Source organism: Devosia sp., assembly GCF_017307495.1.
Classification (GTDB): Bacteria; Pseudomonadota; Alphaproteobacteria; order Rhizobiales; family Devosiaceae; genus Devosia_A.
In genome coordinates, this window is sequence record NZ_JAFKHE010000012.1 from 331,142 (window position 1) to 553,276 (window position 222,135).

General features: G+C 65.9%; 225 protein-coding genes, 9 tRNA genes and 1 pseudogene (1 of these 235 running past the window's edge). 70 read left to right on the plus strand and 165 right to left on the minus strand.

Translation table 11 applies throughout. The annotated features are described in order from the left end of the window. Positions 1-702, minus strand: the 5' portion of a protein-coding gene (gene eno, locus J0I99_RS02150; protein ID WP_291395555.1) for a phosphopyruvate hydratase. 573 nt of this gene lie to the left of the window's left edge; 702 of the gene's 1,275 nt are visible here — the first part of the coding sequence; the start codon lies at positions 700-702; its stop codon lies off the left edge, out of view. 102 nt (positions 703-804) lie between these two features. Further along, positions 805-1,776: an NAD(P)-dependent oxidoreductase gene (locus J0I99_RS02155; RefSeq protein ID WP_291392441.1), complete on the minus strand. Its 972-nt coding sequence runs from the start codon at positions 1,774-1,776 to the stop codon at positions 805-807. A 414-nt stretch (positions 1,777-2,190) separates the two neighbouring features. On the opposite strand from J0I99_RS02155, the gene J0I99_RS02160 reads away from it, so the two are divergent. After that, positions 2,191-2,778, plus strand: a complete 588-nt coding sequence (locus J0I99_RS02160) for an AAA family ATPase (RefSeq protein ID WP_291395556.1) — start codon at positions 2,191-2,193, stop codon at positions 2,776-2,778. On the opposite strand, the gene J0I99_RS02165 is transcribed toward J0I99_RS02160, so the two are convergent. From J0I99_RS02165 to rpsL, 32 genes are all read right to left on the minus strand, one after another. After that, positions 2,738-3,787 carry an NAD-dependent epimerase/dehydratase family protein gene (locus tag J0I99_RS02165; RefSeq protein WP_291395557.1) on the minus strand — a complete coding sequence of 350 codons (1,050 nt, stop codon included), beginning with the start codon at positions 3,785-3,787 and terminating at the stop codon, positions 2,738-2,740. The genes J0I99_RS02160 and J0I99_RS02165 overlap by 41 nt on opposite strands. A gap of 116 nt (positions 3,788-3,903) precedes the next feature. Next, a complete protein-coding gene (gene rplQ, locus J0I99_RS02170; protein ID WP_291389523.1) occupies positions 3,904-4,323 on the minus strand; it encodes a 50S ribosomal protein L17 in 420 nt (139 codons plus the stop codon). Between the two features lie 63 nt (positions 4,324-4,386). Continuing rightward, entirely contained in the window at positions 4,387-5,406 is a 1,020-nt protein-coding gene (locus tag J0I99_RS02175; RefSeq protein ID WP_291395558.1) for a DNA-directed RNA polymerase subunit alpha, read from the minus strand. Between the two features lie 99 nt (positions 5,407-5,505). Continuing rightward, positions 5,506-5,898 (minus strand): 30S ribosomal protein S11, encoded by a 393-nt coding sequence (gene rpsK / locus J0I99_RS02180; RefSeq protein WP_291395559.1) that lies wholly within the window; start codon positions 5,896-5,898, stop codon positions 5,506-5,508. An 82-nt stretch (positions 5,899-5,980) separates the two neighbouring features. Then, positions 5,981-6,349, minus strand: coding sequence for a 30S ribosomal protein S13 (rpsM, locus tag J0I99_RS02185; RefSeq protein ID WP_291389521.1), 369 nt, complete (start codon positions 6,347-6,349; stop codon positions 5,981-5,983). Between the two features lie 175 nt (positions 6,350-6,524). Next, positions 6,525-7,094: an adenylate kinase gene (locus J0I99_RS02190; protein ID WP_291395560.1), complete on the minus strand. Its 570-nt coding sequence runs from the start codon at positions 7,092-7,094 to the stop codon at positions 6,525-6,527. Further along, the gene (secY, locus tag J0I99_RS02195) at positions 7,091-8,425 is read right to left on the minus strand and encodes a preprotein translocase subunit SecY (RefSeq protein ID WP_291395561.1); all 1,335 of its coding nucleotides are present in this window, start codon (positions 8,423-8,425) and stop codon (positions 7,091-7,093) included. Before secY ends, J0I99_RS02190 begins: the two co-directional genes overlap by 4 nt. A 32-nt stretch (positions 8,426-8,457) precedes the next feature. Then, a complete protein-coding gene (gene rplO, locus J0I99_RS02200; protein WP_291390144.1) occupies positions 8,458-8,943 on the minus strand; it encodes a 50S ribosomal protein L15 in 486 nt (161 codons plus the stop codon). A 12-nt stretch (positions 8,944-8,955) separates the two neighbouring features. Next, positions 8,956-9,144: a 50S ribosomal protein L30 gene (gene rpmD / locus J0I99_RS02205; protein ID WP_291390143.1), complete on the minus strand. Its 189-nt coding sequence runs from the start codon at positions 9,142-9,144 to the stop codon at positions 8,956-8,958. Between the two features lie 16 nt (positions 9,145-9,160). After that, on the minus strand, positions 9,161-9,688 hold the full coding sequence (gene rpsE / locus J0I99_RS02210; RefSeq protein ID WP_055877888.1) for a 30S ribosomal protein S5: 528 nt from the start codon (positions 9,686-9,688) through the stop codon (positions 9,161-9,163). A 19-nt stretch (positions 9,689-9,707) separates the two neighbouring features. After that, positions 9,708-10,070, minus strand: a complete 363-nt coding sequence (gene rplR / locus J0I99_RS02215) for a 50S ribosomal protein L18 (RefSeq protein ID WP_291390142.1) — start codon at positions 10,068-10,070, stop codon at positions 9,708-9,710. A gap of 12 nt (positions 10,071-10,082) precedes the next feature. Beyond that, positions 10,083-10,616, minus strand: a complete 534-nt coding sequence (rplF, locus tag J0I99_RS02220; RefSeq protein ID WP_291390141.1) for a 50S ribosomal protein L6 — start codon at positions 10,614-10,616, stop codon at positions 10,083-10,085. A 55-nt stretch (positions 10,617-10,671) separates the two neighbouring features. Next, positions 10,672-11,070, minus strand: coding sequence for a 30S ribosomal protein S8 (gene rpsH, locus J0I99_RS02225; RefSeq protein WP_291390140.1), 399 nt, complete (start codon positions 11,068-11,070; stop codon positions 10,672-10,674). 12 nt (positions 11,071-11,082) lie between these two features. Beyond that, positions 11,083-11,388, minus strand: a complete 306-nt coding sequence (gene rpsN / locus J0I99_RS02230) for a 30S ribosomal protein S14 (RefSeq protein ID WP_291390139.1) — start codon at positions 11,386-11,388, stop codon at positions 11,083-11,085. A 20-nt stretch (positions 11,389-11,408) separates the two neighbouring features. Next, positions 11,409-11,966: a 50S ribosomal protein L5 gene (rplE, locus tag J0I99_RS02235; RefSeq protein WP_291390138.1), complete on the minus strand. Its 558-nt coding sequence runs from the start codon at positions 11,964-11,966 to the stop codon at positions 11,409-11,411. Next, entirely contained in the window at positions 11,959-12,273 is a 315-nt protein-coding gene (gene rplX / locus J0I99_RS02240) for a 50S ribosomal protein L24 (protein ID WP_291390137.1), read from the minus strand. The genes rplE and rplX overlap by 8 nt, the downstream gene beginning before the upstream one ends. After that, the gene (rplN, locus tag J0I99_RS02245) at positions 12,273-12,641 is read right to left on the minus strand and encodes a 50S ribosomal protein L14 (RefSeq protein WP_291390136.1); all 369 of its coding nucleotides are present in this window, start codon (positions 12,639-12,641) and stop codon (positions 12,273-12,275) included. Before rplN ends, rplX begins: the two co-directional genes overlap by 1 nt. Before the next feature lie 57 nt (positions 12,642-12,698). Next, complete coding sequence (rpsQ, locus tag J0I99_RS02250) at positions 12,699-12,932, minus strand: 30S ribosomal protein S17 (RefSeq protein ID WP_055877908.1); 234 nt, start codon at positions 12,930-12,932, stop codon at positions 12,699-12,701. Between the two features lie 11 nt (positions 12,933-12,943). Next, entirely contained in the window at positions 12,944-13,171 is a 228-nt protein-coding gene (rpmC, locus tag J0I99_RS02255) for a 50S ribosomal protein L29 (RefSeq protein WP_291390135.1), read from the minus strand. A 5-nt stretch (positions 13,172-13,176) separates the two neighbouring features. Continuing rightward, positions 13,177-13,590 (minus strand): 50S ribosomal protein L16, encoded by a 414-nt coding sequence (rplP, locus tag J0I99_RS02260; protein WP_055049078.1) that lies wholly within the window; start codon positions 13,588-13,590, stop codon positions 13,177-13,179. A 16-nt stretch (positions 13,591-13,606) separates the two neighbouring features. Further along, positions 13,607-14,368 carry a 30S ribosomal protein S3 gene (gene rpsC, locus J0I99_RS02265; RefSeq protein ID WP_291392985.1) on the minus strand — a complete coding sequence of 254 codons (762 nt, stop codon included), beginning with the start codon at positions 14,366-14,368 and terminating at the stop codon, positions 13,607-13,609. Next, a complete protein-coding gene (gene rplV, locus J0I99_RS02270) occupies positions 14,368-14,748 on the minus strand; it encodes a 50S ribosomal protein L22 (protein WP_291392983.1) in 381 nt (126 codons plus the stop codon). The genes rpsC and rplV overlap by 1 nt, the downstream gene beginning before the upstream one ends. Before the next feature lies 1 nt (position 14,749). Beyond that, entirely contained in the window at positions 14,750-15,028 is a 279-nt protein-coding gene (gene rpsS / locus J0I99_RS02275) for a 30S ribosomal protein S19 (RefSeq protein ID WP_055049075.1), read from the minus strand. A gap of 3 nt (positions 15,029-15,031) precedes the next feature. After that, positions 15,032-15,871 carry a 50S ribosomal protein L2 gene (gene rplB, locus J0I99_RS02280; protein ID WP_291392981.1) on the minus strand — a complete coding sequence of 280 codons (840 nt, stop codon included), beginning with the start codon at positions 15,869-15,871 and terminating at the stop codon, positions 15,032-15,034. 15 nt (positions 15,872-15,886) lie between these two features. Next, positions 15,887-16,180: a 50S ribosomal protein L23 gene (locus J0I99_RS02285; RefSeq protein ID WP_291395562.1), complete on the minus strand. Its 294-nt coding sequence runs from the start codon at positions 16,178-16,180 to the stop codon at positions 15,887-15,889. Further along, positions 16,177-16,797 carry a 50S ribosomal protein L4 gene (gene rplD, locus J0I99_RS02290; protein WP_291392977.1) on the minus strand — a complete coding sequence of 207 codons (621 nt, stop codon included), beginning with the start codon at positions 16,795-16,797 and terminating at the stop codon, positions 16,177-16,179. The genes J0I99_RS02285 and rplD overlap by 4 nt, the downstream gene beginning before the upstream one ends. After that, entirely contained in the window at positions 16,797-17,501 is a 705-nt protein-coding gene (gene rplC, locus J0I99_RS02295; protein WP_291392975.1) for a 50S ribosomal protein L3, read from the minus strand. The genes rplD and rplC overlap by 1 nt, the downstream gene beginning before the upstream one ends. An 82-nt stretch (positions 17,502-17,583) precedes the next feature. Then, positions 17,584-17,892 (minus strand): 30S ribosomal protein S10, encoded by a 309-nt coding sequence (gene rpsJ / locus J0I99_RS02300; protein WP_055049780.1) that lies wholly within the window; start codon positions 17,890-17,892, stop codon positions 17,584-17,586. A gap of 67 nt (positions 17,893-17,959) precedes the next feature. Continuing rightward, the gene (gene tuf / locus J0I99_RS02305) at positions 17,960-19,150 is read right to left on the minus strand and encodes an elongation factor Tu (protein ID WP_291392974.1); all 1,191 of its coding nucleotides are present in this window, start codon (positions 19,148-19,150) and stop codon (positions 17,960-17,962) included. Between the two features lie 108 nt (positions 19,151-19,258). After that, positions 19,259-21,349, minus strand: a complete 2,091-nt coding sequence (gene fusA / locus J0I99_RS02310; RefSeq protein WP_291392972.1) for an elongation factor G — start codon at positions 21,347-21,349, stop codon at positions 19,259-19,261. Positions 21,350-21,366: 17 nt separating this feature from the next. Further along, positions 21,367-21,837, minus strand: coding sequence for a 30S ribosomal protein S7 (gene rpsG / locus J0I99_RS02315; protein WP_291392970.1), 471 nt, complete (start codon positions 21,835-21,837; stop codon positions 21,367-21,369). Between the two features lie 12 nt (positions 21,838-21,849). Then, positions 21,850-22,221 carry a 30S ribosomal protein S12 gene (gene rpsL / locus J0I99_RS02320; RefSeq protein WP_291392968.1) on the minus strand — a complete coding sequence of 124 codons (372 nt, stop codon included), beginning with the start codon at positions 22,219-22,221 and terminating at the stop codon, positions 21,850-21,852. Positions 22,222-22,728: 507 nt separating this feature from the next. Between rpsL and J0I99_RS02325 the strand changes: the two genes are divergently transcribed. Continuing rightward, on the plus strand, positions 22,729-23,187 hold the full coding sequence (locus tag J0I99_RS02325) for a YbjN domain-containing protein (protein WP_291395563.1): 459 nt from the start codon (positions 22,729-22,731) through the stop codon (positions 23,185-23,187). A gap of 3 nt (positions 23,188-23,190) precedes the next feature. Here the strand turns inward: J0I99_RS02325 and J0I99_RS02330 are convergent, their stop codons facing one another. From J0I99_RS02330 to J0I99_RS02375, 10 genes are all read right to left on the minus strand, one after another. Next, positions 23,191-23,853 (minus strand): O-methyltransferase, encoded by a 663-nt coding sequence (locus J0I99_RS02330; protein WP_291395564.1) that lies wholly within the window; start codon positions 23,851-23,853, stop codon positions 23,191-23,193. Between the two features lie 126 nt (positions 23,854-23,979). After that, complete coding sequence (rpoC, locus tag J0I99_RS02335; RefSeq protein ID WP_291395565.1) at positions 23,980-28,182, minus strand: DNA-directed RNA polymerase subunit beta'; 4,203 nt, start codon at positions 28,180-28,182, stop codon at positions 23,980-23,982. Positions 28,183-28,264: 82 nt separating this feature from the next. Then, on the minus strand, positions 28,265-32,413 hold the full coding sequence (rpoB, locus tag J0I99_RS02340) for a DNA-directed RNA polymerase subunit beta (RefSeq protein WP_291395566.1): 4,149 nt from the start codon (positions 32,411-32,413) through the stop codon (positions 28,265-28,267). 300 nt (positions 32,414-32,713) lie between these two features. Then, a complete protein-coding gene (gene rplL / locus J0I99_RS02345; RefSeq protein ID WP_291389583.1) occupies positions 32,714-33,088 on the minus strand; it encodes a 50S ribosomal protein L7/L12 in 375 nt (124 codons plus the stop codon). Between the two features lie 73 nt (positions 33,089-33,161). After that, positions 33,162-33,680, minus strand: a complete 519-nt coding sequence (rplJ, locus tag J0I99_RS02350; RefSeq protein WP_291389585.1) for a 50S ribosomal protein L10 — start codon at positions 33,678-33,680, stop codon at positions 33,162-33,164. A 299-nt stretch (positions 33,681-33,979) separates the two neighbouring features. Further along, positions 33,980-34,672, minus strand: a complete 693-nt coding sequence (gene rplA / locus J0I99_RS02355; RefSeq protein WP_291389586.1) for a 50S ribosomal protein L1 — start codon at positions 34,670-34,672, stop codon at positions 33,980-33,982. A gap of 3 nt (positions 34,673-34,675) precedes the next feature. Then, positions 34,676-35,104: a 50S ribosomal protein L11 gene (gene rplK / locus J0I99_RS02360; protein WP_291395567.1), complete on the minus strand. Its 429-nt coding sequence runs from the start codon at positions 35,102-35,104 to the stop codon at positions 34,676-34,678. A gap of 193 nt (positions 35,105-35,297) precedes the next feature. After that, positions 35,298-35,828, minus strand: coding sequence for a transcription termination/antitermination protein NusG (nusG, locus tag J0I99_RS02365; protein ID WP_273957950.1), 531 nt, complete (start codon positions 35,826-35,828; stop codon positions 35,298-35,300). A 36-nt stretch (positions 35,829-35,864) separates the two neighbouring features. Then, positions 35,865-36,059, minus strand: a complete 195-nt coding sequence (secE, locus tag J0I99_RS02370) for a preprotein translocase subunit SecE (RefSeq protein WP_291390164.1) — start codon at positions 36,057-36,059, stop codon at positions 35,865-35,867. 335 nt (positions 36,060-36,394) lie between these two features. Then, positions 36,395-36,470: transfer RNA gene (locus J0I99_RS02375), tRNA-Trp, on the minus strand. Between the two features lie 400 nt (positions 36,471-36,870). On the opposite strand from J0I99_RS02375, the gene J0I99_RS02380 reads away from it, so the two are divergent. Further along, positions 36,871-38,136 carry a Glu/Leu/Phe/Val dehydrogenase gene (locus tag J0I99_RS02380; protein WP_291395568.1) on the plus strand — a complete coding sequence of 422 codons (1,266 nt, stop codon included), beginning with the start codon at positions 36,871-36,873 and terminating at the stop codon, positions 38,134-38,136. A gap of 141 nt (positions 38,137-38,277) precedes the next feature. Here the strand turns inward: J0I99_RS02380 and J0I99_RS02385 are convergent, their stop codons facing one another. From J0I99_RS02385 to J0I99_RS02420, 8 genes are all read right to left on the minus strand, one after another. Beyond that, positions 38,278-38,979 carry an RNA polymerase sigma factor gene (locus J0I99_RS02385; protein WP_291395569.1) on the minus strand — a complete coding sequence of 234 codons (702 nt, stop codon included), beginning with the start codon at positions 38,977-38,979 and terminating at the stop codon, positions 38,278-38,280. A gap of 26 nt (positions 38,980-39,005) precedes the next feature. Further along, positions 39,006-39,317: a cupredoxin domain-containing protein gene (locus J0I99_RS02390; protein WP_291395570.1), complete on the minus strand. Its 312-nt coding sequence runs from the start codon at positions 39,315-39,317 to the stop codon at positions 39,006-39,008. A gap of 2 nt (positions 39,318-39,319) precedes the next feature. Next, positions 39,320-39,838 (minus strand): DUF4142 domain-containing protein, encoded by a 519-nt coding sequence (locus J0I99_RS02395; protein ID WP_291395571.1) that lies wholly within the window; start codon positions 39,836-39,838, stop codon positions 39,320-39,322. A gap of 77 nt (positions 39,839-39,915) precedes the next feature. Next, positions 39,916-41,334, minus strand: coding sequence for a nitronate monooxygenase (locus J0I99_RS02400; protein ID WP_291395572.1), 1,419 nt, complete (start codon positions 41,332-41,334; stop codon positions 39,916-39,918). Continuing rightward, positions 41,331-41,696: a DUF488 domain-containing protein gene (locus tag J0I99_RS02405; protein ID WP_291392355.1), complete on the minus strand. Its 366-nt coding sequence runs from the start codon at positions 41,694-41,696 to the stop codon at positions 41,331-41,333. Before J0I99_RS02405 ends, J0I99_RS02400 begins: the two co-directional genes overlap by 4 nt. Positions 41,697-41,896: 200 nt before the next feature. Then, positions 41,897-42,790, minus strand: coding sequence for a U32 family peptidase (locus J0I99_RS02410; protein WP_291395801.1), 894 nt, complete (start codon positions 42,788-42,790; stop codon positions 41,897-41,899). Beyond that, a complete protein-coding gene (locus J0I99_RS02415; RefSeq protein ID WP_291395573.1) occupies positions 42,790-43,758 on the minus strand; it encodes a peptidase U32 family protein in 969 nt (322 codons plus the stop codon). Before J0I99_RS02415 ends, J0I99_RS02410 begins: the two co-directional genes overlap by 1 nt. Further along, entirely contained in the window at positions 43,758-44,252 is a 495-nt protein-coding gene (locus J0I99_RS02420; RefSeq protein WP_291392360.1) for an SCP2 sterol-binding domain-containing protein, read from the minus strand. The genes J0I99_RS02415 and J0I99_RS02420 overlap by 1 nt, the downstream gene beginning before the upstream one ends. Before the next feature lie 125 nt (positions 44,253-44,377). On the opposite strand from J0I99_RS02420, the gene J0I99_RS02425 reads away from it, so the two are divergent. Together J0I99_RS02425 and J0I99_RS02430 are read left to right on the plus strand one after the other, a co-directional pair. Further along, positions 44,378-45,859 carry a UbiD family decarboxylase gene (locus tag J0I99_RS02425; RefSeq protein ID WP_291395574.1) on the plus strand — a complete coding sequence of 494 codons (1,482 nt, stop codon included), beginning with the start codon at positions 44,378-44,380 and terminating at the stop codon, positions 45,857-45,859. Continuing rightward, a complete protein-coding gene (locus J0I99_RS02430) occupies positions 45,856-46,449 on the plus strand; it encodes a UbiX family flavin prenyltransferase (RefSeq protein ID WP_291395575.1) in 594 nt (197 codons plus the stop codon). Before J0I99_RS02425 ends, J0I99_RS02430 begins: the two co-directional genes overlap by 4 nt. Before the next feature lie 143 nt (positions 46,450-46,592). Here the strand turns inward: J0I99_RS02430 and J0I99_RS02435 are convergent, their stop codons facing one another. Continuing rightward, positions 46,593-46,844, minus strand: a complete 252-nt coding sequence (locus J0I99_RS02435) for a DUF2249 domain-containing protein (protein ID WP_291392367.1) — start codon at positions 46,842-46,844, stop codon at positions 46,593-46,595. Beyond that, positions 46,844-47,179, minus strand: coding sequence for a metal-sulfur cluster assembly factor (locus tag J0I99_RS02440; protein ID WP_291395576.1), 336 nt, complete (start codon positions 47,177-47,179; stop codon positions 46,844-46,846). The genes J0I99_RS02435 and J0I99_RS02440 overlap by 1 nt, the downstream gene beginning before the upstream one ends. A 315-nt stretch (positions 47,180-47,494) precedes the next feature. Here J0I99_RS02440 and J0I99_RS02445 point away from each other — a divergent pair, with 315 nt between their 5' ends. Further along, a complete protein-coding gene (locus J0I99_RS02445) occupies positions 47,495-48,151 on the plus strand; it encodes a Crp/Fnr family transcriptional regulator (RefSeq protein ID WP_291392390.1) in 657 nt (218 codons plus the stop codon). On the opposite strand, the gene J0I99_RS02450 is transcribed toward J0I99_RS02445, so the two are convergent. Then, complete coding sequence (locus J0I99_RS02450; protein WP_367115344.1) at positions 48,039-48,356, minus strand: DUF1858 domain-containing protein; 318 nt, start codon at positions 48,354-48,356, stop codon at positions 48,039-48,041. The two genes, J0I99_RS02445 and J0I99_RS02450, sit on opposite strands and share 113 nt — an antisense overlap. Positions 48,357-48,487: 131 nt before the next feature. Between J0I99_RS02450 and J0I99_RS02455 the strand changes: the two genes are divergently transcribed. Continuing rightward, positions 48,488-49,690, plus strand: a complete 1,203-nt coding sequence (locus tag J0I99_RS02455; protein WP_291395805.1) for an NnrS family protein — start codon at positions 48,488-48,490, stop codon at positions 49,688-49,690. 102 nt (positions 49,691-49,792) lie between these two features. On the opposite strand, the gene J0I99_RS02460 is transcribed toward J0I99_RS02455, so the two are convergent. From J0I99_RS02460 to J0I99_RS02470, 3 genes are all read right to left on the minus strand, one after another. After that, positions 49,793-50,230, minus strand: coding sequence for a GreA/GreB family elongation factor (locus tag J0I99_RS02460; protein WP_291395577.1), 438 nt, complete (start codon positions 50,228-50,230; stop codon positions 49,793-49,795). 19 nt (positions 50,231-50,249) lie between these two features. Further along, positions 50,250-50,459, minus strand: coding sequence for a hypothetical protein (locus J0I99_RS02465; RefSeq protein WP_291392374.1), 210 nt, complete (start codon positions 50,457-50,459; stop codon positions 50,250-50,252). A 101-nt stretch (positions 50,460-50,560) separates the two neighbouring features. Continuing rightward, positions 50,561-51,049 carry a hypothetical protein gene (locus J0I99_RS02470; protein ID WP_291395578.1) on the minus strand — a complete coding sequence of 163 codons (489 nt, stop codon included), beginning with the start codon at positions 51,047-51,049 and terminating at the stop codon, positions 50,561-50,563. Between the two features lie 595 nt (positions 51,050-51,644). Here J0I99_RS02470 and rnk point away from each other — a divergent pair. Beyond that, a complete protein-coding gene (rnk, locus tag J0I99_RS02475; RefSeq protein WP_291392378.1) occupies positions 51,645-52,097 on the plus strand; it encodes a nucleoside diphosphate kinase regulator in 453 nt (150 codons plus the stop codon). Positions 52,098-52,290: 193 nt separating this feature from the next. Here rnk and J0I99_RS02480 read toward each other — a convergent pair. From J0I99_RS02480 to J0I99_RS02490, 3 genes are all read right to left on the minus strand, one after another. Further along, positions 52,291-52,364 (minus strand) — tRNA-Gly (locus J0I99_RS02480). A 117-nt stretch (positions 52,365-52,481) separates the two neighbouring features. Further along, positions 52,482-52,566: transfer RNA gene (locus tag J0I99_RS02485), tRNA-Tyr, on the minus strand. A 242-nt stretch (positions 52,567-52,808) separates the two neighbouring features. Beyond that, positions 52,809-53,183 carry a hypothetical protein gene (locus tag J0I99_RS02490; protein ID WP_291395579.1) on the minus strand — a complete coding sequence of 125 codons (375 nt, stop codon included), beginning with the start codon at positions 53,181-53,183 and terminating at the stop codon, positions 52,809-52,811. A gap of 123 nt (positions 53,184-53,306) precedes the next feature. Between J0I99_RS02490 and J0I99_RS02495 the strand changes: the two genes are divergently transcribed. From J0I99_RS02495 to rlmB, 4 genes are read left to right on the plus strand one after another with little or no spacing between them, the layout of a single operon-like run. After that, a complete protein-coding gene (locus tag J0I99_RS02495; RefSeq protein WP_291392382.1) occupies positions 53,307-53,690 on the plus strand; it encodes a hypothetical protein in 384 nt (127 codons plus the stop codon). A gap of 3 nt (positions 53,691-53,693) precedes the next feature. Beyond that, positions 53,694-54,359 carry a response regulator transcription factor gene (locus tag J0I99_RS02500; RefSeq protein WP_291392384.1) on the plus strand — a complete coding sequence of 222 codons (666 nt, stop codon included), beginning with the start codon at positions 53,694-53,696 and terminating at the stop codon, positions 54,357-54,359. Then, on the plus strand, positions 54,356-55,714 hold the full coding sequence (locus tag J0I99_RS02505; RefSeq protein WP_291392385.1) for a HAMP domain-containing sensor histidine kinase: 1,359 nt from the start codon (positions 54,356-54,358) through the stop codon (positions 55,712-55,714). The genes J0I99_RS02500 and J0I99_RS02505 overlap by 4 nt, the downstream gene beginning before the upstream one ends. 37 nt (positions 55,715-55,751) lie before the next feature. Then, entirely contained in the window at positions 55,752-56,510 is a 759-nt protein-coding gene (rlmB, locus tag J0I99_RS02510; RefSeq protein ID WP_291392387.1) for a 23S rRNA (guanosine(2251)-2'-O)-methyltransferase RlmB, read from the plus strand. 59 nt (positions 56,511-56,569) lie between these two features. On the opposite strand, the gene J0I99_RS02515 is transcribed toward rlmB, so the two are convergent. The 5 genes from J0I99_RS02515 to J0I99_RS02535 all read right to left on the minus strand — a co-directional run bounded on the left by J0I99_RS02515 (position 56,570) and on the right by J0I99_RS02535 (position 62,332). Further along, positions 56,570-57,877 (minus strand): hypothetical protein, encoded by a 1,308-nt coding sequence (locus J0I99_RS02515; RefSeq protein WP_291395580.1) that lies wholly within the window; start codon positions 57,875-57,877, stop codon positions 56,570-56,572. A 104-nt stretch (positions 57,878-57,981) separates the two neighbouring features. After that, the gene (locus J0I99_RS02520) at positions 57,982-58,656 is read right to left on the minus strand and encodes a DUF1345 domain-containing protein (RefSeq protein ID WP_291393144.1); all 675 of its coding nucleotides are present in this window, start codon (positions 58,654-58,656) and stop codon (positions 57,982-57,984) included. A 244-nt stretch (positions 58,657-58,900) separates the two neighbouring features. Beyond that, positions 58,901-59,713, minus strand: coding sequence for an ATP-binding cassette domain-containing protein (locus J0I99_RS02525; RefSeq protein ID WP_291393142.1), 813 nt, complete (start codon positions 59,711-59,713; stop codon positions 58,901-58,903). A gap of 10 nt (positions 59,714-59,723) precedes the next feature. Further along, the gene (locus J0I99_RS02530) at positions 59,724-61,124 is read right to left on the minus strand and encodes a sugar ABC transporter permease (RefSeq protein ID WP_291395582.1); all 1,401 of its coding nucleotides are present in this window, start codon (positions 61,122-61,124) and stop codon (positions 59,724-59,726) included. A gap of 164 nt (positions 61,125-61,288) precedes the next feature. Next, positions 61,289-62,332 (minus strand): substrate-binding domain-containing protein, encoded by a 1,044-nt coding sequence (locus tag J0I99_RS02535; protein WP_291393138.1) that lies wholly within the window; start codon positions 62,330-62,332, stop codon positions 61,289-61,291. 301 nt (positions 62,333-62,633) lie between these two features. On the opposite strand from J0I99_RS02535, the gene J0I99_RS02540 reads away from it, so the two are divergent. The 3 genes from J0I99_RS02540 to J0I99_RS02550 are packed head-to-tail and all read left to right on the plus strand — an operon-like array spanning position 62,634 to position 66,762. Beyond that, a complete protein-coding gene (locus tag J0I99_RS02540; RefSeq protein WP_291393136.1) occupies positions 62,634-63,953 on the plus strand; it encodes a vanadium-dependent haloperoxidase in 1,320 nt (439 codons plus the stop codon). Positions 63,954-63,956: 3 nt separating this feature from the next. After that, positions 63,957-65,549, plus strand: a complete 1,593-nt coding sequence (locus tag J0I99_RS02545; RefSeq protein WP_291395584.1) for a CRTAC1 family protein — start codon at positions 63,957-63,959, stop codon at positions 65,547-65,549. A 34-nt stretch (positions 65,550-65,583) separates the two neighbouring features. Next, entirely contained in the window at positions 65,584-66,762 is a 1,179-nt protein-coding gene (locus tag J0I99_RS02550; RefSeq protein WP_291395586.1) for an SEL1-like repeat protein, read from the plus strand. Between the two features lie 151 nt (positions 66,763-66,913). Here the strand turns inward: J0I99_RS02550 and J0I99_RS02555 are convergent. The 4 genes from J0I99_RS02555 to J0I99_RS02570 all read right to left on the minus strand — a co-directional run bounded on the left by J0I99_RS02555 (position 66,914) and on the right by J0I99_RS02570 (position 71,353). Further along, positions 66,914-66,989 (minus strand) — tRNA-Thr (locus J0I99_RS02555). A gap of 69 nt (positions 66,990-67,058) precedes the next feature. Continuing rightward, positions 67,059-67,553, minus strand: coding sequence for a peptide deformylase (locus tag J0I99_RS02560; RefSeq protein WP_291395589.1), 495 nt, complete (start codon positions 67,551-67,553; stop codon positions 67,059-67,061). Further along, on the minus strand, positions 67,554-69,980 hold the full coding sequence (locus J0I99_RS02565; protein WP_291395590.1) for a penicillin-binding protein 1A: 2,427 nt from the start codon (positions 69,978-69,980) through the stop codon (positions 67,554-67,556). Positions 69,981-70,117: 137 nt separating this feature from the next. Beyond that, positions 70,118-71,353 carry an N-acetylmuramoyl-L-alanine amidase gene (locus J0I99_RS02570; protein ID WP_291395591.1) on the minus strand — a complete coding sequence of 412 codons (1,236 nt, stop codon included), beginning with the start codon at positions 71,351-71,353 and terminating at the stop codon, positions 70,118-70,120. Positions 71,354-71,994: 641 nt separating this feature from the next. On the opposite strand from J0I99_RS02570, the gene J0I99_RS02575 reads away from it, so the two are divergent. Further along, positions 71,995-74,661: a ribonuclease E/G gene (locus J0I99_RS02575; protein WP_291395593.1), complete on the plus strand. Its 2,667-nt coding sequence runs from the start codon at positions 71,995-71,997 to the stop codon at positions 74,659-74,661. A 94-nt stretch (positions 74,662-74,755) separates the two neighbouring features. On the opposite strand, the gene J0I99_RS02580 is transcribed toward J0I99_RS02575, so the two are convergent. Then, the gene (locus tag J0I99_RS02580) at positions 74,756-75,910 is read right to left on the minus strand and encodes an aminotransferase class I/II-fold pyridoxal phosphate-dependent enzyme (RefSeq protein WP_291395594.1); all 1,155 of its coding nucleotides are present in this window, start codon (positions 75,908-75,910) and stop codon (positions 74,756-74,758) included. A 115-nt stretch (positions 75,911-76,025) separates the two neighbouring features. Between J0I99_RS02580 and J0I99_RS02585 the strand changes: the two genes are divergently transcribed. From J0I99_RS02585 to accC, 4 genes are all read left to right on the plus strand, one after another. Beyond that, positions 76,026-76,964: a DsbA family protein gene (locus J0I99_RS02585; protein ID WP_291390405.1), complete on the plus strand. Its 939-nt coding sequence runs from the start codon at positions 76,026-76,028 to the stop codon at positions 76,962-76,964. Positions 76,965-77,201: 237 nt separating this feature from the next. Then, positions 77,202-77,636 (plus strand): type II 3-dehydroquinate dehydratase, encoded by a 435-nt coding sequence (gene aroQ / locus J0I99_RS02590; RefSeq protein ID WP_291390406.1) that lies wholly within the window; start codon positions 77,202-77,204, stop codon positions 77,634-77,636. A gap of 10 nt (positions 77,637-77,646) precedes the next feature. Beyond that, on the plus strand, positions 77,647-78,144 hold the full coding sequence (gene accB / locus J0I99_RS02595) for an acetyl-CoA carboxylase biotin carboxyl carrier protein (protein ID WP_291395595.1): 498 nt from the start codon (positions 77,647-77,649) through the stop codon (positions 78,142-78,144). 7 nt (positions 78,145-78,151) lie between these two features. After that, on the plus strand, positions 78,152-79,498 hold the full coding sequence (gene accC, locus J0I99_RS02600) for an acetyl-CoA carboxylase biotin carboxylase subunit (protein ID WP_291390408.1): 1,347 nt from the start codon (positions 78,152-78,154) through the stop codon (positions 79,496-79,498). 87 nt (positions 79,499-79,585) lie between these two features. On the opposite strand, the gene J0I99_RS02605 is transcribed toward accC, so the two are convergent. From J0I99_RS02605 to coaD, 12 genes are all read right to left on the minus strand, one after another. Beyond that, on the minus strand, positions 79,586-80,017 hold the full coding sequence (locus J0I99_RS02605) for a hypothetical protein (RefSeq protein WP_291395596.1): 432 nt from the start codon (positions 80,015-80,017) through the stop codon (positions 79,586-79,588). A gap of 119 nt (positions 80,018-80,136) precedes the next feature. Beyond that, positions 80,137-80,889, minus strand: coding sequence for a type I methionyl aminopeptidase (gene map, locus J0I99_RS02610; RefSeq protein ID WP_291395597.1), 753 nt, complete (start codon positions 80,887-80,889; stop codon positions 80,137-80,139). Next, positions 80,886-81,866, minus strand: coding sequence for an aminoglycoside phosphotransferase family protein (locus J0I99_RS02615; RefSeq protein ID WP_291395598.1), 981 nt, complete (start codon positions 81,864-81,866; stop codon positions 80,886-80,888). Before J0I99_RS02615 ends, map begins: the two co-directional genes overlap by 4 nt. Further along, positions 81,863-83,497, minus strand: coding sequence for a glucose-6-phosphate isomerase (gene pgi / locus J0I99_RS02620; protein ID WP_291395599.1), 1,635 nt, complete (start codon positions 83,495-83,497; stop codon positions 81,863-81,865). The genes J0I99_RS02615 and pgi overlap by 4 nt, the downstream gene beginning before the upstream one ends. Positions 83,498-83,520: 23 nt before the next feature. Beyond that, a complete protein-coding gene (gene tgt / locus J0I99_RS02625; RefSeq protein WP_291395600.1) occupies positions 83,521-84,651 on the minus strand; it encodes a tRNA guanosine(34) transglycosylase Tgt in 1,131 nt (376 codons plus the stop codon). A 49-nt stretch (positions 84,652-84,700) separates the two neighbouring features. Further along, complete coding sequence (locus J0I99_RS02630) at positions 84,701-84,991, minus strand: GYD domain-containing protein (RefSeq protein WP_291395601.1); 291 nt, start codon at positions 84,989-84,991, stop codon at positions 84,701-84,703. Between the two features lie 88 nt (positions 84,992-85,079). Beyond that, the gene (locus J0I99_RS02635; protein ID WP_291395602.1) at positions 85,080-85,631 is read right to left on the minus strand and encodes a dihydrofolate reductase family protein; all 552 of its coding nucleotides are present in this window, start codon (positions 85,629-85,631) and stop codon (positions 85,080-85,082) included. 73 nt (positions 85,632-85,704) lie between these two features. Continuing rightward, a complete protein-coding gene (gene queA / locus J0I99_RS02640; protein ID WP_291395603.1) occupies positions 85,705-86,760 on the minus strand; it encodes a tRNA preQ1(34) S-adenosylmethionine ribosyltransferase-isomerase QueA in 1,056 nt (351 codons plus the stop codon). After that, on the minus strand, positions 86,760-87,161 hold the full coding sequence (locus J0I99_RS02645; protein WP_291395604.1) for a hypothetical protein: 402 nt from the start codon (positions 87,159-87,161) through the stop codon (positions 86,760-86,762). Before J0I99_RS02645 ends, queA begins: the two co-directional genes overlap by 1 nt. Continuing rightward, positions 87,158-87,634, minus strand: a complete 477-nt coding sequence (locus J0I99_RS02650; protein ID WP_291395605.1) for a peptidylprolyl isomerase — start codon at positions 87,632-87,634, stop codon at positions 87,158-87,160. The genes J0I99_RS02645 and J0I99_RS02650 overlap by 4 nt, the downstream gene beginning before the upstream one ends. 13 nt (positions 87,635-87,647) lie before the next feature. Beyond that, a complete protein-coding gene (locus tag J0I99_RS02655; RefSeq protein ID WP_291395607.1) occupies positions 87,648-88,223 on the minus strand; it encodes a peptidylprolyl isomerase in 576 nt (191 codons plus the stop codon). Continuing rightward, positions 88,223-88,711 (minus strand): pantetheine-phosphate adenylyltransferase, encoded by a 489-nt coding sequence (gene coaD, locus J0I99_RS02660; RefSeq protein WP_291391196.1) that lies wholly within the window; start codon positions 88,709-88,711, stop codon positions 88,223-88,225. The genes J0I99_RS02655 and coaD overlap by 1 nt, the downstream gene beginning before the upstream one ends. Before the next feature lie 652 nt (positions 88,712-89,363). Here coaD and J0I99_RS02665 point away from each other — a divergent pair. Then, complete coding sequence (locus tag J0I99_RS02665; RefSeq protein ID WP_291395609.1) at positions 89,364-91,769, plus strand: ATP-dependent helicase; 2,406 nt, start codon at positions 89,364-89,366, stop codon at positions 91,767-91,769. Between the two features lie 166 nt (positions 91,770-91,935). On the opposite strand, the gene J0I99_RS02670 is transcribed toward J0I99_RS02665, so the two are convergent. Further along, positions 91,936-92,847 (minus strand): DMT family transporter, encoded by a 912-nt coding sequence (locus J0I99_RS02670; RefSeq protein ID WP_291395611.1) that lies wholly within the window; start codon positions 92,845-92,847, stop codon positions 91,936-91,938. 193 nt (positions 92,848-93,040) lie between these two features. Between J0I99_RS02670 and cls the strand changes: the two genes are divergently transcribed. The 3 genes from cls to J0I99_RS02685 all read left to right on the plus strand — a co-directional run bounded on the left by cls (position 93,041) and on the right by J0I99_RS02685 (position 96,153). Next, entirely contained in the window at positions 93,041-94,495 is a 1,455-nt protein-coding gene (cls, locus tag J0I99_RS02675; protein ID WP_291395613.1) for a cardiolipin synthase, read from the plus strand. Positions 94,496-94,500: 5 nt separating this feature from the next. Beyond that, positions 94,501-95,214 carry an endonuclease/exonuclease/phosphatase family protein gene (locus tag J0I99_RS02680; protein ID WP_291390522.1) on the plus strand — a complete coding sequence of 238 codons (714 nt, stop codon included), beginning with the start codon at positions 94,501-94,503 and terminating at the stop codon, positions 95,212-95,214. Positions 95,215-95,286: 72 nt separating this feature from the next. Further along, the gene (locus J0I99_RS02685; protein WP_291390524.1) at positions 95,287-96,153 is read left to right on the plus strand and encodes a 50S ribosomal protein L11 methyltransferase; all 867 of its coding nucleotides are present in this window, start codon (positions 95,287-95,289) and stop codon (positions 96,151-96,153) included. Positions 96,154-96,402: 249 nt separating this feature from the next. On the opposite strand, the gene J0I99_RS02690 is transcribed toward J0I99_RS02685, so the two are convergent. After that, on the minus strand, positions 96,403-96,537 hold the full coding sequence (locus J0I99_RS02690) for a hypothetical protein (protein WP_291390526.1): 135 nt from the start codon (positions 96,535-96,537) through the stop codon (positions 96,403-96,405). Positions 96,538-96,677: 140 nt separating this feature from the next. Next, positions 96,678-96,809 (minus strand): hypothetical protein, encoded by a 132-nt coding sequence (locus J0I99_RS02695; protein WP_291390528.1) that lies wholly within the window; start codon positions 96,807-96,809, stop codon positions 96,678-96,680. 120 nt (positions 96,810-96,929) lie between these two features. Between J0I99_RS02695 and J0I99_RS02700 the strand changes: the two genes are divergently transcribed. Beyond that, positions 96,930-98,759, plus strand: a complete 1,830-nt coding sequence (locus J0I99_RS02700; protein ID WP_291395615.1) for an aminopeptidase P family protein — start codon at positions 96,930-96,932, stop codon at positions 98,757-98,759. Positions 98,760-99,213: 454 nt separating this feature from the next. Here J0I99_RS02700 and J0I99_RS02705 read toward each other — a convergent pair whose 3' ends face one another. The 10 genes from J0I99_RS02705 to J0I99_RS02750 form a co-directional block, all read right to left on the minus strand. Next, complete coding sequence (locus J0I99_RS02705; RefSeq protein WP_291395617.1) at positions 99,214-99,702, minus strand: DUF3828 domain-containing protein; 489 nt, start codon at positions 99,700-99,702, stop codon at positions 99,214-99,216. Between the two features lie 135 nt (positions 99,703-99,837). Then, positions 99,838-100,299 (minus strand): DUF3828 domain-containing protein, encoded by a 462-nt coding sequence (locus J0I99_RS02710; RefSeq protein ID WP_291395619.1) that lies wholly within the window; start codon positions 100,297-100,299, stop codon positions 99,838-99,840. 15 nt (positions 100,300-100,314) lie between these two features. Continuing rightward, positions 100,315-101,175 carry a twin-arginine translocase subunit TatC gene (gene tatC, locus J0I99_RS02715; protein WP_291395621.1) on the minus strand — a complete coding sequence of 287 codons (861 nt, stop codon included), beginning with the start codon at positions 101,173-101,175 and terminating at the stop codon, positions 100,315-100,317. A 2-nt stretch (positions 101,176-101,177) separates the two neighbouring features. After that, the gene (gene tatB / locus J0I99_RS02720; RefSeq protein WP_291395624.1) at positions 101,178-101,930 is read right to left on the minus strand and encodes a Sec-independent protein translocase protein TatB; all 753 of its coding nucleotides are present in this window, start codon (positions 101,928-101,930) and stop codon (positions 101,178-101,180) included. A 32-nt stretch (positions 101,931-101,962) separates the two neighbouring features. After that, positions 101,963-102,181 (minus strand): twin-arginine translocase TatA/TatE family subunit, encoded by a 219-nt coding sequence (tatA, locus tag J0I99_RS02725; protein WP_291395625.1) that lies wholly within the window; start codon positions 102,179-102,181, stop codon positions 101,963-101,965. Positions 102,182-102,303: 122 nt separating this feature from the next. After that, positions 102,304-102,978 carry an SMC-Scp complex subunit ScpB gene (gene scpB / locus J0I99_RS02730; RefSeq protein WP_291395627.1) on the minus strand — a complete coding sequence of 225 codons (675 nt, stop codon included), beginning with the start codon at positions 102,976-102,978 and terminating at the stop codon, positions 102,304-102,306. Beyond that, positions 102,978-103,772, minus strand: coding sequence for a ScpA family protein (locus J0I99_RS02735; protein ID WP_291395629.1), 795 nt, complete (start codon positions 103,770-103,772; stop codon positions 102,978-102,980). Before J0I99_RS02735 ends, scpB begins: the two co-directional genes overlap by 1 nt. Before the next feature lie 75 nt (positions 103,773-103,847). After that, on the minus strand, positions 103,848-106,283 hold the full coding sequence (locus J0I99_RS02740) for an SPOR domain-containing protein (RefSeq protein ID WP_291395631.1): 2,436 nt from the start codon (positions 106,281-106,283) through the stop codon (positions 103,848-103,850). A gap of 90 nt (positions 106,284-106,373) precedes the next feature. Next, positions 106,374-108,119 (minus strand): arginine--tRNA ligase, encoded by a 1,746-nt coding sequence (argS, locus tag J0I99_RS02745; protein WP_291395633.1) that lies wholly within the window; start codon positions 108,117-108,119, stop codon positions 106,374-106,376. Positions 108,120-108,262: 143 nt separating this feature from the next. Then, positions 108,263-109,489, minus strand: a complete 1,227-nt coding sequence (locus tag J0I99_RS02750; protein ID WP_291395807.1) for a deoxyguanosinetriphosphate triphosphohydrolase — start codon at positions 109,487-109,489, stop codon at positions 108,263-108,265. A gap of 45 nt (positions 109,490-109,534) precedes the next feature. Between J0I99_RS02750 and J0I99_RS02755 the strand changes: the two genes are divergently transcribed. From J0I99_RS02755 to J0I99_RS02770, 4 genes and pseudogenes are all read left to right on the plus strand, one after another. Beyond that, positions 109,535-109,888 carry an iron-sulfur cluster assembly accessory protein gene (locus tag J0I99_RS02755; protein WP_291395634.1) on the plus strand — a complete coding sequence of 118 codons (354 nt, stop codon included), beginning with the start codon at positions 109,535-109,537 and terminating at the stop codon, positions 109,886-109,888. Between the two features lie 76 nt (positions 109,889-109,964). Next, positions 109,965-110,999, plus strand: a pseudogene (locus J0I99_RS02760) (serine hydrolase domain-containing protein); the annotation flags it as partial. Between the two features lie 104 nt (positions 111,000-111,103). Next, complete coding sequence (gene xth, locus J0I99_RS02765; protein ID WP_291394276.1) at positions 111,104-111,883, plus strand: exodeoxyribonuclease III; 780 nt, start codon at positions 111,104-111,106, stop codon at positions 111,881-111,883. Between the two features lie 41 nt (positions 111,884-111,924). After that, positions 111,925-112,311, plus strand: coding sequence for a nuclear transport factor 2 family protein (locus tag J0I99_RS02770; RefSeq protein WP_291395635.1), 387 nt, complete (start codon positions 111,925-111,927; stop codon positions 112,309-112,311). Here J0I99_RS02770 and J0I99_RS02775 read toward each other — a convergent pair. The 9 genes from J0I99_RS02775 to J0I99_RS02815 form a co-directional block, all read right to left on the minus strand. Further along, positions 112,304-112,495: a hypothetical protein gene (locus J0I99_RS02775; RefSeq protein ID WP_291395637.1), complete on the minus strand. Its 192-nt coding sequence runs from the start codon at positions 112,493-112,495 to the stop codon at positions 112,304-112,306. The two genes, J0I99_RS02770 and J0I99_RS02775, sit on opposite strands and share 8 nt — an antisense overlap. 71 nt (positions 112,496-112,566) lie before the next feature. Then, the gene (locus tag J0I99_RS02780; protein WP_291394273.1) at positions 112,567-113,346 is read right to left on the minus strand and encodes a tetratricopeptide repeat protein; all 780 of its coding nucleotides are present in this window, start codon (positions 113,344-113,346) and stop codon (positions 112,567-112,569) included. Between the two features lie 52 nt (positions 113,347-113,398). Continuing rightward, positions 113,399-115,123 carry a dihydroxy-acid dehydratase gene (gene ilvD, locus J0I99_RS02785; RefSeq protein ID WP_291395639.1) on the minus strand — a complete coding sequence of 575 codons (1,725 nt, stop codon included), beginning with the start codon at positions 115,121-115,123 and terminating at the stop codon, positions 113,399-113,401. A gap of 423 nt (positions 115,124-115,546) precedes the next feature. Further along, positions 115,547-118,393 (minus strand): valine--tRNA ligase, encoded by a 2,847-nt coding sequence (locus tag J0I99_RS02790; RefSeq protein WP_291395641.1) that lies wholly within the window; start codon positions 118,391-118,393, stop codon positions 115,547-115,549. A 377-nt stretch (positions 118,394-118,770) separates the two neighbouring features. Then, positions 118,771-119,430: a PopZ family protein gene (locus tag J0I99_RS02795; protein WP_291395643.1), complete on the minus strand. Its 660-nt coding sequence runs from the start codon at positions 119,428-119,430 to the stop codon at positions 118,771-118,773. Between the two features lie 207 nt (positions 119,431-119,637). Beyond that, the gene (locus J0I99_RS02800) at positions 119,638-120,015 is read right to left on the minus strand and encodes a hypothetical protein (protein ID WP_291390256.1); all 378 of its coding nucleotides are present in this window, start codon (positions 120,013-120,015) and stop codon (positions 119,638-119,640) included. Positions 120,016-120,140: 125 nt separating this feature from the next. Continuing rightward, the gene (locus J0I99_RS02805; RefSeq protein ID WP_291395645.1) at positions 120,141-121,517 is read right to left on the minus strand and encodes a TolC family outer membrane protein; all 1,377 of its coding nucleotides are present in this window, start codon (positions 121,515-121,517) and stop codon (positions 120,141-120,143) included. 154 nt (positions 121,518-121,671) lie between these two features. Further along, on the minus strand, positions 121,672-122,325 hold the full coding sequence (locus tag J0I99_RS02810; protein ID WP_291395647.1) for a protein-L-isoaspartate O-methyltransferase: 654 nt from the start codon (positions 122,323-122,325) through the stop codon (positions 121,672-121,674). Between the two features lie 273 nt (positions 122,326-122,598). Beyond that, positions 122,599-122,672: transfer RNA gene (locus J0I99_RS02815), tRNA-Cys, on the minus strand. Positions 122,673-122,829: 157 nt separating this feature from the next. On the opposite strand from J0I99_RS02815, the gene J0I99_RS02820 reads away from it, so the two are divergent. Continuing rightward, positions 122,830-123,582 (plus strand): glycerophosphodiester phosphodiesterase family protein, encoded by a 753-nt coding sequence (locus J0I99_RS02820; RefSeq protein ID WP_291395649.1) that lies wholly within the window; start codon positions 122,830-122,832, stop codon positions 123,580-123,582. 11 nt (positions 123,583-123,593) lie between these two features. On the opposite strand, the gene J0I99_RS02825 is transcribed toward J0I99_RS02820, so the two are convergent. Next, complete coding sequence (locus tag J0I99_RS02825) at positions 123,594-124,037, minus strand: Crp/Fnr family transcriptional regulator (protein ID WP_291391209.1); 444 nt, start codon at positions 124,035-124,037, stop codon at positions 123,594-123,596. Positions 124,038-124,106: 69 nt separating this feature from the next. On the opposite strand from J0I99_RS02825, the gene J0I99_RS02830 reads away from it, so the two are divergent. The 3 genes from J0I99_RS02830 (at position 124,107) to J0I99_RS02840 (ending at position 125,469) form a co-directional block, all read left to right on the plus strand. Beyond that, positions 124,107-124,748: an NTP transferase domain-containing protein gene (locus tag J0I99_RS02830; RefSeq protein ID WP_291395651.1), complete on the plus strand. Its 642-nt coding sequence runs from the start codon at positions 124,107-124,109 to the stop codon at positions 124,746-124,748. 67 nt (positions 124,749-124,815) lie between these two features. Next, positions 124,816-124,891, plus strand: a tRNA-Asn gene (locus J0I99_RS02835). A gap of 260 nt (positions 124,892-125,151) precedes the next feature. Beyond that, positions 125,152-125,469 (plus strand): hypothetical protein, encoded by a 318-nt coding sequence (locus tag J0I99_RS02840; RefSeq protein ID WP_291395653.1) that lies wholly within the window; start codon positions 125,152-125,154, stop codon positions 125,467-125,469. Here J0I99_RS02840 and J0I99_RS02845 read toward each other — a convergent pair whose 3' ends face one another. The 3 genes from J0I99_RS02845 to cysD form a co-directional block, all read right to left on the minus strand. Further along, positions 125,470-127,002 (minus strand): peptidoglycan-binding protein, encoded by a 1,533-nt coding sequence (locus tag J0I99_RS02845; RefSeq protein WP_291395655.1) that lies wholly within the window; start codon positions 127,000-127,002, stop codon positions 125,470-125,472. It abuts the gene before it with no gap. 454 nt (positions 127,003-127,456) lie between these two features. Further along, positions 127,457-129,373: a sulfate adenylyltransferase subunit CysN gene (cysN, locus tag J0I99_RS02850; RefSeq protein ID WP_291395657.1), complete on the minus strand. Its 1,917-nt coding sequence runs from the start codon at positions 129,371-129,373 to the stop codon at positions 127,457-127,459. 167 nt (positions 129,374-129,540) lie between these two features. Beyond that, positions 129,541-130,458: a sulfate adenylyltransferase subunit CysD gene (gene cysD, locus J0I99_RS02855; RefSeq protein ID WP_291390938.1), complete on the minus strand. Its 918-nt coding sequence runs from the start codon at positions 130,456-130,458 to the stop codon at positions 129,541-129,543. A gap of 199 nt (positions 130,459-130,657) precedes the next feature. Between cysD and J0I99_RS02860 the strand changes: the two genes are divergently transcribed. The 3 genes from J0I99_RS02860 (at position 130,658) to J0I99_RS02870 (ending at position 134,076) form a co-directional block, all read left to right on the plus strand. After that, a complete protein-coding gene (locus J0I99_RS02860; RefSeq protein ID WP_291395659.1) occupies positions 130,658-132,040 on the plus strand; it encodes a deoxyribodipyrimidine photo-lyase in 1,383 nt (460 codons plus the stop codon). A gap of 276 nt (positions 132,041-132,316) precedes the next feature. Then, positions 132,317-133,369, plus strand: a complete 1,053-nt coding sequence (locus J0I99_RS02865; RefSeq protein WP_291395661.1) for a cysteine synthase A — start codon at positions 132,317-132,319, stop codon at positions 133,367-133,369. Continuing rightward, entirely contained in the window at positions 133,366-134,076 is a 711-nt protein-coding gene (locus J0I99_RS02870) for an alanyl-tRNA editing protein (protein ID WP_291395663.1), read from the plus strand. The genes J0I99_RS02865 and J0I99_RS02870 overlap by 4 nt, the downstream gene beginning before the upstream one ends. Here J0I99_RS02870 and J0I99_RS02875 read toward each other — a convergent pair whose 3' ends face one another. The 5 genes from J0I99_RS02875 to J0I99_RS02895 all read right to left on the minus strand — a co-directional run bounded on the left by J0I99_RS02875 (position 134,077) and on the right by J0I99_RS02895 (position 139,670). Beyond that, positions 134,077-135,138 (minus strand): amino acid ABC transporter substrate-binding protein, encoded by a 1,062-nt coding sequence (locus J0I99_RS02875; protein ID WP_291390944.1) that lies wholly within the window; start codon positions 135,136-135,138, stop codon positions 134,077-134,079. A 257-nt stretch (positions 135,139-135,395) separates the two neighbouring features. After that, positions 135,396-136,196 (minus strand): amino acid ABC transporter ATP-binding protein, encoded by an 801-nt coding sequence (locus J0I99_RS02880; protein ID WP_291395665.1) that lies wholly within the window; start codon positions 136,194-136,196, stop codon positions 135,396-135,398. A gap of 3 nt (positions 136,197-136,199) precedes the next feature. Next, entirely contained in the window at positions 136,200-137,324 is a 1,125-nt protein-coding gene (locus tag J0I99_RS02885; RefSeq protein ID WP_291395667.1) for an amino acid ABC transporter permease, read from the minus strand. Between the two features lie 9 nt (positions 137,325-137,333). Beyond that, positions 137,334-138,524, minus strand: a complete 1,191-nt coding sequence (locus tag J0I99_RS02890; protein ID WP_291395669.1) for an amino acid ABC transporter permease — start codon at positions 138,522-138,524, stop codon at positions 137,334-137,336. Between the two features lie 114 nt (positions 138,525-138,638). Next, a complete protein-coding gene (locus J0I99_RS02895; RefSeq protein WP_291395671.1) occupies positions 138,639-139,670 on the minus strand; it encodes an amino acid ABC transporter substrate-binding protein in 1,032 nt (343 codons plus the stop codon). A gap of 216 nt (positions 139,671-139,886) precedes the next feature. Between J0I99_RS02895 and metC the strand changes: the two genes are divergently transcribed. Beyond that, on the plus strand, positions 139,887-141,077 hold the full coding sequence (gene metC, locus J0I99_RS02900; RefSeq protein WP_291395674.1) for a cystathionine beta-lyase: 1,191 nt from the start codon (positions 139,887-139,889) through the stop codon (positions 141,075-141,077). Here metC and J0I99_RS02905 read toward each other — a convergent pair. Then, the gene (locus tag J0I99_RS02905) at positions 141,067-141,813 is read right to left on the minus strand and encodes a phosphatase PAP2 family protein (RefSeq protein WP_291395676.1); all 747 of its coding nucleotides are present in this window, start codon (positions 141,811-141,813) and stop codon (positions 141,067-141,069) included. The two genes, metC and J0I99_RS02905, sit on opposite strands and share 11 nt — an antisense overlap. 77 nt (positions 141,814-141,890) lie before the next feature. Here J0I99_RS02905 and J0I99_RS02910 point away from each other — a divergent pair. The 3 genes from J0I99_RS02910 to J0I99_RS02920 all read left to right on the plus strand — a co-directional run bounded on the left by J0I99_RS02910 (position 141,891) and on the right by J0I99_RS02920 (position 143,214). Continuing rightward, a tRNA-Pro gene (locus tag J0I99_RS02910) sits at positions 141,891-141,967 on the plus strand. A 15-nt stretch (positions 141,968-141,982) separates the two neighbouring features. Next, positions 141,983-142,288, plus strand: a complete 306-nt coding sequence (locus tag J0I99_RS02915; RefSeq protein WP_291391567.1) for an ETC complex I subunit — start codon at positions 141,983-141,985, stop codon at positions 142,286-142,288. 11 nt (positions 142,289-142,299) lie between these two features. After that, entirely contained in the window at positions 142,300-143,214 is a 915-nt protein-coding gene (locus J0I99_RS02920) for a TraB/GumN family protein (protein WP_291395678.1), read from the plus strand. Between the two features lie 7 nt (positions 143,215-143,221). Here J0I99_RS02920 and J0I99_RS02925 read toward each other — a convergent pair whose 3' ends face one another. The 14 genes from J0I99_RS02925 to J0I99_RS02990 form a co-directional block, all read right to left on the minus strand. After that, positions 143,222-143,473, minus strand: a complete 252-nt coding sequence (locus J0I99_RS02925; protein WP_291391569.1) for a DUF2442 domain-containing protein — start codon at positions 143,471-143,473, stop codon at positions 143,222-143,224. After that, positions 143,460-143,714 (minus strand): DUF4160 domain-containing protein, encoded by a 255-nt coding sequence (locus J0I99_RS02930; protein WP_291395679.1) that lies wholly within the window; start codon positions 143,712-143,714, stop codon positions 143,460-143,462. Before J0I99_RS02930 ends, J0I99_RS02925 begins: the two co-directional genes overlap by 14 nt. A 25-nt stretch (positions 143,715-143,739) precedes the next feature. Then, positions 143,740-144,891, minus strand: a complete 1,152-nt coding sequence (locus J0I99_RS02935; protein ID WP_291395680.1) for a Gfo/Idh/MocA family oxidoreductase — start codon at positions 144,889-144,891, stop codon at positions 143,740-143,742. 153 nt (positions 144,892-145,044) lie between these two features. Beyond that, on the minus strand, positions 145,045-146,100 hold the full coding sequence (locus J0I99_RS02940; RefSeq protein ID WP_291395681.1) for a sugar phosphate isomerase/epimerase: 1,056 nt from the start codon (positions 146,098-146,100) through the stop codon (positions 145,045-145,047). A 108-nt stretch (positions 146,101-146,208) separates the two neighbouring features. After that, complete coding sequence (locus tag J0I99_RS02945) at positions 146,209-146,574, minus strand: antibiotic biosynthesis monooxygenase (RefSeq protein WP_291395682.1); 366 nt, start codon at positions 146,572-146,574, stop codon at positions 146,209-146,211. Positions 146,575-146,608: 34 nt separating this feature from the next. Next, positions 146,609-146,995 (minus strand): DUF1801 domain-containing protein, encoded by a 387-nt coding sequence (locus tag J0I99_RS02950; protein WP_291395684.1) that lies wholly within the window; start codon positions 146,993-146,995, stop codon positions 146,609-146,611. 161 nt (positions 146,996-147,156) lie between these two features. Continuing rightward, positions 147,157-147,624: a DUF2231 domain-containing protein gene (locus tag J0I99_RS02955; protein ID WP_291395686.1), complete on the minus strand. Its 468-nt coding sequence runs from the start codon at positions 147,622-147,624 to the stop codon at positions 147,157-147,159. Between the two features lie 150 nt (positions 147,625-147,774). Then, positions 147,775-148,917, minus strand: coding sequence for a Gfo/Idh/MocA family oxidoreductase (locus tag J0I99_RS02960; RefSeq protein ID WP_291395688.1), 1,143 nt, complete (start codon positions 148,915-148,917; stop codon positions 147,775-147,777). Positions 148,918-148,921: 4 nt separating this feature from the next. Further along, the gene (locus tag J0I99_RS02965; RefSeq protein ID WP_291395690.1) at positions 148,922-149,665 is read right to left on the minus strand and encodes a sugar phosphate isomerase/epimerase; all 744 of its coding nucleotides are present in this window, start codon (positions 149,663-149,665) and stop codon (positions 148,922-148,924) included. Next, on the minus strand, positions 149,662-150,429 hold the full coding sequence (locus tag J0I99_RS02970; protein WP_291395692.1) for a sugar phosphate isomerase/epimerase: 768 nt from the start codon (positions 150,427-150,429) through the stop codon (positions 149,662-149,664). The genes J0I99_RS02965 and J0I99_RS02970 overlap by 4 nt, the downstream gene beginning before the upstream one ends. Before the next feature lie 123 nt (positions 150,430-150,552). Next, positions 150,553-151,626, minus strand: a complete 1,074-nt coding sequence (locus tag J0I99_RS02975) for an ABC transporter ATP-binding protein (RefSeq protein ID WP_291391579.1) — start codon at positions 151,624-151,626, stop codon at positions 150,553-150,555. A 2-nt stretch (positions 151,627-151,628) separates the two neighbouring features. Further along, on the minus strand, positions 151,629-152,531 hold the full coding sequence (locus J0I99_RS02980; RefSeq protein WP_291395695.1) for a carbohydrate ABC transporter permease: 903 nt from the start codon (positions 152,529-152,531) through the stop codon (positions 151,629-151,631). After that, positions 152,528-153,475 carry a carbohydrate ABC transporter permease gene (locus tag J0I99_RS02985; protein WP_291391581.1) on the minus strand — a complete coding sequence of 316 codons (948 nt, stop codon included), beginning with the start codon at positions 153,473-153,475 and terminating at the stop codon, positions 152,528-152,530. Before J0I99_RS02985 ends, J0I99_RS02980 begins: the two co-directional genes overlap by 4 nt. 77 nt (positions 153,476-153,552) lie before the next feature. Next, a complete protein-coding gene (locus J0I99_RS02990; RefSeq protein WP_291395697.1) occupies positions 153,553-154,803 on the minus strand; it encodes an ABC transporter substrate-binding protein in 1,251 nt (416 codons plus the stop codon). Between the two features lie 239 nt (positions 154,804-155,042). On the opposite strand from J0I99_RS02990, the gene J0I99_RS02995 reads away from it, so the two are divergent. The 4 genes from J0I99_RS02995 to J0I99_RS03010 all read left to right on the plus strand — a co-directional run bounded on the left by J0I99_RS02995 (position 155,043) and on the right by J0I99_RS03010 (position 157,382). Continuing rightward, entirely contained in the window at positions 155,043-156,071 is a 1,029-nt protein-coding gene (locus J0I99_RS02995) for a LacI family DNA-binding transcriptional regulator (RefSeq protein ID WP_291391583.1), read from the plus strand. Positions 156,072-156,163: 92 nt separating this feature from the next. After that, on the plus strand, positions 156,164-156,406 hold the full coding sequence (locus tag J0I99_RS03000; RefSeq protein ID WP_291395699.1) for a hypothetical protein: 243 nt from the start codon (positions 156,164-156,166) through the stop codon (positions 156,404-156,406). 76 nt (positions 156,407-156,482) lie between these two features. Continuing rightward, positions 156,483-156,558 (plus strand) — tRNA-Arg (locus tag J0I99_RS03005). Further along, complete coding sequence (locus J0I99_RS03010) at positions 156,525-157,382, plus strand: YdcF family protein (protein WP_367115345.1); 858 nt, start codon at positions 156,525-156,527, stop codon at positions 157,380-157,382. The genes J0I99_RS03005 and J0I99_RS03010 overlap by 34 nt, the downstream gene beginning before the upstream one ends. A gap of 138 nt (positions 157,383-157,520) precedes the next feature. Here J0I99_RS03010 and J0I99_RS03015 read toward each other — a convergent pair whose 3' ends face one another. Beyond that, positions 157,521-157,967 (minus strand): helix-turn-helix transcriptional regulator, encoded by a 447-nt coding sequence (locus J0I99_RS03015; protein WP_291391585.1) that lies wholly within the window; start codon positions 157,965-157,967, stop codon positions 157,521-157,523. Between the two features lie 142 nt (positions 157,968-158,109). Between J0I99_RS03015 and J0I99_RS03020 the strand changes: the two genes are divergently transcribed. Then, positions 158,110-158,799: a hemolysin III family protein gene (locus J0I99_RS03020; RefSeq protein ID WP_291395702.1), complete on the plus strand. Its 690-nt coding sequence runs from the start codon at positions 158,110-158,112 to the stop codon at positions 158,797-158,799. Here J0I99_RS03020 and J0I99_RS03025 read toward each other — a convergent pair. Then, positions 158,786-159,250 carry a DUF192 domain-containing protein gene (locus J0I99_RS03025; protein ID WP_291391587.1) on the minus strand — a complete coding sequence of 155 codons (465 nt, stop codon included), beginning with the start codon at positions 159,248-159,250 and terminating at the stop codon, positions 158,786-158,788. The two genes, J0I99_RS03020 and J0I99_RS03025, sit on opposite strands and share 14 nt — an antisense overlap. 144 nt (positions 159,251-159,394) lie before the next feature. Here J0I99_RS03025 and J0I99_RS03030 point away from each other — a divergent pair, with 144 nt between their 5' ends. From J0I99_RS03030 to J0I99_RS03050, 5 genes are all read left to right on the plus strand, one after another. Beyond that, a complete protein-coding gene (locus J0I99_RS03030) occupies positions 159,395-160,261 on the plus strand; it encodes an ATPase (protein WP_291395704.1) in 867 nt (288 codons plus the stop codon). Between the two features lie 57 nt (positions 160,262-160,318). Next, positions 160,319-161,245: a homoserine O-succinyltransferase gene (gene metA / locus J0I99_RS03035; protein WP_291395706.1), complete on the plus strand. Its 927-nt coding sequence runs from the start codon at positions 160,319-160,321 to the stop codon at positions 161,243-161,245. 95 nt (positions 161,246-161,340) lie between these two features. Next, positions 161,341-162,795 carry a YcjX family protein gene (locus tag J0I99_RS03040; protein WP_291395708.1) on the plus strand — a complete coding sequence of 485 codons (1,455 nt, stop codon included), beginning with the start codon at positions 161,341-161,343 and terminating at the stop codon, positions 162,793-162,795. Next, positions 162,792-163,823: a YcjF family protein gene (locus tag J0I99_RS03045; protein ID WP_291395711.1), complete on the plus strand. Its 1,032-nt coding sequence runs from the start codon at positions 162,792-162,794 to the stop codon at positions 163,821-163,823. Before J0I99_RS03040 ends, J0I99_RS03045 begins: the two co-directional genes overlap by 4 nt. A gap of 153 nt (positions 163,824-163,976) precedes the next feature. Next, positions 163,977-164,570, plus strand: a complete 594-nt coding sequence (locus J0I99_RS03050) for an NADPH-dependent FMN reductase (protein WP_291389598.1) — start codon at positions 163,977-163,979, stop codon at positions 164,568-164,570. 59 nt (positions 164,571-164,629) lie between these two features. Here the strand turns inward: J0I99_RS03050 and J0I99_RS03055 are convergent, their stop codons facing one another. Beyond that, entirely contained in the window at positions 164,630-165,175 is a 546-nt protein-coding gene (locus J0I99_RS03055; protein WP_291395713.1) for a DUF2269 family protein, read from the minus strand. An 86-nt stretch (positions 165,176-165,261) separates the two neighbouring features. After that, positions 165,262-166,035 (minus strand): class I SAM-dependent methyltransferase, encoded by a 774-nt coding sequence (locus J0I99_RS03060; protein ID WP_291395811.1) that lies wholly within the window; start codon positions 166,033-166,035, stop codon positions 165,262-165,264. Positions 166,036-166,246: 211 nt separating this feature from the next. Between J0I99_RS03060 and J0I99_RS03065 the strand changes: the two genes are divergently transcribed. Beyond that, entirely contained in the window at positions 166,247-166,774 is a 528-nt protein-coding gene (locus tag J0I99_RS03065) for an SH3 domain-containing protein (RefSeq protein ID WP_291389596.1), read from the plus strand. A 2-nt stretch (positions 166,775-166,776) separates the two neighbouring features. On the opposite strand, the gene J0I99_RS03070 is transcribed toward J0I99_RS03065, so the two are convergent. The 10 genes from J0I99_RS03070 to J0I99_RS03115 all read right to left on the minus strand — a co-directional run bounded on the left by J0I99_RS03070 (position 166,777) and on the right by J0I99_RS03115 (position 174,742). After that, a complete protein-coding gene (locus tag J0I99_RS03070) occupies positions 166,777-167,100 on the minus strand; it encodes a 2Fe-2S iron-sulfur cluster-binding protein (protein WP_291389595.1) in 324 nt (107 codons plus the stop codon). Positions 167,101-167,252: 152 nt separating this feature from the next. Continuing rightward, positions 167,253-168,281, minus strand: a complete 1,029-nt coding sequence (locus J0I99_RS03075) for an NAD(P)/FAD-dependent oxidoreductase (RefSeq protein WP_291389593.1) — start codon at positions 168,279-168,281, stop codon at positions 167,253-167,255. A 145-nt stretch (positions 168,282-168,426) separates the two neighbouring features. After that, positions 168,427-169,713, minus strand: a complete 1,287-nt coding sequence (locus J0I99_RS03080; RefSeq protein ID WP_291395715.1) for a phosphoadenylyl-sulfate reductase — start codon at positions 169,711-169,713, stop codon at positions 168,427-168,429. Continuing rightward, positions 169,706-171,364 carry a nitrite/sulfite reductase gene (locus tag J0I99_RS03085; protein ID WP_291395718.1) on the minus strand — a complete coding sequence of 553 codons (1,659 nt, stop codon included), beginning with the start codon at positions 171,362-171,364 and terminating at the stop codon, positions 169,706-169,708. The genes J0I99_RS03080 and J0I99_RS03085 overlap by 8 nt, the downstream gene beginning before the upstream one ends. Continuing rightward, positions 171,351-171,665 carry a DUF2849 domain-containing protein gene (locus J0I99_RS03090; protein ID WP_291395720.1) on the minus strand — a complete coding sequence of 105 codons (315 nt, stop codon included), beginning with the start codon at positions 171,663-171,665 and terminating at the stop codon, positions 171,351-171,353. The genes J0I99_RS03085 and J0I99_RS03090 overlap by 14 nt, the downstream gene beginning before the upstream one ends. Beyond that, positions 171,662-173,053, minus strand: a complete 1,392-nt coding sequence (gene cysG / locus J0I99_RS03095; RefSeq protein WP_291395722.1) for a siroheme synthase CysG — start codon at positions 173,051-173,053, stop codon at positions 171,662-171,664. The genes J0I99_RS03090 and cysG overlap by 4 nt, the downstream gene beginning before the upstream one ends. Positions 173,054-173,227: 174 nt before the next feature. Next, positions 173,228-173,608: a type II toxin-antitoxin system VapC family toxin gene (locus J0I99_RS03100; RefSeq protein WP_291395725.1), complete on the minus strand. Its 381-nt coding sequence runs from the start codon at positions 173,606-173,608 to the stop codon at positions 173,228-173,230. After that, positions 173,605-173,868, minus strand: coding sequence for a type II toxin-antitoxin system Phd/YefM family antitoxin (locus J0I99_RS03105; RefSeq protein ID WP_291395727.1), 264 nt, complete (start codon positions 173,866-173,868; stop codon positions 173,605-173,607). The genes J0I99_RS03100 and J0I99_RS03105 overlap by 4 nt, the downstream gene beginning before the upstream one ends. 60 nt (positions 173,869-173,928) lie before the next feature. After that, the gene (locus J0I99_RS03110; protein ID WP_291390575.1) at positions 173,929-174,249 is read right to left on the minus strand and encodes a 2Fe-2S iron-sulfur cluster-binding protein; all 321 of its coding nucleotides are present in this window, start codon (positions 174,247-174,249) and stop codon (positions 173,929-173,931) included. A 106-nt stretch (positions 174,250-174,355) separates the two neighbouring features. Further along, complete coding sequence (locus J0I99_RS03115; RefSeq protein ID WP_291395729.1) at positions 174,356-174,742, minus strand: Hpt domain-containing protein; 387 nt, start codon at positions 174,740-174,742, stop codon at positions 174,356-174,358. 343 nt (positions 174,743-175,085) lie between these two features. Between J0I99_RS03115 and J0I99_RS03120 the strand changes: the two genes are divergently transcribed. Beyond that, the gene (locus tag J0I99_RS03120) at positions 175,086-180,161 is read left to right on the plus strand and encodes a hypothetical protein (protein WP_291395731.1); all 5,076 of its coding nucleotides are present in this window, start codon (positions 175,086-175,088) and stop codon (positions 180,159-180,161) included. A gap of 324 nt (positions 180,162-180,485) precedes the next feature. Here J0I99_RS03120 and J0I99_RS03125 read toward each other — a convergent pair whose 3' ends face one another. The 6 genes from J0I99_RS03125 to acs all read right to left on the minus strand — a co-directional run bounded on the left by J0I99_RS03125 (position 180,486) and on the right by acs (position 188,208). Then, a complete protein-coding gene (locus J0I99_RS03125; RefSeq protein WP_291395733.1) occupies positions 180,486-181,694 on the minus strand; it encodes an MFS transporter in 1,209 nt (402 codons plus the stop codon). Between the two features lie 10 nt (positions 181,695-181,704). Beyond that, positions 181,705-182,928: an MFS transporter gene (locus J0I99_RS03130; RefSeq protein ID WP_291395735.1), complete on the minus strand. Its 1,224-nt coding sequence runs from the start codon at positions 182,926-182,928 to the stop codon at positions 181,705-181,707. Between the two features lie 89 nt (positions 182,929-183,017). Then, positions 183,018-184,049, minus strand: coding sequence for a glycosyltransferase family 1 protein (locus tag J0I99_RS03135; RefSeq protein WP_291395737.1), 1,032 nt, complete (start codon positions 184,047-184,049; stop codon positions 183,018-183,020). 89 nt (positions 184,050-184,138) lie between these two features. After that, positions 184,139-184,954 (minus strand): UDP-2,3-diacylglucosamine diphosphatase, encoded by an 816-nt coding sequence (locus tag J0I99_RS03140; RefSeq protein WP_291391469.1) that lies wholly within the window; start codon positions 184,952-184,954, stop codon positions 184,139-184,141. 147 nt (positions 184,955-185,101) lie between these two features. After that, complete coding sequence (locus tag J0I99_RS03145; protein WP_291395739.1) at positions 185,102-186,187, minus strand: glycoside hydrolase family 3 N-terminal domain-containing protein; 1,086 nt, start codon at positions 186,185-186,187, stop codon at positions 185,102-185,104. 77 nt (positions 186,188-186,264) lie between these two features. Then, positions 186,265-188,208, minus strand: coding sequence for an acetate--CoA ligase (gene acs, locus J0I99_RS03150; RefSeq protein WP_291391471.1), 1,944 nt, complete (start codon positions 188,206-188,208; stop codon positions 186,265-186,267). A 151-nt stretch (positions 188,209-188,359) separates the two neighbouring features. Between acs and J0I99_RS03155 the strand changes: the two genes are divergently transcribed. After that, positions 188,360-188,926, plus strand: a complete 567-nt coding sequence (locus J0I99_RS03155) for a hypothetical protein (RefSeq protein WP_291391472.1) — start codon at positions 188,360-188,362, stop codon at positions 188,924-188,926. A gap of 10 nt (positions 188,927-188,936) precedes the next feature. Here the strand turns inward: J0I99_RS03155 and J0I99_RS03160 are convergent, their stop codons facing one another. Then, the gene (locus J0I99_RS03160) at positions 188,937-189,638 is read right to left on the minus strand and encodes a YjbE family putative metal transport protein (RefSeq protein ID WP_291395741.1); all 702 of its coding nucleotides are present in this window, start codon (positions 189,636-189,638) and stop codon (positions 188,937-188,939) included. Between the two features lie 192 nt (positions 189,639-189,830). Beyond that, positions 189,831-189,906: transfer RNA gene (locus J0I99_RS03165), tRNA-Lys, on the minus strand. 121 nt (positions 189,907-190,027) lie between these two features. Between J0I99_RS03165 and J0I99_RS03170 the strand changes: the two genes are divergently transcribed. Then, a complete protein-coding gene (locus J0I99_RS03170) occupies positions 190,028-190,897 on the plus strand; it encodes a mechanosensitive ion channel domain-containing protein (protein WP_291395743.1) in 870 nt (289 codons plus the stop codon). 131 nt (positions 190,898-191,028) lie between these two features. On the opposite strand, the gene msrA is transcribed toward J0I99_RS03170, so the two are convergent. Together msrA and J0I99_RS03180 are read right to left on the minus strand one after the other, a co-directional pair. Then, the gene (gene msrA, locus J0I99_RS03175; RefSeq protein WP_291395745.1) at positions 191,029-191,676 is read right to left on the minus strand and encodes a peptide-methionine (S)-S-oxide reductase MsrA; all 648 of its coding nucleotides are present in this window, start codon (positions 191,674-191,676) and stop codon (positions 191,029-191,031) included. Between the two features lie 137 nt (positions 191,677-191,813). Further along, a complete protein-coding gene (locus J0I99_RS03180; RefSeq protein WP_291391476.1) occupies positions 191,814-192,263 on the minus strand; it encodes an Lrp/AsnC family transcriptional regulator in 450 nt (149 codons plus the stop codon). A gap of 106 nt (positions 192,264-192,369) precedes the next feature. Between J0I99_RS03180 and J0I99_RS03185 the strand changes: the two genes are divergently transcribed. Next, positions 192,370-193,311, plus strand: coding sequence for an arginase (locus J0I99_RS03185; RefSeq protein WP_291395747.1), 942 nt, complete (start codon positions 192,370-192,372; stop codon positions 193,309-193,311). 77 nt (positions 193,312-193,388) lie between these two features. Here J0I99_RS03185 and J0I99_RS03190 read toward each other — a convergent pair whose 3' ends face one another. The 7 genes from J0I99_RS03190 to J0I99_RS03220 form a co-directional block, all read right to left on the minus strand. Continuing rightward, the gene (locus J0I99_RS03190) at positions 193,389-194,960 is read right to left on the minus strand and encodes a 2-isopropylmalate synthase (protein ID WP_291391478.1); all 1,572 of its coding nucleotides are present in this window, start codon (positions 194,958-194,960) and stop codon (positions 193,389-193,391) included. A gap of 115 nt (positions 194,961-195,075) precedes the next feature. Beyond that, positions 195,076-195,201 (minus strand): hypothetical protein, encoded by a 126-nt coding sequence (locus J0I99_RS03195; protein WP_291391479.1) that lies wholly within the window; start codon positions 195,199-195,201, stop codon positions 195,076-195,078. 87 nt (positions 195,202-195,288) lie between these two features. Beyond that, on the minus strand, positions 195,289-195,693 hold the full coding sequence (locus J0I99_RS03200; RefSeq protein WP_291395749.1) for a hypothetical protein: 405 nt from the start codon (positions 195,691-195,693) through the stop codon (positions 195,289-195,291). A 7-nt stretch (positions 195,694-195,700) separates the two neighbouring features. Beyond that, complete coding sequence (locus J0I99_RS03205; RefSeq protein ID WP_291391481.1) at positions 195,701-196,132, minus strand: hypothetical protein; 432 nt, start codon at positions 196,130-196,132, stop codon at positions 195,701-195,703. Between the two features lie 66 nt (positions 196,133-196,198). After that, positions 196,199-197,086 carry a PhzF family phenazine biosynthesis protein gene (locus tag J0I99_RS03210; protein ID WP_291395751.1) on the minus strand — a complete coding sequence of 296 codons (888 nt, stop codon included), beginning with the start codon at positions 197,084-197,086 and terminating at the stop codon, positions 196,199-196,201. 88 nt (positions 197,087-197,174) lie between these two features. Beyond that, complete coding sequence (locus tag J0I99_RS03215; protein WP_291395754.1) at positions 197,175-197,678, minus strand: heme-degrading domain-containing protein; 504 nt, start codon at positions 197,676-197,678, stop codon at positions 197,175-197,177. A 68-nt stretch (positions 197,679-197,746) separates the two neighbouring features. Then, on the minus strand, positions 197,747-198,364 hold the full coding sequence (locus J0I99_RS03220) for a LysE family translocator (protein ID WP_291395755.1): 618 nt from the start codon (positions 198,362-198,364) through the stop codon (positions 197,747-197,749). 107 nt (positions 198,365-198,471) lie between these two features. Between J0I99_RS03220 and J0I99_RS03225 the strand changes: the two genes are divergently transcribed. From J0I99_RS03225 to J0I99_RS03250, 6 genes are all read left to right on the plus strand, one after another. Beyond that, positions 198,472-199,980, plus strand: coding sequence for a carboxypeptidase M32 (locus J0I99_RS03225; RefSeq protein WP_291395758.1), 1,509 nt, complete (start codon positions 198,472-198,474; stop codon positions 199,978-199,980). A gap of 19 nt (positions 199,981-199,999) precedes the next feature. Then, positions 200,000-201,628: an MFS transporter gene (locus J0I99_RS03230; protein ID WP_291395760.1), complete on the plus strand. Its 1,629-nt coding sequence runs from the start codon at positions 200,000-200,002 to the stop codon at positions 201,626-201,628. A 118-nt stretch (positions 201,629-201,746) separates the two neighbouring features. Then, on the plus strand, positions 201,747-203,327 hold the full coding sequence (locus tag J0I99_RS03235; protein ID WP_291395762.1) for an ABC-F family ATP-binding cassette domain-containing protein: 1,581 nt from the start codon (positions 201,747-201,749) through the stop codon (positions 203,325-203,327). Positions 203,328-203,590: 263 nt separating this feature from the next. Beyond that, the gene (locus tag J0I99_RS03240) at positions 203,591-204,568 is read left to right on the plus strand and encodes an ABC transporter substrate-binding protein (RefSeq protein ID WP_291390320.1); all 978 of its coding nucleotides are present in this window, start codon (positions 203,591-203,593) and stop codon (positions 204,566-204,568) included. Positions 204,569-204,639: 71 nt separating this feature from the next. Continuing rightward, positions 204,640-205,770 (plus strand): ABC transporter permease, encoded by a 1,131-nt coding sequence (locus J0I99_RS03245; protein ID WP_291395764.1) that lies wholly within the window; start codon positions 204,640-204,642, stop codon positions 205,768-205,770. Beyond that, positions 205,767-206,534, plus strand: coding sequence for an ATP-binding cassette domain-containing protein (locus tag J0I99_RS03250; RefSeq protein WP_291392774.1), 768 nt, complete (start codon positions 205,767-205,769; stop codon positions 206,532-206,534). Before J0I99_RS03245 ends, J0I99_RS03250 begins: the two co-directional genes overlap by 4 nt. Positions 206,535-206,624: 90 nt before the next feature. On the opposite strand, the gene dksA is transcribed toward J0I99_RS03250, so the two are convergent. Together dksA and J0I99_RS03260 are read right to left on the minus strand one after the other, a co-directional pair. After that, a complete protein-coding gene (dksA, locus tag J0I99_RS03255; protein WP_291392776.1) occupies positions 206,625-207,038 on the minus strand; it encodes an RNA polymerase-binding protein DksA in 414 nt (137 codons plus the stop codon). 116 nt (positions 207,039-207,154) lie between these two features. Continuing rightward, the gene (locus J0I99_RS03260; protein ID WP_291392778.1) at positions 207,155-207,565 is read right to left on the minus strand and encodes a flagellar assembly protein FliX; all 411 of its coding nucleotides are present in this window, start codon (positions 207,563-207,565) and stop codon (positions 207,155-207,157) included. A 266-nt stretch (positions 207,566-207,831) separates the two neighbouring features. Between J0I99_RS03260 and J0I99_RS03265 the strand changes: the two genes are divergently transcribed. The 9 genes from J0I99_RS03265 (at position 207,832) to flaF (ending at position 216,443) form a co-directional block, all read left to right on the plus strand. Further along, positions 207,832-208,917, plus strand: a complete 1,086-nt coding sequence (locus J0I99_RS03265) for a flagellar basal body P-ring protein FlgI (protein ID WP_291392799.1) — start codon at positions 207,832-207,834, stop codon at positions 208,915-208,917. After that, positions 208,917-209,255, plus strand: a complete 339-nt coding sequence (locus tag J0I99_RS03270; protein ID WP_291395766.1) for a rod-binding protein — start codon at positions 208,917-208,919, stop codon at positions 209,253-209,255. Before J0I99_RS03265 ends, J0I99_RS03270 begins: the two co-directional genes overlap by 1 nt. Next, positions 209,252-209,722 carry a hypothetical protein gene (locus J0I99_RS03275; RefSeq protein ID WP_291395768.1) on the plus strand — a complete coding sequence of 157 codons (471 nt, stop codon included), beginning with the start codon at positions 209,252-209,254 and terminating at the stop codon, positions 209,720-209,722. Before J0I99_RS03270 ends, J0I99_RS03275 begins: the two co-directional genes overlap by 4 nt. A 103-nt stretch (positions 209,723-209,825) precedes the next feature. Next, the gene (locus tag J0I99_RS03280) at positions 209,826-210,146 is read left to right on the plus strand and encodes a hypothetical protein (protein WP_291395770.1); all 321 of its coding nucleotides are present in this window, start codon (positions 209,826-209,828) and stop codon (positions 210,144-210,146) included. Between the two features lie 252 nt (positions 210,147-210,398). Then, positions 210,399-211,856, plus strand: a complete 1,458-nt coding sequence (locus tag J0I99_RS03285; RefSeq protein ID WP_291395772.1) for a flagellin — start codon at positions 210,399-210,401, stop codon at positions 211,854-211,856. A 244-nt stretch (positions 211,857-212,100) separates the two neighbouring features. Next, on the plus strand, positions 212,101-213,558 hold the full coding sequence (locus J0I99_RS03290; protein WP_291395774.1) for a flagellin: 1,458 nt from the start codon (positions 212,101-212,103) through the stop codon (positions 213,556-213,558). Positions 213,559-213,727: 169 nt separating this feature from the next. Next, positions 213,728-215,542 carry a flagellin gene (locus tag J0I99_RS03295; RefSeq protein ID WP_291395776.1) on the plus strand — a complete coding sequence of 605 codons (1,815 nt, stop codon included), beginning with the start codon at positions 213,728-213,730 and terminating at the stop codon, positions 215,540-215,542. Positions 215,543-215,698: 156 nt separating this feature from the next. Next, positions 215,699-216,085, plus strand: coding sequence for a flagellar biosynthesis repressor FlbT (flbT, locus tag J0I99_RS03300; protein ID WP_291395778.1), 387 nt, complete (start codon positions 215,699-215,701; stop codon positions 216,083-216,085). After that, complete coding sequence (flaF, locus tag J0I99_RS03305) at positions 216,075-216,443, plus strand: flagellar biosynthesis regulator FlaF (protein WP_291392790.1); 369 nt, start codon at positions 216,075-216,077, stop codon at positions 216,441-216,443. The genes flbT and flaF overlap by 11 nt, the downstream gene beginning before the upstream one ends. 131 nt (positions 216,444-216,574) lie before the next feature. On the opposite strand, the gene J0I99_RS03310 is transcribed toward flaF, so the two are convergent. From J0I99_RS03310 to J0I99_RS03320, 3 genes are all read right to left on the minus strand, one after another. Then, positions 216,575-218,074, minus strand: a complete 1,500-nt coding sequence (locus tag J0I99_RS03310; protein ID WP_291395780.1) for a hypothetical protein — start codon at positions 218,072-218,074, stop codon at positions 216,575-216,577. 11 nt (positions 218,075-218,085) lie between these two features. Further along, positions 218,086-219,933, minus strand: a complete 1,848-nt coding sequence (gene flgK, locus J0I99_RS03315; protein ID WP_291395782.1) for a flagellar hook-associated protein FlgK — start codon at positions 219,931-219,933, stop codon at positions 218,086-218,088. Between the two features lie 68 nt (positions 219,934-220,001). Next, a complete protein-coding gene (locus J0I99_RS03320) occupies positions 220,002-221,759 on the minus strand; it encodes a flagellar hook protein FlgE (protein WP_291395784.1) in 1,758 nt (585 codons plus the stop codon). Positions 221,760-222,135: the final 376 nt, after the last annotated feature.

Consider the following 222,135-nt stretch of genomic DNA (forward strand, 5'->3'; position numbering starts at 1 on the left):
CTTGCCCGCCTCGTAGCCGGCCTTCTCGATCGACCTGACGATGTACTCGAGCGCAGCTTCGGCCGACTTCAGGTTCGGCGCAAAGCCACCCTCGTCGCCGACATTGGTGTTGTGTCCGTCGGCCGCGAGGCCCTTCTTCAGCGTGTGGAAGATCTCGGAACCGATCTGCACCGCATGAGCAATGCTCTCGGCGCCGACCGGGAGGATCATGAACTCCTGCATGTCGATCGGATTGTCGGCATGGGCGCCGCCATTGATGATGTTCATCATCGGCACCGGGAGGACATGCGCATTGGGGCCGCCGATATACCTGAACAACGGCAGCGAGCTCGACTCAGCCGCAGCCTTGGCCACGGCGAGCGACACGCCGAGGATGGCATTGGCGCCCAGCCGCGACTTGTTCGGGGTGCCGTCGAGCTCGATCATCGCGCGATCGACCCCGATCTGATCGAGTGCGTCGAGCCCCTGAATCTCGGCAAAGATCTCGGTGTTGACGAAATCGACCGCCTTGGTCACGCCCTTGCCGAGGAACGGCTTGCCGCCGTCACGCAGCTCGACCGCCTCATGCGCGCCGGTCGATGCGCCCGAGGGGACGATCGCCCGACCGAAGCTGCCATCGTCGAGCACCACGTCGACCTCGACAGTCGGGTTGCCACGGCTGTCGAAGACCTGACGGCCGGTGACGTCGATGATGGTGGACATGAGCGCTGACCCTCTCTGCAATCGTTTGCTTTGCCCTTGTTAGACAAGGCTCATGACACAGTGAAGGGGGCGCGGGGATAATTTTGCAGCCGCCTGCGTCCACTACTCCTGCTGCGCAGGCCCCTGCACGCGGCCGTTGGCGACAAGCCAGCTGACGGCCTCCTGAACCGCTTCCAGCGATGAGTAGTGCGGGGTGTAGTCGAGCAGGCGTCGGGCCTTGTCCATCGAATGGCTGGGGCTGCGGATGATGTGCTCCCAGGTTGCCTCGGCCTCCTCGGGCACCTGATGCGTGCGCCACTCTTCGAAGGGCATGTAGCTGAGACGCGGTTCATGACCGAACCATCGATACATCGCTTCGGCATAGCCGCGCAGGTTCAGCGCCTGCGGCGACACCGCGTTGAATGCCTCGCCGACGGCTGCCGGCCGGTTGGCGATGATCGCCATCACGAGGCGCGCCAGGTCGTCGGCATGGACGTGGTGGACCGTCTCGAGCCCGAAATTGGGTAGCGCCAGCGGCTCGCCCCGGGCGATGCGGGAAAACACCTCCGAGTTGAAATGGCCGGCCGGATTGAGCGGATCCCAACCCGGACCAACGATGTGGCCGGGGCGGAACACGGTCGCCGGAAAGCCGGTACGCCGCGCCTCTGCGAGCAGCCAGGTTTCCATCGCGGCCTTCTGCGTGCCGTACTCACCAAAGGGATTGAGCGGCTGGTCCTCGGTCGCCGGCACGGTGGCGTTGTGGCCATAGACCCAGATCGTGCCGCAATGGATGAAGTGCTGCACCCTGCCCCGCAGAGCTTCGACGAGGTGTTGCGTGCGCGGCAGCACGAACGAGATCATGTCGATGACAATGTCGCCCTCGAGCGCCGCGATGGCTGTGCCGAAGCTGTCGCGATGCGCGTCGGAATCACGGTCGAGCATGACCGTCTCAACCCGGCTCCACGCGGCGTGCGGCTGGTACGGCTTGCGCTGGCCGCGCGCCACGTTGACGACGTGATGGCCGGCCTCGACCAACCGCGGCACCAGGTAAGTTCCGACATGGCCGCTGCCACCGATGATGACGACTTTCGACATGGCTTCCTCCGTTGGCGCGCAACTTAGTGCGCTCGGTGGGGTCGTGAAAGCGCAAACACCAAAGGCCCGACTGGCCAATGCCATCGGGATACGGACAGGCGGGTGACCGGCGCGGCGACAGCCAACGCGGTTAGTCCGCAAACAAAACGGCCGTCGCCGCGCCGGTCGGATCGAGGTCTGAGTGAGACCGCTGCCGTGAGGGAGCGTGCGCGGCTGGCTCTCTCCACACCCCTGTTACCAGGACGGGACCTGACCAGTCGGCCGGTTGCCCACGACACCGACCCGCCATGGGACGACTCCCATGACCCTCGATATCCAGCCACCGTCCGTTCGTCGCGACCGCCCGCCCGTGGTAGGACGGCGGCAGGATAAGGGGGCGTGGGTGTAGGGGGACAAGGCCAATGGCGGTGAGACATGTCGACGGAACTTCCCACACTCGAAAGCCTTGGCCCGCGCATCATGATCTGCGGCCCCTCCAATGCCGGCAAATCGACCCTAGCCGTTGCACTGGCCAGAAAGCTCGATGCCGAGCCGTATCATGTCGATCTATTCCGCCACCTGCCCGGCACGGACTGGGTGCAGCGTTCTGACGAGGAGTTCGCCGCCCTGCACGATGCGGCGATCCGCGAGGAGCGCTGGGTGATGGACGGAAACTACTCCAGCCTGATGCCCCAGCGCTTCGCCCGCGCCACAGGCATCATCCTGCTGGGTGACAACCGCTGGGCGAACTTCCGTCGCTACCTATGGCGTACGCTGTTCCAGAAGCGCTCACGGCCGGGATCGCTCAGCGGGGACCGTGACAGCATCAAATGGGGGATGATGCGCTGGATCCTCATCGTCCAGCCCCCCAAGCGCGAGCAGGACCGGGCACGACTGCGCGCAGCAGGTCTGCCGATGGTCGAGCTGGGCTCGATGGCGCAGCTCAACCAGCTCTATCGCGCGTGGGGCCTCGAGCGCCGGGTCAGGCCTTCGGCGCCGGCTTCTGCACGAGGCCGAGCCTGATCACGCTTTCGGCTGTCGCGAGGATCGCTTCGCGTGACCCGATGAACTTGCGCCCCAGCAGCTCCTCCCCCTTGGAGCCGTCGAATATCTTCTCGTTGCCGATATCGTTGATGATCTGCCGCGCCGGTCCGCCGAAACGGGCGATCAGCTTGATGACCCAGTCGGGCACCCGCCTGTCCGTGATCGGCCAATCCGGGTAGGCCTCGCGCACGATGTCGGCAACTCTCGGGAACGGGGTATATTCGGCGGTCGCAAGGTAGCGCTGACCGATCGTTCCGGCGTTCTCCAGCGCTGCGAGGTGCAGGGCCGCCACATCCCTGACATCGATGATCGAAAAGCCATTACTCGGCATGGCCGGCACCTTGCCGGCAAGCAGGCCGCTGACCATGCCCAACGAGATGCTCGCATGTTCGTCGAGCGCGGGGCCGATGATCGCGCCGGGATGGATCGTGGTGAGCGCGACGCCGCGGTCCTTGGCGAAAGCCCAGGCGAACTGCTCCGCCCTGGTCTTGCCGATGCAGTAGGCCCAGGTCCACTGCATGTTGTCGAGATTGGTGAAGTAGGTCTCGTCGTAGACGCGGCGCCCGCTTGTCTGTCCGTGGCCGTAGCCGACCGTGGCAATCGACGAAGTCATGACGATGCGCTTGATCCCGGCCGCATCGGCGAAGCGGAATACGCGTTGCGTGCCCTCGAGCGCAGGCCGGATGACCAGGCTCTGGTCCTTGGGTTCATCGCCCCGGATCACGGTCGCCACGTGCATGACCGCAGAGACGCCGTCCATGGCCTCGGTCCAGCCCTCGTCCTTCAGCAGGTCGGCCTCGACCAGTTCGAGGTTGGCGAGCGCAGCTGGTCCCAGTTCGCGGCCCAGGGTGTCCGTGACTTCCGCCGCCCGCGCGAGTGAGCGGATCGTGCCGCGCACGCGATGGCCCTTGTGCAGCAGTTGCAGGATCGTCCACTTGCCGACGAAGCCGGTTGCACCGGTAACAAGGATCAATCCGTGTTCAGCCATGCTCACTCTCCCCAAGCCGAGTGACTAATACGGCCCCGACATGGGGTCCGGGTCAAACGAAAAGGCGGCCCGGATCGACCGGACCGCCTTTTGAAACATATACCTGACCGACAGCCTTATGCTGCTTCGGACTCGGACTCCACGTTGACCGGACCGGAGTCCTGGCCCTTGGCGTCGGGATCGCGGTCGACCAGTTCGATCACCGCGAGCGCGGCATTGTCGCCGTAGCGGAAACCGGCCTTCAGGATGCGGATGTAGCCGCCCTGACGCTCCTTGTAGCGCGGACCGATAACGCCAAAGAGCTTCTGCACCTGCGTCTCGTCGCGCATCTGCGCAATCGCCTGACGACGGGCATGCAGGTCACCGCGCTTGCCGAGCGTGATCAGCTTCTCGACGATCGGACGCAGTTCCTTGGCCTTGGGCAAGGTGGTCACGATCTGCTCGTGCTTGATCAGCGAGGCGGACATGTTGGCGAACATGGCCTTGCGGTGGGCCGAGGTCCGGTTGAGCTTACGGTTCGCATTACCGTGGCGCATTTTAGTACTCCCTAAGGCCCGGGCGTCTCACGACGGGCGGTTAGCGGCTGTGTGTTGGCCGGCTTAATAGTGATCTTCGTAGCGCTTGGCCAGATCGTCGATGTTCTCAGGCGGCCAGTTCGGCACGTCCATACCGAGGTGCAGGCCCATCTGGGCGAGCACTTCCTTGATCTCGTTGAGCGACTTGCGGCCGAAGTTCGGCGTGCGCAGCATCTCTGCTTCGGTCTTCTGGATAAGATCGCCGATGTAGACGATGTTGTCGTTCTTGAGGCAGTTCGCCGAACGGACGGACAACTCGAGCTCGTCGACCTTCTTGAGCAGCGCCGGGTTGAAGGCGAGTTCGGGGACGGTGTCCGCGGCCTTCTCCTTGCTGGGCTCCTCGAAGTTGACGAACACCGACAGCTGGTCCTGCAGGATACGCGCGGCATAGGCCACCGCGTCTTCCGGCGTGATCGCGCCGTTGGTCTCGACGGTCAGCGTCAGCTTGTCCTTGTCGAGGCTCTCGCCGGCACGGGTCGCATCAACCTTGTAGGAGACGCGACGGACCGGGGAGAACAGCGCGTCGACCGGAATATAGCCGATCGGCGCGTCGTCGGGACGGTTCTTGACGGCCGGGACATAACCCTTGCCGGTATTGACGGTGAACTCGATGTTGATCTCGGCGCCGTCGTCGAGGTGGCAGATCACCAGCTCGGGGTTCAGCACTTCGATATCACCCGACACCTTGATGTCGCCGGCGGTGACAGCGGCCGGACCCTGCTTGGTGAGGGTCAGGCGCTTGGGGCCTTCGCCACCCATCTTCAGGGCGATTTCCTTGACGTTGAGCACGAGGTCGGTAATGTCCTCGCGCACGCCGGGCAGAGACGAGAATTCGTGCAGGATGCCGTCGATCTGGATCGCGGTGACAGCTGCGCCCTGGAGCGACGAGAGCAGCACGCGGCGAAGCGCATTGCCGAGCGTCAGGCCATAGCCGCGCTCAAGCGGCTCGGCCACAACCGAGGCGACGCGCACGTTACCGCTGTCCGAAACGATGTCCAGTTTGGTCGGCTTGATCAGTTCCTGCCAGTTCCGCTGGATGGTCACGGTATTGTCCTTTCAAATGGGCGGTCCGCCTAACCGCCTGTCCAAGCAATGTCGCTATCCCGGCGCGAGGGCGCGCGCCGGGAGATCTACCGTGACAAATCAGACGCGGCGACGCTTACGCGGCCGGCAACCGTTGTGCGGGATCGAGGTGACATCGCGAATGCTGGTGACGTTGAAGCCAGCAGCCTGCAGCGCACGAAGGGCCGACTCACGACCCGAACCGGGACCACGAACCTCGACCTCGAGGGTCTTCATGCCGTGCTCCTGAGCCTTGCGGGCCGCATCTTCGGCCGCAACCTGGGCGGCATAAGGGGTCGACTTGCGCGAACCCTTGAAACCCATCACGCCGGAGGACGACCACGAGATCGTGTTGCCCTGCACGTCGGTGATGGTGACCATGGTGTTGTTGAACGACGCATTCACGTGCGCCACACCATTGGTGATATTCTTGCGCTCCTTGCGACGGACGCGCGCGACTTCAGTTTTTGCCAATTTGCTTCCTCAGTTCGATATCGACGCTGCCGTACTTCCAGCAGCTACATCAGGATTGCGGAGAGGTGCTCCGCGACCCCAATTACTTCTTCTTGCCGGCGATCGGCTTGGCCGGACCCTTGCGGGTGCGGGCATTGGTGTGGGTGCGCTGGCCACGGACCGGCAGACCCTTGCGGTGACGCAGGCCACGGTAGTTGCCCAGGTCCATCAGCCGCTTGATGTTCATCGCCACGTTACGGCGGAGGTCACCCTCCACGACGTAGTCGCGGTCGATCGTCTCACGAATCTGGATCACCTCGGCGTCGGTCAGCTCGTTGACGCGACGTTCAGCCGGGATGCCCACCTTCTCGGTGATGTCCTTGGCGAACTTCTGGCCGATGCCGTGGATGTACTGAAGCGCGATGACAACGCGCTTGTTGGTCGGGATATTGACGCCAGCAATACGAGCCACGTCCGCTCTCCTTTAGTCGGCGGCCGAAGCCACCCGTTTGATAACGACAAGGGACCGGAGTCCGACCCCCCACTCTGCGAGGAACCGAATCCAGCCCGTTAATCCATGAGACTGGCGCGGTTCATAAGGACATGGCCCGGCAGAGTCAACTGCCACGGGCCCTGCCCCGGTCATACTAGTTATGCACGGCCCGGCGGATCGCCGCCGTGACATCGTCGACCGGCTGCATGCCGTCGACGCTCTTCAGTAGCCCCTTGGCCCGGTAGAACTCGACGAGCGGCGCCGTCTGCTCCCGGTAGACGCTGAGGCGGTTGCGCAGAACCTCCTCATTGTCGTCGCCGCGGGCGACGCCCGATTCCTTGGCTCGCTTGGCGATTCGGCCCACCAGGACATCGGCGTCCGCGGTGATCTCGATCACCGCGTCGAGGCCCATGCCCTTTTCCGCCAGCATGGCGTCGAGCGCCTGAGCCTGCGGAATGGTGCGCGGAAAACCATCGAGGATGAAGCCTGCCTTGCAGTCCTCCTGGTCCAGTCGTTCCGAGACAATGCCGTTCACGATATCGTCGGAGACGAGATCGCCACGATCCATGATCTCCTTGGCCGCAAGGCCCATCGGCGTCTTGGCCGCGATCGCCGACCGCAGGATATCGCCGGTCGACAGCTGAGGAATACCGTAGCTGTCGATCAGCACCTTGGCCTGCGTCCCCTTCCCTGCGCCCGGAGGCCCGAGCAGGATCAACCTCATTTGCGCTTGCTCCCCAGCCGCGAACGCTTCACCAGGCCCTCGTACTGCTGCGCAATCAGATGGCTCTGGATCTGCGTCACGGTATCGAGGGTGACAGTCACGATGATCAGCAGCGAGGTGCCGCCGATGAACTGGCTGACGTTCAGCTGGCTATGGATCAGTTCGGGGATGAGCGCGACCACCGTCAGGTAGAGCGCACCGATCACGGTGATGCGGGTCAGCACGTAGTCGATGTACTGCGCCGTCCGCTCACCCGGACGGATGCCGGGGATGAAGCCGCCGGAGCGCTTCAGGTTGTCCGCGGTGTCGGCCGGGTTGAACACGATCGAGGTGTAGAAGAACGCAAAGAAGATGATCAGCGCGGCGAACAGGATCAGGTAGAGCGGCTGGCCACGGCCCAGCAGCGCCGCCGTCACCGTCAGCCAGCCCGGCGCACTGCCCTGGGCGGCGAACGACGCGATGGTCGCCGGCAGCAGCAGGAGCGACGAGCCGAAGATCACCGGAATGACGCCCGACGTATTCAGCTTCAGAGGCAGGTGCGACGTGTCGCCCTGGAACATCTTGTTGCCGACCTGACGCTTCGGATACTGGATCAGCAACCGACGCTGCGCCCGCTCGAAGAACACGATCACCGCAATCACGACGATCGCCAGCAACGGCAGGCCGATGCCCCAGAACCCGGCAATGCTGCCCTGGCGGGTCAGCTCGAGCGTCTGCACGATGGTGGTCGGCAGGTTGGCCACGATGCCGGCGAAGATGATCAGCGAAATGCCGTTACCGATGCCGCGCGATGTGATCTGCTCGCCCAGCCACATCAGGAACATCGTCCCGCCAACCAGCGTGATCACGGTCGACAGCCGGAAGAACCAGCCCGGATTGATCACCACGCCCTGGCTGCTCTCAAGGCCGATGGCGATACCATAGGCCTGCACCGCGCAGAACAGCACGGCGAGGTAGCGGGTGTACTGATTGAGCTTCCGGCGCCCGCTCTCGCCTTCCTTGCGGAGGGCTTCAAGCCGCGGCGAGGCGGTCGTGATCACCTGCACGACGATCGATGCGGTGATGTACGGGATGAGGTTCAGCGCAAAGATCGCCATGCGATGCACGGCACCGCCGGCGAACATGTCGAACATGCCGAAGATGCCCTGCTGGGCACCCTGGAACGTCTGCGCGTAGGCACCCGGATCGATGCCGGGCACCGGGATATACGTCCCGAGCCGGTAAACGAGAAGCGCACCCAGAGTGAACCAGATGCGCTGCTGTAGGGCCTTCGCTTTCGCGAAGGTCCCGAAGTTGAGATTCTTGGCCAGCTGCTCGGCTGCGGACGCCATGGTCGCTCCCTTTAGACTGGGGCTTGGCGCGGTTAGGCGTCAGCCTTTACTTCTGCCTGAGGCATATCGACCTTGCCACCAGCCGCTTCAATAGCAGCCAGCGCGCCCTTGGTCGCATGATCGACCTTGAAGGTCACCTTCTTGGCAGTGAAGCCCGAGCTCCCGATCAGGCGAACGCCGTCGAGCTCACGACGGATGACGCCGGCGGCGACAAGCGCCTTGGCATCGATCACGCCCTTCGCATCGAGCTTGCCCGAGTCGATGTAGTTCTGGACGCGGTCGATACGCAACTGGTTCCACTTCTTGGGATTCAGTGCGTTGAAGCCGCGTTTGGGCATGCGCATGTGCAGCGGCATCTGGCCGCCTTCGAAGCCGTTGATGGCCACGCCGGAGCGTGCCGTCTGGCCCTTGCCGCCACGGCCGCCGGTCTTGCCGACGCCCGAGCCGATACCGCGACCGACGCGCACGCGCTTCTTGTTGGCGCCCGGGTTGTCCCGGAGTTCGTTCAAACGAGTCATGGTTCTCGTCCCTTATTTGGCGTCGACGACGCGCACGAGGTGCGGGATCTTGTTGATCATGCCGCGGACCTCGGGGGTGTCCTTGAGGGTCGACTGCTTGCGGACCTTGTTGAGGCCCAGCCCGACCAGAGTCGCCCGCTGGTCGGCCGGACGGCGCGACGGGCTGGCGATCTGCTCGATGGTTACTGTCTTATCGGCCATTTCCAACTACTCCGGATCAGGCTTCGACGGTCTCGCCACGACGAGCCTGAAGGTCGGAGACCTTGAGGCCGCGACGGGCGGCGACCGAACGCGGGCTGTCGACGCGCTTCAGCGCATCGAAGGTGGCCCGCACCATGTTGTACGGATTGGCGGTGCCCTGCGACTTCGCCACGATGTCGTTGACCCCGAGGGTCTCGAACACGGCGCGCATCGGACCGCCGGCGATGATGCCGGTACCGGGAACGGCGGCACGCAGAATGACCTTGCCGGCGCCGTGGTGACCCACGACATCGTGGTGCAGCGTGCGGGCTTCGCGCAGCGGCACGCGGATCATCTGGCGCTTGGCCTGCTCGGTCGCCTTGCGGATGGCCTCGGGCACTTCGCGCGCCTTGCCATGACCAAAGCCAACGCGGCCCTTCTGGTCGCCGACCACGACGAGGGCGGCAAAGCCGAAGCGACGGCCACCCTTCACCACCTTGGCGACACGGTTGATGTGCACCAGGCGATCGACGAACTCGCTATCGCGCTCTTGAACGTCTCTCATTGTCTCTTCCTTTGCGCGATCAGAACTGCAGGCCGGCTTCGCGAGCCGCGTCGCCCAGGGCCTTCACTCGGCCGTGGTAGAGGTAGGCACCGCGGTCGAACACGACCTCGGAGACCTTTGCGGCGATGCCGCGCTCGGCGATCAGCTTGCCGACGGTGGCCGCGGCCTCCGCAGACGAGCCGTTCTTGAGCGACGACTTCACGTCCTTGTCGATCGTCGAAGCGGCAGCGAGCGTCCGGCCCGAGGCGTCGTCGATGATCTGGGCGTAGATGTTCTTGCCCGTGCGGTGCACGGACAGACGCGGACGGCCGGCATTGTTGGCCTTAAGCGCCTTGCGGACGCGCGCCTTGCGGCGATCCGCACCATTGAGCTTGGTCTGCATCTGGGCGCTTCCTTACTTCTTCTTGCCTTCTTTGCGGGCGATGTACTCGCCCACATAGCGCACACCCTTGCCCTTGTAGGGCTCCGGCGGACGCCAGCCGCGAATGTCGGCCGCGACCTGGCCCACCTGCTGCTTGTCGACACCGGTGACCACAACTTCGGTCTGCGTCGGCGCAGCGATGGTAATCCCCTTGGGGGTCTCGAACACCACTTCGTGGCTGAAACCGAGCGAGAGCTTGAGATCCTTGCCCTGCATGGCGGCGCGATAACCCACGCCCTGGATCTGCAGCTTCCTCTCGAACCCGTCCTTGACGCCGATCACCATGTTGTTGATCAGCGCGCGGGTCGTCCCCCAGGCAGCGCGGGCTTCCTTGCTGTCGTTGGCGGGCTCGATGACGATGCCCTCATCGGTCTGCTTGGCGCTCACGATATCCATGAGCGTCAGCGACTGCTCGCCCTTCGGCCCCTTCGCGGTGACCGTGCGATCGGCGATCGTGACGGTGACGCCACTGACCGCTGGGATCGGCTTTTTGCCTGTACGGGACATTCTGTTCTACTTCCTTCGGAGTAATCGTCACACCGACGACTTCAGGGCGTAAGCCTTAGAAGACGCGGCAGAGTACCTCGCCACCCAGGTTCTGGGCCTTAGCTTCGTGGTCGGCCATCACGCCCTTCGGGGTCGACAGGATCGACACACCGAGACCGTTCGCGACGGACGGGATATTCTTGACCGACGCATAGACACGGCGGCCAGGACGCGAGACGCGCTCGATCGTCCGGATCACCGGCTCGTTGTCGGAGTACTTCAGCTCGATGTCGTACTGCAGGACGCCGTTGTCCATGTGCGACTCCGAGTACCCGCGGATGAAGCCTTCCGACTTCAGCACGTCGAGCACGCGGCCACGCAGGGTCGAGGCCGGGGTGGTGACCACATCGCGACGGCGCAGCTGCGCGTTGCGGATGCGGGTCAGCATATCGCCGATCGGATCAGAGAGGGACATGTCTGTTTCTCCTTACCAGCTCGACTTGACCATGCCCGGGACGAGCCCGAGGCTACCCAGCTGACGCAGGGCAATACGGCTCATCTTGAGCTTGCGGTAATAGCCACGCGGACGGCCGGTGACTTCGCAGCGATTGTGCACGCGGTTCTCGGCCGAGTTGCGCGGCAGCGCGGCCAGCTTGAGCTGGGCAGCGAAGCGCTCCTCGAGCGACACCTTCTGATCCATGACAATCGCCTTGAGCTTCGCCCGCTTGGGAGCGAGCTGCTTCGACAGGCGCTTGCGCTTGTTGTTCTTCTCGATGGAGCTGGTCTTTGCCATGTCCTACCTCGTCTCTTCCGTTACTGCCGGAAGGGGAAATTGAAAGCCTTGAGCAGAGCCCGGGCTTCGTCGTCCGTGCGGGCCGTCGTGCACACGATGATGTCCATGCCCCAGGTCTGATCGATCTGATCGAAATTGATCTCGGGGAAGATGATGTGCTCTTTGATGCCCATGGCGTAGTTGCCATTGCCGTCGAAGGAATTCGGATTCAGGCCACGGAAGTCACGAACGCGCGGCAGCGCGATGTTCACGAGGCGATCCAGGAACTCGTACATGCGGGCCTTGCGCAGCGTGACCTTGACGCCGAGGGGCATGTTCTCACGCACCTTGAAGCCGGCGATCGACTTGCGGGCATGCGTGATGACGACCTTCTGGCCGGCGATCTTCTCAAGGTCGGCAGCAGCGGCCTTCACCTTCTTGGTGTCGTTCACAGCCTCGCCGACACCCATGTTCAGCACGATCTTATCGAGCTTGGGGGCCTGCATGACGTTCTTGTAGCCGAACTCCTTGATCAGGTTCGGCTTGATGGTCTCATCGTACTGGGTACGGAGACGCGGGATATAGACGGTCTCAGCCATCGATCGTGTCTCCGGTCGACTTGGCGACGCGCACCTTGGTGCCGTCGGCATTGATCTTGAACCCGACGCGGGTCGGCTTGCCATTGGCATCAGCCACCGCGAGGTTGCTCAGGTGGATCGGAGCCTCGCGGGTGAAGATCCCGGCGTCCTGGCTCGCGGTCTGCTTGGTGTGGCGACGGACCAGGTTAAGGCCCTGCACCACGGCGCGGGTCTCAGACGGAATGACCTGCAGCACCTGCCCGGTCTTGCCCTTGTCCTTGCCGGCCAGAACGACGACCTTGTCGCCCTTCTTGATCTTCGAGGCCATCACAACACCTCCGGCGCAAGCGAAATGATCTTCATGTGGTTCTTGGAACGCAGCTCGCGCGGGACTGGCCCGAAGATGCGGGTGCCGATCGGCTCCGACTGATTGTTGATCAGCACGGCGGCGTTGCGGTCGAAGCGGATGATGGTGCCGTCGGTGCGGCGGACCGGGAACGCGGTGCGCACGACAACGGCCTTCATCACCTGGCCCTTCTTGACGCGGCCGCGCGGGATCGCGTCCTTGACCGAGACAACAATGATATCGCCCACGGAGGCGTACTTGCGGTGCGAACCGCCAAGTACCTTGATGCACATGACACGACGCGCGCCGGAATTGTCGGCGACGTCGAGATTGGACTGCATCTGGATCATGGCTTGATGCCTTCTAAGTTTCGGGGTCTGCCTACAAGGCGAGCCCTAAATTCCGGTTTACGCGGAGGGCTTGAGGACCCAGCGCTTGTTCTTGGAAATCGGCGCCGACTCTTCGATCCAGACAACATCCCCGACCTTGGCCACGTTGGCCTCGTCGTGGGCGTGGTACTTCTTGGACCGGCGCACGGTCTTCTTCATCACCGGGTGGGTGAACGCGCGGTCAACCCGCACCACCACAGTCTTGTCGTTCGTGTCGGAGACCACGGTCCCCTGCAGTACGCGCTTGGGCATCTCTGGTCTCCTTACTTCGCCTTGGCCTTCTCGCCCAGGATCGTCTTGACCCGCGCGACTTCACGGCGGACCTCACGCACCCGGGAGGGCTTCTCCAGCTGCTGGGTAGCGCGCTGGAAGCGAAGGTTGAACTGTTCTTTCTTCAGCCCGAGGAGCTGATCCTTCAGCTCGTCGGGGGTCTTGGCACGAAGGTCGGCGGTTGCGCCGGACTTGGCCTCGGTCTTCTTCTTGGCTGCCATGGCTATCAATCCGCAATGCGGGTGACGACCCGCGTGATGATCGGAAGCTTCATGGCGCCGAGGCGCAGGGCTTCCTTGGCGACGTCCTCGGGGACGCCGTCGATTTCGAACAGGATCCGACCCGGCTTGACGCGGGCCGCCCAGAACTCGACCGACCCCTTGCCCTTACCCATGCGGACTTCGGTCGGCTTCTTGGAAACCGGGAGGTCCGGGAAGACGCGGATCCAGACACGGCCGGCGCGCTTCATCTCGCGGGTGATCGCGCGGCGGGCCGCCTCGATCTGGCGAGCGGTGACGCGCTCGGGCTCCTGGGACTTCAGGCCGAACTGACCGAAAGCCAGCTCCGTGCCACCCTTGGCGTTGCCATGGATGCGGCCCTTATGTGCCTTGCGGAACTTGGTACGTTTTGGCTGCAGCATTTCTGTCTATGCCTTCTCAGTTCGCAGCTTCGCGCTCGCGGTCGCGACGGTTCGGGCGATCGCCACGATCCTCGCGGTCACCACGCTCGCGGCGCTGGCCTTCGCTCGGCGAGGCTTCCGTTGCACGGCGCTCATGCGCCGACGGATCGTGCTCGAGCACTTCGCCCTTGAACACCCACACCTTGATGCCGATGATGCCGTAGGTCGTACGGGCCTCGGCCGTGCCGTAGTCGATGTCGGCGCGCAGGGTGTGCAGCGGCACGCGGCCTTCGCGGTACCACTCGGTACGCGCAATGTCAGCACCACCGAGCCGGCCGCCGACGTTCACGCGGATGCCGCCGGCGCCCATGCGGATCGCCGTCTGCACTGCACGCTTCATCGCCCGGCGGAAGGCCACGCGGCGCTCGAGCTGCTGGGCAATGCCCTGCGCGACGAGGTTCGCATCGGTTTCCGGCTTGCGCACTTCAACGATGTTGATGTGCACTTCGCTGTCGGTGAACTTCTTCACCTTGGCGCGGATCTTGTCGATGTCGGCGCCCTTCTTGCCGATCACGATGCCCGGACGGGCAGTGTGGATCGACACGCGGCACTTGCGGTGCGGGCGCTCGATGACGATCTTGGAGACCGCGGCCTGCTTGAGGTCCTCGAGCAGGGTCTCGCGGATCTTCAGGTCTTCCTGCAGCAGGTTGCCGTACTCACCCTTGCTCGCGTACCAACGCGAATCCCAGGTGCGGTTGATGCCAAGGCGCAGACCGATCGGGTTGATCTTCTGACCCATTATGCGGTCTCCTCAACTTGGCGAACCACGATCGTGAGGTTCGAGAACGTGTGCTCGAGACGAGCAGCATGGCCGCGACCACGCGCCATGAAGCGCTTCATGATCAGGCCGTCGCCGACATAGGCTTCCGCAACGATCAGGCTGTCCGGATCGAGGCCGTGGTTGTTCTCGGCGTTGGCGATCGCGCTCTCGAGCGTCTTCTTCACCGGGCCGGCGACGCGCTTGCGCGAGAACTCGAGCTCGGCCAGGGCCTTGTCGACCTTCTTGCCGCGGATCATCGCCGCCACGAGGTTGAGCTTCTGGCCCGAGGTCCGAAGCATGCGGAGAACCGCCTTGGCCTCGTTGTCCTTGAGCGCGCGCTGAGTTTTCGGCTTGCTCATCTTACTTCCTCTTGGCCTTCTTGTCGGCCGCGTGCCCGTAGTAGGTACGGGTCGGAGCGAACTCGCCAAACTTGTGGCCGATCATCTCTTCCTGCACGTTCACCGGCACATGCTTGTGCCCGTTGTGAACGCCGAAGGTCAGACCGACGAACTGCGGCAGGATCGTGGAACGGCGGCTCCAGATCTTGATGACTTCGTTGCGACCGCTCGCACGGCTGGTCTCTGCCTTCTTGAGCAGGTAGCCGTCGACGAACGGGCCTTTCCAGACTGAACGCGACATGGCTTAGCGGCCCTTCTTCACGTGACGCGAGCGGACGATGAACTTGTCCGTCGACTTGTTGCTGCGGGTCTTCTTACCCTTGGTCGGCTTGCCCCACGGGCTCACCGGGTGACGACCACCCGAAGTACGGCCTTCACCACCACCATGCGGGTGATCGACCGGGTTCATGGTCACACCGCGGTTGACCGGCTTCCGGCCGAGCCAACGGCTACGACCGGCCTTGCCGATCGAGATGTTGGCGTGATCCTGGTTCGACACGGCACCGACCGTGGCCAGGCAGGTGCCGTGCACTCGGCGCTGCTCGCCCGAATTGAGGCGCAGGATCGCCCAACCGGCGTCGCGACCCACGTACTGGGCATAGGCACCGGCCGAACGCGCGATCTGTCCACCCTTGCGGGGCTTCATCTCGACGTTGTGCACGATCGTGCCGACCGGCATGCGCTCGAGCGGCATGGCATTGCCCGGCTTCACGTCGGCGGCACCGAGCGTGGAGACGACCTTGTCGCCGGCGGCGAGGCGCTGGGGAGCGATGATATAGGCGAGCTCGCCGTCCTCATACTTCAGCAGCGCGATCCAGGCCGTACGGTTCGGATCGTACTCGAGGCGTTCGACCGTCGCCACGTCGTCCCAGCGGGTGCGGCGGAAGTCGACGATACGATACGTACGCTTGTGCCCGCCGCCACGGTGATACGCGGTGATCCGGCCGGCATTGTTGCGGCCACCCTTCTGCGACAGACCCTCGGTCAGCGTCTTGACCGGCTTGCCCTTCCACAGCTCCGACCGATCGGTCGTGATGAGCTGGCGGCGGCCCGGAGAGGTCGGATTGTAAGTCTTCAAACCCATTTGTTCTCTCTCCCCTTAGATGCCGGTCGAAATATCGATCGACTGGCCGTCGACCAGGGTGACAATGGCCTTCTTGACGTCCTTGCGGGTGCCAAGCTCCTGCCGGAAGCGCTTCACCTTGCCCTTGCGGACGAGGGTATTGACCGCCTTCACCTTGACCGAGAAGAGAGCCTCGACGGCTTCCTTGATCTGGGTCTTGGTGGCGCCGATCGCGACATCGAACACGACCTGGCCGTGCTCGGAGGCCATCGTCGACTTCTCGGTGACAACCGGGTTCCGGATCACGTCGTAGTTGCTGTACTTGCTCATGCGAACCGTGCCTCGAGCGCCTCGAGCGCTGCCTTGGTCAGAACGAGCTTATGGCGGCGGAGAATGTCGGCGACATTAATCCCCTGCACCGGCAGCACGTCGATCTGCGGAATGTTGCGGGCCGCGTTGGCGAAGTTCTTGTCAACTTCGGCACCGTCGATGATCAGTGCGTTCGTCCACTCGAGCTTGCCGAACTGCGCGACCAGCGCGGCAGTCTTCGGCTCCTTGGTGGTGACGTTCGACACCACAACGAGCTCACCCGCGTTAGCCTTGGCCGACAGGGCGTGCTTGAGGGCCAGAGCGCGAACCTTCTTCGGGAGGTCGATGGCATGGCTGCGCGGCTCGGGACCGAACGCGCGACCACCACCACGGAACTGCGGCGCAGCCTTGTTGCCGTGACGAGCGCCGCCCGAACCCTTCTGCTTCACCGACTTCTTCGAAGTGTAGGCGATCTCGGAGCGATGCTTCACCTTGTGGGTGCCGGCCATCGCCTTGAGCTGCTGGTAACGGACCATGCGGTGCAGGATGTCCTGACGGACTTCGAGACCGAAGATCTCATCCTTCAGGGTGACCGAACCGTCGGCCTTGCCATCCAGAGTAGTGACCTGGAGTTCCATTATTTCGCCTCCTCGGCCACGGCTGCGACAGCCGCCTTGAACGAACCGGGCACCGCAGCGCCCTTCGGAGCAGCCTTCTTGACCGCATCCTTGATCTGGATCCAGGCACCCTTGGCACCCGGGACAGCGCCCTCGACCATGATGAGACCGCGCTCCACGTCGGTGCGCACGACCTTCAGGTTCTGGGTGGTAACGCGACGGTCGCCCATGTGGCCGGCCATCTTCTTGCCCTTGAACACCCTGCCGGGGTCCTGGCGCTGGCCGGTCGAGCCGTGCGAACGATGCGAAACGGACACACCGTGCGTGGCGCGCAGACCACCGAAGTTCCAGCGCTTCATGCCGCCGGCAAAGCCCTTACCGATCGACGTCCCGGTCACATCGACCAGCTGGCCCTCGACAAAGTGGTCGGCCTGGAAGGTGGCGCCCACTTCGATGAGGTTCGCAGGATCGACACGAAACTCGGTTATCTGACGCTTCGGTTCGACCTTGGCGACGGCGAACTGTCCGCGATCGGCCTTGGTAATGTTCTTTGCCTTGACGGTGCCGGCGCCGAGCTGGAGGGCAGTGTAGCCGTCCTTCTCCTGCGTGCGCTGACCCACGACCTGGCAGTTCTCGAGGCTGAGCACGGTCACGGGGACGTGCGTGCCGTCCTCCATGAACAGTCGGGTCATCCCCACCTTCTGTGCGATCAAACCAGAACGCATCGGTTGTTACCTTTTCTCTTTGGCGGCTGACCGGGTCATTTTTCCAAGAGGACCCTTTGGATGATCAGCGCGAAAACTCGTTTCAGAGCTTGATTTCGACGTCGACGCCGGCGGCGAGATCGAGCTTCATGAGAGCGTCGACGGTCTGCGGGGTCGGATCCACAATGTCCAGGAGACGCTTGTGAGTCCGGATCTCGAACTGCTCGCGCGACTTCTTGTCGATGTGCGGCGAACGGTTGACCGTGAACTTCTCAATCTGTGTGGGCAGCGGGATCGGCCCGCGCACCTGCGCACCCGTACGCTTGGCCGTGTTCACGATCTCCCGGGTGGAAGTGTCGAGCACACGGTGGTCAAAGGCTTTGAGCCGGATGCGAATGTTTTGACCGTTCATCTTGCTTTCCCAGCGAAAAATGGAACGCGGCGCACGCTGACGCGCGCCGCGCCCTGGATTACCAGGCTTACTTCAGGATCTTGGCGACGACGCCCGAACCAACGGTACGGCCACCCTCACGGATAGCGAAGCGGAGCTTCTCTTCCATGGCGATCGGCACGATCAGCTGAACCGAGATATTCACGTTGTCGCCCGGCATCACCATCTCGGTGCCTTCCGGCAGCGAGACCACACCGGTCACGTCGGTGGTGCGGAAGTAGAACTGCGGACGGTAGTTCGCGAAGAACGGCGTATGACGGCCACCCTCTTCCTTGGTGAGGATGTAGGCCTCAGCCACGAAGTCGGTGTGCGGGGTCACCGAACCGGGCTTGCACAGCACCTGGCCGCGCTCGACCTGCGTACGGTCGATACCACGGATCAGCGCACCGATGTTGTCGCCAGCCTGGCCCTGGTCCAGCAGCTTGCGGAACATTTCAACGCCGGTCACGGTCGTCTTCTGCGTCGCCTTGATGCCGACGATCTCGACTTCCTCGCCAACCTTCACGATACCGCGCTCGACGCGGCCGGTAACCACGGTGCCGCGGCCCGAGATCGAGAACACGTCTTCGATCGGCATCAGGAAGGGCTGGTCAACCGGGCGAGCCGGCTGCGGGATGTACTCGTCGACAGCGCGCATCAGCTCCAGCACGGCGTCGTGGCCAAGCTGCTTGTTGCCGTCGTTCAGAGCCTCGGTCGCCGAACCCTTGATGATCGGAATGTCATCGCCGGGGAACTCGTACGACGAGAGCAGTTCGCGAACCTCGAGCTCGACGAGCTCAAGCAGTTCCGGATCGTCGACCATGTCGCACTTGTTGAGGAACACGACCAGGGCCGGCACACCAACCTGACGGGCGAGCAGGATGTGCTCACGGGTCTGCGGCATCGGGCCGTCAGCGGCGGACACGACCAGGATCGCGCCGTCCATCTGGGCAGCACCGGTGATCATGTTCTTCACGTAGTCGGCGTGACCGGGGCAGTCCACGTGTGCATAGTGGCGCTTCTCGGTCTCGTACTCGACGTGCGAGGTGTTGATGGTGATGCCGCGGGCCTTCTCTTCCGGCGCGTTATCGATCGCGTCGTACGCCCTGAAGGTGGCGCCGCCCGTCTCTGCCAGCACCTTGGTGATCGCTGCGGTCAGCGAAGTCTTACCATGGTCGACGTGACCGATCGTGCCGATGTTGCAGTGCGGCTTGGAGCGGGAAAACTTTTCCTTGGCCATCGTATTCTCCGTTGGGTGCCAGCTTGGCTTGCCGGCATTAGGAACTCAGTTGTCGTTGTTGCTTTTCGGCGATCCGGGAGAGACTCCCGGATCGGCCGGATCTGTTGTTTAGGCGTACTTGGCCTGTACTTCCTGGGCCACCGCGGTCGGGACCTGCTCGTAGTGGTCGAACGTCATGGTGTACTGCGCACGTCCCTGGGACATGGAACGCAGCGAGTTGACGTAGCCAAACATGTTGGCAAGCGGCACCATCGCGTCGATCACCTGGGCAATACCCCTGGCCTCGGTGCCGCGGATCTGGCCGCGGCGAGAGTTCAGATCGCCGATGACGTCGCCCACATAGTCTTCCGGGGTCACAACTTCAACCCGCATGATCGGCTCGAGGATCTTCGGCGCCGCCTTCTCGATAGCCTCGCGGAAGCCAGCGCGGCCGGCAATTTCGAACGCCAGGACCGACGAGTCGACGTCGTGGTAGGCACCATCCGTGAGCGCGAACTTCACGTCGACAATCGGGAAACCGATGATCGGACCGGCGCCCATGACCGACTGCACGCCCTTCTGCACGCCAGGCACGTATTCCTTCGGCACGTTGCCGCCGACAACTTCCGAGGTGAACTCGAAGCCCTTGCCCGGCTCATTCGGCTCGATGCGGAACTTGATGCGAGCAAACTGGCCCGAACCACCCGACTGCTTCTTGTGGGTGTAGTCGTGCTCGACGGTGCGGGTGATCGCCTCGCGGTAGGCCACCTGCGGCGCACCGATGTTGGCTTCGACCTTGAACTCGCGGCGCATGCGGTCGACGATGATGTCGAGGTGCAGTTCGCCCATGCCCGAGATGATGGTCTGACCGGACTCTTCGTCGGTCTTCACTCGGAACGACGGATCTTCAGCAGCCAGGCGAGCGAGGGCGAGGCCCATCTTCTCCTGGTCGGCCTTCGACTTCGGCTCGACGGCGATGTCGATGACCGGCTCCGGGAACTCCATGCGCTCGAGAATGACCTTGTGGGCCGGATCCGAGAGCGTGTCGCCCGTGGTCGTGTCCTTGAGGCCGACGATGGCGACGATGTCACCGGCGTAGGCTTCAGTGATCTGCTCGCGGGCGTTGGAGTGCATCTGGAACATGCGACCGACGCGTTCCTTCTTCTCCTTGACCGTGTTCTCGAGCGAGGCACCGGCTTCGAGGTGACCCGAGTAGATGCGGCAGAAGGTCAGCGAGCCCATGTGCGGGTCGTTGGCGATCTTGAAGGCCAGCATCGACAGCGGTTCATCGTCGGTGGCGTGACGATCGATCTCGGCGCCGGTCTTGACGTCGATACCCTTGATCGCGGGAATGTCGGTCGGGGCCGGCAGGAAGTCGATAACGCCATCCAGCAGCGGCTGCACGCCCTTGTTCTTGAAGGACGAACCACAGAAGACCGGGAAGAACTTGGCCTCGATGGTGCCCATGCGGATCAGGCGACGCAGCGTGTCGTTGTCCGGCATGTCGCCGTTGAGGTAAGCCTCGGTGGCCGCATCGTCCATCTCGACGGCGGTCTCGACCAGCTTCTCGCGGTACTGAACGGCCTTGGCCTTCAGATCTTCCGGGATCTCGATGACGTCCCACTGGGCGCCGAGCTCTTCGTTGCGCCAGACGAGCGCATTCATCTCGACGAGGTCGACGACGCCGCGGAAATCGGTCTCGGCGCCGATCGGCAGCTGCATGACACAGGTCTTGATGCCCAGGCGCTTATCCAGCGTATCGAGGCAGTAGTAGAAGTCGGCGCCGGTCTTATCCATCTTGTTGACGAAGATCAGACGCGGAACGTGGTACTTGTCGGCCTGGCGCCAGACGGTTTCCGTCTGCGGCTCAACACCCTGGTTGCCGTCGAGCAGCGCGATGGCGCCGTCGAGCACGCGAAGCGAACGCTCGACTTCGATGGTGAAGTCCACGTGGCCGGGGGTGTCGATGATATTGAAACGGAACTGCGTGCCGTCACGGCCCTTCCAGAACGTCGTCGTAGCAGCCGACGTAATGGTGATCCCGCGTTCCTGCTCCTGCTCCATCCAGTCCATGGTCGAGGCACCGTCGTGCGTCTCGCCCATCTTATGGTTCTTGCCGGTGTAGTAGAGGATACGCTCAGTCGTGGTCGTCTTGCCGGCATCGATGTGGGCCATGATGCCGAAGTTACGGTAATGATTGATCGGGTATTCGCGGGCCATTTGCGAGGAGCCTTCCGTTACCAGCGGTAGTGCGAGAAGGCACGGTTGGCGTCAGCCATACGGTGCGTGTCTTCGCGTTTCTTGACGGCCTGACCACGGCCATTGACGGCATCCATGAGCTCGCCCGACAGGCGCTCCTTCATGGTGTGCTCGCCGCGCTTGCGGGCGGACTCGATGAGCCAACGGATGGCTAGGGCCTGCTGACGGTCCTGACGGACCTCCACCGGGACCTGGTAGGTCGCACCACCAACACGGCGCGAGCGGACTTCTACGGCCGGCCGGATGTTGTCCAAAGCAGTGTGGAACACCGTAACCGGGTCCTGCTTCAGCTTGGACTGCACGATGTCGAATGCACCGTAGACAATCGTCTCGGCGACCGACTTCTTGCCGTCTTCCATCAGCGAGTTCATGAACTTCGAGACGACGAGGTCACCGAACTTGGGATCGGGGTTGACTTCGCGCTTCTCGGCAGCGTGACGACGGGACATTGGATCTGCTCCTTACTTCGGCCGCTTCGCGCCGTACTTGGAACGGCGCTGCTTGCGATCCTTCACCGACTGGGTGTCGAGAACGCCGCGCAGCACGTGGTAACGCACACCCGGCAGATCGCGCACACGACCGCCGCGGATCAGCACCACCGAGTGCTCCTGGAGGTTGTGGCCTTCGCCGGGGATGTAGGAAATGACTTCACGGGACGTGGTCAGCCGGACCTTGGCGACCTTGCGCAGAGCCGAGTTCGGCTTCTTCGGGGTAGTCGTATAGACGCGAGAGCACACGCCGCGCTTCTGCGGGTTTGCTTCCATCGCCGGTACTTTGTTCCGCTTGGGCTTGGACGCCCGAGGCTTGCGGATCAACTGATTAATGGTCGGCATTGCGCTCTTTCCATCGGTCCGAATTCATTGCGGAAGACGCAAACAAACCAAAGGGGCGCCAATTCCACCCCCTCGGGGGCAGCGGCGCCTCTCATTGCAGCGGACCACCGGGAGACCGGCGTTCATGCGCACAAAGATTTGTCGTCGTCTCGTGCCTTTGGCAGTGTGTTTGAGGTTCCTGGATGCCCGCACAAGGTGGCAGATACCCGCGTGAACTTCACGACCGACCGCTAAGGTTGCGCCTCTATATGGGGAGTGAGTCCCCCCGTCAAGGATTCTTTGCGGGGAATGGCGTGCTCAGCGCCCCGCAAATCCGGGGAATATCGGCTTCAGGGCGCCGCAGGTCGAACAGGCAGTGCTTGTTTGCCTTCCCTGCATGGCTTTGAACAGACTGAGCCTCGGGTTTTCCTCGCCTTTCAGGGAATCGACGGGGACCGGGTCTGTGCATTGGCCGCCGCACTCCACCCGTGTACTGTCCCCGCCAAAGACTCCATTTGGGACACCTCGATGAAATGGCTCGTCATGGCGGCCTCGCTTGCCGCCTCCCCTGCCCTTGGCCACGACATCTTCGACGGCAGCAGGGTTGATGACATCGTCACCCTTGCCCGGGGCTACGGCTCCGCCGCGCTCGAGACGCAGCCCGATGGCAGCCCGCGCATCGCCGGCCGGATCAAGGGCGTACCGTACTACGTCTTCTTCATGAATTGTGCCGAGGGCCGGGCCTGCGAGGACCTCAACTTCTATGCCGGCTTTGCCAACCTCAAGCCGACGCTGGATGCGATCAACGCCTGGAACCGCGACAAGCGCTTCGGCAACGCCTATCTCGACTCCGATCTGGATGCGGCAATCGAGTACGACGTGAACCTCGAGTACGGAGTCACGCGAGACAACCTCAATGCTGCGTTCGGCGTCTGGTCGGTCGTACTGGACGAGTACACAGGGTATATTGGCTACAAGGCGCAGTGATCGTCAGTCGAGGATCATCACCGCGAAGCCATCGTAGCCTTTCGCTCCCACCGTCTGCAGTGCTGTGGCCGATAGCCTGGGACTGGCCGCGATCAGCTCGAACGCGCCGCGACTGCCCTTGACGTTGGGATCGGTGCTTGCAGCATTGACCAGCTGGCCGTTGCGAACCACGTTGTCGAGGACGATCACCGTGCCGGGCCGGCCGAGCCGGATCGCCCAGTCGAGGTAGGTCGTGTTGTTCGGCTTGTCCGCATCGATAAAGACGAAGTCGAACGGCTCCTGGCTCTCCGCCGCCAGTATCGGCAGCGTCTCGGCGGCGGCCCCTACCCGAACCTCGATCACGCTGGAGAGCCCTGCCCGCTCGATATTCTGCCGCGCCACCTGGGCGTGATGCGGGTCGTACTCGAGCGTGACCACCTTGCCGCCATCGGGCAGCGCCTTCGCCATCCAGATCGTCGAGTAGGCGCCGAGCGTACCGACCTCCAGCACCCGCCTCGCCCCGCTCATCCGGACCAGGAGATGCAGGAACTTGCCCTGCGCCGCGGACACGTCGATCGGCCGGAGTCCCGCGGCTGCGTTGGCTGAGAGCGCGTCAGACAACGCAACATCTTTGTCAAAGAGCGTCTCAACGATGTATTCGTCCACCCGGCCCCAGATACCCGACATCCCTGCCCCCTCCTCTATCCCCCACCTTCTAGGCCCAGCAGCGCGACACTTCGATGGCAAACCGCTGGCAAGCAGAAAAAGAAAGGGCCCCGGAGGGCCCTTTCGAATTTCGTCGTTGTGAACCGCTTACTCGGCCGGCTCGGACGGCACGGCGTCCGGCGCCGGGATGGCGACGGCCTCCGCCTGGCGGCGGCGCTCGTCGAGGATCATCTCGTCGCGGCGAGCCGCGATGCCCTTGGCCTTGGACGTGCCGGCACCGGTACCAGCCGGGATGAGCCGGCCGACGATGACGTTCTCCTTGAGGCCTTCGAGCAGGTCGGCCTTGCCGGAAACCGCCGCCTCGGTGAGGACGCGGGTGGTCTCCTGGAACGAGGCGGCCGACACGAACGAGCGGGTCTGCAGCGACGCCTTGGTGATGCCGAGCAGCACCGGGTTGGCCGTCGCCGGCTTCTTGCCGTCCGCGACCAGCTGGTCATTGAGTTCGTCGAAGTCCAGCTTGTCGAGCTGCTCGTCCTTGAGCATGCCCGAGTCACCCGGGTTCACGATCTCGACCTTCTGCAGCATCTGGCGAACGATCACCTCGATGTGCTTGTCGTTAATCAGCACGCCCTGGAGCCGATAGACTTCCTGGATCTCGTTGACGAGGTAACGAGCAAGCTCCTCCACGCCCTTGATGGCCAGGATGTCGTGCGGGGCCGGATTGCCGTCGAGGACGTATTCGCCCTTCTCGATGGTGTCGCCTTCCTGCAGGTGGAACGGCTTGCCCTTCGGGATCAGGTACTCGACGGGCTCAGCACCCTCTTCCGCCGGCTCGATGATGATGCGGCGCTTGTTCTTGTAGTCGCGACCGAAGCGGATCGTGCCGGTAGCTTCGGCAATGATCGCGTGATCCTTCGGACGACGGGCCTCGAACAGCTCGGCCACACGCGGCAGACCGCCGGTGATGTCCTTGGTCTTGGCGCTCTCGAGCGGGATACGCGCGAGCACGTCACCAGCCGACACCTTCTCGCCGGGCTCAACCGCAATGACGGCGTCGACCGAGAGCAGGTAACGGGCTTCGCCACCGCGATCCAGCTTGACGACGGAGTCGCCGCGCTTGATCGCGAGCGCCGGCTTCAGCGCATCGTTGCGCTGGCTGCCGCGCCAATCGATGACGACGCGCTTGGTGAAGCCGGTCGTCTCGTCGGTGGTTTCCGCAACCGATGCACCGTCCACAAGGTCCTCGAAGGCCACTTCGCCTTCGATTTCCGCAAGGATCGGACGGGTGTACGGGTCCCATTCGGCGATACGCTGGCCGCGCTTGACCTCAACGCCATCATCGACGCGGAGCTTGGCACCATAGGTAACGCGGTGCGTGGCGCGATCCTTGCCCTCGGGGTCGAGGATGGCGATCGTCACGTTGCGGCCCATGGCGATCAGCTGACCGCCCTCGATCTTGGCGACGTTGCGGTTGCGGATCTCGACCTTACCCTCGGCACCAGCCTCGAGATAGGACGAGTCCACCACCTGCGCCGTGCCACCGATGTGGAACGTACGCATGGTGAGCTGGGTGCCCGGCTCGCCGATCGACTGCGCAGCGATAACGCCAACGGCTTCGCCGATGTTGACCGGCGTGCCGCGAGCGAGGTCACGGCCATAGCAGGCGGCACAGCAGCCGACGCGGAGGTCGCAGGTCAGCGGCGAGCGGATACGCACCGACTGCACCTTGTAGCTCTCGATGAGCTCGACATCCTTTTCACCAAGCAGCGTGCCCCTGGTGACGATGACGTCGCCGTTCTCCGGGTTGACGATATCGTCCGCCGCGGTGCGGCCGAGGATACGCTGGCCCAGAGACGCCACGACCTGGCCGGCATCGACGATGGGTTCCATCGTCAGGCCGCGATCGGTGCCGCAATCGAGCTCGGTGATGATCGAGTCCTGTGCCACGTCGACGAGGCGACGGGTCAGGTAACCCGAGTTGGCCGTCTTCAACGCGGTATCCGCGAGGCCCTTGCGGGCGCCGTGGGTCGAGTTGAAGTACTCGAGAACGTTCAGGCCTTCCTTGAAGTTGGCCGTGATCGGAGTCTCGATGATCGAGCCGTCGGGACGCGCCATCAGGCCGCGCATGCCGGCGAGCTGCTTCATCTGCGCCGGCGAGCCGCGGGCGCCCGAGTGGCTCATCATGTAGACCGAGTTGATCGGCAGCTGACGACCGGTCTCCGGGTCGAACTTGACCGCGGCGATACCCTTCATCATCTCCTCGGCGACCTTGTCACCGCACTTGGCCCAGGCGTCGACAACCTTGTTGTACTTCTCGCCCTGGGTGATGAGGCCGTCGTTGTACTGCTGCTCGAACTCCTCGACGAGCTTCCGCGTGTCCTCGACGATCTTATACTTCGAGGCCGGGATGACCATGTCGTCCTTGCCGAACGAGATGCCGGCGCGGGCGGCGTGCTTGAAGCCCAGGTCCATGATCCGGTCACAGAAGATGACCGTCTCCTTCTGACCGCAACCGCGATAGACGGTGTCGATCATCTTGGAGATCATCTTCTTGGTCATCAGCTGGTTCGCCGTGGCGTAGGGAACCTTCACCGACTTGGGCAGCAGCTTGCCGATCATCATGCGGCCAGGGGTGGTCTCCACCACCTCGGTCGAATGATTGCCGTTCTCGTCGTAGACGTCGACGCGGCCCTTGATCTTGGTGTGCATGGTCACGGCACCCGCAGCCAGGGCATGCTCGAGCTCGCCCATGTCCGAGAAGGCCATGCCCTCGCCGGGCTCCTTCTCGTTCATCAGCGACAGGTGATAGAGGCCCAGCACGATGTCCTGGCTCGGCACGATGATCGGCTGGCCGTTGGCCGGGTGCAGGATGTTGTTGGTCGACATCATCAGCACGCGGGCTTCCAGCTGCGCTTCCAGCGACAGCGGGACGTGCACAGCCATCTGGTCACCGTCGAAGTCGGCGTTGAACGCCGCGCAGACGAGCGGATGCAGCTGGATCGCCTTGCCTTCGATCAGGTGCGGCTCGAACGCCTGGATGCCCAGGCGGTGAAGGGTCGGAGCGCGGTTCAGGAGAACCGGGTGCTCGCGGATCACTTCATCGAGGATATCCCAGACCTCGGGCTTTTCCTTCTCGACGAGCTTCTTGGCCTGCTTGACGGTCGACGACAGCCCCTTGGCCTCGAGGCGCGAGTAGATGAACGGCTTGAACAGCTCGAGCGCCATCTTCTTGGGCAGGCCGCACTGGTGGAGCTTGAGCTCCGGACCCACGGTGATCACCGAACGGCCAGAATAGTCCACGCGCTTGCCGAGCAGGTTCTGGCGGAACCGGCCCTGCTTGCCCTTGAGCATGTCGGAGAGCGACTTCAGCGGACGCTTGTTCGCACCGGTGATGGTGCGGCCACGGCGGCCGTTGTCGAACAGCGCGTCCACCGCTTCCTGAAGCATGCGCTTCTCGTTGCGGATGATGATATCGGGTGCCCGCAGTTCGATAAGCCGCTTCAGGCGGTTGTTGCGGTTGATCACGCGACGATAGAGGTCGTTGAGATCGGACGTCGCGAAGCGACCGCCATCCAGCGGAACCAGCGGGCGAAGCTCCGGCGGAATGACCGGGATGACGGTCATGATCATCCACTCGGGCTTGTTGCCCGAGACGATGAACTGCTCGACGATTTTCAGGCGCTTGGCCAGCTTCTTGGGCTTCAGCTCGGTGGTCGCCTCGGCGATCTCGACGCGGAGGTCGGCGGCGATCTTCTCGAGGTCGAGCGAGAGCAGCAGGTCGCGGATGGCCTCAGCGCCGATCTTGGCGGTGAAGGTGTCAGCACCATACTGGTCCTGCGCGTCGAGATACTGCTCCTCGGTGACGAGCTCATTCACGCCGAACGGGGTCAGGCCCGGGTCCAGCACGACGTACTGCTCGAAGTAGAGGATGCGCTCGATGTCCTTGAGGGTCATGTCGAGCAGCAGCGCGATGCGCGACGGCAGCGACTTCAGGAACCAGATGTGGGCGACCGGAGCGGCGAGCTCGATGTGGCCCATGCGCTCACGACGGACGCGCGACAGCGTGACTTCAACGCCGCACTTCTCGCAGATCACGCCCTTGAACTTCATGCGCTTGTACTTGCCGCACAGGCACTCGTAGTCCTTCACCGGCCCGAAGATGCGCGCGCAGAACAGGCCGTCGCGCTCGGGCTTGAACGTGCGGTAGTTGATCGTCTCCGGCTTCTTGATCTCGCCGTAGGACCAGCTCAGGATCTTCTCCGGGCTGGCGATGCTGATCTTCATCTGATCGAACATCTGCACCGGGACCTGCGGATTGAACGGGTCCATGACGTGGTGATGAGTGGTCATCAGTATTTAGCTCCTCTGATCGATGGCTCCGGGTCTCAGGCCCGGAGCGCACCGAAGTGGTGTTGGGGTGAACGTGGCAGCCTTATTCCGCCGCGTTCTGAGGAGGTGCGAGCTGGTTGTCGCCGGGGCCGCCCTGGGGCAGAGCCTCGCCTTCAAACGTATCCAGCTCGACATTGAGGCCGAGAGAGCGGATTTCCTTGACGAGAACGTTGAAGCTCTCGGGGATGCCCGCTTCGAAGGTATCGTCGCCGCGGACGATCGCTTCGTAGACCTTGGTGCGACCGGCGACGTCGTCCGACTTGATCGTCAGCATTTCCTGGAGCGTGTACGCCGCGCCATAGGCCTCGAGCGCCCACACTTCCATCTCACCGAAGCGCTGGCCGCCGAACTGCGCCTTGCCGCCCAGCGGCTGCTGGGTAACGAGCGAGTACGGACCGATCGAACGCGCGTGGATCTTGTCGTCCACGAGGTGGTGGAGCTTCAGCATGTAGATGTAGCCAACCGTCACCTGGCGGTCGAACTGCTCGCCGGTCCGCCCGTCGAACACGCTGGACTGGCCGGAGGTCTTAAGACCGGCGCGGTTCAGCATCTCGACGATGTCGCTTTCCTTGGCACCGTCGAACACCGGAGTGGCAATCGGAACGCCCTTCGACAGGTGCTCGCCAAGCCGGATGATCGAGTCGTCGTCGAGGTCGGACACATAGTCATCGCCCTCGTACAGCGCGCTGATCTCCTTCTTGAGCGGCGTCAGATCACCCTTCTGCTGGTAGATCTTGACCATCTCGTCGATCTTCTTGCCCACGCCGCGGCAGGCCCAGCCGAGGTGAGTTTCGAGGATCTGACCGACGTTCATGCGCGAGGGCACGCCGAGCGGGTTCAGCACGATGTCGACGTGGGTGCCGTCTTCCAGATACGGCATGTCCTCGATCGGCACGATGCGGGACACCACACCCTTGTTGCCGTGACGGCCGGCCATCTTGTCGCCCGGCTGGATCTTGCGCTTGGTGGCGACGAAGACCTTGACCATCTTCATCACGCCCGGCGGAAGTTCGTCACCGCGCTGGAGCTTGTCGACCTTGTCGATGAAGCGCTGCTCGAGCAGCTTGCGGCTCTCCTCGTACTGGGCGTGGAGGGCCTCCATCTCGGCCATGACCTTGTCGTCCTCAAGGGCGAACTGCCACCACTTGGACCGGGGCTGGGCGTCGAAGGTCGCGTCGTTCAGCTTGGTGCCGGCGACATAGCCCTTCGGGCCGGTCGTGGCGGTCTTGCCGAACAGCATTTCCTTCAAACGCGCATAGACGTTGCGATCGAGGATCGACTGCTCGTCGTCACGGTCCTTGGCCAAGCGCTCGATTTCCTCGCGCTCGATGGCCATGGCGCGCTCGTCCTTGTCGATGCCGTGGCGGTTGAACACGCGCACTTCAACGACAGTACCAGCATCGCCCGGGGGAACGCGGAGCGAGGTGTCACGAACGTCCGACGCCTTCTCGCCGAAGATGGCGCGAAGCAGCTTTTCTTCCGGCGTCATCGGGCTTTCGCCCTTCGGCGTGATCTTGCCCACGAGGATGTCGCCAGCCGCGACCTCGGCACCGATATGCACGATACCGGCTTCGTCGAGGTTCTTGAGCGCCTCTTCCGAGACGTTCGGGATGTCGCGGGTGATTTCCTCAGGACCGAGCTTGGTGTCACGGGCCATCACTTCGTATTCCTCGATGTGGATCGAGGTGAAAACGTCCTGCATGGCGATCTTTTCGCTAAGCAGGATCGAGTCTTCGAAGTTGTAGCCGTTCCAGGGCATGAACGCGACGAGCACGTTCCGGCCCAGGGCGAGATCGCCCAGGTCGGTCGAGGGGCCATCGGCAACGATGTCGCCCGCGTCGACATGGTCGCCCACCACCACCAGCGGGCGCTGGTTGATGCAGGTCGACTGGTTCGAGCGCTGGAACTTCATCAGGTTGTAGATGTCCACGCCCGGCTTGCCCGGATCGGTCTCTTCCGTCGCACGGATGACGATACGGGTGGCGTCCACCTGGTCGACGATGCCCTTGCGCTTGGCGACGATCGCGGCGCCGGAGTCGCGGGCCACGGTCTTCTCCATGCCCGTACCCACGAACGGAGCCTCGGCACGCAGCAGCGGCACGGCCTGCTTCTGCATGTTCGAGCCCATCAGGGCGCGGTTGGCGTCGTCGTTCTCGAGGAACGGGATCAGCGACGCGGCGACCGAGATGACCTGCTTGGGCGAAACGTCCATCAGGTCGATCGTCTCCTTGGGCGTCAGGCCGTTATCGCCGGCATGGCGCGCCACCACGAGGTCGTTGATGAACTCGCCCTTCTCGTTGAGGGGCGCGTTCGCCTGCGCGACGTAGTGCTTGGCCTCTTCCATGGCCGACAGGTAGACGACCTCGTCGGTCACCTTGCCGTCCACGATCTTGCGGTACGGCGTCTCGATGAAGCCGTACTTGTTGACGTGGGCGTAAGTCGCCAGGTTGTTGATCAGGCCGATGTTCGGGCCTTCCGGCGTCTCGATCGGGCAGATACGGCCATAGTGGGTCGGATGCACGTCGCGGACTTCAAAGCCGGCGCGCTCGCGCGTCAGACCGCCAGGCCCGAGGGCCGAAAGGCGGCGCTTGTGCGAGACTTCCGACAGCGGGTTGGTCTGGTCCATGAACTGCGAAAGCTGCGACGAGCCGAAGAACTCACGCACGGCGGCCGCCGCCGGCTTGGCGTTGATCAGGTCCTGCGGCATGACGGTGTCGATCTCGACCGACGACATGCGCTCCTTGATCGCGCGCTCCATGCGGAGCAGCCCGAGCCGGTAGTGGTTCTCCATCAGTTCGCCGACCGAACGCACCCGGCGGTTGCCGAGGTTGTCGATGTCGTCGATCTCGCCCTTGCCGTCGCGCAGGTCGACCAGCGTGCGGACCACCTCGACGATGTCCTCCGGACGCAGGATGCGCACAGTGTCCTCGACGTCGAGGTCGAGGCGCATGTTCATCTTCACGCGGCCGACGGCCGAGAGGTCATAGCGCTCGCTGTCGAAGAACAGCGACTTGAACATGGCTTCGGCGGTTTCGACGGTCGGCGGCTCGCCCGGACGCATCACGCGGTAGATGTCGAACAGCGCATCCTCGCGGGACTCATTCTTGTCGACCGCCAGCGTGTTGCGGATGTAGGCGCCCACGGTGACATGGTCGATGTCGAGGATCGGCAACTCGTCGAAGCCCTTGTCCTTGAGCTTGTTGAGCAGCTTCTCATCGATCTCCTGGCCGGCTTCGGCGAAGATCTCACCGGTCTTGAGGTCGACCAGGTCCTGCGCGATGAACTGGCCGTAGAGGTCCTCTTCAACCACAGCGAGATGGGTGAGGCCGTTCTCGGCGAGCTTCTTGGCCTGGCGCGGCGAGAGCTTCTTGCCGCCCTCATGCACCACATCGCCGGTCTTGGCGTCGATGAGGTCGAACGTCGGCTTGGCGTTCTTCATCTTCTCGGCGTCGAACGGCTTCTGCCAACCGGTCTTGGTCTTCTCGAAGGTAACCGTGTCGTAATAGGTGTCGAGAATCTCTTCGGCATCCATCCCGAGCGCCTTGAGCAGCGACGTCACCGGAATCTTGCGGCGGCGGTCGATGCGCGCATAGACGATGTCCTTGGCGTCGAACTCGATATCGAGCCAGGACCCGCGGTACGGGATGATGCGGGCGGCGAACAGCAGCTTGCCCGACGAGTGGGTCTTGCCCTTGTCGTGGTCGAAGAACACGCCGGGCGAGCGGTGCATCTGGGACACGATCACGCGCTCGGTACCGTTCACGATGAACGTGCCGTTGGACGTCATGAAGGGCATGTCGCCCATATAGACGTCCTGCTCCTTGATGTCCTTGACCGAGCGGGCGCCGGTCTCCTCATCAACTTCGAACACGATCAGGCGAAGCGTGACCTTGAGCGGCGCTGCGAACGTCATGTCGCGCTGACGGCACTCGTCGACGTCATACTTCGGCTGCTCGAACTCGTACTTCACGAATTCGAGGGAAGCGGTGTTGGAAAAGTCGGTGATCGGGAAGACCGACCGGAAAACGGATTGAAGCCCCTCGTCGCCACGACCGCCCTTGGGCTCGTCGACGATGAGGAACTGATCATAGGAGGCCTTCTGGACCTCGATCAGATTGGGCATCTCCGTGACTTCGCGAATGCTGCCGAAAGACTTGCGTACCTTGCGGCGGCCGTTGAACGTGGTAGCCATACCAGCTCCTCAGTTTTCTCGATGTCTCGGAGGCAGATGTCCAAAGGCCCGACTATCAGCCGTCGGGCATCAGGACATCGGCCTTGGTGTGATAGTCCGGGCCTCGATGGGAGGGAGGCCCTCAGTTCCGCAACTAAAGCTCGCGCGGCCCTTGCGGGACCATGGTCCCGGAGCCGCTGTCTTGCGTCCCTGCCCGACCATCCAATCGTCGGGTGACGACGCCCCTTGTACTCGACACCGGGGCGGGAATGAGGCAGCGCGGATATTCCGCGCCGCCCCAGATCATGTCCGTAGACGAACTTACTTGAGTTCGATCTTGGCGCCGGCAGCTTCCAGCTTCTTCTTGATGTCCTCGGCCTCGGCCTTGGACGCAGCTTCCTTGATCGCCTTCGGAGCGCCTTCGACGAGGGCCTTGGCTTCGCCGAGACCGAGGCCGGTGATGGCGCGGACTTCCTTGATGACGTTGATCTTGTTGTCGCCGAACGAGGCGAGGATCACGTCGAATTCAGTCTTCTCTTCCACCGGAGCGGCGGCAGCGGCCGGACCGGCGGCAGCGACGGCGACCGGAGCGGCAGCCGAAACGCCCCACTTCTCTTCGAGCATCTTCGACAGTTCCGAAGCCTCGAGGACGGTGAGAGCCGAGAGGTCGTCTACGAGTTTGGCGAGATCAGCCATTTGAGTTCACTTTCGTGTTTCTGTGTCAGTTCGAACCGTGGAGGGCCAGGATGGCCCCACGTGGTAGTCATGCCTATGCGGCGTTGCCCTTTTCGGCGTGAGCCGAGATGACCCGTGCAACCGCACCGCCCGGAGCCTGCAGGACAGACGCGATACGCGTGCCGGGCTGCTTGAGCATCCCTGCGAGCGTGGCGCGAAGCTGGTCCAGCGACGGCATCGTGGCGAGCGCCTTGACGTTGTTGGCGTCGAGCCCGGTCTTGCCCATGGCGCCGCCGAGAACCACGAACTTCTGGTTCTTGTCGGCGAAAGCGGCCGCGACTTTCGGCGCGGTCATGGGATCCTTGGCGAAGGCGACGACGGTCGGGCCGGTGAACAGGCCCGAGATGTCGGCGTTGTCGGTTTCCTTCAGAGCAAGCTTGGCAAGGCGGTTCTTGGCGACCTTGATCGAGCCGCCGGCCTGCTTCATCTGCTTGCGCAGGGTCTCCAGGTCGGCAACGGTCAGGCCGGCGTTCTTAGCGACCACGATCGACCCGGCCGCCGCGAACGACGACTGGAGCGACGTGATAACGTCACGCTTTTCCGCTCTTTCCACTGCTAGTCTCCACATTAAGTCCACTGGATAGGTCGTGGACTTCTGCCAATTGCTGCCCTCCGTTTCGGGAGTGCAGCGGTTGATGCCTGTCAACCGGCTGACCGTCGGAGGGCGAAATGCCCCGTTGGCGGCAACTGGCCTGGTTCGAACCGGAACGAATTCCGGTCTTCACCCCATCTATGCGGGCCTCTTAAGTTTAGGCGCCTTGCGGCGTACCCGCAGTCTCGGACAGGACTTCTGCCGATCTCGCGATCGGCATCTCCGGCGACCGAGGCCGCCGGAAACTGGATGCGCCGGTCTTAGTGGACCGACGACGGATCGACATGGACGCCAGGGCCCATGGTCGACGAAACGGCGACGCGCTTCACGTAGGTGCCCTTGGCGCCGGACGGCTTCGCCTTGTTCACGGCATCCGCGAACGCCTTGATGTTCTGCAGCAGCGCTTCCTCGGAGAACGAGGCCTTGCCGACGCCGGCGTGCAGGATGCCCGCCTTCTCGACACGGAACTCCACAGCGCCACCCTTGGCGGCCTTGACCGCACCGGCGACGTCCGGAGTCACGGTGCCGACCTTTGGGTTCGGCATCAGGTTGCGCGGGCCCAGGATCTTACCGAGGCGACCGACGAGCGGCATCATGTCCGGGGTCGCGATGACGCGATCGAACTCGATCTTGCCCGACTGGACGATCTCGACGAGATCTTCCGCACCAACGATGTCGGCGCCGGCCTTGCGGGCCTCGTCAGCCTTGGCGTCCTTGGCGAACACGGCGACGCGAACGGTCTTGCCGGTGCCGTTGGGCAGGTTCACCACGCCGCGGACCATCTGGTCGGCGTGACGCGGATCGACACCCAGGTTGAAGGCGATTTCGACGGTCTCGTCAAACTTGGCCTTGGCACGTTCCTTGACCAGCTTGATGGCTTCTTCGACACCATAAAGCTTCTTGCGGTCGATGCCTTCGCGGATTGCGACGGTACGCTTACCGAGCTTGCTCATCTATCAGCCCTCCACCTGCAGGCCCATCGAACGGGCGGAACCGGCGATCATGCTCACGGCCTGCTCGACGTCGTAGGCGTTGAGATCCTTCATCTTCGCTTCGGCGATCGCACGGATCTGCTTCTGCGTGATGGTGCCGGCCGATTCCTTGCCCGGGAGCTTGGAGCCGGACTTCAGGTTCACGGCCTTCTTGATCAGGTAGGTGACCGGCGGCAGGCGGGTTTCGAACGTGAAGCTCTTGTCCGCATAAATGGTGATCACGACCGGAGTCGGAGCGCCCTTTTCCTGATCTGCGGTCTTGGCGTTGAAAGCCTTGCAGAATTCCATGATGTTGAGGCCGCGCTGGCCGAGCGCGGGGCCGATCGGCGGCGACGGCGTCGCCGAGCCGGCCGGGACCTGAAGCTTCAGGTAGCCAGTAATCTTCTTTGCCATGATACGTCCTTTCAAACGCTGCCCGGCGTCACCCGGGCGGTGAGACGCCGTGGTCCGGGACTTACGAGCGCCTGGCAGCGCCCTACCCTCCCACGGTTTTCCGGTAACCTCTCAGCTACCGCATCGGCTTACGCCGAATTCTTGCACTTCTACTTCGGTCGTGCTTTCGCGACGACAGGGCAGAACTCGAAGGTCAGACCTTCTCGACCTGGCCGTATTCCAGCTCGACGGGCGTCGGACGCCCGAAGATCGAGACTTCCACCTTGAGGCGCGAACGCTCCTCGTCGACCTCTTCCACAACGCCATTGAAGCTCGCGAACGGGCCGTCCGAAACGCGTACCTGCTCGCCAACCTCGAACGAGACCGACGGCTTGGGATGCTCGACGCCTTCCTGCACCTGCTGCAGGATGGCCATGGCTTCCTTTTCCGAGATCGGCATGGGCTTGTCGCCCGAGCCGAGGAAGCCGGTCACCTTGGGTGTGTTCTTGATGAGGTGGAACGCCTGGTCGGTCATTTCCATCTTCACCAGCACGTAGCCCGGGAAGAACTTGCGCTCGGCATCGACCTTGCGGCCACGGCGCATCTCCACGACCTTCTCGGTCGGGACGATCACGTCGTCGAACAATTCCTCGAGCTTCTTCTGAGCGACCTTCTGCTTGATGTCCTCAGCGACCTTGCGCTCGAAGTTCGAGTAAGCCTGAACGATGTACCAGCGTTTGGCCATGCCGCGCCGTAGCTCCTAGATATCCGTTTGCCGCGCTCAGCGGATCGACAGCATCAGCTGCACGAGCCAGGCGATAATCTGGTCGGCGGCGAGAAAGAAGACGCTGGCGAGAACCACCATGATCAGAACCATCACCGTGGAGATCAACGTTTCCTGCCGCGTCGGCCACGAAACCTTGCCAACCTCCTGGCGAACCTCTTGCAGAAATTTCAGGGGGTTAACGGCAGCCATCAGCCCTACTTTCGAAATGGCCTTGCGGCCAAAAACCAATAACCGCGCGAGTCACCCCGGGCGGCTGGGAAGCGGTATCTAATGGCTTGCCTGATCTATTGCAAGCCCCAATGACAGGCGCATGTCAACTGCTTCGATACCTCCAGACATCCGTCAATGCCCCCCTGCTTCGACCACGCCGCGGCGATCATAGAGTGAAGCCCGGGAAGCCGAACGCAGACTCGCCCAAACGGTCGATCTCGCCGGAGTTCCTCGCAGCGAGGAGGCCAGGCACACTGGAGCTGGAGCACGCGTGATACGCAGCAGCTCAGACTAGGCTTGGAGGGAGCTGCAGGTGGCAGGGGCAGCAGGACTTGAACCCGCGACCCTCGGTTTTGGAGACCGATGCTCTACCAACTGAGCTATACCCCTAAAACCTGCGGCCCTCCCTCTACTGAAAAGGACCGGCGTCCGCAAGGGGCTAGCACGCAGCCGCCCGGGTCCGACTACAACTCATCCTGCGCAAGACCACCCGTGATGCGGGACGCTCGCTCTGCCTTTGAGGTTCCAGAGGACGCACCCAGTCTTGTCGTAACAAGCGGCCTTTGCAGCGTGCCGCCGCGGATCAAACGCGGAGTGCGATCAGCAGCGCTGCCGTATCCGGGGCTCGAAGCCTGCCTGATCCTTGTGCAGATCCTGCTCGGCAGGGAGGCAGGTTGCCTGGGAATCACTCGAGAACTTGGTCAGTGTCGTTGACCAAGCGTAACGCGGCATGGCAGAAAGCCCCGCCCGCGTCCGGGGCCAAGATAAACTCCACTTGGGACTCTCCATCATGACTGACGAAACCTTGCTGGATCGCGCCCTGCAGCGCCTTGAGACCGCCGCGAGTCATCTGAAGATTGACCAGGACGTCATCGAGAAGCTGAAGTATCCGCGCGAGACGACCAAGATGCGGCTGCTGATCCGCATGGATGACGGATCGCGGAAGTCGTTTCTCGCCTGGCGCTGCCGCTACGACGATACCCGTGGGCCGACCAAGGGAGGCATCCGCTTCCACCCCGACGCCACCGAGGCCGAGGTCGAGACCCTCGCCTTCTGGATGACCTTCAAGTGCGCGGTCATGAACCTGCCCTACGGCGGCGGCAAGGGCGCGGTGCAGGTCGACCCGCGCCGGTTGTCCAAGTCCGAGCTGGAGCGGCTCAGCCGCGCCTACATGCAGGCCTTCTCACGCGTCGTCGGCCCGGATCGGGATATTCCGGCTCCCGATGTCTACACGAACTCAATGATCATGGGCTGGATGGCGGACGAGTACAGCCAGATCGTGGGCGCCGTTACCCCGGCCGTGATCACCGGCAAGCCGATCGCGCTGGGCGGCTCGCTTGGTCGCAACGACGCGACCGCGCGCGGCGGCTATTATCTGGTCCGCCATCTCGCCGACCAGCTGCGGCTGCCGGCCCAGCACCGTGTTGTCATCCAGGGCTTCGGCAACGCCGGCCAGTTCTATGCCCAGCTCGCCGCCAAGGACGGCCACCTCGTCGTCGCCGCTTCCGATTCCAGCGGCGCCATCCGCAGGGCGGATGGGCTCGATACGGCGGCGATGATCGCGGGCAAGGCCGCAGGCCAGTCGCTGGTTGCGCTGGCGGCGCAGTTGGGCGCCGAGGTCATCTCCCCCGAGGCGCTCATTGCCACCGAGTGCGACCTGCTGGTGCCCGCCGCGCTCGAGGACATGATCCACGAGGGCAACGCTGCGTCAGTGCAAGCCAAGGTGGTGCTGGAACTGGCCAACGGTCCCGTCACACCCGACGGCGACAAGGTGCTGGAGAGCAAGGGTGTCGTGGTGCTCCCCGATATCCTCGCCAATGCCGGCGGCGTGACCGTGTCGTATTTCGAGTGGGTGCAGAACCGGCAGGGCTACTACTGGGATCTCGAAGAGATCCACGCCCGTCTGCTGCGCATCGTGGAACGCGAGGGAGGGGCGGTCTGGGACATCGCCAGCGCGCGCGGCATCAGCATGCGTACCGCCGCGTATGTCCACGCGCTCGCGCGACTGGCCGGAGCCATCGAAGCGCATGGAACGCAGCCCTTTTTCGTGAGCTGACATCCCCAAACCCTGCTGCCTGAAGCACGGGGGGCACCTGTTGCCCCCCGATCCAGGAGCAGCACGCATCAGGACGTGTGTCGACGCAGCTCGATGCCCGCATTCCTGACGTGCTGCGCAGGGGAATCCCCGGCTGCGCGACTAGCGCTGCGGTGTCCGAAGCCTCGCGACAACACGATCAGCCATCGCCTCGCAGCGCGTCCCTGCGAATGGAAACAAGCCACCGAATGAGCCTTCCAGCTGTCGCTCCACGCCGGTGCGCAGCAGTCGGCGCGCGCGAAAGACCCGCGTCCTGACCGTCTCGGGCTGGAGGTCGAGTTGCTCGGCGATCTCCTCCACGCCGAGTCCTTCCACCTCCCGCAGGACGAAGACGGTTCGAAACGGCGGCGGCAGGTCGTCGATGAGCTGTTCGAGCAGGGTGCGTACTTCCTTGCGAGACATCTCGACCTCCGGATCAGGGGCATCGGGCCCGGGGAAGGGTATGACCTGGCTGCGCCCCTCGATATCGACCTGCTCGAGCCCGACGGTCGATCGCTGCCGCCGCCTTTGCGACAGTGCCTCGTTGATGGCGATCCGGGTCAGCCAGGTCGAGAACCGGGCGCCGTCGCGGAAACTGTCGAGGTTGCGGAAAGCGGCGATATAGGCCGCCTGGACCGCATCCTCGGCGTCGGCGTCGCTGCCCAGGATCGATCGCGCGACACGGAACAGCAACTGGTTGTGACGACGGACGAGCAAGCGAACGGCCGCTTCGTCACCCCCGCGAGCGAGCCCGACCAATTCGCCGTCGGCAAACTGGTCGAGGTCTCGATGAACGATCCGGACCAAACTCGGCGCAGTCCTCATCTCATCCTCCACGTTCGCTATGGAGCTCATGGCCCGACCATGAGCGTACCGGTCATGCCGGGGTGGAACTTGCAGAAGAACTCGATACTACCGGGCTCGCCGGCAACCACCGATGCAGATGTGCCGGGGGGCAGATCGACGTCGAAGCTGCCGTCCCGGGCAGTTGCCGTATGGCGGAACATATCATCATTCCGCCACACGACCGTATCGCCGGCCCGCAGTCCCGCCGGCACGGGCCCGAATTTCATCGCCGAGACGACGATGGTGTATTCCGCCGCAGCGCTCCCCCCGGGGGCGAGCTGCAGGGCAATCGCGAGGGCAAGGACCAGGACGCGCATGGTCACTTCACCTGCGTGGCCAGGTGTTCGGCATGCTGCTGGTGCTCGGTGAACAGCGTCAGTCCGGTGACCAGCAGCGCCTTGAGGTCGGCGTTCTGCGCGGCGGGAATCAGCACCGTACCCAGGGCCAGGTTCACCGCCTGATGGAAGGTCACCTCGTTCGCCACGTAGGCGACGTCGAAAGCCGGACCGTCCAGGGCGCTCAGTTCCTTGAGCTTGGCTGCGGCATCGGCGGCAAGCTTCTGGCTCGTCGGATTGTCCTCGGGAGTAACGCCGAGCTTGCCGAGCAGGGCCAGGGCCTCGTCGTTGACCGCCTTGTGGTCGCGCGCCATCAATTCGGCAAAGGCGATCACATCGGGGTTCTTGCTCTTCTGCAGCGCCTGCTCGGCCTCTGCGATGTCGAGCTGCCCGGCCGTGTAGGCGATATGCGCAATCTGCGCGTCGGTCGGTACATCATGGGCGAGTGCGGCGCCGCCGAGCGCCAGAACGGCGAGCATGGCGACGAGGGTTGATTTGATCATTGCAGGCTCCTGATGGGCGGAAACCCTCCGCCTCTGCCCATTGGATGCACGAACGACAGCCAGCGTTCCCGGCAGCATCAGGTTTCTGCGGTTTGACGCAGTGCCGTGCCCGCATCTGGCCAGACCGTGCGCTCGAGGGCCGATCGCAGGGAAACCAGGGCGGTCCGCAACGCGCCTTCCGGGACGCGAGCCGACAGCAGGCCGATCCGCCCCGACAGGTCGGCGGGGGACACGTCCGGCTGCATTGGCGGCGACAGGGTCCGTGCCTGTCGGCCGCCGGCAAGCAAGGTCAGCGCCAGCAGCCTTGGCGACAGGTCCAGGGCCTCGGAGGAAAACGGCGGCGCGTTCGCGTCGCGCGGCGGCCGCTGCGCCAGCACCGCGGCGAGCGCGCCGGCAAGCTTCGCCGCTTCGTCCCCCGCTGCAGCGGCATCCATCATTCCCATGTAGGTGCCGCCCATCTCGCCGGCATAACAGACTGAAGAACTGGCTTCGGCGGCGTCGTCTGGTGACGTGCAGGTCGACGCGATCAGTTGCTCCGCCTCCGCGACAATCCCGTCAAGGATGGCCCTGGCGCTTCTGATTGCATGGATCATGCCCACCCCGGTGCCGGCATACAGCGCCATGGACTCGAGGTCGCCCGTCGTGGAACGCAACGGAGAATCCGTACTGAACAGGTAGATCGGGCGACCATCCTCGTCGCCTATGACGACGCGCTCGCCCTCCACCTCCCGCCCCCGCTTACCTGCAGTCACGGCGCTCGCCAACACCCGCACCCGGGCACCATGCGGCCAATTGATGTGGAAGGTTTCGGTCAGCAGCGTGTCGCCCGCCTTCGCCGCGAGCAGACGGTGCTTGTGATGGTCGTGCGCGAACGACTCTTCAGCCGCCAGCAGCGCCGTCCCCAGCACGATCCCCTCCGCCCCAAGCGACAAGGCTGCAATGAGGTCGCCACCGGTAGAGAGTCCGCCAGCGGCCAGCACCGGCACCTGCACCGCGCCGGCCACCGCGGGCAATAATGACTGCAGTGGCGTGGCACCGCGGACATGGCCGCCCGCCTCGCAGCCCTGGGCGATGATGACCTGGGCCCCGGCCCGTTCCGCGTCGACTGCTTCGGCCACCGAACCTACCTGGTAGACGACGAGAATGCCCGCCTCCCGCAGCCGGCGGACGAGCCGCGTGTCGATGTCCCAGAACAGGGTCACGGCGGGCACCCGAAGCGCGAGAAGCGTCTCGACCTGCCGCGCCAGCAGGTCGCTGCCTGTGGCCGCCGGTATGATGTTGACCCCGAAGCGGTCGATACCGAGCCGGCGCAGCCGCCCGACCTCAGCGGCGATCAGTTCGGGCGACTCCCGCACCATGCCGAGAAAGCCGAAGCCCCCGGCGGCGGCGACGGCGGCCACCAGTTCCGACCGCGCGACGCCACCCATGCCCGCGAGGACGATCGGCCGGCTGCAGCCGAGCATGTGGCAGAGGGGATTGTCGGCAAGGTCCTTCACGACTCGCTCGCCGCTCCCTCGAGCAAGTCGCGCAGGACCAGTGCGTGATTGTGCTCGGTATCGCGGGCCGCGTAGACGAGTGTTACGTGATGTTCGTGTGACAGCCGACGGAGTCGCTCGAGGGCCTCGTTGCCAGCGAGTTCGGCCAGGTAGCGCCGGCGGAACTCCTGCCACCGTATGGGATCGTGGTTGAACCACTTCCGGAGCGCGGGGCTGGGCGCCACATCCTTCAACCATTCGTCGATCGCCGCATGCTGCTTGTCGAGCCCCCGCGGCCACAGCCGGTCGATCAGGACACGCACGCCGTCAACGTCCGCTGGCGGGTCATAGGCGCGCTTGAGTGACAGAGGTTCGACGCTCATGCTCAGGCATCCTCGTCGGTAGCGCCCGATCCGGTCGGGTCGCTGCAACGCATCTGGCGGAGATTCGCCCAACCTCCGCCGCGGGTTCGGCTCGGCGCGTGACGGCCAGTGGTTAGGAGACTAACGACCGGCATGACTTAACGCAATGCCGGATAACTTGTGGCTTCATTTGCCTTGACTTCTCGACACATCGAAATGGTCTAGCCGGCCGGTACGTTCAGGTAGCCGGCCTGCCCGTGAATGGCGCCGTTGCTGAACGTGACGCCAGGACACAGCTCGGCGAGCCGGCCTTGTGCCTCGGCGCCCGATAGACGCCCGGAGACGGCGGCGCGGAAGGTGTCGGCGACCGCGACCATGTCGCAGCGTTGTGGCGAGAGACGCATGGCGCCCACCCCAAGCTTCGACAGCGGCGACAGCTCGCCCAGCAGCGAGCTGTAGGTGCTCGACATGGTCTGTACGCCATTGAGGGCGAGGAACGGCTGGCGATCGAGCGTCTCGACCAGCAGCCCGTCGGGCTCCTCGCCGCAGACGAAGCGGCAATTGTCCTTGGTCAGTCCCTTGCGACGTGCGTGAGCGCAGCGGACGGAGATGGCCAGCGGTGCGCGGCCGAAAGCGAATACCTCGAGCTCGACGTCCGGCACCGCGGCCGCGATGCCGGCTATCGAGGCGGCCGGCAATTCAGGTGGCAGGCAGATGCTTGCCGCGCCTCGCCAGGCCAGCACCTTTGCCGTCGCCGCATTGTAGACGTTGACGAAAGGGCCGATGGCGTGCCGCCGTCCGGCGACGGTGTGGTGCGCGGCGATGTCGTTCGCCTCGATCTCCACATCGTCCCTTTGGGTGAGATCGTGCGTGCTGCGCTGCTCGCGGCTGAGGGTGATAAGCGCCAGCGAGGCGAGACGCACCGCCTTGCCGGCGCGGCGCAGGCGTTCGACCATCGCCGGCAGATGTTGTTCATGGAAGTGGCGACGCTTGGAGCAGACGACCTCTCCGAGCACGACGGTGTTGACGTCGGCCTCGTCGGCGATGCGCCGGTAGAAGTCGAGCCAGGTGTCGGTGTCCCACAGATAAAGGACGGGACCCAGGGTGAGCCGCATCATCGCCATCCCTTGTTGTAGGGGCCCGCAGTGGTCCGCAGTCCCTCGCTCATCGTCGAGAGGTCGGCGGCATCGGCTGTCGCGACGCCATCGAGGGCGCGTCGGAACTCTACCACCACCTTGGCCACATAGGCGCGACCGCGCTGCCGGCCCTCGATCTTCAGGGCGCTGACGCCTGCAGCAGCCAGCTCACCGAGGTGCTGGGTCACATCGAGGCTCACCGGATCCTCGAACAGATAGCCTGGCTCCCCATTTACGGCGAACCGACCCTTGCAGATGGTCGGATAGCCGGCCGGCTCGCCGGCCGGGAAGCGGTTGATTGTAAAGGCGCCGAGTTCGGACACTGTCTCGCCGCGATCCTCGTGATACCGGACGTGGCTGGCCGGCGAACACACCCCATGCATGTTGGGCGATCGGCCTGTGGCGTATGACGAGAGCGAGCAGCGCCCCTCCTCCATCACGCACAGGCCGCCGAAAACGAAGACCTCGGTTTCGCAGCTCACGGCTCGCGTCAGCGCCGCGACTTCGGCGATCGACAGGACGCGCGGCAACACCACCCGCTTCACGCCAAAGGCCTCGACATAGAATGCGATACTGTCAGAGTTGGCCGCCCCCGCCTGCACGGACAAATGCCGGCGCTTTTCGGGCCAGCGCTCGGCCGCATAGCCGAGCAGTCCGATGTCGGCGAGGATCAGCGCGTCGGCGCCCAGGCTGGCGGCGTCGTCCACCGCGCTGGTCCACAGCCTCTCGTTACCCTGGCGCATGAAGGTGTTGATGGCGACCAGCGTCCTGACGCCTCGGGGGCGGGCGTAGGCGATTGCGGCGCCGAGCTCGTCGCGCGTCAGGTTGAGGCCGGGGAAGTTGCGGGCGTTGGTCTCGTCGCGGAAGCCGCAGTAGACCGCATCGGCGCCCGCATCGACGGCGTCCCGAAAGGCGGCAAGCGTACCGGCGGGGCAGATGAGCTCCATCAGACGATGTCCGCCAGCAGCCGGTCACGGGCGATAGCGAGCAGCTTCCCGATCGCCGGACGCGCAGGGCCGCTGCGCGGCGCAAGGATCTGCGGCAGGTCGAGCCTTGTGTCGTCGAGCGCATTGCGCAGCGCCAGCGCCGCTTCCATGTCGCCTTCGATGCGGAGCCGGCGCGAGAAGAACTCGGTATCGCCATCGACCCTGCCCTCGGCGAGCGCGAGCATCACCAGCAGTGGACCGCTGATGGTGACATCGTTGCGCAGGAAGCGGCCGCGGCGGCGTACGGAAACCGATCTGGCTGCCGGGCGGACGCCGAAGGCAAAGGGGAGTTCCTCGGGCTCGAACACGAACTGGCTGGTGCCGTATTGGCCCAGCCGGTCGAACAGGCCGGGATGGGCACCCAGGACACGTCGCAGCAGGCGCGTCGCCAGCAGCTCAACCGCCGGTATGGGCAGCCGGCCGGCGACAAGAAGAGGCAGGGTGATGAAGGCCATGGCGTTGCACTCGCGCGAGCTAAGTCGGGTGCAGGCTAGAGCTTGGGCCGGCCACGTTCCTTGCGCCAGGACAAGGACGGCCGCGACGACATCGGCCAACACTGCGCGACCAAGCGGAGGCGTATGTGCCGGCTGACCTGCAGAACTTCGTGGCCCGCCTCGACCGCCTGGGGCTGGTCAAGACCATTACCCGCCCGGTTTCGCTGGTGCACGAAATGACGGAAATCCACCGTCGTGTGCTCGCGGCGGGAGGCCCCGCCCTGCTCTTCACCGCGCCGGTGCTGGCAGATGGTTCGGTGAGCCGGATGCCGGTGCTTGCCAACCTGTTCGGCACTCGCGAGCGGATAGCGCTGGGGCTGGGGCAGCACGGAGCGGACCTGGCCGGGCTTGGCGCTCTCCTTGCCGAGTTGCGGCAGCCCACGCCCCCGCGCGACCTTGCCGGCCTCGGCCGATCGGTACCGCTGCTCCAGGCTGCGCTCAACCTGGGAACGCGATTGGTGCACCGCCCGTCGGTGCAGGCAGAGGTGGCCCTGGGCGAGGCGATCGATCTCACACGGCTGCCGATCCAGTGGTGCTGGCCGGGCGAGCCTGCGCCGCTGATCACCTGGCCGCTGGTGGTGACCTGCTCGCCCGACGATCCGTCCGACATCAACGTCGGCATCTATCGACTGCAGCTGCTCGGCCGCAACCGGCTGATCGTGCGCTGGCTGGCACAGCGCGGCGGGGCCGGGCACCATCGTGCGTGGCGGCAGCACGGGAGGGACATGCCGATCGCAATCGCCATCGGTGCCGACCCCGCGCTGGTTCTGGCGGCCGTCATGCCGTTGCCGGAGGGGATGAGCGAACTGGACTTTGCCGGCGTGTTGCGCGGACAGCGGACGCGCGTCGGCCGCGGCCGGACGGTCGACCTCCCCATCCCCGCCGATGCCGAGATCGTCATCGAAGGCACCGTTTCGGCCGAGGAAACGGCCGAGGAAGGGCCGTATGGCGACCATACCGGCTACTACAATGCAGTGGAGCGGTTTCCCGTCGTGTCAGTCTCGGCGGTCACCATGCGGCGAAACCCGATCTACCTCTCCACGTTCACCGGTCGACCGCCGGACGAGCCCTCGGTGCTCGGGGAAGCAATGACGGAGATTTTCGCCCCGATCGTGAGGGCGCAGTTCCCGGAAATCCGCGACATCCACCTGCCCCCCGAAGCCTGCTCGTATCGCGCCATCGTGGTGGCGATCGACAAGCGCTACCCCGGGCAGGCGCGGCGGCTCATGCTGGGCCTGTGGTCGATGCTGCCGCAGTTCACCTATGCCAAGCTCATCATCGTGGTCGACCCCGACATCGACGTACGTCGCTGGAGCGATGTTATCTGGGCGCTGTCCACCCGTTTCGACGCCTCGCGCGACCTGGTCAGGATAGACGATACGCCGATCGACTATCTCGACTTCGCCTCGCCCCAACCCGGGCTTGGCGGCAAGCTGGGGCTGGACGCCACCAACAAGATCGGCCCGGAGACGACGCGAGAGTGGGGACGGCCGCTCGCCATGCCGGACGAGCTGGTGGCGCGGGTCGACGGGTTCTGGAACGAACTGGGACTGGGAGGAGCGCCGTGAGCCACCGCATCGTGGTCGGAATCTCCGGGGCGTCGGGGGCGGCGCTCGGGATCCGCGTGCTCGAACGGCTGGCGGAGATCGAGTGCGTCGAGACCCACCTGGTCATCAGCCGGTCGGCCGAACTTACACTTGCCCATGAGGTTGCGGCTGATGCAGCGGAACGAGTGCGGGCGCTTGCCGACGTGACCTACCCCAGCGAAGCAGTCGGCGCGGCGATCGCCAGCGGCTCGTTTCGCACGGCGGGGATGATCGTGGCACCGTGCTCCATGCGGAGCCTCTCGGCCATTGCGCACAGCCTCTCGGACAACCTGCTGATCAGGGCTGCGGACGTGCAGCTCAAGGAGCGGCGGCGGTTGGTATTGGTGGTGCGCGAGACGCCGCTGCACCTCGGGCATCTGCGGGCGATGGTCGCGGCGACCGAGATGGGAGCGATCATTGCCCCGCCGGTTCCGGCCTTCTATCGCCGCCCGGCCAGCCTCGCGGCAGTGATCGACGACTGCGCCGGACGTGCCATCGACCTGCTGGGGCTTGGCATCGGACCACAGGCGGACGGCTGGACCGGCGATCTGGCAGATCGGCCAAAGCGTTAGCAGCTACGGCGAGCGCCGACACCAGCGAGAGCAGGACGCCCGTCACATCGCCCTGGGCGAGGACCGAGGCCAGGCTTGCAGCGCCGACGGCCCGGCACCGACCAAGGGCCGGCCGGGCAGCCTCGGCAGTCTTCCGGCTGCGATCAGGCAACCAGGCGGGCGATGCGGACCTGCCAGAGGTCCGGTCCGCTCTGCTCGTATATCCACTCGAAGATGCCGGGATACTCGGCGCTGAACTGATAATACAGCGGCTTCGGGTCATGATCGTTGAGGAGGACGAAGGACTCGCCGCCGCCGAGGTTCTCGAAGGTGTTGAAGATCATCGGGTGACGCAGGCGTGGCGCAATCGTGCGCACGTCGATGGTCGTGTCGGTGGATTGGCAGTCGCTGCACATCAGGTAAGCGTCCTTGTTCGCGTGCGGCCGAGCAGTTCGTAGCCGCGATCGGTGATGCGGTCTGGCGTCCAGGGCGGATGCCAGATCAGTCGGATGTCCATCCGGGTAACCTCGGGATAGCTTTGCGCGATCTTCTTCCTGACCTCGGCCAGCACCATCTCGCCGAGCGGGCAGGCACGGCTGGTGAGCGTCAGCCGGACCATAACCGCCTCCGAACTGCGCTGTGCGCGGGTGACGAGACCCAGATCGACGACGTTGAGGCCGATCTCGGGATCAAGTACCTCGCGGAGGCAATCGCTGAGGCCCGCATCGAGCTGGTCATTCTGGAGGGGCATGTGGCTACCCGGATGGAACGACACCTACGCTACTCGACGCGCATGCCACCTCTTTGCGCTGGCACAAACTCGGTCGGCATTGGCGGGCGCGTTCACCGCAACTGGGCGCGCAGTCGCCCAGCTTGAACGCTCTAATGCGCGCTGCCGCGCCCACCCACGACACATAGCCCGACAGTTCCCCGAGGATGCGTCACCCCGGCGGTTGCAGCAGGCAGCGTGACGCAGTTAGGGTGCCCTGCCCTTAAACCGGGGAAGCGCCGCTTGAGCACGACCATCGACCGTAGCGTCGTCAGAACCATTCCGCTGTTCGAGCGCATGACCGATGCCGAACTCGATGACGTGCTGTCACAGGCGGCAAGCCGGCGTCACCAGGCGGGCACCGCGGTGTTCGAGCAGGGCCAGTCGGCCGATCATTTCTTCGTCTTGCTGCACGGTCGCCTGCGCGTGACGCAGGTGACGGCAGAGGGGCAGCAGATGGTGGTCCGCATGGTCAATCCCGGAGACCTGTTCGGAATCGCCCGTGCGCTGCGCCGGCCCGACTATCCTGGCACCTCCACTGCCGTGGTTGAGAGCATCACGCTCGCCTGGCCCATGACCGCCTGGGACGGCATGCTCGAGCAACACCCGGCCCTCGCCGTAAATGCGATGCAAACGGTGGGGGCGCGCCTGCAGGACGCACATGCCCGCATGCGCGAGCTTTCTACCGAGGAGGTGGAGCGGCGTGTAGCGCACACGGTGCTTCGGCTCGCCAACCAGTCGGGCAAGAAGGAGGCCGCCGGCATCCGCATCGACTTCCCCGTTTCCAAACAGGACATCGCCGAGATGGCCGGTACGACGCTCCACACCGTTTCGCGCATTCTCAGCGCCTGGGAAGACGCCGGACTGGTGGAGGGCGGAAGGCAGAAGCTGCTGATAAGAGACCCGCACCAGCTCGTGCTGATCGGCGACGGGCACGTGCCGGGCCTGCTGTAATCGACTCGTCGATGGCCAGGGCCACTTCGCGTTCCAGCGTGTTGAGCGGAATGCCGTGCTCCTCGGCCGAGTCGGCCAGCGTGTGGAAGACGCCGATCGGACAGCCGATGCAGTGCATGCGGAAGTCGATGAAGACGCCGATCGTCGTCGGCCAGCGTTCCATGATCTCGCTGACGCACAAGTCGGAGAACTGCTCGTAGCGCATCGCTGCGTCCTCCCGCCTTTCCAGACCCGCAGGCTAGCACGGGCCGGCGATCGGTCATTGCGCTGCCGCAAAGACAGATCGGGCGGCCGCTGCGACAAGGCGGGTACGCAGGAGACACGCAGATGACGGCGATGAATGAAGGAACCCGGCGGCGGGGCGGCATTCCCCGCGGGTTGGCGACGGAGGGACCGGCCGTCCTCTCCTATGGTTTCCGTCCGTTCTTCCTGGCAGCCGGCGTCTTTGCGCCACTCGCGATGCTCGTCTGGATCGCCGAGCTGACCCTTGGCTGGGGAATTGGCGGGACGACGTACGGTGCGCTGGCGTGGCACGCGCATGAGATGCTCTTCGGCTATTCGGTTGCGGCGCTCGCCGGCTTCATGCTCACGGCAATTCCGAACTGGACCGGCCGCCTGCCGGTCTCGGGGCGGCCTCTGCTGGTGCTGGTGCTGACCTGGCTCGCCGGACGTGTCGTGATGCTGGATCCTGACCTGGTAGGAGTCTACCCAGCCGCCGCGATCGACGCCGTATTCCTGCCGCTGCTCGCCGCCATCGCCGCACGAGAGGTCATTGCCGGCCGCAACTGGAAGAACCTCAAGATTCTGGTGGCGCTGGCAACGCTTGCGGCAGTCAATCTGACCTTCCACGCGGTCCTGCTCATGGGGGGCGATCCTGCACCCGTGTTCCGCGCCGGGGTGGCGGTGCTCATTGCGCTCGTGGGGCTTGTTGGCGGGCGCATCATCCCCAGCTTTACCCGCAACTGGCTGGCCAAGGCCGGGGCCAAAACGATGCCGGCGCCGTTTGGCCGTTTCGACATGGTCGCGATGGCGGTCCCGATCGTGGCGCTTGCTGCATGGACGATTGCGCCGGGCGAGTTGCCGACTGCGGCGACGGCAATTGCTGCAGCGATCCTGCAACTGGTTCGGCTGTGGCGCTGGCGCGGCGTCGCTGCCCTGGCCGAGCCGCTGCTGCTGGTGCTCCACCTTGCCTACCTGTTCATCCCGCTGGGCCTGGCAGGTATCGCGCTCGAGGCGGCCGGTTGGCTGAGCGGAGCCTCGGTCCTTCACATCTTCACTGTCGGGGTCATCGGCACCATGACGCTGGCGGTGATGACGCGCGCCACCCGCGGCCACACAGGTCGCAAGCTCACTGCGTCGAGCCTCACGTCGCTCAGCTACCTGGCGTTGCTGTTCGCGGCGGTCCTGCGCCCGTTCGCCGAATTGCTGCCCGAACACTATCAATTGCTGATCGAGGCAGCCGGAACCTGCTGGATCCTCGCCTTCGTCATGTTCGTGGCCGAGTACGGGGCGATACTGGTGATGCGCCGGCTGGGGTAAAGGCGGGGGGCGCGCCTAACGCAACGCCGGTTCCACGCACATCGCCGGCGCAAGGCAGATCCCTGCCCCGCGCCGGCGATCGGCAGCGATAGCCGAAGGACCTCAGGGCCCGGACACTGAGGTCACAGTCAACGTGACCGGCCGCCCGTCTTCAAACGACCACGGGATCGAGTCACCGACCGACACCCCGATCAGCGCGGTGCCCAAAGGGGTGAGGATCGAGGTGCGACCGGAGCTGTCCGCCTGGTCGGGGTAGACCAGCGTGATGTTTCCGACGACGCCGCCATCGGTTCGGTAACTCACGATCGACCCCATCCGCACCGTCCCCGCAGCGAGTTCAGCCTCCGGCACGATCCGGGCCCTGTCGAGTTCCCAGTACATCCGATCGCTTGCGGTCGCGTCGTGCCCCGACCCGGCCATGGCGAGCACGTTGAGTCTTCGGTGCTCGATATCGGTCAGGGTGATCGGCGGGGCGACCTTCATCTCCGGCAGGTCGCATGGCGAGAGCCGGCGCATGGCCTGCGCAATCCTCGACAGCATGGCGCAGCTTCCCCTGCCGTCATGGCAGGGAACCCGACAGGGCACCCTGGACCCGCTGGATATCCTCGAGCGACCGAAGCCGGATCGTCATCGTCGTCGTTTCGATAGGCGTTTGCGGCGGCAGGCGGTACTCGAGATCGGGGACGTGCTGCTTCGCCCAGGCCTTGAACCGGCGCAGCTTGTTGCCGCCCTGAGCTTCCAGCGTGAGTCCGTACTTGAATGTCGTCATTTGGTTTTCCTGGGTTCTGCCCGTGCCGAACCGATCGCGGTCGTCACGCGGCCTGAGGGTGTTGGAGGGCCGGAGGCCGAGACCGCCCCCGGGTGAGGTGCTTAGGTGTGAAGCGTGGAATCGGCGGCCTGGTGCTCAGACACGGCGGGTTCTGCGTCCCTACTGTCGGCAGATTCCCCGAGTGGCCCCGGCAGCAGCCAGGCGTCGTCGTCGCTGAACACGCATTCGATCTCGACGAGTTCGGTTTGCTGCGTGCTTGTCGTGTAGGAGATCGACTGCCCAATGCTCAGCCCAAGGAGCGCCAAGCCGCGCGGCACCCACAGCGAAAGGCTTTCGTCCTCGCCGCGGACTTGTGGCTCCCAGGTCACGACCTGCTCCTCGGACCGATCGCCGTCGAGCTTGAAGCGGACCCGGCGGCCAGCCGTCACCACATCGGGACCGATGTCGGTTGGGAGCATCACCACGGCTGAGCCGAGCTTGTGGCGCAGCAGGCTGGCGAATGGCGTGCGTGCACCGATCATGGTGCACATCATGCCCTGCAGGCGATCGTGATCGCTGGTGGTGATTACGGTGGGGTGATGACCGTGCATGGACCTTCTCCATCGAAATGAAGTGACAAGTCTGCTCGTTCCCTGACGGACCTTTGGTCCGTCAGGGCTCACACCCGCGCTTGTGTGCGCCGATCCTTATGGTCGTGGCTGTCGTTCAAGTCTGATGCCAAGCTGCTGGGCCCTGCCTGCCTTGGCCGGCAGGGCGTGGTTCACGTTTGACCCGAACCCCGCGACCGGAGGCCGCGTTCGGTGATGCTGCGATGTGCGGGTGTCCCTAAGCTCGTGCGGCGCGGCGCGCCGGGGGCTTAGGGCAAGAAGCCTGCTTGGCGGTGAGCCTTGCAGGCAAGCAGCGTCGATGTGAACTGGTGCTTGCTCATGGCTCCTACATAGCCCGTACGGCCAGAAGGTCAAGGGCACCCGGGCATGTTGACAATATCGGCAACCAGCCTACGTTACTCTCATGAACAACGCTCGCGACGCCCTCAGCATGGTTGTCCGCAGGACTTTGTCCGCGGAAGTCTATCGACCCTAGGTCCGGAGCGGCGCGCCCCGGGCCTGGGGCGCCTGATCTTGCGCGCTTTCCCGTCATTATGTTCCACACCGGCCGCACCTTGTGCGGAGAGGACGCTTTTTCATGACCACTACAACGCTGCAGGAATTCACTCTGTCGCCGGACATCGTACTGTGCGCGGACGACCACGACCGACTTCGCGATCTCGCGCATGCGGGCCTGAACATGGCTTCCACCGTCGCTGACGACCTGCTTTACGAGCTCGACCGTGCCAGCGTCCTTCCCCTGCAGCAGATGCCAGCCGACGTGGTGCGCATGGGATCGACCGTGCGCTATCGCACCAGCGACGGCGAGCAGCGCGAGGTCACGCTCGTTTTCCCCGGCGAGGCTGACATCGAGAGGAACCGAATCTCCGTGATGACGCCCATCGGTGCCGCACTGATCGGAATACAGAAGGGGCAGTCGATCACCTGGACCACGCGCGATGGCCGCAAGCAGGTGCTTACGGCGCTGCGTGTCATCCAGCCGGAGAACGAAATGCCCGACGACACGCCGGAACCGCCGTCAGCGGCATGACAAGCAGGAGGACCTGGGGCCAGGCGCAAGACGGCCAAGGTCCTCCACTCCCGCCTCCGGAACTCGACACCAAGCTGCCTATTGGGCGCCAGGACTCGCAGCGTTCGCGGTCATGGCCGCAGACGGCAAATCACCGGGCACCTGGCCGGGACGTGGCGGAAGATCGTGGCCTCGTACCCTGATGGCCGGAAAATGGAGCGGGTGAAGGGAATCGAACCCTCGTATTCAGCTTGGAAGGCTGCTGCTCTACCATTGAGCTACACCCGCACCGGCCTGCGCCAGCGCTTTTAGTTGCAGGCGGGCGCCCATGGCAAGCCCCTCGGAAGGACGCGACACCGCCTCGCCGACACCTTCCACACGTTCCGTCATGTCATGAAAAGGGGGTGGTGGGAGAGGTAGGACTCGAACCTACGAAGGCTTAGCCAGCGGATTTACAGTCCGCCCCCTTTGCCACTCGGGACACTCTCCCGGTCCCTTGGGAACCGCTGGCTTTCGCCAGGCGCCGAACCACCGTTCTAAGCGCGTGCGGTTTATGCTGACGCGCGCCGGACCTGTCAACACCGAATATGATGCACGGCACCGCTCAAACAAGAACCGCCGACCGTGGGTTGGCGTACCACGGTCGGCGGCAGTGACCTGCCCCGGCGGCTGGGGATCAGGTCTCAGGCGCGCTGCCCAGTTCGGGTCTGGGGCGGGCGCGCGCCGAACCGGTCAGTCGTCGTCGCCCTCATCATCGGAGTCGTCGCTGCTGTCGTCTTCGCCGCTGTCGTCATCGCCGCTGTTGTCATCACCACTGTCGTCGTCGGAATCGTCATCGCCACCGTTGGTGCTGCCCGTGATGTCGAAGACCGACTTGTCGCCGCCCGCGGCCAGATCCTCGGCCTCGCAATGGACCTCTCCCGTGACGTCGGTGCCGTTGAGGCCCGGAAGCGTGGTGGTGGTCTCGCTGTCGAGCGGGACGGTGGCGCAGTAGGCCGCCAGCGTCTCATGCGAAACGAGGTCTTTGATGCTGGTTGCCGCCATTGCGGGATGTGCAGCCAGGTGCATGAGCAGGATGAGCAGAGAGCTTGCTGTTGTGGCCTTCATTGTCGATCTCCTAGAGTGACGCGGTCCGATCTGCGAACGTGAATCACCTAGCAGATCGGGCCTTACCGCCTCCCGGCAGGCTCCGTAAGCCAGCCGTAAGCAACGACCGGGTAGCCTTGTTCGATGGATCGTCGACACATTCTTGTTCTGCTCTTCGCGCTCTCGGCCCTGCCGGCTACCGCCGCACTCGCCGACGATGACAGCGAGGACCATTCCGGCGATGATAGCCCGGACGACGGCGGCTCGGATCACGACGGAGAGGATGACGACGGCGAATCGGGCGGCAAGGACCACGACAGCGTGCTCAAGGCCGTCGAAGATGACGGTGCGCTGAGCCTCGAGCAATTCCTGCCGCTCTTCAGGCGCCAGCTCGAGGGCCGGGTCGTCGACGTATCCCTGACCGAGCGGCGCGGCGCGCTGCTTTTCGTCGTCACGTTCATCGATCCCGCCGGACGGGTTCGGCGGGCGCGCTTCGATGCCCGCACGGGCTATCTCGTGGAGCAGTAGGCGTTGCGCATCCTGGTTGTGGAAGACGACGACGGCATTGCCGCCACCATCCGGTCGGCTCTTGAGCTCGCGGGGTTCTTGGTCGAGCGCGAGGCCAACGGCGAGAACGGCTGGTTCCGCGGTGACAGCGAGGCGTTCGACGCCATCATCCTCGACCTTGGGTTGCCGGTGCTCGACGGCCTGACCGTCCTCAAGCGCTGGCGCAAGGCCGGCGTCGCAACGCCTATCATGATCCTTACCGCGCGCGGCAACTGGGATGAGCGCGTCGAAGGAATCGATGCCGGCGCTGACGACTACCTCGCCAAGCCCTTCCGCGTCGAAGAACTGGTCGCACGGACACGCGCCCTGCTCCGCCGGGCTGCCGGACACCCCTCGCCCATCATCGAGCTCGGCGAGATCAGCCTCGACACTCGCCAGGTGAGGGTCGCCAAGTCGGGACTCCCGGTACCCCTGTCCCCGCAGGAATACCGCCTCGTCAGCTACCTCATGCACCATCGCGGGCGCGTCGTCGGCCAGCCTGAACTGACCGAACACCTCTACCTGCAGGATACCGAGCTCGACTCCAACGCCATCGAGGTGCTGGTCCGGCGTGTCCGGCAGAAGCTTGGCACGGATGCCATCGTGACCCGGCGCGGCTTCGGCTATGGCATGGGCCTGGGGCCCGAATGAACGTCGGATCGCTCCGCCTCCGGTTGTTACTGCTCGCAGCTGCGTCGCTGATCGTGGTGTTGATTGTCGCCGGCTTTGCCTTCGCGTCGACATTCGCCGGTCACACGCAGCGCGTCCTCGAAGCGCGCCTGCTCGCGGAACTCAATCGCGTCGTCGCCCTCGTCGACGCGGCGGCGGACCAGCCCGGGCTCCGCCGGCCGATGCCGGACGCCCGCTATGAGACCCCGGCGGGCGGCATCTACTGGCAGATCCGCGATCCCGCAACGGGAGTGACAAGCCGCTCGCGGTCGCTGTGGGACGTCGTCCTCGCGCCGACCCCCCTGCCCACCGGAGGCGATACCGCGACTGTCTCATCCACCGGCCCGGACGGCCAGCGCGTATTGGTCGTGGGACAGAGTCTTGCGTTCGAACGCCAGTCGACCACCGATCGCCAGCTAGAGGTGATGGTCGCCGAGGACCTCGCCGACGTCGACGCCGCCAATGCGGCGTTCCAGTCGGACCTTGTCCGGTCCCTAGCCATTCTTGCGTTGATTCTCATGGCGACCTCGTGGGCCACGATCGAGCTCGGCCTGGCCCCGCTGGCCCGTATCAAGCAGGGCATAGCCCGGGTTCGGTTCGGTGGCGCCAAGTCCCTCAGCGGGGCCTACCCGTCCGAGGTCATGCCCCTCATCAACGAAGTGAACGAACTTCTGGAAACCCAAGAGCGCTCTATCGAATTCTCGCGCGAGCGTGCCGCCGACCTTGCCCATGGGCTGAAGACGTCGCTGACCTTGCTGAATGGCGAAGCTTTCGAACTCGAGCGTGCCGGGAACACGGCGTCGGCAAGACGCATAGAGCAATTGACCGGCTCGATGACCGCCACGGTCGATCACCAGTTGCGGCTGTCGCGGCTGCGCCATCGCGTCCGCGGCGATGGCCAGTCCACGCCGCTGGCCGAGGCTGTGCGCAAGGTGGTCGCTGCGGTCAAGGCAACCCCCGCCGGACGGCAGTTGGAATGGGAGGCCCTGGTTGAGGATGATCCGAAGGTTGCAGTGGATGCGATGGACCTGTCGGAGCTGCTCGGCATCGTCCTCGAAAATGCCGCCGAGTGGGCCCGGTCCAAGGTCGCGGTCGATGCCAGGCTCGAAGGCGAACGGGTGAGGCTTCTCATCATGGACGACGGCCCCGGGCTTGATGACGCTGCCCTCGCTACCATCGGTGAGCGTGGCAAGCGTCTCGACGAGCAACGCCCCGGAACGGGGCTGGGCCTCGCCATCGCCCGCGAGATCGTGTCGCTCAACGGCGGGACGATCGCGTTTTCCCGCGCCGGCGCGGGTGGCCTCGCGGTCGCGATCGAGCTGCCGTTCGCCCGGTAACTTGTGGCGCGCGGGGAAAACCGCTACCGCATCGGTCATGAGCCGCAACAAGTTTCCGCCCAAGCCCAAGTACGATCCGGATACCGGTCCGGTCTACCTGTATGGTCTGCATACCGTCCGCGCAGCGCTGGACAATCCGCGCCGCGAGAAACGCGCCCTGCTGGTCACGCCGAACGCCCTGATGCGGCTCAGGGAGGACGGCGGTGTGGTGGACATGAAGTACACCGAGACCACGCCCAAGGAGCTCGACCGTCTGCTCGGCACCGACGCGGTGCACCAGGGTGTCGCCCTCGAGGTCGAACCCGTCAGCCGCTTTGGCCTGGCCGACATCGCCGATCCACGGCTCGTTGTCGTCCTCGACCAACTGACGGACCCGCACAATGTCGGCGCCATCCTGCGCACGGCGTGCGCATTCGGCGCCGACGCCGTCGTCACCACGGCGCGCCACTCGCCCCGCGAAACGGGCGTGATGGCAAAGGCCGCGTCCGGCGCTCTCGACCTGGTACCGATGATCGAAGTGCGCAACCTCGGCGACGCCCTCGAGACGCTGAAGCAGCGTGGCCTGCATGTCGTCGGCTTTGATTCGGAGGCCCCTGCCCCGCTCAGGCCGCGCATCGACGACGTGCCGCTGGCCATTGTGCTCGGAGCGGAAGGCAAGGGGCTGCGCCAGCGCACGCGCGAGCTTTGCGACGAGATGGTGCGGCTCGACATGCCGGGGCCGATCAAGTCGCTCAACGTCTCCAATGCCGCTGCCATCGCCCTGTTCGCAGCCACTGCTGGCCGGCCGCAGACGTAGCAAGTCGCCCCACGCGGGTTGGAGACAGGCGGAGGAGGCTCCTCCGCCTGCTGAGAGGGCTAAGGGGTCGTGCAGCGCACCATCGACTTACCGTCGACCGTGATCGAGTCGGGACCTAACTGGGCGATGACGATCGACCTGTCGCCCACTTTCACCGTCGCCTTGCCATCAACCGCGGGGACCATGTTGATGATGTTGGGCAGTTCCGCTCCCTGACGCAGGCTGACGCTGGTGATCACCAGGTAGTTTGTACCCCCAGCCTGGTCGACCGTTCCACACGCCGCGTGATCGGGCGCCCACACGCCAAGGTATCCGATCTGGCTCCGGTCGGCTGACGCCGCGATCCGGGTGTCGGGCTTGAGACCCTCGGCCGGCAGGGTGCCCATGGCGGGCGTGGTCATCATCGGCTGGTTCGCCGCAGCGACTGCGGCCGCCGCGTCCGCGGCCCCTTTGGTCTCGGCACTCGTCGTCGCAGGAGCGCTCACAGTCGCGGGCGTTTCGGCTTTGGCTACCGCGGCCGCAGCATCGGCAGCGCCCTTGGCTGCTGCCGTGCCGACCCCTGCCGTCGCGGCTGGAGCGGCTGTCCCGGCCGCTGCGACGGCCGCCTCGGCTGCCTTCTGCTCTTCCACGGCCTTCGCTGCTGCGGCTGCCTCGGCCGCCTTCTTCTCCTCCGCGGCCTTCGCTGCTGCGGCTGCCTCCGCTGCCTTCTTCTCCTCCGCGGCCTTCGCTGCTGCGGCTGCCTCCGCTGCCTTCTTCTCCTCCGCGGCCTTCGCTGCTGCGGCTGCCTCGGCTGCCTTCTTCTCTTCCGCGGCCTTCGCTGCTGCGGCTGCCTCGGCCGCCTTCTTGTCTTCCGCCGCCTTGGCCGCTGCCGCTGCCTCCGCTGCCTTCTTGTCTTCCGCCGCCTTGGCTGCTGCGGCTGCCTCGGCCGCCTTCTTCTCTTCCGCGGCCTTGGCCGCTGCCGCCGCCTCGGCTGCCTTCTTGTCTTCCGCCGCCTTCGCCGCTGCCGCCGCCTCGGCTGCCTTCTTGTCTTCCGCCGCCTTGGCCGCTGCCGCTGCCTCCGCTGCCTTCTTGTCTTCCGCGGCCTTGGCTGCTGCGGCTGCCTCGGCCGCCTTCTTCTCTTCCGCGGCCTTGGCCGCCGCCTCGGCTGCCTTCGCCGCTGCGGCTGAGTCGGCCGCGGCCTTGTCCGTAGCTGCCTTCTCTTCCGCCGCCTTCTGCTCCGCAGCCGCCTTGTCCGCATCCGTCGGGGCAGCGGGCGCCGGCGTGGTGCTGGAGGTGGCTGGCGGTGGCGGCGAGTTATTGTCGCAGCCGGCCAGCAGCAGCCCCAGTGAAACGGCCACGGACAATGCCAGAAGGCGAATTCGTCTCATGATGGTTCCCTCATTGCAGATTCGTTGGGAGGCTTTGGGCGAGTACGCTTGTTCGGCTACGAATAGACCACCGGCCCCGCCGTCTCGCAATCGTTCGCGGACATTCAACCGCCAGCCACGGTCACGACCACGTTGACCGTTGCCGCGACGATCACCGTGTTGAAGAGGAATGAGAACACGCCGTGCAGCGTCACCCGTCGCCGCATCGCGCCGGATGTGATTGCCACGTCAGCCACTTGCGCCGTCATGCCGATCACATAGGAGAAATACAGGAACGCGTAGCCGTCGGGACGCTCGTGCCCGGGGAAGGCCAGTCCGCCCATGATCGCTTCAGGCGAACCCGCCTTGGCATCGAGGTAGTATTCATGTGCGTAGTGCAGCGCCGCCATGGTGTGCACCGTGAACCAGCCGAGTAATACCGAAACGACACTGACGCTGATTTCCAGCCAGTCGGCAGCACCGCCGTCGTTGAGCGTCAGGAACAGCGAACCCACGGCGACGATCACGACCACCACTGTCACGCCGAAGATCGCCGCCACCGGCGAGTCGGCATCGTCCGGCCGCTGCATCAGGAACTGCGCCGTGAGGGCGGGCAGTTCGATGGCGACCAGCCCCAGGTAGACGGCGAACATCACGTTTGCGCCCAGTGCAATCGCATAGGCCGGCGCCACCAGCGCCAGGGCCAACCCCGCGATCGCGCCAGCCACAACGCCGGCATAGAACGCAAAATGGCGCGGCAGCCGTCCGTAGAGCGCCGCGATCCTCCGCCTCCCTGCCAAGGCAAACCTCCCGGGAATCGCTCCCGCGGGAGCAATGGCGAACACGATGCCACAACCGTCGGACGGAATGCAGCCCAACGCAAGCCACGCGGGCGACATGAAGATCTGGAGGAACGCGCCAATCGGGCGGCGCTTTGCACTGCCAGATATCGAGAGATCAGCCCGTGCTGCAGTGGCTCAAGGCGATGACCTCGAGGCACCTGAAGCACCACCAGTCGCGGACCGGGTCGTCGGGGCGCTGCATCTACGCGCTCTTGATCGCGCCCGGCCCGGGAATGGCGGCAGGCGGGCACTTGCCGAGGATGATCATGCCCAGCACCTCGTCCTTGGTCACGTCCTTTACGCGGGCCGTGCCGACGACTCGGCCATTCTTCATCACCGCAACGCGATCGGCGAGGTCGAACACGTCGTGGATGTCGTGGCTGATGAGGAATATCCCGATCCCCTGCGCCTTGAGCTGCAGGATCAATTCGCCGACCTGCGCAGTCTCCTGGGGCCCGAGCGCTGCTGTCGGCTCATCCATGATGAGAATGCGGGCATTGAAGTGGATGGCGCGGGCGATGGCGACCGACTGGCGCTGGCCACCGGACAGCGACTTCACCGGCTCCTTGAAACGACGGAAATTGGGGTTGAGCCGGCCCATCACCTTGCGGCACTCCGCCTCCATGGCGATGTCGTCCAGGGTCCCCCATCGGGTGCGCAGTTCGCGCCCCAGGTAGAGATTGGCGGCAGCATCGACATTGTCGGCGAGTGCCAAGGTCTGGTAGATCGTCTCGATACCATAGGCCTTGGCGTCGCGCGGATTCGAGATCTCGGCGTCCTTGCCGTCGATGCGGATGGAGCCCGAGTCGCGCTGGTAGGCGCCCGAGAGCACCTTGATCAGCGTCGACTTGCCGGCTCCATTGTGGCCGAGCAGCCCCACCACTTCGCCCGGATAGAGGTCGACCGTCGCATGGTCGACGGCCTTGATGCCGCCGAAGGCAATCGAGATGTCGTTCATCTCGACCAGCGGCGCGCCCCGCGATGCGGCATCGGCAGAAATGGTTTCGGCGGTCATTGTTGCCTCCTCACTTCACGCGCCGGCGATAGACCTGGTCGACAAACACAGCGAGCACCAGGACAAGGCCGGTCACCACATCGGTGTATGCGGAATCCGCATTTAGCAGGCCCATGCCCGATTGCAGTGATTGCATCAGCAGGGCGCCGAGTATTGCACCATAGATGGTACCGATACCGCCGGCGAGCGAGGTGCCGCCGATCACCGCCGCGGCGATGACGTAGAGCTCGTTCAGCGTGCCGAGCGCGGTAGTCGCCGCATCGAGGCGGGCCGAGGCGATGATGGCGGACACGCCGACCAACCCACCCATCAGAGTGAACACCATCACCGTCAGGCGCTTGGTGTTGATACCCGCGAGCTCGGCCGCTTCCGGGTTGCCGCCGGTCGCAAAGACGTAGCGACCGAAACGGGTGCGCTTGGCGACGAAGGTCATGATCAGCCCCACGGCGATCATGATCAGCACCGGGATCGGGTAGCCCGTCTGGAAGCTCAGGCCATCAAGGCATGTCACCACCTTGTCGCCGGCCTTGCAGATGGCGAGCCCGGCCTTGGCCTCGACGCCCGTCGGAATGGGGATGTTGTTGTCGAGCGCAAAACGCTCGGCAACCTTGGGCGGGTAGAGATAGGAGTTGACCACCGCCGTGGTGCCCAGCACCGCCGCGCAACCGACCACCACGCTGAGGATTTCGGCCCAGACCGGCTTGGGCTTGAAGCCGAACTGCACCCGGCGGCGCCGCCCGCCGACCACGGCGATGCCGATGGCGACACAGGCGACCGCCGCCAGCACCCAGCTCCACACCGGCCCGATCGAGGCGGCCGGCCCGTTGCCGCCGATCAGCTTGAAGGTCTTGTCCATCGGCGCAACGGTCACGCCGCTGGCGATGAGGAAGGCGATGCCGCGGTATGCGATAAGGCCGCCCAGCGTGACGATGAAGCTTGGGATCTGGCCATAGGCGATCAGCACGCCGTTGAAGGCGCCGATGGCGGCGCCGAGCAGCAGCGCGACCAGGACCGCAATGATCCAGATGATGGGGTGCCCGACGCCGAGCCAAGGGCCGAGCTGGAATACCTGCAGCACACCCGCCGTGATTGCCACCACGTTGAGCATCGAGCCGACCGACAGGTCGATCTGGCGCAGCACGATAATCAGCACCATGCCGGTGGTCATCACTGCGATGACCGACGTTTGTACCAGGAGAATCCAGAGGTTGCGCGACGTTAGGAACGTGCCGCCGAGCAGCCCGCCGCCACCCGGGCGGAGAATGCCGCTCAGCACGTCGAAGCCGACCCAGATCAGGAACATCGCCGCGATCATGCCGAGCATGCGCGTATCGATCTCGGCCGCGCGAACCAGTCGCGTGAACAGGCCCTCGTTGCTGGTCGCCGGACCGGAACCGGATTGTTCTGCCATTCCCCACCCCCGGGGCCTGTCGTTGCCCCCCGGAATGACGGTCTCCCATCACCCGGACGATTTCAACTCCCGGCGCGTTGGCCGAGCACGGTACCGATATCAAGAAAAGGCCGCGCCACCCCAAAGGCGACGCGGCCGGAACGTCTCGGGTCAGGCTCGACCGATCAGTTGCAGGCCGGGACCGAACCGGCGGTCACGCCGGCGCAGGCCTGTTCCTTGGTGATGTGGCCGGCGTCGATCGCCACCTGGATGTTGTCCTTGGTGATCGGGGTCGGGGCAAGCAGGATGGCATTCATCTCGACGCCCTTCTTGCCGCCATTGAACTTGGTGACACCCGCGATGGAGGCGGGATCGGCGCCGTCGGCGAGCGCGAGCGCTGCCTTGGCCGCGACCGTTCCGAGGTCGACCGAGTTCTTCCACACGGAAACCAGCTGGGTGCCGAGCGCGACGCGGTTGATGGCGGCGAGGTCGCCGTCCTGGCCGGTGACCGGAACCGTGCCGGCAAGACCCTGGGCATCAAGAGCCGCCACCACGCCCGAGGCCATGCCGTCGTTCTCGGACAGCACGGCATCTACGCCGTTATTGGTCGAGGTCAGACATTGCTCCATGTTCTTCTGGGCGTTGTCCGGCTTCCAGCCGTCGGTGAAGGTCTCGCACACATTGGTGATCTTGCCCGCGTCCATGGCCGGCTTGAGAACTTCCATCTGGCCCTGGAACAGGAAGGTCGCGTTCGGATCGCCCTTGTCGCCCTTGATGAAGGCGTAGCGGCCCTCCGGCTTAACCTTGAGCATTTCCTGGGCCATGATGCGACCCACGCCGACATTGTCGAACGTGATGTAGAGCGCGCTCGGATCCTCGAACTGCACGTCGTAGGCGATCGACTTGATGCCAGCGTCGTTGATCTTCTGGATCGAGGGCAGAATGGCGTCGGAGTCGAAGGCGACCACGAGGATGACGTCCGGCTTCTGCGAGATCAGGCTCTCGATGTCGGCGGCCTGCTTCTGCGCCGAGCCCTGCGCGTCGGTCGACAGATAGGTGTCGCCAGCCGCTTCGACGACCTTCTTGATCGCCGCCTCGTCGGTCTTCCAGCGCTCTTCCTGGAACGTCTTCCAGGACACGGCGATGGTCTTGCCCGCGGCCATGACCGCGGTCGAACTGGCGGTGATCAGCACCGCGCCAGCCAGCAGAGTGAGAATCTTGAACTTCATGTGCAGAGCCCTCCCAGACCCCCTGCGGAACCTCCGGCGCACCATGAATCCCTGTGAGCAAACCGCACCGTCGTTCCGCAGCTTGTTTGTCGATTTGCCCGTGAGGTACGCACCCGGAACGCTGCATCAACTGCGTCCGCAAGTCAATCAAGACACCATCACACCAAGATATTCAATGCATTTCTCGTCAAGTCCGACTTTTGGTGGGGGCATTGACCGCCTGCCCGCCAATAGTTGAAATGGAAGGGATCGGTGGTCGGCGGGGTGAACAAACATGCTGGCCGCGATCAGGGGGAGAAACATGGGTGCTCGTCGTCTTGTGGCCACGCTGGGCGCGGCCGTCGCACTGTGGTGCATGGCCAGCCTCGCGGTCGTGGCCGGCCCGCGGCCCGAGCCGGCCGTGATGCTGCGCGACTGGTACTACCTCATGAACGAACTGGTGCGTCACACGGCGACGTATTCGCCGCCGGTGGCCAGCCGCTCTTTCGCCTACCTGGGCATCACCGTGTTCGAGGCTGCGGTAGGCGGCTCCGACAAGCTCGTCTCGCTTGCCGGCCAGCTCCCCGGTCTGGATGTGGTTCCGCAGCGCGAACCCGGGGCCGCCTACGACGAGACGGTAATCACCAGCGCCGCACTCTCGGATGCCATCGTCCACTATTTTGGCAACACGGGTCCCACCGGACAGCGTTCGATCCGGAATGCGCAGGCCAAGTGGCGCGCCCTCGCGATCGACGGCGTTCCCGCCGACGTCGTGGAGCGCAGCGAAGCCTTCGGCAGGGCCGTTGCCGATGCCATCTACGACTGGTCCCTGAATGATGGCGGCGCCACCATCAGCAACATGGGTTTCCCGTACGAACTCGACCTGCCAAAGGGCGAGGACAAGTGGGTGCCGACCAGCCTCGTGCAACAGCAGCAACTGCCGCTCCTGCCCGACTGGGGCAACAATCGCACGTTCGCCACCCCGACCGGCGCTGCCTGTGCCACGCCGGGCAACCCCGCCTACAGCACCGAGGTCGGGTCTCAGTTCTACAAGGAGGCCAACGAGGTCTACGAGGCCGTCAAGAATGCCACGCCCGAGCAGGTCGCCATGGCGCGCTTCTGGTCCGACGACCCGATGCTGTCGATGACCCCGCCCGGACACTGGGTGTCAATCGCCTTGCAGGTGGCGGAACGCGCCAACCTGCCGCTCGAGGACAGCGTGGACCTGCTGGCGCGCATGGGGATGGCCATGTCCGACGCCTTCGTCGGCTGCTGGCACGAGAAGTATGTCTACAACCTCTTGCGCCCGGTCACCTACATCAAGCGCCTCATCGACCCCAAGTGGGAGCCGATCCTGAACACGCCGCCCTTCCCGGAATATCCGAGCGGCCACAGCGTCGTTTCGGGCGCCATGGACACGGTGCTGACGGCGTTCTTCGGCGACCACTATGCCTTCGAGGACAAGACCGGCTCTCCGGACGGACGCAATCCGCGCAAGTTCGGGAGCTTCCACGAGGCTGCCGAGGAGGCTGGCATCTCGCGGCTCTATGGCGGCATCCACTTCCGCGCCGCCATCGAGGACGGCCTCGCGCAGGGACACTGCATTGCTGCCTACACCGTCGCCCTCAAGACCCGGAAATAGCCCATGCGCACGCTGCAATCTGTCACGATCGCCCTGACCCTGGCGCTTTCCGGTCCCTGCTTTCCCGCCATGGCGCAGGTCCCGGTGGTGCCCGCCTATGTCGACGAGACATCTGCGTCCGGCATCACCACCAGCTACGATGGCGACTGGTTGTTCATCGTCGGCGGCGGCGTCGCCGCGTTCGACTGCAACGACGACGGCTATCCCGATGTGGTCCTGCCGGGCGGGGAGTCGAAGGCCCAGCTCTATGTCAACACCAGCAAGAGGGGCGGCAGCCTGAGCTTCGAGCCACAACCGAGCGGGGTCGAGCTCGACAGCGTCAGCGGAGCCTACCCGGCCGATATCGACAGCGACGGTATCACCGATCTCGTCGTGCTCCGGGTCGGCGAGAATGTGGTGATGCGCGGACTCGGCGCCTGCCGGTTCGAGCGCGCCAACGAGGCGTGGGGCTTCGATGGCGGCGACGCCTGGAGCACATCGCTGGCGCTCACCTTCGAGAAGGGCGCCAGCTGGCCGACCGTTGCGATCGGCAACTATGTCGACCGGCACGAGGATCTGTCGCCGTGGGGCTCGTGCACCGACAACTGGCTGCACCGACCGGGCGATGCCGGCCGGTTCGCCGCCCCTCTGCCGCTCAAGCCGAGCTTCTGCGCGCTCTCCATGCTGTTCACCGACTGGGACAGGTCGGGGACACCCAGCCTGCGGGTTTCCAATGACCGGGAGTACTACGAGGGCGGCCAGGAGCAGATGTGGCGCGTCCTGCCGGGCCAGCCCCCTGCCCTGCTGACCCCGGCTGACGGCTGGAAGGCGTTGCGCATCTGGGGCATGGGCATTGCCAGCTACGACCTCGATGGCGACGGCTACCCCGAATACTTCCTCACCAGCATGGCGGACAACAAGCTGCAGACCCTGGCGGCCCCCGGTCCGAAGGCCGACTTCAAGGACGTCGCCTATGCCAGGGGCGTGACCGCCCACCGCCCCTATGTCGGCGACGACCTGCGTCCCAGCACTGCCTGGCATCCGGAATTCGAGGACGTGAATAACGACGGACTGGTCGACCTCTTCGTTACCAAGGGCAATGTGGACCAGATGCCGGACTTCGCCATGCGCGATCCGGACAACCTGCTGCTGCAGGGAGCGGACGGCAAGTTCGTCGAGACCGGCGATCAGGCCGGCATCGCCAACAACGGCAATTCCCGCGGCGCAGCGCTGGCCGATTTCAACATGGACGGGCTGCTCGACCTTATGGTGGTCAATCGCCGGTCTGGCGCCCAGGTGTGGCGCAACACCGCTGCGGGCGATGCCCACTGGATCTCGCTCGAGCTCAGGCAGCCCGCCCCCAACGAGGATGCCATTGGCGCCTGGGTCGAGGTCAGGCGCGGCGATGCAGTGATGCGGCGTGAACTGACAGTCGGCGGCGGCCATGCCGGCGGACAGCTGGGCTGGCTGCATTTCGGCCTCGGCGACCAGGCGAGCGCCAGCGTTGCGGTGATCTGGCCCGACGGGTCCCGCAGCGAGTGGACCGACCTGCCGGCCGACGGCTTCTATGTGCTGGAGCGCGACAGGCCTGCCGCTCCGTTCACCCCGCGCGGCTAGCATGCCCTCGCCGCGACAGACAGGAGGACGGCGCGTGCGTTTCCCCGGGATGGGCGGGTTGATCCTCGCCCTCATGATCGCCGGCCTGCCGGTCACTCCCGCGTCGGCCGGCGAGGCGGAGGGGGTAGTGGCCTACCAACTGGGCGACTTCGCGACCGCGATGCGCGAGCTGCGCCCGGCGGCCGCAGGCGGCAGCGTCAGGGCCCAGACCATTGTCGGCTACATGTTCGCCACCGGACAGGGCGTGCCGCAGGACGCGGCGGAGGGTCTGAAATGGCTGGGCGCCGCGGCAGCCAGGGGGGATGCCGAGGCGCAGTACGACTTGGGCTACCTGCACGATGCCGGCATGGGCGTGCCCAGGAATCCGGCCGAGGCGGTCAAGTGGTATCGCCTCGCCGCCGAGCAGGGCCGGGCCGACGCCCAGTACAATCTCGGCGCCATTCTCGAGGAGGGTGGCGACGGCGTGCCGCAGGACTATGCCGAGGCGGCGGGCTGGTTCCGGCGGTCCGCCGAGCAGGGCGATGCCTTCGCCCAGGCCGACCTGGGCCTGCTCTATATTCGTGGCCGCGGCGTGCCGCAGGATCTCGCCCAGGCGCGGGAGTGGCTCCAGCGCTCGGCGGCCCAGGGCTACGCGCCTGCCCAGTTCAACCTGGGCTACATGTACTTCGAGGGCCATGGCGTGGACCGCGACGAGGCCGAAGCCGTCCGCTGGTTCAGGCTGGCGGCCGATCAGGGCCACGCTCCCGCCCAGTTCAACATCGGCATCGCCCTCCACCTGGGCAGGGGCGCCGCCCCGGACGACGTCGAGGCCGCCAGGTGGTTCAAGCTGGCCGCCGACCAGGGCTACGCCCCGGCGCAGGCCAACCTCGCGATGCTCTACGATCACGGCCAGGGCGTACCGCAGGACGATCGCCAGGCCATCATCTGGTATTCGCTCGCCGCCAACCAGGGCGATGTCTACGGGCAGTATGGCCTGGGCGCCATGTACCGGAACGGCTATGGCGTGAGTCCGGACAATGTCATGGCCTACATGTGGACCCACCTTGCCGCCCAGCAGGGGCTGGCAGTGGCGATGAAGGATCTCGACACGCTTGACCGCCAGGATGTCCCGGGCCGAGATCGAACGTGCCCGGGCCCTTGCCACCGCCTGGGTCCAGCGCTCCCGCGCCGCCCCCCAGCAATAGCCCTTGGTCCGCGTTTACTGGACGCTTGAAAACGCTGGGCGGCGACTGGGGTATGCGCTGTGCTCTGGGTAGCCGGAGGCGATGCCTGTGCGAACGGGCTACGGCGGTTACCCTCAGTTGCCCGGATCGCGATCTATCAGATCTGGTGGTGGCTGAAGGCGCGCAAGGCCGTGAAGATCATGGTGCCGGCAGCAGGATTTGAACCCGCGACCCACTGATTACAAATCAGTTGCTCTACCAACTGAGCTATACCGGCCCGGCGGGGTCGATAGCACCCGATCACCCGGGGTGCAAGCGTTGCGGCCGGCCCATCGGGGCGTGCAGATCAGGGCCCTGCCCCGCGCTTCTTCCAGCGCTTGAGGACCATGTCGCGTTTCAGCCGCGACAGCTTGTCGAGAAAGAAGACGCCATTCATCTGGTCGATCTCGTGCTGCACGACGCGTGCCGGCAACCCCTCGAACCGCGCCCGCTGACGCACACCGTCCGCATCGTCCCATGCCACCTCGGCCCAGGCCGGTCGAACGATCTCGACCTCGACGCCCGGCATCGCTACCGATCCCTCGGGGCCGGGCACGCTCGCTTCGGCCAGCGCGACGATCTCGGGATTGTACAGCACGGCATAGTTGCGCCCGGCCGGATCCGGGTCCGTGCTGATCACGACCACGGGCGCGACGGCCCCGATGTGAACCGCAGCGAGCCCATAGGCATTTGCCGCCTCCGCGGCCTCCAGCAGCCGCCGGCCGATAGCCCTGAGGCCCTCGTCGACGGCGCGCGGCTCGGCCCGGCGCTCGAGCCGGGCATCGGGATAGCCGACGAGCACCTAGAACAGGCCGCCGCGACCGAGGTTCATATCGGTCGCCGCCGGGTCCTGGCCGGACTGGATTGCCTGGAAGGCATTGGAATCGACGCCGATCACCGAGGTCACGAGGTTGGGGCCAGTGCCGGGCTTAAACGCCTCGTAGATGGCCTGGTCGCCGCCATTGGCCTTCACGCCGGTGCCGGGATCGATCCAGACCTGGGTCATCCCCCCCGGCATGTTGAATGGGGTCGGCGGTTCGCCCTTGAGCGCATCGGCCATGAACTCGGTGAAGATCGGCACCGCCATCTCGCCGCCCGTCGCCTGCTTGCCCATGTTCCGCGGCGTGTCGAAGCCGACATAGACGCCCACCGCCAATTCAGGTGTGAAGCCGATGAACCAGGCATCCTTGTAGTCGTTCGAAGTGCCGGTCTTGCCCGCCACCGGTCGGCCCAGCACCTTGGCGCCGGTACCCGTGCCGCGCTGCACCACGCCTTCCATCATCGAGGTGATCTGGTAGGCCGTCATCGGGTCGAGCACCTGCTCGCGATTGTCGATGATCAGCGGCTCGCCCTGGCTGTGCCAGCCATCGGCCACGCAGCCGTCGCAGATGCGTTCGTCGTGCCGGTAGATGGTCTTGCCGTAGCGGTCCTGGATGCGGTCGATCAGCGTCGGCACGATCTTGCGGCCGCCATTGGCGATGGTCGCATAGGCCGAGGTCATGCGCATGTCGGTCGTCTCGCCGGCGCCGAGCGCCATGGCCAGCACGGGGTTCAGGTCGTCGTAGATGCCGAACATCTTGGCGTAGTCGGAGATCAGCGGCATACCCAGGTCCTGCGCCAGCCGGACGGTCATCACGTTGCGGCTGCGCTCGATGCCGCGCCGCAGCGTCTGCGGGCCGTAGAACTCCTGGGCGTAGTTCTCCGGCCGCCAGATCGAGCCGTCGGCGTTCACCACTTCCACCGGCGCATCCAGCACCACCGAGGCCGGCGTGTAGCCGTTGTCGAGGGCTGCAGAATAGACGATCGGCTTGAACGACGAGCCCGGCTGACGCATGGCCTGCGTCGCGCGGTTGAACTCGGACTCGGCGTAGGAGAAGCCGCCTACCATGGCCAGCACGCGTCCGGTGCGCGGATCCATGGCGACGAGCGCACCCTCGAGTTCAGGGACCTGCTGCAGCGTATAGGCGCCATCCTTGTCCGCGACCTTCGAGACATAGATCACGTCGCCCGGCTTCAGGATCGTGCCGAGCTTCTTGCTCACCCACTTGACGTCGGGTCCGGACACCATGCCGGTCGTTCGGGCGGAGACGACCTTGCCCTCGACATCGGTCTCCGGCCGCAGCCCGATGCGCGCGTCGTTGGCGCCGACCTCGAGCACCACGGCGAGCTGCCACTCCGGCACGTCGCTGAGCGGCTTGACCGCATTCACGGCGACGCCCCAGTCACCCGAAATGTCGACCGTCGCCACGGGCCCGCGGAAGCCTTCGCCGTGATCGTACTTGATCAGCCCATCCATCAGTGCCTTGCGGGCATATTCCTGCAGGTGCGGATCGAGCGTGGTGCGCACGCTGAGGCCGCCGCCATAGAGCTCGGCCTCGCCGTAGAGCTTGCCGAGCTGGCGGCGCACTTCCTCGGTGAAGTACTCGGCCGAATAGAGCTGGCTGCCCGAGCTGCGCGGCTTGACGTTGAGCGGTTCGGCCTTGGCCTTTTCGGCATCCGCGGCGGTGACGTAGCCGTTCTCCACCATGCGGTCGATCACCCAGTTGCGCCGCTCGATCGCCTGCGTCGTGCGGCGGAACGGGTGGTAGTTGTTCGGCCCCTTGGGCAGCGCCGCCAGGTAGGCCGCCTCGCTGAGCGTCAGCTCGTAGAGGGCCTTGTCGAAATAGTTCAGCGCTGCCGCGGCGACGCCGTAGGAGTTGAGGCCGAGGAAGATCTCGTTGAGGTAGAGTTCGAGGATCTTGTTCTTGGAGAACGTCGACTCGATCCTGAGCGCAAGGATGGCTTCCTGGATCTTGCGGTCCCAGGTTTGCTCCGAGGTGAGCAGGAAGTTCTTGGCGACCTGCTGGGTGATGGTCGAGCCGCCGCCCTGGATGGAATCGTTCCCGTCGATGCGCGCCATGATGTTGTCGCGCAGGGCGCGGACCACCCCGTCCACGGCAATGCCCGAGTGCTTGTAGAAGTCCTTGTCCTCGGCCGAGATGAACGCGTCGATGAGCAGCGGCGGAATCGTCTCGATCGGCTGGAACAGCCGACGTTCCCTGGCATACTCGGCGAGCAGCGTACCGTCGGCGGCATGCACGCGCGTCGTCACCGGCGGCTGGTAGTCCTTGAGAACGGTGTAGTCCGGCAGGGTCGCGTTCAGCTGGTTGAGATAGACGGCCGCCACCGCGACTGCCCCCAGCGCACAAAAGACGCCGAAACCGAACAGCCAGCCTAGAAGTCTGAGCATTAGGACCTGAACCTTGGATCGAGCGCCTCCGGAGAGGCCGGATCAGGCGCGATAGACTGCGGAATCATACCAGACAAGGGCGGAAATGTGGACGGAGCCGGGTTTTCAATAACCTGCGAGCCAGCGTGGCCAACACGTCACTGCGTCGCCGCGAGTGTCTTCTGCGTCTGCTCGAAGTAGTCGGCGATGCCGCGCGCCAGCCCGTCCACCACCCGGTCGCGCCAGTCCGACTTCTGCAGGTTCGCGATGTCGGCCGCGTTGGACAGGAAGCCGAGTTCCACCAGGATCGAAGGCACGTCCGGCGCCTGCAGCACGAAGAAGTCCGCCTGCCGTACCGGGAAGCGCCGTAGCGTCACGCTCGGCTCGAGCTGGTGGATCAGGGCCTCGGCGGCGAGATAGCTCGACTTGCGCGTCTCGCGCCGCATCAGGTCGACCAGGATGTCCATGACAGCCGGTGTTGCCTGCGGCACCGCGAACCCCGCAACGATGTCGTAGCGGTTCTCACCGTCGGCCAGCACCTTGTCGAGCACGTCGGTGGCGTTCTCGTCGCGGGTGTAGACACTGGCTCCCCGGATATCGGCCTGCTGGAAGCTGTCGGCGTGCAATGAAATGAACAGGTCGGCCTTATTCTGGCGCGCCAGGTCGACGCGCTCGTTGAGGGTCAGGTAGGTGTCGTCCTCGCGAGTCAGCGCCACATCGAAGCGGCCGGAATCGATCAGTACCTTCTGCAACTGCAGCGCGAAGGCCAGCGTGATGTCCTTCTCGTGCACCCCGTTCGGGGCGGACGCGCCATTGTCGATGCCGCCGTGCCCGGGATCGATCACGACCAGCGGCCGCGTCGCCGCCGCAGGGGCGTGCGTGCCCGGATCGGTCGAGGGCGTCGCCGGCGCGCTGCCCTGGTTGGCGATCGAAGCGGCGAGGTCAGCCGCGACCTTTCTCGAGAACTCCTCCTCCGTCGCGGGAATGATGTCGACCACCAGGCGCGCCGGCTGGTCCGCCACCGCGTCGAGGATGTAGGCCTGCTGCACCTGCGCCGGCTTGTCGAGCGTCAAGGTCGTGCGAGCGCGGCCCTTCTCGGCCATTTCCACGGTGTAGCTCGAGACGATCCCCTTCCCGGCCACGTCGGCCGGCGCGAGGATCTTGAGGTCGAATGCCTTGACGTCGATGGCGATGCGATCGGGCTTGTCGAGCGTGGCGATGGCAAACTCGGTGGGCCCGCTCAAGTCAATGATCAGCCTCGCCCGTTCCGGGGTCGCCGAGACGCGGGCATCGATGACGTCGGGATAATCTTCGACCGATTCGAACTGCGCATGCGCCGGCACGGCCGTGAACAGGCTCGCGACGATGATCAGCAGGACCTTCGCAAATCTCATGAATCCGCCGGCATGACCGTCGGAGCCGGCAGAATCCAACAAGGCGAAAACGCTCCCCTGAACCAACTCGTTCGCACCAGATCAGTCTGGCGATTCTGCGGCGTTACGGCGCGGAAGTCGATATTGCAAGAATGTGATCGTCTCCGGACTCGTGCGTACGCAAGCGTTTGGAGTTTCCTGTTGCCAATTTGCGGCAACAACCCTAAAGCCATCTTGAGGCGGCCTGCTGTCCCCACCATATGCCGGAGCGGCGCAATCGACGCCCCTGGCCCCGGCGGGTGGTAGCGGCGGATCAGTGTTCGTGGTCCGAAGTGCGGCACATTTGGCGTCTCGCGATTGAATCTCGGTCCCTTGGGGGATCGAAGGACCGGCGGCAAGTCTGCTGGCCGGTTCTCAAGGAAGAGGTCTGATGGCGACCGGACAGGCAAAGAGTGACGCGATCCCGAACAGCGGTTGCGCTTTTGTCTTCGAAGTCCCGGCTGTCTTCGCTCTCCAGTCTCGCCGCGGCGCCAGCGCCGCAGCTATTGCCGGCGCTGATCGCGCCACTTTCCTAGAACCATTCGCCTCGCATGGCGCCACGCTAGGAGGACCGGCTCGCCGGTTCATCCGTGTCGGCGCGCGAAGGCGCGGAGACTTGGCCTATGGCTACAAAGCGCATGTTGGTGGATGCCATCCACCCGGAAGAAACACGGATCGTCGTCACTAGCGGGAATCGTCTCGAAGAGTTCGATTTCGAATCTGCCACCCGGCGCCAGCTGCGGGGCAACATCTACCTGGCCAAGGTGACGCGCGTTGAGCCGTCCCTGCAGGCGGCGTTCATCGAGTATGGCGGCAATCGCCATGGCTTCCTTGCCTTCTCGGAAATCCATCCGGACTACTACCAGATCCCGGTGGCCGATCGCGAAGCCCTGCTGCGCGAGGAGGAGGAGCACGACGACGACGACCACGATCACGCCCCTGCCCCGGCACCGGCGGAACAGGCGGCCGACGATGATCACGCCGATGAAGGCGACGAGGCCAGCCATATCGAGCAGGCGCCGACCAGCAACGAGCCGGTGGAAAGCGTCGGCGGCAGCGACGCCATGGACGACGTGCAGGAACGCCGCCGTCCTTCGCAGCGTCGGCACCAGTACAAGATCCAGGAAGTGATCAAGCGCCGGCAGGTGATGCTGGTGCAGGTCGTCAAGGAAGAGCGCGGCAACAAGGGCGCTGCCCTCACCACCTACCTGTCGCTCGCCGGCCGCTACTCGGTCCTGATGCCGAACACCGCACGTGGCGGCGGCATCTCGCGCAAGATCACCAATGCCGCCGACCGCAAGCGTCTCAAGGAGATCGTCGGCGATCTCGAGGTGCCGCAGGGCCAGGGCATCATCCTGCGCACCGCCGGTGCTTCGCGCACCAAGGCCGAGGTCAAGCGCGACTTCGAGTATCTGCAGCGCCTGTGGGAGAACGTCCGCACGCTGACGCTGAAGTCCCAGGCCCCCTGCCTCGTCTACGAGGAGGGTTCGCTGATCAAGCGCACCATCCGCGACCTCTACAACAAGGACATCGACGAGCTCTACGTGGCGGGCGACGACGCCTACCGCGAAGCCAAAGACTTCATGCGCATGATCATGCCGAGCCACGCCAAGAACGTGCAGCTATACAAGGAAGATGCGCCGATCTTCTCGAAGTTCAACGTCGAGGGCCAGCTCGACCAGATGTTCTCGCCGCAGGTCACCCTGCCGTCGGGCGGCTACCTGGTGATCAACCCGACCGAGGCGCTCGTCTCGATCGACGTGAACTCTGGCCGTGCCACCAAGGAGCACAATATCGAGGACACGGCGCTCCAGACGAACCTGGAAGCCGCTGAGGAAGTGGCGCGCCAGCTGCGACTGCGTGATCTCGCCGGCCTGATCGTCATCGACTTCATCGACATGGTCGAGAACCGCTCCAACCGGGCGGTCGAGCGCAAGCTCAAGGAAGCTCTCAAGAACGATCGCGCCCGCATCCAGGTCGGCCGCATCAGCCACTTCGGCCTGCTCGAGATGAGCCGCCAGCGCATCCGCTTCGGCGTCGTCGAAAGCTCGACGCACAAGTGCCCGACCTGCAACGGTACCGGTATCGTCCGCTCGGTCGAGAGCCTCGCGCTCATGGTCATGCGCAATGTCGAGGACCACGTCCTGCGCAAGCCCGGCCAGTCGATCAACGTGCGCGTCCCGACCGATGTCGCGCTCTACATTCTCAACACCAAGCGCGGCACGCTGAATACGCTCGAAGCCAAGTACGGCCTCTCGATCACCATCGTCGCCGACGACCATGTCGGCCCCTCGCACTTTGCCATCGAGCGCGGCGAAGCCCGCCAGCTCGAGCGCGGCGAGACCGCCGGCACGCATGTCCGCGTTGACACCGCGACCCTCATCGACGCGGAGGCGGAAGCCGCCGACGCCTTGATCGAGGACGAGGAAGAGGAAGAAGAAGAAGCGGCTGGCGGCGAGCGTCAGGCCCGTACCGACGAAGGCGGCGAGCGTGGTGGCCGTCGCCGCCGCCGCCGCCGCCGTGGTGGCGATCGCGGCGAGGAGCGTCCCCCGCAGCAGCAGCGCCAGCCGGCTGAAGCCGCCTCCGATGTAGAGGAAGGCGAAGAGGCGGAAGGCGAAGCCCCGGCCCAGGCCGCCGAGGGCGCGCTTCATGGCGAGGATGGCGAACCCCGTCGCCGCCGCCGTCGTGGCCGCCGTGGTGGCCGTCGCAACCGCCGCAATGAAGACGGGACCGAGGTGCGTGAGGGCGAGGCCGCCGAGGCCGGCGCTCCGGCAGCCGAGGACGTCCCCGAGGTCGCAGCGGTCGCTGTTCCGGTCGCTGAGGTCGCCGAGGCACTGGCTCCGGCAGTTGCCGAGGAAGCTCCCGCCGAAAAGCCCAAGCGCGGCCGTCGCAAGAAGGCCGAGCCCGTAGCCGAGGAAGCGGCGCCCGTTGCCGAGGTAACACCGACTGCCGAAGCCGCGCCGGTCGAGGCCGCTCCGGAGGCGGAAGCCCCGGCCGAGGAGGCGCCCAAGCCCAAGCGCACCCGAGCCCGCAAGCCCAAGGCAGCGGCCGAGGAAGCGGCGCCGGCACCGTCCGTCGAGGCACCGGTCGTGGAGGCGCCTGCCCCCGCGGTTGTCGAAGCCGCGCCTCAGGCGGAAGCCGAGCCCGCTCCGCGCCGTCGCGCGAAAAAGGAAATCCCTGACGGCGAGATCGTCGTCAGTTCCACGGCCGGGGCTGAAGAAGCACCCGCCGAGGAGGCCAAGCCCAAGAAGGCCGGATGGTGGCAGCGCCGCCTCGGCCTGGGCGGCTGATCCCACCAGCCCAATAACAGAGCGGCGGCCCATGTGGCCGCCGCTTTCGTCTCGTCGACGGGTTTCCTAGCTTCAGCGGCGAACCGCTCAATTGTCAGCGACGCTTGAGGAAGCTCTCGATCCGGTTCAGCCCCTCGTCGATCGTCGCCCGGGTGCCAGCATACGAGAACCGCACGAACCGGTTCCCGTTCAGCCGGTCGAAGTCGATGCCCGGCGTCGCCGCCACGCCGACCTCGTCCAGCATGTTGAGGCAGAACCCCAGCGAGTCGTTGGTGTAGCGGGAGAAGTCGACATAGGCATAGAACGCCCCGTCGCCCTCGCTGGCCGTCGCGAGGCCGAACTGCGCCAGCCCCTCCGCCAGCGCGTGCCGGTTCACCGCATACTGCGCCTTCTGCTCTTCCGAATAGTCGCGCTCGCCCAGCGCCACCCTGCCGGCGATCTGGCTCAGCGTCGGCGCCGCGATAAACAGGTTCTGCTGCAGCATGTAGGCGCGCTGGAAGATGTCTTCCGGCAGCACCATCCAGCCGATGCGCCAGCCGGTCATGCAGTAGTATTTCGAAAAGCTGTTGATCACGATCGCATCGCGCGTGAACTCGAGCGCCGACACCGACGGGCCGCGATAATCGAGTCCGTGGTAGATCTCATCGGAGATGAACCTGACTCCCAGCCGGGCACAGACCTCGACGATCTCCCTCAGCCCTTCGCGCGTCACCGCAGCGCCGGTGGGATTCGCCGGCGAGGCGAACAGCAGCCCGTCGAACTTCTCGCGGGCATAGGCGGCCTCGATGTCGGACGCCGTCAGCCGCCAGCCGGCTTCAGCCGTTACCGGAATCTCGACCGCCTCCATTCCGAGGCCGTCGAGCGTATTGAGATAGGCCGGATAGCCCGGTCGCGTCACCGCGATCTTCGCCCCCCGGCCGAACGCGGCGAGGAACGCGAGGATGAAGCCGGACGACGAGCCCATGGTCACCATGAGGCTGCCCGGATCCACGGCAACGCCGTGCTGTGCCTTGTAGTAGTCGACGAGCGCCCGCCTCAGCTCGATCTGCCCGGCCGAATGCGTGTATTTCTGCGGCTGGTCGAGGGCCGCCGCCACAGCCTCGCGCACCCGCGGCGCCGGTGGTGCACCGGGCTCGCCGGATTCCATGTGCATCACGGTGCGGCCGCTCGCCTCGATCTGGGCGGCGTGGCCGGTGATTTCCATGACGTAGAACGGCCTGAGGCCGGTGAGTTTCTGCTGGTTCGACATGGCGACTTGGCTAAGCCATGTGCCGCCGCGCCTCAACTAGAATTGCACAACCCGATCAATGCCAAATTCACCCGCGTCTGCTAGGAATTCGCCGCACGGTTGCCTCGGAGTCGCAATGTCTCGTCTAACGATCGCCCTCGTCCTGCTTGTCGGCGCCCTCGCCGGCGGCCTCGCCGTGTCCCTCGCCACGCGCACCGCCCTCGACGAGACGCAGGTCAGGACCATCGCCGAGGACGTGGTGGCGGCAGCTCCGAAGACCGCCGCGGGGCTCACACCATCCGCCGTGGAGTCGATCGTCACCGACCTCATCGCGCGCCAACCCAAGCAGAATACGCCGCAGTCCGATCAGGTGGCCAGCGTCGATGCCGCGACCATCAATCCGATGATCGAGGACTACCTGCTCAAGAACCCACGTATCCTGCAGAAGGTATCCGCCGCACTCGATGCCGAACTCACCGCCGAGCGCACGGCCCAGACCAAGGCCGCGATCGCCGAACTGCAGCCGGCCCTCTACTCCGCCCCCGGCCAGGTGGTCCTCGGCAACCCCGAGGGCGATGTCACGCTGGTCGAGATGTTCGACTACAATTGCGGCTACTGCCGGCAGTCGTTGCCCGACATCGCGGCGCTGCTCGACGAGGACAAGAACCTGAGGATCATCCTCAAGGAGTTCCCCATCCTCTCGCAGGCTTCAATCGAGGCAGCGCGTGTCGCCGTGCAGGTCGCCGAAGCCAATGTCGACTACTGGAGCTTCCACCAGGCCCTGTTCACCGGCCGCGGCCAGGTCGACAAGGCCGCCGCGCTCAAGGCCGCCGCGGACCTCGGGCTCAACCCCATCACGCTCGAAATGGGCATGAAGGCGCCCAAGGTCGAAGACGTGATCCAGCAGAGCTACCGGATCGCCGACCAGCTCAAGATCACCGGCACTCCGACCTTCATCATCGGCGAGGAAGTGATCCCCGGTGCCATCGGCCTCGATGGGCTCAAGCAGCGGATCGCCAACATGCGCGCCTGCGGCGCCACGGTGTGCCCGGCGCCGACGGCCCAGCCGGGCTAAAGACCCCTCATCCGGCGCTGCGCGCCACCTTCTCCCCGACGGGGAGAAGAATAGAGGGCCGACTGCTGCAGTCGGGTATTCCTCTCCCCGTCGGGGAGAGGGTGGACCGGCGTAGCCGGGACGGGTGAGGGGTGTGAGCCTCGCACCATCTCCTCCGCCCCAAAACCGCCCTTTTTCGTGCATTACTCCGCGCCGCGCTTGCGCCCGTTGGGGGGGCCGGTGCACAAGGCACGGACCATGGCTCACCGCGTACTCATCCTCAACGGCCCGAACCTCAACATGCTCGGCACCCGCGAGCCGCAGACCTACGGCACGCAGACGCTCGCCGACATCGAGGCGATGGCTGTCGCCGAGGGCAAGACGCTCGGCCTCGATGTCACTTGCAGGCAATCCAACATCGAGGGCGAGCTCGTCACCTGGATCCAGCAGGCGATGGGGCAGTTCGACGCCATCGTCATCAATCCCGGCGCCTATTCCCATACCTCGATCGCCATCCACGACGCCTTCCGTGCCGTCGGGTTGCCGGTGATCGAGGTCCACCTTTCAAACATCTATACCCGCGAGCCCTTCCGCCATCATTCCTACGTGTCGCCGGTGGCGACCGGGGTCATTTGCGGTCTGGGGGCAACCGGATATAGGCTGGCCCTCCACGCACTGGCCGAAAAACTATAAGAGGCAGAACATGACCAAGGCGTCCCCGAATGCCGACCAGGACCTGATCGAGGCCATCGCCAGGCTGCTCAACGAGCAGAACCTCGCCGAAATCGAGATCGAGCGCGAGGATGTGCGCGTCCGCGTCACCCGCAGCTACCCCTCGCAGGCCGTGCAGCAGGTCAGCGTCCCGGCCTATGCCCCGGCTGCTGTCGCTCCGGCTGCCCCGGCCTCGACCGTGCCGGCGGGTGCCGCCGCTGCCGCCGCCCCGGCGACCGACGACCTGTCGTCGAACCCCGGCACGCTCACCTCGCCCATGGTCGGCACGGCCTACCTCTCGCCCGAACCGGGCAAGCCGGCTTTCGTCAATGTCGGCGCCCGCGTGTCCGAGGGCCAGACGGTGCTGATCGTCGAGGCGATGAAGACGATGAACCAGATCCCGGCGCATCGCTCCGGCACCATCACCCGCATCCTCGTCGAGGATGGCACCCCGGTCGAGTACGGCCAGCCGCTCGTCGTCATCGAGTAACGCGGTCATGTTCCAGAAGGTCCTCATCGCCAATCGCGGCGAGATCGCGCTCCGCATCCTCAGGGCCTGCAAGGAGCTCGGCATCTCGACGGTGGCCATCCACTCGACCGCCGACTCCAACGCCATGCACGTGCGCCTCGCCGACGAGAGCGTCTGCATCGGCCCGCCGCCGGCCAAGGACAGCTACCTCAACATCCCCTCGATCATGGCCGCCTGCGAGATCACCGGCGCCGATGCCGTGCATCCGGGCTACGGCTTCCTGTCGGAGAACGCGCGCTTCGCCCGTATCCTCTCCGAGCACAAGATCACCTTCATCGGCCCCTCCTCGCACCACATCGAGATCATGGGCGACAAGATCACCGCCAAGAAGACGGCGGTGGAGCTCGGCATCCCGGTGGTCCCCGGCTCGGCCGGCGAGGTCAAGACCGAGGCCGACGCCAAGTCGACCGCCGCGGAGATCGGCTATCCCGTGCTGATCAAGGCCACCGCCGGCGGCGGCGGTCGCGGCATGAAGGTCGCCCATACCGAGGCGGATGTGCTCACCGCCTGGTCGACCGCCCGCGCCGAGGCCAAGGCCGCGTTCGGCAACGAGTCGGTCTACATGGAGAAGTACCTCGGCCAGCCCCGGCACATCGAAGTGCAGGTGCTCGGCGACGGCCAGGGCAACGCGGTCCATCTCGGCACGCGCGACTGCTCGCTGCAGCGGCGCCACCAGAAGGTGTGGGAAGAGGCCCCGGCGCCGACCGTGCCGTTTGCCGAGCAGATGGAGATCGGCGAGATCTGCGCCGCCGCCATGCGCAAGCTGAAGTACTCGGGCGCCGGCACGATCGAGTTCCTCTACGAGAACGGCAAGTTCTACTTCATCGAGATGAACACGCGCCTGCAGGTGGAGCACCCGGTCACCGAGCGCATCACCGGCGTCGACATCGTCTACGAGCAGATCCGCGTGGCGTCGGGCGAAAAGCTGTCGCTGACCCAGGACAAGATCCAGTTCAACGGCCACGCCATCGAGGTCCGCATCAACGCCGAGGACCCGCAGACCTTCGCGCCCTCGCCGGGCAAGATCCAGTTCTACCATCCGGCCGGCGGCGTCGGCGTTCGCGTCGACAGCGCCGTGTACCAGGGCTACACGATCCCGCCCTACTACGACTCGCTGATCGGCAAGCTCATCGTCTACGGCCGCACCCGCGACGAGTGCCTGCAGCGCCTGCGTCGCGCGGTGGACGAGTTCGTCGTGGATGGCATCAAGACCACCCTGCCCCTGTTCCAACGCCTGATCCAGAACAAGGACATCGCGGCTGCGAACTACGACATCCACTGGCTCGAGAAGTTCCTCAAGGACAACAAGGCCTGAGACCGGGCCTGTTATGGCTTGGCCGACGCAAGCTGAACGAGCGCCACGGCGCCCGTTCAGTCACGCGGTCCCGGCTCGGCCGCAGCCTCAGTACCAGTTGTCGCCGTAGTCGTCTTCGTTGTCGTAGACGGGGTAGAGCTTCCTGATCCGGTCGACGACGCCGCTGCAGCGGTGGACGCGCATCGAGTAGTACCAGTCGCCATAGATGGCTTCGACGCGGACCCGGTTCCTGCCGAGGCGGTCGACGATGGCGACCTCTTCGAAGCCGTAGTTGATGAGGCCCCGGCGGATCTGCCTGTCGGTCAGGCACCAGTTGAAGAAGTCGTTGGGGCCGAACTGCTTCTGCTTGAACTGCTGCAGCTGCTTCTGGTCGCCGCCCTGCGGCTTGACGTCGAGCGAGAAGCCGCCCGAGAGGTTGGGGGCAGCCTGGACGGGAACCGCGCTCAGCGCGGTGCCGGCGAGAACGACGGCAAGAACCGCGGCGCGGCTGGTCTGCCGGATGAGGTTGAGAACGGTCATTTTCAGTGCTCCCTGGGTTGGTCCGGTGCTGCATCTGCAGCGTTGGGACCACTCTAGCGCCCTGAAATTGAATGCGTTTGGAACCGATCACTCAGGTTTCGTTCAGCCGACCGCCATGCTCATGCCGCAGTCACCACAATGGCGCCGCGGCGCGTCGCGACGATCGTGTGCTCGTACTGCACGCAGGGGGCGGGCGGGTCGGCGACCAGGGTCCATTCATCATCGTCCCTCGCCTGCTCCGCCATGCGGCCGCCCAGCGAGAGGAAAGGCTCGACGGTGAACACGAGCCCGTCGGTAATGACCCGGCGTTCCGAGCGATCGGGCCAGGTCGAGATTTCGCCAGGCTCGTCATGCAAGCTGTCGCCGACGCCGTGGCTCGCGAGGTTCTCGATCAGCGTGTAGCGGTGCTTCCTGGCGAAGGCGCCGATGGCATTGCCGATGCCGGCGAGCGGCGCGCCCGAGCGAACGGCGCGGATACCCTCCCACATGGCGCGCTTGCCGTCGCGGCATAGGGCGACGAGCTTGGGGTTGGCCTCGGGCACGACGAACGAGGCGCCGGTATCGGCGAACACACCGTTGAGTTCGGCCGAGACGTCTATATTGACCAGGTCGCCGGCTTTTATGATGCGGCTGCCTGGGATGCCGTGGGCAATCTCCTCGTTCACCGAGATGCAGGTCGCGCCGGGGAAATCGTAGGTGATCTCGGGAGCCGAGCGCGCGCCGTTTTCGTCGAGAATACGCCGCCCGATGTCGTCAAGCTCCAGCGTGGTGATCCCCGGCCGCAGCGCGGCGGCCATGGCGTCGCGCGCCACGGCGCAGATGCGGCCGATGGCCTTGAGCTTTTCGAGTTCGGCTTCGGTGGTGATGGTCATGCCCGCTTTTGCGCTGCCATCGCCTCGAGGTCAACGATCAGGTCGTGACGTTCTCCCTCGCGGATCACACCGACATGGCGCAGCCACCACCACATGGTGAGGCGGTGCAACAGCAGATAGATCCAGAGCGCGGCGTCAGGATCGGGGTGGTCGATCAGACCGTAGCCCTCGCGGATCGCGGGGCCGCTCCCGGGTGCATCGTGCTCGGAACAGAACAAGGCCTTGGCGAGGTCGCAGACCGGGTCGGAGGCTTTTGCGTTGCCGAAGTCCAGCAGCCCGGTCAGCTGCAGGCGTCCCCTTGCGTCGCGTTCCGCGAGCACGTTGTTGGGCTGGAAGTCGTCATGGGCGAACACCGCGCCCCGGCTATGGGCGACGATGTCGGCGTGGTCGGCCACGATCGCCTCCAGTTGCTGCGCGAGCGCCTCGCCGCCGCCGTAGTGGCGGAAGCGATCGAAACCGTGGAGGAAGAAGCGGTCGACGAACTCAGCGTTGGTGGCGGCGGGATTGACGACGCCATCCGCGCCGAAGCTGCCGTAGCCATCGACCCGCACCGTATGCAGCTTGCGCAGCATGGCACCCATCTGCCGATAGAGGTCGGCAACGTCTGGCTCGTCCTTGAAGGTCATCACCTGCCTGCCGGGCAGATAGTTCGCGATGGTGTAGCGGAACGGCAGGCGCGTCCGGCTCTCGTCCGACGCGACGAAGCGCGTCATCGGCACGTCGAGGTCGCGCAGCAGGCGGGAGGCGTAGGTCTCTTTGCCGGTGGCGTGCGGGTGGGCATCGTCGAAGGCCTTCAGCACCAGCGGCGGGCCTTTGATGCGATCGACCCGGAACGACCACGCGCCGCCTCCCGGCAGCTCCGCGACCGCCAACGGCGTGCCGAGACCGAAATCCTTGAGCACGCCGGCCAGCTTCAGCAGGTCGACGCTGACGGGCGCCGCCTTGTAGGGTCGCTGTGTCGCCGCGGCCTCGCTCATTTCATCTTCAGATAGGCCTCGACCAGCCCCTTCGTCGAGCTGTCGTGGCCGTCGGCCTTGGCAGTGCCCTGTACCTTGGGCAGCAGGGCCTTGGCGAGCTGCTTGCCGAGCTCGACGCCCCACTGGTCGTAGGAGTTCACGCCCCAGATGGTGCCCTGCACGAACACCTTGTGCTCGTAGAGGGCAACGAGGCTGCCCAGCCGCTCGGGGGTGAGCTTCGGGTAGATCAGGGTGTTGGACGGGCGGTTGCCCGGGAACATCTTGTGCGGGGTCAGCGCCTTGATCTTCGCCTTGTCCAGGCCCTGCGCGGTCAGCTCGGCGACCACCTCGTCCTTGGTCTTGCCCAGCATCAGCGCCTCGGACTGGGCGAAGACGTTGGCGACCAGCTTGTCGTGGTGCGGCGGCAGGCTTTCGTGCGGCTGGGCGGCGACGAGGAAATCGACCGGGATCACGTCGGTGCCCTGGTGGATCAGCTGGTAGAAGGCGTGCTGGCCGTTGGTGCCGGGCTCGCCCCAGATGATCGGGCCGGTGTTGTAGTCGACCGGCTTGCCGGCAAGATTCACCGACTTGCCGTTGCTCTCCATGTCCTGCTGCTGCAGGTAAGCGGCGAAACGGGAAAGCCGCTGGTCGTAGGGCAGCACGGCGTGGGTCGAGAAGCCCCAGGCGTTGCGGTACCACACGCCGATCAGGCCCATGATCACCGGCAGGTTCTTCTCGAGCTTGGTCTTCAAAAAGTGCTGGTCCATGTCGTAGGCGCCACGCAGGAACGCCTCGAAGTTATCGTAGCCGACGGTGATGGCGACCGGCAGGCCGATGGCCGACCAGACCGAGTAGCGGCCGCCGACCCAATCCCAGAATCCGAAGATGCGGTCGGACTTGATGCCGAAATCGGCGCAAGCCTTGAGGTTGGTCGAGAGCGCGGCGAAGTGGTCGGGCACCGCGGCCTCTCCTAGTGCATTGGCGATCCAGGCTCGGGCGGTCGCCGCGTTGGTCATGGTCTCGTCAGTGGTGAAGGTCTTCGACGCGACGATGAACAGGGTGCGCTTGGGATCGAGCGTCTTCAGCGTGTCGTGGATGTGGGCGCCGTCGACGTTTGAGACATAATGGGCACGCAGGTCCTTGCGGGTGTAGGGCTCGAGCGCCAGCGTCACCATCACCGGGCCGAGGTCGGAGCCGCCGATGCCGATATTGACGATGTCGGTGAAGGGCTCACCGGTCGCGCCCTTGATCGAGCCATCGCGGATCTGCTCGGAGAACGCCTTCATGGCGGCGAGCACGCCGCGCACCTCGGGCATCACGTCCTTGCCGTCCACGACCACCTTCTTGTCGCCGAAGTAGCGCAGCGCCATGTGCTCGACGGCGCGGTCCTCGGTCGTGTTGATGTGCTCGCCCTTCCACATCGCATCGCGCCGTTCCTCGACGCCGGCGGCGCGGGCCAGATCGAACAGCGCCTCCATCGTCTTTTGATCCAAGCGGTTCTTGGAATAGTCGAGCAGCAGGTCACCGGCCTTGGCCGAGAAGGTCTTGAAACGGTTGGGATCGGCCGCGAACAGCTCGCGCATGCTCGTCTCTTCGAGACGCTTCCTGGCTTTCATCAGAGGGTTGAGGAGGGATTTGCGGCTGGAGGCCATGACCTATTCTCCTGCGAAGGTTCCTAGCGCGCGGGGATATCCCCCGCGTCCCATGTTGCACGGGTTTGTGCCGCATAATCGGCAAACGTACCAGCCTCGATCGCGTGACGGGCCCCGATGCAGAGCTGCTGGTAGTAGTGGAGATTGACCTGGCTGAGGATCATGGCGCCCAGCATCTCCTCGGTGCGGATCAGGTGGTGCAGGTAGGCGCGGCTGAAGCGGCGGCAGTTGGGGTTGGGCGACTCCTCGTCGAGCGGTCGCGGATCGTCCTTGTGCCGCGCGTTCTTCAGGTTGATGACGCCGAAGCGGGTATAGGCATGGCCGTGGCGGCCGGCGCGGGTGGGGTGCACGCAGTCGAACATGTCGACGCCGCGTTCTATGCCGCCGAGGATGTCGTCGGGCTTGCCCACGCCCATCAGGTAGCGCGGCTTGTCGGTCGGCAGCTCCGGCGTGATCTCGGACAGGACGCGGAACATCGTCTCCTGCGGCTCGCCGACAGCGAGGCCGCCGATCGAGTAGCCGGAAAAGCCGATCGACTTCAGGCCGGCGGCGGAACGTGCTCGTAGCTCGGCATTGTCGCCGCCCTGCACGATGCCGTGCAGCGAGCGATAGGGCTGGTGGCCGAACGCGTCCTTGGAACGCTGGGCCCAGCGCAGCGACAGCTCCATGGCGCGTTCCATCTCCCTGTACTCGGAGGGGAGCGGGATGCACTCGTCGAGTTGCATGATGATGTCGCTGTCGAGCAGCGTCTGGATTTCGATCGAGCGCTCGGGAGTCAGCTCATGCGCCGATCCGTCGATGTGCGAGCGGAACTTGACGCCCTTCTCGGTCAGCTTGCGGAGCTTGGCCAAGGACATGACCTGGAAGCCGCCGGAATCCGTGAGGATCGGGCGCTGCCAGTCCATGAAGTCATGGAGGCCGCCGAGCGCGGCGACGCGCTCGGCGCCAGGGCGCAGCATCAGGTGATAGGTATTGCCGAGCAGGATATCGGCGCCGGTGTCGCGCACCTGCTCGGGATACATGCCCTTGACGGTGCCGACCGTGCCGACCGGCATGAAGGCCGGCGTGTTGACCTCGCCGCGCCAGGTATCGATGCGGCCGCGACGCGCCATGCCGTCGGTGGCGAGAAGAGTGAAGGAGTAATCGGATTTCATGGCCGGCTAATTAGCGGGCCCCGCGGCTCCTGTCACCCTGCCCTGCCGATCAGACCGCGGCCGTGATCTTCTTGTAGTCGGCTTCGACGAAGGCCTTCATGGTGATGCCGCGCACGTTTCCGAGCGCCGCGGACTTGAGCATGAGTGTCGCGATCGCCTCATCGCTCGGTGCATCGGCGACAATCACCTGATCGTACTGGCCAAATGTCATATAGACCGACTCGAAAGTGACACCCATTTCCTTGGCTGCCGCCTTGGCGGCGTCGTAACGCGCACCGGAATTCTTGATGGCCTTGATCCCCTGCTCAGTCCAGTTGAGCAGCATGATGTACTTGGACATTGAACGCTCCTCCTGTTGGCGAAGATTTTCTTCGCAACAGGAAGTATATCGCCAGGCGGGAGACGCGGGTACTGTAAATCGACCGATCTCAGGCTTTCGGCCGGTAGCTCATCAGCACGCCGCCGTTGGACAGCGGCCTGGCTGAGACGAGGTCGAGCAGCTGACGCTGTTCCTGCTGCTTGAACAGCGGGTTGCCCTTGCCGAGCAGGATCGGGGCGATGCACAGGCGGTACTCGTCGACGAGGCCTGCAGCGAGCAGGCTCGACAGGAGTTCGGCGCTGCCGAAGACATAGATCGTGCCACCCTTCTCCGCCTTGAGGCCGCGCACCAGTTCGACTGCGTCGCCCTTGAGCAGGCGCGAGTTGTTCCAGTCGGCACTCGCAAGAGTGTTCGAGATCACGGCCTTGGGCAGGCTGTTCATCTCCGCCGCCTCGGGTTCGGTCGAGCCCTGCCAGTAGCTGGCCATGCCCTCGTAGGTCCTGCGGCCGAACAGCAGCAGGCCGGCTTCGGCCAATTGCCGGTCGCTGAGTTCATTCAGCTCCTCGCCCCAGACGAGGCTGTGGAAGTCGATGGCCCATGGCTCGGTGCCTTCGAAATAGCCGTCCAGGGTCACGACGTTCCAGGCGATCAGCTGGCGCATGGGGCTCTCCATCACTTATGCACGTGCTTAAGTATTCTGACGCAACGACGACTGTCAAGCTTATGCTTAACTATCACTCGGCCCGGAACAGCAGGCTGGCGTCGCCGTAGGAGTAGAAGCGGTAGCCGGTCTCGATGGCGTGCCGGTAGGCTGCGCGCATCGTCTCCAGCCCGGCAAAGGCGCTGACCAGCATGAACAGGGTCGAGCGCGGCAGGTGGAAGTTGGTCATCAGGATGTCCACCGCATTGAAGCGGTAGCCAGGCGTGATGAAGATGTCGGTATCGCCGATAAACGGCTGCAACGTGCCGGTCGCCCGGGCCGCTGTCTCCAGCAGCCGCATGCTGGTCGTTCCCACTGCCACCACCCTGCCCCCCTTGGCCCTGGCGGCAAGGATACGCTCGACCACGGCGGCGGGGATATCGCCCCACTCGGCGTGCATGACATGGTCCCTGGTGTCGTCGACCTTGACCGGCAGGAAGGTGCCCGCGCCGACATGCAGCGTCACCCGTTCGATGGTGACACCCAGGTCGGCGAGCTTCTGCAGCAGGCTCTCGGTGAAATGCAGTCCGGCCGTAGGGGCGGCAACAGCGCCATCGCGGGCGGCGTAGACGGTCTGGTAGTCCGTCCTGTCGCGCTCCTCGGTGTGGCGCTTGGCCTCGATATAGGGCGGCAGCGGCATGGCGCCGTGCGCCTTGATCGCCTCGTCGAGCTGGGCGCCGCCGAGATCGAACTCCAGCGTCACTTCACCGGTCTCGCCCTTGCCCGCAACGGTAGCGGCAATGTTGCCGTTGTCGCCGAGCTCGAGCCGGTCGAGCACGTGCAGCCGCTTGGCCGGACGAGCAAAGGCGCGCCAGGTATGGGCGTCGACGCGCTTGTGCAGGTTGAAGCTGACGGAGGCGCGGTTGTCGCCGCGCATACGGGTGCCGGTCAGCTCGGCGGGCAGGACGCGGGTGTCGTTGACGACCAGCACGTCGCCGGCGCGCAGGACGCGCAGCAGGTCGGTGACGTGGGCGTCCTCGAGCGGCTCACCCGGGCGGACGATCAGCATACGGGCGCTGTCGCGCGGCTCGGCCGGATGCAGCGCGATGCACTTCTCGGGAAGGTCGAAATCGAACTCGTCGACGCGCATCAGGGACCGGAGCAGCCCACGGCCCAGGCGCCTTGCCCGGGAATGCGAAGCGTGCCGCCATAGATGGGGGCGGCGTCGTCAGCGGCGGTCTTGAACAGGCGCAGCTCGGCGATGCGGGCGGTCAGGCCCGGATCGACCGCGTCGATGCGCAGCGTCTCTGCATCCTCGAAGCCCTGGCCGACCATGACTGGGTCGCCCGGACCATAGGCGGGGTCGGTGGCCCAGACCTTGTCACCGACGGTGATGGTCATGCCGGCGACGGAGAGCACGTCGGTGGCGCCGACAAGGAGGTCGATACTGGCCGCGCCGTCGGGCGCGGCGCAGTTGATCCACTCCGTCGCGATGGACGGAGTGGCAAGGCCGCAAAGGCCGAGGATGGCGATTGCGGCCTTCGTGATCATTCGGCGATGTCGGCCGCGACCTTGACCGAGATCATCTTGTCGGGCTCACGCACCGGCTCGCCGCGCTTGATCTTGTCGACGTTCTCCATGCCCTCGATGACCTTGCCCCAGACGGTGTACTGGCGGTCGAGGAAGCGGGCGTCGGCAAAGCAGATGAAGAACTGGCTGTTGGCGCTGTCCGGGTTCTGGGCGCGCGCCATCGAGGCGGTGCCGCGGACATGCGGCTCGGCGTTGAATTCCTGCTTGAGGTTCGGGTACTTCGACGACCCCGTGCCGGTGCCGGTCGGGTCGCCGGTCTGGGCCATGAAACCGTCGATCACGCGGTGGAACACCACGCCGTCATAGAACCCTTCGCGGGCCAGCTTCTTGATGTGCGCCACGTGGTTCGGAGCAAGGTCCGGACGCATGGCGATGACCACATTGCCCTTGGTGGTCTCGATGACGAGGGTATTCTCGGGATCAGCGTAAGCCAATGTCATGGCCTCCTTACTTGTATTCGATCTTGGCGGAGATGATCTTGTCGGGGTCGGCGACCGGCTGATCGCCATCGCCCTTCTTGATCTTGTCGACAATGTCCATGCCCGCCACGACCTTGCCCCAGATGGTGTACTGGCCATCGAGCCAGGGAGCCTCGGCAAACATGATGAAGAACTGCGAGTTGGCGCTGTCCGGATCGTTGCTGCGGGCGGCGGCGACGACGCCGCGCTCGAACTTCACCTTGTCGGTGAACTCGGCCTTGAGGTCGGGCAGGTCCGAGCCGCCCATGCCGGTGCCGGTCGGGTCGCCGCCCTGCGCCATGAAGCCGGCGATGACGCGGTGGAAGACGATGCCGTTGTAGAAGCCCTGGTTGGTCAGGTCGATGACGCGCTGCACGTGATTGGGCGCCAGCTCGGGCAGCAGTTCGATATCGACCGGGCCGTCCTTGAGCTCGAGGATCCAGTGCGGCTTGCCCGACTGGGCATGAGCGGCGGAAGGAGCCACAACGGAAACGGCGAAGAAGGCGGCCACGACGGCAAAGACGATGCCGAGGATGATGCCGGCGCGCTTGATGGGATCGGCCATTATTTCTTCAGTGCCTTGAAAACGATGGGGGGAACGAAGGCGCTGATATCGCCTCCGAGTTCGGCGATCTGACGCACGAGCGTGGCCGAGATGTGGCGGACATGCGGGCTCGACGGCAGGAAGACCGTCTGCAGGTCAGGTGCCATCTGGGCGTTCATGCCGACCATCTGCATCTCGAAATTGTAGTCGGTGGTGTCGCGCAGCCCGCGGATCACCAGCCTGGCGCCGGCGGCGCGGGCGGCGTTGACCATCAGGCCGGAGAAGTCGACGAACTCGAACTCGGTATCGGTGCGCTTGCCGACCGGCTCGAGCACGGCCTTCAGCAGGGCGACGCGATCCTCGTGGCTGAACAGCGGCTTCTTGGAATGATGGGTCCCGACTGCGATCACCAGCTTGTCGACGAGCTTGCAGGCGCGCTCGATGACGTCGAGATGGCCATTGGTGAGCGGATCGAAGGAGCCGGGGTAGAAGCCGACCAGTCTCGACATGGGGAGCGCCCTCCTCGCTGGGTTGGCGCGGGTTGTGTCACGGCAGGCTGGTTTAGGCAAGCCGAAGCGCCCGACCGCCTTGCGGCGCCGGAGGATGTCGCACAACCTGGGCGGGGTGACCGGCGCGGTTTTCGGCCACGCGGTTAGTCCGCAAACAAAACGGCCGTCGCCGCGCCGGTCGGATCGAGGTCTGAGTGAGACCGCTGCCGTGAGGGAGCGTGCGCGGCTGGTTCTCTCCACACCCCTGTTACCAGGACGGGACCTGACCAGTCGGCCGGTTGCCCACGACACCGACCCGCCATGGGACGACTCCCATGACCCTCGACATCCGGTGGAGTTGGGGGGATAAGTTTGTTGGGTGGGCCGGTACGTGGGGCTCGATTGTACTTCAAACTCGGTGTCATCCCGGCGAACGCTGGGATCCAACTCTCGGATGGTGCGGGGGAGGCTTGGGTCCCAGCTTTCGCTGGGATGACGGCTGGTGGGTGGGGTGAGCTTGGTGATGGGGACCTTCCGCGGAGCACCCAGGGGCGGGCGGGGGCCCTGCCCAGTGCTGTGCGCTGACGGTTCTGTGCGGTGCCCGCGCATATACATCGGCCACACTCATCCCTATATTCGCCGATGAGAACGAAACAGGATTCGTCAATCCCCCATGCCAGCCGAATCGCAGCGCCTCGACCGCCCCAAGGCGGGCTCGATCACCAGCCAGTTTGGCCGGGGAGCGGGTGCGCCTGACTACCTGAAGGGCCTCAACGAGGAGCAGCGCGAGGCGGTGCTCACCACCGAGGGGCCGCTGCTGGTGCTGGCCGGCGCCGGCACGGGCAAGACGCGCGTGCTGACGACACGGATCGCGCATATTCTCACCTCGCGCCTCGCCTGGCCGTCCGAAATCCTGTCGGTGACCTTCACCAACAAGGCCGCGCGCGAGATGAAGGAGCGCATCGGCAAGCTGGCGGGCGCGGCGGTGGAGGGCATGCCGTGGCTGGGCACGTTCCACTCGATCGGGGCGCGCATCCTGCGCCGGCATGCCGAGCTGGTGAACCTGCGCTCGGACTTCACCATCCTCGACACCGACGACCAGATCCGGCTGATCAAGCAGTTGCTCGAAGCCGAGAACATCGACGAGAAGCGCTGGCCGGCACGGGTGTTCGCGGGAATGCTCGATGGCTGGAAGAACCGCGGCTGGCTGCCGGACGACGTGCCGATGGCCGAGCTGTCGGGCTTTGCCAACGGGCGGCTGCCGAACCTCTACCGCGACTACCAGGCGCGGCTCGCGACGCTGAACGCCACCGATTTCGGCGACCTGCTGCTGTTGAACATCAAGCTGTTCAAGGAGCATCCCGACGTGCTGGCCGAGTACCACCGCAAGTTCAAGTACATGCTGGTGGACGAGTACCAGGACAGCAACACGGCGCAGTACCTGTGGCTGCGGCTGCTGGCGCAGGGCAAGCCCGCGTCGGAAGCGAACCTGTGCGTCGTCGGTGACGACGACCAGTCGATCTACGGCTGGCGCGGCGCCGAGGTGGACAACATCCTGCGCTTCGAAAAGGACTTTCCGGGCGCCAAGGTGATCCGGCTGGAGCGCAACTACCGCTCGACCTCCAACATCCTCAAGGCGGCCTCGCACCTCATCGCCAACAACGAGAGCCGGCTGGGCAAGACGCTGCAGACCGACGTGGGCGAGCCGGGCGAACTGATCACCGTCACCTCGGTTTGGGACAGCGACGAGGAAGCCCGACAGGTCGGCGAGGAGATCGAGCAACTGCAGCGCCAGGGCGAGGCGCTCAACTCGATCGCCATCCTCGTGCGCGCTTCGCACCAGATGCGGGCGTTCGAAGAGCGCTTCATCACGCTGGGGCTCAACTACCGCGTCATCGGCGGCCCGCGCTTCTACGAACGCAAGGAAATCCGCGACGCGCTGGCCTACCTGCGGCTGGTGTGGAACCCGAACGACGACCTCGCCTTCGAGCGCATCGTCAACGTGCCCAAGCGCGGGCTCGGGGATTCGACGCTGAAGCTGCTGTTCGACGCGGCGCGGCACCAGGGCACCTCGCTGACCGGCACCGTGCGCATGCTGGTGCAGACCGAGGAGCTGAAGCCCAAGCAGCGCACGACGCTGCGCCAGCTGATCGACCAGTTCGACGACTGGGGCCGGCGCGCCAAGGCAGCGCCGGCAGAGGATATCGAGGACGACGATGACGGCCCTCCGGGCATCGTGCGGCGGCACACGTCGCATGCCGACCTCGCACGGCAGGTGCTGGACGAGTCGGGCTACACGGAGATGTGGCAGAACGATAAATCAGCCGAAGCAGAGGGTCGGCTCGAAAACCTCAAGGAACTGGTGAACTCCATGGAGGAGTTCGACTCGCTCGGCGGCTTCCTCGAGCACGTGTCGCTGGTGATGGACCGCGATACCGGCGAGGCGGACGACGCCGTCTCGATCATGACGCTGCACTCGGCCAAGGGCCTGGAGTTCGACACGGTGTTCCTGCCCGGCTGGGAGGAAGGCCTGTTCCCCAGCCAGCGCACGCTCGACGAACTCGGCCGTGCCGGGCTCGAGGAGGAGCGGCGGCTCGCCTATGTGGGCCTCACCCGCGCCCGCAAACGGCTCAAGGTGTCGGTGGCGCAGAACCGGCTGACGCACGGGCTGTGGCAGTCGGCCATTCCGTCGCGCTTCCTCGATGAGCTGCCGGCCTCCGCGGTGGAGGTGAAGGATACCGGCTCAGCCTATGGCGGCTACGGCTATGGCGGGCGAACCGGCGGCGGGCGGTTCGACACGCGCGACCCGTTCGACTCGCTCTACGAGACGCCCGGCTGGCAGCGGGCACGCGCGCAGGCTTCGACGCGAAAATCGCACGGGCCGGTGACGATCGACGGCGACCTTGTGGCACGCTCGGTGGATGACGGACGCGGCTCGAAATACGCTGTCGGCGAGCGGGTGTTCCACCTGAAGTTCGGGTACGGCACGATCAACAACATCGAGGGCAACAAGCTGTCGATCGAGTTCGAGAAAGCCGGCCCCAAGAAGGTGCTCGAAAGCTTCGTGCAGAAGGGGTGATCCCCGCTCGTGCCTGCCACATGCGCGATGTCATTCCGGCGCAGGCCGGAATCCATCCTGGGATGGCTGCAACCCGCCGCGAGAGCTGCAAGGCCTCAGGTGAACCCCGGCATGCCCCGGGTGACACTGTGCGGATCGCGCCTCCCGCACCGTGTCTGAGGTGCCCTCACTGCGGCGGGCTGACTTCGCTCGCGCGCTTCCGTTCCAGACCCAGCTTGTGCTCGCGGTAGATGATGAACAGGCCGGAGCCGACCACGATGGCGCCGCCGAACAGCATCTGCACGGTCGGAACATCCTGGAAGACGAAGTAGCCGATGGCGATCGACAGGATCAGCGAGGCGTATTCGAACGGCGCGATCACCGACATGTCGGCGTGGCGGTAGGATTCGGTGAGTAGGATCTGGCCGATGCCGCCGAAGATGCCGGCGCCGACGAGCAGCGCGAACTGCTCGGGCGTGGGCATGACCCAGCCGAAGGGGATGGTGGCGAGCCCGAGGGCGGACGACATCACCGAGAAATAGAGGACGATGGTGGCCGAGCGCTCGGTTTCGACGAGCTTGCGCACCAGCACCATGGCGGTGGCGGCAAAGCCTGCGGCGATCAGCGCCGAGATGGCGCCGAGCGTCGCGCCGCTCATGTCGGCGATGCCGCCGGAAAAGACGGTGAGGCGCGGCCAGATGATGACGATCACGCCGACGAGGCCGACCAGAACCGCGCTCCAGCGGTAGAGGCGCACGTGCTCATGGTAGAAGACCGCGCTGAACACGACGATCAGCAGCGGAGTCGCATAGCTGATGGTGATGGCCTCGGCGAGCGGCAGCTGGGTCAGTGCGAAGAAACCGGTCATCATGCCGCCGGTGCCGACAAGGCCGCGCATCAGGTGGCTCAGCGGGTGCTTCGTCTTGAGGCCGACGCCCAGTTCGCTCTTCCAGATCAGATAGACGATGATCGGCAGGATGGCGAAGAAGGAACGGAAGAACACCAGCTGCCCGGCCGGCACGCCTTCCGAGGCCTTGAGCAGGCTCGACATGCCCAGGAACACGCAAACCGAGCTCAGCTTGAACGCAATTCCCGTCATTGCGTTCTGACGGGGCAATGGCGATGGCGTCGACACGGGCAAGATCTTTCGGCGGCGGGAATTCGGACAGACCGGCGTCCGGCCGCCAGTGTCGCGGCGTTCGGCGCGAGGCGCAACTGCCTTCATACGAGCGACGGGGTCTAGCCGTCAGCCATGCATCGGATATTAGTCTTAGGCGGACCGCGGAGTTCCCATGGCTGAAGTCATCGACATGAGCGGTGTGGTCGAGGGTGTCGTTCAGAACATCCCGATCATCGCGATGGTGCTGGCCGGGTTTTATGCGCTGGCCATCATCTGCGCGGTGCGCGAGATCACCGTGTCGCGGACCTCGCAGGGGTCGATCGCGTGGCTGGTGTCGCTCGCCTTCCTCCCCTTCCCCACCGCGCTGATCTACCTGATCTTCGGCTGGAAGCACTTCGACAGTTATGCAAGGACGCGCTTGCAGGTGCGCCAGTCGCGCCTCATCCGCGCCGAGGACCTGATGGTCATCGACCGCGACATGGGGGCCGCCTGGCCGGTGCAGCGGCGGGCGGCGGGGCTTCCGTTCCTTGCCGGCAACAAGGCAGACCTGCTGATCGACGGCGAGGCCACGTTCGAATCGATCCTCGGCGGCATCGCCGAGGCAAGGCACTACATCCTGGTGCAATTCTATGTCATCCGGCACGACGCGCTCGGCCAGCGGCTGGCGGCGGCGCTGATGGAGCGAGCCCGGGCCGGCGTCGCGATCTTCGTGCTCTACGACGACGTCGGCAGCGGCGGGCTGTCGAAGGAATACAAGGAACGGCTGTGGGCCGAGGGCATCCAGATCTACGGCTTCAACCACCGCCACCGGCTGCTGCGCCTGTTCGGGCCGATGCGGGTCAACTATCGCAACCATCGCAAGAACGTGGTGGTGGATGGCGAGGTGGCCTGGACCGGCGGCGCCAACGTGGGGGTCGAGTACCTGGGCGAGGACAAGAAGTTCGGGCACTGGCGCGACACCCAGCTGCGGCTGGAAGGCCCGGCGGCGATGTCGATGTCACTGATCTTCCAGGAGGACTGGCTGTGGGCGACCGGCGAGGTGCTGGACGTCCATCGGCCCGAGCCGGTCGAGGCCGGGGATGTCTCTGCCCTGGTGATGGCGACAGGGCCCGCCGACCGGCTCGAGGTGAACGCCATTGCCTTCGGCGACATCATCGGCCAGGCACGGGAACGACTCTGGATCGTCAGCCCCTATTTCGTGCCCGACACCGACATGCGGACGGCGCTCTACGCCGCTGTGATGCGCGGGGTGGACGTCCGCATCATGCTGCCGGGCAGGCCCGACCACATGCTGGTCTGGCTGGCCAGCAATGCCCACGCCGACGCCATGGTCGAACACGATGTCGCCATCTACCGCTATGAAAAGGGCTTCCTGCACCAGAAGGTACTGCTGATGGACGACAAGATCGCCGCGGTCGGCAGCGTCAACTTCGACAACCGATCCTTCGCGATCAACTTCGAGATGACGGTCTGGATGCCCAACAAGGGCGTCGTGGATGCCGTCGAAGCCATGCTGGTGGAGGACTTCAGCCACTGCCGGCTCGTTACCCGCACCGAGGTCGCCAAGCGCAACCCGATGGCGCGGTTCATTTCGCAGGCGGCGCGCCTGCTCTCTCCAATCCTTTGAGCCTCATGATCAAGTTCGTCTCCTACAATATCCGCAAGAGCCTCGGGACCGACCGCCGGCGGCAGCCGGAGCGGATCATGCAGATCCTCGGCGAGCTCGATGCCGACATCGTCGCACTGCAGGAAGTGGATCGCCGGTTCGGCCAGCGGGCCACGACGTTGTCGCCCGAGCTGATCGTCGATTTCACCGGCTACATGCCGGTGCGCTTCGGCATCCGGGAACAGAGCCTGGGCTGGCACGGCAACGTGCTGCTGGTGAAGAAGGGCCTGCAGGTCACCAACCAGCAGCGCATCGAACTGCCGGCCTTCGAGCCGCGTGGCGCGGTGATGGCGGACGTGACGGTGGGCCACGAACGCATCCGGGTCGTCGGCATGCACCTGGGCCTGATCGGCAACTGGCGGCTGAAGCAGGCAGAGGCCGTGGTGGGCTACCTGGAAAAGCTCGAGGACCGGATGCCGACGGTGATCATGGGCGACCTCAACCAGTGGGCCCAGGATGGCGGCTGCCTCGCCGAGTTCGCGCGGCACCATGACATTATTCCGCTGGGGCCCAGCTTTCACTCGCGCCGGCCCATGCTGCCGCTCGACCGCATCATCACCAGCCGCGACTTCCGGCTGGAGGGCGCCGGGGTGCACCGTTCGGCGCTGGCGCGCACTGGATCGGACCACCTGCCCGTCTGGGCGGCGCTGTCGCTGGCCCGGGCGGAAGCGGCGGCTTAACGATCGGCGGCCGAAGGCATTGACTTCGCCCGCGCAGGCTCCGAAACAGCCGGCGAACAGGATTTGTCGCCCATGACGCTCTCGCAACTCTCGACCCCGCTGACCAAGGACCAGGCCTATGCGCTGGTCGACGCCGTGATGGCGCGCGACGACGTGGCCATCACCGCCTCGGCGCACGAGATCGAGGAGACCGGCGAGTGGGTGTTCGAGGCGACCTGCGACAGCAAGCCGGACATCGCTGCATTCAACGCCATTGCCCGCGAGGTGCTGGGCGGCGAGGTGAGCTTTGCCGTCGAGGCGATCGATCCGACCGTGAACTGGGTGGCGAAATCGCTCGAGGGACTGAAGCCGGTGATTGCCGGCGGCTTCTACATCTACGGCAGCCACGAGGAGGCGCCGCCGACAGGCGTCACGGGCATCAAGATCGACGCGGCGCAGGCGTTCGGCACCGGGCACCATGAGACCACGACAGGTTGTCTCGAGGCCATCGACCGGGCGCTGAAGCGCCGCCGCTACGCCTCGATGATCGACGTGGGCACCGGCACCGGCGTCCTCGCCATCGCGCTGGCCAAGCGCACGCGCCTGCCCGTGCTGGCCACGGACATCGACCCCATCGCGGTACAAACGACCATCGAGAACGCACGCGACAACGGGGTGTCGCGCAACATCATTGCCATCGAGGCGACGGGGCTCGACCACCGGCAGATCGCGACGGGCGCCCCCTACGACATGGTGGTGGCCAACATTCTCGCCGGCCCGCTGGTGGCGCTCGCGCCGGGCGTGCGCAAGGTTACGCAACCGGGCGCCACGGTGATCCTGTCGGGCATCCTCAACACCCAGGCCAACCGCGTGATCTCGGCCTACGGGCTGCAGCACATCGTGCTCCGGCACCGGATCGAGAAGAAGGAATGGACGACCCTGGTGCTGGAGCGGGTGTAGGCGGGCATGTGGATGGGAGGCGATGAGCCGACCCAGCATTCCCGGTGTCATCCCTGCGAAAGCAGGGATCCAACTCTCCGCCGGCACCTGCTGATGCCTGGATCCCTGCTTTCGCAGGGATGACAGCCGGTGGTTGGGCGAGAACGTGCCCGTAACCTGCAACGGCGGAAAAACAAAATCCCCGGGCGAGCCCAGGGATTCGTTCGATCAAACAACGTTCGGCAAACGCCGCGCGAGATGCGCCGCGGCTTAGTTCGGGCGCTTGGTGAGCGCACCGAGCAGCAGGTGCTCACGGGCACGCGATACGCTGCGGGTCGCTTCGCGGCCGCGCGCATCGATCACGCCGGACAGAGCCTTGCGGAAATCGTTCGTGTTCTCGGGCATGTCTTTCTCCCGTACTTCGAGTCTGTCGGAACTTCTGCCGACGATGCGTAGATAGACATCCCGGGCGCGGCCGGTAAGTCCTTGTTGCGAAAGGCAGCCATGCCAATTGTGCAGGGCGCCTTAACGGCTGGTGAATCGCTTCAGTCCCGAGGCTCGCTCTGCAGCGCCCGTCGCGCTTTCAGGTACTCGGTGATGTAGCGCTGCGCCTGTCCCTGGCGCCCCTCCATCATCGATTCGAACACCTGGTGAAACAGTCTCTTCCGTTCCGTCATTGCATCGCTCCATCGGAGCCCCGCGCCCTGATGCCGCTTGCGCCATGAACCTGGAATGAACACTCGCCACGGCGGGGCACGCTTGTTAGGGTCCGCCACCCTCCAAACGGCAATTCCATCATGACCGACAGCACCTTCGCCCCCACCGTCTACCAGTCGTTCGACATCCGCACCGATCCCGGGACGGTGGCGCCGCGCGTCAGGGCGCTGCGTCTGGCGATGAAGGACGCGGGCGTCGATGCCTTCCTCGTGCCGCGCACCGACGCGCATCGCGGCGAATCGGTGCCGGAAAGCGAGGCACGCCTCGCCTATGTCACGAGCTTCACCGGTTCGGCCGGGCTGGCGATCATCGGCAGCCGCAAGGCGGCCCTGTTCGTCGACGGGCGCTACACCCTGCAGGCCCCCGCCGAGACCGACACCGAGGTGATCACGGTGCTCGAAGCGGCACAGGGCGGCACTTCGCCCAGGATCGTCGAGTTCGTGCCCAAGGGCGGCAAGGTCGGGTTCGACCCCTGGCTGCACACGCCCAGCGAGATGGCCGACCTGACGAAGAAGTTCGAGGGCAAGGCCGTGCTGGTGCCGGTGGACAACCTCGTCGACCGGATCTGGACCGAGCGCCCTGCCCCGCCGAACGGGCCGATCGAGTTCCTCGGCCACAACCGGGCCGGCCGGACCGCGCCCGACAAGCTCGACGAGATCCGCGCCGCCATGGGCGAGGACGGGGCCGACGCGCTGGTGCTCACGGTGCCGGAGTCGATCAACTGGCTGTTCAACCTGCGCGGGCGCGACGTGCCGCACGTACCGGTGGCGCTGTGCTTCGCACTGGTGCCGAAGAGCGGCATGCCGACGCTGTTCTTCAGCAAGGAGAAGATCACGCCGGAACTGCGCAAGGGCCTCGAGGGTCTCGCCAAGGTCGCCGATGCCGCAACGATGATCGCGGCGCTGCGCAAGCTCGGCGCGGCCGACAAGCGGGTCATGATCGATCCCGGCACGGTGCCCGTGGCGATCGCCAGCGCCATCAGCGGCGTCAGCGACGCGGTGCTGATCGAGAAGCGCGATCCGGTGCTGTTGCCCAAGGCAAGGAAGAACGATGCCGAACTGGCCGGCATGCGTGAGGCGCACCGGCTCGATGGCGTCGCCATGGCCAAGTTCCTGCACTGGCTGGACGCCGAGGCGCCGAAAGGCCGGCTCGACGAAATCGCCATCGCCACCGCACTCGAGAGTTTCAGGCGCGAGGAGCCGAGCCTCGTTGATGTCAGCTTCGACACGATCTCGGGCGCCGGCTCGAACGGGGCGGTGATCCACTACCGCGTCGACCAGCGCACCAACCGGCCGCTGAAACCGGGCGAGCTGATGCTGGTCGATTCGGGCGCGCAGTATCTTTCCGGCACCACCGACATCACCCGCACCATGTTCACCGGCAAGGTGACAGCCGAGCAGAAGACCCGCTTCACCCAAGTGCTGCGCGGCATGATGGCCATATCGATGGTCCGCTTCCCCAAGGGTACCACCGGGGCGCAGATCGATGTGCTGGCGCGGCAATTCCTGTGGGCGGACGGCGTGAACTACAACCATGGCACCGGCCACGGAGTCGGTGCGTTCCTGTCGGTGCACGAGGGGCCCATCGGAATTTCGCCGCGCTACCCGACGCCGTTCGAAGTGGGAATGATCACCTCGAACGAGCCGGGCTTCTACAAGGAAGGCGCGTTCGGCATCCGCATCGAGAACCTGCTCAACGTGATCGAGAGCAAGGCCGGCGACGGCAAGTTCCTCGAGTTCGAGACGCTGACGCTGGCGCCGATCGACTTGCGGCTGGTCGACGAGGCCCAACTTACGGGGCCTGAGCGAGACTGGCTCAACGCCTACCACAAGCGCGTGTTCAAGGAGATCGGCCCGCTGCTTAAGGGCGAGGTCAAGGCGTGGCTGAAGGAGGCCACCCGGGAGATCTGACAGGCCCTTCGCCTCCCTCCCCCTTGAGGGAGGGATCGAGGGAGGGGGTGGCTCGGTGATCACCGATCGACCCCCACCCCCCACCCCTCCCCTCAAGGGGGAGGGGAGCCAGCTGAGTTCACGCTGAACGGATCGTATTGCAGCAGCCACGACAGCAGCCAGTTCCGGCCCGCATCCACGCTGCTTCGCCTCCCTCCCCCTTGAGGGGAGGGATTGAGGGAGGGGGTGGCTCGGTGATCCCCGATGCACCCCCACCCCTCCCCTCAAGGGGGAGGGGAGCCAGCTCAGTTCACGCTGAACGGATCGAACTGCAACAGCCACGACAGCAGCCAGTTCCGGCCCGCATCGACGCTGCTTCGCCTCCCTCCCCCTTTGGGGGGAGGGATTGAGGGAGGGGGTGGTTCGGTGATCCCCGATGGACCCCCACCCCCCCTCAAGGGAGAGGGGAGCCCGCTCAGTTCACGCTGAACGGATCGTATTGCAGCAGCCACGACAGCAGCCAGTTCTGGCCGCCGGCGAGAGAGGCGACGTCGTCGACCTTCCAGCCGTCGGCCTGCTTGACCAGCGACAGGCTGATCAGGCTCATGTGGTCGAAGTTGTGGAAGCTGACGGTGACCACGGCGCGATCGCCGCTGGTGACCGGCGCACCGATCACCAGGTCGAGCAGCAGTGAGTTCTGCCCCTCGATGAACGGGTCGAAGGTGAGCATGTCGGGCGCATCCGGATCGATGGCCGCACCCTTCTGGTCGATGGCCTGGCGCTCGGCGTTACTGGCATAGAGGTCCTTGAGCCGGCTCGAGTAGAACTGCTCGAGGCTCCCATGCTTCTCGCCGGCTGCGTAGGGCTGGTAGATCGCCTCGACCAGCGCCTTGGGATCGTCATAGGCGACGGCTGCCCCGGTGACGCCGAGAATGAGCAGCAGGCTTGCAATGATGTGCCGCATGTTCGCCCCTTGCGGTTGACTTGGCTTGAGGTCGCGCCCTCGGGATGGGAAACCGTGCAGCACTTCCCGAGAACGGTCCAGTGGCGCCCGGCTAGCAAGGGGGTTTGGCGCATTGAGGGCCGCGCCGGGCCGCAATCAGGGCATTGGTGCCTGGAGCATGTCGAGCAGGTCGTAGCTGGAGTCGGCGCCGGCGTACCACACGTCGTCGATCTTCCAGCCCTGCTCGTTGACGAGCAGGTAACCCATCTCCTGCGGCGTCCCCATGTTCTTGAACGTCACCTTCACCACCGCCTTGCCGCCGGCAAGATAGGGGTCGCCGATGACGAGGTCGGTGATGTCGTAGTCCTGGCCGTTCACGAAGGGATCAAAATCGATGCGGCCGATCTCGCCATCGGCCTCCTGCTGGTCCTTCTCGAACAAGCCGTTGAGGCGCGCGCTCTGCAGCGGCGCCTGATCGGGTGGAAACTCGTTGGGCGGCATGTAGCCGGCATACAGCGCCTCGAGCGGGGCCTTCGGGTCGGCAAGGCTCTGGGCCAGAGCCGGGCCCGCGAGCCCGAGCCCCACGACGACGACGGCGAAGGCGGCGAATCGCAGCATCGGATGTCTCCGCACTCAGGCCGACGGGGTGGTCGTCTGGTCGGTGCCCTGCTCGGCCAAAGCCTTGGCGCGCCGCCGCTCGATCAGCATCACCGACCAGATGGAGAGCTCGTACAGCAGGTACATCGGCAGCGAGAGGCCGATCTGCGAGACCGGATCGGGCGGAGTGATGAAAGCGGCGAAGATCAGGATGCCGACGATGGCGTATTTTCGTCCCTTCTTGAGCGTGGCGCTCGAGACGAGGTCGATCTGTGCCAGCAGCGTCAGGATGACCGGCAGCTGGAAGCAGATGCCGAACGCCAGGATCAGCGTCATGGCGAGGCCGAGATACTCGCTGACCTGCACCAGCATCTCGATGTCCTGCGTCTGCATCGAGAGGAAGAAACGCATCGCCATGGGCAGCACGGCGAAATAGACCAGCAACCCGCCGAGGAGAAAGAAGATCGGCGTGGCGAACAGGTACGGGATGAAGGCGCGCCGCTCCTTCTTGTAGAGGCCGGGCGCGACGAAGCCGTAGACCTCGATCGCGAGGTACGGGAAGCCGACGAAGATGGCGGCGAAGAACGCGACGTTGAGCTGGGTGAAGAACAGCTCCTGCGGCGCCGTGTAGATCAGCCGGAAATCCTCGGGGATGACGTGCTGCGCGCCGTGCGGCACCACGGCCAGGTAGGCCTGGCGATAGGGCTCGATCAGGAATTCGAGGATCGACTGCGAAAAGAAGAAGAAGACGATCAGAAGGCCGAAGATGACGATCATCGCCCGCACGAGACGCTTGCGCAGCTCGATGAGGTGGTCCAGCAGGGGCGCCTCGCTGCCGGCAAGCTCGTCCTGCTCGGCCTCGGGCTTGGGGCCCTCGAGTTTGGTCTGCTCGGCCATGGTCAAGTGGTCTTCCTTGGCGCGGGCTTCCTCGCGGCAGTCTTTTTGGCCGGAGATGCGGCGACGGCGACAGGCTCAGCCGCGACCTTCCTGGCGGCAGGCTTTGTGGCAGGCGTAGCCTTCGTCGGTTTGGCGGGCGCAGCATCCACGGTTTTCGGCGCGGTCGACCTCGCCTTTGCCTTCTTGGCGGCAGGCTTGGCGGTGCCGGCATCGGTCGCGGCAGCCGACTCGGCCGCCTTGCCGGCGCGGGCCGCCTTCGCCTTGACGGGCGCGAGCTCGGCCGTCTCGACCTTGCTCTCGGCTGGTTTCTTGACCTTGACCGGACGAACCGCCTTCACCGGCGGCTTGGCTTCGGCGGGGGTCGCTGCGGCGACTGCCGCGGGGGCCGCAACGGCAGCGGGCGCTGCCATGCCGGCGGCAGCCTTGATCTCGTCCACCACGCTCTCGACCTTGGGATCGGCGGGCTTGATCGCGCCGGAGGGCTTCACCTCACCGGTAGGCGTCGTGGTGTTGAATTCCTTGCGGATCGCGTCGGCCGTCGCCTTGAGCGGCGCTGTCACCGAGTTGCGCAGGTTGGTGATCTCGTTGAGGCCGGTGGTCTTGTTCAGCTCGCGCTGAAACTCCTGCCCCATGCGCCGGATGGTGCCGGCGAACTGGCCGACCCGACGCATCATGGCCGGAAGATCCTTGGGGCCAATGACGATCAGGGCGACAACCCCGATCACGAGCATTTCGGTCCAGCCGACGCCGAGCATGTGGTGGACTCCCGGGAGCGGCCGTCAGACGATCAGGCGTCCTTGGCCTTTTCGGTTTCGCGGGTCGGCTCGGCGGATGCCGTCGCGTCGATCTGCGGTGAGGGCTTGGTCTCTTCGTCGCGCATGCCCTTCTGGAACGACTTGATGCCCGAAGCGACCTCCCCCATCAGGCCCGCGATCTTGCCGCGTCCGAACAGCAGGATCACGACGATCGCTACGACGATGATGCCCCAAATGCCTGGCGCGTGCATGGTGGTCTCCGAGAGAAAGCTAACGCTTGTACCTTAGCGCAGAGAAATAGGTTCAATCCTTGGCGAACACAAGGACGTGTTCGGCTTTGTGGCTCGGGAAATGGTCGCAAGCGATGCCGGGCTCACTCGACGGGGTCGCTTTCGCCGCGGTCGTCCGGATCCAGGGGGTCCTCGTCGTCGCGCAGCGGACCATCGAAAGGCAACGGCACCTGGAAGGCGGGCGGCAGGCGGCTCGAGAGCAGGCCCGAGCCCCGCAGTTCCTCGAGGCCCGGCAGGTCGGCGAGACTTTCGAGGCCGAAATGATCGAGAAAGGCTTCAGTGGTGCCATAGGTCACGGGGCGGCCCGGGGTGCGGCGGCGGCCGCGCATGCGGACCCAGCCGGTCTGCATCAGGATGTCGAAGGTGCCGCCGCCCGAAGCGACGCCGCGGACTTCCTCGACCTCGGCACGCGTCGCCGGCTGGTGGTAGGCGATGATGGCCAGCGTCTCGAGCGCCGAGCGCGACAGCTGGCGGCTCTCCTTCTCCTCGCGCCGGAGCAGGAAGGACAGGTCATCGGCAGTGCGGAAGGCCCACCTGTCGCCGCGCCGCACGAGGTTCACGCCCCGCCCGGCATAGCGCCGGGCCAGTTGCTCGAGCAGGACGGGGATATCGGCCCCCTCCCCCAGGTGCGGGGCGATCTCGGCCGGCGACAGGGGATCGGCCGAGGCGAACAGGATCGCCTCGAGAATGCGGAGGTTGCGCTCCGCCACCTCGCCGTGCTCGTCGAAATCGGCCCCGATGGGCGGATCGTCGGTCATCAGTTGTTCTTCCCATCGCCCTGGCGCCGGCGCATGAACAGCGGCCCGAAGGTCAGGGTCTGGCGCAGTTCTATTTGCCCCTGCCGGGCGAGTTCAAGGCTCGAGGCGAAGCTCGAGGCCATCGCTGTCTTCCGCTGCTCCGGATTGGTCAGGTACTGGTCGAGATAGGCGTCGAGCGGCACCCAGTCCATGCTGTCGCCGATCAGTCGCGCCAGGATCTCGCGCGCCTCCTGCAGCGACCAGACGGTGCGCTCGAACAGGTGGTAGTCCTGCGGGATGCCGCGCTCGCGGCCGGAGGCGTAGGCCTTGAGCAGGTCGTAGAGCGACGCCTCCCAGAGGTTGCGGCGCTCGACCAGCACCGGCTCGGGCTGGCCGCGCGCGAAGACGTCGCGGCCCAGGCGCGGGCGGTTGACCAGTTGCATCGCCGCCTTGCGCATGGCCTCGAGGCGCTTCAGGCGGAACTGCAGCAGCGCCGCCATCATCTCGCCGGTCGGCTCGTCGTCGCTTGGCGCCTGCGGCACCATCAGCCGGCTCTTGAGATAGGCGAGCCAGGCCGCCATCACGAGATAGTCGGCAGCGATCTCGATGCGCTTCTCGCGGATCGTCTCGATGAATCCGAGATACTGCTCGGCCAGTGCCAGCACCGAGATCTTGCCGAGATCGACCTTCTGGCGACGCGCCAGGTCGAGCAGCAGGTCGAGCGGCCCCTCATAGCCGTCCACGTCGACGTAGAGAATCTCGTCATCGCGCGGCGCGTCGGGCGTTGCGAACCAATCCTGCGATGTGTCGCTCATCAAGCCGCCCTATCCACCCCTAGAGGCGGATTTGGTCCCCAACCGGGCCGGGCGTCAAGGAAATGGCGACGCGGATCAACCGCCAATCGGCACGCAATCCACGCCGTTCGCCTTGAGGCTGGCGCAGGTCTGCGTCGCTTCCTGGAAGGAATCGACCGGCAGTACGACGCGGTACCACGTACCCTTGGGACCCAGGTCGACCTGCCGGACAGCAAGGCTGCGGCCGGCGAGCAGTCCGGACAGCCGGTTCTGCGTGGCGCGCAACGAGTTCTGCGCGTCGGCCTGGGTCGGCTGCGAGCTCAACTGCACGTAGGGGCCGGACCCACCGGTAGTGGCTGCCGGCGCCGTCAGATCGGCAGCCTGCGCGGCGGGCTGGGTGGCAGCGGCGCGCTGGTTGGCGCCGCCATTGAGCGTCGAGCGGTCGGCCGGGCGGGCCAGGGGAATCGGCGCGACGATGGTCGGGTCGATATTGGCCGCCGGCGTCGGCGCGGTGCTGGCAAGGGCGGCAACGTCGGTCGAGCCGGCAGCAGCCGCAGTGCCACCGGCAGTCGCGTCCGGCGCAGTGCCGCTCGGAACGGCGGCCAGCAGTTCGGAGGGCTGAACGTCGGCGCCCGGCAGGTCCGGGACCGACGGGCGGTCGACCGGCAGCTCCTCGTTGCCCGCGACGGCCTCGTCGCCGGACACGATCGTGCCATCCGGACGGACCGTCACGGTGCGTACCTTGCGATTGGCCAGTTCGCTCTCGCTGCCGGCGCTGTCGCTGCTGCCGACCGGGGTGGCCACGTCAGCAACGCTGGTGGCTTCGCTGTCGTCGCGCGAGACGAGTTGCTCGTCGGTCGGCGCCGTCTTGCCATCGAGTTCGTTGAAGACCACGGAACCCTGATTGGTGGGCGCGGTGGTTGCCGGCGGCGGCACAGTCTTGACCGGCGTCGCATCGGCCTGCAGCACCGGTGCGTCGGTGTCCGAGCCACGGCCCATGCCGAGCACCCAGTACAAGCCGAGGCCGGCGGCGAGCAGCAGGGTCCCCGCGACGGCCATGCCGACATACTGGCGCATGCCACCGGCACGACGCTCGGGCCTGGCCTTCACCCGCTTGTAGGGGCTCGGCTCGGCGCGGACGCTGTCGATTCGGCCGACTTCGGCGCCACTGGCGGCCGCAGCCGCCAGGATCGCTGCTTCGGCCGACGGAAGCTGGGGTTCCGTGTCGCGGATCGTGGCGCGGCGCGGCGCGAAACCAGCGGTCAGGGGCGGTACCACCGGAGCGGCCTGCGCCGCCGGGGTCGGAGCCGGAGCCGCCACTATGGGCGCCGCAGGCTTGTCGCTCGTCAGTTCGACGCGAACGGCCTCGCCGATGAGGCTCTCGATCTCGTCCATCGGATCGACCGGCGGCTGCGGGCGAGCCGGAGCCTGCACCTTGCTTGTCGGCCCGAACACCGGCGCGACGCCAAAGCGATCCTCCGGCCGGGGCGCCGGCGACTGTTGCACCTGCGGTGCGGGTCCGCGGCCCGCGGCGGAGTTGAGCTGCGGACGCGGGGCCGGCGGAAGGCCCGGCTGCGGAAAGGGGCGTGGCGCCGGGGCCGGCGCAGCTTCCTCGGCCTCGGTCGAATCCAGTTCGGCCGCAATCAGGTCGGCGATCGGGTCACCGGAGGCTGGCTTGCCGGCGTCCGGCGCCGGCGGCTGGACCGCAGGCCTGGGCGCCGCAGCAGGCGCCGCGATGGGCTGGGGCGGCGAGGTGTCGAAGCCGAAGTCGAAGTCGAACTTGTCGGTGGCCGGCGCGGCCTGCGAGGCAGCAACCATCGGGGCCGACAAGGCCGGAGCAGCCGGCCTGGGCGCGGCAACGGGTGCGCTCACCACCGGCTCGGCCTTCGGGGGCGGAGCGAACACGGCTTCCAGCTCCGCCATCGGGTCGGAGGCCGGGGCGGGCTCAGCGGCAGCAGGAGGGGGCGGCGCCACAACCGGCGCCGGCACCGGCCGCGACGCAACCGGCTTCGGGATCTCGCGATCCTGCCAGTTGGACATCGGCTCGGGCTTGAACGTGGAGGCGGCGGGCAAGGTGCCGAAATCGATCGACGCGGACGGGCGCGGGCCAGCGGAGGCCGGCGGCGTCATGGCGGCCGACGGCGTCACTGCGGCCTGCGGCGTCATGGCGGTTGGCGGCGTCGGGGCGGCCGGCGCCGGCGGGAGAGCCGATACGGGCGCTGGCACTGGCGAGGGCGCAGCCGGAAGCGGCTGGTCCATCCCCGGGATGCGGAAGATACTGGGTGGAGCCGCAGGCGCAGCACTCGTTGCCGGGGCAACGGGCGCGGTAGGGGCATCCATGCCGGGAATGCGGATCGGCGAGGGCGCCTGCCCTTCCGGCCGCGGATTGTCGGTGAGCGTCACGAGCTTGGGGGCGGGCCGCGCCTCTGGTTCGGATGACCCGGCGTTGCTTGCCATCAGCTTGGCAAGTTCGGCGATAAGGTCGTCAGATTTTTCCTGGCCATCAGGCATCTGCTGCGGTCTCGCTGTCATCAAAGCAGCGCCCCTGTACTCTTGGACCGTCCGCCAGTCTTTTGACCCCACACTGGCGGGCCGGCCACTCTACCAACCAATGCGCCCGAATTATGAAAGCGCCTCCGGAGCAGAAACACCAAGCAGGGTCAAACCGTTGACGAGGACCTGACGCACGGCGCCGACAAGGGCGAGTCGGGCCGCAGTCAGCTTTGAATCATCGGCGTTAACAAAGCGTAAGGCAACATCCTGATTGCCCTTGGCCCAGAAGCCGTGGAAGGCGCTGGCAAGTTCGTACAGGTAGAAGGCGACGCGATGCGGCTCATGTGCATCGGCGGCCGAAGCAACGATGCGCGGCCACTGCGCCAGCGACTTGATCAGCTCGAGGTCGGCCTCCGACGACAGCAGCGAAAGGTCTGCCGCCGCAAGGGCTTGCGCCGACGTATCGAGCGCCGGCATCTCCTCGGCGACCTTGCGGAACACCGAGTAGGTGCGGGCGTGCGCGTACTGCACGTAGAACACCGGATTGTCGCGCGTCTGCTCCTTGACCACGGCGAAGTCGAAATCCATCGCCGCATCGTTGCGCCGATAGAGCAGCATGAAGCGGGTGGCGTCGGAGCCGACCTCCTCGACCACGTCGGACAGCAGCACGAGATCGCCCGAGCGCTTGCTCATCTTGAACGGCTCGCCGTTCTTGAGCAGCCGCACGAGCTGGCAGATGCGTACGTCGATCTCGGCCTCGCCATGCGAGACGGCCTTCACCGCCGCCTGCAGCCGCTTCACATAGCCCGAGTGGTCGGCGCCGAGCACGTTGACCATGTGCTTGAAGCCGCGCTGGTACTTGTTGCGGTGGTAGGCGATGTCGGCGGCGAAATAGGTGTACTGGCCGTTCGACTTGACCAGCGGACGGTCGACATCGTCGCCATAGTCGGTGGCGCGGAACAGGGTCTGCTCGCGGTCTTCCCAATCGTCCGGGGTCTTGCCCTTGGGCGGCTCGAGCCGACCCTGGTAGACCATGCCTTCGGTGCGCAGCCAGTCGAGCGTGGTGTCGACGTCGCCACCCTGCCCGTGCAACTGGCGCTCGGAGAAGAACACATCGTGATGGATGTTGAGCTTGGCGAGATCGGCCCGGATCAGGTCCATCATGTCGGCCAGCACCTGGTCCTTGACGATGGCCAGCGCCTCCGCCTCGGGCTTGTCCAGCAACGCCGAGCCGAACTTGCCCTTGAGCCTCTGGCCGACCGGGATCAGGTAGTCGCCCGGATAGAAGCCCGAGGGAATGTCGATGCTCTCGCCGAGGGCCTCGCGGTAGCGCAGCATGGTGGACTTGGCCAAGGTGTCGATCTGGCTGCCGGCGTCATTGATGTAGTATTCGCGGGTCACCTCGTAACCGGAATAGGCCATGAGCGAGGCCAGCGCGTCGCCGAACACGGCGCCGCGGGTATGGCCGACGTGCATCGGCCCGGTCGGGTTGGCCGAGACGTACTCGACGTTGACCCGCTCGCCCTTGCCGATATCGGACTTGCCGAACGCGGCGCCCTCAGCCGCGACCGACTTCAGCACGTCGTGCCAGATCGGGGTGGCAAGGCGGAAGTTGAGGAAGCCGGGACCGGCGACCTCGACCGAGGCCACGTCCGTGTCGGTCCCGAAGTGCTCGGCGAGCGCCATCGCGACCTCGCGCGGGTTCTTGCCCAGCGGCTTGGCGACGACCATCGCGGCGTTGCTCGACAGGTCGCCGTGGCCAGGATCTCGCGGCGGCTCGACCACGATGCGCGACAGGGCTTCCCCGGTGATCGAGGGATATAGCGCCTTGAGGGCGTCGGCGACGCGGGTGGCGAACAGCGCGAAAACGTTCATGTTGGTCTCACTTGGACTGCCACAATCACGGAGTCATTCCCGCGAAAGCGGGAACCTCTGTTTACGGTGATGAGGATAGGCCCGGAAACGGAGGCTCCCGCTTTCGCGGGAATGACCCGGAGTTGGTAGCGGATTGGGTGCCCCTACCCTAACTGCGATCCAGCGTCAAACAGCCGGCCATGTTGCTCGAGCGCATAGGGGTCGGTCATCCCGGCGATGAAGTCGGCGACGATGCGGGCGCGCGCGCCGCGATCGGCCGCGTTGCGGGCCGCCTCGCCCCAGGCGCCGGGCATGGCGCCGGTCACCATGTAGTGGTCGAACAGCATGGACACGACCGTCTGGCTGCGCCGCACCGGCCCCATCACCTCGTCGCTGCGATAGACGTGCTCGAACAGGAAGCGCTTCAGCCCGCGCTCGGCTTCGGCCACCGGCGGCGAGAAGCGGATCAGCGTGCGGCGGGCGAAACGGACATCTTCCGCCGACTGCGGTCCCACCTGGGCAATGGCGCGGCTGCTTTCCGCGATCACGTCCTCGATCTGCGCGGTGATCAGGCGGCGCTGCACCTCGTGCGCCTGCCGGCTGCGCTCGATATCGGGCCAGCGGGCCAGGACCTCCCGCACAAACGGGCCGACCAGCGGCACCTCGGTCAGGTCGCCAATGCGGATCAGGCCGGCGCGCAGCGCATCGTCGATGTCGTGCGAGTTGTAGGCGATGTCGTCGGCGATGGCAGCGGCCTGGGCCTCGAGACTGGCGTGGGTCCAGGTCATGAGGTCGGCGCTGGCGGGAATGTCGTCGAGGCCGGGTGGCAGCGGATGGTCGGGACGGAGCGCCCTGCCCGCGCGGTCGGTCAGCGGGCCATTGTGCTTGAGGATGCCTTCCAGCGTTTCCCAGGTGAGGTTCAGGCCGTCATGTTCGGCGTAGCGGTTCTCGAGCCGGGTAACGACGCGGATGGCCTGCATGTTGTGGTCGAAGCCGCCCCACTCGGCCAGCTTGTCGTTGAGCACGCGCTCGCCGGCATGGCCGAACGGGGTGTGGCCAAGGTCGTGCGCCAGCGCCACGGCTTCGGCCAGGTCCTCGTCCAGCGCCAGGGCGCGGGCGATGGAGCGGGCCATCTGGCTGACCTCGAGCGTGTGGGTCAGGCGCGTGCGGAAATGCTGGCCTTCGTGGTGCAGGAAGACCTGCGTCTTGTGCTGCAGGCGGCGGAAGGCCGTCGAGTGGATGATGCGGTCGCGGTCACGCTGGAACTCGGACCGGGTCGGGCTGGAACCCGGGTTGTATAGCCGCCCGCGACTCTGGGCGGGATCGGAGGCATACGCGGCGCGTTCACCCATTATGCGGCCAAGACCCTTTTCATCGTCGCCTGACGATATTAGATTTCACCTGTGCTGCGGCGTGTCGCGGCCGAAAGGTACCAGATGTCCGAAGCTGCTCTAGCACCGAACAATGTCATTTTGACAGACCGCGCCGCCAGGCGGATCGGCCGCATCCTCAGCAAGCAGGGGGAAGGCACGGTGCTGCGCATCGCGGTGGCGGGCGGCGGCTGTTCCGGCTTCCAGTACGAGTACAACCTCGTCAAGGAGACGCCGGCGGCGGACGACCTGGTGCTGAGCAACGGCGATGCCACGGTGCTGATCGACTCGCTCAGCCTCGAGTTCATGGGCGGCGCCGAGATCGACTATGTCGACGACCTGATCGGCCAGAGCTTCCAGATCAGGAATCCGAATGCGGTGGCCGGCTGCGGCTGCGGCACGAGTTTCGCCGTCGCCTGACGCTTAAGCCTTTCGGCGCCTTGCCTGCGGACGAAGTGAGCCGCTAGCGTCCTCCCATAGATCTGGGAGGAATTTCATGACTTTGGAGAGTAGGGTGAACGCGGCGGTCGACGCCGCGCTCGGCAGCCGCATTGTCGGTTGCGTCGTGCTGATCAACCAGAACGGCCGGGAAATTTACGCCCGCACGGCCGGTCTCGCCGATCGCGAGGCGAACCGCAAGCTGGAGCGCAGTGCCATCTGGCGGCTGGCCTCGGTGACCAAGCCCATCGTCGCGACGGCGGCGCTCAAGATGAAGGAAGAGGGCCTGCTCGGGCTCGACGATCCGGTCACCACGTACCTGCCCTACTTCACCCCGCCCAGTCCCGATGGAGTGGTGCGTCCGATCACGCTGCGGCAGCTGTTCGCGCACACGTCCGGCCTTTCGTATGAGACCGTTCCGGCCGATGTGGCGCCCGGCATGTCGGGGCCCTACATCTCACTGGAGGAAAACCTGCGCCGGCTGGCCAAGGCGCCGCTCGTCTTCGCACCGGGCACCGGCTGGGCGTACGGCACCAGCATCGATGTGCTGGGGGGCGTGATCGCCGCCATCAACGGCTCGACGCTGGAAGCTGCCGTGGTCAGGTACGCCGCCGGCCCGCTGGGCATGGTCGACTGGCGCTTCACCCCCACCGATGCCACCCGCGTCACCGCGAACTATGCGAACGGCGATCTGCCGACCCCTTCGATCGTGCCGCCGGCCCGTATCACCATGGAGAACAACCAGGGCACCGGGTGGGAGGTCGACCGCATCTTCCGTGCCGATGCCCCGCAGTCGGGCGGCGGCGGCTCGTGCGGCACGGCAGACGACGTCATGAAGATGCTCGAAGTCTACAATGGCGGCACGTTCCTGAAGCCTGCGACCGTTGCCGAGGCCCTACGGAACCAGATCGGCGACCTGCCGCGGCGCGACACCGATGCCGGCAAGCGCTTCACCCTGCTGGGTGCCATCATCGACGATCCCCGGGCCGCCAGAAGCCCCTGCCCGGTCGGCACGCTCGACTGGGGCGGCGCGTGGGGCCACAACTGGATCATCGACCCCACGAACAAGCTGACCATCCTCGTGTGCACCAACGTCGCCCCCGAGGGCTGCAACGGCCCGTTCCGCGAAGACCCCGCGACGCGGTTTACGCGTCACTGTGAGGAAGCTAGGCTCCCGTTCCAAACGGGAGCCTCTTCATGCGCATCGCCACCTGGAACATCAACGGCGTCAAGGCTCGGCAGGGACTTCTTCTCAAGTGGCTTGAGGAGGAATCGCCCGATATCGCGTGCCTGCAGGAGATCAAGTCGGTCGACGAGGCGTTCCCGCGGCTCGAGATCGAGGCCATGGGCTACAACGTCGAGACCTTCGGGCAGAAGAGCTGGAACGGCGTCGCGATCCTGTCCAAGCGCCGCTTCGATGAGGTGACGCGGGGCCTGCCGGGCGACGATGGCGACGAGCAGTCGCGGCTGATCGAAGGCGTATTCTCGGTCGAGGGCGGCGTGGTGCGGGTGTGCTGCATCTACCTGCCCAACGGCAACCCGGTCGGCACCGACAAGTTCACCTACAAGCTGGGCTGGATGGACCGGCTGCTCACCTTCGTCGAGGGGCGGCTGGCGCTCGAGGAGCCGTTCATCCTGCTCGGCGACTACAACATCATCCCGGCCGCCATCGACGCCAAGACCCCCGAGAACTGGGTGGGCGACGCGCTGTTCCGGCCCGAAAGCGCCGAACGCTGGCGCGCGCTGCTCAACCTGGGCATGACCGACGCGCTCCGGGCCGTCACCGACGAACCGTCCTATACGTTCTGGGACTTCAAGACCTTCGGCTGGGACCGGGGCGACGGCATCCGCATCGACCACCTGCTGCTCTCGCCGCAGGCGGCGGACCGGCTGGAAGACGTGCTGGTCCACAAGGAGCAGCGCGGCAAGGAAAAGCCGAGCGATCACGTGCCGGTGGTGGGCGAGTTTGCGTTCTAGGCCCTTCGGCTCCGCGCCGTCGGCTGAAACGGAGGTGCTGAATGCATATCCATGCAACTCTCGTCGAACTGTGCGACGCGTTCAACGCGCACGACCTCGACCGCATCATGGCGCTGTTCGCCGACGACTGCGTGCTCGAGATGCCGCGGGGCAGCGATCCGTGGGGCTCGCGCTTCACTGGCAAGGCAGAGGTGCGGCAGGCGCTGGCAGGCCGCTTTGCCGGGCTGCCTGACGTCCACTATGGCGACGCGGAGCATTTCGCCGACGAGGCAGCGGGCACCGGGATGTCGAGGTGGCGGCTGACGGGAAGCACGCCCGAGGGCACGCGGCGTGACGTGCGCGGCTGCGACTTCTACACGTTCCGAGAGGGACAGGTAGTGCGCAAGGACTCGTACTGGAAGATCGTCGAGCCGCCCGTGGCTAGTTGATGCTCGGAGCCTGACGAAGCGGCTTCAGCTCGGCGACCTGCGCCGCAGGTTCGTCTCCGCCCAGAGCTTTGGTGACAGCGGCAGTCGCAACCCTCGCCTGCGTGGCGATGTCGTTGGCAAATCCGCGCAGGTCCGCCGGCAGCAGGACGACGGTGAGCAGTATCAGGATGATCGGCAGGCGCATGGCGGTGGTTCCAACGGGCTAACGTCCCGATGGTTGCCATGGCGTGGCTGAACTTGCGCTGAACGGCGCGCTCAGAGTCCGCCGAAGCGGTTGCTGAGCGAGTCGGCGAGTTCGACGGCGCGCTTGCGCTGCGCGGGCGTCGCCACGGACATGGCGTTGGTCAGCAGTTCGCCGATCCAGCCCTCGTCCATGGTGCCGGCGGCGCGGCGCGAGGCGACGGTGAGCCACATCAGGCCTTCGACCTGATCGGCCGAGATGCCCTGCCCGTTGAACAGCATGTTGCCGAGCTTGGCCTGCGCCCCGGCGTGCCCCTTGCGGGCGGCGAGATTGAGCCAGCGCGCGCTCTGCAGCGGGCTGTCGCCGAGTTCGGAGTCGTCGAGATACATCTCGCCGACCTTGTACTGCGCGTCGGCGTCGCCGAAATAGGACGCCGCGTGCAGGATCAGCTTGTTCGAGTAGGCCTCGTTCTTGGGGATGCCGGCCTCCGGCAGGCCGGTGCGGTAGTACTCGCCGACCTTGAGGAAGCTCTGGGCGACGATATCGGCCTCGACGCCCTTGGGCGCGGTGTCGGCGTGCTCGTCGGCAATCTGGCTGAAGTAGCCGAACGCCTTGACCGGATCCTTCTCCACGCCCTCGCCGCTCTCATACATGAGGCCGAGCTGGTAGAGCGCCATCGGCTGTCCGGCCAGCGCGGCATCCTCGAGGGCGGCGACGAGATCCTTGGACGAGATACCGCCGCCGGCGCCGTCGAGCGAGTTGGCCATGGCGAGGGCGGCATCGGCCGCCGTCTCGGGAGCCAGCGGCAGCGACGGCAGCACGCCGCTCACCTGAGCGGCGGCCGGGGTGGCCACGCCCGCAACAGCGAGCGCAGCCCAAAACGCAACGGAAACAAGGGCTCCTGCCCTAAATGTCCGCATACTGCTCCTTCTCGCCCTTGGCACCGGGGTTGGTCAGCGCGCCGAAGCGTGCCGGCCCCACCAGTTGGGCATACTTCCAGATGGCGCCCGAGCCATACTCGGTTTCGCGCGGGGCCCAGGAGGCCTTGCGCCGGGCAAATTCCTCTTCCGACACATTGACCGAAATCTCGCCGGTCACGGCGTCGAGAGTGATGATGTCGCCATCCTTGATGTGGGCGATCGGACCGCCGACAGCTGCTTCCGGACCGACATGGCCGATGCAGAAGCCGCGCGTGGCGCCGGAGAAGCGGCCGTCGGTGATGAGCGCAACCTTGTCGCCCATTCCCTGGCCGTAGAGAGCGGCCGTGGTCGACAGCATCTCGCGCATGCCGGGGCCGCCCTTGGGGCCCTCGTAGCGGATGACGAGCACGTCGCCTTCCTTGTACTCGCGCTTCTCGACGCACTCGAAGCACTTCTCTTCGGTGTCGAAGACGCGCGCCGGGCCGACGAAGCGCAGGTTCTTGAGGCCGGCGACCTTCACGATGGCGCCATCGGGGGCGAGGTTGCCCCGAAGCGAAACCACGCCGCCGGTGGGCGAGATCGGGTTGGACGTCTTGCGGATGACGTCCTGGTTCTCGTTGAACTTCACCTTCTCGAGGTTCTCGGCGACGGTCTTGCCGGTGACGGTCATGACGTCGCCGTGCAGGAAGCCGCCCTCGAGCAGCGCCTTCATCACCAGCGGAATGCCGCCGGCCTCGAACAGGTCCTTGGCGACATACTTTCCGCCCGGCTTCAGGTCGCCGATATACGGGGTCCGCTTGAAGATCTCGCCGACGTCGAACAGGTCGAAGTCGATACCCGCCTCGTGCGCCATGGCCGGCAGGTGCAGCGCGGCATTGGTCGAGCCGCCGGTGGCGGCCACGGTCATCGCCGCGTTCTCGAAGGCCTTGCGGGTGACGATGTCGCGCGGACGCAGCTGGACCTTGAGCAGTTCCATGACCTGCTCGCCGGCCTTGGCGCAGAGCGCGTCGCGGATTTCGTACGGGGCCGGGGCGCCGCAGCTGTAGGGCAGCGCAAGCCCGATGGCTTCGGCCACCATGGCCATGGTGTTGGCGGTGTACTGGCCGCCGCACGAGCCGGCCGACGGGCAGGCGACGCGCTCGAGCTCGTCCAGCGTCTCGTCGTCCATCTTGCCGACCGAGTGCAGGCCCACGGCCTCGAACAGGTCCTGCACCACCACGTCGCGACCGCGGAAGCGGCCCGGCAGGATCGAGCCGCCGTAGATGAAGATCGACGGCACGTTGAGGCGGATCATCGCCATCATCATGCCGGGCAGCGACTTGTCGCAGCCGGCCATGGCGACCAGCGCGTCATAGGAGTGGCCGCGCATCGTGAGCTCGACCGAGTCGGCGATCACGTCGCGCGAGGCCAGCGAGGACTTCATGCCGGCATGGCCCATGGCGATGCCGTCGGTGACGGTGATGGTGGTGAATTCGCGCGGCGTGCCGTGGTTGGCGGCGACGCCCTTCTTGACCGCCTGGGCCTGGCGCTGCAGCGAGATGTTGCACGGAGCGGCCTCGTTCCACGCCGTCGCCACGCCGATGAGCGGCTGATGGATCTGCTCGCTGGTCAGGCCCATGGCGTAGAGGTACGAGCGGTGCGGCGCCCGCTCCGGACCCTCTGTCACATGCCTGCTGGGGAGACGCGATTTGTCGACGTAGTTCGATGCCATTTCTTCTACCTGCTTGTCCGGCCGGATACGACCGGCGCTCCTAGTAAAAGCGCCGTTTATGAGCTTCGGCCTGACAAGGCACAAGGGCAGGAAACCCGCGATTGGTACGGTGCCGGCCCAATGTGCCTGCACCAGATCGCGACCTGGCCACGCCCCAGTCCTCGCCCTCTTTTAGGGTCACATTGTGGCGGGGTTCCTCAGCAAAACGTTGATCGCCCGGCAAGGAAAACGGGATTCAATCTTGCTGTTGCAAAAACGTCACGTACGATTCATCGCGCGTTCAGCATGGGGACTTGCAGCGCACAGCGATTGCTCGCGGCGCCGACGCTCACCTCGACGCCGACAACTGCACGATAACCTCCAGGGGCCGGACGCTGATTGCTGCCGGCCGCCGGAGATTTGTCACCGATTGCTTGCCTGTCCCTAGCTCAGTCGGGACAGGGCTTCCTGCAGGCGCTTCAGCCGCTCGAGGCTCTCCTCGCGCCGGGTGCGTTGCTCCTCGATGACCTCTTCGGCCGCCTTGGCGAGAAACTGCTCGTTGCCGAGCTTCTTGTCGATCTTGTCGATCTCGGACTGCTCCTTGGCGATGTCGCGCTTCAGGCGGCCACGCTCGGCATCGAGGTCGATGACGCCGGCGAGGGGCAGCACGAAGGTCGCTTCGCCGAGGATCAGCTGGGCGGAGTCGCGCGGCACGTCGGAGGTGTAGTCGACGCTGTCGAGGCGAGCCAGGCGGGTCAGCGCGCTGAGATTGGCCTCGAGGCGGGTGCCGGTCTCCGCCCCTGCCCCGACCACCAGCAGCTTCACCTTGGCGCCGGCCGGCACGTTCATCTCCTGGCGGACCGAACGAATGCCGGAAATGAGCGCCACGAGCCAGTCGAGCTCGGCCTGCGCCTCCGGGTCCTCGAGGCCGGCCAGTTCCGGCCACTCGGAAATGATCAGCAGCTTCTCGCGCGCCGGGCCGGTCTTGCCGGTTTCGGCCCACAGCTCTTCGGTGATGAAGGGCATGAAGGGATGCAGAAGCTTCAGGATCTGGTCGAGCGCGAAGGCGGCAGTGGCCTGCGTCTCGGCCTTGGCCGCCTCGTCCTCGCCCGTGAAGACGGGCTTGGCCAGCTCGATGTACCAGTCGCAGAAGGTGCCCCAGACGAAGTCATATGCGGCGTTGGCGGCTTCGTTGAAGCGATAGTCGGAGATGGCGGCGGTCACCGCGGCGGCGGCGCGGGCGGTGGAGCCCACGATCCAGCGGTTGAGCGCCAGCTTGTTGTCCCTGGGGTCGTAACCCTCGATGCGGACGCAGCCGTTCATCTCGAGGAAGCGCGCGGCGTTCCACAGCTTGGTGACGAAGTTGCGGTAGCCCTCGACGCGGCTGATGGCGAGGCGCATGTCGCGACCCTGCGCGGCCATGGCCGCGAGGGTGAAGCGCGTGGCGTCGGCGCCGTATTCGTTGACGAGCTTGAGCGGGTCGATGACGTTGCCCTTGGTCTTCGACATCTTCTGGCCCTTCTCGTCGCGGACCAGCGCATGCATGTAGACGGTGTGGAACGGCTCGGTACCGGTGAACTCCAAACCCATCATCATCATCCGGGCGACCCAGAAGAAGATGATGTCGAAGCCGGTGACCAGCACATCGGTGGGGTAGTACTTGGCCAGCTCCGGCGTCTGGCTGGGCCAGCCCATGGTCGAGAACGGCCACAGCGCCGAGGAGAACCAGGTGTCGAGCACGTCTTCGTCGCGATGCAGCGGCACCTTGCTGTCGGAAAGCTCGGCGAACGGATCCTTGTGCTTGCGCATGTTCCAGGTGTCGGCATTGAGCCGGTCACGCTGGGTGGTCTCGAAGCTCAGCATCGCCTTGGCATAGTCGGGCGCGTTCACGCCGCCGGAATAGACCTCGATCTTGCGGGCCCCATAGTAGGCCTGCGCCTGCGCGATCGCCTCGACCTCGCTGTCGGCGACGAAGCATTTCGGGCCGGCATCGCGGTTGTTGAAGTCCGGGTCGGTGTTGAGGCGCGGGCCGTACCAGGCCGGGATCTGATGGCCCCACCAGAGCTGGCGCGAGATACACCAGGGTTTGATGTTCTCCATCCAGGCGTAATAGGTGTTCTCGTACTGCTTGGGGACGAACTTGGTGCGTCCCTCGCGCACGGAGGCGAGCGCCGGCGCGGCGAGGATCTCGGCCTTCACGAACCACTGGTCGGTCAGGAACGGCTCGATCACGACCTGCTTCGACTTCTCGTCGTACGGGACCATGATCTTCTTGTCGTCGACCCAGACGAGCACGCCCGACGCTTCCAGCTCGGCCAGCACCTTGTCGCGCGCCTCGAAGCGGTCGAGGCCGCGATAGGCCTCGGGCACCGAGTTGTTCAGCTTGGCGGTCGTGGTGAAAATGTTGATCGGCTTGAGGTTGTGGCGCTGACCCACCTCGAAGTCGTTGAAATCGTGCGCCGGGGTGATCTTCACCGCGCCTGAACCCAGTTCCGGGTCAGCGTATTCGTCACCGATGATCGGGATGCGGCGGCCGACGATCGGCAGGATGACGTGCTTGCCGACGAGGTGCTTGTAGCGCTCGTCGTCCGGGTGCACGGCAACGGCCACGTCGCCCAGCATGGTCTCGGGACGCGTCGTCGCCACGGTGATGGTCTCCGTGCTGCCCTCGATCGGGTAGCGCAGGTGCCACATCTTGCCGTTGGTCTCGATATTCTCGACCTCGAGGTCCGAGATGGCGGTCTCGAGCCCCGGGTGCCAGTTCACCAGGCGCTTCGCGCGATAGATGAGGCCCTTCTCGTAAAGCGTAACAAACACCTTACGAACCGCCTCGCTCAACCCCTCGTCCATGGTGAAGCGTTCGCGCGACCAGTCGGCCGAGGCGCCGAGGCGCTTCAGCTGGTTGAGGATGGTGCCGCCCGACTCCGCCTTCCATTCCCAGACGCGCTCGAGGAACTTCTCCCGCCCCATCTCGCGGCGGCCCGGCTGCTGGCGCTCCATCAGCTGGCGCTCGACGATCATCTGCGTGGCGATGCCGGCGTGGTCGGTGCCCGGCTGCCACAGCACGTCCTTGCCGCGCATGCGCTCGAAGCGGATCAGGATGTCCTGGATGGTGTTGTTGAGCGCGTGGCCGATATGCAGCGAGCCGGTCACGTTCGGCGGCGGAATGACGATCGAGAAGGTCTCGGCGCCGGGCTTGGCTCCTGCCCCGGCCTTGAACGCCCCCGCTTCCTGCCACTGCTCGTAGATGCGGGCTTCGACGTTGGCCGGTTCGTAGGTCTTCTCAAGCATCGGTGGGTTCCAAGCGCAGCAGCCCGCCCCGAGGCATCACAGATGCCGGGCGGACCGAAATTCAACGGCTAGTGCTAAAGCAAAGGCGGGTGGCGAAAGTCAACACAATGTGGGTTGTGAGGTGGATCGAGGCAAGATCACAGCGCCCGGGGCGAGGGAGAAGCGTCCGGCCTACAACGGTCCAGCAACAAGAACGCCGTCATCCCCGGGCTTGCCCCGGGGACCCAGCGATGTCTCCACCAACACCGCCATATGCCGCGCCATCCCGTGGGTCCCCGGGTCAAGCCCGGGGATGACGGTGCGTATGTTCGAATGAGCGCCACCAAACAGAAATCCCCGCTTAGCGGGGATCAGATTGTCGGGCTTGCCTGTCGGAGTTACTTCCCGCGCGAGACGCGGGCGATTTCCTTTTCCACCATGCGCTCGACCACCGAGGGCAGGTTTTCGTCGAGCCATTCCTTGAGCATGGGGCGCAGCATCTCGCGCATCATGTCCTCGATGGTCACGCCGCTGCCGACGGTCTGCATGCCGGACAGCCGCGCGAAGGTGCTCTTGACGGCCGATTGCGTGGTCGGCTCGAGCAGCTGCTCGGCCATCTCGGCGGACAGGTTCGGGTCCGGCATCGGCGCAGCAGCCGCCACGGGCCGCGGTGCCGGTCGCTCGAAAGCGGGTGCCGCGGCGCGCGGCGGAGTTGCGACGACCGGAGCCGGCTCCGGCTCTTCCTCCACCTCGAAAGCGATGTCGTCCGGATCGACGAGGCTGGCGCTCAGGTCGGGCGCCGCGCCGGCGCCGCCCAGCAGTTCCGAAAAGCTCAGGCCCGGCTTGGCCTCATCCTCGGCGGCGGTGTCGCGCAGGATCTGCTCGGGCGACAGGGCCAGCGGCTCCGGTTCCGCCTCCGGCTGGACCGGGCGAACCGGCGCCGGCTGCGGCATGAAGCTGCGAGCGGGAGCGGGCACGGGCGCGGCAGGCTTCTTGGGCGCAGCGCCCGCATCGTCATCGGCGATGATCTGTCGGATCGACGACAGGATCTCGTCCATGGATGGCTCTTTTGGCGCCGGCTTGTTCATCACTGCCTCACATTACCCGCCAGTTACGCGGCCGCACATTCGGGGCGGATTCGGCCAGATCGCCGAATCGGCTCTGCTCAATCTAGTGCAAGCCATCGCGGTTTGTGAATCGGCCGGACACCAGCCATTGTGTCTTCCCCCAGGGATTTCCGGGGGAAGGCAGGTTGCCGGCGTCGCCTAGAGGCTGAGCGCGGCCCGATGGCGGAATATCGTCACGATCCAGGCCAGCAGGCCGAGGATGGTGGCGAGCGATGCGATCTGGGCCAGCCAGTCGCCGGTGCCTGCGGTCGCCATCGCCACGCCCGCGCCGATGGTCAAGGCGCCGACGAGCGCCAGCACGAAATGCACCATGGCCAGCCGGCTCTGCGCGGCGGCCGGCACCAGCTTGTAGTAGAAGCCGTAGATCACCATCAGGACGAAGCCGACGAGATTGTTGTGGGCGTGGCCCGGCGCCAGCGTGTGATCCTGGCTGATCGCCATCTGGATGCCCCACGCCATGCCGGCCAGCCCGAGCAAGGCGCCGACCACGATGAACCAGAACGGTAGTGCTTTCACGTTTCCCCCCTTTGGCCGCCGCAACGGCCCGCGAAAAAGCCGCGACGCGGGACTCGCATCGCGGCTCGGAGAGGCTAGCGCCGGAGGGGAGGCGGACCAATATGCGGCCGCTTGTCGCCCACCGCTTATTCGTCGAGGGCGCGCAGCTCCGCCCACACATCCTCGACCTTGGCGATGTAGCCGTCGGCCGAATGCACCGCGACGCTGAGGCCGAGCACGTCGGGCGACAGCTTGCCGGACGCGGCGAGAAGCGAGAAGGCCGCGATCATCCGGGTGGCGCGCGAGGTGATGAGGGCTTCCTGCGCGCTGGTCAGTTCCGCCTGGGCGTTGAGCACGTCGAGCGTGGTCTTCTGGCCGACGTCGCGCTCCTGGATGGTGCCGTCGACCACGAGCTGGGCCGAATTGACGGCGGCCTGTGCCGATTCGATCTGCGAGGTGGCGTTCTGCAGTGTGGACCAGGCCGAGATCACCGATTCCTTGATTTGGTCGCGCGCCGACAGGGCGTCGACCTCGGACTGAACCTGCAGGATATTGGCCTTGCGCAGGCTCGCGCTCAGGGCGCCGCCCGAATAGATCGGGATGCTCAGCTTCACCTGGGCCGAGCCCGACAGGCTGTTGCGGTCGCCTTCGTTCGGCCCCCCGTAGGTCCTCGACAGCGAGGCATCAAGAGAACTGATCAGGCTCAGCGTCGGGCCAAACGAGGCGCTGGCGGCGTCGGCGCCGGCCTGCGCGACGCGGATGGCGGCACGGGCCGAGAGCAGCGCCGGGTGCTGGTCCTCGGCCGAAGCGATGGCGCTGTCTATCGAGGTCGGCAGCGACTTGCCGAAGTTGAAGTCCGACGAGAGGCTCTTGGGCTTGTGCCCCACATAGCGCTCGAAGCTGGCCTGGCTGCTCTGCAGCGAGGCGATGGCGGCGCGGTAGCTCGAAACCGCGGCAGCCTGGCGCGCCTTGGCCTGCGACACGTCGATCTTGGTGCCTTCGCCGAGGCGCAGGCGATCCTCGGCCGAGCTGACCTGGGCGTCGAAGAACTTCATGTTGTCGGCCCGCAGCTGCACCAGCTGGGTGTCGCGAATCACGGCGTAGTAGGCCTGCACGACGGCGAGCAGGATGTTCTGCTCGGTGTTGCGCAGGGCGTACTTCGACACTTCGGTGGCGGCGCGTGCCTGCTCGATCTCGGCGTCGGTCTTGTAGTTGTCGAACAGCGTCTGGCTGAAGCCCAGCGAGGCGCTAGAACTGAGCGTCGTGGAAAAATCGCCGCCCTGAGGGGCGTCCCACTTGCCGCCCACGGTGCCGGTGAACCCGACGCTCGGAAGCTTGCCGGACTTGGCCGCCGCGATGTTCTCGGCGGCGGCGCGCACGCCGAGCAGCGCCGACATGATGGCTGGATTGTTCTGGTAGGCGCTCTCGAGGGCCGAGCGGAGCGATTCCGCATGGGCCGTCGACGACAGCAAGCCAATAGCAACGGCAAGGGCGCCCGCCCGCAATGCCCCCAGATAACGCATAGTCAAAAAACCTCCGACGCCGGCCGACCCTATGCCGGCCAAATGGGCCGCACAACCTCGCAACGCAAGAGTCGCAGAGTTTTAACCCCTCAAAACCCTGGCGCCGTGATTCGAGGGCAACACTCGGCGCGGCCGGGTCAGTAGCAGGGTCCGGCTAGAACACGAATGCTTCCGCTTTCGGCGCCAGCGCCAGCCGCGGCAGTGTCGTGTTGAACTCGGCCCGGCCGGCGACCTCCTCGCCCGCCCTGACGAAGACGTGCGCCACCGCCGCGCCGCCATTGCCGATCAGCGCCACCAGCCGCCCCCCGTCGGCGAGCAGCCGAAACAGGCCGGTCGGCTCGCTGTCGAGCGTGCCCTCGACGATCACGACGTCGAACGCCCCCGCCGGCAAGGCGACCCCATCGAGGGGCCCGGCCACGACGGTCGCATTGACCACTCCCGCTGCCGCGAGGTTGGCGCGCGCCGTGTCGGCAAGCGTCGGGACGGACTCGAGCGCCGTCACGCTGGCGCCCAGCCGGGCCAGCACGGCCGCCGAGTAGCCGGTGCCGGTGCCGATATCGAGGACGGTGTCGGTGTGTTGGATCTCGGCGAGCTGCAGCAACCGGGCGAAGGGCGCGGGGGGCGCCAGGTAGCGGCCGTCGCCGAGCGCGTGCGCGACGTCGGCATAGGCCAGCGCTGCCTGGTCGACCGGCAGGAAGGCTTCGCGCGCGACCTCGCCCATGACGGCCAGGATGCGATGATCCATGACGTTGCTGGCACGCAGTTGGTTATCGACCATCCGGGTGCGGGCAGTGACGAAGTCGGCCATCTCGGGATCCTCTGCTGGGGGGGACGTGCGGCTGGCATAGCGCCCGGCCGCGCCGGCATCAAGCAGGCGGCATGCGGCGGATGTGTCAGACGGCCGGTCCGGCCGTCGGCTGCGGCTCGCGTGCGATGGGAGGCTATCGCTCGGCAACAGTCCGAGCCCACCATGCACCCTTGCCGGCGGGCAGCGGGCCGGGCAAACGCGAACTCATCAAAAAAGGGCAGGACACCGAAGCGCCCTGCCCTTCCAGGCACTTGCACGTGCCGGTCAATCTGTTGGAGGCCACATCCGGAATCGAACCGGAATACACGGATTTGCAATCCGCTGCGTAACCACTCCGCCATGTGGCCTCACCGGGGCGGGTTCATATTGGAGCCGGGCCGATTGCGCAAGGTTGGCGCCGCTTTTTCCGGGGATCGTGACGGGGGCCGGTGCGGCACGTCATCATCGCGTTACGCAGCGACCCTATCGAGCCCGTTCGAGCACTTTGCCTCACGGGGACCTATCATGACGGACATCATCGGCCATCGCGGCGGCCGCAACCTGTGGCCCGAGAACTCGATGCTGGGCTTTCGGCGCGCGCTGGAGCTGGCGATCGACGCGGTCGAGTTCGACCTGCACCTGACCGATGCCGGCGAGATCCTGGTGATCCACGACGCGACGCTCGACCGAACGGTGGAGGCCAGCGGCGAGGTCCGCGCCCTGCCCGCGGGCGCGCACGCGTCGCTGCGGCTGCGCGGCTCGGACGAGGGGATCCCGACGCTGGACGAGGTGCTTTCGCTCATGGCCGCCAGTCGCCGGGTCGAACTGCACGTCGAACTGAAGGCCGATGCCACCGGCACCCCCTACCCCGGCCTCGCAGCAAGGGCCGCTAATGCCGTCGCGAGCTACGGCCTCGGCGATCGCTGCCTGCTGACCAGCTTCAATCTCGATGTGCTGGAGGAGTGCCGCGCCGTCGCCCCCGGCGTGCGGCGGTTGGTCTCGATCAACGAAAAGTCGGCCGAGCGGCTCGGCCTGCTGGCGACGCTGCAGCGCGCCAACGCGCTGGTCTCGGTCGTCGCCGTGCACAAGGACCTGCTGGCCGCGCAGTGGGCCGAGATCACCGCCACGATCCCGCCCGACCGCATCTGCGCCTGGACCGTCAACGAGGCGGCGGAAATCGCCGCCTGGCTCGATCGCGGCGTCGGCTACATCACCAGCGACGATCCGGTACTGGCGCTCGCCACCCGGTCGGCGCGGGCCGGAGGGGCTGCCGCCTGAGCGCGGCGCCGCTACGACGCGCGCTGGCCCAGCAGGGTCGAGCGCAGCCGGCCCAGCAGCCCCTGCTCCACGCCCCTCTCATCGGGATCGTGGCTGAGGCCGGCCAACAGCGCCGACGTCGAGTCCAGCCGCTGGCACAGGAGTGTCGCGAGCCGGAGGGTGATGAGCGGATGGCGCTCCAGCACCACCAGGGCGTCGCGGACCACCCGCACGCGGGCCTTGCCCTCGGCGCGCACCGTGGCGCTGTGCGGCTTGCCCAGCAGCAGCGACATTTCGCCGATCAGCGCGTCGAACTGGTCGATGGTGGCGATCCGCACCCCATCGCGCTCGACGGCGAGCACGCCCGAATCGAGGACGTAGAGATTGCCATCGCTCTCGCCCTGGTTGATCAGAACCTCGCCCCGGTCGAGCTCGATGGTGGGCGCGGAATAAGTCAGTAGCAGCAGGCTCGTCATGGGTTGACCCCCAAGGTATCCCGCGGCGACCTTAGCTGGTCGGCTCCGACTGCATAAGGTGGATATTGCATGGCACGAACAATCCGCGTCGCCGGTCTCATCCTCGCCGGCGGGCGAGGCGAGCGCCTGGGCGGGACGATCAAGTCCGAGCTCGTGGTTGGCGGCCTGCGCCTGCTCGAGCGCGTCGCGTTGCCGCTCGCGGACTGTTCCCCGCTGCTGGTGGCGCACGGCCGGCTCGACCCGGCGCAGCTTCGCCTGCCCGCGCATTTCCGCCCGGTTCCGGACCTGCCGGGCGACTATGCCGGTCCCCTGGCCGGCCTCGCCGCGGCGGTTGCCCACCTGGCGCTGCTGGCCGAGCCGCCGGAGCTGCTGGTCTGCGCCGCCGTCGACGCGCCGTTCCTCCCCACGGGCTACGTGGACTGGCTCATCGCGGGGCTCGGGCCCCATGATGCGGCGATCGCCGGCTATAGCGGGCAGCCCTACCCCACCAACTCGATCTGGCGACTGGCGCGCATCGCCCAGCTGCCGGCTGAGGTGCTGGCAGGCACCGCGCCGCGCAGCCTCAAGTCACTGGCGGCGCGGCTCGACAGCGTGCTGCAGGACTGGCCCCGGACTGCCGCCGGCGACCCCTTCGCCAACATCAACACCCCGGAAGAGCTCGCGGAAATGCAGCGCCGCGCCGGCACTTCCGGCGGAGTTCGGGAAGATTGAAATTCGGGCTTGGCAAAGGAATCCAAACCCGCTACACGGGCGCTGCCTTGAGCAAGGCGCTCCGTGTTCCGCGATAGCTCAGTTGGTAGAGCAAGCGGCTGTTAACCGCTGGGTCGTAGGTTCGAGTCCTACTCGCGGAGCCATTTCCCCCCGAAGAATTGCCGCCTGGTCGACGCCCGCTTCGGGCTGCCGTCGACCGATGGTCATGGCCCCCCGCAAGCGCTGTGCCCCTGCCCGCCGAAGGCGCCGGCGCGGGCGCAAGTCCGGCAATCGACCGCATCGACGTACTGCACGGCACGGCTTGCGGCCTCGCAATCTTAGTGATTTGTTAACTGCACCCTGGTCTGCGGCGGATCAACAGAACCGGGCAGCTTGGGGTTGTCCCGTAGTATCGGAGCTGATCATGCGTAATCGCGACGTCCTGCGCCTCGTCGGAGCTGCCTCGCTGGCAGCAGTCAGCCTGTTTTCCTTCACCGCTTCCGCAAATGCCTGGGCCGGGCTTTCTGAAAAGCAGCAGGCCCACATTGACGAATTCATCCACTGCAAGATCCTGCTGCTGACCGACATCAGGCAGTTCGAGGCCGAGCAGCCCCCGTGCGGCGGTACGCCCTATGTCGATCTCAAGTCGCTCGCGCCGACGGGATCGGGCGTTCCCCACAAGCGGTGCGAATACCCCTCCGGGCTGGTCGCCCTCCAGAGCGAGTGCCCGAGCCCCGAGTAGTCAGCTGCCGCCGGTCACGTAGCAGCCGCCGCCATCAGCCTTGATGGCGGCGCAAATGGCGTTTGCGCGCTCCACCGACGGGGTCGCGACGCGCACCTGGTAGGTGCTGCCGGCCGGCAGAACCTCCGGCCTGGCGTCGCCGAACAGCGTGCTCCAGCGCCCCTCCGCATAGGCGCGCGAGCGCTCCGCCTCGGTCGCCGACGACAGGCTGGAGAGCTGGACATAGGCGCCGCCCGCTCCCGCCTTCGCGGTCCCTTCGGGAGCAGCGACCGCGAGCGCGACCTCGATCGGGTCGCCGCTGAGGATCCCGAGTTCGGCCAGCTCGGCCTGGCTGAACACGTACATGTCGTCGGGCGGCGTGCGCAGCATGTGCGAGATCACCTGCTGGCGCACCCCGAACTGCTGCAACGCGTCGAGCACGTCGCCCAGCGTCGTCTGCGCCAGCACCAGGTCGGCGACCTCGGCCGAAATCTGGTGCACGCCCAACTCCCCGTCCGCCTGCCGGTCGGTGCCGGCCAGGAAGATGTAGGCGCAGGCCGAATAGCAGCCCATGTCCCGCGGCACATAGGTCGCCATGCCGCGCTTGCGCACCTCGAACGCGATCTTCAGCGCCGAGTCGACCGATCCGCCCGGGCTGTTCAGCGCGACGATGCGGGCCTCCGGGCGCGCCGCGATGGCCTTGTCGAAATCGGCCGCCGTGCTCTCGGTGATGTCGGCATTGAGCAGGATGACGTCCGGCCGCGCGTCGGGAAGGCTGAAGGCACTCCGCGGCGGCGCCCCGGCCGTGCCGTTGGCCTTGGTCAGTTCGGGCGGCGGCTCGGCGAGGTTGCCGAGCGGGGTGAAGTGCGAGGCGACATAGACCGAGGCGATCTGCCCCTGCGTGGCGTAGGTCCTGCCCCAGGCCAGCGAGTAGCCGACCGCCTCGCCGCCGGCATTCACGAACATGGTGTAGAACGAGTAGTCGCCGATCCGGCCGGAGACGACGAAGCGACCGGCCCCGAAGCTGCGATAGGTCACCACCCGTTCCGGGTCGGGGCTGGTCATTGCCTCGAACAGTTGCTCGAACGACTGGTCGGCCAGCGAGGCATGCATGGTCTCGAGCGAAATCTCGCCGTCCTCGCTCACATACGAGGTGCCCGCCTCGGTCGCGCTGCGCACCGTCAACAGGCGTCCGGGAATGGTCAGCGCCACCCGCGCTTCGCCGTCGCTCACCGGCTCCATGCCCAGGTCGGCCCCCACCTTGCCGGCGAGGTCGCGCAGCTTGCGGCGCTCGAAGTCGGTCAGGACGCCCGTGCCGGCCCGGCCCTGGCTCTTCTGGAATGCGGCGATGGCGTCGAACGTGCCGCGCCCAAACTGGCCGTCGACCAGATACTGGTAGTGGCCGGTCAGGATCAGGTCCGTCTGGGTGGAGGCGCGCTCGTCCTCGCCCAGCCGGTCGAACCAGGCGCGCGAATCGTCGAACGAGGCGTAGGCCAGCCCCGCCGACGCCCACAGCAACAGGAGCCAGACGGTTACGCGTAACGCATTGCGCATGAGAAGCTAGCCAATCAACCTGACCGGCATTGTCGCATCGAATCGAGCCGGGCGCCAGCTTCGGCAACCCCGTCCACAGCTTGGTTGGCGCTCAAATTGGCCACCGCCTCCCTCCCCCTTGAGGGGAGGGATCGAGGGAGGGGGTGGCGCGGTGATCACCGACGGACCCCCACCCCCAACCCCTCCCCTCAGGGGGGAGGGGAGCAGGGACGCCAGATCCCACACCGATCGCCTCCCTCCCCCTTGAGGGAGGGATCGAGGGAGGGGGTAGTGCGGCGATCACCGAACGCCCCCCAACCCCAACCGCAACGGGAAGGGAACAGGAATGCCAGATCGCACACCGATCGCCTCCCTCCCCCTTGAGGGGAGGGAATGAGGGAGGGGGTTGTTCGGTGCGTCACCGCACGACCCCCACCCCCAACCCCTCCCCTCAGGGGGAGGGGAGTAGGGGACGCTAGATCGTGTAGCCCGTACCCCACTCGAAGATGCGCGCATAGAGTTCGTCCGCCATCCGCAGCGGGTCCTGCACGGCGCCATGCAGCACCACGTCCGGTGCCTCCGGCGCCTCGTAGGGGCTGGAGATGCCGGTGAAGTTGCTGATCTCGCCGCGCCGCGCCTTGGCGTAGAGGCCCTTGGGATCGCGCGCCTCGCAGACCTCGAGCGGGGTGTTGACGTAGACTTCGCTGAACTTCACGTCGCCGGCGATCTCGCGGGCGAGCCGCCGTTCGTTGCGGAAGGGCGAGATGAAGCTCACGATCACGATCAGCCCGGCATCGGCCATCAACCGTGCCACTTCGGCGACGCGGCGGATGTTCTCGACACGCGCCTCGTCGGTGAAGCCCAGGTCCTTGTTGAGGCCGTGGCGCACGTTGTCGCCGTCGAGGATGTAGGCGTGCTTGCCCTCGGCGGTCAGCCGCTTCTCGATCAGGTTGGCCACCGTCGACTTGCCCGAGCCCGACAGGCCGGTGAACCACACGATCTGTGGCGTCTGGCCCTTCAGCTCGGCCCGCACCTTCCGGTTCACGTCGAAGCTCTGGTAGCTCAGGTTCTGCGCCCGGCGCAGGCCGTACTCGATCACGCCGGCGCCCAGCGTGGCGTTGGAGATGCGATCGATGAGGATGAAGCTGCCGGTCAGCGGGTTGTCGGCGTAGCTGTCGAAGGCGATCGGCTTGTCGGTGGCAATGGTGACCGTGCCGACTTCGTTCAGCTCCAGCGTCTTGGCAGCGCTGTGCTCGAGCGTATTGACGTTGGTCCTGAACTTCAGGTCCGTGATCGAGGCGGGCACCAGCTGCGCGCCGAGCTTGAGCAGGTAGGAGCGGCCGGGGATGGCCTGCTCGTCGTTCATCCACACCAGCCGGGCCTGGAACTGGTTCGAGTAGTCCGGGGTCTCCCCGGGGTGCACCAGCACGTCGCCGCGCGAGATGTCGACCTCGCGGTCGAGCACCAGCGTCACCGCCTCGCCGGCGATGGCGCGCGGCTGGTCGCCGTCCATGGTGAGGATGCGGGTGATGCGGGCGGGCTTGCGCGAAGCGGCGATCAGGATGTCGTCGCCGACCGCCACCACGCCCGACGCGACGGTGCCGGAAAAGCCGCGGAAGTCGAGATCGGGACGATTGACCCACTGCACCGGGAAGCGCAGCGGCTTCTCGACGCGGTCGGACGCCACTTCGATCGTTTCGAGATAGGGCACGAGTTGCGGGCCGCGATACCACGGCATGTTGGCGCTAGGGGCGAGCATGTTGTCCCCCCTGAGCGCCGAGACCGGGATCGCCACAAGAGTCTCGAAGCCCAGGTCGGCGGCAAAAGCGCGATACTCGGCCTCGATGGCATCGAACACCCCGGCGTCGTAGCCGACGAGGTCGATCTTGTTCACCGCGAGGACGACATGCTTCACCCCGATCAGGCTGAGGATGAAGCTGTGCCGCCGGGTCTGGGTCAGCACGCCCTTGCGCGCATCGACCAGCACGATGGCGAGATCGGCATTGGAGGCGCCGGTCGCCATGTTGCGGGTGTACTGCTCGTGGCCGGGCGTATCGGCGACGATGAACTTGCGCTTGTCGGTCGAAAAGAAGCGGTAGGCGACGTCGATGGTGATGCCCTGCTCGCGCTCGGCGGTCAGGCCATCGACCAGCAGCGAGAAGTCGATGCCTTCCTCGCCCGTGGTGCGGTTGCGGCTCTCCTTGCGCAGCGAGGCGAGCTGGTCGTCGAGGATCAGCTGGCTGTCGTAGAGCAGGCGCCCGATCAGGGTGGACTTGCCATCGTCGACCGAGCCGCAGGTCAGGAAGCGCAGCAGGCCCTTGTCGGTCTGCTCGGCCAGCCACAGGTCAAGGGCGGTTTCGGCGGAGAGAGCGGTTGCGAGAACGTTGCTCATTCAGAAAGTCCCTTCCACACCCACGGTGTCCTTCCCGTGAACGCGGGAACCCAGTGCGGAACTAGGGCCAAACCCGGAAGGTACGGCACCATCCCAGTGGGTCCCCGCCTTCGCGGGGATGACGGCGGTGGAGGTGACCGGATCAAAGAGGAACAGAGACGGCAACATCAGAAGTACCCTTCCTGCTTTTTCCTCTCCATCGAGCCGACGCTGTCACTGTCGATGAGGCGGCCTTCACGCTCCGAAGTGCGCGAGGCCTGCATTTCCATGATGATCGAGGGCAGGTCGGCCGCGTCGGAACGGATGCCGCCCGAAAGCGGGTAGCAACCCAGCGTGCGGAAGCGGATCATCTCCTCGCGCGCCGTTTCTCCCGGGTTGAAGCGGAAGCGATCGTCGTCGACCATGATCAGGGTGCCGGAGCGTTCGACCACTGGGCGGCGGCGCGCGAAGTAAAGATCGGGGATCTCGATGCCCTCGGCGTAGATGTAGGTCCACACATCGAGTTCGGTCCAGTTCGAGATCGGGAACACGCGCATGCTCTCGCCCGGCGCCAGCCGCGTATTGAAGATGCGCCAGAGTTCCGGGCGCTGGTTCTTGGGGTCCCAGGCGTGCTGGGCGTTGCGGTGCGAGAAGATGCGCTCTTTGGCGCGGGACTTCTCCTCGTCGCGACGCGCGCCGCCAATGGCGGCATCGTACTGGCCGGCGTTCAGTGCCTGGCGTAGCGCCTGCGTCTTCATGATGTCGGTATGCACGGCCGAGCCGTGATCGAACGGGTTGATCCCCGCAGCAAGGCCATCCGGATTGGTGTGGACGATCAGATCGAGGTCGTGCTCGCGCGCCATGCGATCGCGGAACTCGATCATCTCGCGGAACTTCCACTTGGTGTCGATGTGAAGGATCGGGAACGGGATGCGGCTCGGGAAGAAGGCCTTGCGCGCCAGGTGCAGCAGCACCGAGGAGTCCTTGCCGATCGAATACATCATCACCGGTCGCTCGAACGAGGCGGCGACCTCGCGGAAGATTTCGATGCTCTCGGATTCGAGGGACTTCAGGTGGCTGAGGCCGCGAGGGCCGTTGACAGTCATTTGCGCTGGCGGTCCGGTGTTGCAACGGGCTGTGAAATACGCGCTCCCGGATGCCCCGGCAAGCGCAACAGGTCGACAGGAAAGCCAAACTAATCGAGCCGTTTGCGCGTTGCTGTCGTTGTTAAGGTGGGGCTTGTCGCTCGGACGTTCGGGCAGAAACGCAGACGCTGGCAGCTCAAAGCAAAGGAAAATCTATTTCATGGCCGAGACCGCCCTTGTCTGGTTCCGCAACGACCTGCGCGTCGCCGACAATCCGGCCTTGTTCGAGGCCTTGAGTCACGGCCGCACGACCATCGCGCTGCATGTCGAGGAGACCGGCGAAATGGTGCGCCGGCGCGGCGCGGCCTCACGCTGGTGGCTGCACCACAGCCTCGCCTCCCTTGCCGGCGACCTCTCGACGCTCGGCGTTGCGCTCGAGACCGTTCGTGGACCGGCAGAGGAATGCGTGGCCGCCGCAGTCCGGCGGCACGGGGCAACGGCGGTCTACTGGAACCGCCGCTACGGTCCCTCCGAGCGGGTTACCGACCAGGCGATCAAGACCGCGCTGCGAGCGGCCGGGACGACGGTGCAGAGCTTTGCCGCCAACGTGCTTGTCGAGCCGTTCGAGATGGAGACGGGGGCAGGAAAGCCCTATTCCGTCTATACGCCGTTCTGGAAGACGCTCAGGCAACGCGACATTCCCACCCCGCTCGGGCGGCCCGATGGGCTGGCGCCGATCGCTGCGCCCGGGGTCGACGCCGACTACCGGGAGCCCGAGTGGGGCAGGAAGATCGGCAGGCACTGGCAGATCGGCGAGCCCGCCGCTCGGAGCAGGCTCGACCGCTTCCTCGAGGACCTCGTGGCGGACTACCCGAACGAGCGGGACATTCCGGCCCGGGAAGCGACGTCGCGGCTTTCTCCGCACCTGGCCTTCGGCGAGATCAGCCCGCGGCAGGTCTGGCATGCTGCGATGGCCATCGCGCATCACGCACCCGGCAAGGCCGCCTCCATCGACAAGTTCCTGTCCGAACTCGCCTGGCGCGACTTCAACTACAACCAACTCTATCACCGCGAGGACATCGCCCGGGTGCCGATGGTGGCAAAGTACGCGCACCTCGAATGGCGCGGCGACGAGGCGGCGCTAGAGGCCTGGACCCGCGGCCGGACCGGCATCCCGATCGTCGATGCCGGGATGCGCGAGCTGTGGGAGACCGGCACCATGCACAATCGCGTCCGCATGCTCACCGCTTCGCTGCTCGCCAAGAACTTGCTGATCGACTGGCGTCGCGGCGAAGAGTGGTTCTGGGACACGCTGGTCGACGCCGACCCGGCCAACAACCCGGGCAACTGGCAGTGGGTGGCGGGCAGCGGCCTCGACGCCTCGCCGTACTTCCGCATCTTCAATCCGGTGACACAGGGCGAGCGCTTCGATCCGCACGGCGACTATGTCCGCCGCTGGGTGCCGGAGGTGGCGAGGCTCCCCGACCACCTGGTGCACCAGCCCTGGCAGGCGCCTGAGGCGCGCAGACTCGGCTATCCCGCGCCGATCGTCGATCTCAAGGCGTCGCGCGAGCGCGCGCTGGAGGCCTTCAAGGCGCTGTAGGCGCGTCGCCAAGATCTCCCCACCCACCGTCATCCCCGGGCGAAGACCCGAGGACCCAGCGATGCCGCGACACCCATGGGTCCGCCGGTCAAGCCCGCGGATGACGACCGGGAGCATGGAGGCGTACCCGCTTTTCGCCGACGCCCGACTTCGCGCCAAATCCTGCCACCGCCTGCACCATTCCCCGAAAAGCCATGCCAATTCATCCCCTTGGCGCTTGGCAGCGGCGATGCTGCCGCCTAGTTTCGTGCCAATCTCACCGGACTGATCATCTCCATGACCAACCATCGCGACGTCATCTCGGCCATCGGCAACACGCCGCTTATCCGGCTCAACCGTGTGTCCGACGCGACCGGGTGCGAGATCTGGGGCAAGGCGGAGTTCCTCAATCCGGGCCAGTCCGTGAAGGATCGGGCGGCGCTGTTCATCGTCCGCGACGCGGAACGGCGCGGGTTGCTGCGGCCCGGCGGCACCATCGTCGAGGGCACGGCCGGCAATACCGGCATCGGCCTGTCGATGGTCGCCAACGCCCTCGGCTACAAGTCGGTGATCGTCATTCCCGAGACGCAGAGCCAGGAAAAGAAGGACGCGCTGACCCTGCTCGGCGCCGAACTCATCCAGGTCCCGGCCAAACCGTACAAGAACCCGAACAACTACGTGAAGCTGAGCGGCCGCCTCGCCGAGAAGCTGGCACGCGAACTCCCCGGCGGCGCGATCTGGGCCAACCAGTTCGACAACGTCGCCAACCGTCAGGCCCACATAGAGACCACCGGTCCGGAGATCTGGGAGCAGACCGGGGGCAAGCTCGACGGCTTCATCTGCGCCGTCGGCTCGGGCGGCACGCTGGGCGGCATCTCCATGGCGCTCAAGGCGAAGAATCCAGATATCCAGATCGGCCTCGCCGATCCCGAGGGCGCGGCGCTCTACAGCTACTACACGACCGGCGAGCTCAAGAGTTCGGGCAACTCGATCACCGAGGGCATCGGCCAGGGCCGCATCACGGCCAACCTCAAGGATGTGGTGGTCGACCGCGCCTACCAGATTCCCGACCGCGAGGCCCTGCCCTACGTCTTCGACCTGCTCGAGCACGAAGGGCTGTGCCTGGGCGGCTCGTCCGGCATCAACATCGCCGGCGCAGTGCGGCTGGCGCGCGACCTGGGACCGGGCAAGACCATCGTCACCGTGCTCTGCGACTACGGCAACCGCTACCAGAGCAAGCTGTTCAACCCCGAGTTCCTGCGTTCGAAGAACCTGCCGGTGCCGCACTGGCTCGAGCCGCACGCGCCGATCGACTGGCAGTCGGTGCTGGAGCCGGAGCTCGTGGCATGACCGAGTTCGTCTTCCGCGACGACAGCTACATCCGCTCGCTGCCGACCCTGGTGACGGCCGTCACGCCCGAAGTCGGCATCGTGCTCGACCGGACGATCTTCTACGCCACCTCCGGCGGGCAGCCCGGCGATACCGGGCGGCTGGAACGCGCCGACGGCTCGTTCATCGACATTGCAGGAACCGTTCATCCGGATGGCGACAAGGCGGCGATCCTGCATATGCCGGCACAGGGTGCGCCACAATTGCGCGCCGGCGACGAGGTCATCGCCCATGTCGACTGGGAACGCCGCTACCGGCTGATGCGCATGCACACGGCGCTCCACCTCGTCACCGTCGTCCTGCCCTACCCGATCACCGGCGCTTCGGTTGGCGAAGACAAGGGCCGGGTCGACTTCAACCTGCCCGACGTCCCCGATGCCGCGGAAATCGAAAGCAAACTCAATGGCTTGGTAAGTGCCGCCCATCCGGTCGGCGCCGAATGGATCAGCGATGCCGAGCTCGAGGCCAATCCGGGCCTGATCAAGTCGATGAACGTCAAGCCGCCCGTCGGGCAGGGCCGCGTCCGGCTCATCCGCATCGGCGACGTCGACCTGCAGCCCTGCGGCGGCACGCATGTCCGCAACACCAGCGAGCTCGGCCCCCTGAAGCTGGGCAAGATCGAGAAAAAGGGCGCGATCAACCGCCGCGTGACGGTGCTGTTCGGCTGATCATTCGATCGGCGGGGCCCACAGCAGGCCGCCATTGCTCCATAGCGCGTTCTGCCCGCGCACCACGGCGGCGCCGGTCGAGGGGCCGAAGTTCCGCTCGAAGATCTCGCCGTAGTTGCCCACCGCCTTGATCACGTTGGAAATGAACAGGTGGTCGAGCCCGATCGCCGGACCGAACGCCCCCTCGAGCCCGAGCAGGCGGCGGATGCGGTGCGTCTTGGTGGCGGCCAGCGACTTGATGTTGGCCGACGTCACGCCGGCTTCCTCGGCGTCGATCAACGCGAACAGCGTCCACTGCACGATATGGAACCACTGGTCGTCGCCGGCGCGGATCACCGGGCCGAACATGTCCTTGGAAATGCGCTCGGGCAGGATGCGATGGGCCGCCGGTTCGGGCAGGCCGCGGCGCACGGCATTGAGGAAGCTCGCCGACGCCGAGACGGCATTGCACAGCCCCTGCTGGTAGGCGACCACGAGGTCCTCGCGGTCCTCGTACAGCACCTCGTCGTAGGTCGCCTGGGTGCCGAAGAAGAACTCGCGCAGGTTGGCGAGCTGCTCGGCCTCGTCGAGGATGCAGACCGTCACGTCGTCGAGCTCGTAGGCCGAGACCGCGCCCAGCGACTGCGGCACCATGATAGCCTGGCCGTCGTAGAACGACGTGGCCACGTACGAGGCGCCGTAGCCGGTGTCGCGCCGCATGGTCCAGGGCGCGTTGCGGGCGATGAGGTCGATGCTGCCGGTCTGGAGCTGCGCGAAGCGGCTGTCGCCCGAGAGCGGGACGAACTCCATCTTGTCGGCGTCGTTGAAGATGGCGACGGCCACGGCGCGGCAGAAGTCCACGTCGAAGCCGGTCCAGCGGCCGTCGGCGCCGGGCTGGGCGAAGCCGGGCAGCGGGTCGGCGGTGGCGCAGATGAGATGGCCGCGGTCGCGGATGGCCTGCAGCGTCGGCCCGGACGGGGCCAGCTTGTTGGCGTCCTGCGCGACGGTCGGCCCCGCCGCGACAAGCATCGCCAGCAACGCGACGATGCGGACGAGGTTCTGCCCAACGGCCGAAAAAGCCATGGTCAAATCATTGCTCCAGCTCGCCCTCGGCGCGAACTATCCCGATCCCCGCATCCGGGTCAAGGCGCGAGCGGCGCCCGTGCCGGGCGGCGAGACGTGGCTCTTTCAGTCGACGTCCGGTGTGCATTTGGCTCCCCTGCCCTCGCGATCGATACGGGGCACGACAGCGTGGCTTGCTCAACGAACGCGCGAAACTGAACCGGTCATTGAAAGCAGATGAACGAGGAAACGCGCCAGATCCGGGCCAACTCTCCGGTTCAATGCAGGATCTGGCTCAGGAACAGCCGGGTGCGCTCGTGCTGGGGGTTGGAGAAGAACGACTCCGGGTCGTTCTGCTCGATGATCTGCCCCTGGTCCATGAACACCACGCGGTTGGCGACCTGGCGCGCAAAGCCCATCTCGTGCGTCACGCACAGCATGGTCATGCCCTCCTCGGCGAGGTTGATCATCACCTCCAGCACCTCCTTGACCATCTCGGGATCGAGCGCCGAAGTGGGCTCGTCGAACAGCATGATCTTCGGACTCATGCACAGCGAGCGGGCGATGGCGACGCGCTGCTGCTGACCGCCCGAGAGCTGGCCGGGATACTTCTTCGCCTGCTCCGGAATGCGCACGCGCTCGAGATACATCATGGCGGTCTCCTCGGCCTGGGCCTTGGGGATGCCGCGCACCCAGATCGGGGCCAGCGTCAGGTTCTGCAGGATGGTCAGGTGCGGGAACAGGTTGAAGTGCTGGAACACCATGCCGACCTCGCGCCGCACCTCGTCGACGCGCTTCAGATCGTTGGTCAGCTCAGTGCCGTTGACGATGATCTGGCCCTTCTGGTGGTCCTCGAGACGGTTGATGCAGCGAATGAGCGTCGACTTGCCCGAGCCCGAGGGGCCGGCGATGACGATGCGCTCGCCCTTCATCACCTTGAGGTTGATGTCGCGCAGCACGTGGAAGTCGGCGAACCACTTGTTCATGCCGATGATCTCGACCGCGACCTCGGTCTCGCTGACTTCCATCCTGGGGCGATCGGCCGGTCGATCCGCGGCCACGGGGGATATGTCTGACATGGCTTACCTCTTGTGGCCGGTGTCGAGCCGGCGCTCCCAGAACCGGGCGTAGCGGGACATGGAGAAGCAGAAGATCCAGAACACAGCGGCGGCGAAGATATAGCCGGTCACGGCCTGGGTCGGTGCGGCCCATTCGATGGCGTCGTTCTTGGTCTTAACCGCCTCGAGCAGGTCCTTCATGCCCACGATGTAGACAAGCGAGGTGTCCTTGAACAGCGAGATGAAGGTGCCGACGATGCCGGGAATGACGTGCTTGAGCGCCTGCGGCAGGACCACCAGCCCCATGCGGCGCCAGTAGCCGAGCCCCAGCGCCTGCGCCGCCTCGTACTGGCCGCGCCCGATGGCCTGCATGCCGCCGCGCACCACCTCGGCCATGTAGGCGGAGGCGAACAGCGTCACGCCGACCAGGGCGCGCAGCAGCTTGTCGACGGTGGTGCCCTGAGGCATGAACAGCGGCAGCATGATCGACGCCATGAACAGCACCGTGATCAGCGGCACGGCGCGCACCAGCTCGATGAAGCATACGCTCAGCGACTTGATCACCGGCAGCTTCGACTGGCGTCCGAGCGCCAGCAGGATGCCGATCGGCAAGGCGCAGCTGATGCCGACCACCGAGATGATCAGCGTCACCAGCAGCCCGCCCCATTGCTCGGTCGGCACGTAGCGCAGGCCGAACATGCCGCCGGCGAGCAGGACCACCGATGCGATCGGGAACACGACGAAGAACAGGACGGCATTGATGACCTTGAGCGGCGCGTGCGGGATCAGTAGCGGAGCGCCGAGCAGCGCCAGCAGCGCGAACACCAGGTTCGGCCGCCAGTATTCGGCCATCGGATAGAAGCCGTAGATGAAGAACTCGATCTCGCTGGCGACGTAGGCCCAGCAGGCACCGACATTCTCGACGCGGCACTGCTCGACCGTGCCGCCCGGCGGGACGGCGCGACCGATAAGGAAGCCATAGAGCCCGGGGATGATCCATAGCAGGAAGACCACGGCGAGGATGGTCAGTACCGTGTCGGTGGCGTTGGCGAACAGGTTCCGGCGCAGCCAGGCAGCGACACCGGCATTGCTGCGCGGCGCCGGCTGCGCGGCGGTCATCTCGGAGCGGACGAAGGCAATGTCGGTCATCGTTCGCTCCTAGCGCTCCACCAGCGCGACACGGGAATTGTACCAGTTCATCAGCGCCGAGGTGCCCAGCGAGAGGATCAAGTAGACCAGCATGGTGAGCGCGATCACCTCGATCGCCCGGCCCGTCTGGTTCAGCGTCGTGCCGGTGAAGACGTTGACCAGTTCCGGGTATCCGATGGCGGCCCCGAGCGAGGAGTTCTTGGTCAGGTTGAGGTACTGGCTGGTCAGCGGCGGGACGATGACGCGCATGGCCTGCGGGATGATCACCAGCCGCAGCCGGTCATTGTCCTTGAGGCCGAGCGCCTCGGCCGCCTCGGTCTGGCCGTGGCTGACCGACTGGATGCCGCCGCGCACCGTCTCGGCGATGAACGAGGCGGTATAGATGCTGAGTCCGAAGACCAGGGCCACCAGTTCCGGCGGCAGTTCCAGGCCGCCCTTGAAGTTGAAGCGGTTCAGCACCGGCACGTCGAAGGTCACGGCAGCGCCGCTCAACAGCCAGGTTGCGGCGATCACGGCGACGGAGATGCCGAGCCCGGTGAGGAAGACGGGGAAGCGCTGGCCGGTCCGTTCGAGGCGCAGCCGGGCCCAGCGTGCGATACCGAACCAGGCGACGGCTGCGACGAGCAGGGCCAGCCCGACGAGACCGAACTGGTTGTCGAAGATCGGCCGCGGGACGAAGAGGCCACGCTGGTTGACGAAGGAGTCGAACGGCAGGGCGATGGAGTCGCGCACCGCCGGCATGGTCTTGAGGACGGCGAAGTACCAGAAGAACAGCTGCAGCAGCAGCGGGATGTTGCGGATCGTCTCGACATAGACCGTGGCGAGGCGCGAGATCAGGTAGTTCGAACTCAGGCGCGCGATGCCGATGGTGAAGCCGAGGATCGTGGCGAAGACGATGCCGATGACGGCGACCAGGATGGTGTTGGTCAGGCCAACGAGAAACGCCTCCCAGTAGTAGGAGGTGCGATCGAACGGGAACAGCGAGAAGCTGATGTTGAAGCCGGCGGTCTTCCACAGGAAGTCAAAGCCGGATGTCTTGTTCTGCGCCTTGAGGTTGATCGCCGTGTTGTTGACGATCCACACCAGGAACAGCGCGACCAGGACGCCGACAAGGACCTGGTACACAACGCCGCGGATGACCGGGTCGTTGAGCGAGAAGCGCCGCCGCGGCGGGGGTTGCGCCGTATCGAGGACTACCATTCCGTGCATCTCCCCTGCCCAGGAGAAGGACGTTGACGTGGTGGACCTGCCAGGCCTGTCCCCCACAAGCGGACAGCCCGGCGCCTGGGGAGGCGCCGGGCTGTTTTGGTACCCTTAGCGGATCGGCGGCGAGTACTGGATGCCGCCGTCTTTCCAGAGCGCGTTCAGGCCGCGCGCCAGCCCGATCGGAGTGTTCGGGCCGACATGGCGATCGTAGATTTCGCCGTAGTTCCCGAGCGCCTTGATGATCTGGTAGGCCCAGTCCTTGGTCAGGCCGAGCGGGCTGCCGAAATCGCCCTCGACGCCAAGCAGGCGCTTGATGGCCGGATTGTCGGAGGCGAGCATGTCGTCGACGTTGGCCTGGGTCACGCCGAGTTCCTCGGCTTCGAGGAGGGCGAAGTAGGTCCAGCGGGCGATGTTGAACCAGCCGTCGTCGCCCTGGCGCACCACGGGGCCGAGCGGCTCCTTGGAAATGATCTCGGGCAGGATGATGTGGTCATCGGGATTGGCGAACTTGCTGCGCTCGGCGGCAAGAGCCGAAGAGTCCGTCGTGTAGACGTCGCAGCGACCGTCTTCGTAGGCCTTCACCACCTCGTCCTGGTCGACGAACACGACCGTCTTGAATTCCATGTTGTTGGCGGCGAAGTAGTCGGCGGCGTTGAGTTCCGTGGTGGTGCCGGACTCGATGCAGACGGCCGCGCCGCTCAGATCGAGGGCCGACTTGATGTTGTCGGCCTTGCGGACCATGAAGCCCTGGCCGTCGTAGAACATCGTGCCGATGAACTTGATGCCGAGCTGGGTGTCGCGGCTCATCGTCCAGGTGGTGGTGCGCGACAGCACGTCGATCTCACCGGCCGACAGGGCGGTGAAGCGCTCCTGCGAGGTCAGCGGCGTATAGCGTACCGCATCGGCGTTGTTGAAGATCGCGGCAGCGAGGGCACGGCAGTAGTCGACTTCGAGGCCAGTCCACTTGTTGTCGGCATCAGGCGCCGAGAAGCCCGGAACGCCTCCCGTGACGCCGCATTGGACGTAGCCCTTCGCCTTCACGGCGTCGAGCGTTGGCGACGCCGCCGTCTGCGCGAAGGCGGCAGATGCAGAGAAACCGAGGCCGGCCGCCAGCACGACGGAAATAAGCAATCTTATCATTCGATTATAGCCCTTTTCCTGACCCTGTTATCCGGGTGGCGTAGCCCCAAGCCCACCACTCCGAGGCATCGGCGCCTTGGACGGCGGGAGTGATGCTGGTAAGCATCGAAACGACAATTGACGGTTGCGTCAAGCGCTACCACCGGTATGGCGCGATATACCTGACTGTTATTTGCTCAATGAACGCGTTTGGCTGAGATTTAGGCACCCCATCAAATGACAGAAAAAGACCGGGACTCCGGGACGTCGGCGTCCCCGGAATCCATCCTGACCCACTCGGGGCGAGCGTCCGAAGACCATCTGGGTTTTGTCAACATGCCGGTCTTCAGAGGCTCGACGATCCTGTTCAGGACGCTCGATGAGCTCGAGGACTACGGGGCGCCGTACCGATACGGCCGCAACGACAATCCCACCACGCTCGCGCTCGGCAAGCTGGTGAGCGAACTGGAAGGCGCCGAGGGCACGGTCATCGCACCGTCGGGCCTGTCGGCGGTCACCACCGCCATTCTTGCCACCGTGGCCGCGGGCGACGAAATCCTGATCTCGGACTCGGCCTACGATCCGACGCGCGTGTTCAGCGTCGAGGGCCTGTCGCGCTACGGGATCGGATGCCGGTTCTACGACCCCCGCATCGGCGCCGGCATCGCGGACCTGATCACGGACCGGACCAAGGCGGTCTATGTCGAAAGCCCCGGCTCGCTGACTTTCGAGATCCAGGACCTGCCGGCCATCGCAGCGGCCGCCCATGCGCGCGGCGCGACCGTGATCTCCGACAATTCCTGGGCGACGCCGCTCTATCACCGGCCGCTGCAGCTGGGCGCCGACATCGTCGTGCACGCCGCCACCAAGATGTTTGTGGGCCATTCCGACGCGATGGTCGGCACGGCGTCGGCCAATGCGGCGCTGTGGCCCCGGCTCAAGCGCACCCACCGCATCCTCGGCGTCGCGACCTCGCCTGACGATTCCTACCTGACGCTGCGCGGGATGCGGACGCTGGCGGTGCGGATGAAGGAACACGGCGCACGCTCACTCGAGCTTGCCGCCTGGCTGCAGCGGCAGCCCGGGGTCGAGGAGGTCTATCACCCCGGCCTGCCGACGCATCCGGACCACGACCTGTTCAAGCGCGACTTCTCCGGCTCGGGGAGCCTGTTCGCGATGCGGCTCAGGGAAGCGCCGCGCGCGGCCATCGCGGCCATGGTCAACGGCCTGCAGCTGTTCGGCATGGGCTATTCCTGGGGCGGCTACGAGAGCCTGTGCATCCCGTTCAACCCCTCCAACATCCGCACCGCCGTGCCGTGGGATGTGAAGGGCCAGATGTTCCGGGTGCATGTCGGCCTCGAGGGCTTCGACGACCTCAAGGCGGACATGTCGGCGGCCCTGGCCCGCTACAACGAGGCTAGTGCCTGACGCGCGCCTCGAAGGTCCGGCGGACGATGCGTCCGTCGGCGCTTTCGAACAGCCAGCCGCGCGCGACGAAGACGTTGCGCACGGCGTAGGCGCCGAGCACCCCGAGCACTGCGCCGGCCGTGATGTCGGTGGGATAGTGCTGACCGAGCATCACCCGGGACACCGACACCAGCACTGCGAAGATCAGCGCGGGCCAGAACGCCCTGGGCCAGAGGAACGCGACGACCGCCGCCAGCGAGAAGGCCGTCGTTGCGTGGCCGGACGGAAAGCTCTGGTAGACGTGGTCGGCGAGGTTGAACGGCCGGAAGCTCAGCGGCGCCTCGGCGGTCCAGGTCTCGGGACGCCCCCGCCCTAACGCACGCTTCAGCAGCGTCGCGACGAGACTGGGCAGGCCCACGCCGACGAAGATGAAGCCGGTGACGGCGGCGAACTCGGCCGCGACCAGCTTGATCCGGTCGCGTGTCACCCGCGACAGCAGCCAGCCGCCGAGCCAGCCGAGCACGGTGGGAATCAGGATCCAGTCCGACTCGCCCCAGCGCGTGATCCAGCGGAAGACATACCGCACCGGTTGCGACACCTCCTGCCCCCAGGCGGAGATCGCATGGTCGAACAGGTAGAGGACGGCGATCACCACCACGAAGCCGGCGACGAACGGCAGCGCGGTGCGGCGGTTGAGGCCTGGCGGCCAGGATTTGTCGAGCTCGATCATGCCGCCCATGTGCGGGAGCGACGGCATCGGCGTCAACTGGGCGCTGCAAAACCCGGTGATGCTTGCGCTTTGTGGCGAGTGCGGATAACGGATTGGCGACAGTTCGGGGTATAGCTCAGCCTGGTAGAGCACCGGTTTTGGGAACCGGGGGTCGAGTGTTCGAATCACTCTGCCCCGACCATCTGACGAGGAAGCGATGACGGCACGTATCTACCGGCCTGCGCCCAACGCCATGCAGTCCGGCCGCGGCAAGTCCAAGGAGTGGGTGCTGGTGTATGAGCCGGCGGCGCCGCGCGAGATCGAACCGCTGATGGGCTACACCTCCACCGTGGACACGCGCGCGCAGATCCGGCTGACCTTCGAGACGCTGGCGGAAGCCGAGGCCTATGCCCACCGCAACGGCATTGCCTACCAGGTCATGCCCGAGCACAAGTCGACCGTGAAGCGGTCGAGCTACTCGGACAACTTCCGCTCCGACCGCAAGACGCCCTGGACGCACTGAGGGCCGGCGGAGTGAAGCGGCTCCGCCATCTCCCCGCCTCCGTGATGCTGGCCCTAGGGCTGGCGACGCCGGCCCTCGCGGAGCCGGCGCTGTGGAGAGTCAGCGACGCCGACAGCGACATCTACCTGTTCGGCTCGGTGCATATCTTCACCAAGCAGGTCGACTGGCGCACGCCGCAGTTCGACCACATCCTCGCGACCGCCGACCACGTCTATTTCGAGGTGGTGATGGACGTCGAAGCCTATTCGACCATCACCCAGGTCACCCTCGCCAAGGGCATGTTCCGCGACGGGCGGACGCTGGCCGACGTGCTGAGCGCGGCGGACTACGCGCGGCTCGGCAACGCAGCGGTCAGCGTGGGCACCACGGTCGAGGCGCTCAACCACATGCAGCCGTGGCTCGCGACGATGACGCTGATGAACGACGCCTACCCCAGGACCAGCGCAGGCGTCGAGTTGCTGGTCGATGCGGAGGTGGCGCCCGGGCGCAAGCGCGGGCTGGAGACGGCCGCCGAGCAGATGGGCTTTCTCGCCGACCTGGGCATGGCCGAGCAGGTCGACAACCTGATGTCGACCGTCGAGGGCATCGAGAGCGGCGCCATGGCGCAGCTCGAACCGATGATCGAGGCCTGGCAGAGCGGCGATGCGGCCGGGCTTGCCGAGGTGATCGAAGGCCAGGTCACCGCGCGCGACCGCCCGATGTACGACCGGCTGCTGACGGATCGGAACCGGCGCTGGCTCACTGCGCTCGAGAGACTGCTCGCCGACAACGACGAGTCGCTGGTCATCGTCGGCGCCGGGCATCTGGTCGGCGCCGAGGGGGTGCCGGCGTTGCTGGAGGCCAGGGGCTATACGGTCGAACGCATCGACCAAGCGCAGACGGCCGCGCCGCCTGCGACTGGGGCGAGGTCGACAAAGCGTCGCTGAGAGATATCTATTCGGCCGCAGCGACCTTGCGGCGGCGATTGGTCATGTCGCCACGGCCGGCCAGCAGGCCTTCGACAGAGATGTCCTCATCGAGTTCTTCCCAGTGGAGGCCGCGTGTGCTGAGATAGAAGCGCCGTCGCTGGTCGGGCGTCGCCTCTGCAAGGATGGGAAACCATGACAGTGGTATACCGAGGGTGCGACCGTCCGAGAGGTCGACCCAGAACTTGTCGGCGTCGAAACGGACATCAGTCGGCTTCACCAAAGAAGTCGTTCCAGGCTCTTTCGATGGTTCCACGTTGTGCCTCGATGATCGGGATCAATTGCCTGACGATCCGTGCGTCGAAGCCGTCATTATAGGCCAGTGAGACGTCCGGCCAAAGCCAGAACTTGGCGTCGATATGGTCTTTGATGACGTGGATGTGTATCGGCTCGCGGGGCGTTCCCTCGTTGGCGTAGAACAGGAACCGGTAGCCGCGGTGACGGAAGACCACTGGCGACATGATCTTCCGCTCCGCCTCTGTTCGCTCACACCTCGCTGAGCCTGGTCCACTTGCCGTCGTTCTGCGAGGAGGCGACGGAGGCCATGATGAACTCCATGCCTTCGACGCCGTCGGCGAGGCTAGGCAGCAGCCCCGCCACGTCCTTGCCCTCGCCGCGGATCACCTGGGCGAACTGGCTGTAGAGCGTGGCGAAGGCCTCGAGATAGCCCTCGGGATGGCCACCCGGGATGCGGACGTTCATCGAGGCGGCCGGCGGGGCGGAGATGGCGCCGCCGCGGGTCAGCAGCTGCTTGGGTTTGCCGAACTCGGTGAACCACATGTAGTTGGGGTTGTCCTGCCGCCACTCGAGGCCGGCCTTGTCGCCATAGACGCGCAGCTGCAGGCCGTTCTCGTTGCCCACGGCCACCTGGCTGGCCCACAGCATGCCCTTGGCGCCGCCGACAAAGCGCAGCTTGATCTGTACGTCATCATCGAGCTTGCGGCCCTTGACGAAGCTGGTGAGCTCGGCGCTCACCGCCTCGGTCTTCAGCCCCGTGACGAAGCGCGCGATGTTGTAGGCGTGGGTGCCGATGTCGCCGATGGCGCCGCCCGCACCGGAGCGCTTGGGATCGGTGCGCCAGCTCGCCTGCTTGTTGCCCGGATCGGCGGCGTTGGTCAGCCAGTCCTGCGCGTACTCGACCTGCACGACACGGATCTTGCCCAGCGCACCCGATTTCACCAGTTCGCGCGCCTGACGGACGAGCGGATAGCCGGTGTAGTTGTGCGTCAGCAGGAACTTGGCGCCCTTCTTGGGCTTGATCGCCGCCAGTGCCCGCGCGTCGTCAAGCGTCGAGGTCAGCGGCTTGTCGCAGATGACGTGGATGCCGGCCTCGAGGAAGGCCTTGGCCGGGCCGTAGTGCATGTGGTTGGGCGTGACGATGGAAACCGCCTGGATGCCGTCCTTGCGGGCGGATTCCTTTGCCGCCATCTCCTCGTAGGAGGTGTAGATGCGATCCGGGGCGAGCCCGATGTTCCTGCCTGACTCGATTGCGACCTCGGGGCGCGACGACAGTGCGCCGGCGACGAGTTCGTAGTCGCCGTCAATGCGGGCCGCGACGCGGTGCACGTAGCCGATGAAGGCTCCGGTACCGCCGCCGACCATGCCAAGACGAATGCGCGGTGCGCCGTTCTCTGCCATTTCTTCCTGCTCCCTTGTATGTGTCACCGGGTCTCCACCACCCGGATGTCACCCCTGCGCAGCCAGGGGCCCAACTCGCAGCCCGCGCCGTCGGAGGCGTGGGTCCCTGCTTTCGCAGGGATGACATCCTGAGTGTGAGGAGGCCCCCTGCCCTCAGCTCAGGCCGAGAATCCTGCGGTTGGCCGCCCGGTCGGTGCCCGACGCGGCGAAGTCGTCGAAGGCCTTCTCGGTGACCTGGATGATGTGGCTGTCGATGAACGGCGCGCCTTCGGCAGCGCCCTGCTCGGCCGACTTGATGGCGCATTCCCATTCGAGCACGGCCCAGCCGTCGAAGCCGTAGGCGCTCAACTTGGAGAAGATGCCGGCGAAATCGACCTGGCCGTCACCGAGCGAGCGGAAGCGCCCGGCCCGGTTCACCCAGGTCTGGAAGCCCGAATAGACGCCCTGCTTGCCGGTCGGATTGAACTCGGCGTCCTTGACGTGGAACATCCGGATCCGGTCGTGGTAGAAATCGATGTACTGCAGGTAGTCGAGCTGCTGCAGCACGAAATGGCTCGGATCGTAGAGCAGGTTGGCGCGCGGGTGGTTGTTCACGCGCTCGAGGAACATCTCGTAGGTCGCGCCGTCGAACAGGTCCTCGCTCGGGTGGATTTCGTAGCACAGGTCGACGCCGTGCTTGTCGAATTCGTTGAGGATCGGCGTCCAGCGGCGCGCGAGCTCGTCGAAGGCTTCCTCGACGAGGCCGGCGGGGCGCTGCGGGAATGGATAGAGGTACGGCCAGGCCAGCGCGCCCGAGAAGGTGGCGTGGGCCTTGAGGCCGAGGTTCTTCGACGCCGCCGCGCAGTGCATGAGGTGCTGCACCGCCCATTCCTGCCGCGCCTTGGGGTTGCCGCGCACGGCCGGGATGGCGAACCCGTCCGACAGCGTGTCATAGGCCGGGTGCACCGCAACCAGCTGGCCGATGATGTGGCTGGCGAGTTCGGCGATCTCGAGCCCGTGGCTCTGCACCGTCCCCTTCACTTCGTCGGCATAGGTCTTTGACGAGGCAGCCTTTTCCACGTCGACGAAATGGGTCAGCCAGGTCGGGATCTGCACGCCCTTGTAGCCGAGGTCGGCCGCCCAGGCGCAGATGTTGTCGAGCGTGTCGAACGGCGCCTTGTCGCCCGCGAACTGGGCAAGAAAGATCGCCGGCCCCTTGATGGTGCGCATCAGAATAGTCCCTCCCTGTGGCGGCACTCTGGCCGCTTGGTGCACGTGCATCAGGCAGCCGCGGCGCCCGACATTGCAGTGCCTAGTGAAACGCTGTTCGCCGGGGAGTCAAGGCGGGTCGGCGGGCGTTTGCGGCGGCAACCGGCCGGTACCGGCATCGGGAGGATCGTCACCGCGCATGTCGGTGAGAACCGTGTCCGCGTGGTGGACATCGACACGCCGGCTGATCACCAGCCGATCGAGCGCATCGCCCACCCGCCGGAACTCGGGCGTCGCCCACATGGCAGCGTGCGCGGCATCGCTGGCGAAGCATTCGCTGACCAATACGGTGTCGGGCTCTGCGTCGCGCAGGCTGGGTTCGAAGTAGAGCATGCCGTCGCGGGCGCGGATCCACGGGAGCATGGGGCGGAAGATGGCGAGCAGCTGTTCGGCTTCGCCGGGTCGGCACTTGAACCAGATGTTGATGAAGCGCATCGCTCCCCCTGCGTGGCCCGAGCGCGCCAGCGACCTAGCCGGCGGAGACCCGCGACCGGGCCCGAGCCACGTTCTCGTCGGCCCGGAAGCGGGCCATGCGCGTTATGAGGTCGAGCGGCAGCGGCCGGTCCTTCGGCAGCCGCAAGGCGGACTTGGACACTCCGTATCCGCCGAGTTCATCGGCAAAGGCGGCGAACACCGAGAAGGGCGGCGGAAACGACAGCGAATAGTGCCGCGTAGCGACCGAGAGGTAGCACAGCCAGCCGTGATACTTGAACGCGGGCAACTGGTAGCTGATTACCTCCTCCGCGTCGGGGACGGCCGCGAGCACGGCCGCGCGCATCTTGCCGATGGCTTCCGCGTCGGCCGCTGGCAGGGCCGCAAGATAGTCGGCATGCGACCGGAAGTCCGTCTTGGCCATCGCCCCCTCCCGTTCGAACCGGCGCCCTGGTCATGATTTGCGACGATAGGGGAGCCTACTCGAATCCTTCTCGATGCTCCATGCCCTGAGCCGATGGCCGAACTCGGTGCTGCCATGGTGCCGGGCGATTCCGGCGCCCGGCACCATGGTGCTGTGGCTGGTCAGCCGCCAGCGGCCTTGGCCACGTTCACGCCCAGGTCGAACACCAGCTTGCCGCCATAGTACGCCGTCCAGACGACGAGGCCGGCGCCGACGATGGACACCATCGGCATCACGAACGCCACGGGCCGCGTCAGCCGGATGTTGCGCCACCACATCGCCACGCGCACGATGGCCCACACCGAGAACACGATCGCGACGAACCTGCCGAGCCCCTCGTGGACTTCGGCCACGTCGCTCTCGAAGCCGCCATTCTCCGCGATCGTCAGCGCGATGTCGCCAAAGTAGAACGAGGCGATGGCGGCCAACGCCGCAAGAACGATCATGGCGGTGGCGAGGTTGCCGAGCGGGGACCTGCCGGTCACGTCCCGACCAAGTGCAACACTTACTGTTTCAACGGCGGCCACGAGGATGATCAGCACGATCGGAAAGTGCACGAGCATCGGATGAATATGCTGGACTGATAGCACGACTGGCTCCTCAACGGGGACTATCCCCCGGCGGAGACCCTCATAGCCATTGCCGCTGACGCCAATCTGACGGACCGTCCGGCATCGGGCCGCTCACACGGCAACGGCCCGGAGCTAGGCTCCGAGCCGCTGGATTGCGTGTCGCCGACCTCAGCGCAGCAGCGCGCGCGCCTCGTCCGGGCCCAGCGCAGCGGGGCGTTCGCAGGTGGTCGAGAGCGTGATCACCTGCCCGGTCCCGCCGGACTTGAGGATCGAGGTCATGACGTCGACGGCATGCAGCGCCACGTCGAGGCCGCAACGCGCGGGCCTGCCGGTCTCGATCGAGTCCATCATGTCCGCGAGGCCCGCATTGCGGTAGTTGGCGCGCGGGTTGGGCTTGTCGAGATCCTGGTTGGCGACGCCGAACGGGTGGTTCCAGGGCGTCACCTTCTCCTTGGTGCCGGCGATGTCGGTGATGGTGACGTCGCCATTGAAGAAGTTCGGATCGGGCACATAGACCGAACCTTCGGTGCCGTAGAGCTCGATGTTGTGGTGCCCGTGGCTGGCAACGTCCCAGCTCGCGCCGAGCGTGACGATGGCGCCGTTGTAGAACTCGAGGATGGCGTGGACCGTGGTCGGGGTGTTGACCTTGATCATGGTGCCCTTGAACGGCGAGCCCTCGGTGGTGACCTCACGCTCCTCGCGCGCCTTGCCGGTGAAGGCGGTGACGCGCTTGATCGGGCCGATCAGGCTGATCAGGTCGGTGATGTAGTACGGACCCATGTCGAGGATGGGGCCGCCGCCCGGCTGGAAGAAGAAATCCGGATTGGGGTGCCAGTGCTCCATGCCCCGGCTCATGATGTGCATGGTGCCCGAGGCGATCCTGCCGATCTTGCCGCTGTCGATGATCGAGCGCGCCTGCTGGTGCGCGCCGCCCAGGAAGGTGTCGGGGGCCGAGCCGACCTTGAGCTTGTGCTCGTCGGCCAGCGCCTTGATCTGGATGCCCTCCTCGACGCTGAGGACGAACGGCTTTTCCGAGTAGGCGTGCTTGCCGGCCGACAGGATGTCCCTGGTAACGGCGAAGTGGGTCGAGGGAATCGTGAGGTTCACGATCACGTCGACTTCCGAGTTCTTCAGCAGCTCGTCCGGGGTCTGGGCCGCGACCTTGTATTCCTCGGCGCGTTTTTTGGCCGCCTCGGGAATGATGTCGGCGACGGCCCGGACCTCGAGGTTCCGGAACAGGGGCGCGAGGCGGAGATAGGCGGCCGAGATGTTGCCGGCACCCATGATGCCGACGCCATAGGTCTTTGCCATGATCTTAGGCTCCCAGGGTCTTGATGAAGGCGATCGAGCGCGAAGCGAAACGGTCGACGTCCTTGGGGTTGTCGTGCTCGGCGACGAAATAGGCCGCCTTGGTCTTCGTGCGGATGATCGGCCACAGGGTCTTCCACGGCACGATGCCGTGGCCCGCGTCGGCCCAGCCGTCCTCGTCGGCGTTCTGGCCGGCGGGCGCGATGTCCTTGACGTGCACGGCGACGATGCGGTCGCCGAACTTGGGCAGCCAGGTGGCCGGATCGGCCTTGCCGCGCACGATCCAGGCGACGTCGGCCTCGACGTTCACCGCCGGTGCCGCTTCCAGCAGGATGTCCATGGCGTACTTGCCGTCATAGGAGACGAACTCGAAATCATGGTTGTGGTAGCCGAACGTGAGGCCGGCATCCTGAAGCGGCTTGCCGATCTTCTGCAGCTTCTCGCCGAACGCCTTCCAGCCGTCGGCCGAGGTCGGGCGCTGGTCGGGCGCCAGCCAGGGGCAGATGGCGACCTTGATGCCGAGCGTCTCGGCGAGCTTCAGGGTCTTGGCCGTATCCTCGAGGTCGCCGAGGCTGATATGGGCCGTCGGCATGGTCAGGCCGTTGGCGTCGAGCTGCGCCTTCAGGGCCTTCGGATCGGTGTAGAGCGAGCCGTAGCCCTCGACATGGCTGTAGCCGAGCCGGGCGACGGTCTTGAGCACATCTTCCAATGGAAAGTTGCGGGCGCTGAATAGCTGAAAGCCGATATTCATTTGGAGTTCTCTATCAAGTTCCAGGTGCGTACAGAGGCGATGGAGCGTGAGGCGAAGCGGTCGACATCCGACGGATTGTCGTGCTCCATCACGAAGTAGCGGGCGTTGGTGTACTGCCGGATGGCAGCCTGCAGCGCGTTCCAGTCGAGCGTGCCGTGCCCGACATCGGCCCAGCCGTCCTCATCGACGTTCTGGCCGGCCGGCGCGATGTCCTTGACGTGTACCGCATTGATCCGGCTGCCGAATTTCTTCATCCAGGCGATCGGGTCGTGACCACCCTTCACCACCCAGGCAACGTCCATCTCCCACTCGTTGTTGGACGCCGTATCGAGGATGACGTCCATCGGCAACCGGCCGCTGGCAGTCGGCACGAACTCGAAGGCATGGTTGTGCCAGCCAAAGCCGAAGCCGCGCCTGCGGATGGATTCGCCAAGCACCGCAAGGGTTTCGCCCAGTTCGACCCACTTGCTGTCCGGCTGGTTCTCGCGCTCTTCCTTCGCAATGGCGGGGCAATAGAGGTAGCGCATCCCAAGCGTCTCCGCGATCTTCAGCGCGGCATCCGTGTCCTTGAGCTGGGCGAGGCCGAAATGGCCGGTGGGCATGGTGAGACTGTGCTTCCTCAGCGACGCGGCCAGGCTTTCCGCCTCCGAATAGAGGCCGCCGAAGCCCTCCACCTGCCGGTAGCCGAGCCGCGCAATGCGGCCGAGCACGTCATCGAGCGGCGGGAAGTTCCGCGCGCTGTAGAGTTGAAACGAAAAGTCCAATCTGTCTCCTCCGTCCCGGCGTTTGCCCGGCTCCTGCCAGGGCTCGCCGAGCTTTTTGACCGGGCTGGTAGCACTGTCGCGTCGACGCCACCACGCGCCCGGTAGTGCCGACGCGCCGAAACGTCAGATGCGCTCGCCGCTCTCGCCGTTGAACACGGAACCACGACCGGGATCGAAGCCGATCAGCACTTTCTGGCCCGGCACGAGACGGACTTCGGCATCGGCCCTGAAGGTGAGCGACTGGCCGCCAAGCTTGGTCCAGGCAATGGTGTCGGCGCCCATGGGCTCGACGATCTCGATCTCGCTCTCGACCTGGAACGGCATCTTCTGCGCCTCTTCCCCGACCACGACGTGCTCGGGCCGGACGCCCAGCACCGCCGCGCCGTTCATCGGGGCCTTGAACTCGTAGTTGGCGAGCGGGATCGAGGCGCCGTCGATATTGAGGGCGCCGCCGGTCAGGTCGCCGCGGATGAAGTTCATCGAGGGCGAGCCGATGAAGCCGGCGACAAACAGGTTCGTTGGCTTGTTGTAGATGGTGTGCGGATCGGCCAGTTGCTGGATCACGCCGTTCTTCATGATCGCGATGCGGTCCGCGAGCGTCATGGCCTCGATCTGGTCGTGCGTGACATAGATCATGGTATTCTTGAGCCGATGGTGCAGCCGCTTGATCTCGACGCGCAGGTCGTTGCGGAGCTTGGCGTCGAGGTTGCTGAGCGGCTCGTCGAACAGGAACACGTCGACATCGCGCACCAGGGCGCGGCCGATGGCGACGCGCTGGCGCTGGCCGCCGGAGAGCTCGACGGGCTTGCGTTGCAGAAGGCTCTCCAGCTGCAGGATCTCGGCGGCACGCTTCACCCGCGCGTCGACCTCGGGCTTCGGCATCCCCGCTACGCGCAGACCGAAGCTCATGTTCTTCTCGACCGTCATCTGCGGATAGAGCGCGTAGGACTGGAACACCATGCCGATGCCGCGGTCCTTGGGCTCGTCCCAGGTGACGTTCTTGCCGGAGATGAAAATCTGGCCGGCCGAGATGTCGAGCAGCCCCGCGATGCAGTTGAGCAAGGTGGACTTGCCGCAGCCCGAGGGCCCGAGCAGCACGATGAACTCGCCCTTGCCGACCTCGAGGTTCAGCCTATCCAGCACGGTGACGGTGCCGTAGTTGAGCGACAGGTCCTTGATTTCTACGCTTGTAGACATGGTCAGCCTTTCACGGCGCCGGCGGCGATACCGCGGACGAACCACTTGCCGGAAACGAAGTAAACGATAAGCGGGACAGCGCCGGTAAGCACGGTGGCCGCCATGTTGGTGCTGTACTCGACCGTGCCGGTCGACGTGCGCACGATGTTGTTGAGCTGGACCGTCATCGGCATGTTTTCGCGTCCGGCGAAGACGAGGCCGAAGATGAAGTCGTTCCAGATGCCGGTGACCTGCAGGATCACCGCGACGATGGTGATCGGCACCGACATCGGCAGCATCACGGAAAAGAAGATGCGCCAGAACCCTGCCCCATCGACGCGCGCGGCCTTGAACAGCTCGACCGGGAGCGAGGCGAAGAAGTTGCGGAACAGCAGCGTCAGGATCGGCATGCCGAAGATGGTGTGGACGATGACGATGCCCGGCAGCGTGCCGAACAGGCCCACGCGGCTCAAACCGAAAATGATCGGGTAGACCAGCACCTGGAACGGCACGAAGGCGCCAAAAAGCAGGATCGCGAACATCAGCTCCGAGCCGCGGAAGCGCCAGAAGCTCAGGGCGTAGCCGTTGATCATGGCGATGACGATCGAAACCGGGACCGACAGGACCGTGATCTTCACCGAGTTGAAGAAGCCTGGGGCGAGGCCGTAGCAATCCCGACCCGTGCAGGCCGAACTCCACGCCTTGACCCAGTAGTCGAGCGTTGGCTGCATCGGCAGGGCGAAGATGTTGCCGCCGCGGATCTCGCTCATCGACTTCATCGAGGTCATGATCATGACGATGAGCGGAATGAGGAAGAACAGTGCCGCGATGAGCAGGAAGGCGTAGATGCCGATCCGGGTGGCGGTCACGTGCCTGGGCCTGGGGCCAGACGGCTCGATGCCGGCGGGTAGCGACACGGAACTCATGATGTGGTCCTCCCACGGCGCGAGGCGCGCCAGCGGAAGACCGCCTGGATGATGATCAGCACGGCGATGGGCGCCAGCATGCAGGTGGCCGCCGCCATGCCGTGGCCGACGTTGCGCGAATTGATGTTGTCGATGACGTAGGTCGCCGGCATCTGGGTCGCGATGCCCGGACCGCCGCCGGTCATGGCGATGACAATATCGAAGGTCCGCACCACGTTGACGACCAGCAGGACCAGCGCCGTGGCAACGGCGCCGCGCATCATCGGCACCACTATGGAAACGTAGGTGCGCCACGCGGGGATGCCATCGACGCGCGCCGCCTTCCAGATCTCCTCGTCGATTCCGCGAAGGCCGGCGAGGAGGATGGCCATGGTCACGCCGACGCCGTTCCAGACGCTGGCGACGATCATGCCAATGAGTGCCGTCTCGCCGTTGGCGAGCGGCGCGAAGGTGAAATCGGCAAAGCCCAGGCTGCGCACGAAGGCCTGGAAGCCCCAGATCGGGTCAAGCATCAACTGCCAGACGAGGCCGGTGATGACCGCCGAGAGCGCAAACGGGTAGAGGAAGATCGTGCGGAACGCATCCTCGCCCCGGATGCGCTGGTCCATGGCCACGGCCAGGGCAAATCCAACACCCATGCAGAGGACGATGTGCCCGAAGCCGTAGAACCAGATGTTGGTGACGGACTGCACCCAGCGCGGCGTCGACCACAGGATCTCGTACTGGCGCCAGCCGACGAAATTGAAGCTGGGAAAGAGCTTGGAGTTGGTGAAGGAGAGCACCACCGTGAAGGTGATGCCGATGACAAAGACGCCGATCGCCACGATCATCATCGGCAAGGTACCGATAATGGCCGAGAGCCTGCCGACGAGCCGTCGGCGACCGGCCCTGGCTTTGAGCTGGCTCAGGGTGAGCGCCCGCTCAGGAGCAACAGTCGTGGTCACAAGCTATTCCCCGCATGCAAAGACAGACAAGGACGGCGGCCCGGAGTGAACCGGGCCGCCGCGGGACGAGTGTAACCTTACTCGGCGTTCTTCAGCAGTTCGACGAACTGCGCCTGGGCCGCTTCCGGAGTGGTGTTGGCGTTGTAGATCAGGTCCGAGAAGATCGCGTTCTGGGCCGTCGTGAACGCCTCGTTGCGCCACTGGTTGGCGTCGGGAACCACCGAGCCGGGCTGCTTGAGCACTTCGATGGCCTTCTTCATGCAGTCGTTGGCGAGGGACATGTCGACGTCATCACGCACCGGCGCGGAGCCCTTGGCGGTGTTGAACAGCGCCTGCACCTTCGGGTTGACCATCATCGAGGCCAGCGAGAGCTGGGCGCGCTCGACATCGGGGTCGTTCTGCTTGAAGAACACGAAGATGTCGCCACCGGTACGGACGTACTTGGGCTCCGGCACGAGCGGCCCGAGCAGGCAGGCGTAGTCGGTGCCCGGCTTCTGGCCGGCAACCTGGAACTCACCCTGAGCCCAGTCGCCCATCACCTGGAGAGCGGCTTCGCCCGAGATCACCAGCGAGGTGGTATCGGCCCAGCTGCGGTTCGGCGAACCGGCGTCGGCATAAGAACCAAGGGTCTTGAGGGTCTGGAAGGCCTTCAGCACTTCCGGACCACCGGCGAGAGCAAGATCCTTGTCCTTCCAGATCTTCTCGACGGTCTCAGCGCCGAGCTGAGCCAGGATGAGCTGGTTGGCGAGGAGCGAGATCTGCCAGCCGCCACCGTCACCGCCAACGGCGAACGGAATGACGCCAGCGTCCTTCAGCTTGGGCAGGTCGGCAAGATAGGTATCCCAATCGGTCGGGACCTCGAGGCCGGCCTTCTTGAACGCCGCAACCGACGCCCACGCCCAGTTCTGCATGTGGATGTTGACCGGTACGCACCACCACTTGCCGTCGATCTTGCACGGAGCCTTGATCTGCTCGGGACGGATGAAGTTGTCCCAGCCCTCTTTCTCGGCCAGCGGCGTCAAGTCGAGCAGCAGCCCGGCAGCGATCAGTTCCTCGTACTGACGGCCGGGGTTGAACTGCGCGGCGTCCGGCGGATCGCCGCCGAGGGCGCGCTGCATGATAGCGGCACGGGCGGTCTCGCCCAGGGCGATTGCGTTATCGACCCACTTGTCGCCGGTCTTGTCGAACTCGTTCGCAAAGACCGACACGGCTGCCTGCTCGCCGCCGGAAGTCCACCAGTGGATGACTTCGACGTCAGCCGCGCGAACGGCCGTGCTACCAAGCATGGCGGCGGCCACCATGGCCACCACCGGGAAAAACGACTTCATAATGTATCCTCCCAACGTTCCCGAGGAGCGCGTTCGCCCCCAGCGAATTCATCGCCCGCCCTGCAGTGCGCTCCCACAAACGGGGGATGGCGCATGCCGGCAACTGCGTGTAATCGATTACACGAGACTTCAGCAGAGTTCGATGCAATCGATTGCATGAGTTTCAGACATTCCCTGCGCGGCTGTCAAGGCCGATATCGACAGGGGAGTCGCGAGCCAGGAGGGAGTGCGTCCGAGCCATGACCGCGTCGAGGAAATCGCCGACGATTCAAGATGTTGCTCGCCACGCCAACGTTTCGGCAGCGACTGTCAGCCGGGTGTTGAGCGCACCCGAGCGTGTTTCCGAAACAACCCGCGAGCGTGTCCACGCGGCGGTGAGTGAAACGGGCTACACGATCAACCAGGCCGCCCGCTCATTGCGGCTCAAGGCGGCCCGCACGATTCTGATGGCGGCGCCCAATATCGGCAATCCGTACTACTCGACGGTGCTCGACGCGGTGATCGGCGAGGCGTCGTCGCGCGGCTACAGTGTGCTCGTCGCGACCCGCATCGGCGACGACCCCAATCGCTGGCTGCACGACTACCTGTTGTCCACTCGGGCCGACGGTCTGCTGCTGTTCGACGGCTCGCTGGATACCAACTCGCTGCATGGGCTGGGGGCGGAGGGCGTGGCGCTCCCGCTGGTCGCCGCCTACGACGAAATTCCCGACCCCAAGGTCAACTCCGTCATCACCGACAACCGCCTGGCGGCAAAGCGGGCGGTGCGCCATCTTGCCGACCTGGGCCACACAAAGATCGCCCATGTCATCGGGCCGTCGCGCAACCAGTCGACGAACGAGCGATTGCTGGGGTTTCAGGAGGCCATGCGCGAACTGGGGCTGCCGGTCCGCCAGGAGTGGCTCCATCCGGGCGCCTACAATACGGAGTCCGGCACTGCCGCGGCAGCACAGTTCCTTGCCTCCGGAGAACTGCCCACCGCGGTGTTCTGCGGCAACGACGAGATGGCCGTGGGACTGATTCACGGCATGCGACAGGCCGGGATAGAGTGCCCGCGCGACATTTCGGTCGTCGGCTTCGACGACGTCTCGTTCGCTCCCTACTACAACCCGCCGCTGACCACGATGCGGCAGCCGCGCGAAGAGATCGGCCGGATGGCGACGCGCTCGCTGATCGACATCATCGAAGGCGGCGCCAAAGAGAGCGATCCGGTTCACGTGGTGCTCACGTCCGAACTCATCGTTCGGGAGAGCACAAGAACCATCCGCTGAGCTGCCCGGAACCCGAACGCCATCAATGCGGCGCACAGCGGACGCAACCTGCGCCGCGGATATTGCGTTGCAGGCGTCCGGAGAGTATCGGCATGACGGTCAGGATACTGGTGACACACGACGGCGTGGGGTGGCGGATTGCGAGTCCTGGGCGCGACCTTGATGCCGGCAACCGTCCCCGGCCCTACTCGCAGCGCGAGGAGGCAATATCAGATGCGCTGTTTGCAGCGCGCATGCTCCGCGCGCTCGGGGAGCCGGCTTCGGTCTATGTCGAGAACAGCGACGGACTGCGGCTGGTTGCCGAGGAAGACGTGCACGTGTGGCGGCGGCACTAGCGAGTATCGAGACCGGTCAGAAACGGCAGCGAGTTGGGACTGACAAGGGGCGCGCGTTAGGCTAAACCGCCTCCATGGCCTCGTAGCTCAGGGGATAGAGCAGCAGCCTTCTAAGCTGTTGGTCGGAGGTTCGAATCCTCCCGAGGTCACCAAGCTCCGGGCCGCTCCACCGGAGGCCCCTGCCCTGTTTCCTTACCTGACGCGCATCTTCTGGCTGCTGATCCAGCCGCTCTCGCTCGTCGTGCTGCTGCTGATCGCCGGCTTCGGGCTGAGCTGGCTGCGGCGCCGGTGGATTTCGCGCACCCTGGTTGGCGTGGCGCTGCTGATGCTGTCCGTGGGCGCCTTCACCACCTTCGGATATGCCGTGATCACGCCGCTGGAAGACCGGTTCGTCCGGCCGGTCGAGCCGGCGCATGTCGACGGGATCGTGGTGCTCGGCGGCGGGCTCGAGGGCGAAGTGAACTCGGTGCGGGGCGGCTGGGAGTTGAACCGTTCGGGCGACCGTCTGGTGGAGGCGCTGCGCCTGGCGCTGAGGCATCCCGAGGCGAAGGTGCTGGTGGCGGCGGGGCCGCCGGCGCTGGCACCGCAGCAGGAGCCGGAGGCGATGGCGGCGCAGCGGTTCTTTACAGCATTCGGGATCACGGGCGACCGGATCATTCTCGACGAGAAGTCGCGCAACACCGAGGAGAACGCCATCTTTGCCAAGGAGCTGGCCGGGCCGACCGAGGGGCAGACCTGGCTGCTCGTGACCTCGGCGTTCCACATGCCGCGCTCGGTTGGGTTGTTCCGCAAGGCGGGGTTCGCCGTCGTGCCGTGGCCGGCCGACTATCTCGCGAGCGGAGCCGAGGGCTTGCGGTTCAAGCCGGACCAGCCGTCGGAGAACATCGCGGTGGCGACGATCGCGCTCAGGGAGTGGACGGGGCTTGTCGGGTACTACCTGACGGGCAAGATCGACAAGGTTTTCCCGGGGCCGTAGGGGCCCTGGCGCTCGGAAGCGCCATCTCCAGTGATTGTGTCACCCCTGCGCAGGCAGTGATCCATTTCTCCACCAGCGCAGGCCGCGAGTTGGGACCCTGCCTTCGCAGGGATGACCGGCGTTGGGGTATTCGCCAAGCTAAAAATCGAAGAACGACAGCTGGGGCGCAGGCGCGGCGGCGGGTGGCGGTGTTACCGGCTTCCGGGTGGACTTGGGGGCGACGGCGTTTGCGACGACGGCTTTGGGCTTGGCCGGGACCTTTGGGGCGGCCTTGACCGGGGCTGCGGGCTTGGCCAGCGGCTTCGCTTTGCCCTTCGCAGCTGTCCCGCTGCCGTGCCTCTCGATCCAACCGAGTCCCGGCTTAAGCGGATCGCGCTGGAAGGAATAGACGTTCTCGCGGCCCTGCTTGATCTCCCTGACCAGCCCAGCCTCCTTGAGCACGCGCAGGTGCCGGGAAATCGCGGGGCGGCTGATATCGAAGGCGGCAGCGAGTTCGTGTACCGGGCGCGATTTCTCGTGCAGCATCTCCAGCACCTTGAGGCGCGTGGCATCGGCGAGGGCGGAGTAGAGCTCGGGAAGACTCATTGCGTGATCCGGAACAACGGGGCGCGCGACGGTCGTAACAGACGCGTTACGTGTCAAGCCAACGCGGGCGGAATGGGTTGACTGTGACAGTCCGATGACGGGATTGTCACAGCTTATTTGCAGTTCGAGGACAAGACGCCCCGTGACGCCTGACGAGATCACCCTGCCCCGTACCTGGTGGACCCGTGGACGCCCGTTCACGCTGGCCGAGCTGATCGCGGACGGGATCGTGCATGGCGTAGGCATCGTGACAGCGGTCGCGTTGGGCGCGGTGCTGCTCGCCTTTGCCGGCTTCGAGACGGCGCCACGGGAATTGCCGGCGCTGGTGCTGTACGTTGCGAGCCTGTTGCTGGTGCTGTCGGTCTCGCTTGCATTCAACCTCTGCCCGATCACGGCGCCGGCCAAGCGTACGCTGGCCCGCCTCGACCAGGCGGCGATCTTCCTGTTCATCGCCGGCACCTACACCCCGTTCCTCGTAATGCTGGGCGCCACGCCGTCGAGCATCCTGCTGGGCCTGCTGATCTGGGGCGCGGCCCTGACCGGGATGGCGCTGAAGCTGTTCGTGCCGCACCGGTTCGGGCGCGGCGCCATCGTTCTCTACCTCGGCATCGGCTGGAGCGGCGTGTTCGTCTTCCAGGCACTGGCCTCGCACCTGCCGGCCACGGCGCTGTGGCTGCTGGTGGCGGGCGGCGTCTGCTATAGCGTCGGGCTAGTGTTCCACCTGTGGGAACGGCTGAGTTTCCACAACGCGGTCTGGCACGGCTTCGTCGTCGCCGGCGCGAGCCTTCACCTCTTCGCGGTGCTCGACTGCATGGTGATCAGCCGCCTGTAGCGGCGGCCTTGATGCGGTCGTGGACGACGCGATCGCCGGCCTTGATCCCCAGTTCGGTCGAGCGGCCTCCGGGGATTTCCAGCACGAACATCACCGGGCCATCCGACGGAATGGAGGTCGGGTCCTGCGGGATCGCGTTGACGTGGATGTTCGCCACCAGCCCCTCGGCGGTGATGAACAGCATGTCGAGCGGGATCAGCGTATTTCGCATCCAGAAGCTGACCGGGCGGCTCTCGTGGAAATCGAACAGCATGCCGGCATCGGGCGCCAGCTCGGTGCGGAACATGAGCCCCTTGGCGCGCCCTTCCGGTGTATCGACCACCTCGACCGCGAAGACGTGATCGCCGTTGGCGGACCGTATGGTCAGCCGGCTGTCGTCGGCGCACGCGGCGAGGGGCAGCAGCGCGAGCATCAGCAGCGCGCCATGGAGTGCTTTGAGGAGTGAATGCATCGGGGGGCCGAGGGGGCTGGGCGGAGGAGGCTGCAGTCTATCCGGACGCAAGCGGCGGAAAAGAGGAAAACGTGCAGGACCGGCGCGGACTTGTCCAGTTCCCGGGCATCGTCTACATCGATGCCCCGAACCCGGACCCTGCCCATGCTGTTCAAGACCGCCGAGGACTTCCTGAGCGCCCCGCGTCATGCCGTGACGGTGTTCGGCATGGCCGGCGTCGGCAAGACGTGGCTTGCGGCGCTGCTGCGCAAGGACCACTGGTTTCACTACTCAGCCGATTACCGCATCGGCACGCGCTACATGGGCGAGTATATCGTCGACAACTTCAAGGCCGAGGCCATGAAGGTGCCGTTCCTGCGCGACCTGCTGCGATCCGACTCGATCAAGATCGAGAGCAACATCACCTTCGCCAACCTGGATCCGCTCTCGACCTACTTGGGGCGCCCCGGGAATACGGGAAAGGGCGGCCTGCCGCTCGGCGAATACCAGCGCCGGCAGGAGCAGCATCGGATCGCCGAGATCGACGCGCTCAAGGATGTGCCCTACTTCATCGAGCGGGCCGAGAAGATCTACGGCTACAGTAACTTCATCGCAGATACCGGAGGCTCGCTGATCGAGGTCGTCGACCCCGACAATGCCGAGGACCCGGTGATCAAGGCGCTGGCCGACAGTACCCTGCTCGTCTATCTGCGCGGGACCGACGCCGACGCCAACAAGCTGGTCGAGCGGTTCAAGGCCAGCCCCAAGCCGATGTACTACCAGCCGCATTTCCTCATCGAGAAATGGGACGAGTTCAAGCGGCTGAACAACGTCATGGACGACGGCGAGGTCGATCCGGACGCCTTCGGGGCCTGGGGGTTCGAGGCGCTGCTGAAGGATCGGCTGCCACGCTACCAGAAGCTGGCCGACAATTTCGGCTATACGATCGAGGCCTCTGACCTCGCGACCGTGCGGGACGGCGACGAGTTCCTCGACCTCGTCGCAGGGGCGATCCGGAAGCGAATGCGATAGCGCCGTCACCGGCGCCGCTTCCGCTCGTCCGATCGCATCCCTATCTGGAGGCACATCATGCCCATTCGCATTCCTGACAACCTGCCTGCCCGCAAGACGCTCGAGCAAGAGGGCGTCGTCGTCATGGACTCGTCGCGCGCCGCGCGGCAGGACATCCGCCCGCTGCAGATCGGCCTGCTCAACCTGATGCCCAACAAGGAGCGCACCGAGACGCAGTTTGCCCGGCTGATCGGCTCGACCCCGCTGCAGATCGACATGACCCTGGTGCGGGTCAGCGACCACAAGAGCAAGAACACGTCCGAGGACTATCTCAGGACCTTCTACTCGACCTGGGAAGAGGTGCGCGGGCGCAAGTTCGACGGCTTCATCGTCACCGGCGCGCCGGTGGCGAACATGCCGTTCGAGGAGGTCAAGTACTGGTCCGAAATGGTCGAGATCATGAACTGGACCGAGACCAACGTGCACCAGACGATGTTCATCTGCTGGGGCGCGCAGGCGGCGCTGCATCATTTCCACCATGCGCGGCGCTACCGCATGGACCACAAGGCCTTCGGCGTCTTCCGGCACAAGCTGGTCGGCGGCCCTACGCCATGGCTGCGCGGGCTGTCCGACAGCCCGATGATCCCGGTCTCGCGCTACAACGACATCGACCGGAACAGCCTCGGCAAGGACCTCGACATCCTGATCGACAACGACGAGATCGGGGTGTGCATGCTGGCCGACAAGGCACGGAACGCGCTCTACATGCTCAACCACCTCGAATACGACAACCGCTCGCTGGCGGACGAGTACGAGCGCGACGTCAAGGCCGGGCTGGACACGCCGCCGCCGGTCAACCTGTTCCCCAACGGCGACACGAGCGTCGAGCCGGAGAACCGGTGGCGGAGCCACGCGCACTTGTTGTTCCAGAACTGGATCAACGAGATCTACCAGACGACCCCGTACGATCCGGCGCAGATCGGGCTGGTGAAGCAGTCGCCATAAGCACTGCTTCCTGCCTCGGCGGGCCGTGCGGATGGGGGTCGACTTGCATTCAGGCGGGAACGACCTACCTTCCGCGCGACACTTGGGGACGCTTCGTGCCGCAATCGCCGACGACCATCACCGACGAGATCGGCATCGCGCTGGGCAACCTCGCCGATGCGGCCGCGGCGCCGTTCACGCCGACGCTGCGGCTTGGCGTGACCGGGCTAAGTCGCGCTGGCAAAACGATTTTTATCACCTCGCTGATCCATAACCTGCTCACCGGCGGTCGGCTGCCGGGGTTTGCGGCGATGACCGAGGGGCGATTCATCGGGGCGCGGCTGGCGGAACATCCCGATGCCGGGGTGCCGCGCTTCGCCTATGAGCAGCACCTCGCGGCGCTGACCGGGAAGGCACCGCACTGGCCGGAATCGACGCGTAGAATCAGCCAGTTACGGCTGACGCTCAAGTTCCAGTCGAGGCGCTGGGTGTCGGGGATGTTCGGGCCGACGGTGCTGAACCTCGACATCGTCGACTATCCGGGCGAATGGCTGCTCGACCTGCCGCTGCTGTCGCTGAACTATGCGGAGTGGAGCGCGCAGGCGCTGGCACTCGCAAAAAGGCCCCAGGTTCGCCCCGAAGCTGAACGATTTCTGAACGAGCTCACAGCCAGCGACCCGCTCGCCGAATCCTCGGATGCCGATGCGGAGCGGCTGGCGACGGCTTTCACCGAGTACCTGCGGCTCAGCCGCGAGGACGGGCGGGCGATGAGCACCCTGCCCCCCGGACGGTTCCTCATGCCCGGCGATCTCGAGGGAAGCCCTGCCCTCACCTTCGCGCCCCTGCCGACGCCGGGGGGTCCCGTGCGCTCGTCGAGCCTCTACGCCATGCTCGAGCGGCGCTACGAGGCCTACAAGGCAATCGTCGTGCGGCCGTTCTTTCGCGACCATTTCGCGCGCCTCGACCGGCAGATCGTGCTGGTCGACACGCTGCGCGCCCTCAATGCCGGGCCGGCGGCAGTGGCCGATCTCGAGACGGCGCTGACCGACATCCTCGGCTGCTTCCGCCAGGGGGACAACAACGTGCTGACGCGGCTGGTGGCGCGGCGCATCGACCGAATCCTGTTCGCGGCGACCAAGGCCGACCATATCCACTCGTCGAGCCACGACCGGCTCGAGGCGGTGATGAACCGGCTGGTGGCGGGAGCGGCGCGGAAAGCGCGCTTCGCGGGGGCGGAGACGAAATCCATGGCGATTGCCGCCGTTCGGGCGACGCGGGAAAGCGTGATCGAGGAAGGTGGCGTGAAGCACGAGGTGATCGTCGGGACGCCGGAGGCCGGCGAGACGCTCGATGGAGTGCGCTACGACGGACGCACCGAGATCGCGCTGTTCCCCGGCGACCTGCCGGACAACCCGGAGGCATTGTTCGAAGACGGGCGGGCCGGGGCGCTGAAGTTCCTGCGGTTCATGCCGCCGCAGCGACTCGACAAGAATGCCGAGGGCAACGTGGTGCTGCCCCATATCCGCTTCGACCGGGCGCTCGACTACCTGATCGGGGACTGGCTCAAGTGAAACCACCCTTTGCACGCCCCACGAGCGGTGGCGCCAGTCCCTCCGAAGAACCGAGGCGCCCACGTGTCTTCCAGCCCAGGCAGGCCGTCGCCCTGCCCGACGCGATCGAGCCGATCACCGAGGTCGACGTCCCGCTCGACGAGGCGGTGGCAGCACCCCGACTGATGGGCTGGTTCGGCCGCATGGCCTGGACGACCGGTGGCATCCTCGTGTCGCTGGCACTCGGGCTGGCGGCGGAGCGCCTGATCGCAGACCTGTTTGCGACGCAGCCCTGGCTTGGCTGGGTCGGCATCGCGGTGCTGGCCGGGTTCGTGATTGCGGTGGCGGCCCTCCTGGTGCGCGAGATCGCTTCGCTCGTTCGCCTCAGGGAACTCGACAAGCTGCGGCACGCGGCGCTCGCGGCCCTTGCCAGCGACCGCAACAAGGACGGCATGCTGGTCACCCGGGCACTGCTCGACATCTATGCGCGCCGCGCCGACCTGGCGCGGGCGCGGGATGAGCTGGAAAGCAGTTCGGCCCACATGTTCGACGGCGCCGAGCATGTGCGACTGGGCGAGCGCCTGCTGATGGCGCCGCTCGATGCGCGGGCCCGCGCGCTCACTGCGGCATCGGCGCGGCGGGTGGCGCTGGTGACAACGGTGAGCCCGCGCGCCCTGATCGATATCGCCTTCGTGATCTACGAGAGCGTACGGCTGGGCGGCGACATCGCCCGTCTCTACGGTGCGCGGCCGGGCCTGATCGGCACGTGGCGGCTGATCGGCGCCATCCTCGCGCACCTTGCGGTGACGGGGGGCCTGGTGCTGACCGATGGGGTGGTGGAGCAACTGGTTGGCCAGGGCCTCGCGGCCAAGCTGTCGGCGCGGCTGGGCGAAGGCGTGGTGAACGGCTTGATGACGGTGCGCGTCGGCATCGCGGCGATGCGCGTGGTCCGGCCGCTGCCGTTCGAGGTGGTGCAGCAGCCGGTGGTGAAGGACTTCATCCCGGAACTGGCCAACGTGCTGAATGCGGAAAAGAAGGGCGAGCGGTAGGGCACGGGCTTGCCTTCTCCCGCAAGGGGAGAAGGCCGAATGGAGAGACCAGCCCCTCAACGGGGCATGAGTTACATGCTTGTGCCGTCTTGCGCCCTCGCCCGACCGGGCACATATCGAACCTCAGTCACATTTCGTAACCGGGGGACCGCAATGTATCGGGTCGCTGTTTTCATCGGGTCGACGCGCCCGACCTCTTCGAATCTCAAGCTCGCCAAGGCGCTGGAGAAGCTGGCCGCCGGCAAGCTGGAGTTCGACTATGTCCAGATCGACAACCTGCCGTTCTATGACGACGCATTGTGGAACGACCCGCCGGCCGAGGTGATCCGCCTGAAGCGCGAGATATCCGACGCCGACGCCGTGCTGTTCGTCACGCCGGAATACAACCGGTCGATCCCCGGCATCCTCAAGAACGCGATCGACTGGCCGTCGCGGCCATTCGGCGAGAGCGTGTGGACCGACAAGCCCGGGGCCATCGCCGGTGCGACGGGTGGCGTGAGCGGAACCGCCGCCGCCCAGATGCACCTGCGCTCGATCCTGCCGGTGGTGGGCGTGGCGCTGATGGGCAGGCCCGAAGTCTACTTCCAGTCGCGGCCGGGCGCGATCGACGACGCGTTCAACATCACCGACGAGAAACTGCGCTCCAACCTCCTGATCTGGGTCGACCAGTTCAGCAAGTGGATCGGACGTTTCGCCGAGCCGCGCGCGGCCGAGAGCACGCCGGTGATGATCGCCGGAGCGGCCTGAGCCACCTCGGTCTGTAAGGCAATCGGCCCGTTCGAGACGGGCCGATCGCTTTCGGGGACTCAAGCCCGGGCGAAGCGGCGGAGGCCATTGCCGAGAAACAGCGCCGCGGCGCCGGCCAGCACGAGCGCAAACAGGCCGAGCAGGACCAGGTCGCCCCAGCCGGGCTTGAACACCATGACCGCCACGACCGTGAACAGCATGGTGTAGTCGAACTTGGCGACCTGCATCAGCTTGCGTCCCGTGTTGGCTGCCTCCGCGACCTGGCCCTCGGCCATGAGCCTGCCGGCCTCCATCGCCTTGATACGCAGGACGAAATGGCCGGTGAGGAAGGTCGCGGCGAAACCGATGAGGCCGAGCACGACCCAGGCATCGCCCCAGAGATTGCCGAGCGTGGCCATGACGATGCCGCAGACAAGCGTCACCAGCGAGGCCGGCACGAACCAGCGGTTGGCCATGAAGCCGACGCTGCCGAGGATGCGCATCATCTCGGCGTCGTCCTGACGGCTGGCGGCGAACATGCCCATGGCGAACAACGTCACGCCGCCGCCGAGCCAGGCCATGGCGGCCGCGACATGCAGAAACTTGAAGACTGTGAAGAGATCCATCTCACCCTCATGCAGGATCGCCCCCCGCATGTGGGCGGGGCGAATAGGCCCGTCGCTCTGAACCGGCGATGAATGCGCCGGCAATGCTAGTGCTTGTGGCTGAGGAACAGCCCGGACTGCTTGTGCACCTTCAGCGTTCCGCTGCCGCTGCGAAACGCGGCATCAATGGCGGCACGGAACTGCGCCAGCTGGCCATCGGGAGCGCCGTCGCCCGGCGGATATGAGGTCAGCGCCATGAAGACGTCTTCGGGGTCGGTGACCTCGAGATGCGCGGGGTGCTCGGCGAACTCGACAGCCCCGAACTGCGCCTGCATCAGTTCCGCCGCCCGATCGTAGCCGAAGTACTGCGCGGCCGGGTCGATGGGGGCGCTGCCGAAGACCGTGGTGAGCTCGTAGATCTCGCGCAGGTTGCCGATGCCGTTGGTGGTGACGCCGAGCGTACCGCCGGGCTTCAGGACCCGGTGAATCTCGGCCAGTGCCGCCTGCTGGTCGCGCACGTGGTAGAGCATGTGCATGGCGATGACGACATCGAAGCTCTCGCTGGCGAATGGCAGGGATGTCGCATCGCACGGCTTGCCCTCGACCGAGGCGAAAGGCAGCGGCCGGCAGCGGTTCACCGCTTCCTCGATCATCCCGGGGGACAGGTCCGCCAAGGTCAGGTGCAGGCCGGGCGGAGCAACATCCGCCGAGGCGACCCAGAACCAACCCGGTCCGCAGCCCAGGTCGAGTACCGCCTGCCCCGACTGCAGGCCGAGGCGGCTCGCCACCCAGGTGAACCAGGGCTCTGCAGCAATGGTGTAGTGCTCGTGGAGCCGCGCCCGCGCCCTAAGCTTGCGACTGTCTGCATATTGCTCGGCCATGCCGCTGGTTGTGGCCACGCCATCCCCCCGAACTGTCGCCCAACGACACCGATAGCATGAAGAACGCCCGCCAGGGACTGCGTGTGTCGACGGCTTGCGGCCGGAACCGCGCGCAGGCCCACCGCGTTAGAGGCACATGATGTGATGCATCGGGGCGGCCGGCTGACCACGGCGCTCGACCAAAGACGTGTCTTGTACTGAGGAGCGCAGCATGGCCCTTCCCCTTCGTTCACTTGTGGTCTTCGTCGGGGTACTGGCAGGCGCCAGCCTGTTCGTGGCCTCGGGGTTGAGCCTGACTGCCGGCATGGTCACCGAAGCGGCCGCCAACGCCCCTGTTGCGGCGAGGCCGCTCAAGCCCAACTACGTCGTGCGCCTTCCTGTCGCGAAGGCGGAGGCCTTGAACGTGGCCAAGTCCATTCCCGTCCGCCCGGCGTCGCTGCCCGCGACCTCCGCCTCATTCGTTACGGTGGCGCCGCCGCCGGCAACTGCGGAACTGACGGTTACCGCGAGACCCGCCTTCTCGCACCAGGTGGTCGCCAGCGGCGCCAATGTCCGCTCGGGTCCCAAGAAGAGCTTCCCGCAGGTGTTCACGCTGCAGCAGGGAAGCTGGGTGAACGTGAGCGACAATGTGCGCGGCTGGGTGAAGGTCAGCGACGAGACCGGTCGCGTCGGCTGGGTCTACGGCAGCCTGCTGCAGCCCGGCGCCCCGTCCGGCGAGACCGTTGCCGCGGTGCAGTAGCCTCAGGGGTCCTGGGCGGAGCTCGGGGCGAGCGTGACCTTCATTCCATCCAGATCGTCGGACAGCAGGATCTGGCAGCTGAGCCGCGAGTTCGGCTTCTTGTCGAGCGTCGAGTAGAGCAGGTCTTCCTCGTCGTCGCTGGGCGGGGTGAGCCGGTCGAACCAGGCCTCATCCACATAGACGTGGCAGGTGGCGCAGGAACAGGCGCCGCCGCACTCGGCCCTGATGTTCAGGCCCCAGTCGCGGATCACTTCCATCGTGCGCCAGCCCTCGAGCCCCTCGAGCTCGTGTTCGACGCCGGACTGGTCGGTGACGTGGATCTTCATTGGCTGGATTGGTCCCGCTTGCTGAGCGCGTCCTATTACCACCGGGTCACTCCCGCGAATGCAGGAATCTCGGTTCTGGTTTCCGCCGCGCCATCCCAAACGAAGATCCCCGCTTTCGCGAGGATAACAGCGAAGGCGGGGCGCGCGTCAGATCACGCTACGCCGAGCTTCTTCTGCAGCTTGGTCGAGCTGGTTGTGTACTGGAACACCACGCGCTCGCCGGGCGAGACGATGGCCTTTGCCGCCTGCGCCATCAGCGCCGCCTCGTGGAAGCCTGAGAGGATCAGCTTGAGCTTGCCGGGATAGTGGTTGATGTCGCCGATGGCGAAGACGCCGGGCACGGAACTCTCGAATTTCTCGGTGTCGACGGTGATCAGGTTGTCGTTGAGCTCGAGGCCCCAGTCGGCAACCGGGCCGAGCTTCATGGTGAGGCCGAAGAAGGGCAGCAGGCGGGTCGCCGGAATGGCGAGATCGCCGGAGTCCATGGTGATGTGGACGTGGTCGAGCTGGCCGTCCTTGCCGTCGATCCTGCCGATCTGGCCGAGCAGGAAGTTGATCTTACCCTCCGCGACCAGTTCCTTCATCTTGTTCACCGAGGCCGGGGCCGCCTTGAAGGCGTCGCGGCGGTGGACGAGGGTCAGCGAGCGGACGATGGGCTGCAGGTTCAGCGTCCAATCAAGGGCGGAGTCGCCGCCGCCGACGATCACCACGTCCTGGTCGCGGAAATCGTCCATCTTGCGCACGGCGTAGAAGACCGACTTGTTCTCGTAGGCCTCGATGCCCTCGACCGGCGGGCGCTTGGGCTGGAACGAGCCGCCGCCGGCCGCGATCACCACCGCCCTGCAGCGGAAGGTCTCGTCGGCATCGGTGGTGAGGACGAACGTGCCGTCATCCTGCCTGGCGAGCGAGTTGACCATGCGGTTGAAATGGAACTCGGGCCCGAACGGCGCGATCTGCTGCATCAGGTTGTCGGTGAGCCCCTGCCCCGTGACCATGGGGAAGCCCGGAATGTCGTAGATCGGCTTTTCCGGATAGAGCTCGGCGCACTGACCGCCGGGGCGATCGAGAATGTCGATCAGGTGGCACTTGATGTCGAGCAGGCCGAGCTCGAACACGGCGAACAGGCCCACGGGGCCCGCGCCGATGATGACCACGTCGGTGACGATTTCGTTCTGGCTCATTCGTTTCTCAGTCGCTCGCGACCTCGGCAGGCCGCTGTTTCACTCGGATGTCATCCCTGCGCAAGCAGGGACCCATTTCCCGGCTCGCGCTGGCGGCCCCATGGACCCCTGCTTTCGCAGGGGTGACACCGGGGTTATGGCGGGTTCAGGCGTTCTCCACTGCCCGGCGACGCAGGAACGGCCGGGTGCCCAGGGGAATCTCGGTGAGCCCCACTGGCTGATAGAAGATATCCACCGTCGCCAGTTTGCCTTCGATCAAAGCCTTTTTCGTCGGCTCGTGCCTGACGACGAAGGCGGTGATGCCGCAGCGGCGCATATGCGAGATCTGGTCATGCAGTACGTCGCCGACGGCGCGCAGCTCGCCCTTGTAGCCATAGCGCTCGACCAGCAGGCGTGCCGACGAGTAGCCGCGGCCATCGGTAAAGGCCGGGAAGTTGATGGCGATCGAAACGAAGCGATCAAGGTCGCCCCTGGCCAGCTCGACCTTGTCGCCCGGCGACACCAGCAGGCCGAGCGGATGCGGGTTGGCCAGCACGGCGTCGCGGTTGTCGAGGAACACCGGCAGCGGGATGTGCGTGTAGCGGGCCGCAGCCGGGTCGTCGCCCTCGACCCACGGACGGAACGGATCGGCGATGAACTTGCCGTCCTTGAAGAGGTTCAGTTCCTGGGCGGCCATGGGCTTGGCGATGGCTCCGTTGAAATCGAAGTGGATGCCGCACTCTTTCTTGTTGAGCCCGCGCCAGCGGCCGGCTCGGGGATCCTCGCCCTCGGCCACCACGCTCGTGCACGGCGCGCAACCGATGGACTTGTAGCCCTTAGAATAGAGCGGATGCTCGGGCAACCCATACTTGAGCTTGTAGGCCGTGATGTCGGCATCGGAGAAATAGGCCAGCGGATTGACCTTGATGCGGTCGTCGGCGGTCAGCTCGAAATGCGGCAGCACGCCGCGCTCGGCGGTCTGGAAGCGCTTGCGGCCGGTGACCCAGCCGCCGAGGCCGGAGACCCTGGCGTCGAGCGGCTCGGTCTTCCTGATGTGGCAGCAGGAGTCCGGGTCGGTCTCCCACAGGTCGCCGCCCGCATCGAAGCGCGCGACATCGCTCGGGTCGGGATGCAGGGCGATGACGTTGGCGAGGCCCAGATGGCGCTTGAGCGTCTCGACATAGGCCAGCGTCTCGGGAAAGTGCTTGCCGGTTTCGAGGAAATAGACCGGCAGCGTCCTGTCGACCTCTGCGACCATGTGCAGCAGCACCACCGAGTCCGCCCCGAAGGACGAAACGATGGCGATGTCGCCGGGCAACAGCTCGGTGACCGCCTGGCGCAGCACGCCGGCGCCGTCCATCTCGTCGAACATGCCGTTGAGCGACATGATGCCAAGCTGGCGCAGCTTGTCCGGCTTATGCTGGCGAATGGGCGAAAGCGCGAGATCAAGCATTGCCGTACAGGGCCTCCTTGAACGGCTCCTTGCCGAGGCGCCGGTAGGCCGTGATGAAGGGCTCGTCGGCACTGGTGCGCCTGGCGATGTAGGTATCGACCAGCCGCTCGATGGCGTCCGGCACGGCGTCGGCGACGAAGCCGTGGCCGAGGATGTCGCCGATGGCGGCGTTCTCCGTGGCGTCACCGCCGACGGTGATCTGGTACAGCTCAGTGCCCTTCTTCTCGACCCCGAGGATGCCGATATGGCCGACGTGGTGGTGGCCGCAGGCGTTGATGCAGCCTGAAATCTTGATCTTCAGGTCGCCGATCTCGGCCTGCCGCTCGGGGCTCTGGAACTTGCGCGTCAGTTCCTGCGCCAGCGGGATGGAGCGGGCGTTGGCCAGCGCGCAGAAGTCGAGGCCGGGGCAGCAGATGATGTCGGTGATCTGGCCGGCATTGCCGTCGGCGAGGCCCTGATCGACCAGCGCGGCGTAGACGGCCGGCAGGTCGGTGACCTTGACATGCGGCAGGACGATGTTCTGCTCGTGGCTGACGCGCAGCTCATTGGCCGAGTAGCGCTCGGCGAGGTCGGCGATCGCATCCATCTGGGTGTCGGTGGCATCGCCCGGGGCGCCGCCGACCGGCTTGAGCGAGATGGTCACCGAGACATAGCCCGGCTGGCGGTGGGCATTCAGGTTGCGCTCGAGCCAGCGGCCATAGGGCGGGTTGACGATCTTCTCCCGGGCCACGTCGACGGTGGTCTGGTTGACCAGCTCGTAGTCCGGCTGGGCGAAGTAGCGGGTGATGCGATCGAGCTCTTCCTGCGGGAGGGTCAGCACGCCGCCCTTCAGGTGGGCGAACTCTTCCTCCACCTGCTGCCGGATCGAGTCGAGCCCCTCCTCGTGCACGAGGATCTTGATGCGGGCCTTGAACTTGTTGTCGCGGCGACCGTAGCGGTTGTAGACGCGCAGGATGCTCTCCAGATAGGCGAGCAGGTGCTCATGCGGCACGAAGCCGGAGATCATCTTGCCGATCATCGGCGTGCGGCCGAGACCGCCGCCAACCCAGACCTGCCAGCCGATCTCCCCGAGCTTGCTGGTCGTCGCCTGCAGGCCGATGTCGTGGAAGCGGATCGCGGCCCGGTCCGCCGTCGCGCCGGTCATGGCGATCTTGAACTTGCGCGGCAGGTAGCTGAACTCGGGGTGCAGGGAGGACCACTGGCGCAGGATCTCGGCAACCGGGCGCGGATCGATGATCTCGTCGGCTGCGGCGCCGGCGAACTGGTCCGTCGTGATGTTGCGTATGCAGTTGCCCGAGGTCTGGATGGAGTGCATCTCGACCGAGGCGAGGTCCGCGAGGATCCTGGGCACGTCGCGCAGCTTGGGCCAGTTGAACTGGATGTTCTGGCGCGTGGTGAAGTGGCCGTAGCCGCGGTCGTAGGTCCGCGCGATATGGGCCAGCATCCGCATCTGGCGCGCGTTCATCGTGCCGTAGGGCACGGCGATGCGCAGCATGTAGGCATGCAGCTGCAGGTAGAGGCCGTTCATCAGCCTGAGCGGACGGAACTGGTCCTCGTTGAGATCGCCGGTCAGGCGGCGAGCCACCTGGTCGGAGAACTGCGCCGTGCGTTCCTGCACGAACGCGGCGTCGAACTCGTCATATCGATACATGGCCGTCCTCGTCGAGATGCTGGCGGTCGAAGCGCGGCGCCGTCGGACCCTCGGCGCGGATGCGCTCGCGGATGCGGTCGGGGTAGATGATCCCGTCGCGCAGCGTCACGGTTTCGACCTCCAGGGAGACAATGCGCAGGGTCTTCCTGGTGGCGGCGAGCGCGGCTTCCCTGGCCTCCAGGTCCTCGTTGCCGAAGATCCGGGCCTGTTGAAGTTCCTCGACCCAACGGCCGTCGCGGTCGAGATAGACCGTAGCGCCGCTCATCAGCTCGTTGCCGGTGAGGATTTCCATGATCGTCATGCCACCTTGAATTGCGAGCGCGCGATCTCGATCGCTCCGCTCCAGTCGCCATGAGCGATCGCCTCGCCCACGAAAATGATCGCAGGGCCGTCCTCGAGCGCGGCGTCGCCACTGGCGAGGCTGCCGAGCGTGCCGCGATAGAGAACCCGGTCCCTGCGCCCGGCCCGGACCACGACACCCACCGGAATGTCAGCGCCTGCCCCTTCGGCGATCAGCCTGGCCGCCGTCTGGCCGGCCACCGACTTGCCCATGTAGAGCGCGAGGGTAAGACCGGCAGAAGCGAGCGCCGCCCAGTGCCGCAACTCCTCCGACTCGGCCCCGTGCGCGGTCGCAAGAACGAAGCCGGTCGATATCTTGCGCAGCGTCACCGGGGTGGCCGTATCGGCCGCCGCCGCCAGCGCAGCAGTGACGCCCGGGACGACGTGATAGGCGATGCCGGCGGCGTTGAGCGCGTCGATCTCCTCGCCAGCGCGGCCGAAGACCATGGGGTCGCCGCCCTTGAGGCGGGCCACGCGCTTGCCCTGCTTGGCGAGCCGGACGATCAGGCCGTTGATCTCGGCCTGGGTGAAGGAGTGATGGCCCTTCTGCTTGCCCACGAGGATGCGCTCGGCATCGCGACGCCCCATCTCGACGGCCGCCGCCGGCACGAGGTGATCGTGCACGATCACGTCGGCCTCCTGCAGCAGCCGCTGGGCGCGCAGGGTCAACAGGTCTTCGGCGCCCGGACCGGCGCCGATCAGCCAGACGACGCCGGGACTCTCGCCGTTCTCCACGTGTTGGGCCAGCAGGGCTTCCGCCTTCGGCATCCCCTGCCCGCGGATGAGTTCGGCCTCGACCTCGGGCGAGGTCACGAGTTCCTCGTAATAGCGCCGGGCCCGAGGTCCCTGGAGCAGCGCCGCAACCTTGTCGCGCATGGAACCGGCGAGACGGGCCATCGCGCCGAGGTTTGGCGACAGCGCGGCCTCGATGCGGGCGCGGATCAGCCGCGCCAGTACCGGCGCATCGCCTTCGGAGGCGACAGCGATGGTGATGGGGGCGCGGTCGATGATCGCGGGGGTGTAGAAGTCGCACTCCTCCGGGACGTCGACGACGTTGAGCGGGATTTTCGCAGCGCGCGCAGCCACTTTCGCAGCCGCGCCATCGGGACCGTGGTCGGCGACAAAAACCAGCGCCGCGCCGACGAGGTCGGCAGGCTCGAACCCGCGCGGCAGCAACGTCACCGGAAGTCCTGAGAAATCAACCTCGAAGGTCCGGGATATAATGACTACCAATGCAGTAGTCTTAATGGCCAACCGGGCTTTGTTGAGGGCTTCTTCTCCACCGCCGACGATGACGATGCGCTGACCCTCGACCTTGTAGCTGACAGGAAATGTTGTCAGTTCACCCATTGTCTGCCTTTCGGTGGCCGGATACATACGCGCAACCACAGATGCGGACAAGCTATTGAAATTCAATAGCTTTAATGTTTCCCGCCGGGGTCGCGGATTAGAATTGCATTGAGGGGGAATAGCCGAGCCGGCGAAAAGAATCCACGGCCGCGATGCCGCGCGCAATGGCGGTGCCTAGAGCACGCTCCGGACGTCGGTTTGGGAGAAGTCGTCGCCGACGAAGAGGAGGGAGCAGTCGAGCTGCCTGGCGGCCACGTAGGAGAAGCAATCGCCGAAATTCAGCTTGGCGGGATGCCGTCCCCTTCCCCAGCGCCGATACGCTTCAAGCGCAATCCAGGAAGCATCAGCATCGACTGGATGGACCTTGAGCTCCAGCGCCTCGATCAGGTCCTCGATGCCAACGAGCCCCTTTCGTTCACATGAGACGAATGCCTCGACGAGCGTGCCAGCGGAGATGTACCTGTCACTGTCAGAGGCCAGTGCGGTGAGGCACATTTCGCGCTCCGGTTCGCCAATGATTATGGCGAGAAGTACCGAAGTATCGACGACGATCACTTCGGCAGGCCGCCATCATCGTACATGTCATCATGGTTCGACGTAGGCAGTTCGCCGGGCTTGAACCTGGCGACGGCACGTCGAGTAATCTCGTCGATCAACGCCCGGTCGAGCTTACGAGGCACAGGCGTCGCGTCCGCAGCCGGAACAAGGCGGACTGCCGGTTTGCCGTGACGCGTCAACACCACGACCTCCCCACCCTCGGCGCGGCGAACCAGTTCGGTGAGCTGCGCCTTGGCTTCCGTAATAGGAACGTTCATAGAAATCTGGTCCAGAATTATGGACCATTAATTTAGACCATTATATGGTCCAATTCAACCTTACCCCTGCCGCTCCGGCACGTGGACGACGAGGCCATCCAGTTCGTCCTTGACCTTGATCTGGCAGCTGAGGCGGCTGGTCGGCTTCACCGCGAAGGCGAAGTCGAGCATGTCTTCTTCCATCATCGAGGGGCCGCCGACCGTGTCGGTCCAGGCCTGGTCTACATAGACGTGGCAGGTGGCGCAGGTGCAGGCGCCGCCGCATTCGGCGATGATGCCGGGCACGCCGTTCATGATGGCAGTTTCCATCACGGTCGAGCCGACTTCGCCCTCGGTTTCGTGCCGCGTGCCGTCGGGTTCAACATAGGTGATGTGGGGCATGGGAGGTCTTCTGTGGACGGGTCCCGCCGCATATACGGCGCAGCCCCTGCCCTCGCAAGCGGGCACTACGTCTCAGGCCCCAGCGCCCTAGGCGGATGCAGCCCGTTCAGTTGTCGACGATGAGCCCGGTAATGAAGTCCTGGCACTCGGCGACAGCCGAGCCTACCGCCCGGATGTGATGCGGGTCGATCGGATGCCCCTCACGCAGCGCGTCCTCGGCGTACTTGGCGAGGTCGCGGACATGCCAGGCGCCGATGCCGGCGGCGGCGCTCTTCAGAGTATGCAGGTGCCGTACAAGGTCCTCGGCGGTCTGCGCCTGCTCGATGCGGGACAGATAGACGCCGCTCATCTGCGAGTAGAGGCGGAGCACTTCCTCCCTGAGGCCGGGATCGCCCAGCGACTGCTGGTCCAGGTGCACCATGTCGATGGGGTCGCCCGTCAACTCGCGGGCCGATCCCGCCTGCCCCGCTCCGACCGCACTGTTCCTTGCCATTCCCGCCTGCCCTGTTGAGAGACTGCCCCCGGTTCCGGACGCTGCAGCAGGCTAGCGAGGGCGGATGAAGGGGCCGCCAAACGAATGTGGACAAGTTTATCGATGCCCTTAACCGGCCGCATTCCCACCAGAAATTAACCCTGCGTTAAGAATGCACTCGGTTTGCCTCAAATTGCATGTATGTTTGAGGTCCACCTAGCGTGCGGCGGCGTGGGGCACAGGGTCGACTGCGGGGCTTTTGAATCGCATTTTACCCGATTTGGACGGCTAACCGGAACCCGGTCGGTGGTCCAATGACAGCTCAGATCGCCTGCCGGTTGCCGAAGCGAGAGTTGTAAAGAGTATGGCCAAGAAGACCGCTGCCCCCCAGAACGACCCTGCAACTTTGGCATTCTCAGCAGTCGAGGACGCACTGAAGGACTCGGTGTTCGCCAACCTCGACAAGCCAGCCGAGCCCGAGGCGGCGCCGGCGGACAAGTCGGCGGCCGGACCCAAGCCGATCCCGCGCGATACCTCGCCGCGATCCGAACGGCAGCGGACGGCCGACAAGTTCGCGGCCCAGACCGGCTCGGTCGCCAACGACGATCGTTTCCCCTCGTCCAAGATCCTCTATGGCCTGCAGTCGCGCTCGTCCGGCACGCCGACGATGGTGGCGGGCCTCGTTGCGGCCGGCTGGGTGGTGGCCATCATCCTCGTCGCGCTGATCCGCAACGGCGCGGACATGGGTACGGCGGGCTTCTGGGGGTCGAACGACTTCATCGGCCTCGTCGCGCTTGCCATCGTGCCGGTGATCGGCATCTTCGCCATCGCGACCCTGATCCGCCGTGCGCAGGACCTGCGCAATGCCGCGGCCGCGGTGACGCAGGCGGCGATCCGCCTTGCCGAACCGGAGACGACCGCGTCCGAAAAGGTCGCATCGGTCGGCCAGGCCGTGCGCCGCGAGGTCAACGCACTGGGCGACGGCCTCGAGCGCGCCCTGTCGCGCGCCGGCGAGCTCGAAGTGATGATCCACAACGAGGTCACCGCGCTCGAACGCACCTATTCGGACAATGAATCCCGCATGCGCGCGCTGATCCAGGAACTGGCCAGCCAGCGCGAGGCGGTGATCACCAATACCGAGCGCGTGCGCGAGGCCATCACCGAGAGCCATACCGGCCTCGTTTTCGATCTCGACATGATCTCCCAGCGCATCGCCGGCACGATCGTCGAATCCGGCGGCAACCTGACCAAGGCGCTCGAGACGGCCGGCAACTCGCTGAACGGCGCATTCGGCGAGCGCACCGAGAGCTTCGTGTCGCTGATCGACCAGCGCACCAGCCACCTGCTCGTCGCGCTCGACGACAGTGCCAGCCGGCTCAACATCACGCTCGAGGACAAGGCCGGCCAGATCTCCGGCGCGTTCGAGAACCGGACGATGGAGCTCAGCTCGGTGATCGACGGCCGCATGCAGTCGCTGACCGAGGCCCTCGACAGCCGCGCCGTCACCTTGTCGGACGCGATCGACAACCGCACGTCGTCCCTCGCCAAGCTGCTGAGCCAGGGCGGCATCACACTGCTCGACCAGTTGCGCGACCGTGGACATGAAGTGTCGAGTGCGCTCGACATGATCGGCACGCGCATCGCTTCCGACATCACCGGGCGTGCCCGCGAGGCCGAGCAGCTGCTGAGTGGCCTCAGCCACCAGCTCGACGAGCAGGTGCAGATCCAGGTCAACTCGATGGAGAGCCGCCTGCAGTCGGCGATGATCGAGCTGAGCGGCGCTCTCGACGACACCACCGAGCGCGCCCGCGTCACGCTGACCGGCGCCGGCTCGCAGAACCTCGCGCAGTTCGACGCTCGCCTCGACGAGATCGCCACCGCGATCGACTCGCGCCTGTCGACGCTCGACAGCGTCATCGGCGACAAGGGCGAGAAGCTGATCACCGCCATCGACAAGAACAATGCGAGCTTTGCGGCCCGGGCCAACGTGCTCGAGATGGCGCTCGACGAGAAGTCGGAGGCCTTCAACGAGGCCGTGACGCAGCGTACCCGCGAAATGACCGAGACCCTCGGCCAGCGGACCAAGCAGATCACCGAGGCGATCGCCAACCGCAGCCGCGAGATCTCGGATACCCTCGAGGGGCACACCCAGATCATCGCCGATGCGCTGGACGGACGGACCCAGACGCTCACCGACACGCTGCTGGCCCGCCATGGCGAGTTGAGCGCGGCGCTCGACGAGCACGTCAAGGCGTTCGACACCACCATCTCCGGCCATGCCCGGCAGATGGACACCAACATCATCACCCATGCCCAGGCCATCGACCTGGCGCTGGGCAACCGGGTGGACCAGTTCGAGCAGGTGCTCACCGGGCGCGCCAAGGAGCTCGACGACGCCGTCGCGAACCGCACCCAGGCGCTCGACCAGTCGGTCGCGACCCGGACGCAGGCCATCGACCTCGCGCTGCAGCAGCACGCGCAACAGATTGGCGACAGTCTCGACCAGCGCACCCAGATGCTCGACACGACCCTGCAGCAGCACGCACAGCAGATCGGCGACAGCCTCGACCAGCGCACCCAGGCGCTGGCGACGACGGTTTCGACCCGCTCGGCCGAGCTCGCCGATGCGCTCAACACCCGAACGCAGCAGCTGGCCGATACGCTGGGCAGCCACACGGTCGGCATCGCGGCCGCGATCGGCGACCGCACGGCCGAGCTCGCCCGCACCATCGAGGCGCAGGGTAATACGGCTCGCGACAAGATCGAATCGACACTGCGCAGCGTCACCGACGTGATGTCGGAGCGCGCCGGCGCCGTGGCGACGGTGATCCAGACCAAGGTGTCGGAGATCGGTGAATCGCTGGGCCGCGGCCTCGATGCCGCGATCCTCAAGATCGCCGACGCCGAGTCCGGCGTCACTTCCCGCATCGACGACGCGGCCTCGACCGTGGGCGACAGCGCCCGCAAGGCGGCCGACATCATCGAAACCGGCGTCAATTCGGCCCGCAAGGCGATTACCGATGTGGTCGACCAGCGGCTGGGCACGCTGCCCGAGGCCATCACCGCCCGCGCCGACATCACGGCCGAGCGCCTCGCCTCGCTCAACACGGCGATCAACACGGCCCTCGTGCAATCGATGACCGACCTCGAGGCCGGCGCCGACCGGATCGAGGAAACCATCTCCCGCCGCATCGTTGCGGCCACCCAGGGCATCGCCGAGGACGTGACGACCACTGCCGACCGCATGGACGTCGCCGTGCGCAACGCGCTCGAGCAGATCCAGCGCGCCTCCAGCAATGTCGACGAGCTGATCTCGATCAAGGCCGTCGCAGCGGCCGACGCGATCGGGGCCAAGGTGGCCGAGATCAATCGCGTCGTCAGCGAACAGACCGAGACGTTCTCGGCACTGGTCTCGGATCGCTCCGCCCAGCTCGAGATGAGCCTGCAGAACCACGGCAACGTGCTGGCCCAGGCGCTGATCACCAATGCGTCGCAGGCCGAGGACCTGATGAGCCAGTCGACGTCGCGCATCCTCACGGACGTGACCGCGGCGCTCGGCAAGCTCAACGACTCCAACATGCTGCTGCAGAAGGTGCTCGACGCCTCGACCGCGAACCTCGCCAACCTCGAGACCAGCGTCGCGCAGCAGACCGCCACCTATTCCACCACGGTGCGCGAGGCGATCGGCTCGACCGAGGAGGCGGGACGGCTCGTCACCCAGCATGTGGGCGCGCTGCAGTCGGCCATCTCGTCGATGGTCAGCGAGTTCGGCTCGATGCTCGGCAACCTCGACAGCGAAGCCAAGAGCCTCGACAGCGCCGCACAGAACCTTGCCGCCAGCGGCACGATGACCCTCGCCAATCTCGACGAGCGCCGCCAGGCAATGGACGAGCTGGCCCAGGCCTTCGCCGCCCGCGCCGACGAAATCGACGGCCGCATGCGTGGCTTCGCGCAGTCGATCTCCGATACCGTGGAAGAAACCGAGCATCGGCTGCTCTCGGCCCGCGAGTCGATGGAACAACTGCTGGCCTCGACCACATCGAACGTGGCCGAAACGCTGGAAGCGACCTCGGGCACGATCAACAGCGCCCTCGCCGACACCACCGGGCAGTTGCAGTCGGTACTCACCAGCACCGCCGAGCAGGTGCAAGCGGCGCTGGGCGAGACCACCGGTCAGCTCGAAAGCGTCCTGACCGGGACCGCCGAGCGCGTGCAGTCGGCCCTGAGCGAGACGACCGGCCAGCTCGAAGCAGTGCTCAACGGCACGGCCGAGCGCGTGCAGTCCGCCCTCGGCGAGACCACCGGCCAGCTCGAAAGCGCGCTGACCAGCACGACCGACAAGGTGCAGAACGCGCTCGCCAGCGCCACCAGCGAGATGCAGAGCGTGCTCGGCAAGAGCACCAACCTGCTCGAGGAAGCGCTGGAAGGCACGTCGCACCGCGTCGCCACGCAGCTCGGCTCGTTCACCGACACTGCGTCGAACGAGAGCCAGCGCGCCGCGGATGCCCTGCGCCAGACGCAGGCCACCATGATCCTCGAGATGCAGCAGGCGCTCGAGGCGGCGACGCAGCGGTTCAACGAGACGGCTTCGGCCATGCGCGCCACCGCCAAGGAAGTGGGCGCCGAGCTCGAGAACACGCGTTCGGAACTCGCACGTGGCGTCATGGAACTGCCGGAGGAGACCAAGTCGAGTGCCGCCGCGATGCGCCGCGTCGTCGCCGAGCAGATCGAGGCGCTGGCCGAGCTGAATGCCATCGTGCGCTCGCAGCCCGCCACTCACGACCTCAACGAACGCCGTCCGCCGGCCCCGACGCGCGCCTCGTTCGTTCGCGACGAAGCGCCGAGCAAGCCCGAGCCGCGCCAGGAGGCTCCGCGTGCCGAGCCGGCACGCCCGGCCGAGCCAGCCCGGCCGGCCCCGCGCTTCACCGCCATGCCGGAAGTCCCGGCGCCGACCGTCACCGCGCCGCGTCCGCAGCCGGTGGCCGAGAAGCCGGCGGCTCGCAGTGAGGAAGGCGGCGGCTGGTTGCGGGATGTGCTGCGCAACGCTTCGAGCACCGGCGCCAGTGCCCCGGCTCCCGCTCCGGCTCCGGCCGCGCCACAGCCCCAGAACCTCTCGACCCTGACCGAGGAGATCGCCAAGGCGATGGAGCCCTCGGCGCTGGCCGACGCCTGGCAGCGCTACCAGGCCGGCGAGCAGAACGTGTTCTCGCGCCGTATCTACACGCTGGGCGGCCAGGCGACCTATGACGAAGTCCGCAAGCGCATCCAGCGCGACCCGGATTTCGCCAAGACCGCAGCCACCTACATGGCGGAGTTCGAGCAGCTCCTGAAGCGAGCCGCCGGCGGTGCCAACCCGGTCGCCGAAACGCGCGAGTACCTGCTCAGCGATCGCGGCCGCGTCTACACCATGCTGGCCCATGCCAGCGGTCGGCTCGGGTAAGCCGGAGCACCACTGGGAATGAACAAGGGCCTCGCGGGCGACGGCGGGGCCCTTTGGTTTTCGGGTGGAGAACGTCCTGTGCCCGGGACATGGGGGGAATCGCCCCGCCTGGCTGGGCCATGGCGCAGGTCTATGCCCAAATCGGACGTCACCCCGGCGAATGTCGGAGTCCAGCCTGAGATGCCGGCCGCACGTTGTGAGTGTTGAACCATCTCGGGATGGATGCCGGCCTGCGCCGGCATGACACCGGGGTGCGGGCAAGGTTTTGCCGTACTCAGGCTTCTCGTCACCAGAGCGAGGCAGCCGTGCCTGGACGGCGTGGCCCTACCCCAGTGCCGGCGCGCCCGGCTGCTTCGGCGACTGCATGGCCAGCGACAGCCAGATCAGGACACCGCCCAGCCCCGCGAAGACGGCCGCCACCAGGTAGGCCTTGGCGCCCATCAGGCCGGTGAGCCAGCCGAAAGCCAGCAGCGCAATGACGCTCATGCCCAGCAGCAGCACCTGGAAGAAGCCCTGTGTCTCGGCGGCGATGTCGTCGCTGGTCCAGTTGGCGATGAAGTGCAGGCAGCCCATATAGCCCAGGGCAAAGGTGATGGCGTTGAGGGCCTGCAACGGGATGAGCGGGATGATCCCGGGCTCGAATGCCATGCAGGCCCAGCGAAACACGGCGACGATGGCCGAAGCCAGGATCAGGCTGCGGGCCGGAAAGCGATTGGCGAAGCGCCCGAAGATGAACATCAGGCCCGCCTCGGCTAGCGCCCCCACGGCCAGCAGCGGCCCGATGACGTCCTCAGAGAAGCCCTGCTCCTTCCAGAGCAGGCCCTGGAACGCGTTCAGCACGATGTGGGTGCTGTAGACCATCGAGAAGCCGACAAGCGGCAGCACGAAGAATGGCTTCAGCACGTCGCGGAGATGCCTGGCCCCGGTCGAGGGCGGCGCGACCGACGCTTCGCCCTTCTCGCCACGGAAGCGGGGCAGGCCGAACGAGGCGACCGTGCGCACGAGGCAAAGCCCGACGAAGAGCGGCAGGAAGATGCCGCCGCCGAGCGCGGCGATGATGAAGCCGGACAGAACCAGCATGACCATGTAGCCGACCGTGCCCCAGGCACGGATCGGGCCGAACTGGCTGCCGCGCCGATTGGTCATGCGCAGCGTGGCGGCATCGACCACGGGCCCGACAAGGCCGGCCGGAAGCGAGAGCAGCGTCCAGACGGCCAGAATTCCCCAGAAGCCGTGCACGAAGAAGAGCGCCAGCGGGACGATGCCGGCAAGCACGGAGCCGAACACGATCACCTGCCGCCAGTCCGATGCGCGGTCCGCTATCCGGCCGACCAGCATGTTGAGCACCAGAATCACCAGCACCGGGAAGGCGTTGAGGATGCCGATTTCCTCCGAGGTCAGGCCCTGGGCGGCAAACCAGATGCCGCCATAGACGGAGACCACGGCACCGGCCATGTACTGGACGAAATAGAAGATCGTGGCTCGCAGCTCGGGCGAGACGCGGGGCTCCGACAGGGGAACGGCGGCAGACATCGGTGGCAACTCAGGGGGTCGGATCGGCGACGGCGATCTGGTCGGAGGAAAGCGGATGGTTGGATTTCGGCTGCAGCCGCAGCGATGCGAACACGCACAGGGCCCCGAGCAGCGCAAAGGCCCCGACGAAGAGCCAGGCCCACGGACCATAGGCAGCGACAAGCCAGCCCATGCCCAGGATGACCAGCACGCTCATCGCCTGCTGCAGCACGTATGAGAAGCCCTGCGCCTCGGCGGCGATATCCTCGCTGGTCCAGTTGGAGAGGAAGTAGATGCCGCCCAGGTATCCCATCGCGAAGGTGATCGAGTGCAGCATCTGCAGCCCGAACAGGACCCACACCGGCGGAGAGAACGCCATGGCACTCCAGCGGAAGGCGGCGACGAGACAGGCGAAGATGACGATATGCCGAGCCGACACCTTGAGTTTCAGCCGGCTCCACACGAACATCATGGCGGCCTCGGCGGCGGCCATGGTGGCGATCAGCGGCCCGATCAACCCTTCCGCGATGCCCTGCTGGTGCCACAGCAGCGCCCCGAATGCGCCGATGACACCATGCGTGGCGTAGAGTATCGCGATTCCGAGCAACGACAGCAGGAACCACGGCTTCAGCACTTCGCGCAGGCGCCTGGCGCCGCGGTCCGACGGCTTGCGCTCCCGCTCGCCCGCCCGGAATTGCGGCAGCTGGAACGAAAGCAGCGCGCGCAGCAGTGCGAAGGCGACGAAGATGGGTACGAAGGCCGCATCGCCAAGCCAGGCGATCAGGGGTCCCGAGAGCCCGGTGGTGACCATAAAGCCCACGGTTCCCCAGGCGCGCACGGCGCTGAACTCGGTGCCCCGGCGCTGGGTCATCCGCAGCGTCGCAGCGTCGATTACCGGTACCAGCGCAAAGGCCGGCATGACCGACATCACCCAGACCAGCAGGATGCCCCAGAAGCCGGAGAGGAAGTACAGGCCGATCGGCGCGATGCCGGCGATCAGCGACAGCACGATGATCATGCCGCGCCAATCCGGCATGCGGTCGGCAATGCGCCCGACGAGCTGGTTGACGAGCAGCATGGCGATCAGCGGCGCGGCGTTGAGAATGCCGATCTCGTCCGGGCCGATGCCGCGGTTGGCCAGCCAGATCCCGAAATACACCGACGCGACGCCGGTCGAACCGAACACGGCAAAATGGTAGATCGCCGCGCGCAGCTCGGGCGAAACCCGGGGCGCGGCCAACGACGGGGGCAACATGAATGTGCTCCAGGCGGGAGAATCCGCCGCACGCGCCGACCTTGTTCACGAGACGCGGAAATAATCAACGGCACCCGCGGTGCGGAGCGTTATGCCGCGGCGGCAGTGCCGAACCTGCACCGGACTGGAACGAGCGCATCGAGAAAGATGTCGGCGCAGCTGGCCCAGGTGAAGCTCAGGGCATGACGGCGCGCGGCCTCGCCGTCGAGCGCCAGCGCGCGAGTGACGGCGGCGGCAAGGTCCTCGTCGATCGCGCCGCATTTCGGATCGGTGAGGATGTCGGCCGGGCCGGTTACGGGATAGGCCGCGACCGGAAGGCCGGAGGCCAGCGCCTCGATCATGACGTTGCCGAAGGTATCGGTGCGGCTGGGGAACACGAACACGTCGGCGGAGCGGTAGATGGCCGAGAGCTCGTCACCCGTCCGGAGGCCGAGAAAGACCGCGTCCGGGTATTTCGCCGCCAGTTCGGCGCGCGCCGGACCGTCGCCGACGACGATCCTGGTGCCCCGCACATCGAGCTCGAGAAAGGCCTCGACGTTCTTCTCCACCGAGACACGGCCGACATAGAGCAGGTGCGGCCCGGGAAGACCCGCGAACTCGGTCTTCTCGCCCGGCGCGAAGCGGGCGTGGTCGACGCCGCGCGTCCAGAGGCGGGTGTGGGCAAAGCCGCGTGCGGCGAGTTCCGCCTGCATGGAGGCGGTGGGAACCAGCGTCGCGGCGGCAGGCTCGTGGAACCAGCGCAGGAATCCATATGTCCAGTGGGCGGGGATGGGCATGCGCGCTGCGACGTATTCGGGGAAGCGCGTGTGGTAGCTGGTGGTGAAGGCCAGGCCCTGCTCGAGGCAGATGTAGCGGGCCAGCAGGCCCAGCGGCCCCTCGGTGGCGATATGGATGCAGTCCGGCGCCTCGCGACCGATCACCTCGGCGATGGTCATGGGGGTGACGAGCGAGAGGCGGATCTCCGGATAGGTCGGCATCGGGAAGGTCCAGAAACCCTCCGGCGTCAGGTAGCTGACGCTGTGGCCGCGCCCCATCAGCTCCCGGCCGACCGCGTCGAGGCAGCGGACGACGCCGTTGGTCTGCGGCCGCCAGGCATCGGTGACGATCAGCACCTTGAGCATCGGACCCACCCTCGAGGGAAGCGATGCGGTGCGGTTTACGGGAGTCGCATGTCACGTCCTTGAACGTGCCGTGACGGGCCGATGACGCCCTACTGTCCCGGCACGGCAGGGGCGCGACGAAGGCGCAGGCGGCGCGGCTTGCGGGGCAGCGGCGCCTCGGTCCAGTGCAGGAGCTCGAGGACGCCCTCGTGCGTCTCGCACACGGCGGTGCAGCTTTCCACCCAGTCGCCGGTGTTGACGTAATGGATGCCCAGCCGCTCGTGCATGTCGGCATAGTGGATATGACCGCAGATGACGCCATCGGCGCCGCTGTCGCGGGCCTCGAGCGTCAGCGCCTCCTCGAAGCGGCCGATCACCGAGACGGCGTTCTTGACCTTGTGCTTGGCCCAGGCCGACAGCGACCAATAGGTCAGGCCCATGCGGCGGCGGACCCAGTTGACGGCGATGTTGATGCGCAGCGCGGTGCGATAGGCCCAGTCGCCGACATGGGCCAGCCACTTGGCATGGGCGACGACGACGTCGAACTGGTCGCCATGGATCACCACGTAGGTCTTGCCCTGCGCCGTGGTGTGGATGGCGCGATCGACGAACTCGACCTCGCCGAAATAGGTGCCGAGATACTCGCGCAGGAACTCGTCGTGGTTGCCCGGCAGGACGACGATGCGGGTGCCGGCCAGCGCCTTGTCGAGGAAGATTTCGACGAGCTGGTGGTACTCGGCCGGCCAGTACCAGGCCTTGGCGAGGCGCCAGCCATCAACGATGTCGCCCACCAGGTAGATGGTTTCCGCTTCGTGCCAGCGCAGGAAATCGATGAGCTGGTGAATGCGGGTGGGGCGCATGCCGAGATGCACATCGGAGATGAACAGCGCGCGAACCCGCCGCACCTCCCTGCCCTCTTCGCTCATGCCATACTGCCTTTGTCGTTCTCGGGACGCGGAGTTTAGCCCATTTGCCCCATGAGGCGGGAGCGCTTTCGTTCCTGCATCGACCGCAGGTGGGGAAAACTCGACTCGCCGGAGAGCGGACCCGGGACCTGTGACGGACGCGCGACGCTAATTGCGGATGCGGGCCTTCAGCGCGACGATGCGCTTGTAGCTTTCCTCAATGCGCGCCTTGAACTCGGGATCGGATTCCGCAGTGTCGACGAGGATCTTGCGGACCTCTGCGCCCAGCGCGGCCCGCGGCTTGGCGGTGTTCGAGAACAGCAGCACGTCGACACCGGCGCGGACGGCCCGCTTGACGGTCTCCTCGAGGCCGTAGTGATCGCGGATCGCCCCCATCTCGAGGTCGTCGGTGATGACGACGCCGGCGAAGCCGAGCTGGCCGCGCAGCACGCTACCGATCCACACCGGCGACAGGCTCGAGGGCAGGCCGGTGGGGTCGATCTCGGTGTCGATGAGGTGCCCGACCATGACGAAGTCGTCGTAGCCCTTGGCGATGAGCGCCCGGTACGGGTCGAGTTCGGTCGGCTTCCAGGTCCTGGTGATGTCGACGAAGCCCTCATGACTGTCGGCGGTCGACGAGCCATGGCCGGGGAAGTGCTTGAGCGAGGTCAGCAGGCCCGCGTCATGGTGGGCCGCCACGACCTGGGCGACATATTCCGACACCACGTCCGCGGTCTTGCCGTAGGCGCGGCCGTACTTGGCGATCACCTGGTTGTTCGGGTTGACGGCAAGATCGACCACCGGGGCGAAGTTGACGTTGAAGCCCCAGTCGCGGACGCCCCGGGCAAGCTGCTCGTAGATGGAGCGCGACTGCTCGGCGGTGTACTCGGCGGCGATCGTCTCGGCGTCGGGGATTTCCTTGAACCCGACCGCGCTGCCCAGTCGCTCGACCAGACCTCCCTCCTGGTCGAGGGTGATGAACGGCGGCAGGTCGGCGGGGGCGGCCTTGCGGAAAGCGTCGTTCATCGCTGCGACCGCCGAGCGGCTCGCGACGTTGGTCTTGAGGTACATCACGCCGCCGATGGTCCCGTCGGACACCTGCTTGCGCACCGCGGCGACGCCCTTGTCGTCGACGGAGTCGCCCGCAAAGCCGACAATGATCATCTGCCCGGCCATCTGCTCGAGGGATTGCGCCAGCGCCGGGGCGGCGCACAGGGCAAGGATCGTCGCGAGAAGGGTCGTGGCGAGTCGCATGTCGTTTTCTCGGGGGAATCGGAGGCGCGGTTATCCCCCGAGAGTGCGGCGAAAGCGGGGTGGCGCCAGCGCCACCCTTACCGGTTCTGGCGGTTCTCGATCAGGTCCTCGACCACGGCAGGATCGGCCAGCGTCGAGGTGTCGCCGAGCGCGCCGAACTCGTTCTCGGCGATCTTGCGCAGGATGCGGCGCATGATCTTGCCGGAGCGGGTCTTGGGCAGGCCCGGGGCGAACTGGATAAGGTCCGGCGAAGCGATGGCGCCGATTTCCTTGCGCACCCAGTTGCGCAGCTCGAGCCGCAGGTCCTCGGTCGCGGTCTCGCCCGCCATCAGGGTGACGTAGCAGTAGATGCCCTGCCCCTTGATCTCATGCGGGTAGCCGACGACAGCGGCTTCGGACACCTTGGGATGGGCGACCAGCGCGCTTTCTACCTCGGCGGTGCCGAGGCGGTGGCCGGAGACGTTCAGCACGTCGTCGACGCGGCCGGTGATCCAGTAGTAGCCATCCGCATCGCGGCGGCAGCCGTCACCGGTGAAATAGTAGCCCTTGTAGGTCTCGAAGTAGGTGGAGACGAAGCGCGCGTGGTCGCCATAGACGGTGCGCATCTGGCCCGGCCAACTGTCCTTGATGCACAGCACGCCTTCCGCCTTGGTCTGCTCCTGCACCTTGCCTTCGGGCGACAGCACGACGGGCTGGACACCCGGCAGCGGCTTCGTGGCCGATCCGGGCTTGGTGGCAGTCGCGCCTGGCAGCGGCGAGATGAGGATGCCGCCGGTCTCGGTCTGCCACCAGGTATCGACGATCTCGCACCGGCCCTTGCCGACATGCTGGTGGTACCAGAGCCAGGCCTCGGGATTGATCGGCTCGCCCACCGATCCGAGCAGGCGCAGCGAACTCATGTCGTACTTGTCGACCCATTCGGGGCCCGCCCCCATCAGGGCGCGGATGGCGGTAGGGGCGGTGTAGAAGATGTTGACCTTGTGCTTCTCGATCACCTGCCAGAAGCGTGAGGCGTCGGGGTAGCTCGGCACGCCCTCGAAAACGAGCGACGTCGCGCCGTTGGCGAGCGGCCCGTACACGATGTAGCTGTGGCCGGTGACCCAGCCGACGTCGGCCGTGCACCAGTAGATGTCGCCCCGCCGGTAGTCGAACACCTTCTCGTGCGTGTAGCTGGCCCAGACCAGGTAGCCGCCGGTGGTATGCAGCACGCCCTTGGGCTTGCCGGTCGAACCGGACGTGTAGAGGATGAACAGCGGGTCCTCGGCTTTCATCGGCTCGGGGTCGCAGAACGGCTCGACGCCGGCGGCCGCCTCGTGCCACCAGACGTCGCGCGCGCCCTTCATCTGAATGTCGGCGCCAGTATTGTGGACGACCAGCACCTTCTCGACGCCGGGTGCGTCCTGCAGCGCGATGTCCACGTTCTTCTTGAGCGGGATGGTCTTGCCGCCGCGGCGGCCTTCGTCGGCGGTGATGACCACGCGGCTGTCGCAGTCGTTGATGCGGCCTGCCAGCGAATCGGGGGAGAACCCGCCGAACACCACCGAATGCACGGCCCCGATGCGGGCGCAGGCCAGCATGGAGTAGATCGCCTGCGGAATCATCGGCAGGTAGATGGTGACGCGGTCGCCCTTCTTGACGCCGAGTGACTTCAGCACGTTGGCGCAGCGGCTGACGCGCTCGTGCAGCTTGCGGTAGGTGATCTTCTCCTCGGTGCCCGGCTGGTCGCCTTCCCAGATCAGGGCGACATCGTCGCCACGCTCGGCCAGGTGACGGTCGATGCAGTTGTAGGAGACGTTCAGGACGCCGTCCTCGAACCACTTGATCGACACGTCCGGGTACTCGAAGGTCGTGTTCTTGATGATCGTGGGCGGCTTGATCCAGTCGAGGCGCCCGGCCTCCTCCTTCCAGAACCCGTTGGGATCGCTCGCCGAGCGGGCATAGAGCTGCTCGTACTGTTCCGCGGTGGTCCTCGTCCTTGCCACGGCCGCTGCGCTGGGCTGGAACAGCTGATTGTCGCTCATGAATGCCTCCGGTTTTGCGAGCCGTTTTAACCAAGCCGACCGATGCCAGCAAGAATACCACTTCTCGTGCTTTAGCCGCGGTGCGCAGACCGCTATAACGGGCCGTCGGACAGTAGGCGGCACTGTGGCGACCCTATGACTGGGGATTCACATGCCCGAACTCGGCTACCGCGCGGCGACCGCCAGCGATCTCGATCTCATCCATCACGAGCTGATGGCCGTCATCGATGAGTTCCCCTTCTACAACGAAGCGTTCAAGGCCCACGAGAAGCGCCGGATGACACTGGGGTTCCTGCGCTCGCTGCAGCGCATCGATCCCTTCCACGTTATCGCGCTGACCGTCGACGGCGAGCCGGGCGGCGGCCTGATCTCGGGACCGGACCTGGGGGCCATCTTCCGCTACTGGAGCTGGATCTTCCCCTCGCACCGCCAGACCCGCCTCGGCTTGCACGGCATGCGCATCTTCGACGAGCATTGGGACAACGGCAGGTTCCACAAGGCCTTCACCTGGGTCCGTCCGGAGAACGAGGTCGCCCTCGCCCTGCTCCGCCGCTACGGCTACGAGCAGACGGCATACCTGCGCCAGCAGGTGTTCGGGCAGGATTACGTGGTGATGGAAAAGTACTACACCAAGGTCACCGACGACTATGACGACGGCATGGTTATGGGCCGCATCGCGCGCTTCAAGGCGCGCGTGGACATGCTGATCGGGCGGTAGAGCCGACCCCTCAGTGCGGCAGCGCCACGGGCGCGGCCCCCTTGATCAGCGGAATCATCGGCAGGGTGTGACCGAGCACCTGGTCGGCACCCTCGTAGAGCATCTTGACCGCGACATAGAGGATGACCACCAGCCCCAACCAAGCGATCCAGCGGTAGCGGTGCAGGAGGCCCGCGACCAGGGTCGCGGCAACGCCCATCAGCAGGACCGACAGGCCGAGGCCGAAGATGAGCGCCACTTCATGGTGCTGCGCGGCGCCGGCAACCGCGAGCACGTTGTCGAGCGACATCGACACGTCCGCGATGACGATCTGCCAAACGGCCTGGCCCAGCGTCTTGCGCCGCGCCTTGCCGGACACCGTACCGTCCTTGTTCAGGTCGGCATTAGCGAGCGCCTCGGCCGCGTCCTCCTCCTCGTCGTGGGAGACCGACAGCTCGCGGTACATCTTCCAGCAGACCCAGAGCAGCAGCAGGCCGCCGGCGACCAGCAGGCCGCCGCCCAGCGACAGCAGCTGCGTGGTGATCAGCGCAAAACCTATACGCAGGATGGTCGCGGCGATGATGCCGATCAGGATGGCCTTGCGGCGCAGGTCCGAGGGCAGCCCCGCAGCAGCGAGCCCGATGACGACGGCGTTGTCGCCGGCGAGGACCAGGTCGATGACGATAACCTGGAAGAATGCCGCGAAAGCCGATGCGTCAAGGCCAAAGGGCATTCAGTATCTCTTGTGATGAGTGCGGGCGCTGGCGGCTATGTAGTGGGCCGAGACGAACTTGTGAAGGCGGTAGCTGGCCTTTGGCCGCACAAGTCCCGGCAGGGTCGATTGGTTCCCGGCCGTGGGTCGGCACGACATCGACCACCGGTTCGGTGGTCGCCATGCCGCGGATTGGAACACCAATCGGGGGATTGGTGGGTGCACAAGGACTCGAACCTTGGACCCGCTGATTAAGAGTCAGCTGCTCTACCATCTGAGCTATGCACCCGGGCCGAGGCGGGTGACTATCAGGGTGAGTCCGGCTTGTCCAGCACCGATTGCAAACTTTCCTGCTTTCGCCAGCCTGCTAAGCTTGGACCTCGCAACTGCAAACAGACAAAGCCGAATCCATGCACGAAGCCGTAAACGACTCGGTCGATTTCCTCTCCACGATCTGGCGCTGGCTGCTGGCCAACTCGGGCGGCATCATCTCCGCGATCATCGTGCTGGCGCTCGGCTGGTATCTGTCGCGGATGTTGTCGCGACTGGTGCAGGCTCTCCTCCCCCGGGCCTCGGGCGTGGACAGGAATTTCGCGCCGCTGCTGAGCCAGGTGGCCCGCTATGGCGTGCTGATCTTCGCCCTCGTGACGGCACTGAGCTTCATCGGCGTGTCCAGCACGTCCATCTATGCCGTGATCGGAGCCGCCGGCCTTGCCATCGCCCTGGCGTTGCAGAACACGCTGTCCAACATCGCGGCGGGCATCATGCTGATCTGGCAGCGGCCGATCGCTATCGGCGAATACGTGGTGGGAAACGGCGTCGCCGGCGTCGTCGTGGAGATCGGGCTGTTCGGCACCCGCCTGCGCTCGACCAGCGGGCTCTATATCTTCGTGCCGAACCAGACGCTGTGGTCGGGCGCGATCACCAACCACAGTCGCGAAACCCGACGGCGCATCGACGTCAACGTGACGGTGCCCGACACGATCAATGTCGCGGCGGCGCGCAAGACGATGCTGAGAATCGCCACGACCGACAAGCGCGTACAGGGCGATCCGCCGCCGGCCGTGCATGTCGAGACTTTCGTGGGCGACAAGATCGTGCTGCAGATGCGCGCCTGGGTGTCGACGCCCGACTATCTCAACGCCCTGCGCGACATCACCGAGAAGGCGAAGGTCGCCATCAACAAGATGCTGGCCGCCTCGGACGAACAGGCGGAAGTGGCCCTGGCCGCCGACCCGCACACGCAGACCGCGGCCGAGCAGACACCGGACCTGAGCTGAGGGCAGGAGTTGAAAACTGGAAAGTAGAAGTTAGAAGTTAGAAGTTAGGTGGCAGTTCGTGCCACATTCTACTTCCTAGTTTCTACTTCCTAATTTCTAGTTTCCCTTTCCTGCTTCCTGACTCCCCCCGTTCACGCGTGCCCGTTCAGGCCGCGGAATGCATCCTTGCCCCAGATGGCTTCGACCTGGGCGTTCTTGCCGCAGCCGGCGCGATAGCGGGCGTAGTGGACGTTGCTGGGCAGACCGCTGAAGGGATAGATGTCGCTCTTCTCCCAGAAGTTCTGGTGGTAGTCCTCGGCCGGGTAGAAGGTCGGCGCCATGGCGATAACGGTGGCCACGGGCTTGCCGAGCGCCTGCGCGGTCGCCTCCTTGCCAGCCTCGGCGATCTTCAGTTCGTCGGCGTTTCCGACATAGATGGCCGTCGTGTAGCTCTCGCCGAAATCGCAGAACTGGCCACGGCTTTCGATCGGATCGATCAGGTGGAAGTAGGTATCGACCAGCTTCTCGTAGCTGGTCACGGCGGGATCGTACTCGACCTTCACTGCTTCGCGGTGGCCGGTGATTTCGGTCACCACCTGCTCGTAGGTCGGGTTGGGCACGTGGCCGCCGATATAGCCGGAGGTGGTGGAGATGACGCCCGGGGCGTGGTCGAAGTCGCTCTCCACCGACCAGAAGCAGCCGCCGGCGAAAATGGCCGTCGCGGTTTCGGCGCCCTGTGCGCCGGTCATGGCCATGGCCCCGGTCAGCGCCACGGCGAGGGCAAACGACTTGCGGTTCATCTGAGGTTCCAACCCTGAAGTGACTTCGAGCGGAGGATGGATCGGCGCGCGAGCACGCACAAGACAAACAAACGTGGGGTCCGCGCCGGACAGGTTGCGGCGCACTGCACCGGCGGGCGCAACGCCGGCGCCGCGCTTCAGCCCAGTTCCTTGCGCGCCGCCAGCAGGATGCTGGTTTCGGTATTGGCGATGCCATCGACCTGCCGGATCCGGCGCAGCAGGTCGTCGAACTCGCGCAGGGTCGGCGTCTCGCTTTCGGCCACTACGTCCCAGCGGCCGTTGGTGGTGTAGAGCGTGCGAATCTCGGGAAAGCCGGCGAGGCGGCGGATCACCGCCTCCGAATTCCTGCCGTCGATCTCGACCATGGTGATGGCGCGCACTGCGTCGCGGCGCCCGGGTGTCCGCAGCATCACCGTGTAGCCGGCGATCGCGCCGGTCTTGACCAGCCGCTCCATGCGCGCGGTGACCGTGGCACGGGATACCCCCAGTTCCGTCGCGAGCTTGGCGACGGGCAGGCGCCCGTCCGTCCGCAGGAGCGCGATCAGCCGGTGGTCGAGGTCGTCGAGGCTGAATGTACTTTCCGACATTCCTGACCGTCACTCTGCGCAATTGACTGCGCATATCTAGCACTATTGTGACTGTTTGCCAGCACGCTGTCCTCCCACATTGGAGCAAACTGAATCGAGGTTCCGGATGCTCCACGACTCCCGTCCCCGCCGCCCGGTTGCGGGCAATCGCATCGACCTGATCGGACTGCCGACCGATGCCGGCGCCTCGTGTCGGGGTGCGAGGCTGGGGCCCGATGGGTTGCGGGCGGCCGGGCTGGCGGAGCGGCTGGCGAGCATCGGCTACGCCGTCGCCGACCGCGGCGACATCACCGCTGCCGGAAAGCTGTCGCCGGCGGCCGAGATCGATGCCTTGTCGCCGCTGGCGAGCGAGGCGGCCTATCGCAGCCTCGACCATGGCGCGCGGCCGATCTTCCTCGGCGGCGATCACTCGATCTCCATGGGCTCCATCGCGGGCGTGGCGCGCCACTGCCGCGACAACCACCGGCCGCTGTTCGTGCTGTGGTTCGACGCGCACGGCGACTTCAACACCTGGACGACGACCGAGACCGGGAACATCCACGGCATGGCGCTGGCGCGCTTGTGCGGCGAGCCGGGGTTCTGCAACGATCCCCGCTGGTTCGCGCCGGTCGACCCGCGCAAAGTGATGATTCTCGGCGCCCGGGCCCTCGACTGCGAGGAAGCGCAGCTGATCGATGAGCGCGGCGTCCAGGTCGTCGACATGGACGTGCTGCGGGTGAGCGGGGTCGAGGCTCCGCTCCGCACCTTCCTCGACCGGATCGAGGCCGTGAACGGGCATCTGCACCTGTCGCTGGACGTCGATGCCATGGACCCGAGCCTCGCGCCCGGCGTCGGCACGACGGTGCAAGGCGGGCTCAGCCTCGAGCAGGGCGAAACGGTGATGGACCTGCTGTTCCGAAGCGGACGCGTCGGCTCCCTCGACCTGGTCGAACTCAATCCACTCCTCGACCGGGGCGGCGTCAGCGCCGACGTCATGGTTGACCTGACGGCGCGCCTGCTCGGCGGCCTGACCACTGTGCAGCACGTCAAGCAGCAGGAGACGGCCTGAAAGCTGCCGCCAGCGATCCTCCGCAAATGAAAAGAGCCGCCCCGGGGGCGGCTCCGCATGGCCCAGTGTGGGCCGTATCAGCTCGCCACGGCCTCGGTTGCCCCCTGCGCCGCCGCGCCGCGCTCGAGCAGCAGGCGATTGTAGGCATTGATGTAGGCGCGGGCCGAGGCGACGAGCGTATCCGGCTCGGCCGCGTTGCCGGAGACGATGCGGCCGCCCATCTCGAGGCGCACGTGGGCGCTGGCCTGCGCGTCGGTGCCGCCGGTCACGCCGTCGATGGCGTAGAGCACCAGGTGCGGGTCCTTGCCCACAGCCTGCTTGATGGCGTTGAAGATGGCATCCACCGAGCCGGTGCCGTCGTAGGTCGCCGAGACATCGGTGCCGTCGATCGACAGGGTCAGATGGCAGCGATGCACGCCGCCGGTCTTGGAGACCACTTCCATGTCGACCAGCTTGATGCGGTCGTCGACCGAGCCGGCCTCGTCGTCGACCAGCGCGACGATGTCGGCGTCGTAGACGTGCTTCTTCCTATCAGCCAGGTCCTTGAAGCGCTGGAAGGCCTCCTGGAAGGCATTGTCGCCCAGCTCGTAGCCCAGTTCCTTCAACTTGTCCTTGAAGGCGGCGCGGCCGGAGTGCTTACCCATGACCAGCGTGGTTTCCTTGATGCCCACGCTCTCGGGCGTCATGATCTCGTAGGTCTGGGCATTCTTCAGCATGCCGTCCTGGTGGATGCCGCTCTCGTGCGCGAAGGCGTTCTTGCCGACGATCGCCTTGTTGTACTGCACCGGGAAGTTGGCGGCGGCCGAGACGATCTTGCTGGCCCGGCTCAGGTGCGTCGAGTCGATATGCGTCTCGTACGGCATGGCGTCGCCACGGGTTCGCAGCGCCATGACGATTTCCTCGAGCGCCGCGTTGCCGGCGCGCTCTCCGAGACCGTTGATCGTGCATTCGACCTGCCGCGCCCCACCGCGGACGGCGGCCAGCGAGTTGGCGACGGCGAGGCCCAGGTCGTTGTGGCAATGCGCCGAGAAGATCACCTTGTCTGCGCCCGGCACGCGCTCGATGATCGAGCGGAACATGGCTTCGTGCTCGGCCGGAATGGCATAGCCGACGGTGTCAGGCAGGTTGATGGTGGTGGCGCCGGCCTTGATCGCCAGCTCGACGCACCGCGCCAGGTAGTCGATCGGCGTGCGCGTCGCGTCCATGGCGCTCCACTCGACATTGTCGATCAGGTTGCGCGCCTGGGCGACCGTGGCGGTGATGATCTCCAGCACCTGCTCCTCGGTCTTCTTCATCTGGTGCGCCAGGTGGATCGGCGAGGTGGAGACGAAGGTGTGGATGCGGCCGCGTTTGGCGTGACGCACCGCCTCGCCAGCCCGGGCGATGTCGGCGGGAATGGCGCGGGCGAGGCCGGCGACGACGGCGTTCTTCACCTGCTTGGCAACGGCGACGACGGCCTCGAAGTCGCCGTTGGAAGCGATCGGGAAGCCGGCTTCGATGATGTCGACGCCCATCTCGTCCAGCGCCTCGGCGACCTGGAGCTTTTCCTCCAGCGTCATCGTCGCGCCGGGGCTCTGCTCGCCGTCGCGCAGGGTAGTGTCGAAGATGAAGACGCGGTCCTTGTTGCTCTGCGCCGCTGCGGTGGTCATTTCGGTTTTCCTATCCAACGGCCGGGGTGAGAAACACCATCGCGACCGGACAAATCGTTCGGTTGTTTAGCGCGCTATCCCCTGACCACCCGCTCGCGATCCGAGCTGTCGGTTATCAGGGGCTGATAAGAAGGAGAAGCAGGGCGGCCGGCAGCAGCAGCAAGGCAGCGGCAACGAGCAGCCGGCTCTCCCGAGCCTTCTGTTCGGCGACTGCGATGGCGATGGCGCGCTGGCGCTGCATGGCAATATTCCGTTAGCGCCGCGAATAGTGCGGGAATTCGGCAGCGTTGGCAAGGCGGTTCTCGCCCCGCCTCCGCCAGCGCCGATCTCAGCGGAAGGTGAGCACCGCGAACACCACGATTGCCAGCAGGGAGACAACCGCGACGATGCGGCCAAGCCGCACGCGCGCCGTCGCCGCCGGATCGCCGGCCCGCATCTTGCGCGCCGACACCGCGGACACCACGACGCCGGCGGCAAGCAGCAGCACGAATCCCATCTTGGCCCAGAACCAGTGGTTCAGGCCATCGACCCCGCCATAGCGCTGCCAGAGCAGCAAGGGGCCGCTGACCAGCAGCACGATGATGCCCCAGTGCCCGAACGCCGTCAGCAGCCGGTTGGTCTGCGGGGCGCTCGCGCCCTGCCCCATCATGCCGAGCAGCGGCAGAAAGGCCGCCGCCACCAGCATGAGGCCGACCAGGTGCGCGATCAGCAGCAGGGTGGAGAGCGCGTCCAAGGCGCCCTCAGTTGGAATTGAAGGCGAAGACCGCCGAGAAGATCACCACCGCGAAGGCAAGCGCGGTCAGCTGGCCGAAGCGCTTGGAGTTCGCCGCGGCGGCCATGTCCCCGGTGCGCGCCTTCCTGGCGTTGACTTCGTTCAGGCTGATGAACACCAGCATGGCGACGACTCCGGCCATCTTGACCCAGAACCAGACGTTCGGGACGACCCAGTCGTACTTGAGCCAGAGAACGAGAATGCCGCTGACCAGCAGCGTGCCCATCGCCACCTTGCCGACCTTGGCCAGCGTGTCGGCGATCGTGATCAGTGCCGCCCTGGTGTCCGGCGTTGCGGTCGCCATCTTGCCGCCGATGATCGGCATGACGACCGAATTCGCGCCACCCGCGACGAACGCCACGATGTGGATGAAAAACAGAATGAGACCAATAACGTACACGACGCAGCCCTCCAGATGCCCGGTTGCGAGCGTATCCGGATTCCCTGGCGCGGGCCAGCGTTGCGATCAGTCGCCCAGGTTCAGCGTGCCCTCGCCGACGACGATCGCGTCGCCGCCGATTCCGCCATGGGTGAGGACGTCGCCGTCCTTGCGCAACTGCATCGAGATGAGGCTCGGTCGCCCCATTTCGTGACCCTGGCGCAAGCGGAACTCGTGCTGGCCGTTGCCCTCATGCCTGGAGATTAGCCCGATCAGCGCCGCTGCGGCCGAGCCCGTCGCCGGATCTTCTCCCAGGCCCATGCCTGGCGCGAACATGCGGGCGGCGAAGTTGTTGTCGCGCTCGTCGGGCGTGCGGGTGAAGACGTAGATGGAACCGCGGCCGATGGGGAAGTTCTCGTCCCAGCCGCGCCGCTCGACCCGGATGCGCCTGAGCGCCGCCGCATCCTTGATCGGGATGAGATAGAACGGGTTGCCGGCGGAATAGACGGCGGGCTCGTAGGGACCGCAGCCGATCTCATCGAGTTCGAGGCCTAGCGCGGTGGCGATAGCCGCGTGACTGGGCGGCTTGCCGATCTCCTCGGGCAGCCTGGGCAGGGCGAAGCGGGCGTGCCCCTTCTCCTTGTCCACCCGATCCATGACGCAGGTGATGACCCCGACCTTCTCCTCGAGCCGGACGGCGGTCGACCGGGTCTGCATGGCAAGGGCGACTGCAGCGCCCACCGTCGGGTGGCCGGCAAAGGGCAGTTCCACCTTCGGCGTGAAGATGCGCACTGCGGCAGAGTGGCGTTCCGACTGCGGCTTGTGGATGAACACCGTCTCGGAGAGGTTGAACTCGGCGGCGATGGCCTGCATCTGGTCGTCGAGAAGACCGTCGGCCTTCAGCACCACGGCGAGCGGGTTGCCCTGCAGCCGGGTGGTGGTGAAAACATCGAGCAGCACATAGTTGAGTTTCATCTGACGCTCCGAAAGCGCGCGTCCGCCGCGCCGAAACGGCCCTGCCCCTAGCACAGCAATGTAGCGGAAGTCTTACCGGCAGGGCGGATCAGGCCGATTCCGGCCCCAGGGCGAGCGTTGCGGCATCGATACCGAGATGCTTGCAGATGGCACGCACCACATAGGCGTGGTCGTCGCGCTGCGGCAGGCCCGACGCAGTGATGGAACCAACGACGCCAACACCTTCGATTCGAATCGGAAATGCACCGCCGTGCACCGCATATTCGGTGGGATCGATGTTGTGGTCGGGCTGCACCGCGCGGTTGTCGCGCTTCCAGCGCAGCGCGGTGAGGTAGGACGAGCGATCCCAGCGGCGGACGCAATTGCCCTTGCGCCGCAGCCAGTCCGGGTTGTCGGCATTGGTGCCAGGCATGGCGAAATAGAAGAGCGGGCGGTTGAAGAAGCGGATGTCGATGGCCACGGCGACGCCGTCGGCCTTTGCCAGGTCCCGGATCGTCGAGCCGATCTCGTAGGCGGTTTCCTCGTTGAAGGCCTTGAAGGTCAGCCGCTGCTCCTGCTCGGTCACCTTGGCGATATCGTCGACTACGCTCATCTCATCCTCCCGAAAACGGCGGCCACTCCTAGCACGTCGCAGGGGGAAATGAAGCGGCGACCTCACTCTCAGTGATGCTGGATAGCGAGCCAGACGGCGGCACCGATCAGGATGACGCCGGCGACGCGGTTGACGAGGGCCATACGGTCGTCGCCGAGCGCGCCACGGGTCCTGGCCGCAAAATAGATGTAGACGCCGTCGGTCACGAGACCGGCAGCCATTTCGATCAGCCCGAGGACGATCACCTGCGGCCAGGCCGGATAGGCCGGGTTGACGAATTGCGGCAGGAAGGCGCCGAAGAAGATCAGCGCCTTGGGATTGCTCCACAGCACGAGGAAACCGGCGGCCGCCTGCTGCAGGGGCGAACGCGCGGCTACCGGTCGGTCCGTCGCGATGGTGTGGCGGCTGGTGATGTAGCCCCAGCCCAGCCAGATCAGATAGGCGGCGCCGGCATACTTGATGATGTCGAAGGCGGAGGTGACGAGCCCGGTCACCGCCTCGAGCGCCAGGGCGACGACCAGCACCATGGTGAGGCGGCCGACCTGCACGCCGGCCTCCATCCAGAACCCGGCCGCCATCCCGCGCGCAAGAGCGGTCGAGACCAGCGCCGAGACGGTGACGCCGGGGACGATCACCACGACGAAGGCGGCGATGATGAAGGAGAACAGGATCGGCAAATCTGGCATTGTGTGCAGGTGCCTAACACCGGCACGGCAATTGCGACAGGGCCTTGGGGTGGCATGCCCGGCTATTTGACGCTACCAACAGCGGCCACTCGTATTGGGAGTCCCAGATGTCCGCCAATTCCGCCTTCACCAAGCTCGATGGCCTGAACCGCCGGCTCGAGGCGATCGAGCACGCGCAATCGATGCTGGGTGTCGACGAGGCCGTCATGATGCCGGTGGGCGGCGGCGAGAAGCGGGCCGAGACGATGGGCGTGCTGGCCGGCATGTATCACGAGATGGCAACGGCCCCGGAAGTGGCGGACTGGCTCGGGGATGCCGAGGCCGAACCGCTCGACGAGATGCAGAAGCTCGCGATCCGGGAGTTTCGGCGCGTCCATACCAACATGACCTGCCTCTCGGCCGATTTCGTGCGCAAGCAGGTCAACGCCCGCATCCGGAGCGAGCAGCTGTGGCGCGAGCTCCGCCCGTCCGGGGACTGGAAGACCTTCCTGCCGGCCTTCGAGGGCGTGGTGGCGACGGCGCGCGAGGAAGCGCAGCTGCGCGCCGACGTGCTCGGGCTCTCCCCCTATGACGCGCTGATGGAGCAGTTCGACCCCGGCAACCGGGTCGCCGACGTCGCGCCGGTGTTCGCCGACCTCAAGCTCTTCCTCAAGGACTTCATCCCCAAGGCCTTGGCGCGGCAGGAGGAAAAGCTCGCGGCCCGGCCGCTGAAGCCGCTCAACCCGCCCTACGCAATCGAGAAGCAGAAGGCGCTCGGGCTCGTGATGATGGAAGCGGTCGGCTTCGACTTCGACCACGGCCGGCTCGACGTCTCGCACCACCCGTTCTGCGGCGGCGTGCCGACCGATATCCGCATGACGACGCGCTATACCGAGGGCGAGTTCATCACTTCGCTGATGGGCATCATGCACGAGACCGGACACGGGCTCTACGAGCAGAACCTGCCGCACGAATGGACGCACTGGCCGGTGGGTCGCGCGCGCGGCATGGCTATGCACGAGAGCCAGAGCCTGTTCGTCGAAAAGCAGATCGCCCGCTCGCCCGAGTTCTGGGAATGGGCGATGCCGCATGTCCGCGAAAAGCTCGGCGCCGAGGCGCTGGAGGGCTGGGACCTCGAAGATGTGCTCGCCCATGTGCACCTGATCGAGCGCGGCCTGATCCGCGTCGATGCCGACGAAGCCACCTATCCGCTGCACGTGATCCTCCGGTTCGAGCTGGAGCAGCAGTTGATCGACGGCTCGCTCGCCCCCCGGGATGTGCCCGAAGCCTGGGACGCCAAGATGCGCGAGTACCTTGACCTCTCCACCATCGACAACATGAGGGATGGCCCGATGCAGGACGTGCACTGGCCGTCCGGGGCGATCGGTTACTTCCCGAGCTACACGCTCGGCGCCCTTATCGCGTCCCAGCTGTGGTCGGCGATCGAACGCGACCTGCCGAGTGTTCGCGAGGACATGCGCAACGGGCGCTTCGTGGGTCTCAACGAGTGGCGGCGCGAGAAGGTCTGGCAGCAGGCCAGCAAGTACGCGATGCCCGAGCTGATCCAGCGCGCCACCGGCGAGAAGCTGAATGCGAAGCACTTCGAGGAGCACCTGACCCAGCGCTACTTGCGCTGAACGGACGGAGGCCGGCAGCATGGCCAAGGATCGGCCGTCGGTATTGCAGCCCCTGCAGCTGCCGACGTTCCGCAAGATCTGGATCGCCAACTTCGCCTCGAGCTTCGGGGGGTTGATTCAGGGCGTCGGGGCAGCGTGGATGATGACCGCGCTGACCAATTCAGTCGACCTCGTAGCGCTGGTGCAGGCCTCGACGTCGCTGCCGATCATGCTGTTCTCGCTGCTCGGCGGCGCCATCGCCGACAACTTCCCGCGCCGGCGGGTGATGCTGTTCGCGCAGGTCTTCATGTTCGCGGTGTCGGTGCTGCTGACGCTGACGGCATGGTTCGGGCTGGTGACGCCTTGGCTGCTGCTCACCTTCACCTTCCTCATCGGCTGCGGCGCCGCGCTCAACAACCCGTCCTGGCAGGCGTCGGTGGGCGACCTTGTGCCCCGCTCGAGCGTCGGCGCGGCGGTGGCGCTCAACTCCATCGGGTTCAACCTGTCGCGTAGCCTCGGCCCGGCCATCGGCGGCATCATCGTCGCCGCCGCCGGCGCGGCGGCGGCCTTTGCCGTCAACATGGTCAGCTATGTGGCACTGATCGGCGTGCTGCTCGGCTGGAGGCCGGCGCCGCCACCCTCGGGGCTGCCGCGTGAGGCGGTCGGGGCCGCCATGCTGGCCGGCCTGCGCTATGTCGCGCTGTCCCCGAACCTGGCCAAGGTGCTGCTGCGCAGCTTCCTGTTCGGCTTTTCGGCCATCTCGGTGATGGCGCTGCTGCCGGTGGTGGCCACCCAGATCGAGGGGGCGGGCCCCTTGCTCTACGGCCTGCTGCTCGGCACGTTCGGGGTCGGCGCGGTCGGGGGCGCGCTGCTGACCGGACGGCTCAACGAGCGCTTCCAGAGCGAGACCATCGTCCGCACCGCCTTCATCGGCTTTGCCGTGTGCGCGGCGGTCACGGCGGTGAGTTCGTCGCCGTGGCTGACCGCGCTTGCCCTGGTTCTCGGGGGCGCCTGCTGGGTGCTGGCGCTGACGCTGTTCAACGTCACCGTCCAGCTCTCGACGCCGCGCTGGGTCGTCGGCCGGGCCCTGTCGCTGTACCAGACGGCGACCTTCGCCGGCATGGCCGCGGGTAGCTGGCTGTGGGGCGTGGCCGGTGAGCACGATGGCGTCGGCGCGGCCCTGCTCGCCTCCGCTGCCGTGTTGCTGCTGGGCGCCGCCGTCGGCCTCGTCTTCGCCATCCCGCCGCGGGTGATGCTCGACCTCGATCCGGCCGACCGGTGGCGGGAGCCCGAGATCAACCTGCCGATCGAGCCGCGCTCCGGGCCCATCGTGATCAGCATCGAGTACCGCATCCGCCCGCAGGACGTACGCGAGTTCCTCACGGTGATGGCCGACCGCAAGCGCATCCGTATCCGCGACGGCGCCCGGGAGTGGTCGCTCCGCCGCGACCTTGCCGAAACCGACCTCTGGGTCGAGAGCTACAAGAGCCCGACCTGGACCGAATACGCCCGCCACAACCAGCGCCTCACCCATGCCGACGAAGTCATCGGCGACAAGCTCCGGGCCCTGCACCAGGGCCCCGACCGCCCCGTGGTCCATCGCCTGATCGAACGCCCGCCCAACTGGTTCGCCGCCATCGCCGCGAACCGCACGATCGATCCGCACTAGGTTGACATTGGGAACGCGATCCCTATCTTCCCGCGCATCCGTAACCCCACAGGCAGGTACCCGATGGACCTCCGCATGACCGATCATTTCGTCCTGATCCGTCACCCGGAGTCCAAGCATGCCCGGTTCGATCTCGCTCAAAGCGGTGAGCTATACGACGCCTGATGGCGTCGAACTCTTCTCCAATCTCGATCTCTCCTTCGGTCCCATCCGCACCGGCCTCATCGGCCGGAACGGCACGGGCAAGACGACGCTGCTGAGGCTGATCACCGGCGCACTGGCGCCTGGCGCCGGCACGGTGGCGGTGTCGGGCACGATCGCGATGCTGCGGCAGCTGGTGCAGCCCGGCGAGGCGACAGTGGCCGACGCGCTGAGCATTGCCGACGACCTGGCGCGCCTTGCGCGGCTCGACCGCGGCGAGGGCTCGCTCGACGATGCCGCCGCGGCGGATTGGGCCCTGCCCGGACGCATCGAAGCCGCCCTGGCCGAGGTCGGCCTGCCAGCGCTCGACATGGACCGGCCCGTCGCAACGCTCAGCGGCGGGCAGCACACCCGCCTGTCGCTCGCGGCAATGCTGGTGGCCCAGCCTGACATGCTGCTGCTCGACGAGCCGACCAACAATCTCGACGCCGGCGGGCGCGCGGCGATTGCGGCCCTTCTCGCCGGTTGGCGCGGCGGCGCGGTGGTGGTCAGCCACGATCGCGCGCTGCTCCGCCAGATGGACCAGATCGTCGAGCTGACCGGTATCGGCGCCAGCGTCTATGGCGGCGGCTGGGACCTGTACGAACAGCGCAAGGCGGCGGAACTCGCTGCTGCCCAGCACGACCTCGCCAATGCCGAGCGGTCGCTGGACGCGATCGACCGCAAGACGCAGCTTGTCCGCGAGCGCAAGGCCCGCAAGGACTCGGCCGGCGCACGGAAGGCCGCAAAGGGCGATATCCCGCGCATCCTGCTGGGCGGCATGAAGATGAACGCCGAGAATACCGGCGGCGAGCAGGCCCGGCTGGGCGAGAAGCGCCGCGCGGCAGCCAGCCTTGCACTGGCCGAGGCAAGGGCGGAAATCGAGGTACTCCAGCCGATGGCGGTGAAGCTCCAGCCCTCCGGGCTGGCCCGGGGCGCGACCGTGCTGCAGCTGGACCGTGCCACCGGCGGTCCGACGCGGGGAACGCCGATCATCCGCGAGGTCAGCCTGTCGATCATCGGGCCGGAGCGGGTGGCCATCACCGGGCCGAACGGGTCGGGCAAGACCACGTTGCTGCGCCTGATCACCGGCGCGCTGGCGCCGGCCTCCGGCGCGATCCGGATCACGCCCCGCCACGCGCTGCTCGACCAGCAGGTCGGCCTGCTCGACCCGACCGAGACGATCCGCGAGAACTACCTGCGGCTCAATCCCGGCGATGGCGAGAATGCCGCGCGCGCGGCGCTCGCCCGCTTCATGTTCCGCAACGACGCGGCGCTGAAGCCGGTCGGGCAACTGAGCGGCGGCGAGATGCTGCGCGCCGGGCTCGCCTGCACCATCGGCAGCGGGCAGCCGCCCGAACTGCTGATCCTCGACGAGCCGACGAACCACCTCGATATCCATGCCATCGCCGCTGTCGAAGGCGGACTCAAGGCCTATGACGGCGCGCTACTGGTGGTCAGCCATGACCGCGCCTTCCTGCAGGCGATCGGAATCGGGCGGGAAATCCGGCTGGGGTAGTCCCGCCTGGCTCCCCGGAAAGGGCTGGGGGCGGAGGTCCATCGGTAATCACCGCGCCACCCCCTCCCTCTGTCCCTCCCCTCAAGGGGGAGGGAGGCGAGAGCCTCTCGGCCCGGTACGAGGACAACCCTCCGTCACAACATTCATGCCCCGCCCGAACATATCCTGCCCGTTTACAACTGAGGCTTCCGGCGCCTATTGTCAGACATCTGGCCGGAGGACCCAAGTGGAGGCCAGACAAGAGCAATCGAGGGGAGGAATCGATGCGGAACGCGTCGGCCATTACTGCTGCCCTGCTGGGCACGATGTTACTTTCGAGCACTGCCGTTTCTGCCGCCGACATCAAGATCGGCTTCCTGCCGGGCGTCGTCGATCCATTCTACCAGGTGATGCAGCTGGGCGTCGAAGCCGCGGCCAAGGACCTGGGCATCGAGGTGGTGACGCAGGTGCCTCCGACCTGGGGCGTCGAAGCCCAGACGCCGATCCTCGACGCGCTGGTGGCGCGCGGCGACCTCAACTACATCATCATCGCTCCCACCGATAAGGACCAGATGGTCGCCCCGCTGCAGGCAGCCGTCGATGCCGGCATCAAGATCATCACCGTCGACACCTTCCTGGGCGATGGCGACTATGCCAACGGCCCGGTGAAGTTCCCGCTCAGCTACATCGGCTCGGACAACGTGGAAGGCGGTCGCATTTCGGCGCGCGGTCTCGCCAAGGCGATCGGCGGCAAGGGCACGGTCTACATCAACTCCACCAACCCCAACGTCTCCTCGGTCGAGGGCCGCGAGCAGGGCTTCAAGGACGTGATGGCCAAGGAATTCCCGGACATCAAGGTGCTCGGGCCGGACTACAACCTCGATGACCAGAACAAGGCGGCCCAGCAGACCGCGGCCGTCATCGAGCAGAACCCCGACCTTGCCGGCGTATTCGGCACCAACGTATTCAGCGCCGGCGGCGCCGGCAATGCCGTGGTGAACGCCGGGCTCGGCGGGCACGTGCAGGTCGTCGCCTACGACGCGACTGCGGAAGCCATCGAGCTGATGAACAAGGGTGTGGTATCTCTCGTGCTCGCCCAGAAGCCGTTCGACATGGGCTACCTCGCGGTCGAGTTCGCCCTGGCTGACAAGGCCGGCGTCACCAGCCTGCCCAAGCGGGTCGAGACGGGTTTCGCCATCATCGACAAGGATAACGTGACGGACCCCAACTACTCGCGCTTCATCTACAAGGTCGGCAAGTGACCCACGGTTGAGCCGGGCCGGAGGCGCAAGCTCGTCTCCGGCCTTTCCATCTTAGAGTTTCCGGGGGCCACGTGACTGACAGCAAGGCAATGGCAGGCTTCGATGAGCCTGCCCTCTCGGCCGGCAAACGCGCCATCCTGCTCATCAGCCGGCTCTGGGCCTGGGTGTTCCTGGCGCTGATGATCGTCTTCTTCGTCGTCGCGGTGGGCGTCTTCAGCAGCGCCACCTTCCTGTCAGTCCGCAACAGCCAGAACATCCTGGTCGCGATCGTGCCGGTGCTGCTGCTCGGGCTGGGGCAGACCTTCGTGATCATCGCCGCCGGCATCGACCTCAGCGTCGGCTGGGTGATGAGCCTGGCCTCGGTGCTGTCGGCGCATGCCATCCGCGCCGCGTTCAACGCCGGGGTGCCGCTGTTCCTGTCGGTCGTGCTCGGTTTCGTCGCCGGCGTCGGCGGCGCGGCGCTCGTGGGGCTGGTGAACGGCCTGATCATCGCCAAGCTGAAGGTGCCCGCCTTCATCGTGACCCTGGGCACCTCCTTCATCGTGCGCGGCATGTCGCTGCTGTTCTCGGAAAACACCACGGTGATCGGCCTGCCCGAGGGCATCCGCGACTATGGCAACGAGTCGTTGTTCTACTGGGTGCGCGGCGAAGGCGGCGGCTTCTACATCCTCGACAAGCCGGAAGTGAGTGGCGAGCTGCTGCGCTCGATGGACCGCATCCTCGCCTGGCCGGTGGTGATCACCGCCGTTGTCGTGCTGGTGTGCCTGTTCCTGCTCAAGCGCACGCAGTTCGGTCGGCACACCTACGCCATCGGCGGCAACATGCAGGCGGCGCTGAGGACCGGCATCCCAGTCGATCGTCACATCATCAAGCTGTACATGCTCAGCGCCTCGACGGCCGGCGTCGCCGGTGTGCTTTCGACCCTGCGCTTTACCGCCGGCTCGGCGGTGATCGGCGACCCGCTGCTGCTCAGTTCCATTGCCGCCGTGATCATCGGCGGCGTCAGCCTGTTCGGCGGCGCGGGCTCGATCATCGGCACGGTGATCGGGGCGCTGATCATCGCGGTCCTGACCACCGGGCTGGTGATGCTGAACGTGCCCGCCTTCTGGCAGTTCATCGTCGTGGGGGCCGTGGTGATCATCGCGGTGCTGATCGACCAGTCGCGCGACCTCATCCTGGGCCGGCGCGGGAGGGGAACATGAGCGAGCCGATCCTCTCCATCCGCCACATGGTCAAGCGCTTCGGCGGGCTGGTTGCCGTCAACGACGTCAGCCTCGACATCAACCCTGGCGAGGTGGTGGCGCTGCTTGGCGACAACGGCGCGGGCAAGTCGACGCTGATCAAGTGCGTTTCGGGCGTGCACCTGCCCGACGAGGGCGAGATCCGCTTCGAGGGCAGGCCAGTGAGCTTCCCCAAGCCGATCGACGCGCGCTCGGCCGGAATCGAGACGATCTACCAGGACCTCGCGCTCGCCAACAACCTCGACGTCCCGGCCAACATATTCCTCGGCCGCGAGGCGAAGAACCGATACCTGGGCGGCCTGGTCAAGACGCTCAACGACAAGTGGATGCTCGGCCAGGCCGAGCAGAGCCTCGCCGCGCTCGACATCCGCTTCCCCAGCCTCACCCAACCGATCGAGAGCCTGTCCGGCGGGCAGCGGCAGGCCGTCGCCATCGCCCGCGCCATCTACTGGAAGGCGCGGCTGATGATCATGGATGAGCCGACCAACAATCTGGGCGTGCCCGAGCAGCAGAAGGTCCTCGAACTCATCCGGCGCCTGCGCGACCAGGGCGTGCCGGTGATCCTGATCACGCACACCATGCCCGACGTGTTCGCGGTCGCCGACCGGATCATCGTCATGCATCGGGGACGCAAGGTCACCGAGAAGCGCACCGGCGAGACCAACGCGTCCGAACTGGTGCAGTACATGGTCGGCGCGCTCGACGACACGCGGACCAGCGCCTGATCAGCTCAGACTCACCCCGCACGGCCTGACGGCATGGGATGAAAGCACGCCACGGAAACGACAAGGCCCGCATCGCGGCGGGCCTCGTCGTCATTCGTCGCGATAGACCTTTTCGCGGCGCTCGTGCATTTCCTGGGCTTCCAGGGAGAGCGTGGCGATGGGTCGGGCATCGAGCCGGGCAATCCCGATCGGGTCGCCGGTCTCCTCGCAGTAGCCGTAGGTGCCGTCGTCGATCCGCTTGAGCGCCGCATCGATCTTGCTGATCAGCTTGCGCTGGCGATCGCGGGTCCTGAGTTCGAGAGCCCGGTCACTCTCCGACGAGGCACGATCGGCCATGTCGGGATGGTTCTGGTTCTCTTCCTGCAGGTTTTCCAGGGTCTCGCGGCTTTCCCGGAGGATTTCCTCCTTCCAGCGCCCCAGCTTCTGCCGGAAATACTCCCGCTGGCGCGGGTTCATGAAAGGCTCGTCCTCACTTGGACGATATTCAAGAACTTCGGTGGACATTGTGACTCTGATTCCAAAACGCCCCTAGTGCCGCGCCTTATAGTGGCCGCGGGGCCCCTACTGCAAGCGCTGAAAATGCGATGACTAAAGCGGGAGCAGCTTGCGCCGGGCGTGTGTCAGGCGGGGAACAGTCCGCGCTTGGCCAGTTCGACCCGGGCCCTGAGCTCGATGTCGTCGATCAGCGCGTCGAGGCCGGGCTCGGATCTCTCCCGCGCCTGGGACACCACGGCCATGAGCTGGTTGAGGCGGCCGTCCGACAGCCGGCCGGCGAGCAGGTCGGTGCGCAGCCCGTCCAGCGCATCGACCAGCTGGTTGCCGCGGCGGACCAGCTTGCGCCGCCTGGCGAGCGGGTCTTCGACGGCCTGCAGCGCCAGGAGCGCGTCAATCGACGTGGTCGGTGTCGAGGGCGCGACCGGACGGCTCTCGGGCGCATCGCCCCCCTGCCCGACCCGGAACGTGCCCGAGGACGCTCCGGGCGCGGATCGCCCCGCCACGTTGGTAATGCGCGTATTGCCTTCGATCCGCACCGGACTCACCTGATTTGCGCAACATCGGCAAAATCTGCCGCCACCCGTTAATCAAAGGTTAATTCACCCGGCAGGACTTGCCGCTCGCCCGGTGAACCCCGCTGCCGGGCGGCGTTTCTTCATTACATATCAGCCAGTTAGGGGGCCGTCTCCGACTTGGCACGGTTCTCGCTACTCCCTCTGCAGCCACGGCGCATGGGGATGCGTCGCACTCCGGGGACTGCCCAATGACCAAATTCAACCTCAAGCGCGCCCTGCTGGGTCTCATGACCGCGCTGCTGCTCGTACCGCAGCCCAGCGTCAGCTACGGCGCGGCGGCTCGCATCAAGGACATCGTCAACATCGAGGGCGTGCGCGACAACCAGCTGGTCGGCTACGGGCTTGTCGTCGGCCTCAACGGCACCGGCGACGGGCTGAACAACTCGCCCTTCACCAAGCAGAGCCTGCAGGCCATGCTCGAGCGGCTGGGGGTCAACACCCGCGGCGAGAACATGAAGACCGGCAACGTCGCCGCCGTGATGGTGACGGCAAACCTGCCGGCCTTCGCCACCCAAGGCTCGCGCCTCGACGTGAGCGTCGCCTCGCTCGGCGACGCCAAGAGCCTGCGTGGCGGCACGCTGCTCGTCACGCCACTGCTCGGGGCCGATGGCGAAGTCTATGCCATCGCGCAGGGCTCCGTGACGATCAATGGCTTCTCCGCCCAGGGCGACGCGGCCTCGATCGTCTCGGGTGTTCCCACCACCGGCCGCATCTCCTCGGGCGGGCTGATCGAGCGCGAGATCGGCTTCGTGCTCGGGGCGCAGCGCACGCTGCGGCTGGCGCTGCGCAATCCGGACCTGACGACCTCGCGGCGCGTTGCCCTGGCGATCAACGACTTCATTGGCATTCCGTGCGCGACGCCCGAGGACCCGGCAACGATCCGGCTCAACCTGCCGCGCAACTTCAACGGCAACATCGTCGATCTGCTGACCGACATCGAGCAGCTGATCGTGGAGACCGACCTGCCGGCCAAGATCGTCATCGACGAAAACTCCGGCATCATCGTCATGGGCAAGGACGTGCGCGTCTCGACCGTGGCGGTGGCGCAATCCAACCTGACCGTGACGATCGCGGAAAACCCCACCGTGGTCCAACCCAATCCGCTGAGCCTGGGTCAGACGGCGGTCGAGCCGCGCACCGAGATCAATGTCGATACCGCCGGTTCCAACCTGGCCATGGTGCCGGAATCGGTGAGCCTGCAGGAGCTTGTCGACGGCCTCAATGCACTGGGCATCGCGCCGCGCGACCTGATCGCGATCCTGCAGGCGATCAAGGCGTCCGGCGCCCTGCAGGCCGATATCGAGGTGCTGTGATGCTCACGTCCCCAGCTTCCTTCGGCACCCAGGCGAAGGCCCCTGCGTCCTCGCTCTCGCCTGCCAGGATCGGCCACCTTCGCCAGCAGGCCGAAGATCTTGAGGGTGTTTTCCTCAACACCTTGATGAAGGAAATGTTCTCTTCGCTGAAAAGCGACCAGTCCGCCATGGGCGGCGGGTTCGGCGAAGAGACCTGGCGCGGCATGCAGGCCGAGCAGATGGCCGACGCCATGGCCCGCGCCGGCGGCATCGGCATCGCCGAGGCCATCCTGCCCGACCTCATCGCGGTGCAGGAAGCCGCCCAGAACAACCCCAGCATTCCAGGAGCGATGCGATGAACTCTGCCGCCGACCGCCTCGCGGCACTCGACAGCCTGCCGGCCCCCGAACTGTGCGCCCTGGCGACCGACACGCTCGAAAGCCTCGTCGCCATCCTCAACGAGGAGACCACCCTGCTCCGCGCCGGGCGGGCCAGGGAGGCCGGCGGGGTCTCGGCCGAAAAGACCCGCCTCGCGCAGGACTACATGGGCTATGCCCGCTCGGTGCAGCGCCAGGCCGCGCGCCTCAAGGCCGAAGCACCCGCGCAACTGGAAGACCTGTTCGCCCGCCACGACAAGCTCGCGACCCAGATGGCCGAGAACCTGCGCGTCATCGCGACGGCACGCGCCATCACCGAGGACCTGCTGACCGACGTCGCCCAGGCGATCAGCGCCAAGGGGCGGCCCACGACCTACGGCGCCAACGGCGCGCTCTCCGGGCAGCCGCCACAGGCCGCGAGCGGCGTGTCGATCAACCGGGCGCTGTAGCGCGCCGCAGACGATTTTCGACAAATTGCCCCGATCGGCGAAACGGCGGGGCAACCGCGGCTCTCCATCGTGCCGGAAGAATTGGCAATTGGGATGCCGGGGAATGAGCGCCAGAATAGCGCCAGAACCGATCAGCACGGGACTTCGAGCCGTCGCGGACTATCGTTCGCGCACGCTCTTCGGGGATTCGCAGCCCGGCCCCGAAGAACAGGATGCTGCGCCGGACCCGCAGCCGTCCGCCCTCGCCCGCAGCCTGCCGCCGCTACCCGCCCCGCCCGCTCCTCCCGGATCGGCCTTCGCCGCCGCGCTGCTCTCCGGACAACTGCCGCCCAGGCCGACGACGGAGCGTGAGATCATGCTGCGTCTCGGCAGCGCCGACCTGCCGGCGCAGGGCTCACTGGCACTGCACGACCGGCTGGTCTGAGCGTCCACGATTCCCTGTCGCCGACGGCGCCAATCGCTAATGCGCCGCCCGCCTGCGGGCCGCCCGGCAAGTTTTGCCGCACAGACGTTTTCCTTTTGATTTCAATCGCTTCAATGTTCCTTCCGGCATCTCCGGAAGGGAAAATTAACTGCGCCGGGAAGCATCTCGTTAACCATTCCTAAGCCCCCGACAGCTACGATCCTGACCAATCTCAGAACGAGATTGTGAACTCAGCCAGAAGGGATTCCACCCATGCCCGAAGTCAATCTGTCGAAGGCGGTTCGTTCGAACCTGTTGAGCCTTCAGTCCACCGCCACGCAGATGGCCAAGACGCAGGAGCGTCTCGCCACCGGCCTGAAGGTGAATACTGCGCTCGACAATCCGACGAACTTCTTCACCGCCGCGTCGCTGAATAGTCGTGCGTCCGACATGGCAAACCTGCTGGACTCGATGTCCAACGGCATCAAGACGATCGAAGCGGCCGACAACGGCCTCACCTCGATCACCAAGACCGTTGAAGCGATGCAGTCGTCGCTGCGCCAGGCGCGCCAGGACAAGTCGTTCAAGACGATGTCCTACTCGCTGGATACGGCGTCCATCGGCACCGCCGCGGTCAAGACGATCTCGTTCGAAGGTGGTGCCGTCGGCGCCGCGCCCGTCAGCATCGACCTGAACACGACCAGCAGCGCCGCCACTGCGGCTTCTGCGACCGGTTCGGTTGCCGTGGCCACCGATGCGGCCCTGCAGGCCTTTGCCGGCAACACGATCACGCTGACTGCCGGCTCTAACACCGTCAGCTACGCGATCACCGGCGCCTCGACCAAGTCCGACCTGACCACCGCCCTGTCGGCGAGCGGCTTCACCGTCGCCTTCGACGGCAGCAACAACCTGGCAGTGTCCCGCACGGACGGCGTGAACTTCACCGGTTCGGGCGCCGGCGCCACCAGCCTCGGCATTGCTACCACGTCGGCCAACGGCGTCCCGGCCGTTACCGGCGCGGTCAAGTCCGTCGACGCCCTGGTGCAGGAGATCAACTCCAACACCTCGCTCAAGGACAGGATCCGGGCCTCGAACGACAACGGCAAGCTCCGCATCGAGAACCTCTCGACCGAGAAGCTGACCGTGACCGGCGTCGGCAGCGACGGCGAAGTCGATGGCACGGCCGGCACCAGCACCGTGGACGAGAACACCGTCCGCAAGAACCTCGTCACGCAGTTCAACGACCTGCGCGACCAGTTGGACAAGTTTGCCGACGACGCCTCGTTCAACGGCATCAACCTGCTGCGCGGCGACAAGCTGAAGCTCACGTTCAACGAGACCGGCACCTCGACCATCGACATCCAGGCCAAGAACGAAGATGGCGATCCGATCTCCATCAACAATTCCAGCCTGGGCATCGACCTCGTGGTCAATTCCGACCTCGACAACGACGCCACCATCGACGGCAAGCTCTCGGTTCTCTCCACGGCGCTCGGCAAGCTGCGTTCGCAGGCGTCTTCGTTCGGTTCGAACCTCTCGATCGTCGAGAACCGTACCGACTTCACCAAGAAGATGATCAACACCCTCGAGACCGGTGCGGCGAACCTGACCCTTGCCGACACCAACGAGGAAGCGGCCAACCTGCTCGCCCTGCAGACCCGCCAGCAGCTGTCGTCGACGGCGCTGTCGATGGCTTCGCAGGCCGACCAGGCCGTGCTGCGCCTGTTCTGATCAGAGCCAGATACGAGACAGGAAGGCGGGCCTCGGCCCGCCTTTTTTGTTTGGCCCCGCGGCCGTCGTACCAGTTCGACGCAGCGCGCGAACGCCTCATTAACTTCGCGCCAAATGTGGCCGGCGAACGCGAATTGGCGAATCGAACTTAAGACTTCTTTTGCCGGTGGAGGCAGATCATCCAGCCACGTCTCAGGAAGAGACGGCGTTAGTAATTGAGTACGGACCCAGAAAGGGCCTCCAAATGGTTGATGTCAATCTGTCCAAGGCAGTTCGCTCGAACCTGCTGAGCCTGCAGTCCACCGCAGCTTCCATGGCCAAGACGCAGGAGCGTCTCGCCACCGGACTGAAGGTGAATACTGCGCTCGACAATCCCACCAACTTCTTCACCGCGTCGTCGCTGAACTCGCGCGCCTCGGACATGGCCAGCCTGCTCGACTCCATGTCCAACGGTATCAAGACGATCGAAGCCGCGGACAATGGCCTCTCGTCGATCACCAAGACCGTTGAATCGATGCAGTCCACGCTCCGCCAGGCGCGCCAGGACAAGTCGTTCAAGACCCAGTCCTATGCGATCGACTCCACTACGATCGGCACCTCCGCGGTCAAGACGCTCTCGTTCGACGGCGGCTCGGTCGGTACCTCCGCCGTCAGCGTCAACCTGAACACGACCAGCAGCGCCGCCACTTCGGCTTCTGCGACCGGTTCGGTTGCCGTCGCCACCGATGCGGCCCTGCAGGCCTTTGCCGGCAACACCATCACGCTGACTGCCGGTTCGAACACCGTTAGCTACGCGATCACCGGCACCTCGACCAAGGCCGACCTGACCACCGCCCTGTCGTCCGCCGGCTTCACCGCCGCTTTTGACGGCAGCAACAACCTGGCCGTGTCCCGCACGGACGGCGTGAACTTCACCGGTTCGGGCGCCGGCGCCACCAGCCTTGGCATTGCCACGACGTCGGCCAACGGCGTTCAGGCAGTGACGGGTGCGGTCAAGACCGTCGACACCCTGGTGCAGGAGATCAACTCCAACACCTCGCTCGCCGGCAAGATCCGTGCTTCCAACGACAGCGGCAAGCTCCGCATCGAGAACCTCTCGACCGAAGAGCTCAACGTGACCGGCGTCGGCAGCGACGGCGAAGTCGATGGCACGGCCGGCACGGGCACCATCGGCGGCAACGACGTCCGCAAGAACCTGGTCAAGCAGTTCAACGACCTGCGCGACCAGTTGGACAAGTTTGCCGACGACGCCTCGTTCAACGGCATCAACCTGCTGCGTGGCGACAAGCTGAAGCTCACGTTCAACGAGACCGGCACCTCCACCATCGACATCCAGGCCAAGGATTCCGATGGCGCCGCCACCTCGGTGAACAACACGAGCCTGGGCATCACCTCCGCCGTGAATGCCGAGTTCGACTCGGACGCTTCGATCGACAGCCGCCTGTCGACCCTCAGCGATGCCCTCGGCACGCTGCGCTCGCAGTCGTCCGCTTTCGGCTCGAACCTGTCGATCGTGCAGAACCGCACCGACTTCACCAAGAAGATGATCAACACGCTCGAGACCGGCGCCGCGAACCTCACGCTCGCCGACACCAACGCGGAAGCGGCAAACCTGCTCGCCCTGCAGACCCGCCAGCAGCTGTCGTCGACGGCGCTGTCGATGGCCTCGCAGGCCGACCAGGCCGTGCTGCGCCTGTTCTAAGAAGTCGATCGCATCTGAATACGGAAAAGGCGGGCCGGGCCCGCCTTTTTCTTTGCCCATCAACTGTATGTTGGGGTCGAATAACCAGCTGTTCACCAGTATGGCGGCATAGTCGCTCCCGAACGCTATCCCAGAAAGGGGTAGCAGCAGACCAGAAGGTTTGTTGCAGTTGAGCGCGATCAATCTCTCGAAGGCGGTTCGCTCGAACCTCCTTTCCCTCCAGTCGACAGCCGCCGCCATGGCCAAGACTCAGGAACGCCTGGCGACGGGCCTCAAGGTCAATTCGGCGCTCGACAACCCGACAAACTTCTTCACCGCTGCCTCCTTGAACAGTCGTGCCGGCGACATGGGCAACCTGCTCGACTCGATGGCGAACGGCATCAAGACGATCGAGGCCGCCGACAACGGCCTGAGCGCGATCACCAAGACCGTCGAGTCGATGCAGTCGACCCTGCGCCAGGCTCGGCAGGACAAATCGTTCAAGACGCAGAGCTTTGCCGTTGACCCCGGTGCGACCGGACTGCTGGAATTTTCTGGCGGCGCCGTTGGCGTGCCGCCCGTTGGTGTGTCCCTGGGCAGTGCCGGCGCGGTGCAGTCGGTATTCGCGGCCAGCGCAGACTATTCGGCCCCAGCAGGAACCTCGGGATATGCCGAGTTCACGTTCACCAGTGACGGCGGACTGGCGCAGACTGCAGGCAGCTATCCTCTCTTCGATATCACGGTAGATGGCAACGCCATCGCGCTGCACGTTAAGGACACCGATATTGCTGCCATCGGCAACAACGACACCGTCGTTGACGATATCGACGAGTTCACCGACGCGATAAACTACTCCCTGCAGCGTACCGGGGACGACAGCGCCGTCGTCGCCAGCAACGATGGCAGCCGCATCCGACTGACGTCGACATCTTCGGGAAGCAGTTCCGCCGTTTCGATCGACGTAGCCTATGTCAAAGCCTCGTTTCTCGGCGGCGCGGCGGATCCGGGAACGCCCGGGACCGACGGCTCCCGCCAGGTAACGATCTCGAACGGCACGAACACAGCCGCCATAACCCTGACGTCGGCTAATGCCGGGACCGTCGGCGCGGCGCGCAGCTACATCCAGTCCGAACTCACGGCGCAGGGTGTCACCGGCATCACGGTGGGCGGCTCCGGCAACCGCATCGACCTCGCGGGCGCGGCTGACGGTTCCAATACCGTCACGGTAGGCGGTGCTGGCGCGGCGGCCGTCTTCGGCACCTCCGGCACGCAGCTGGCCGGCGCCACGGCAGGCACCTACACCGTCGACCAGCTCGTGCAGTCGATCAACTCGACGGCGGGCCTCGTCGGCAAGGTCCGTGCCTCCAACGACAGCGGCAAGCTCCGCATCGAGAACCTGTCGACAACTGAGCTCGGCATCAGCGGGATCGGCGCGGATGGCGAGATCGACGGCACGTCGGGCACGGCCACCGTCGGCGGCAACGACGTCCGCAAGAACCTCGTCAACCAGTTCAACGCCCTGCGCGACCAGCTCGACAAGCTCGCCGACGATGCGTCGTTCAACGGCATCAACCTGCTGCGTGGCGACAGGCTGAAGCTCACGTTCAACGAGACCGGCACCTCGACCATCGACATCCAGGCCAGGGATGCTGACGGCGGCGCGACCTCGATCGGCAATGGAACGCTGGGCATCACCAGTGCCGTCGGCGCCGAGTTCGACTCCGATGCTTCGATCGACAGCCGCCTGTCGACCCTCAGCGATGCCCTCGGCACGCTGCGCTCGCAGGCGTCGGCCTTCGGCTCGAACCTGTCGATCGTGCAGAACCGCACCGACTTCACCAGGAAGATGATCAAGACGCTCGAGACCGGTGCCGCGAACCTGACGCTCGCCGACACCAACGCGGAAGCGGCGAACCTGCTCGCCCTGCAGACCCGCCAGCAGCTGTCGTCGACGGCGCTGTCGATGGCCTCGCAGGCCGACCAGGCCGTGCTGCGCCTGTTCTAGGACGTCGGTACACGCCGATACGGAAAAGGCGGGCTCATGCCCGCCTTTGCATTGCCGCCTGCGCCTGCCGGACGATTTCGAAACCCGCGGTAGCGTTTTGGTGAGACGGCGCATGCAGTATGCTCGTCCTACGGAATCACGGGTCGAGCACACGACATGTCCCTCAAGGTCGAACTCAAGCCGGGCGAGCGGCTGATCGTCGGCAACTGCGTCATCACCAACTCGGATCAACGCACGCGGCTGTTCATCGACGGCAAAGCGCCAATCCTGCGCGAGAAGGACATCCTCACGTTTGATACGGCCAACAGTCCGGCCAAGCGCATCTATCTGGCCGTGCAGCTCATGTACATTCACGACGATGTGGAACGACTGACCCGGGACTATTTTCAACTGGTCAATGACATCATCACAGCGGCGCCATCAACGACCCGCATTGTTGACGAAATCAATAACGAGATATTAACCGGCAATCTGTACAAGGCACTCAAGGCTGCGAAAAAGCTGATCCAGTACGAGCAGGAACTTCTCGGCAATGCAGAATAGTGCGGCGCTCGCCTACCAGCAGGTTGGCAAGCAGACGATCAACCCTCGCCTCCTCGAGGCGAACCTTCTCTCCCGTGCCGCCGGCCAGCTGCAGCGAGTCAGAGACGAGTGGGATACTTCCCGCCACGAGCTCGGTACCGCCCTGGCGTTCAACCGCAAGCTGTGGACGGTGTTCCTCGGCTCGGTGACCGGCGAGGACAGCCAGCTGCCCAAGCCGCTGCGCGAGAACATCGCCAATCTTGGCCTGTTCGTGATGAAGCAGACCATGACCGTCCAGGCCGAACCTGCTCCGGGCAAACTCACCGTGCTGATCAACATCAACCGCGAGATCGCCGCAGGGCTGCGGGCCGGCAGCTGAGTTCGAGACATTGCCGGAAGTGAAGAGCCCGCGGAGACGCGGGCTTTGTTGTTTCTTGAACAGGCACGGAGCCCACCGCTTCCGCCTTCTCCCCTTGCGGGAGAAGGCAAACCACCGCCGCGCGGCGCCCACTACTTGATGTAGTTCACCAGGGACAGCTGGCTCAGCAGCGCGGTGGTCTGGTAGCTCGCCTCGAGCCGGGTCTTCAGCGCCAGGATCTCCATGGCGATCTGCTCGGTGGGTGCCGTCTCGATGTCCTGCAGCATGTTCCCCAGTTGCGCCGAATGGGCCGTGTGCCGCGCGGAAATGGCGCCGGTGGTACTCTGGGCAAGGCCGAGTTCGACCGTGATCGCGGCGAGCGAGCCGGGGTTGTTGTCCTTGGTGTCGGCGAGGCGGGAGGCGTTGCGTTCCATCATCGCGCTGTAGCGGGCTTCCGACGTGGGATCGGACCCCGGAAAATCCTGCACCGCCACGGCCGCTAGGGTCTGGATAAGGTTGGTGAAGCCGAATTCGTTGGCCTGCACCCCGTAGCCCACCGTCGTGCCCTCCCCGACGCGCGCGGTGACCGTGTTGCGCGCATCGGCACTGTCCTCGCCGGTGTACCAGAACATGGTGTTGGCGGAGGTGCCGGCGATCGTCCCGGTCGCCGTGTCGTAGGGCGGACCATCGACCCGCAGCACCGGCTGGCCGTGGCCATTGAAGAAATTCTCGGCCGCGGCGAAGGCCGAAGCCGAAACCATCCTGGTCTCGGCGACGCCCTTCAGCGAGTTCGCCAGAGCCGCCTGGAAGCTTGCAGCGGTCGCGTCGGCGTCCGCCCCGATCTGGAACTCGCCATCGCCCGGCGTGCCGGTGGTCGCGACGAGCACGACCTGCTCGCTGGTTCCATCGGGCATGGTCAGGCTGATCTGCACCTTGTCGCCGGAGGTCGGCAACGTCGCGCCGAACTGCACCGTCAGCGCCGGCGGGCTGCCGGCCGGCGTCGTCACCGAGATGTTGGCCGACGTCGTGGTCACGCCGGAGAGCTTCATGCCGAACACGGTACTCTGCTCGGCCAGCGTCACCGTATCGGTCGCCGCCGTGACATCGAGCCGGCCGAGATGATCGGTTCCAAGGTCGGCAAGCTTGCGCTCGGCCGCCACCTGCTTGAACCCGGCGCGCGCACCTACCCCGTTCATGATCTCGGACGAGGTCGCGACCGGCTTGCCGTCGGTCTTGTTGCCGCCGAACATGTAGCGACCGGCCACATCGGTATTGAGCAGCGTCAGCATTTCGTCGAGGCGCGAACCGGCCAGCGTCGGCGCGGTCTGGAAGTTGATGCCGGAGGTGCCGCCGCCGCCCGAGAGGGCCGCCGCCCGGGCATCGGACTCGATGGTCCCGATCCGGCTCATCACCGAATCGAGCACCTCGAGCCTGAGGTTCACCGTCGAGATCGACTGCTGGTAGCCGTCCATGCGGGCCATGCGCTGGCGCAGCGCCAGGTCGAAATACCGGTCCGAGCCCATCTCGGCCAGGGTCGCTGCCTTCTGGCCGCTCGACAGCTGGGTCTGCAGCTTGTCGTAGCGGGCCTTCATCGCCGTGATGTTGGCGATGCCGTTGGAGAGCGGGAACATGGTCTTGCCGACAGTGGTCATCGTCTCACGTCCTAGAGCTGCATCAGGGCGTTCATGAGTTCCTGCACGACGCTCATCACCCGCGCATTGGCGGCGAAGGCGTTCTGCAGTTCCATGAGCCGGGCCATTTCCTCGTCCACGTCGACCCCATACTCGCCGTCGAGGCGCTGCGTCAGCGCGTCGAGCGTCATCTGCTGGGTCTGGTCGTTCGAGATCGCCGCCTCGGCGACATTGCCCTGCCAGTTGAGCGTCTGGGAGATCATGTCGGCGACCGTGCCGCCGAGGCGGGCGCTGGCATTGGTCGCGCCGCTCCCCTGCCCGCCGGCGAAACGCATGTCGTCGAGGTTGGCGATGACCTGGTTCAGGCGATCCTGGTCGCCGATCGGCGTCGTGCCAGTGAACTGCACCAGCAGCTTGTTGTCGGCGACGATGGCCGAGTTCACCGAGATGCGGCTGGCGAAGCCGAGCTTCTGGCCGACCCCGTCGAGGCTGTTGGTGAAGTCGGCGTTGTTGGTGTCGACGAACAGCGAGAAGCCGAGGGTGCCGTTCTGCAAACCGCTGGAGGTGGTGCGCGTCAACAGCGACAGCATGTCGGTCGTGCCGGCGGCGCCGTCGTCCATCACGCGGATCGTCGTGCCCGAGGGATTGGTGACGGTCAGCGCGCTGCCCAGCCGGTTCTGCAACTGCGCCGCGACGGCACCGGTGCCGCCCGAGAAATCGAGCCCGATCACGCGGGCGCCGTTCGCGTCGACATAGTCCAGCGGCAGCTTCGAGCCATCGTCGACCCGCAGCACGCGCACCGTCCGTTCCGCGCCGCCCTGCAGGTACTTGAACGTGAACTCGTTGCCGTTGCGGACATCGGCGAGATCGACCTCGTAGCCATTGGCCGGACCGGCCGAGACCTGCGTGCCGCGCGTGACGTTGGTCGACATCGACTGGGCCAGCGAGGCCGCGATCTCGTCCAGCTGGTCCTGCGCCTGCACCAGTTGCACGTCGCGCAACTGCACCAGCCCAGCCATTTCGCCCGACTGCAGCACGTTCTGCTTGACCAGGTCGATCTCGAGCCCCGCCGGGGTCATGATGGTGAGCTTGCCGACGCCGCTGACGGCGTCGTCGGGGCTGAAGCGCGAGGCGGCCGAGAGCGCGCCCGCGCTCTCGTACTTGAATACCGACGCCTTGACGTCGAGGATGCCGACGCCCGAGCGCGTCATCAGCGAGACGGTGCCGTCGCCGCGGTAGCTCACGCGCAGGTCCATCTGGCCGGAGAGGCTCTCGACCAGGCGGTCGCGCTGGTCCATCAGGGTGGCCCGGGACGTCTGGTCGATGCCCTGGTCGGCGAGGCGCTGGTTGACCCGTTCGAGCGACTGCAACTGGTTGTTGATCGAGTCGACGCTGTTGGAGAGGCGCGCCTCGATCTCCTTGCGGATCGACTGCACGTCCTGGCTCAGGCGGTTCAGGGTGCCGGCCAGCGCCTGGGCCTTCTGTACGAAGTCGGCGCGGTTGGCATAGCTGTCGGGGCTCGTCGCCACGGCCGCCAGCGAGCTTTCGAAGGCGTTGTAGGCGCTGTCGATCGAGCCGGTGGTCCCCGGCTTGCCGAACAGCGTCTGCACGCGGTCGAGGAAGCTCGCCTGTACGCTGGTGAACCCCGACTCGGCGGTGGTGCGGGTGTAGTGCGCCTGCAGGCTGGAGTTGAACGCGCGGGTGAGCTGGCCCTCGCGGGCATAGGTCGAGTTGACGCCCAGCGAGTCGATGACGCTGGTCGAACGCCGATGGTAGCCGGGCGTGCCGGCGTTCGCGACGTTGTTCGACAGCGTATCGAGCGCATTCTGGCCGACACGCATGCCGGAAAGCGCATTGCTGAGGGTAACCGAGAGCCCCATGCCATCCTGCTCCAGTGGTCCGGATTCCGGCGCAGCGGCTGGCCGCGCCGGAGGTGTTCAAGCCCGCGTCAGCGGATCATGTTCAGCGATTCCTGCAGCATCTGGTCGGCTGCCGAGACGATGCGGGTACCGGCGGCATAGGCCTGCTGCGTGACGATCAGCTTGGTGAACTCTTCCGAGATGTCGGTGTTCGACGCTTCCACCGCCGACCCGACGACGCCGCTCGTATCGAGCAGAGGCTCGCCCGATTCCGAGGTCGCCGCGAACACCCCGCCGTCCATGCGCTTGAGCGCGTTCGCGGCGTTGAAGTTCGCCGTCACCACCTGCGCCACCTCGAGCTGCTGGCCGTTGGTGTAGGAGACGACGACGCGACCATTGTCGTTCACGGCGACCGAGACGAACTCGCCGGCGGCATAGCCGTTCTGGTTCAGCGTCGTGACCTCGGCATTGCCGTTCGGATCGGAGAACTGGGTCAGGCCGGACGTGCCGTGCTGCAGGCGCAGGTCACCGATGGTTACGCCGTTGACGGTAAGGCCGGGCAGGTCGGTATGGTCGACCGGCGGATTGGGCGAGCCGTCCGCGCCGAAGGTGTAGTCACCGCCGACCCGGGTCCAGGCCGTGCCGGAGCCCGTCGCCTGGGAGTTGGTGAGAATGAACAGGTTCCAGCGCTCGGCGCCGCCATTGGCGGTGGAGTTCACCTTGGCCCAGCGCATCTGCACGTTGGCCGGCGCGCCATTGCCGGCATAGACCGTTACGGCGCCGCCGGAAATCGACTGCGAGATGAAGGCGTCGGCCTTGTCGGCGCTGACGGTGTTGACGCGCTGCTGCAGGGCCAGTGAGGCCGACACCGTCGGATTGTACGTGCCGTCGGCAAGACCGAAGCCGAGCGAGGACGAGCCCGTGGTGTTGTCGTTCACGGCGATGGTGTCCGTGGCGTTCGCGGCCGTCACCGTGATCGCTCCGCTGGAATTCCGCGCCACGGTGGTGCCGGCCGGCAGCGCGCTCTGGATGGCGGCCAGCAGCCCGTCGACGGTGTTGGTCGGGGCGATCGAGATGTCGATGTCGTTGCCGACCGTGCCGCTGCCGCCGTTGAAGCTGAAGTTCACCGGCACGCCATTCACCGAGACTGACAGCGTGTTGCCGGCGCTGGCGATCGTCGAGGCGGGGTCCGTGCCGACGGCCGTCGAACCCGACGTGGTCGCCGCCGTATCGGGCGTGATGGAAAGGAAGTTCTGCGCGCGGAGCAGTTCGCTGCCGGCGGCGCCGGACTGCTGGTAGGCCGCCGTCTTGGGCAGCTGCGGCAGGTTCAGCTCGTAGTTGATCGAGGACGTCTGCTGCGCCGGGAGGAACGAGCTCGACACCTGCAGCACCTGCGGCACCGAGCTCGAGATGTTCTGCGTCGCCGGATCGATCGGCAGGCCCTTCAGGTAGTAGCCGGAGCCGTTGACGAGGTAGCCGTTCTTGTCGAGTTCGAAGTCGCCGCGGCGGGTGTAGTAGTTGGCGCCGGAAAACAGGGTGTCGCCGTCGGACATGCCGATCGCCGGCTCGACGACGAAGAAACCGTTGCCGTTGATGGCCATGTTGGTCTCGGTCGAGGTACCCTTGATGTCGCCCTGGATGTTGTTGGTGGAGCGCGAGTAGCCGAGCACCGAGCCGGCCGTCTGCCGTTTCTGGGCGGCATCCGGGATCATGTCGACAAAGTCGGTGTCGATGCGCTTGAAGCCCGTCGTCTGGCTGTTGGCGATGTTGCCCGAGATGTTCTCGAGCGCGAAGGATTGGGCGCGAAGCCCCGTAACTGCGGTCGAAAGAGCGCCGTAGATGCCCATGATATGCTCCAGTACCCCCAATCAGCGTGCGGACACGCGGGTTCAGGTAGAGCAATGCAAGGGCAGTGCCAGAGTCTCATGATATTGATTTTGCTGCGATTTTTGGTTCGACGTTAGTGTCTTGGACTGAGGAACGGCAAAAGAGTCCATGCCGGTCGGCAGGAATTGCCGCCCGTCCGCGCGGGAAATGGAGCCATCCGCGAAGATATTTGTCCCCCTCGCTCCAGCCCGTGCGATTCTCCCCCTCGTCCGCTGCACCGAAGCGAGATCATGACGAGTGGTTGGTGCGGGGGAGGTTGGGTGGGGTGGCAGTCGTGCTGCCCCAGGCTCAAAGCACGCGCGGCATGGTCCGGTTCGCCGGATGAGCCGCTGTCAA

Bases quoted from the DNA above. Each gene is read 5' to 3' on its own strand.
- J0I99_RS02155 (WP_291392441.1), bottom strand. From the start codon at position 1,776: ATGTCGAAAGTCGTCATCATCGGTGGCAGCGGCCATGTCGGAACTTAC.
- J0I99_RS02160 (WP_291395556.1), top strand. From the start codon at position 2,191: ATGTCGACGGAACTTCCCACACTCGAAAGCCTTGGCCCGCGCATCATG.
- J0I99_RS02165 (WP_291395557.1), bottom strand. From the start codon at position 3,787: ATGGCTGAACACGGATTGATCCTTGTTACCGGTGCAACCGGCTTCGTC.
- rplQ (WP_291389523.1), bottom strand. From the start codon at position 4,323: ATGCGCCACGGTAATGCGAACCGTAAGCTCAACCGGACCTCGGCCCAC.
- J0I99_RS02190 (WP_291395560.1), bottom strand. From the start codon at position 7,094: ATGAGGTTGATCCTGCTCGGGCCTCCGGGCGCAGGGAAGGGGACGCAG.
- secY (WP_291395561.1), bottom strand. From the start codon at position 8,425: ATGGCGTCCGCAGCCGAGCAGCTGGCCAAGAATCTCAACTTCGGGACC.
- rplO (WP_291390144.1), bottom strand. From the start codon at position 8,943: ATGACTCGTTTGAACGAACTCCGGGACAACCCGGGCGCCAACAAGAAG.
- rpmD (WP_291390143.1), bottom strand. From the start codon at position 9,144: ATGGCCGATAAGACAGTAACCATCGAGCAGATCGCCAGCCCGTCGCGC.
- rpsE (WP_055877888.1), bottom strand. From the start codon at position 9,688: ATGAGAGACGTTCAAGAGCGCGATAGCGAGTTCGTCGATCGCCTGGTG.
- rplR (WP_291390142.1), bottom strand. From the start codon at position 10,070: ATGCAGACCAAGCTCAATGGTGCGGATCGCCGCAAGGCGCGCGTCCGC.
- rplF (WP_291390141.1), bottom strand. From the start codon at position 10,616: ATGTCCCGTACAGGCAAAAAGCCGATCCCAGCGGTCAGTGGCGTCACC.
- rpsH (WP_291390140.1), bottom strand. From the start codon at position 11,070: ATGTCCCTCTCTGATCCGATCGGCGATATGCTGACCCGCATCCGCAAC.
- rpsN (WP_291390139.1), bottom strand. From the start codon at position 11,388: ATGGCAAAGACCAGCTCCATCGAGAAGAACAACAAGCGCAAGCGCCTG.
- rplE (WP_291390138.1), bottom strand. From the start codon at position 11,966: ATGGCTGAGACCGTCTATATCCCGCGTCTCCGTACCCAGTACGATGAG.
- rplX (WP_291390137.1), bottom strand. From the start codon at position 12,273: ATGGCCTCGAAGATCAAGAAGGGCGACAAGGTCGTCGTTCTGGCCGGC.
- rplN (WP_291390136.1), bottom strand. From the start codon at position 12,641: ATGATCCAGATGCAGTCCAATCTCGACGTCGCCGACAATTCCGGCGCG.
- rpsQ (WP_055877908.1), bottom strand. From the start codon at position 12,932: ATGCCCAAGCGCGTACTGCAGGGGACCGTGGTCTCCGACACGAACGAC.
- rpmC (WP_291390135.1), bottom strand. From the start codon at position 13,171: ATGGCAGCCAAGAAGAAGACCGAGGCCAAGTCCGGCGCAACCGCCGAC.
- rplP (WP_055049078.1), bottom strand. From the start codon at position 13,590: ATGCTGCAGCCAAAACGTACCAAGTTCCGCAAGGCACATAAGGGCCGC.
- rpsC (WP_291392985.1), bottom strand. From the start codon at position 14,368: ATGGGTCAGAAGATCAACCCGATCGGTCTGCGCCTTGGCATCAACCGC.
- rplV (WP_291392983.1), bottom strand. From the start codon at position 14,748: ATGAGCAAGCCGAAAACTCAGCGCGCGCTCAAGGACAACGAGGCCAAG.
- rpsS (WP_055049075.1), bottom strand. From the start codon at position 15,028: ATGTCGCGTTCAGTCTGGAAAGGCCCGTTCGTCGACGGCTACCTGCTC.
- rplB (WP_291392981.1), bottom strand. From the start codon at position 15,871: ATGGGTTTGAAGACTTACAATCCGACCTCTCCGGGCCGCCGCCAGCTC.
- J0I99_RS02285 (WP_291395562.1), bottom strand. From the start codon at position 16,180: ATGAGCAAGTACAGCAACTACGACGTGATCCGGAACCCGGTTGTCACC.
- rplD (WP_291392977.1), bottom strand. From the start codon at position 16,797: ATGGAACTCCAGGTCACTACTCTGGATGGCAAGGCCGACGGTTCGGTC.
- rplC (WP_291392975.1), bottom strand. From the start codon at position 17,501: ATGCGTTCTGGTTTGATCGCACAGAAGGTGGGGATGACCCGACTGTTC.
- rpsJ (WP_055049780.1), bottom strand. From the start codon at position 17,892: ATGAACGGTCAAAACATTCGCATCCGGCTCAAAGCCTTTGACCACCGT.
- tuf (WP_291392974.1), bottom strand. From the start codon at position 19,150: ATGGCCAAGGAAAAGTTTTCCCGCTCCAAGCCGCACTGCAACATCGGC.
- fusA (WP_291392972.1), bottom strand. From the start codon at position 21,349: ATGGCCCGCGAATACCCGATCAATCATTACCGTAACTTCGGCATCATG.
- rpsG (WP_291392970.1), bottom strand. From the start codon at position 21,837: ATGTCCCGTCGTCACGCTGCCGAGAAGCGCGAAGTCAACCCCGATCCC.
- rpsL (WP_291392968.1), bottom strand. From the start codon at position 22,221: ATGCCGACCATTAATCAGTTGATCCGCAAGCCTCGGGCGTCCAAGCCC.
- J0I99_RS02325 (WP_291395563.1), top strand. From the start codon at position 22,729: ATGAAATGGCTCGTCATGGCGGCCTCGCTTGCCGCCTCCCCTGCCCTT.
- J0I99_RS02330 (WP_291395564.1), bottom strand. From the start codon at position 23,853: ATGTCGGGTATCTGGGGCCGGGTGGACGAATACATCGTTGAGACGCTC.
- rpoC (WP_291395565.1), bottom strand. From the start codon at position 28,182: ATGACCACTCATCACCACGTCATGGACCCGTTCAATCCGCAGGTCCCG.
- rpoB (WP_291395566.1), bottom strand. From the start codon at position 32,413: ATGGCTACCACGTTCAACGGCCGCCGCAAGGTACGCAAGTCTTTCGGC.
- rplL (WP_291389583.1), bottom strand. From the start codon at position 33,088: ATGGCTGATCTCGCCAAACTCGTAGACGACCTCTCGGCTCTCACCGTC.
- rplA (WP_291389586.1), bottom strand. From the start codon at position 34,672: ATGAGCAAGCTCGGTAAGCGTACCGTCGCAATCCGCGAAGGCATCGAC.
- rplK (WP_291395567.1), bottom strand. From the start codon at position 35,104: ATGGCAAAGAAGATTACTGGCTACCTGAAGCTTCAGGTCCCGGCCGGC.
- nusG (WP_273957950.1), bottom strand. From the start codon at position 35,828: ATGGCCAAACGCTGGTACATCGTTCAGGCTTACTCGAACTTCGAGCGC.
- secE (WP_291390164.1), bottom strand. From the start codon at position 36,059: ATGGCTGCCGTTAACCCCCTGAAATTTCTGCAAGAGGTTCGCCAGGAG.
- J0I99_RS02380 (WP_291395568.1), top strand. From the start codon at position 36,871: ATGACTGACGAAACCTTGCTGGATCGCGCCCTGCAGCGCCTTGAGACC.
- J0I99_RS02385 (WP_291395569.1), bottom strand. From the start codon at position 38,979: ATGAGGACTGCGCCGAGTTTGGTCCGGATCGTTCATCGAGACCTCGAC.
- J0I99_RS02390 (WP_291395570.1), bottom strand. From the start codon at position 39,317: ATGCGCGTCCTGGTCCTTGCCCTCGCGATTGCCCTGCAGCTCGCCCCC.
- J0I99_RS02395 (WP_291395571.1), bottom strand. From the start codon at position 39,838: ATGATCAAATCAACCCTCGTCGCCATGCTCGCCGTTCTGGCGCTCGGC.
- J0I99_RS02405 (WP_291392355.1), bottom strand. From the start codon at position 41,696: ATGAGCGTCGAACCTCTGTCACTCAAGCGCGCCTATGACCCGCCAGCG.
- J0I99_RS02410 (WP_291395801.1), bottom strand. From the start codon at position 42,790: ATGCGGCTCACCCTGGGTCCCGTCCTTTATCTGTGGGACACCGACACC.
- J0I99_RS02415 (WP_291395573.1), bottom strand. From the start codon at position 43,758: ATGGAGCTCATCTGCCCCGCCGGTACGCTTGCCGCCTTTCGGGACGCC.
- J0I99_RS02420 (WP_291392360.1), bottom strand. From the start codon at position 44,252: ATGGCCTTCATCACCCTGCCTCTTCTTGTCGCCGGCCGGCTGCCCATA.
- J0I99_RS02435 (WP_291392367.1), bottom strand. From the start codon at position 46,844: ATGTGCAGCGACTGCCAATCCACCGACACGACCATCGACGTGCGCACG.
- J0I99_RS02440 (WP_291395576.1), bottom strand. From the start codon at position 47,179: ATGCCCCTCCAGAATGACCAGCTCGATGCGGGCCTCAGCGATTGCCTC.
- J0I99_RS02445 (WP_291392390.1), top strand. From the start codon at position 47,495: ATGACCGATGCCGAACTCGATGACGTGCTGTCACAGGCGGCAAGCCGG.
- J0I99_RS02450 (WP_367115344.1), bottom strand. From the start codon at position 48,356: ATGCGCTACGAGCAGTTCTCCGACTTGTGCGTCAGCGAGATCATGGAA.
- J0I99_RS02455 (WP_291395805.1), top strand. From the start codon at position 48,488: ATGAATGAAGGAACCCGGCGGCGGGGCGGCATTCCCCGCGGGTTGGCG.
- J0I99_RS02460 (WP_291395577.1), bottom strand. From the start codon at position 50,230: ATGCTGTCGAGGATTGCGCAGGCCATGCGCCGGCTCTCGCCATGCGAC.
- J0I99_RS02465 (WP_291392374.1), bottom strand. From the start codon at position 50,459: ATGACGACATTCAAGTACGGACTCACGCTGGAAGCTCAGGGCGGCAAC.
- J0I99_RS02470 (WP_291395578.1), bottom strand. From the start codon at position 51,049: ATGCACGGTCATCACCCCACCGTAATCACCACCAGCGATCACGATCGC.
- rnk (WP_291392378.1), top strand. From the start codon at position 51,645: ATGACCACTACAACGCTGCAGGAATTCACTCTGTCGCCGGACATCGTA.
- J0I99_RS02490 (WP_291395579.1), bottom strand. From the start codon at position 53,183: ATGAAGGCCACAACAGCAAGCTCTCTGCTCATCCTGCTCATGCACCTG.
- J0I99_RS02495 (WP_291392382.1), top strand. From the start codon at position 53,307: ATGGATCGTCGACACATTCTTGTTCTGCTCTTCGCGCTCTCGGCCCTG.
- J0I99_RS02505 (WP_291392385.1), top strand. From the start codon at position 54,356: ATGAACGTCGGATCGCTCCGCCTCCGGTTGTTACTGCTCGCAGCTGCG.
- rlmB (WP_291392387.1), top strand. From the start codon at position 55,752: ATGAGCCGCAACAAGTTTCCGCCCAAGCCCAAGTACGATCCGGATACC.
- J0I99_RS02515 (WP_291395580.1), bottom strand. From the start codon at position 57,877: ATGAGACGAATTCGCCTTCTGGCATTGTCCGTGGCCGTTTCACTGGGG.
- J0I99_RS02525 (WP_291393142.1), bottom strand. From the start codon at position 59,713: ATGACCGCCGAAACCATTTCTGCCGATGCCGCATCGCGGGGCGCGCCG.
- J0I99_RS02530 (WP_291395582.1), bottom strand. From the start codon at position 61,124: ATGGCAGAACAATCCGGTTCCGGTCCGGCGACCAGCAACGAGGGCCTG.
- J0I99_RS02535 (WP_291393138.1), bottom strand. From the start codon at position 62,332: ATGAAGTTCAAGATTCTCACTCTGCTGGCTGGCGCGGTGCTGATCACC.
- J0I99_RS02540 (WP_291393136.1), top strand. From the start codon at position 62,634: ATGGGTGCTCGTCGTCTTGTGGCCACGCTGGGCGCGGCCGTCGCACTG.
- J0I99_RS02545 (WP_291395584.1), top strand. From the start codon at position 63,957: ATGCGCACGCTGCAATCTGTCACGATCGCCCTGACCCTGGCGCTTTCC.
- J0I99_RS02565 (WP_291395590.1), bottom strand. From the start codon at position 69,980: ATGCTCAGACTTCTAGGCTGGCTGTTCGGTTTCGGCGTCTTTTGTGCG.
- J0I99_RS02570 (WP_291395591.1), bottom strand. From the start codon at position 71,353: ATGAGATTTGCGAAGGTCCTGCTGATCATCGTCGCGAGCCTGTTCACG.
- J0I99_RS02575 (WP_291395593.1), top strand. From the start codon at position 71,995: ATGGCTACAAAGCGCATGTTGGTGGATGCCATCCACCCGGAAGAAACA.
- J0I99_RS02580 (WP_291395594.1), bottom strand. From the start codon at position 75,910: ATGTCGAACCAGCAGAAACTCACCGGCCTCAGGCCGTTCTACGTCATG.
- J0I99_RS02585 (WP_291390405.1), top strand. From the start codon at position 76,026: ATGTCTCGTCTAACGATCGCCCTCGTCCTGCTTGTCGGCGCCCTCGCC.
- aroQ (WP_291390406.1), top strand. From the start codon at position 77,202: ATGGCTCACCGCGTACTCATCCTCAACGGCCCGAACCTCAACATGCTC.
- accB (WP_291395595.1), top strand. From the start codon at position 77,647: ATGACCAAGGCGTCCCCGAATGCCGACCAGGACCTGATCGAGGCCATC.
- accC (WP_291390408.1), top strand. From the start codon at position 78,152: ATGTTCCAGAAGGTCCTCATCGCCAATCGCGGCGAGATCGCGCTCCGC.
- J0I99_RS02605 (WP_291395596.1), bottom strand. From the start codon at position 80,017: ATGACCGTTCTCAACCTCATCCGGCAGACCAGCCGCGCCGCGGTTCTT.
- map (WP_291395597.1), bottom strand. From the start codon at position 80,889: ATGACCATCACCACCGAAGCCGAACTCGAAAAGCTCAAGGCCATCGGC.
- J0I99_RS02615 (WP_291395598.1), bottom strand. From the start codon at position 81,866: ATGAGCGAGGCCGCGGCGACACAGCGACCCTACAAGGCGGCGCCCGTC.
- pgi (WP_291395599.1), bottom strand. From the start codon at position 83,497: ATGGCCTCCAGCCGCAAATCCCTCCTCAACCCTCTGATGAAAGCCAGG.
- tgt (WP_291395600.1), bottom strand. From the start codon at position 84,651: ATGAAATCCGATTACTCCTTCACTCTTCTCGCCACCGACGGCATGGCG.
- J0I99_RS02630 (WP_291395601.1), bottom strand. From the start codon at position 84,991: ATGTCCAAGTACATCATGCTGCTCAACTGGACTGAGCAGGGGATCAAG.
- J0I99_RS02635 (WP_291395602.1), bottom strand. From the start codon at position 85,631: ATGCGCCAGCTGATCGCCTGGAACGTCGTGACCCTGGACGGCTATTTC.
- queA (WP_291395603.1), bottom strand. From the start codon at position 86,760: ATGCGCGTCGACGAGTTCGATTTCGACCTTCCCGAGAAGTGCATCGCG.
- J0I99_RS02645 (WP_291395604.1), bottom strand. From the start codon at position 87,161: ATGATCACGAAGGCCGCAATCGCCATCCTCGGCCTTTGCGGCCTTGCC.
- J0I99_RS02655 (WP_291395607.1), bottom strand. From the start codon at position 88,223: ATGGCCGATCCCATCAAGCGCGCCGGCATCATCCTCGGCATCGTCTTT.
- coaD (WP_291391196.1), bottom strand. From the start codon at position 88,711: ATGTCGAGACTGGTCGGCTTCTACCCCGGCTCCTTCGATCCGCTCACC.
- J0I99_RS02665 (WP_291395609.1), top strand. From the start codon at position 89,364: ATGCCAGCCGAATCGCAGCGCCTCGACCGCCCCAAGGCGGGCTCGATC.
- J0I99_RS02670 (WP_291395611.1), bottom strand. From the start codon at position 92,847: ATGACGGGAATTGCGTTCAAGCTGAGCTCGGTTTGCGTGTTCCTGGGC.
- cls (WP_291395613.1), top strand. From the start codon at position 93,041: ATGGCTGAAGTCATCGACATGAGCGGTGTGGTCGAGGGTGTCGTTCAG.
- J0I99_RS02680 (WP_291390522.1), top strand. From the start codon at position 94,501: ATGATCAAGTTCGTCTCCTACAATATCCGCAAGAGCCTCGGGACCGAC.
- J0I99_RS02685 (WP_291390524.1), top strand. From the start codon at position 95,287: ATGACGCTCTCGCAACTCTCGACCCCGCTGACCAAGGACCAGGCCTAT.
- J0I99_RS02690 (WP_291390526.1), bottom strand. From the start codon at position 96,537: ATGCCCGAGAACACGAACGATTTCCGCAAGGCTCTGTCCGGCGTGATC.
- J0I99_RS02695 (WP_291390528.1), bottom strand. From the start codon at position 96,809: ATGACGGAACGGAAGAGACTGTTTCACCAGGTGTTCGAATCGATGATG.
- J0I99_RS02700 (WP_291395615.1), top strand. From the start codon at position 96,930: ATGACCGACAGCACCTTCGCCCCCACCGTCTACCAGTCGTTCGACATC.
- J0I99_RS02705 (WP_291395617.1), bottom strand. From the start codon at position 99,702: ATGCGGCACATCATTGCAAGCCTGCTGCTCATTCTCGGCGTCACCGGG.
- J0I99_RS02710 (WP_291395619.1), bottom strand. From the start codon at position 100,299: ATGCTGCGATTCGCCGCCTTCGCCGTCGTCGTCGTGGGGCTCGGGCTC.
- tatC (WP_291395621.1), bottom strand. From the start codon at position 101,175: ATGGCCGAGCAGACCAAACTCGAGGGCCCCAAGCCCGAGGCCGAGCAG.
- tatB (WP_291395624.1), bottom strand. From the start codon at position 101,930: ATGCTCGGCGTCGGCTGGACCGAAATGCTCGTGATCGGGGTTGTCGCC.
- tatA (WP_291395625.1), bottom strand. From the start codon at position 102,181: ATGCACGCGCCAGGCATTTGGGGCATCATCGTCGTAGCGATCGTCGTG.
- scpB (WP_291395627.1), bottom strand. From the start codon at position 102,978: ATGACCGACGATCCGCCCATCGGGGCCGATTTCGACGAGCACGGCGAG.
- J0I99_RS02735 (WP_291395629.1), bottom strand. From the start codon at position 103,772: ATGAGCGACACATCGCAGGATTGGTTCGCAACGCCCGACGCGCCGCGC.
- J0I99_RS02740 (WP_291395631.1), bottom strand. From the start codon at position 106,283: ATGACAGCGAGACCGCAGCAGATGCCTGATGGCCAGGAAAAATCTGAC.
- argS (WP_291395633.1), bottom strand. From the start codon at position 108,119: ATGAACGTTTTCGCGCTGTTCGCCACCCGCGTCGCCGACGCCCTCAAG.
- J0I99_RS02755 (WP_291395634.1), top strand. From the start codon at position 109,535: ATGTCCGAAGCTGCTCTAGCACCGAACAATGTCATTTTGACAGACCGC.
- xth (WP_291394276.1), top strand. From the start codon at position 111,104: ATGCGCATCGCCACCTGGAACATCAACGGCGTCAAGGCTCGGCAGGGA.
- J0I99_RS02770 (WP_291395635.1), top strand. From the start codon at position 111,925: ATGCATATCCATGCAACTCTCGTCGAACTGTGCGACGCGTTCAACGCG.
- J0I99_RS02775 (WP_291395637.1), bottom strand. From the start codon at position 112,495: ATGCGCCTGCCGATCATCCTGATACTGCTCACCGTCGTCCTGCTGCCG.
- ilvD (WP_291395639.1), bottom strand. From the start codon at position 115,123: ATGGCATCGAACTACGTCGACAAATCGCGTCTCCCCAGCAGGCATGTG.
- J0I99_RS02790 (WP_291395641.1), bottom strand. From the start codon at position 118,393: ATGCTTGAGAAGACCTACGAACCGGCCAACGTCGAAGCCCGCATCTAC.
- J0I99_RS02795 (WP_291395643.1), bottom strand. From the start codon at position 119,430: ATGGACGAGATCCTGTCGTCGATCCGACAGATCATCGCCGATGACGAT.
- J0I99_RS02805 (WP_291395645.1), bottom strand. From the start codon at position 121,517: ATGCGTTATCTGGGGGCATTGCGGGCGGGCGCCCTTGCCGTTGCTATT.
- J0I99_RS02810 (WP_291395647.1), bottom strand. From the start codon at position 122,325: ATGGCCGACTTCGTCACTGCCCGCACCCGGATGGTCGATAACCAACTG.
- J0I99_RS02820 (WP_291395649.1), top strand. From the start codon at position 122,830: ATGACGGACATCATCGGCCATCGCGGCGGCCGCAACCTGTGGCCCGAG.
- J0I99_RS02825 (WP_291391209.1), bottom strand. From the start codon at position 124,037: ATGACGAGCCTGCTGCTACTGACTTATTCCGCGCCCACCATCGAGCTC.
- J0I99_RS02830 (WP_291395651.1), top strand. From the start codon at position 124,107: ATGGCACGAACAATCCGCGTCGCCGGTCTCATCCTCGCCGGCGGGCGA.
- J0I99_RS02840 (WP_291395653.1), top strand. From the start codon at position 125,152: ATGCGTAATCGCGACGTCCTGCGCCTCGTCGGAGCTGCCTCGCTGGCA.
- J0I99_RS02845 (WP_291395655.1), bottom strand. From the start codon at position 127,002: ATGCGCAATGCGTTACGCGTAACCGTCTGGCTCCTGTTGCTGTGGGCG.
- cysN (WP_291395657.1), bottom strand. From the start codon at position 129,373: ATGAGCAACGTTCTCGCAACCGCTCTCTCCGCCGAAACCGCCCTTGAC.
- cysD (WP_291390938.1), bottom strand. From the start codon at position 130,458: ATGACTGTCAACGGCCCTCGCGGCCTCAGCCACCTGAAGTCCCTCGAA.
- J0I99_RS02860 (WP_291395659.1), top strand. From the start codon at position 130,658: ATGGCCGAGACCGCCCTTGTCTGGTTCCGCAACGACCTGCGCGTCGCC.
- J0I99_RS02865 (WP_291395661.1), top strand. From the start codon at position 132,317: ATGACCAACCATCGCGACGTCATCTCGGCCATCGGCAACACGCCGCTT.
- J0I99_RS02870 (WP_291395663.1), top strand. From the start codon at position 133,366: ATGACCGAGTTCGTCTTCCGCGACGACAGCTACATCCGCTCGCTGCCG.
- J0I99_RS02875 (WP_291390944.1), bottom strand. From the start codon at position 135,138: ATGGCTTTTTCGGCCGTTGGGCAGAACCTCGTCCGCATCGTCGCGTTG.
- J0I99_RS02880 (WP_291395665.1), bottom strand. From the start codon at position 136,196: ATGTCAGACATATCCCCCGTGGCCGCGGATCGACCGGCCGATCGCCCC.
- J0I99_RS02885 (WP_291395667.1), bottom strand. From the start codon at position 137,324: ATGACCGACATTGCCTTCGTCCGCTCCGAGATGACCGCCGCGCAGCCG.
- J0I99_RS02890 (WP_291395669.1), bottom strand. From the start codon at position 138,524: ATGGTAGTCCTCGATACGGCGCAACCCCCGCCGCGGCGGCGCTTCTCG.
- J0I99_RS02895 (WP_291395671.1), bottom strand. From the start codon at position 139,670: ATGATAAGATTGCTTATTTCCGTCGTGCTGGCGGCCGGCCTCGGTTTC.
- metC (WP_291395674.1), top strand. From the start codon at position 139,887: ATGACAGAAAAAGACCGGGACTCCGGGACGTCGGCGTCCCCGGAATCC.
- J0I99_RS02905 (WP_291395676.1), bottom strand. From the start codon at position 141,813: ATGCCGTCGCTCCCGCACATGGGCGGCATGATCGAGCTCGACAAATCC.
- J0I99_RS02915 (WP_291391567.1), top strand. From the start codon at position 141,983: ATGACGGCACGTATCTACCGGCCTGCGCCCAACGCCATGCAGTCCGGC.
- J0I99_RS02930 (WP_291395679.1), bottom strand. From the start codon at position 143,714: ATGTCGCCAGTGGTCTTCCGTCACCGCGGCTACCGGTTCCTGTTCTAC.
- J0I99_RS02935 (WP_291395680.1), bottom strand. From the start codon at position 144,891: ATGGCAGAGAACGGCGCACCGCGCATTCGTCTTGGCATGGTCGGCGGC.
- J0I99_RS02940 (WP_291395681.1), bottom strand. From the start codon at position 146,100: ATGCGCACCATCAAGGGGCCGGCGATCTTTCTTGCCCAGTTCGCGGGC.
- J0I99_RS02945 (WP_291395682.1), bottom strand. From the start codon at position 146,574: ATGCGCTTCATCAACATCTGGTTCAAGTGCCGACCCGGCGAAGCCGAA.
- J0I99_RS02950 (WP_291395684.1), bottom strand. From the start codon at position 146,995: ATGGCCAAGACGGACTTCCGGTCGCATGCCGACTATCTTGCGGCCCTG.
- J0I99_RS02960 (WP_291395688.1), bottom strand. From the start codon at position 148,917: ATGGCAAAGACCTATGGCGTCGGCATCATGGGTGCCGGCAACATCTCG.
- J0I99_RS02965 (WP_291395690.1), bottom strand. From the start codon at position 149,665: ATGAATATCGGCTTTCAGCTATTCAGCGCCCGCAACTTTCCATTGGAA.
- J0I99_RS02975 (WP_291391579.1), bottom strand. From the start codon at position 151,626: ATGTCTACAAGCGTAGAAATCAAGGACCTGTCGCTCAACTACGGCACC.
- J0I99_RS02980 (WP_291395695.1), bottom strand. From the start codon at position 152,531: ATGAGTTCCGTGTCGCTACCCGCCGGCATCGAGCCGTCTGGCCCCAGG.
- J0I99_RS02990 (WP_291395697.1), bottom strand. From the start codon at position 154,803: ATGAAGTCGTTTTTCCCGGTGGTGGCCATGGTGGCCGCCGCCATGCTT.
- J0I99_RS02995 (WP_291391583.1), top strand. From the start codon at position 155,043: ATGACCGCGTCGAGGAAATCGCCGACGATTCAAGATGTTGCTCGCCAC.
- J0I99_RS03000 (WP_291395699.1), top strand. From the start codon at position 156,164: ATGACGGTCAGGATACTGGTGACACACGACGGCGTGGGGTGGCGGATT.
- J0I99_RS03015 (WP_291391585.1), bottom strand. From the start codon at position 157,967: ATGAGTCTTCCCGAGCTCTACTCCGCCCTCGCCGATGCCACGCGCCTC.
- J0I99_RS03025 (WP_291391587.1), bottom strand. From the start codon at position 159,250: ATGCATTCACTCCTCAAAGCACTCCATGGCGCGCTGCTGATGCTCGCG.
- J0I99_RS03030 (WP_291395704.1), top strand. From the start codon at position 159,395: ATGCTGTTCAAGACCGCCGAGGACTTCCTGAGCGCCCCGCGTCATGCC.
- metA (WP_291395706.1), top strand. From the start codon at position 160,319: ATGCCCATTCGCATTCCTGACAACCTGCCTGCCCGCAAGACGCTCGAG.
- J0I99_RS03050 (WP_291389598.1), top strand. From the start codon at position 163,977: ATGTATCGGGTCGCTGTTTTCATCGGGTCGACGCGCCCGACCTCTTCG.
- J0I99_RS03055 (WP_291395713.1), bottom strand. From the start codon at position 165,175: ATGGATCTCTTCACAGTCTTCAAGTTTCTGCATGTCGCGGCCGCCATG.
- J0I99_RS03060 (WP_291395811.1), bottom strand. From the start codon at position 166,035: ATGGCCGAGCAATATGCAGACAGTCGCAAGCTTAGGGCGCGGGCGCGG.
- J0I99_RS03065 (WP_291389596.1), top strand. From the start codon at position 166,247: ATGGCCCTTCCCCTTCGTTCACTTGTGGTCTTCGTCGGGGTACTGGCA.
- J0I99_RS03070 (WP_291389595.1), bottom strand. From the start codon at position 167,100: ATGAAGATCCACGTCACCGACCAGTCCGGCGTCGAACACGAGCTCGAG.
- J0I99_RS03075 (WP_291389593.1), bottom strand. From the start codon at position 168,281: ATGAGCCAGAACGAAATCGTCACCGACGTGGTCATCATCGGCGCGGGC.
- J0I99_RS03080 (WP_291395715.1), bottom strand. From the start codon at position 169,713: ATGCTTGATCTCGCGCTTTCGCCCATTCGCCAGCATAAGCCGGACAAG.
- J0I99_RS03085 (WP_291395718.1), bottom strand. From the start codon at position 171,364: ATGTATCGATATGACGAGTTCGACGCCGCGTTCGTGCAGGAACGCACG.
- J0I99_RS03090 (WP_291395720.1), bottom strand. From the start codon at position 171,665: ATGACGATCATGGAAATCCTCACCGGCAACGAGCTGATGAGCGGCGCT.
- cysG (WP_291395722.1), bottom strand. From the start codon at position 173,053: ATGGGTGAACTGACAACATTTCCTGTCAGCTACAAGGTCGAGGGTCAG.
- J0I99_RS03105 (WP_291395727.1), bottom strand. From the start codon at position 173,868: ATGAACGTTCCTATTACGGAAGCCAAGGCGCAGCTCACCGAACTGGTT.
- J0I99_RS03110 (WP_291390575.1), bottom strand. From the start codon at position 174,249: ATGCCCCACATCACCTATGTTGAACCCGACGGCACGCGGCACGAAACC.
- J0I99_RS03115 (WP_291395729.1), bottom strand. From the start codon at position 174,742: ATGGCAAGGAACAGTGCGGTCGGAGCGGGGCAGGCGGGATCGGCCCGC.
- J0I99_RS03120 (WP_291395731.1), top strand. From the start codon at position 175,086: ATGGCCAAGAAGACCGCTGCCCCCCAGAACGACCCTGCAACTTTGGCA.
- J0I99_RS03125 (WP_291395733.1), bottom strand. From the start codon at position 181,694: ATGTCTGCCGCCGTTCCCCTGTCGGAGCCCCGCGTCTCGCCCGAGCTG.
- J0I99_RS03130 (WP_291395735.1), bottom strand. From the start codon at position 182,928: ATGTTGCCCCCGTCGTTGGCCGCGCCCCGGGTTTCGCCCGAGCTGCGC.
- J0I99_RS03135 (WP_291395737.1), bottom strand. From the start codon at position 184,049: ATGCTCAAGGTGCTGATCGTCACCGATGCCTGGCGGCCGCAGACCAAC.
- J0I99_RS03140 (WP_291391469.1), bottom strand. From the start codon at position 184,954: ATGAGCGAAGAGGGCAGGGAGGTGCGGCGGGTTCGCGCGCTGTTCATC.
- J0I99_RS03145 (WP_291395739.1), bottom strand. From the start codon at position 186,187: ATGCGACTCGCCACGACCCTTCTCGCGACGATCCTTGCCCTGTGCGCC.
- acs (WP_291391471.1), bottom strand. From the start codon at position 188,208: ATGAGCGACAATCAGCTGTTCCAGCCCAGCGCAGCGGCCGTGGCAAGG.
- J0I99_RS03155 (WP_291391472.1), top strand. From the start codon at position 188,360: ATGCCCGAACTCGGCTACCGCGCGGCGACCGCCAGCGATCTCGATCTC.
- J0I99_RS03160 (WP_291395741.1), bottom strand. From the start codon at position 189,638: ATGCCCTTTGGCCTTGACGCATCGGCTTTCGCGGCATTCTTCCAGGTT.
- J0I99_RS03170 (WP_291395743.1), top strand. From the start codon at position 190,028: ATGCACGAAGCCGTAAACGACTCGGTCGATTTCCTCTCCACGATCTGG.
- msrA (WP_291395745.1), bottom strand. From the start codon at position 191,676: ATGAACCGCAAGTCGTTTGCCCTCGCCGTGGCGCTGACCGGGGCCATG.
- J0I99_RS03180 (WP_291391476.1), bottom strand. From the start codon at position 192,263: ATGTCGGAAAGTACATTCAGCCTCGACGACCTCGACCACCGGCTGATC.
- J0I99_RS03185 (WP_291395747.1), top strand. From the start codon at position 192,370: ATGCTCCACGACTCCCGTCCCCGCCGCCCGGTTGCGGGCAATCGCATC.
- J0I99_RS03190 (WP_291391478.1), bottom strand. From the start codon at position 194,960: ATGACCACCGCAGCGGCGCAGAGCAACAAGGACCGCGTCTTCATCTTC.
- J0I99_RS03195 (WP_291391479.1), bottom strand. From the start codon at position 195,201: ATGCAGCGCCAGCGCGCCATCGCCATCGCAGTCGCCGAACAGAAGGCT.
- J0I99_RS03210 (WP_291395751.1), bottom strand. From the start codon at position 197,086: ATGAAACTCAACTATGTGCTGCTCGATGTTTTCACCACCACCCGGCTG.
- J0I99_RS03215 (WP_291395754.1), bottom strand. From the start codon at position 197,678: ATGAGCGTAGTCGACGATATCGCCAAGGTGACCGAGCAGGAGCAGCGG.
- J0I99_RS03220 (WP_291395755.1), bottom strand. From the start codon at position 198,364: ATGCCAGATTTGCCGATCCTGTTCTCCTTCATCATCGCCGCCTTCGTC.
- J0I99_RS03225 (WP_291395758.1), top strand. From the start codon at position 198,472: ATGTCCGCCAATTCCGCCTTCACCAAGCTCGATGGCCTGAACCGCCGG.
- J0I99_RS03230 (WP_291395760.1), top strand. From the start codon at position 200,000: ATGGCCAAGGATCGGCCGTCGGTATTGCAGCCCCTGCAGCTGCCGACG.
- J0I99_RS03235 (WP_291395762.1), top strand. From the start codon at position 201,747: ATGCCCGGTTCGATCTCGCTCAAAGCGGTGAGCTATACGACGCCTGAT.
- J0I99_RS03240 (WP_291390320.1), top strand. From the start codon at position 203,591: ATGCGGAACGCGTCGGCCATTACTGCTGCCCTGCTGGGCACGATGTTA.
- J0I99_RS03250 (WP_291392774.1), top strand. From the start codon at position 205,767: ATGAGCGAGCCGATCCTCTCCATCCGCCACATGGTCAAGCGCTTCGGC.
- dksA (WP_291392776.1), bottom strand. From the start codon at position 207,038: ATGTCCACCGAAGTTCTTGAATATCGTCCAAGTGAGGACGAGCCTTTC.
- J0I99_RS03265 (WP_291392799.1), top strand. From the start codon at position 207,832: ATGACCGCGCTGCTGCTCGTACCGCAGCCCAGCGTCAGCTACGGCGCG.
- J0I99_RS03270 (WP_291395766.1), top strand. From the start codon at position 208,917: ATGCTCACGTCCCCAGCTTCCTTCGGCACCCAGGCGAAGGCCCCTGCG.
- J0I99_RS03275 (WP_291395768.1), top strand. From the start codon at position 209,252: ATGAACTCTGCCGCCGACCGCCTCGCGGCACTCGACAGCCTGCCGGCC.
- J0I99_RS03280 (WP_291395770.1), top strand. From the start codon at position 209,826: ATGAGCGCCAGAATAGCGCCAGAACCGATCAGCACGGGACTTCGAGCC.
- J0I99_RS03285 (WP_291395772.1), top strand. From the start codon at position 210,399: ATGCCCGAAGTCAATCTGTCGAAGGCGGTTCGTTCGAACCTGTTGAGC.
- J0I99_RS03290 (WP_291395774.1), top strand. From the start codon at position 212,101: ATGGTTGATGTCAATCTGTCCAAGGCAGTTCGCTCGAACCTGCTGAGC.
- flbT (WP_291395778.1), top strand. From the start codon at position 215,699: ATGTCCCTCAAGGTCGAACTCAAGCCGGGCGAGCGGCTGATCGTCGGC.
- flaF (WP_291392790.1), top strand. From the start codon at position 216,075: ATGCAGAATAGTGCGGCGCTCGCCTACCAGCAGGTTGGCAAGCAGACG.
- J0I99_RS03310 (WP_291395780.1), bottom strand. From the start codon at position 218,074: ATGACCACTGTCGGCAAGACCATGTTCCCGCTCTCCAACGGCATCGCC.
- flgK (WP_291395782.1), bottom strand. From the start codon at position 219,933: ATGGGGCTCTCGGTTACCCTCAGCAATGCGCTTTCCGGCATGCGTGTC.
- J0I99_RS03320 (WP_291395784.1), bottom strand. From the start codon at position 221,759: ATGGGCATCTACGGCGCTCTTTCGACCGCAGTTACGGGGCTTCGCGCC.